Source organism: Okibacterium fritillariae, from assembly GCF_052783725.1.
This window is the reverse complement of the sequence record NZ_CP199917.1, coordinates 507,644-730,896: the sequence shown is the minus strand read 5'-3', so window position 1 is coordinate 730,896 and position 223,253 is coordinate 507,644. Positions and strand designations below refer to the sequence as shown.

225 protein-coding genes, 3 tRNA genes and 1 pseudogene (2 of these 229 running past the window's edge) are annotated in these 223,253 nt (G+C 68.4%); 117 read left to right on the top strand and 112 right to left on the bottom strand.

Annotation, left to right across the window (positions count from 1 at the left end; translation table 11 throughout):
• From ACUWEX_RS03575 to ACUWEX_RS03565, 3 genes are all read right to left on the bottom strand, one after another.
• Window positions 1-537, bottom strand: partial view of a 1,4-dihydroxy-2-naphthoate polyprenyltransferase gene (locus ACUWEX_RS03575; RefSeq protein WP_407668749.1) — the 5' portion only. It extends 426 nt beyond the left edge of the window; the window shows 537 of its 963 coding nt (coding positions 1-537); its start codon is at window positions 535-537; the stop codon falls past the left edge of the window.
• Window positions 538-791: 254 nt separating this feature from the next.
• Window positions 792-2,045, bottom strand: a complete 1,254-nt coding sequence (locus ACUWEX_RS03570) for an AMP-binding protein (protein WP_445997137.1) — start codon at window positions 2,043-2,045, stop codon at window positions 792-794.
• Between the two features lie 49 nt (window positions 2,046-2,094).
• Window positions 2,095-3,000, bottom strand: coding sequence for a 1,4-dihydroxy-2-naphthoyl-CoA synthase (locus tag ACUWEX_RS03565; protein WP_079726886.1), 906 nt, complete (start codon window positions 2,998-3,000; stop codon window positions 2,095-2,097).
• 33 nt (window positions 3,001-3,033) lie between these two features.
• Between ACUWEX_RS03565 and ACUWEX_RS03560 the strand changes: the two genes are divergently transcribed.
• Window positions 3,034-4,032 (top strand): o-succinylbenzoate synthase, encoded by a 999-nt coding sequence (locus ACUWEX_RS03560; RefSeq protein WP_445997136.1) that lies wholly within the window; start codon window positions 3,034-3,036, stop codon window positions 4,030-4,032.
• Window positions 4,033-4,049: 17 nt separating this feature from the next.
• Here the strand turns inward: ACUWEX_RS03560 and ccsB are convergent, their stop codons facing one another.
• Genes ccsB through ACUWEX_RS03535 form a run of 5 tightly spaced genes read right to left on the bottom strand, consistent with a single transcriptional unit; the run spans window position 4,050 to window position 8,864 of the window.
• Window positions 4,050-5,042 carry a c-type cytochrome biogenesis protein CcsB gene (gene ccsB / locus ACUWEX_RS03555; protein ID WP_445997599.1) on the bottom strand — a complete coding sequence of 331 codons (993 nt, stop codon included), beginning with the start codon at window positions 5,040-5,042 and terminating at the stop codon, window positions 4,050-4,052.
• 38 nt (window positions 5,043-5,080) lie between these two features.
• A complete protein-coding gene (gene resB / locus ACUWEX_RS03550; protein ID WP_445997135.1) occupies window positions 5,081-6,766 on the bottom strand; it encodes a cytochrome c biogenesis protein ResB in 1,686 nt (561 codons plus the stop codon).
• Window positions 6,750-7,505 carry a cytochrome c biogenesis CcdA family protein gene (locus ACUWEX_RS03545; protein ID WP_445997598.1) on the bottom strand — a complete coding sequence of 252 codons (756 nt, stop codon included), beginning with the start codon at window positions 7,503-7,505 and terminating at the stop codon, window positions 6,750-6,752. Before ACUWEX_RS03545 ends, resB begins: the two co-directional genes overlap by 17 nt.
• 46 nt (window positions 7,506-7,551) lie before the next feature.
• Window positions 7,552-8,226, bottom strand: a complete 675-nt coding sequence (locus tag ACUWEX_RS03540; protein WP_445997134.1) for a TlpA family protein disulfide reductase — start codon at window positions 8,224-8,226, stop codon at window positions 7,552-7,554.
• Complete coding sequence (locus ACUWEX_RS03535; RefSeq protein WP_079726880.1) at window positions 8,223-8,864, bottom strand: histidine phosphatase family protein; 642 nt, start codon at window positions 8,862-8,864, stop codon at window positions 8,223-8,225. The genes ACUWEX_RS03540 and ACUWEX_RS03535 overlap by 4 nt, the downstream gene beginning before the upstream one ends.
• A 58-nt stretch (window positions 8,865-8,922) precedes the next feature.
• On the opposite strand from ACUWEX_RS03535, the gene aspS reads away from it, so the two are divergent.
• Entirely contained in the window at window positions 8,923-10,263 is a 1,341-nt protein-coding gene (gene aspS, locus ACUWEX_RS03530; RefSeq protein WP_445997133.1) for an aspartate--tRNA(Asn) ligase, read from the top strand.
• 118 nt (window positions 10,264-10,381) lie between these two features.
• On the opposite strand, the gene ACUWEX_RS03525 is transcribed toward aspS, so the two are convergent.
• Both ACUWEX_RS03525 and ACUWEX_RS03520 read right to left on the bottom strand, forming a co-directional pair.
• Window positions 10,382-10,699: a Dabb family protein gene (locus ACUWEX_RS03525; RefSeq protein ID WP_079726879.1), complete on the bottom strand. Its 318-nt coding sequence runs from the start codon at window positions 10,697-10,699 to the stop codon at window positions 10,382-10,384.
• A complete protein-coding gene (locus ACUWEX_RS03520; protein WP_079726878.1) occupies window positions 10,696-10,950 on the bottom strand; it encodes a glutaredoxin family protein in 255 nt (84 codons plus the stop codon). Before ACUWEX_RS03520 ends, ACUWEX_RS03525 begins: the two co-directional genes overlap by 4 nt.
• A gap of 138 nt (window positions 10,951-11,088) precedes the next feature.
• Here ACUWEX_RS03520 and ACUWEX_RS03515 point away from each other — a divergent pair, with 138 nt between their 5' ends.
• The gene (locus ACUWEX_RS03515) at window positions 11,089-11,406 is read left to right on the top strand and encodes a helix-turn-helix domain-containing protein (RefSeq protein ID WP_079726877.1); all 318 of its coding nucleotides are present in this window, start codon (window positions 11,089-11,091) and stop codon (window positions 11,404-11,406) included.
• Window positions 11,407-11,426: 20 nt separating this feature from the next.
• On the opposite strand, the gene ACUWEX_RS03510 is transcribed toward ACUWEX_RS03515, so the two are convergent.
• The 3 genes from ACUWEX_RS03510 to ACUWEX_RS03500 all read right to left on the bottom strand — a co-directional run bounded on the left by ACUWEX_RS03510 (window position 11,427) and on the right by ACUWEX_RS03500 (window position 12,613).
• Window positions 11,427-11,828: a hypothetical protein gene (locus ACUWEX_RS03510; protein WP_445997132.1), complete on the bottom strand. Its 402-nt coding sequence runs from the start codon at window positions 11,826-11,828 to the stop codon at window positions 11,427-11,429.
• A gap of 129 nt (window positions 11,829-11,957) precedes the next feature.
• On the bottom strand, window positions 11,958-12,056 hold the full coding sequence (locus ACUWEX_RS03505; RefSeq protein WP_003792170.1) for a 30S ribosomal protein bS22: 99 nt from the start codon (window positions 12,054-12,056) through the stop codon (window positions 11,958-11,960).
• A 119-nt stretch (window positions 12,057-12,175) separates the two neighbouring features.
• The gene (locus ACUWEX_RS03500; protein WP_079726875.1) at window positions 12,176-12,613 is read right to left on the bottom strand and encodes an ArsR/SmtB family transcription factor; all 438 of its coding nucleotides are present in this window, start codon (window positions 12,611-12,613) and stop codon (window positions 12,176-12,178) included.
• A gap of 78 nt (window positions 12,614-12,691) precedes the next feature.
• Between ACUWEX_RS03500 and ACUWEX_RS03495 the strand changes: the two genes are divergently transcribed.
• A complete protein-coding gene (locus tag ACUWEX_RS03495) occupies window positions 12,692-14,134 on the top strand; it encodes a TrkH family potassium uptake protein (RefSeq protein WP_079726874.1) in 1,443 nt (480 codons plus the stop codon).
• On the top strand, window positions 14,127-14,798 hold the full coding sequence (locus ACUWEX_RS03490) for a potassium channel family protein (RefSeq protein ID WP_077054085.1): 672 nt from the start codon (window positions 14,127-14,129) through the stop codon (window positions 14,796-14,798). The genes ACUWEX_RS03495 and ACUWEX_RS03490 overlap by 8 nt, the downstream gene beginning before the upstream one ends.
• Here the strand turns inward: ACUWEX_RS03490 and proC are convergent.
• A complete protein-coding gene (proC, locus tag ACUWEX_RS03485) occupies window positions 14,795-15,631 on the bottom strand; it encodes a pyrroline-5-carboxylate reductase (RefSeq protein ID WP_445997131.1) in 837 nt (278 codons plus the stop codon). The genes ACUWEX_RS03490 and proC overlap by 4 nt on opposite strands.
• A 35-nt stretch (window positions 15,632-15,666) precedes the next feature.
• On the opposite strand from proC, the gene ACUWEX_RS03480 reads away from it, so the two are divergent.
• The gene (locus ACUWEX_RS03480) at window positions 15,667-16,653 is read left to right on the top strand and encodes an N-acetylglucosamine kinase (RefSeq protein ID WP_445997130.1); all 987 of its coding nucleotides are present in this window, start codon (window positions 15,667-15,669) and stop codon (window positions 16,651-16,653) included.
• A gap of 25 nt (window positions 16,654-16,678) precedes the next feature.
• Complete coding sequence (locus ACUWEX_RS03475; RefSeq protein WP_445997129.1) at window positions 16,679-17,638, top strand: cation diffusion facilitator family transporter; 960 nt, start codon at window positions 16,679-16,681, stop codon at window positions 17,636-17,638.
• Window positions 17,639-17,650: 12 nt separating this feature from the next.
• Here the strand turns inward: ACUWEX_RS03475 and tadA are convergent, their stop codons facing one another.
• Window positions 17,651-18,079: a tRNA adenosine(34) deaminase TadA gene (gene tadA / locus ACUWEX_RS03470; RefSeq protein ID WP_445997597.1), complete on the bottom strand. Its 429-nt coding sequence runs from the start codon at window positions 18,077-18,079 to the stop codon at window positions 17,651-17,653.
• Window positions 18,080-18,153: 74 nt separating this feature from the next.
• Here tadA and upp point away from each other — a divergent pair, with 74 nt between their 5' ends.
• The 5 genes from upp to ACUWEX_RS03445 all read left to right on the top strand — a co-directional run bounded on the left by upp (window position 18,154) and on the right by ACUWEX_RS03445 (window position 22,788).
• A complete protein-coding gene (gene upp, locus ACUWEX_RS03465; RefSeq protein WP_077054090.1) occupies window positions 18,154-18,786 on the top strand; it encodes a uracil phosphoribosyltransferase in 633 nt (210 codons plus the stop codon).
• A 626-nt stretch (window positions 18,787-19,412) separates the two neighbouring features.
• Window positions 19,413-20,183 (top strand): winged helix-turn-helix domain-containing protein, encoded by a 771-nt coding sequence (locus tag ACUWEX_RS03460; RefSeq protein ID WP_445997128.1) that lies wholly within the window; start codon window positions 19,413-19,415, stop codon window positions 20,181-20,183.
• Between the two features lie 218 nt (window positions 20,184-20,401).
• Window positions 20,402-20,683 carry a hypothetical protein gene (locus ACUWEX_RS03455; RefSeq protein ID WP_445997127.1) on the top strand — a complete coding sequence of 94 codons (282 nt, stop codon included), beginning with the start codon at window positions 20,402-20,404 and terminating at the stop codon, window positions 20,681-20,683.
• 94 nt (window positions 20,684-20,777) lie between these two features.
• Complete coding sequence (locus ACUWEX_RS03450) at window positions 20,778-21,275, top strand: MarR family winged helix-turn-helix transcriptional regulator (RefSeq protein ID WP_445997126.1); 498 nt, start codon at window positions 20,778-20,780, stop codon at window positions 21,273-21,275.
• 115 nt (window positions 21,276-21,390) lie between these two features.
• Window positions 21,391-22,788, top strand: a complete 1,398-nt coding sequence (locus tag ACUWEX_RS03445) for a cryptochrome/photolyase family protein (RefSeq protein ID WP_445997125.1) — start codon at window positions 21,391-21,393, stop codon at window positions 22,786-22,788.
• A 27-nt stretch (window positions 22,789-22,815) separates the two neighbouring features.
• Here ACUWEX_RS03445 and ACUWEX_RS03440 read toward each other — a convergent pair whose 3' ends face one another.
• A complete protein-coding gene (locus ACUWEX_RS03440; RefSeq protein ID WP_445997124.1) occupies window positions 22,816-23,073 on the bottom strand; it encodes a glutaredoxin family protein in 258 nt (85 codons plus the stop codon).
• 70 nt (window positions 23,074-23,143) lie between these two features.
• Window positions 23,144-24,241 carry a fatty acid desaturase family protein gene (locus ACUWEX_RS03435; protein ID WP_445997123.1) on the bottom strand — a complete coding sequence of 366 codons (1,098 nt, stop codon included), beginning with the start codon at window positions 24,239-24,241 and terminating at the stop codon, window positions 23,144-23,146.
• A 332-nt stretch (window positions 24,242-24,573) separates the two neighbouring features.
• Between ACUWEX_RS03435 and ACUWEX_RS03430 the strand changes: the two genes are divergently transcribed.
• The 4 genes from ACUWEX_RS03430 to ACUWEX_RS03415 all read left to right on the top strand — a co-directional run bounded on the left by ACUWEX_RS03430 (window position 24,574) and on the right by ACUWEX_RS03415 (window position 28,016).
• On the top strand, window positions 24,574-24,777 hold the full coding sequence (locus ACUWEX_RS03430; protein ID WP_077054097.1) for a cold-shock protein: 204 nt from the start codon (window positions 24,574-24,576) through the stop codon (window positions 24,775-24,777).
• Window positions 24,778-24,973: 196 nt separating this feature from the next.
• Window positions 24,974-25,252 carry a hypothetical protein gene (locus ACUWEX_RS03425; RefSeq protein ID WP_079726863.1) on the top strand — a complete coding sequence of 93 codons (279 nt, stop codon included), beginning with the start codon at window positions 24,974-24,976 and terminating at the stop codon, window positions 25,250-25,252.
• The gene (locus ACUWEX_RS03420; protein WP_079726862.1) at window positions 25,249-26,397 is read left to right on the top strand and encodes a YihY/virulence factor BrkB family protein; all 1,149 of its coding nucleotides are present in this window, start codon (window positions 25,249-25,251) and stop codon (window positions 26,395-26,397) included. The genes ACUWEX_RS03425 and ACUWEX_RS03420 overlap by 4 nt, the downstream gene beginning before the upstream one ends.
• A 407-nt stretch (window positions 26,398-26,804) precedes the next feature.
• Window positions 26,805-28,016 (top strand): M23 family metallopeptidase, encoded by a 1,212-nt coding sequence (locus tag ACUWEX_RS03415; protein ID WP_445997122.1) that lies wholly within the window; start codon window positions 26,805-26,807, stop codon window positions 28,014-28,016.
• A 78-nt stretch (window positions 28,017-28,094) separates the two neighbouring features.
• Here the strand turns inward: ACUWEX_RS03415 and ACUWEX_RS03410 are convergent, their stop codons facing one another.
• Both ACUWEX_RS03410 and ACUWEX_RS03405 read right to left on the bottom strand, forming a co-directional pair.
• On the bottom strand, window positions 28,095-29,153 hold the full coding sequence (locus ACUWEX_RS03410; RefSeq protein ID WP_445997121.1) for an aldo/keto reductase: 1,059 nt from the start codon (window positions 29,151-29,153) through the stop codon (window positions 28,095-28,097).
• 63 nt (window positions 29,154-29,216) lie between these two features.
• Window positions 29,217-29,693 (bottom strand): CBU_0592 family membrane protein, encoded by a 477-nt coding sequence (locus tag ACUWEX_RS03405; protein ID WP_445997120.1) that lies wholly within the window; start codon window positions 29,691-29,693, stop codon window positions 29,217-29,219.
• A gap of 140 nt (window positions 29,694-29,833) precedes the next feature.
• Here ACUWEX_RS03405 and ACUWEX_RS03400 point away from each other — a divergent pair, with 140 nt between their 5' ends.
• Window positions 29,834-30,745: a LysR family transcriptional regulator gene (locus ACUWEX_RS03400; RefSeq protein ID WP_079726858.1), complete on the top strand. Its 912-nt coding sequence runs from the start codon at window positions 29,834-29,836 to the stop codon at window positions 30,743-30,745.
• A gap of 217 nt (window positions 30,746-30,962) precedes the next feature.
• Here ACUWEX_RS03400 and ACUWEX_RS03395 read toward each other — a convergent pair.
• Window positions 30,963-31,035: transfer RNA gene (locus ACUWEX_RS03395), tRNA-Arg, on the bottom strand.
• Between the two features lie 182 nt (window positions 31,036-31,217).
• Here ACUWEX_RS03395 and ACUWEX_RS03390 point away from each other — a divergent pair.
• Window positions 31,218-32,336: a VIT1/CCC1 transporter family protein gene (locus ACUWEX_RS03390; protein ID WP_445997119.1), complete on the top strand. Its 1,119-nt coding sequence runs from the start codon at window positions 31,218-31,220 to the stop codon at window positions 32,334-32,336.
• Between the two features lie 103 nt (window positions 32,337-32,439).
• Here the strand turns inward: ACUWEX_RS03390 and ACUWEX_RS03385 are convergent, their stop codons facing one another.
• A complete protein-coding gene (locus ACUWEX_RS03385) occupies window positions 32,440-33,669 on the bottom strand; it encodes a cobalamin-independent methionine synthase II family protein (RefSeq protein WP_079726857.1) in 1,230 nt (409 codons plus the stop codon).
• 241 nt (window positions 33,670-33,910) lie between these two features.
• Here ACUWEX_RS03385 and corA point away from each other — a divergent pair, with 241 nt between their 5' ends.
• The gene (corA, locus tag ACUWEX_RS03380; protein WP_079726856.1) at window positions 33,911-34,927 is read left to right on the top strand and encodes a magnesium/cobalt transporter CorA; all 1,017 of its coding nucleotides are present in this window, start codon (window positions 33,911-33,913) and stop codon (window positions 34,925-34,927) included.
• A gap of 28 nt (window positions 34,928-34,955) precedes the next feature.
• Window positions 34,956-35,945 (top strand): cation diffusion facilitator family transporter, encoded by a 990-nt coding sequence (locus ACUWEX_RS03375; protein ID WP_445997118.1) that lies wholly within the window; start codon window positions 34,956-34,958, stop codon window positions 35,943-35,945.
• A 103-nt stretch (window positions 35,946-36,048) separates the two neighbouring features.
• Here the strand turns inward: ACUWEX_RS03375 and ACUWEX_RS03370 are convergent.
• The 5 genes from ACUWEX_RS03370 to serS form a co-directional block, all read right to left on the bottom strand.
• Window positions 36,049-36,137: transfer RNA gene (locus tag ACUWEX_RS03370), tRNA-Ser, on the bottom strand.
• Window positions 36,138-36,240: 103 nt separating this feature from the next.
• On the bottom strand, window positions 36,241-37,542 hold the full coding sequence (locus ACUWEX_RS03365; RefSeq protein WP_079726852.1) for an LCP family protein: 1,302 nt from the start codon (window positions 37,540-37,542) through the stop codon (window positions 36,241-36,243).
• A gap of 75 nt (window positions 37,543-37,617) precedes the next feature.
• Window positions 37,618-37,702 (bottom strand) — tRNA-Ser (locus tag ACUWEX_RS03360).
• Window positions 37,703-37,790: 88 nt separating this feature from the next.
• A complete protein-coding gene (locus tag ACUWEX_RS03355) occupies window positions 37,791-38,618 on the bottom strand; it encodes an HAD family hydrolase (protein WP_445997117.1) in 828 nt (275 codons plus the stop codon).
• On the bottom strand, window positions 38,615-39,883 hold the full coding sequence (serS, locus tag ACUWEX_RS03350; RefSeq protein ID WP_445997116.1) for a serine--tRNA ligase: 1,269 nt from the start codon (window positions 39,881-39,883) through the stop codon (window positions 38,615-38,617). Before serS ends, ACUWEX_RS03355 begins: the two co-directional genes overlap by 4 nt.
• A 110-nt stretch (window positions 39,884-39,993) precedes the next feature.
• Between serS and ACUWEX_RS03345 the strand changes: the two genes are divergently transcribed.
• Window positions 39,994-41,064, top strand: coding sequence for a diacylglycerol/lipid kinase family protein (locus ACUWEX_RS03345; protein WP_079726849.1), 1,071 nt, complete (start codon window positions 39,994-39,996; stop codon window positions 41,062-41,064).
• On the opposite strand, the gene ACUWEX_RS03340 is transcribed toward ACUWEX_RS03345, so the two are convergent.
• The 3 genes from ACUWEX_RS03340 to pheA all read right to left on the bottom strand — a co-directional run bounded on the left by ACUWEX_RS03340 (window position 41,061) and on the right by pheA (window position 43,606).
• Window positions 41,061-41,573, bottom strand: coding sequence for a hypothetical protein (locus ACUWEX_RS03340; RefSeq protein ID WP_445997115.1), 513 nt, complete (start codon window positions 41,571-41,573; stop codon window positions 41,061-41,063). The two genes, ACUWEX_RS03345 and ACUWEX_RS03340, sit on opposite strands and share 4 nt — an antisense overlap.
• Entirely contained in the window at window positions 41,573-42,556 is a 984-nt protein-coding gene (locus ACUWEX_RS03335) for a hypothetical protein (RefSeq protein ID WP_445997114.1), read from the bottom strand. Before ACUWEX_RS03335 ends, ACUWEX_RS03340 begins: the two co-directional genes overlap by 1 nt.
• 75 nt (window positions 42,557-42,631) lie before the next feature.
• Entirely contained in the window at window positions 42,632-43,606 is a 975-nt protein-coding gene (gene pheA / locus ACUWEX_RS03330) for a prephenate dehydratase (protein ID WP_445997113.1), read from the bottom strand.
• Window positions 43,607-43,736: 130 nt separating this feature from the next.
• Between pheA and pgm the strand changes: the two genes are divergently transcribed.
• Window positions 43,737-45,356 (top strand): phosphoglucomutase (alpha-D-glucose-1,6-bisphosphate-dependent), encoded by a 1,620-nt coding sequence (gene pgm / locus ACUWEX_RS03325; RefSeq protein WP_079726845.1) that lies wholly within the window; start codon window positions 43,737-43,739, stop codon window positions 45,354-45,356.
• Between the two features lie 104 nt (window positions 45,357-45,460).
• Here the strand turns inward: pgm and ACUWEX_RS03320 are convergent, their stop codons facing one another.
• Window positions 45,461-46,255 carry an amidase domain-containing protein gene (locus ACUWEX_RS03320; protein ID WP_445997112.1) on the bottom strand — a complete coding sequence of 265 codons (795 nt, stop codon included), beginning with the start codon at window positions 46,253-46,255 and terminating at the stop codon, window positions 45,461-45,463.
• 269 nt (window positions 46,256-46,524) lie between these two features.
• Between ACUWEX_RS03320 and ACUWEX_RS03315 the strand changes: the two genes are divergently transcribed.
• From ACUWEX_RS03315 to ACUWEX_RS03305, 3 genes are all read left to right on the top strand, one after another.
• Entirely contained in the window at window positions 46,525-47,502 is a 978-nt protein-coding gene (locus ACUWEX_RS03315) for a LacI family DNA-binding transcriptional regulator (RefSeq protein ID WP_079727896.1), read from the top strand.
• A gap of 152 nt (window positions 47,503-47,654) precedes the next feature.
• Window positions 47,655-48,953 (top strand): cysteine desulfurase, encoded by a 1,299-nt coding sequence (locus ACUWEX_RS03310; RefSeq protein WP_445997111.1) that lies wholly within the window; start codon window positions 47,655-47,657, stop codon window positions 48,951-48,953.
• Window positions 48,953-49,483: an iron-sulfur cluster assembly scaffold protein gene (locus ACUWEX_RS03305; RefSeq protein ID WP_445997110.1), complete on the top strand. Its 531-nt coding sequence runs from the start codon at window positions 48,953-48,955 to the stop codon at window positions 49,481-49,483. The genes ACUWEX_RS03310 and ACUWEX_RS03305 overlap by 1 nt, the downstream gene beginning before the upstream one ends.
• Here ACUWEX_RS03305 and ACUWEX_RS03300 read toward each other — a convergent pair.
• The 8 genes from ACUWEX_RS03300 to ACUWEX_RS03265 form a co-directional block, all read right to left on the bottom strand.
• Window positions 49,480-50,421 (bottom strand): DNA-methyltransferase, encoded by a 942-nt coding sequence (locus ACUWEX_RS03300; protein ID WP_445997109.1) that lies wholly within the window; start codon window positions 50,419-50,421, stop codon window positions 49,480-49,482. The genes ACUWEX_RS03305 and ACUWEX_RS03300 overlap by 4 nt on opposite strands.
• Before the next feature lie 32 nt (window positions 50,422-50,453).
• A complete protein-coding gene (locus tag ACUWEX_RS03295) occupies window positions 50,454-51,503 on the bottom strand; it encodes a lipoate--protein ligase family protein (protein ID WP_079726840.1) in 1,050 nt (349 codons plus the stop codon).
• 64 nt (window positions 51,504-51,567) lie between these two features.
• Window positions 51,568-53,187: a carboxylesterase/lipase family protein gene (locus ACUWEX_RS03290; RefSeq protein ID WP_445997108.1), complete on the bottom strand. Its 1,620-nt coding sequence runs from the start codon at window positions 53,185-53,187 to the stop codon at window positions 51,568-51,570.
• Window positions 53,184-54,062: an alpha/beta fold hydrolase gene (locus ACUWEX_RS03285; RefSeq protein ID WP_234990952.1), complete on the bottom strand. Its 879-nt coding sequence runs from the start codon at window positions 54,060-54,062 to the stop codon at window positions 53,184-53,186. Before ACUWEX_RS03285 ends, ACUWEX_RS03290 begins: the two co-directional genes overlap by 4 nt.
• Before the next feature lie 325 nt (window positions 54,063-54,387).
• Entirely contained in the window at window positions 54,388-54,780 is a 393-nt protein-coding gene (locus ACUWEX_RS03280) for a response regulator transcription factor (protein ID WP_143785308.1), read from the bottom strand.
• 74 nt (window positions 54,781-54,854) lie between these two features.
• Entirely contained in the window at window positions 54,855-55,700 is an 846-nt protein-coding gene (locus ACUWEX_RS03275) for a transglutaminase family protein (RefSeq protein WP_079726837.1), read from the bottom strand.
• On the bottom strand, window positions 55,697-56,626 hold the full coding sequence (locus tag ACUWEX_RS03270) for an alpha-E domain-containing protein (RefSeq protein ID WP_077054126.1): 930 nt from the start codon (window positions 56,624-56,626) through the stop codon (window positions 55,697-55,699). Before ACUWEX_RS03270 ends, ACUWEX_RS03275 begins: the two co-directional genes overlap by 4 nt.
• Window positions 56,620-58,320: a circularly permuted type 2 ATP-grasp protein gene (locus ACUWEX_RS03265; RefSeq protein WP_445997107.1), complete on the bottom strand. Its 1,701-nt coding sequence runs from the start codon at window positions 58,318-58,320 to the stop codon at window positions 56,620-56,622. The genes ACUWEX_RS03270 and ACUWEX_RS03265 overlap by 7 nt, the downstream gene beginning before the upstream one ends.
• A 214-nt stretch (window positions 58,321-58,534) precedes the next feature.
• On the opposite strand from ACUWEX_RS03265, the gene ACUWEX_RS03260 reads away from it, so the two are divergent.
• Window positions 58,535-59,074 carry a dihydrofolate reductase family protein gene (locus ACUWEX_RS03260; RefSeq protein ID WP_445997106.1) on the top strand — a complete coding sequence of 180 codons (540 nt, stop codon included), beginning with the start codon at window positions 58,535-58,537 and terminating at the stop codon, window positions 59,072-59,074.
• 5 nt (window positions 59,075-59,079) lie between these two features.
• On the opposite strand, the gene ACUWEX_RS03255 is transcribed toward ACUWEX_RS03260, so the two are convergent.
• A complete protein-coding gene (locus tag ACUWEX_RS03255) occupies window positions 59,080-60,027 on the bottom strand; it encodes an aldo/keto reductase (protein ID WP_445997105.1) in 948 nt (315 codons plus the stop codon).
• Window positions 60,028-60,161: 134 nt separating this feature from the next.
• Here ACUWEX_RS03255 and ACUWEX_RS03250 point away from each other — a divergent pair, with 134 nt between their 5' ends.
• Together ACUWEX_RS03250 and ACUWEX_RS03245 are read left to right on the top strand one after the other, a co-directional pair.
• Window positions 60,162-60,476, top strand: a complete 315-nt coding sequence (locus ACUWEX_RS03250) for a hypothetical protein (RefSeq protein ID WP_234990951.1) — start codon at window positions 60,162-60,164, stop codon at window positions 60,474-60,476.
• A gap of 136 nt (window positions 60,477-60,612) precedes the next feature.
• A complete protein-coding gene (locus ACUWEX_RS03245) occupies window positions 60,613-60,900 on the top strand; it encodes a hypothetical protein (RefSeq protein ID WP_445997104.1) in 288 nt (95 codons plus the stop codon).
• Here ACUWEX_RS03245 and ACUWEX_RS03240 read toward each other — a convergent pair.
• Window positions 60,897-61,922 carry a LacI family DNA-binding transcriptional regulator gene (locus ACUWEX_RS03240; RefSeq protein WP_445997103.1) on the bottom strand — a complete coding sequence of 342 codons (1,026 nt, stop codon included), beginning with the start codon at window positions 61,920-61,922 and terminating at the stop codon, window positions 60,897-60,899. The genes ACUWEX_RS03245 and ACUWEX_RS03240 overlap by 4 nt on opposite strands.
• Before the next feature lie 339 nt (window positions 61,923-62,261).
• On the opposite strand from ACUWEX_RS03240, the gene ACUWEX_RS03235 reads away from it, so the two are divergent.
• The 5 genes from ACUWEX_RS03235 (at window position 62,262) to ACUWEX_RS03215 (ending at window position 65,905) form a co-directional block, all read left to right on the top strand.
• Window positions 62,262-62,888, top strand: coding sequence for a hypothetical protein (locus ACUWEX_RS03235; protein ID WP_079726831.1), 627 nt, complete (start codon window positions 62,262-62,264; stop codon window positions 62,886-62,888).
• Window positions 62,889-63,208: 320 nt separating this feature from the next.
• Entirely contained in the window at window positions 63,209-63,799 is a 591-nt protein-coding gene (locus tag ACUWEX_RS03230; protein ID WP_445997102.1) for a SipW-dependent-type signal peptide-containing protein, read from the top strand.
• A gap of 102 nt (window positions 63,800-63,901) precedes the next feature.
• A complete protein-coding gene (locus tag ACUWEX_RS03225) occupies window positions 63,902-65,347 on the top strand; it encodes a hypothetical protein (RefSeq protein WP_445997101.1) in 1,446 nt (481 codons plus the stop codon).
• A gap of 52 nt (window positions 65,348-65,399) precedes the next feature.
• A complete protein-coding gene (locus tag ACUWEX_RS03220; RefSeq protein ID WP_079726828.1) occupies window positions 65,400-65,651 on the top strand; it encodes a type II toxin-antitoxin system Phd/YefM family antitoxin in 252 nt (83 codons plus the stop codon).
• Window positions 65,652-65,665: 14 nt separating this feature from the next.
• Window positions 65,666-65,905: a Txe/YoeB family addiction module toxin gene (locus tag ACUWEX_RS03215; protein WP_079727893.1), complete on the top strand. Its 240-nt coding sequence runs from the start codon at window positions 65,666-65,668 to the stop codon at window positions 65,903-65,905.
• Here ACUWEX_RS03215 and ACUWEX_RS03210 read toward each other — a convergent pair.
• Together ACUWEX_RS03210 and ACUWEX_RS03205 are read right to left on the bottom strand one after the other, a co-directional pair.
• Complete coding sequence (locus ACUWEX_RS03210) at window positions 65,896-67,203, bottom strand: MFS transporter (RefSeq protein ID WP_445997100.1); 1,308 nt, start codon at window positions 67,201-67,203, stop codon at window positions 65,896-65,898. The two genes, ACUWEX_RS03215 and ACUWEX_RS03210, sit on opposite strands and share 10 nt — an antisense overlap.
• A 163-nt stretch (window positions 67,204-67,366) precedes the next feature.
• Entirely contained in the window at window positions 67,367-68,209 is an 843-nt protein-coding gene (locus tag ACUWEX_RS03205; RefSeq protein ID WP_079726826.1) for an aldo/keto reductase, read from the bottom strand.
• Window positions 68,210-68,382: 173 nt separating this feature from the next.
• On the opposite strand from ACUWEX_RS03205, the gene ACUWEX_RS03200 reads away from it, so the two are divergent.
• The 4 genes from ACUWEX_RS03200 to ACUWEX_RS03185 all read left to right on the top strand — a co-directional run bounded on the left by ACUWEX_RS03200 (window position 68,383) and on the right by ACUWEX_RS03185 (window position 77,031).
• Entirely contained in the window at window positions 68,383-70,722 is a 2,340-nt protein-coding gene (locus tag ACUWEX_RS03200; protein WP_445997099.1) for an exo-beta-d-1,3/1,6-glucosidase, read from the top strand.
• 242 nt (window positions 70,723-70,964) lie between these two features.
• A complete protein-coding gene (locus tag ACUWEX_RS03195) occupies window positions 70,965-73,829 on the top strand; it encodes a M14 family zinc carboxypeptidase (protein WP_445997098.1) in 2,865 nt (954 codons plus the stop codon).
• Window positions 73,830-74,055: 226 nt separating this feature from the next.
• Entirely contained in the window at window positions 74,056-76,272 is a 2,217-nt protein-coding gene (locus ACUWEX_RS03190) for an acyltransferase family protein (RefSeq protein ID WP_079726823.1), read from the top strand.
• Window positions 76,273-76,365: 93 nt separating this feature from the next.
• A complete protein-coding gene (locus tag ACUWEX_RS03185; RefSeq protein ID WP_079726822.1) occupies window positions 76,366-77,031 on the top strand; it encodes a pentapeptide repeat-containing protein in 666 nt (221 codons plus the stop codon).
• A gap of 56 nt (window positions 77,032-77,087) precedes the next feature.
• Here ACUWEX_RS03185 and ACUWEX_RS03180 read toward each other — a convergent pair whose 3' ends face one another.
• Window positions 77,088-77,486: a VOC family protein gene (locus ACUWEX_RS03180; protein WP_445997596.1), complete on the bottom strand. Its 399-nt coding sequence runs from the start codon at window positions 77,484-77,486 to the stop codon at window positions 77,088-77,090.
• A 178-nt stretch (window positions 77,487-77,664) separates the two neighbouring features.
• On the opposite strand from ACUWEX_RS03180, the gene ACUWEX_RS03175 reads away from it, so the two are divergent.
• From ACUWEX_RS03175 to ACUWEX_RS03160, 4 genes are all read left to right on the top strand, one after another.
• The gene (locus tag ACUWEX_RS03175) at window positions 77,665-77,982 is read left to right on the top strand and encodes a DUF7882 family protein (RefSeq protein WP_079726820.1); all 318 of its coding nucleotides are present in this window, start codon (window positions 77,665-77,667) and stop codon (window positions 77,980-77,982) included.
• A 72-nt stretch (window positions 77,983-78,054) separates the two neighbouring features.
• Complete coding sequence (locus ACUWEX_RS03170) at window positions 78,055-78,531, top strand: MarR family transcriptional regulator (RefSeq protein WP_079726819.1); 477 nt, start codon at window positions 78,055-78,057, stop codon at window positions 78,529-78,531.
• 132 nt (window positions 78,532-78,663) lie between these two features.
• Window positions 78,664-78,990 carry a YciI family protein gene (locus ACUWEX_RS03165; protein WP_159449480.1) on the top strand — a complete coding sequence of 109 codons (327 nt, stop codon included), beginning with the start codon at window positions 78,664-78,666 and terminating at the stop codon, window positions 78,988-78,990.
• Window positions 78,991-79,104: 114 nt separating this feature from the next.
• Window positions 79,105-79,710 carry a class I SAM-dependent methyltransferase gene (locus ACUWEX_RS03160; RefSeq protein ID WP_079726817.1) on the top strand — a complete coding sequence of 202 codons (606 nt, stop codon included), beginning with the start codon at window positions 79,105-79,107 and terminating at the stop codon, window positions 79,708-79,710.
• Between the two features lie 35 nt (window positions 79,711-79,745).
• Here ACUWEX_RS03160 and ACUWEX_RS03155 read toward each other — a convergent pair whose 3' ends face one another.
• Complete coding sequence (locus ACUWEX_RS03155; protein ID WP_445997097.1) at window positions 79,746-80,207, bottom strand: GNAT family N-acetyltransferase; 462 nt, start codon at window positions 80,205-80,207, stop codon at window positions 79,746-79,748.
• Window positions 80,208-80,312: 105 nt separating this feature from the next.
• On the opposite strand from ACUWEX_RS03155, the gene ACUWEX_RS03150 reads away from it, so the two are divergent.
• The gene (locus ACUWEX_RS03150; RefSeq protein ID WP_079726815.1) at window positions 80,313-80,570 is read left to right on the top strand and encodes a hypothetical protein; all 258 of its coding nucleotides are present in this window, start codon (window positions 80,313-80,315) and stop codon (window positions 80,568-80,570) included.
• Here ACUWEX_RS03150 and ACUWEX_RS03145 read toward each other — a convergent pair.
• Window positions 80,549-80,893: a hypothetical protein gene (locus ACUWEX_RS03145; protein ID WP_079726814.1), complete on the bottom strand. Its 345-nt coding sequence runs from the start codon at window positions 80,891-80,893 to the stop codon at window positions 80,549-80,551. The genes ACUWEX_RS03150 and ACUWEX_RS03145 overlap by 22 nt on opposite strands.
• A gap of 132 nt (window positions 80,894-81,025) precedes the next feature.
• Here ACUWEX_RS03145 and ACUWEX_RS03140 point away from each other — a divergent pair, with 132 nt between their 5' ends.
• Window positions 81,026-81,643 (top strand): TetR/AcrR family transcriptional regulator, encoded by a 618-nt coding sequence (locus tag ACUWEX_RS03140; protein ID WP_200811475.1) that lies wholly within the window; start codon window positions 81,026-81,028, stop codon window positions 81,641-81,643.
• Window positions 81,640-82,440, top strand: coding sequence for an NAD(P)H-dependent oxidoreductase (locus tag ACUWEX_RS03135; protein ID WP_445997096.1), 801 nt, complete (start codon window positions 81,640-81,642; stop codon window positions 82,438-82,440). The genes ACUWEX_RS03140 and ACUWEX_RS03135 overlap by 4 nt, the downstream gene beginning before the upstream one ends.
• 67 nt (window positions 82,441-82,507) lie before the next feature.
• Here the strand turns inward: ACUWEX_RS03135 and ACUWEX_RS03130 are convergent, their stop codons facing one another.
• The 3 genes from ACUWEX_RS03130 to ACUWEX_RS03120 are packed head-to-tail and all read right to left on the bottom strand — an operon-like array spanning window position 82,508 to window position 84,207.
• Window positions 82,508-82,810 carry a hypothetical protein gene (locus ACUWEX_RS03130; protein ID WP_445997095.1) on the bottom strand — a complete coding sequence of 101 codons (303 nt, stop codon included), beginning with the start codon at window positions 82,808-82,810 and terminating at the stop codon, window positions 82,508-82,510.
• A 19-nt stretch (window positions 82,811-82,829) separates the two neighbouring features.
• Window positions 82,830-83,402, bottom strand: coding sequence for a TetR/AcrR family transcriptional regulator (locus tag ACUWEX_RS03125; RefSeq protein WP_445997094.1), 573 nt, complete (start codon window positions 83,400-83,402; stop codon window positions 82,830-82,832).
• Complete coding sequence (locus ACUWEX_RS03120; RefSeq protein WP_445997093.1) at window positions 83,368-84,207, bottom strand: CPBP family intramembrane glutamic endopeptidase; 840 nt, start codon at window positions 84,205-84,207, stop codon at window positions 83,368-83,370. Before ACUWEX_RS03120 ends, ACUWEX_RS03125 begins: the two co-directional genes overlap by 35 nt.
• A 168-nt stretch (window positions 84,208-84,375) precedes the next feature.
• Between ACUWEX_RS03120 and ACUWEX_RS03115 the strand changes: the two genes are divergently transcribed.
• The gene (locus tag ACUWEX_RS03115) at window positions 84,376-84,846 is read left to right on the top strand and encodes a DUF3817 domain-containing protein (RefSeq protein ID WP_445997092.1); all 471 of its coding nucleotides are present in this window, start codon (window positions 84,376-84,378) and stop codon (window positions 84,844-84,846) included.
• A gap of 6 nt (window positions 84,847-84,852) precedes the next feature.
• On the opposite strand, the gene ACUWEX_RS03110 is transcribed toward ACUWEX_RS03115, so the two are convergent.
• Window positions 84,853-86,010 (bottom strand): benzoate/H(+) symporter BenE family transporter, encoded by a 1,158-nt coding sequence (locus ACUWEX_RS03110; RefSeq protein ID WP_445997091.1) that lies wholly within the window; start codon window positions 86,008-86,010, stop codon window positions 84,853-84,855.
• Window positions 86,011-86,302: 292 nt separating this feature from the next.
• Between ACUWEX_RS03110 and ACUWEX_RS03105 the strand changes: the two genes are divergently transcribed.
• The 5 genes from ACUWEX_RS03105 (at window position 86,303) to rhaI (ending at window position 92,447) form a co-directional block, all read left to right on the top strand.
• Window positions 86,303-87,835 (top strand): sugar ABC transporter ATP-binding protein, encoded by a 1,533-nt coding sequence (locus tag ACUWEX_RS03105; RefSeq protein WP_445997090.1) that lies wholly within the window; start codon window positions 86,303-86,305, stop codon window positions 87,833-87,835.
• Entirely contained in the window at window positions 87,832-88,896 is a 1,065-nt protein-coding gene (locus tag ACUWEX_RS03100; RefSeq protein WP_407668724.1) for an ABC transporter permease, read from the top strand. The genes ACUWEX_RS03105 and ACUWEX_RS03100 overlap by 4 nt, the downstream gene beginning before the upstream one ends.
• Window positions 88,889-89,992 (top strand): ABC transporter permease, encoded by a 1,104-nt coding sequence (locus ACUWEX_RS03095; RefSeq protein WP_445997089.1) that lies wholly within the window; start codon window positions 88,889-88,891, stop codon window positions 89,990-89,992. The genes ACUWEX_RS03100 and ACUWEX_RS03095 overlap by 8 nt, the downstream gene beginning before the upstream one ends.
• Before the next feature lie 58 nt (window positions 89,993-90,050).
• Window positions 90,051-91,103, top strand: coding sequence for a rhamnose ABC transporter substrate-binding protein (rhaS, locus tag ACUWEX_RS03090; RefSeq protein WP_079726807.1), 1,053 nt, complete (start codon window positions 90,051-90,053; stop codon window positions 91,101-91,103).
• Window positions 91,104-91,277: 174 nt separating this feature from the next.
• The gene (gene rhaI, locus ACUWEX_RS03085) at window positions 91,278-92,447 is read left to right on the top strand and encodes an L-rhamnose isomerase (protein WP_079726806.1); all 1,170 of its coding nucleotides are present in this window, start codon (window positions 91,278-91,280) and stop codon (window positions 92,445-92,447) included.
• Window positions 92,448-92,632: 185 nt separating this feature from the next.
• Here rhaI and ACUWEX_RS03080 read toward each other — a convergent pair whose 3' ends face one another.
• Window positions 92,633-92,845 carry an Rv0909 family putative TA system antitoxin gene (locus ACUWEX_RS03080; protein ID WP_079726805.1) on the bottom strand — a complete coding sequence of 71 codons (213 nt, stop codon included), beginning with the start codon at window positions 92,843-92,845 and terminating at the stop codon, window positions 92,633-92,635.
• A gap of 195 nt (window positions 92,846-93,040) precedes the next feature.
• Here ACUWEX_RS03080 and ACUWEX_RS03075 point away from each other — a divergent pair, with 195 nt between their 5' ends.
• Window positions 93,041-93,397: an L-rhamnose mutarotase gene (locus ACUWEX_RS03075; RefSeq protein WP_079726804.1), complete on the top strand. Its 357-nt coding sequence runs from the start codon at window positions 93,041-93,043 to the stop codon at window positions 93,395-93,397.
• Window positions 93,398-93,494: 97 nt separating this feature from the next.
• Here the strand turns inward: ACUWEX_RS03075 and ACUWEX_RS03070 are convergent, their stop codons facing one another.
• Window positions 93,495-94,241, bottom strand: coding sequence for an SDR family oxidoreductase (locus ACUWEX_RS03070; RefSeq protein ID WP_445997088.1), 747 nt, complete (start codon window positions 94,239-94,241; stop codon window positions 93,495-93,497).
• Between the two features lie 100 nt (window positions 94,242-94,341).
• On the opposite strand from ACUWEX_RS03070, the gene ACUWEX_RS03065 reads away from it, so the two are divergent.
• The 3 genes from ACUWEX_RS03065 (at window position 94,342) to ACUWEX_RS03055 (ending at window position 95,821) form a co-directional block, all read left to right on the top strand.
• Window positions 94,342-95,187 carry a helix-turn-helix transcriptional regulator gene (locus ACUWEX_RS03065; protein ID WP_445997087.1) on the top strand — a complete coding sequence of 282 codons (846 nt, stop codon included), beginning with the start codon at window positions 94,342-94,344 and terminating at the stop codon, window positions 95,185-95,187.
• A 108-nt stretch (window positions 95,188-95,295) separates the two neighbouring features.
• On the top strand, window positions 95,296-95,559 hold the full coding sequence (locus tag ACUWEX_RS03060; RefSeq protein WP_159449479.1) for a type II toxin-antitoxin system prevent-host-death family antitoxin: 264 nt from the start codon (window positions 95,296-95,298) through the stop codon (window positions 95,557-95,559).
• Complete coding sequence (locus tag ACUWEX_RS03055) at window positions 95,546-95,821, top strand: type II toxin-antitoxin system RelE family toxin (RefSeq protein WP_200811474.1); 276 nt, start codon at window positions 95,546-95,548, stop codon at window positions 95,819-95,821. Before ACUWEX_RS03060 ends, ACUWEX_RS03055 begins: the two co-directional genes overlap by 14 nt.
• A 26-nt stretch (window positions 95,822-95,847) precedes the next feature.
• Here the strand turns inward: ACUWEX_RS03055 and ACUWEX_RS03050 are convergent, their stop codons facing one another.
• Window positions 95,848-96,753, bottom strand: coding sequence for a helix-turn-helix transcriptional regulator (locus tag ACUWEX_RS03050; RefSeq protein WP_079726800.1), 906 nt, complete (start codon window positions 96,751-96,753; stop codon window positions 95,848-95,850).
• 169 nt (window positions 96,754-96,922) lie between these two features.
• Here ACUWEX_RS03050 and ACUWEX_RS03045 point away from each other — a divergent pair, with 169 nt between their 5' ends.
• The 3 genes from ACUWEX_RS03045 (at window position 96,923) to ACUWEX_RS03035 (ending at window position 100,295) form a co-directional block, all read left to right on the top strand.
• The gene (locus ACUWEX_RS03045; protein ID WP_079726799.1) at window positions 96,923-97,903 is read left to right on the top strand and encodes an aldo/keto reductase; all 981 of its coding nucleotides are present in this window, start codon (window positions 96,923-96,925) and stop codon (window positions 97,901-97,903) included.
• Between the two features lie 122 nt (window positions 97,904-98,025).
• On the top strand, window positions 98,026-98,655 hold the full coding sequence (locus ACUWEX_RS03040) for an ABC transporter ATP-binding protein (RefSeq protein WP_445997086.1): 630 nt from the start codon (window positions 98,026-98,028) through the stop codon (window positions 98,653-98,655).
• Window positions 98,655-100,295 carry a hypothetical protein gene (locus ACUWEX_RS03035; RefSeq protein WP_445997085.1) on the top strand — a complete coding sequence of 547 codons (1,641 nt, stop codon included), beginning with the start codon at window positions 98,655-98,657 and terminating at the stop codon, window positions 100,293-100,295. The genes ACUWEX_RS03040 and ACUWEX_RS03035 overlap by 1 nt, the downstream gene beginning before the upstream one ends.
• Here the strand turns inward: ACUWEX_RS03035 and ACUWEX_RS03030 are convergent.
• Genes ACUWEX_RS03030 through ACUWEX_RS02995 form a run of 8 tightly spaced genes read right to left on the bottom strand, consistent with a single transcriptional unit; the run spans window position 100,292 to window position 109,206 of the window.
• The gene (locus ACUWEX_RS03030) at window positions 100,292-101,440 is read right to left on the bottom strand and encodes a M20 family metallopeptidase (protein WP_445997084.1); all 1,149 of its coding nucleotides are present in this window, start codon (window positions 101,438-101,440) and stop codon (window positions 100,292-100,294) included. The two genes, ACUWEX_RS03035 and ACUWEX_RS03030, sit on opposite strands and share 4 nt — an antisense overlap.
• Window positions 101,437-102,279 (bottom strand): ribokinase, encoded by an 843-nt coding sequence (locus tag ACUWEX_RS03025; RefSeq protein ID WP_445997083.1) that lies wholly within the window; start codon window positions 102,277-102,279, stop codon window positions 101,437-101,439. Before ACUWEX_RS03025 ends, ACUWEX_RS03030 begins: the two co-directional genes overlap by 4 nt.
• 4 nt (window positions 102,280-102,283) lie before the next feature.
• Window positions 102,284-103,030 carry a glutamine amidotransferase gene (locus ACUWEX_RS03020; protein WP_079726794.1) on the bottom strand — a complete coding sequence of 249 codons (747 nt, stop codon included), beginning with the start codon at window positions 103,028-103,030 and terminating at the stop codon, window positions 102,284-102,286.
• Between the two features lie 52 nt (window positions 103,031-103,082).
• Complete coding sequence (locus ACUWEX_RS03015) at window positions 103,083-104,399, bottom strand: ArgE/DapE family deacylase (protein WP_445997082.1); 1,317 nt, start codon at window positions 104,397-104,399, stop codon at window positions 103,083-103,085.
• A gap of 55 nt (window positions 104,400-104,454) precedes the next feature.
• Window positions 104,455-105,522 carry an ABC transporter permease gene (locus ACUWEX_RS03010; protein WP_079726792.1) on the bottom strand — a complete coding sequence of 356 codons (1,068 nt, stop codon included), beginning with the start codon at window positions 105,520-105,522 and terminating at the stop codon, window positions 104,455-104,457.
• Complete coding sequence (locus ACUWEX_RS03005) at window positions 105,522-106,565, bottom strand: ABC transporter permease (protein ID WP_445997081.1); 1,044 nt, start codon at window positions 106,563-106,565, stop codon at window positions 105,522-105,524. The genes ACUWEX_RS03010 and ACUWEX_RS03005 overlap by 1 nt, the downstream gene beginning before the upstream one ends.
• Window positions 106,562-108,160, bottom strand: a complete 1,599-nt coding sequence (locus ACUWEX_RS03000; protein WP_445997080.1) for a sugar ABC transporter ATP-binding protein — start codon at window positions 108,158-108,160, stop codon at window positions 106,562-106,564. Before ACUWEX_RS03000 ends, ACUWEX_RS03005 begins: the two co-directional genes overlap by 4 nt.
• A 14-nt stretch (window positions 108,161-108,174) precedes the next feature.
• A complete protein-coding gene (locus tag ACUWEX_RS02995; RefSeq protein ID WP_445997079.1) occupies window positions 108,175-109,206 on the bottom strand; it encodes an autoinducer 2 ABC transporter substrate-binding protein in 1,032 nt (343 codons plus the stop codon).
• A 176-nt stretch (window positions 109,207-109,382) separates the two neighbouring features.
• Between ACUWEX_RS02995 and ACUWEX_RS02990 the strand changes: the two genes are divergently transcribed.
• Window positions 109,383-110,405 carry a LacI family DNA-binding transcriptional regulator gene (locus ACUWEX_RS02990; RefSeq protein WP_077054168.1) on the top strand — a complete coding sequence of 341 codons (1,023 nt, stop codon included), beginning with the start codon at window positions 109,383-109,385 and terminating at the stop codon, window positions 110,403-110,405.
• A gap of 6 nt (window positions 110,406-110,411) precedes the next feature.
• Here ACUWEX_RS02990 and ACUWEX_RS02985 read toward each other — a convergent pair whose 3' ends face one another.
• The 6 genes from ACUWEX_RS02985 to ACUWEX_RS02960 form a co-directional block, all read right to left on the bottom strand.
• Entirely contained in the window at window positions 110,412-110,864 is a 453-nt protein-coding gene (locus tag ACUWEX_RS02985) for a BLUF domain-containing protein (RefSeq protein ID WP_445997078.1), read from the bottom strand.
• 9 nt (window positions 110,865-110,873) lie between these two features.
• Entirely contained in the window at window positions 110,874-112,538 is a 1,665-nt protein-coding gene (locus tag ACUWEX_RS02980) for a sensor histidine kinase (protein ID WP_445997077.1), read from the bottom strand.
• 174 nt (window positions 112,539-112,712) lie between these two features.
• Window positions 112,713-113,786, bottom strand: coding sequence for a substrate-binding domain-containing protein (locus tag ACUWEX_RS02975; protein ID WP_079726787.1), 1,074 nt, complete (start codon window positions 113,784-113,786; stop codon window positions 112,713-112,715).
• A gap of 85 nt (window positions 113,787-113,871) precedes the next feature.
• Complete coding sequence (locus ACUWEX_RS02970; protein WP_143459106.1) at window positions 113,872-114,912, bottom strand: ABC transporter permease; 1,041 nt, start codon at window positions 114,910-114,912, stop codon at window positions 113,872-113,874.
• Window positions 114,905-116,488: a sugar ABC transporter ATP-binding protein gene (locus ACUWEX_RS02965; protein ID WP_445997076.1), complete on the bottom strand. Its 1,584-nt coding sequence runs from the start codon at window positions 116,486-116,488 to the stop codon at window positions 114,905-114,907. The genes ACUWEX_RS02970 and ACUWEX_RS02965 overlap by 8 nt, the downstream gene beginning before the upstream one ends.
• On the bottom strand, window positions 116,485-117,489 hold the full coding sequence (locus tag ACUWEX_RS02960; RefSeq protein ID WP_445997595.1) for an NAD(P)-dependent alcohol dehydrogenase: 1,005 nt from the start codon (window positions 117,487-117,489) through the stop codon (window positions 116,485-116,487). The genes ACUWEX_RS02965 and ACUWEX_RS02960 overlap by 4 nt, the downstream gene beginning before the upstream one ends.
• A 264-nt stretch (window positions 117,490-117,753) precedes the next feature.
• Here ACUWEX_RS02960 and ACUWEX_RS02955 point away from each other — a divergent pair, with 264 nt between their 5' ends.
• Window positions 117,754-118,740 carry a sugar-binding transcriptional regulator gene (locus ACUWEX_RS02955; protein ID WP_445997075.1) on the top strand — a complete coding sequence of 329 codons (987 nt, stop codon included), beginning with the start codon at window positions 117,754-117,756 and terminating at the stop codon, window positions 118,738-118,740.
• Here ACUWEX_RS02955 and ACUWEX_RS02950 read toward each other — a convergent pair.
• Window positions 118,706-120,157, bottom strand: coding sequence for a rhamnulokinase (locus ACUWEX_RS02950; RefSeq protein WP_445997074.1), 1,452 nt, complete (start codon window positions 120,155-120,157; stop codon window positions 118,706-118,708). The two genes, ACUWEX_RS02955 and ACUWEX_RS02950, sit on opposite strands and share 35 nt — an antisense overlap.
• A gap of 24 nt (window positions 120,158-120,181) precedes the next feature.
• Window positions 120,182-120,976 (bottom strand): SDR family NAD(P)-dependent oxidoreductase, encoded by a 795-nt coding sequence (locus tag ACUWEX_RS02945; protein ID WP_445997073.1) that lies wholly within the window; start codon window positions 120,974-120,976, stop codon window positions 120,182-120,184.
• Between the two features lie 225 nt (window positions 120,977-121,201).
• Here ACUWEX_RS02945 and ACUWEX_RS02940 point away from each other — a divergent pair, with 225 nt between their 5' ends.
• The 3 genes from ACUWEX_RS02940 to ACUWEX_RS02930 are packed head-to-tail and all read left to right on the top strand — an operon-like array spanning window position 121,202 to window position 124,076.
• Window positions 121,202-122,134 (top strand): CPBP family glutamic-type intramembrane protease, encoded by a 933-nt coding sequence (locus tag ACUWEX_RS02940; protein ID WP_445997072.1) that lies wholly within the window; start codon window positions 121,202-121,204, stop codon window positions 122,132-122,134.
• Window positions 122,131-123,414, top strand: coding sequence for a sensor histidine kinase (locus tag ACUWEX_RS02935; RefSeq protein ID WP_445997071.1), 1,284 nt, complete (start codon window positions 122,131-122,133; stop codon window positions 123,412-123,414). Before ACUWEX_RS02940 ends, ACUWEX_RS02935 begins: the two co-directional genes overlap by 4 nt.
• On the top strand, window positions 123,411-124,076 hold the full coding sequence (locus ACUWEX_RS02930; protein ID WP_445997070.1) for a response regulator: 666 nt from the start codon (window positions 123,411-123,413) through the stop codon (window positions 124,074-124,076). The genes ACUWEX_RS02935 and ACUWEX_RS02930 overlap by 4 nt, the downstream gene beginning before the upstream one ends.
• Before the next feature lie 37 nt (window positions 124,077-124,113).
• Here ACUWEX_RS02930 and ACUWEX_RS02925 read toward each other — a convergent pair whose 3' ends face one another.
• The gene (locus tag ACUWEX_RS02925) at window positions 124,114-125,286 is read right to left on the bottom strand and encodes a phosphotransferase (protein WP_445997069.1); all 1,173 of its coding nucleotides are present in this window, start codon (window positions 125,284-125,286) and stop codon (window positions 124,114-124,116) included.
• A 135-nt stretch (window positions 125,287-125,421) separates the two neighbouring features.
• Here ACUWEX_RS02925 and ACUWEX_RS02920 point away from each other — a divergent pair, with 135 nt between their 5' ends.
• From ACUWEX_RS02920 to ACUWEX_RS02890, 7 genes are all read left to right on the top strand, one after another.
• The gene (locus ACUWEX_RS02920; protein ID WP_445997068.1) at window positions 125,422-126,534 is read left to right on the top strand and encodes a hypothetical protein; all 1,113 of its coding nucleotides are present in this window, start codon (window positions 125,422-125,424) and stop codon (window positions 126,532-126,534) included.
• A 172-nt stretch (window positions 126,535-126,706) separates the two neighbouring features.
• Window positions 126,707-127,465, top strand: coding sequence for a DeoR/GlpR family DNA-binding transcription regulator (locus tag ACUWEX_RS02915; RefSeq protein WP_445997067.1), 759 nt, complete (start codon window positions 126,707-126,709; stop codon window positions 127,463-127,465).
• A 76-nt stretch (window positions 127,466-127,541) separates the two neighbouring features.
• Entirely contained in the window at window positions 127,542-128,273 is a 732-nt protein-coding gene (locus ACUWEX_RS02910) for an alpha/beta fold hydrolase (RefSeq protein WP_079726773.1), read from the top strand.
• 61 nt (window positions 128,274-128,334) lie between these two features.
• Entirely contained in the window at window positions 128,335-128,673 is a 339-nt protein-coding gene (locus tag ACUWEX_RS02905; RefSeq protein ID WP_079726772.1) for a helix-turn-helix domain-containing protein, read from the top strand.
• Between the two features lie 179 nt (window positions 128,674-128,852).
• A complete protein-coding gene (locus ACUWEX_RS02900) occupies window positions 128,853-130,310 on the top strand; it encodes a GntP family permease (RefSeq protein ID WP_445997066.1) in 1,458 nt (485 codons plus the stop codon).
• Between the two features lie 35 nt (window positions 130,311-130,345).
• Window positions 130,346-131,650 carry a CaiB/BaiF CoA transferase family protein gene (locus ACUWEX_RS02895; RefSeq protein ID WP_445997065.1) on the top strand — a complete coding sequence of 435 codons (1,305 nt, stop codon included), beginning with the start codon at window positions 130,346-130,348 and terminating at the stop codon, window positions 131,648-131,650.
• Window positions 131,650-132,600 carry a hydroxymethylglutaryl-CoA lyase gene (locus ACUWEX_RS02890; RefSeq protein ID WP_445997064.1) on the top strand — a complete coding sequence of 317 codons (951 nt, stop codon included), beginning with the start codon at window positions 131,650-131,652 and terminating at the stop codon, window positions 132,598-132,600. Before ACUWEX_RS02895 ends, ACUWEX_RS02890 begins: the two co-directional genes overlap by 1 nt.
• A gap of 220 nt (window positions 132,601-132,820) precedes the next feature.
• On the opposite strand, the gene ACUWEX_RS02885 is transcribed toward ACUWEX_RS02890, so the two are convergent.
• The 5 genes from ACUWEX_RS02885 to ACUWEX_RS02865 form a co-directional block, all read right to left on the bottom strand.
• The gene (locus ACUWEX_RS02885) at window positions 132,821-133,642 is read right to left on the bottom strand and encodes a sulfite exporter TauE/SafE family protein (protein WP_079726768.1); all 822 of its coding nucleotides are present in this window, start codon (window positions 133,640-133,642) and stop codon (window positions 132,821-132,823) included.
• A gap of 76 nt (window positions 133,643-133,718) precedes the next feature.
• Window positions 133,719-134,102 (bottom strand): cupin domain-containing protein, encoded by a 384-nt coding sequence (locus ACUWEX_RS02880; RefSeq protein WP_445997063.1) that lies wholly within the window; start codon window positions 134,100-134,102, stop codon window positions 133,719-133,721.
• Between the two features lie 35 nt (window positions 134,103-134,137).
• Window positions 134,138-134,920 (bottom strand): IclR family transcriptional regulator, encoded by a 783-nt coding sequence (locus ACUWEX_RS02875; RefSeq protein ID WP_079726766.1) that lies wholly within the window; start codon window positions 134,918-134,920, stop codon window positions 134,138-134,140.
• Window positions 134,921-134,929: 9 nt separating this feature from the next.
• Window positions 134,930-135,949, bottom strand: a complete 1,020-nt coding sequence (locus ACUWEX_RS02870; RefSeq protein ID WP_445997062.1) for an arsenic resistance protein — start codon at window positions 135,947-135,949, stop codon at window positions 134,930-134,932.
• Window positions 135,950-136,162: 213 nt separating this feature from the next.
• Window positions 136,163-137,365: an ROK family transcriptional regulator gene (locus ACUWEX_RS02865; protein ID WP_445997061.1), complete on the bottom strand. Its 1,203-nt coding sequence runs from the start codon at window positions 137,363-137,365 to the stop codon at window positions 136,163-136,165.
• 163 nt (window positions 137,366-137,528) lie between these two features.
• On the opposite strand from ACUWEX_RS02865, the gene ACUWEX_RS02860 reads away from it, so the two are divergent.
• From ACUWEX_RS02860 to ACUWEX_RS02835, 6 genes are all read left to right on the top strand, one after another.
• Complete coding sequence (locus ACUWEX_RS02860) at window positions 137,529-138,569, top strand: substrate-binding domain-containing protein (protein ID WP_445997060.1); 1,041 nt, start codon at window positions 137,529-137,531, stop codon at window positions 138,567-138,569.
• Between the two features lie 109 nt (window positions 138,570-138,678).
• Complete coding sequence (locus ACUWEX_RS02855) at window positions 138,679-139,659, top strand: ABC transporter permease (protein ID WP_079726762.1); 981 nt, start codon at window positions 138,679-138,681, stop codon at window positions 139,657-139,659.
• A complete protein-coding gene (locus tag ACUWEX_RS02850; RefSeq protein ID WP_079726761.1) occupies window positions 139,656-140,444 on the top strand; it encodes an ATP-binding cassette domain-containing protein in 789 nt (262 codons plus the stop codon). Before ACUWEX_RS02855 ends, ACUWEX_RS02850 begins: the two co-directional genes overlap by 4 nt.
• 1 nt (window position 140,445) lies before the next feature.
• Complete coding sequence (locus tag ACUWEX_RS02845) at window positions 140,446-141,357, top strand: sugar phosphate isomerase/epimerase family protein (RefSeq protein WP_079726760.1); 912 nt, start codon at window positions 140,446-140,448, stop codon at window positions 141,355-141,357.
• Between the two features lie 8 nt (window positions 141,358-141,365).
• Window positions 141,366-142,232, top strand: coding sequence for a sugar phosphate isomerase/epimerase family protein (locus ACUWEX_RS02840; protein ID WP_445997059.1), 867 nt, complete (start codon window positions 141,366-141,368; stop codon window positions 142,230-142,232).
• Window positions 142,225-143,052 (top strand): nucleoside/nucleotide kinase family protein, encoded by an 828-nt coding sequence (locus ACUWEX_RS02835; protein WP_445997058.1) that lies wholly within the window; start codon window positions 142,225-142,227, stop codon window positions 143,050-143,052. The genes ACUWEX_RS02840 and ACUWEX_RS02835 overlap by 8 nt, the downstream gene beginning before the upstream one ends.
• A 4-nt stretch (window positions 143,053-143,056) precedes the next feature.
• Here the strand turns inward: ACUWEX_RS02835 and ACUWEX_RS02830 are convergent, their stop codons facing one another.
• A complete protein-coding gene (locus tag ACUWEX_RS02830; RefSeq protein WP_079726757.1) occupies window positions 143,057-143,617 on the bottom strand; it encodes a CGNR zinc finger domain-containing protein in 561 nt (186 codons plus the stop codon).
• 73 nt (window positions 143,618-143,690) lie between these two features.
• On the opposite strand from ACUWEX_RS02830, the gene ACUWEX_RS02825 reads away from it, so the two are divergent.
• Window positions 143,691-144,839 (top strand): DMT family transporter, encoded by a 1,149-nt coding sequence (locus tag ACUWEX_RS02825; RefSeq protein WP_445997057.1) that lies wholly within the window; start codon window positions 143,691-143,693, stop codon window positions 144,837-144,839.
• On the opposite strand, the pseudogene ACUWEX_RS02820 reads toward ACUWEX_RS02825, so the two are convergent.
• The 3 genes and pseudogenes from ACUWEX_RS02820 to ACUWEX_RS02810 form a co-directional block, all read right to left on the bottom strand.
• Window positions 144,729-145,613: pseudogene (locus ACUWEX_RS02820) on the bottom strand (S8 family serine peptidase); the annotation flags it as partial. The gene ACUWEX_RS02825 and the pseudogene ACUWEX_RS02820 sit on opposite strands and share 111 nt — an antisense overlap.
• 1,082 nt (window positions 145,614-146,695) lie before the next feature.
• Complete coding sequence (locus ACUWEX_RS02815) at window positions 146,696-147,097, bottom strand: hypothetical protein (protein WP_445997056.1); 402 nt, start codon at window positions 147,095-147,097, stop codon at window positions 146,696-146,698.
• Window positions 147,098-147,172: 75 nt separating this feature from the next.
• Complete coding sequence (locus ACUWEX_RS02810; RefSeq protein WP_079726753.1) at window positions 147,173-147,640, bottom strand: VOC family protein; 468 nt, start codon at window positions 147,638-147,640, stop codon at window positions 147,173-147,175.
• A 99-nt stretch (window positions 147,641-147,739) separates the two neighbouring features.
• Between ACUWEX_RS02810 and ACUWEX_RS02805 the strand changes: the two genes are divergently transcribed.
• Window positions 147,740-148,765, top strand: a complete 1,026-nt coding sequence (locus ACUWEX_RS02805; protein ID WP_445997055.1) for a helix-turn-helix transcriptional regulator — start codon at window positions 147,740-147,742, stop codon at window positions 148,763-148,765.
• Here the strand turns inward: ACUWEX_RS02805 and ACUWEX_RS02800 are convergent.
• On the bottom strand, window positions 148,719-149,909 hold the full coding sequence (locus tag ACUWEX_RS02800) for an FAD-dependent monooxygenase (protein ID WP_445997054.1): 1,191 nt from the start codon (window positions 149,907-149,909) through the stop codon (window positions 148,719-148,721). The two genes, ACUWEX_RS02805 and ACUWEX_RS02800, sit on opposite strands and share 47 nt — an antisense overlap.
• 73 nt (window positions 149,910-149,982) lie before the next feature.
• Between ACUWEX_RS02800 and ACUWEX_RS02795 the strand changes: the two genes are divergently transcribed.
• The 4 genes from ACUWEX_RS02795 (at window position 149,983) to ACUWEX_RS02780 (ending at window position 153,595) form a co-directional block, all read left to right on the top strand.
• Window positions 149,983-150,483 carry a MarR family winged helix-turn-helix transcriptional regulator gene (locus ACUWEX_RS02795; RefSeq protein ID WP_079726750.1) on the top strand — a complete coding sequence of 167 codons (501 nt, stop codon included), beginning with the start codon at window positions 149,983-149,985 and terminating at the stop codon, window positions 150,481-150,483.
• A gap of 117 nt (window positions 150,484-150,600) precedes the next feature.
• Entirely contained in the window at window positions 150,601-151,587 is a 987-nt protein-coding gene (locus tag ACUWEX_RS02790) for a LacI family DNA-binding transcriptional regulator (RefSeq protein WP_079726749.1), read from the top strand.
• A 95-nt stretch (window positions 151,588-151,682) separates the two neighbouring features.
• Window positions 151,683-152,153 (top strand): RpiB/LacA/LacB family sugar-phosphate isomerase, encoded by a 471-nt coding sequence (locus ACUWEX_RS02785; protein WP_445997053.1) that lies wholly within the window; start codon window positions 151,683-151,685, stop codon window positions 152,151-152,153.
• 62 nt (window positions 152,154-152,215) lie between these two features.
• A complete protein-coding gene (locus ACUWEX_RS02780) occupies window positions 152,216-153,595 on the top strand; it encodes an MFS transporter (RefSeq protein ID WP_445997052.1) in 1,380 nt (459 codons plus the stop codon).
• A 10-nt stretch (window positions 153,596-153,605) separates the two neighbouring features.
• On the opposite strand, the gene ACUWEX_RS02775 is transcribed toward ACUWEX_RS02780, so the two are convergent.
• A complete protein-coding gene (locus tag ACUWEX_RS02775) occupies window positions 153,606-153,938 on the bottom strand; it encodes a hypothetical protein (protein ID WP_079726746.1) in 333 nt (110 codons plus the stop codon).
• Window positions 153,939-154,265: 327 nt separating this feature from the next.
• Between ACUWEX_RS02775 and ACUWEX_RS02770 the strand changes: the two genes are divergently transcribed.
• Window positions 154,266-155,162: a hypothetical protein gene (locus tag ACUWEX_RS02770; RefSeq protein ID WP_445997051.1), complete on the top strand. Its 897-nt coding sequence runs from the start codon at window positions 154,266-154,268 to the stop codon at window positions 155,160-155,162.
• Here ACUWEX_RS02770 and ACUWEX_RS02765 read toward each other — a convergent pair.
• From ACUWEX_RS02765 to ACUWEX_RS02755, 3 genes are all read right to left on the bottom strand, one after another.
• Entirely contained in the window at window positions 155,159-155,455 is a 297-nt protein-coding gene (locus ACUWEX_RS02765; protein ID WP_445997050.1) for a hypothetical protein, read from the bottom strand. The genes ACUWEX_RS02770 and ACUWEX_RS02765 overlap by 4 nt on opposite strands.
• A gap of 241 nt (window positions 155,456-155,696) precedes the next feature.
• Window positions 155,697-156,968, bottom strand: a complete 1,272-nt coding sequence (locus ACUWEX_RS02760; protein ID WP_445997049.1) for a type II toxin-antitoxin system HipA family toxin — start codon at window positions 156,966-156,968, stop codon at window positions 155,697-155,699.
• Window positions 156,958-157,194, bottom strand: a complete 237-nt coding sequence (locus ACUWEX_RS02755; RefSeq protein WP_077054209.1) for a helix-turn-helix domain-containing protein — start codon at window positions 157,192-157,194, stop codon at window positions 156,958-156,960. The genes ACUWEX_RS02760 and ACUWEX_RS02755 overlap by 11 nt, the downstream gene beginning before the upstream one ends.
• A gap of 171 nt (window positions 157,195-157,365) precedes the next feature.
• On the opposite strand from ACUWEX_RS02755, the gene ACUWEX_RS02750 reads away from it, so the two are divergent.
• From ACUWEX_RS02750 to ACUWEX_RS02710, 9 genes are all read left to right on the top strand, one after another.
• Complete coding sequence (locus ACUWEX_RS02750; protein ID WP_445997048.1) at window positions 157,366-159,423, top strand: bifunctional aldolase/short-chain dehydrogenase; 2,058 nt, start codon at window positions 157,366-157,368, stop codon at window positions 159,421-159,423.
• Between the two features lie 10 nt (window positions 159,424-159,433).
• Entirely contained in the window at window positions 159,434-160,978 is a 1,545-nt protein-coding gene (locus ACUWEX_RS02745) for a rhamnulokinase (RefSeq protein WP_445997047.1), read from the top strand.
• A 9-nt stretch (window positions 160,979-160,987) separates the two neighbouring features.
• Window positions 160,988-161,938 carry a 2-hydroxyacid dehydrogenase gene (locus ACUWEX_RS02740; RefSeq protein WP_445997046.1) on the top strand — a complete coding sequence of 317 codons (951 nt, stop codon included), beginning with the start codon at window positions 160,988-160,990 and terminating at the stop codon, window positions 161,936-161,938.
• 85 nt (window positions 161,939-162,023) lie between these two features.
• On the top strand, window positions 162,024-162,884 hold the full coding sequence (locus tag ACUWEX_RS02735) for a FadR/GntR family transcriptional regulator (protein WP_445997045.1): 861 nt from the start codon (window positions 162,024-162,026) through the stop codon (window positions 162,882-162,884).
• 65 nt (window positions 162,885-162,949) lie between these two features.
• Window positions 162,950-164,206 (top strand): alpha-hydroxy acid oxidase, encoded by a 1,257-nt coding sequence (locus ACUWEX_RS02730; protein WP_445997044.1) that lies wholly within the window; start codon window positions 162,950-162,952, stop codon window positions 164,204-164,206.
• 200 nt (window positions 164,207-164,406) lie between these two features.
• A complete protein-coding gene (locus tag ACUWEX_RS02725; RefSeq protein ID WP_445997043.1) occupies window positions 164,407-165,873 on the top strand; it encodes an ArnT family glycosyltransferase in 1,467 nt (488 codons plus the stop codon).
• Window positions 165,870-166,568 carry a GNAT family N-acetyltransferase gene (locus tag ACUWEX_RS02720; protein WP_445997042.1) on the top strand — a complete coding sequence of 233 codons (699 nt, stop codon included), beginning with the start codon at window positions 165,870-165,872 and terminating at the stop codon, window positions 166,566-166,568. The genes ACUWEX_RS02725 and ACUWEX_RS02720 overlap by 4 nt, the downstream gene beginning before the upstream one ends.
• An 18-nt stretch (window positions 166,569-166,586) precedes the next feature.
• The gene (locus tag ACUWEX_RS02715) at window positions 166,587-168,143 is read left to right on the top strand and encodes a serine hydrolase domain-containing protein (RefSeq protein ID WP_445997041.1); all 1,557 of its coding nucleotides are present in this window, start codon (window positions 166,587-166,589) and stop codon (window positions 168,141-168,143) included.
• A gap of 201 nt (window positions 168,144-168,344) precedes the next feature.
• Window positions 168,345-169,649, top strand: coding sequence for an AI-2E family transporter (locus tag ACUWEX_RS02710; RefSeq protein WP_445997040.1), 1,305 nt, complete (start codon window positions 168,345-168,347; stop codon window positions 169,647-169,649).
• Window positions 169,650-169,766: 117 nt separating this feature from the next.
• On the opposite strand, the gene ddaH is transcribed toward ACUWEX_RS02710, so the two are convergent.
• The gene (gene ddaH, locus ACUWEX_RS02705) at window positions 169,767-170,651 is read right to left on the bottom strand and encodes a dimethylargininase (RefSeq protein WP_407668723.1); all 885 of its coding nucleotides are present in this window, start codon (window positions 170,649-170,651) and stop codon (window positions 169,767-169,769) included.
• Window positions 170,652-170,873: 222 nt separating this feature from the next.
• On the opposite strand from ddaH, the gene ACUWEX_RS02700 reads away from it, so the two are divergent.
• A complete protein-coding gene (locus tag ACUWEX_RS02700) occupies window positions 170,874-171,311 on the top strand; it encodes an Lrp/AsnC family transcriptional regulator (protein ID WP_077054218.1) in 438 nt (145 codons plus the stop codon).
• 102 nt (window positions 171,312-171,413) lie between these two features.
• On the opposite strand, the gene ACUWEX_RS02695 is transcribed toward ACUWEX_RS02700, so the two are convergent.
• The 6 genes from ACUWEX_RS02695 to ACUWEX_RS02670 all read right to left on the bottom strand — a co-directional run bounded on the left by ACUWEX_RS02695 (window position 171,414) and on the right by ACUWEX_RS02670 (window position 177,060).
• Window positions 171,414-171,824 carry a hypothetical protein gene (locus ACUWEX_RS02695; protein ID WP_143785301.1) on the bottom strand — a complete coding sequence of 137 codons (411 nt, stop codon included), beginning with the start codon at window positions 171,822-171,824 and terminating at the stop codon, window positions 171,414-171,416.
• A gap of 143 nt (window positions 171,825-171,967) precedes the next feature.
• On the bottom strand, window positions 171,968-173,821 hold the full coding sequence (locus tag ACUWEX_RS02690; protein WP_445997039.1) for an alpha/beta fold hydrolase: 1,854 nt from the start codon (window positions 173,819-173,821) through the stop codon (window positions 171,968-171,970).
• Window positions 173,818-174,147: a hypothetical protein gene (locus tag ACUWEX_RS02685; RefSeq protein WP_445997038.1), complete on the bottom strand. Its 330-nt coding sequence runs from the start codon at window positions 174,145-174,147 to the stop codon at window positions 173,818-173,820. The genes ACUWEX_RS02690 and ACUWEX_RS02685 overlap by 4 nt, the downstream gene beginning before the upstream one ends.
• A gap of 109 nt (window positions 174,148-174,256) precedes the next feature.
• Window positions 174,257-174,901, bottom strand: a complete 645-nt coding sequence (locus ACUWEX_RS02680; RefSeq protein WP_445997037.1) for a response regulator — start codon at window positions 174,899-174,901, stop codon at window positions 174,257-174,259.
• A 58-nt stretch (window positions 174,902-174,959) separates the two neighbouring features.
• A complete protein-coding gene (locus tag ACUWEX_RS02675; RefSeq protein WP_079726730.1) occupies window positions 174,960-176,273 on the bottom strand; it encodes a sensor histidine kinase in 1,314 nt (437 codons plus the stop codon).
• 136 nt (window positions 176,274-176,409) lie between these two features.
• Complete coding sequence (locus tag ACUWEX_RS02670) at window positions 176,410-177,060, bottom strand: DedA family protein (protein ID WP_234990945.1); 651 nt, start codon at window positions 177,058-177,060, stop codon at window positions 176,410-176,412.
• A gap of 85 nt (window positions 177,061-177,145) precedes the next feature.
• Here ACUWEX_RS02670 and ACUWEX_RS02665 point away from each other — a divergent pair, with 85 nt between their 5' ends.
• Together ACUWEX_RS02665 and ACUWEX_RS02660 are read left to right on the top strand one after the other, a co-directional pair.
• Window positions 177,146-177,607, top strand: a complete 462-nt coding sequence (locus tag ACUWEX_RS02665; RefSeq protein WP_445997036.1) for an SRPBCC family protein — start codon at window positions 177,146-177,148, stop codon at window positions 177,605-177,607.
• A gap of 29 nt (window positions 177,608-177,636) precedes the next feature.
• Complete coding sequence (locus ACUWEX_RS02660) at window positions 177,637-177,975, top strand: TraR/DksA family transcriptional regulator (RefSeq protein ID WP_445997035.1); 339 nt, start codon at window positions 177,637-177,639, stop codon at window positions 177,973-177,975.
• Here ACUWEX_RS02660 and ACUWEX_RS02655 read toward each other — a convergent pair.
• The 3 genes from ACUWEX_RS02655 to ACUWEX_RS02645 form a co-directional block, all read right to left on the bottom strand.
• Window positions 177,972-178,742, bottom strand: coding sequence for a glycosyltransferase (locus tag ACUWEX_RS02655; protein WP_445997034.1), 771 nt, complete (start codon window positions 178,740-178,742; stop codon window positions 177,972-177,974). The genes ACUWEX_RS02660 and ACUWEX_RS02655 overlap by 4 nt on opposite strands.
• Before the next feature lie 85 nt (window positions 178,743-178,827).
• Complete coding sequence (locus ACUWEX_RS02650; protein WP_445997033.1) at window positions 178,828-180,360, bottom strand: PIG-L family deacetylase; 1,533 nt, start codon at window positions 180,358-180,360, stop codon at window positions 178,828-178,830.
• Window positions 180,357-181,463 (bottom strand): acyl-CoA dehydrogenase, encoded by a 1,107-nt coding sequence (locus ACUWEX_RS02645; protein WP_445997032.1) that lies wholly within the window; start codon window positions 181,461-181,463, stop codon window positions 180,357-180,359. The genes ACUWEX_RS02650 and ACUWEX_RS02645 overlap by 4 nt, the downstream gene beginning before the upstream one ends.
• Window positions 181,464-181,560: 97 nt before the next feature.
• On the opposite strand from ACUWEX_RS02645, the gene ACUWEX_RS02640 reads away from it, so the two are divergent.
• The 3 genes from ACUWEX_RS02640 to ACUWEX_RS02630 all read left to right on the top strand — a co-directional run bounded on the left by ACUWEX_RS02640 (window position 181,561) and on the right by ACUWEX_RS02630 (window position 184,344).
• Window positions 181,561-181,755 (top strand): hypothetical protein, encoded by a 195-nt coding sequence (locus ACUWEX_RS02640; RefSeq protein WP_079726725.1) that lies wholly within the window; start codon window positions 181,561-181,563, stop codon window positions 181,753-181,755.
• Window positions 181,756-181,859: 104 nt separating this feature from the next.
• Entirely contained in the window at window positions 181,860-183,050 is a 1,191-nt protein-coding gene (locus tag ACUWEX_RS02635) for a zinc-dependent alcohol dehydrogenase (RefSeq protein ID WP_445997031.1), read from the top strand.
• Between the two features lie 250 nt (window positions 183,051-183,300).
• Entirely contained in the window at window positions 183,301-184,344 is a 1,044-nt protein-coding gene (locus ACUWEX_RS02630) for a homocysteine S-methyltransferase family protein (protein WP_079726723.1), read from the top strand.
• A gap of 69 nt (window positions 184,345-184,413) precedes the next feature.
• Here ACUWEX_RS02630 and ACUWEX_RS02625 read toward each other — a convergent pair whose 3' ends face one another.
• A complete protein-coding gene (locus tag ACUWEX_RS02625; protein WP_079726722.1) occupies window positions 184,414-184,995 on the bottom strand; it encodes a VanZ family protein in 582 nt (193 codons plus the stop codon).
• 127 nt (window positions 184,996-185,122) lie between these two features.
• Between ACUWEX_RS02625 and ACUWEX_RS02620 the strand changes: the two genes are divergently transcribed.
• Entirely contained in the window at window positions 185,123-185,587 is a 465-nt protein-coding gene (locus tag ACUWEX_RS02620; protein WP_079726721.1) for a GNAT family N-acetyltransferase, read from the top strand.
• Window positions 185,588-185,611: 24 nt separating this feature from the next.
• Here the strand turns inward: ACUWEX_RS02620 and ACUWEX_RS02615 are convergent, their stop codons facing one another.
• Window positions 185,612-186,289: a TetR/AcrR family transcriptional regulator gene (locus ACUWEX_RS02615; protein ID WP_445997030.1), complete on the bottom strand. Its 678-nt coding sequence runs from the start codon at window positions 186,287-186,289 to the stop codon at window positions 185,612-185,614.
• A 95-nt stretch (window positions 186,290-186,384) separates the two neighbouring features.
• Between ACUWEX_RS02615 and ACUWEX_RS02610 the strand changes: the two genes are divergently transcribed.
• Window positions 186,385-187,413 carry an NADP-dependent oxidoreductase gene (locus ACUWEX_RS02610; protein ID WP_445997029.1) on the top strand — a complete coding sequence of 343 codons (1,029 nt, stop codon included), beginning with the start codon at window positions 186,385-186,387 and terminating at the stop codon, window positions 187,411-187,413.
• Between the two features lie 141 nt (window positions 187,414-187,554).
• Here ACUWEX_RS02610 and ACUWEX_RS02605 read toward each other — a convergent pair whose 3' ends face one another.
• On the bottom strand, window positions 187,555-188,409 hold the full coding sequence (locus ACUWEX_RS02605) for an SDR family oxidoreductase (protein WP_445997028.1): 855 nt from the start codon (window positions 188,407-188,409) through the stop codon (window positions 187,555-187,557).
• Between the two features lie 171 nt (window positions 188,410-188,580).
• Here ACUWEX_RS02605 and ACUWEX_RS02600 point away from each other — a divergent pair, with 171 nt between their 5' ends.
• The 3 genes from ACUWEX_RS02600 to ACUWEX_RS02590 are packed head-to-tail and all read left to right on the top strand — an operon-like array spanning window position 188,581 to window position 191,779.
• Window positions 188,581-188,952, top strand: coding sequence for a winged helix-turn-helix transcriptional regulator (locus ACUWEX_RS02600; RefSeq protein WP_445997594.1), 372 nt, complete (start codon window positions 188,581-188,583; stop codon window positions 188,950-188,952).
• A complete protein-coding gene (locus tag ACUWEX_RS02595) occupies window positions 188,949-189,458 on the top strand; it encodes an N-acetyltransferase family protein (RefSeq protein WP_445997027.1) in 510 nt (169 codons plus the stop codon). The genes ACUWEX_RS02600 and ACUWEX_RS02595 overlap by 4 nt, the downstream gene beginning before the upstream one ends.
• A 50-nt stretch (window positions 189,459-189,508) precedes the next feature.
• On the top strand, window positions 189,509-191,779 hold the full coding sequence (locus tag ACUWEX_RS02590; protein WP_445997026.1) for an ATP-binding cassette domain-containing protein: 2,271 nt from the start codon (window positions 189,509-189,511) through the stop codon (window positions 191,777-191,779).
• A 148-nt stretch (window positions 191,780-191,927) separates the two neighbouring features.
• Here the strand turns inward: ACUWEX_RS02590 and ACUWEX_RS02585 are convergent, their stop codons facing one another.
• Both ACUWEX_RS02585 and ACUWEX_RS02580 read right to left on the bottom strand, forming a co-directional pair.
• Window positions 191,928-192,539: a hypothetical protein gene (locus tag ACUWEX_RS02585; RefSeq protein WP_445997025.1), complete on the bottom strand. Its 612-nt coding sequence runs from the start codon at window positions 192,537-192,539 to the stop codon at window positions 191,928-191,930.
• An 11-nt stretch (window positions 192,540-192,550) separates the two neighbouring features.
• Window positions 192,551-194,011 carry a serine/threonine-protein kinase gene (locus ACUWEX_RS02580; RefSeq protein ID WP_445997024.1) on the bottom strand — a complete coding sequence of 487 codons (1,461 nt, stop codon included), beginning with the start codon at window positions 194,009-194,011 and terminating at the stop codon, window positions 192,551-192,553.
• Between the two features lie 260 nt (window positions 194,012-194,271).
• Between ACUWEX_RS02580 and ACUWEX_RS02575 the strand changes: the two genes are divergently transcribed.
• Entirely contained in the window at window positions 194,272-194,724 is a 453-nt protein-coding gene (locus ACUWEX_RS02575) for an Hsp20/alpha crystallin family protein (protein WP_079726712.1), read from the top strand.
• 90 nt (window positions 194,725-194,814) lie between these two features.
• Here the strand turns inward: ACUWEX_RS02575 and ACUWEX_RS02570 are convergent, their stop codons facing one another.
• Window positions 194,815-195,492 carry an HAD family hydrolase gene (locus ACUWEX_RS02570; RefSeq protein WP_445997023.1) on the bottom strand — a complete coding sequence of 226 codons (678 nt, stop codon included), beginning with the start codon at window positions 195,490-195,492 and terminating at the stop codon, window positions 194,815-194,817.
• A gap of 222 nt (window positions 195,493-195,714) precedes the next feature.
• On the opposite strand from ACUWEX_RS02570, the gene ACUWEX_RS02565 reads away from it, so the two are divergent.
• Both ACUWEX_RS02565 and ACUWEX_RS02560 read left to right on the top strand, forming a co-directional pair.
• The gene (locus tag ACUWEX_RS02565; RefSeq protein ID WP_445997022.1) at window positions 195,715-196,098 is read left to right on the top strand and encodes a GntR family transcriptional regulator; all 384 of its coding nucleotides are present in this window, start codon (window positions 195,715-195,717) and stop codon (window positions 196,096-196,098) included.
• 74 nt (window positions 196,099-196,172) lie between these two features.
• Window positions 196,173-196,493: a DUF7882 family protein gene (locus ACUWEX_RS02560; protein ID WP_079726709.1), complete on the top strand. Its 321-nt coding sequence runs from the start codon at window positions 196,173-196,175 to the stop codon at window positions 196,491-196,493.
• A 32-nt stretch (window positions 196,494-196,525) separates the two neighbouring features.
• On the opposite strand, the gene ACUWEX_RS02555 is transcribed toward ACUWEX_RS02560, so the two are convergent.
• The 3 genes from ACUWEX_RS02555 to ACUWEX_RS02545 form a co-directional block, all read right to left on the bottom strand.
• Window positions 196,526-197,899, bottom strand: a complete 1,374-nt coding sequence (locus tag ACUWEX_RS02555) for a DHA2 family efflux MFS transporter permease subunit (protein ID WP_445997021.1) — start codon at window positions 197,897-197,899, stop codon at window positions 196,526-196,528.
• A gap of 231 nt (window positions 197,900-198,130) precedes the next feature.
• Window positions 198,131-202,225, bottom strand: a complete 4,095-nt coding sequence (locus ACUWEX_RS02550) for a proline dehydrogenase family protein (protein ID WP_445997020.1) — start codon at window positions 202,223-202,225, stop codon at window positions 198,131-198,133.
• A 97-nt stretch (window positions 202,226-202,322) separates the two neighbouring features.
• A complete protein-coding gene (locus tag ACUWEX_RS02545; RefSeq protein ID WP_445997019.1) occupies window positions 202,323-202,691 on the bottom strand; it encodes a hypothetical protein in 369 nt (122 codons plus the stop codon).
• 151 nt (window positions 202,692-202,842) lie between these two features.
• On the opposite strand from ACUWEX_RS02545, the gene ACUWEX_RS02540 reads away from it, so the two are divergent.
• Window positions 202,843-203,292 (top strand): hypothetical protein, encoded by a 450-nt coding sequence (locus ACUWEX_RS02540; RefSeq protein WP_079726705.1) that lies wholly within the window; start codon window positions 202,843-202,845, stop codon window positions 203,290-203,292.
• 22 nt (window positions 203,293-203,314) lie between these two features.
• Here the strand turns inward: ACUWEX_RS02540 and ACUWEX_RS02535 are convergent, their stop codons facing one another.
• Window positions 203,315-204,259: a DNA-3-methyladenine glycosylase family protein gene (locus ACUWEX_RS02535; RefSeq protein ID WP_079726704.1), complete on the bottom strand. Its 945-nt coding sequence runs from the start codon at window positions 204,257-204,259 to the stop codon at window positions 203,315-203,317.
• 103 nt (window positions 204,260-204,362) lie between these two features.
• A complete protein-coding gene (locus tag ACUWEX_RS02530) occupies window positions 204,363-205,316 on the bottom strand; it encodes a hypothetical protein (RefSeq protein ID WP_445997018.1) in 954 nt (317 codons plus the stop codon).
• 362 nt (window positions 205,317-205,678) lie between these two features.
• Between ACUWEX_RS02530 and ACUWEX_RS02525 the strand changes: the two genes are divergently transcribed.
• A complete protein-coding gene (locus ACUWEX_RS02525) occupies window positions 205,679-206,821 on the top strand; it encodes a hypothetical protein (protein WP_445997017.1) in 1,143 nt (380 codons plus the stop codon).
• An 11-nt stretch (window positions 206,822-206,832) separates the two neighbouring features.
• On the opposite strand, the gene ACUWEX_RS02520 is transcribed toward ACUWEX_RS02525, so the two are convergent.
• The gene (locus ACUWEX_RS02520; RefSeq protein ID WP_079726701.1) at window positions 206,833-207,333 is read right to left on the bottom strand and encodes a PaaI family thioesterase; all 501 of its coding nucleotides are present in this window, start codon (window positions 207,331-207,333) and stop codon (window positions 206,833-206,835) included.
• 39 nt (window positions 207,334-207,372) lie between these two features.
• Window positions 207,373-207,939 (bottom strand): acyl-CoA thioesterase, encoded by a 567-nt coding sequence (locus ACUWEX_RS02515; protein ID WP_445997016.1) that lies wholly within the window; start codon window positions 207,937-207,939, stop codon window positions 207,373-207,375.
• Between the two features lie 224 nt (window positions 207,940-208,163).
• On the opposite strand from ACUWEX_RS02515, the gene ACUWEX_RS02510 reads away from it, so the two are divergent.
• From ACUWEX_RS02510 to ACUWEX_RS02470, 9 genes are all read left to right on the top strand, one after another.
• Window positions 208,164-209,219 (top strand): NAD(P)-dependent alcohol dehydrogenase, encoded by a 1,056-nt coding sequence (locus ACUWEX_RS02510; RefSeq protein ID WP_079726699.1) that lies wholly within the window; start codon window positions 208,164-208,166, stop codon window positions 209,217-209,219.
• 222 nt (window positions 209,220-209,441) lie between these two features.
• On the top strand, window positions 209,442-210,446 hold the full coding sequence (locus ACUWEX_RS02505; RefSeq protein WP_445997015.1) for an aldo/keto reductase family protein: 1,005 nt from the start codon (window positions 209,442-209,444) through the stop codon (window positions 210,444-210,446).
• 27 nt (window positions 210,447-210,473) lie between these two features.
• Window positions 210,474-210,725 (top strand): type II toxin-antitoxin system Phd/YefM family antitoxin, encoded by a 252-nt coding sequence (locus ACUWEX_RS02500; RefSeq protein ID WP_445997014.1) that lies wholly within the window; start codon window positions 210,474-210,476, stop codon window positions 210,723-210,725.
• Complete coding sequence (locus tag ACUWEX_RS02495; RefSeq protein ID WP_445997013.1) at window positions 210,710-211,114, top strand: PIN domain-containing protein; 405 nt, start codon at window positions 210,710-210,712, stop codon at window positions 211,112-211,114. Before ACUWEX_RS02500 ends, ACUWEX_RS02495 begins: the two co-directional genes overlap by 16 nt.
• 2 nt (window positions 211,115-211,116) lie before the next feature.
• Window positions 211,117-212,514, top strand: coding sequence for a glycosyltransferase (locus ACUWEX_RS02490; RefSeq protein ID WP_445997012.1), 1,398 nt, complete (start codon window positions 211,117-211,119; stop codon window positions 212,512-212,514).
• A gap of 78 nt (window positions 212,515-212,592) precedes the next feature.
• Window positions 212,593-213,489, top strand: a complete 897-nt coding sequence (locus tag ACUWEX_RS02485) for a DUF6518 family protein (RefSeq protein WP_445997011.1) — start codon at window positions 212,593-212,595, stop codon at window positions 213,487-213,489.
• Between the two features lie 55 nt (window positions 213,490-213,544).
• Window positions 213,545-214,357: a PIG-L family deacetylase gene (locus ACUWEX_RS02480; protein WP_445997010.1), complete on the top strand. Its 813-nt coding sequence runs from the start codon at window positions 213,545-213,547 to the stop codon at window positions 214,355-214,357.
• Window positions 214,358-214,377: 20 nt separating this feature from the next.
• Window positions 214,378-215,100: an NUDIX domain-containing protein gene (locus tag ACUWEX_RS02475; RefSeq protein ID WP_445997009.1), complete on the top strand. Its 723-nt coding sequence runs from the start codon at window positions 214,378-214,380 to the stop codon at window positions 215,098-215,100.
• 164 nt (window positions 215,101-215,264) lie between these two features.
• Window positions 215,265-216,344, top strand: a complete 1,080-nt coding sequence (locus ACUWEX_RS02470) for an inositol-3-phosphate synthase (protein WP_445997008.1) — start codon at window positions 215,265-215,267, stop codon at window positions 216,342-216,344.
• 162 nt (window positions 216,345-216,506) lie between these two features.
• Here the strand turns inward: ACUWEX_RS02470 and ACUWEX_RS02465 are convergent, their stop codons facing one another.
• Complete coding sequence (locus tag ACUWEX_RS02465) at window positions 216,507-217,616, bottom strand: bifunctional 2-methylcitrate synthase/citrate synthase (protein ID WP_079726690.1); 1,110 nt, start codon at window positions 217,614-217,616, stop codon at window positions 216,507-216,509.
• A gap of 150 nt (window positions 217,617-217,766) precedes the next feature.
• Between ACUWEX_RS02465 and ACUWEX_RS02460 the strand changes: the two genes are divergently transcribed.
• Window positions 217,767-218,303 carry a DUF4190 domain-containing protein gene (locus tag ACUWEX_RS02460; protein ID WP_445997007.1) on the top strand — a complete coding sequence of 179 codons (537 nt, stop codon included), beginning with the start codon at window positions 217,767-217,769 and terminating at the stop codon, window positions 218,301-218,303.
• 110 nt (window positions 218,304-218,413) lie between these two features.
• Here the strand turns inward: ACUWEX_RS02460 and prpB are convergent, their stop codons facing one another.
• From prpB to ACUWEX_RS02435, 5 genes are all read right to left on the bottom strand, one after another.
• Window positions 218,414-219,313, bottom strand: coding sequence for a methylisocitrate lyase (gene prpB, locus ACUWEX_RS02455; RefSeq protein ID WP_445997006.1), 900 nt, complete (start codon window positions 219,311-219,313; stop codon window positions 218,414-218,416).
• A 19-nt stretch (window positions 219,314-219,332) separates the two neighbouring features.
• Complete coding sequence (locus ACUWEX_RS02450) at window positions 219,333-220,856, bottom strand: MmgE/PrpD family protein (RefSeq protein ID WP_445997005.1); 1,524 nt, start codon at window positions 220,854-220,856, stop codon at window positions 219,333-219,335.
• Window positions 220,857-220,923: 67 nt separating this feature from the next.
• Window positions 220,924-221,916, bottom strand: coding sequence for an SDR family NAD(P)-dependent oxidoreductase (locus ACUWEX_RS02445; protein WP_445997004.1), 993 nt, complete (start codon window positions 221,914-221,916; stop codon window positions 220,924-220,926).
• Between the two features lie 2 nt (window positions 221,917-221,918).
• Complete coding sequence (locus tag ACUWEX_RS02440; protein ID WP_445997003.1) at window positions 221,919-223,100, bottom strand: thiolase family protein; 1,182 nt, start codon at window positions 223,098-223,100, stop codon at window positions 221,919-221,921.
• Between the two features lie 2 nt (window positions 223,101-223,102).
• On the bottom strand, window positions 223,103-223,253 hold the 3' portion of the coding sequence (locus ACUWEX_RS02435; RefSeq protein WP_445997002.1) for a YbhB/YbcL family Raf kinase inhibitor-like protein. It continues 392 nt past the right edge of the window; 151 of the gene's 543 nt are visible here — the last part of the coding sequence; its start codon lies off the right edge, out of view; its stop codon occupies window positions 223,103-223,105.

The following is a 223,253-nucleotide window of genomic DNA, read 5'->3' as shown; positions in this document are numbered from 1 at the left end:
GAGCCCGAAGAAGACGAAGACGAACACCTCGCCGAGCGCGTTATAGCCGTAGGGGCGCTTGCCACCCGTGTAGAACCAGGCGGCGACGAGGGCCGCGGCGCCGACGATGAGCAGCCACCAGAGGCCCGACACCACCGTGAGCACGAGACCCGCGACGGCCGCGATGCCGAAGAAGACGAGGGCAACCGTGAGCACCGACTTGGCCGAGGCCTTGCCGCTGCCGACGAGACGCTGCGGGCCGACACGGTTGTCGTCGGTGCCGCGGATGCCGTCGGAGTAGTCGTTGGCGAAGTTCACGCCGATCTGCAGGGCCACCGAGACGATCAGGCACAGGAGCGCGCGCACGGGGTGGTAGACGCCCGGCTCGCTCGCCACGATCGCGGCGCCGGTTCCCACGATGACGGGCGAGATCGACAGCGGCAGCGTGCGCACGCGCGAACCGTCGATCCAGTCGGCGAGGGTGGCCTTCTTCACGGCGTCATAGCGTCGCGCCGCGGGGTTGCCGCTCTTGCCGCGCCCGCTGGTCTTCGTGCGCACCGTCTTGTCGGCGTTCGCGTTGCGGCCGTTGACGTTGCGGGGGTCGACCGACCTCGTCGCGTCGATGCGTTGCTGCTTGGGTCGTTGCTGCTTGGGCGCCACTACCGTCTCCTTCGGGTCCGGAGCGAGTTTACGACACCGGGCCATGCCGGCGGGTTCGCCGGGCTTCGCCAGGAGGTCGTGGGACTCTGCCAGGGGTGCGCCGGGCTGTGCCGAGGGGCGTGTGGGGCCATGTCAGGGGCCGTGTCGCGGGCTCAACGAGCCCGGTCGAGCGCGTCCTCGACGAGCGAGCGGATGCGGCGGCGGTCGGGTTTGCCCGACGACAACGTGGGCATCGTGCCGAGCGTCACGACCGCGGCAGGTTGGGCCGCCACCCCGATCAGGGCCGCCACGTGCGCGCGGACCACAGCTCTCGCATCCGCACCGGCTTTCGTACTGGCGCCAGCACCGGACCCCGTGCTCACAGCGTCGGAGCCGGCACGCTCGGCCGAGCCCCGTGCACCATCCGCGAAGACGGCCACGACGGGCACCTGCCCCCAGCGCTGGTCGTCGACGCCCACGACGATGGCCGTGCCGAAACCGTCCAGCGCGCGAACGGCCTCCTCGACGCGGTCGAGCGACACGTTGGTTCCGCCCGAGATGATCACGTTGTCGATGCGCCCGGTCACCGAGACCCGGCCGGCCTCGACCGTGCCGGTGTCGCCCGTGCGGTACCAGCGGTGCACGATGCCGTCCGCGTCGGGAGCCGAGTGGAAGGCCGCATCCGAGCGCTCGGGGTCGCCGAGATAGCCGTCGGCGAGCATCGGGCCCGAGAGCTCGAGCTGGCCGTCGACGACGCGCGCGCGGGCCCCGGGCAGCGGAACGCCGTCATAGACGCAGCCGCCCGCCGTCTCACTGGACCCGTAGGTGCGCACGACGTGGGCGCCCAGCCGGTGGGCCCGCTCGGCGAGGGCCGCGTCGAGGCGCTGACCCCCGATGAGGATGGCGTCGTAGCTCGACAGGGCTCGGCGCACGCGGCGCGAATCGGCGGCCGCATCGACCAGGGTGAGCAGCTGGGCGGGCACCAGGGACGTGAAGCGCAGGTCACCGTCGAGACGCGAAGTGGCGACAGCGAAGGCCCGGGCGTCGAACGGGCCGGGCGGCAGCACCTCGGGTGTCGTTCCGGCCGCGATGGACCGCGCCAGCACCTGCACACCGGCCACATAATGCGTCGGCAACGCGAGCAACCACTGACCGGGCCCGCCGAGCGCGGTCTCGGAGGCGGCGACACTCGCGAGCACGGCGTCGGCCGACAGCATGACGCGCTTCGGGATGCCCGTGGAACCCGACGTCTCGATCACGAGCGCGGTCGATTGGGGAACCCTGTCGGGCGCCTGGGCCGATTCCTCGCCCGCTGGCTGTGCAGCCACGGGCACGATGGCGGGCCCCGACCGATCGAGCGCACCCCGCAGAGCCTGCATGACGGCCATCGGGTCCGCGGCCGACACGCGCCGCAACTGCCTGGTCATGCCGCCGCCACCGCTACCGCTACCGCTACCGTCACCGTCGGCAAACGGGTCAGTACTGCCACGGGTACGGGCCCCAGTCGGGCTCCCGCTTCTCGAGGAAAGCGTCGCGCCCCTCAACGGCTTCGTCGGTGCCGTAGGCCAGGCGCGTCGCCTCGCCCGCGAAAACCTGCTGGCCCACCATCCCGTCGTCGACCGCGTTGAAGGCGAACTTGAGCATGCGGATGGCGGTGGGCGACTTCGTGAGAATCGTGCGGGCCCAGCGGATGGCTTCGGCCTCGAGTTCGGCGTGCGGCACCACGGCGTTCACCGCGCCCATCTGGTAGGCGCGTTCCGCCGAGTACTCCTCGGCGAGGAAGAAGATCTCGCGCGCGAACTTCTGGCCGATCTGCCGCGCGAAGTAGGCGCTTCCGTAGCCGGCGTCGAACGAACCGACATCCGCATCGGTCTGCTTGAACTTGCCGTGCTCGCGGCTGGCGATCGTGAGGTCGCATACGACGTGCAACGAGTGCCCGCCGCCCGCCGCCCAGCCGGGAACGACCGCGATGACGACCTTGGGCATGAAGCGAATCAAGCGCTGCACCTCGAGAATGTGCAACCGCCCGCCGCGCGCCGCATCGACGCCCGCGGCCGTCTCGGAGTCGGAGTACTTGTAGCCGTCGCGCCCGCGGATGCGCTGGTCGCCGCCCGAGCAGAACGCCCAGCCGCCGTCCTTCGCGCTGGGGCCGTTGCCCGTCAGCAGCACGACGCCGATGCGCGAGTTCAGCCGCGCGTCTTCGAGCGTGCGGTAGAGCTCGTCGACCGTGTGCGGCCGGAACGCGTTGCGCACCTCGGGCCGGTTGAAGGCCACGCGGGCGATGCGGCCGTCGAGGCTGTGGTGGTAGGTGATGTCGGTGAGGGTGTCGAACCCGTCGACGGTCGTCCACTGGCTCTCGTCGAAGATCTCGGAAACGCTCATGCAGCCAGTCTAGACACGCGACAGAATGGACCCATGACGCCCAACCTCGAAGATGTGTTGGCCACCCTGCGCGTGGTTGCTCTGCCCTTGACGACGCGGTTTCGCGGGGTGACGGTGCGCGAGGCCGCCCTGTTCGAGGGGCCGAACGGATGGACCGAGTTCTCGCCCTTCGTCGAGTACGACGATGCCGAGAGCGCCACGTGGTTGCGAGCGGCCCTCGAATACGGCTGGGGTGACGTGCCCGTGTCTCGTCGAACGTCGATCGCCGTGAATGCAACGGTGCCGGCCGTCGCGGCTCGGGATGTCGCGAGCGTCCTCGCCCGTTATGACGGGTGCCGCACGGCCAAGGTCAAGGTCGCCGAGCGGGGCCAGACCCTCGAGGACGACATCGCGCGCGTGCGGGCGGTGCGCGAGGTCATGGGGCCCGAGGGCCGCATCCGCATCGACGCTAACGCTGGGTGGAACGTGGACGAGGCGGAGCACGCCATCCACGCCCTGTCGACGTTCGACCTGGAATACGTGGAACAACCGTGCGCGAGCATCGAGGAGCTCGCCGACATCCGGCGCCGCGTGAAATATGCCGGCATCCCGATCGCCGCCGACGAGAGCGTGCGCAAGGCCGACGACCCGTTGCGCGTGGCACGGGCGGGAGCTGCAGACATCCTCATCATCAAGGTGCAGCCGCTCGGTGGAGTCGCGCGCGCGCTCGACATCGTGGCGCAGGCCGGCCTGCCCGCTGTCGTCTCGAGCGCCCTCGACACGTCGGTCGGCATCGGCATGGGCGCGGCCCTTGCAGCGGCCCTTCCCGAGCTCGACTATGACTGCGGGCTCGGAACGGCCGCGTTGTTCTCGCACGACGTCACGTCGAGCCCGCTCGTGCCGGTCGGGGGCGCGCTCGAACCGCGCCGCGTTGCCGTGGACGTGTCGGCAGCCGCTCAGGTCGAGGCGGATGCCGAGCGCACCGAGTGGTGGCGCAACCGCCTCACCCGCTGTTTCGCGCTCGTCGATGCCGACGCCGACGCGCAGGCCTAGTCACGCGCAACAGCGGCTTAGAGACCCGAGTACGCGTGCAGACCCTTGAAGAAGATGTTCACGATCGTGAAGTTGAACATGACGGCAGCGAAGCCGATGATCGCGAGCCACGCACTGCGTGAGCCCCGCCATCCGCGCGTCGCCCGGGCGTGGATGTAGCCCGCGTAGATCACCCAGATGATGAAGGTCCACACCTCTTTGGTGTCCCAGCCCCAGTAACGGCCCCACGCGCGTTCGGCCCAGATGGAACCGGCCATGAGCGTGAACGTCCAGAAGATGAAGCCCACGATGTTCACGCGGTAGGCGAGGTTCTCGAGGCGCTCGGAGGAAGGCAGCGTGGCGAGGAACTTGAGCTTCAGCAGCTTGAGGTCCTTGCCGGCGAGCTCGCGCCGGTGCTGGAAGAGCTGGATGGCGCTCAGCGCGAAGCCGAGGCCGAAGAATGCCGTGCCGAGGCTGGCGACGAACACGTGGATGATGAGCCACGCCGACTGCAGTGCGGGCGGCAGCGGCACGACGGCCACATAGAAGTTCACGCCCGAGACGCCCAACAGAATGAGCACCAGCCCCATGACGAACGTTCCGAGGAATCGCAGGTCGACCTTGACGATGACCATGAGGAACACCATGACGATGAGCAGCGTGCCGGTCATGGCGAACTCGTACATGTTGGCCCACGGCACGCGCTGGGCGCTGATACCGCGCGTCACATCGGCCGTGGCGTGCAGCAGGAAGCCGATGATGGTCAGCGCGACGCCGATGCGCAGCGTGGCCGAGCGCTTGGGTGTGACGTCGCTCGCATCTTCGTCGACACGCTCGATGGTGGCCGTCGAGGACACCCGCGAGGTGGTCGTGGTCGCGGCGGAACCGGCCGATGCGACCTGTGCCCCGTCCACACGCGAACCGGCACCGGATGCCTGAGCGGCCTGCTCATCGGCATAAGCACTCACCTCGGCCGACCGCTTTGCCAGGTCGAGCGCGAAGGCAATGAAGGCGAGCGCGTAGATGGCCATGGCCGACCACAGGCTCAGCACCGAAAGTTCGTCGAGATTCACTTCTTAACAGTACCTCTCAGATCGCGCGGCACGCCCAGGATGGTTCCGTGCCGATAGGCGATCGCATCGACGGCTTGTCGCAAGCCCGGGTCTTCTCCGCGGGCGAGTCCCGCGTACTGCAGCGTGACGCTGCCATCCTCCTTCTCGACAGCCTTCACCCACACGCGCCGGCGGGGCACGAACAGCGAGGTCAGCAGGCCGAGCATCACCAGAATGGCGAACAGCAGCACGAATCCCTGCGACGGGTCGTGGTGCACATCGAGCGAGACGAAGCGCGGCACCGTGTTGTCGAAGTTGCCGGCCGCCTGCTGCGGCGACGAGTTCTCGAACGTGACGGTGCCCATGCCGTTCGGCAGATCGGCGGTCTGGCCCGGCTGCAACTCGATCGAGTCGACATCCGTTTTACCACCCGTGAGCTGCGTCATTCCATCGGTCACCAGTTCGTAGACCGACTTGGGCGCGCCCTCGTTGATGCCGAGGTCGCCCTTGTAGACGTTGAGCGTGAGCAGCGGATAGACGAGGTCGGGATAGGTGGACGTGTAGGCGCCGGATGCGTTCTTTACGGCGGTCGGGTAGAAGAACCCGATCATGCCGAGCTGGTCGGACAGGCCATCCGGAACCTTGACCACGCCGATCGACGTGAGGTTCGCGTCCTGCGGCAGGAACGGCACCGAGTCGGTGAACACGGCCTTGCCTTGGGGGTCCCGCACCGTGATCTTCGGCGCGTAGCCGTTGCCGAGCAGGTAGACGTCGGTGTTGTCGTAGCGCAGGGGCTCGTTCACCTTGATGGTCTGCTTCTCGGGCTCCTGGCCGGGCGAACGTGTCGTGACCTTGGCCGTGTAGTCGATGGCCTGGCCGTAGGCGTCGAGGTTCTGCTTCTCGTACTCAACGGCGAAATCATCCACCGTCAGCGCATAGGGCGACAGGGTGTCGGGGTTGAAGAAGCGGCCCGGGTTGAACGAGTTGTAGTCGAGCAGCGTGTTGACGAAGGTCTGCCCCTCGACCACCACGCGCTGCCCGGCATAGCCGAAGCCACCGCCCACGCCGATGGCCAGCAGGATGCCGACGAGCGCCGAATGGAAGACCAGGTTGCCGGTTTCGCGCAGATAACCGCGTTCGGCCGAGACCGAGAGCGACCCGCCGCCCTCGTACATCTCGACACGGTAGCCCGACTTCTTCAGCAGCGTGCGCGCCGACGAGATGGCGGATGCCGCGTCGGCACCCTCGACGGTCTGCTCCGTGTAGGAGTCCAACCGGTTGAGCCGGGCGGGCGTGCGCGGAGGCCGCGCGCGCATGGCCTGGAAGTGGTGCTTGGTGCGCGGGATCACGCAACCGATCAGCGAAATGAACAGCAGCAGGTAGATCGCGGAGAACCACGCCGAGCCGTAGACGTCGAAGAACTGCAGGTTGTCGAGCACGGGCGCGAGCGACGGGTTGTCGCGGAAGTACTGCGTGACGCCGTTGGGGTCGGAGCTGCGCTGCGGCACGAGCGAACCCGGCACCGCCGCGATGGCCAGCATGAGCAGCAGGAACAGCGCCGTGCGCATGCTCGTCAGCTGGCGCCAGGCGAACCGGATCCAGCCGACGAACCCCAGTTTGGGCTGCTCGATGGAGTTGTTGTCGTCGTCGGCGGGCTGCCTCTTGGCGCTGCCGGAGTCGACGTAATCAGAGGGGCGTGACAAAGCCTTGGATCACCATCCCGAGTTGTGACATGAGTTTTCCCCAGATTCCGGAGACCATCAGGATGCCGATGATCATGAGGAGGACGCCGCCCGCGATGTTGATGGCGCGGATGTGGCGCTTCAGGAAGGCGATGGTTCCGGTCATCCAGCTGAGGCCGAGGGCCACGAGGACGAACGGGATGCCGAGGCCGACGCAGTAGAACAGGCCGAGCAGGGCGCCGCGGCCCGTCGAACCCGAGTTGAGGCTGAGGCCCGTGATAGCCGTCAGGACGGGCCCGAGGCACGGCGTCCAGCCGATCGCGAACACGATGCCGAGCAGGGGCGCACCGGCGAGCCCCGTCGCGGGGCGGAAGGACGGCTTGATGGTGCGCTGCATGAACGAGACCTGCCCGACGAACACGAAGCCCATGACGATGACGACGGCTCCGAGGATGCGCGTGATCAGGTCCTGCCACTGCACGAAGAACGCGCCAACCGTGCCGACGAACGCGCCCGTGAGCACGAAGACCAGCGTGAAACCGGCGATGAAACCGGCCACCCCGAGCAGGAGTCGTGGCTTGCCCGGCTGCAGGCGGGCTGGCCGCGCCGAGCTGCCAGAGGCCCGCGCGCCGGCACCAGGTTTGGCCGCCGTCGACATACCGCCGACATAAGCGAGATACCCCGGCACGAGCGGAAGCACGCACGGCGAAGCAAACGAGATCAGGCCCGCGAGCAGAGCGATCGGGATGGCCGCGACCAACTGCCCGTTCGCGACGATCTCGCCCGGGTTCACGGTGTGGCCCCGGTCATTCGGCGATCGTTTCGCGCACCAGGGTGTCGAGGATCGACTCGGCGGGCAGCTGGCCCAGGATGCGGCTCGCCACGCGTCCCTCCTTGTCGAGGACGATCGTCGTGGGCACGGCCTTCGGCGGCACGGAACCCGTGAAGGCCAGCTTCACCGAACCCGAGTCCACGTCGAGGATCGACGGGTAGGTGACCCCGTAGGTCTGGTTGAACGACGTGGCGGTCTCGGCCTGGTCGTAGACGTTGACGCCCACGAAGGTGGCGCCCTTGCCGCTGTACTTCTCGTTCAGCTCTTGCAGCTCCGGCGCCTCGGCACGGCAGGGCGCACACGCCGCGTACCAGAAGTTGACGACCGTGACCTGGCCCGCGAGATCGGCCGAATCGATGGTCTCGCCGCTCTCGTCGACGCCCGAGAACGAGATCTTCTCGCCGCGCTCGTCGGCGGGAATGGAGGTGACGCTGCCGTCGCCCGCGATGTAGCCCTTGTCGCTGCCCTCTTTGTATTGGGCGGCCAGCGGGTCTGCCGAGCAGCCCGCGAGGCCGAGCGCGGCCGTGATCGATACCGCGAGCGCGACGGTGGCGAACCGGCGGCGCGGTCGCTGCCGCAGCCCGACCGTGCGCGCGTCGGGCGCCATCGCGGTCGAGACGGATGGGGATGTCGAACGTGCGCGGGTCATACTGCTCCTACGTCGATGGCCCCGGCGGCGAGTCCGGCCGCGGGGTTCGAATAACCGACCTCGATGAACGAATCCCCCACGCGTTCGAACGAGGTGATGCTGGACAGATCGCAGCGGCGACGGCGCGGATCGTGCGCCAACTGCTCGCCCGCGATGAAACGGTGGGTGGTCCAGATAGGCAACTGGTGGCTGACCATGACGACGTCACCCTCGCCATCCGCCACCTCATTCCAGGCGTCTTCCATCGCGCGCACCATGCGGTCGGCGATCGAGAGGTAGGGCTCGCCCCAGCTCGGCACCGACGGCGCACGCAGCACGGGCCAGTTGATCGGGTTGCGCAGCGCGCGCGACATGACCTTGCCCTCGAAGTGGTTGGTCGGCTCGATGATGCGCGCCTCGGTGCGGATGTCGAGACCCGTGAGTTCGGCGATCGGTGCAGCGGACTCTTGGGCGCGCTGCAGGGGCGATGCGTACACCCGGGCGATCGGACGCTCGCGGGCGACAATGTCGTCGGCAGCACTCCGGGCCATCAGCTCACCACGTTCGGAGAGTCGGAAACCGGGGATGCGGCCGTACAACACACCCGAGGGGTTGTACACCTCACCATGTCGAACGAGATGAATCTGGCTAGCTCCCACCTGGCAAGTCTACGTTCGACTCGGCTGGGAATCCGCCACACCGGTAGGCTTGGTCGTTGTGAACGAACGAGTACTCATCAAAGACCTGTCCGCCCTGCCCGAAGGCACCGTCACGGTGTCTGGATGGGTCGATACCGTTCGCGATCAGAAGAAGGTGCAGTTCGTCGTGCTGCGCGACGAGTCCGGTGCCGTGCAGATCGTCAACCCGGCCACTCGCGAGATCGCCGAAGACGACGCCTCCTCGGCCGAACGCGTCGCCACCACCGAGGCCATCTCGGGCCTCAGCCAGGGTTCCTTCATCACCGTCACGGGCGCGCTCAAGCACGACGAGCGCGTGAAGCTCGGCGGCCTCGAGGTCAAGCTCGCCACGATGGATGTCGTCAGCCATGCCATCCCCGAAACCCCCATCGCCGCCGACTCTTCGCTCGACAAGCGCATGGACTGGCGCTTCATCGACCTGCGCCAGCCCAAGCAGAACCTCGTCTTCCGCATCCAGACCACATTCGAGCACGCCCTGCGTCAGTACTGGATCGACAACGACTTCATCGAGATCCACACGCCCAAGCTCATGGCGAGCGCCAGCGAGTCGCGCGCCGAGCTGTTCGAGGTCGAGTACTTCGACACCAAGGCCTACCTGGCTCAGAGCCCGCAGTTCTTCAAGCAGATGGCTCAGCCGGCCGGTTTCGGCAAGGTCTTCGAGGTCGGCCCCGCGTTCCGCGCCGACCCGTCGTTCACGTCGCGTCACGCGACGGAGTTCACGAGCATCGACTCCGAGCTCAGCTGGATCGACAGCCACGAAGACGTCATGCAGTTGCATGAGGACCTCATCGTCGCCGGCTTCACCGCGGTCGTCGAGAAGCACGGCGATGCGATTCGCGAGCTCTTCGGCCTCGAGGTCACCGTGCCGTCGACGCCGTTCCCCCGCATCCCCCTCGCCGAGGCCAAGCGCATCGTCGCCGAGCGCGGCTACGAGGTGCCGCGCGCCGACGACGACATGGACCCCGAGGGCGAGCGCCAGATCGCGGCCTACGTGAAAGAGGAGTTCGGGCACGAGTTCGTGTTCCTCACCGATTACGCCTCGAGCATCCGGCCGTTCTACCACATGCGCAACGATGAAGACGGGTCGCTCACCAAGAGCTACGACCTCATCTTCAACGGTGTCGAGATCTCGACGGGGGCTCAGCGCGAGCACCGCGTCGACGTGCTCATCGAGCAGGCCAAGGAGAAGGGCCTCGAGCCCGAGGAGCTCGAGTTCTACCTCGACTTCTTCCGCTACGGCGTTCCCCCGCACGGCGGTTTCGGCATGGGGCTCGCGCGCGTGCTCATGCTGATGCTGCACGAGACGTCGATCCGCGAGGTCACCTACCTGTTCCGCGGCCCGACACGTCTCGCGCCGTAGCGAGCGGCGCACCCGCCGACACGACAGATGCCGAGGGCGGAGGAGAGCATTGCTCCCTCCGCCCTCGGCATCTGTGCTGTGGGCCCGTGTCTGCTTGGTGGAGCGGCCGGCCTGGGTGCTACGAGGTCGCGGGAAGTGTGTAGTCGATGGCCGAACGCTCCGTCACGAGCGAACGGATGACGGCCGCGGCAGCCTGATGCGCCGGGTGCACCTGGTAGGCCTGCAGATTCGCGGCATCGGCGAACTCGGAGACGAGCACGACATCCCAATTGCCCGGGGTGTCATGCAGGTCGATGCCCACCTCGAGTCGCTCGATGATGTCGCCGAGCTGGGGCACCAGCCCCACGAGCTCCTCGCGAATGCGGGTGGCGTCCTCGGCCTTCTGTTCGACGCTCGGTGCGCCGAGCTTCCAGGTCACGATGTGGCGAATGGTCATCGGGCTTCCTTCAGCGCTCGGGTGAGGCGCACCGGATCGATGCGCCAATAGTTGTGGACTTTTCCGTTGATGAGCACGACGGGGATCTCTTCCCAGTAGCGATCGAACAGGGCCGGGTCGTCGAGGATCGACAGTTCCTCGCGCTCGGGGGCCTGATCGCCGAGCTGCGCGGTCACCTCGTCGATGACCGCACGCGCGTCATCGCACAGGTGGCAATCGGGTTTGCTGATGAGGGTGAGAGTCGTCGACACCCCTTCAGCCTAATCCGAGCGGGCATTCGGCGGCAGCAGAGGTTTAGAACAGGCGCATAAGTATCGAAGTATTTATGTTTTCAAACATAATGCTTATGGTCTCTGTGTTATTTTCGTATGAGAGACCATCATGGGCTTATGTCTGCGTTCCACTCCGAAGCCGCCCACGTGCTGGGCGCGCGCATTCGTGAGGCCAGGAATCAACGCTCCCTCACGCTCGAAGACCTCGGGGCGCTGGCCGGAGTGCACTGGACGAACATCGGCAAGATCGAGCGCGGTCAGGTGCACCCGAGTGTCGAGACTCTCGTGCGACTGGCGAGCGCCATGGATGCCGACCCGAAGGTCTTCGTCACGGGCCTCACGGCCGATATGTACCCGCGACCGCGGCATAAACTGACGGCCAACGATCTGATCCGGGAACGCGAAGAGCGCAGCCGACGCCGCGACGCGGACTGACGCACCCCGCCGGTGGTCACTCACAGTGACACCAGCCAGAGGTATTGAGCGCCCTGGAAGAACCAGGTGACCTGCACCTTCGTCTGGCGAGCCAGGTCGTCGCCGAACAGCCACACGGCCAGCACCTGGCCGGGCTCGAGTCGCGTCGGGGTCTGGGCGACGAAGTGCCCCGGGCCCATCAGATCGATCGTCACCCATCGCAGCACGTCACTGCTCGCATTGCGCAACTCGATGCGCTCAGCACCGAACCGGTCGACCTCGAAGGGCACGCGATAGGCCGCGGGCCGCTCGGCAGGGAGCAACGCAGCGCCTGCCTGATGCTCGCCCTTCGGTGCGGCCCGCACCGAAAGCCCCCCGGCCGGGCGATCGCCCATCGGGCGCGCCAGGTCGATCGTGGCGGTGTAGTGGACGGCACGTGTCATGGTCTTACCCCCGGGGTCGGTCCGACGATCTCTTGTCCCGACGCACTCTAGGGCGAACCCCCGACACTGGCGCCCCCGAACGCCAAAAAGCGCCAGTCCGAGGACTGACGCTTCGCAGCTGCGTTACAACTACTTCTTGTTGCGACGCTGGTGACGAGTCTTACGAAGCAATTTGCGGTGCTTCTTCTTCGCCATGCGCTTGCGGCGCTTCTTGATGACAGAACCCACTGAGACCTCACATAGAAAGATTGGGTATGGCCGCGGATGCGACGACTGGCAGTAAAAATGCCTCCGGCGAGTCTACCTGATCAGCACGGTGTAACGCGAGTCGGGCGAGGAACGACCGCTCAGGGCCGGAGTTTGCGCGTGACGGCCTGCACCGCCGAGGTGACGGCGTGCGTGGCATCCGCTGCAACCTTGCCGACCGTGTCGGCCACGGCACGCGCCTGATCGGGCAGCGGTCCGCCGGACGATTGGGACACGAGCTCTGCCGCATCGAAATCGATGCTGAGGAAGGGGATCAGCCAGTCCTCGATCTGCTCGAGGGGCGTGTATTCGAGGCGATAGAAGCGGTGCTGGCCCTCTTCGCGCACCGTCACGAGCCCCGCCTCGCGCAGAACCTTGAGGTGCTTCGACACGGTCGGCTGGCTGAGCCCGAGCGTCGAGACGATCTCGGAGACGGAGGTGCCGCCAGCGGTCTCATCGTCGGCCGGGTGTCGCTCGAGCAGGACTTGGAGGATGTCGCGTCGGGTGGCATCCGCAACCACGTCAAAAATGTCGGCCATCCACCCAGGGTAGTGACTCCAGAGACGGAGTACCATGACATCCAGCATTCGACACGAACGAACAACGAGGAGCTGAGAATGCCCGCGAGCTCCTCACGGAACGTCATCCACCGGCCTCCGCGTCTCAGCGTGCGCACGGTGCGCGATCGCATCAGCGATTTCACCGGGCGCTCCCCCTCCCGCTTCGCGCTGCTCATCTTCACGGCGCTCATCCTCGTCTTCACCCTGCTGTTCTCCTTGCCCATCGCGTCGAGCGCCGGAACGATGACACCGCTCGCCGACTCGCTCTTCACGGCGGTCTCGGTCATCTGCGTGACGGGCCTGTCGGTCGTCGACATGGCCACGCACTGGTCGCTTGTCGGCCACATCTTCGTGTTCATCGGCGTGCAGATCGGCGCCCTGGGCGTGCTCACCCTCGCCTCCATCCTGGGTCTCGTCATCTCGCGCAAGCTCGGGCTGCGCGCCAAACTCATCGCGGCCAGCGACAGCAACCCGCTGCGCGTACATCACGGGCCCGTCGCCGAGGGCCAGGCCGTGCGTCTCGGCGAGATCGGCAGCATGCTGCTCACGGTCGCGGTGTCGGCCCTCGTGATCGAGGCGGTGATCGCGGCGCTCCTCTTCCCGCGCATGCTCATCGACGGCATTCCGGCCTGGGATGCCCTGTGGAACAGCGTCTACTACTCCGCCATGGCCTTCACGAACACCGGGTTCACCCCGAACGCCGAGGGGCTCGAACGCTTTGCGAACGACTATTGGTTCCTCAGCATCCTGATGATCGGCGTCTTCCTCGGAGCCATCGGTTTTCCCGTGATCTATGCGCTCAGTCGCTCGTTCTTCAAGCCGCGTCGCTGGTCGCTGCACGTGAAGCTCACACTGCTCACCACGCTGATCCTCTTCGTGGCCGGGGCCGTGGCCTTCGTGATCCTCGAATTCAACAACCCGAAGACCTTCGGCAGCCTGAATGCCAGCGATACGGCGTTCCAATCGTTGTTCCTGTCGATGATGACCAGGTCGGGTGGTTTCTCGACGATCTCCATCCCAGACCTCAACGGGTCCAGCCTGCTCGTCGCCGACATGCTCATGTTCATCGGTGGCGGCTCGGCGTCGACGGCCGGAGGCATCAAGGTGACGACGCTCGCCGTGCTTTTCCTGGCCGCGCTCGCCGAGGCCCGTGGGCGCCCCGACATGGAGGCGTTCGGCCGCCGCATCCCCCAAGACGTGGTCAAAGTCGCGCTCAGCGTCGTGCTCTGGGGGGCGACCATCGTGGCGGTGTCCTCGATCGTCATCCTGCAGATCACCAAGGCGCCGCTCGACCACGTGCTCTTCGATGTCATCTCGGCCTTCGCCACGACCGGTCTCTCGACGGGCCTCACCGATCAACTCCCCGATTCGGGCAAGTATGTGATGGCGGCGACGATGTTCATGGGGCGCATTGGTACAGTGACACTCGCCGCGGCCGTCGCGGCCAGCCAGAACGCGCAATTGTTCCGGCGCCCCGAGGAAAGGCCCATCGTTGGTTGATCGCATCAAACACAACGCCCCGGTGCTCGTAATCGGTCTCGGGCGCTTCGGTGCGGCCTGCGCCGGCGAGCTCGACCGTCTCGACCGCGAGGTGTTGGCCATCGACGACAACGCCGATCTCGTGCAGAAGTGGTCGGAGCGCGTCACGCACACCGTGCAGGCCGACGCCCGCAACATCGAGGCGCTCAAGCAGATCGGGGCTACCGACTTCTCGATCGCCGTCGTGGCCGTCGGCTCGTCGATCGAGGCCAGCGTGCTCATCACCGCCAACCTCGTTGACCTGAAGATTCCTCAGATTTGGGCCAAGGCGGTCTCGCAGTCGCACGGCAAGATCCTGGCCCGGGTCGGCGCCAACCACGTGATCTACCCCGAGGCAGAAGCCGGCGAGCGCGTCGCCCACCTCGTCTCGGGCCGCATGCTCGACTTCATCCAGTTCGACGACGACTTCGCGCTCGTCAAGATGTACCCGCCCAAGCCCATCCGCGGCCTCAACCTCACCGAGTCGGGTGTGCGCACCAAGCACAACGTCACGGTCGTCGGCGTGAAGTCCCCGGGCAAACCGTTCACCTATGCCACGGCCGACACGGTCGTCTCGAACCACGACCTCATCATCGTGTCGGGCACGTCGGCCGATATCGAGCGCTTCGCGGCGCTCGGCAACTAGCCGGCCAGCTCGCGGGCCCGGGCGAGTGCGGCATCCGTCGCCTCGTCGAAGATGTGGCTGAAGTCGGCCTGCTGCATGACGGCGATGGCCCGCTCGGTCGTGCCCTTGGGGCTCGTGACCTGGCGGCGCAATTCCTCGGGCGTCTTGCCCGATTCGTGCAGCAATTCGGTGGCGCCGCGGAACGTGCCCTCCACCATCGTGCGAGCCTGTTCGGGCGTGAAGCCCTTGGCGACAGCGGTCTTCACCAGCTCCTCCATCATGAGGAACACGTAGGCGGGCCCCGAACCCGAGATCGTGCTGAGCGCGTCGATCTGATCCTCGGGCACCTCGAGCACCTCGCCCACGGTCTCGAACAGTTCGCGCGTCAGCGCCAGCTGCTCGGGCGTGCTGCGGGTGCCGGGCGAGATGCCCGTGACGGCGCGTCCGACGAGTGCGGGCGTATTGGGCATCGAGCGGATGACGGCGACGCCCTCGGGCAGGTTGGCCTCGAAGGTCTCGATCGTCACGCCCGCGGCGACGCTCACGACGATGGTGCCCGGTGTCAGGTCATCCCGGATCTCGTGCAGCAGGTCGACGACCATGCCCGGTTTCACGCCGATGACGACGATGGATGCCGCGGCCGCCGCCTCGCGGTTCGCCCCGGGCTCCTCCTCCAACGCCACCGAGCGCACGCCGTCGAGGTCATCGAGCGCGCGGGCCTTGGCGACGCTGCGGTTCGTCACGACGATGCCGCCGTCGACCCGCACATCGGGCGACACGAGTCCGTTGAGGATGGCGGATCCCAAAGATCCGGCACCCAGGATGGCGATTGATGGCAGAGTTGTCGTGGTCATTCGGCCATCCTATGCACCGAGGGGTAGCGCGCTTCATGACGCACATTCGACACCGGCTCGCCATCGATGGCGGCCAGACGGGCATTCGCCTGCGATTGACCGAAGAAGCTGCGGGCGAGGCCGGCGGCCCCGCCCGTTCGCGGGTTCTCGCCGAGCTCGATGAGCCCGGGGTGCTCACCGACCGATCGGTGGTCGATCAGGTCGCGGAGCGGGTCGTGGCCTTCGCCGCCTCGGCCGCCGTCCACATCGACGAGGTCGCTGTCGGCCTCTCGGGCCTTACCCCGGCGGGCGCGAAGCCCGACGATCTCCTGCGTCACACGCGCGCGGTCGGCGTCGACCGTGTGGCTCTCGCGCACGATTCGGTCACGGGCTACCTCGCCGCCAATGGCACCGAGGCGGGTGTCGTCTTGGCGATCGGAACGGGCAGCGTCACGCTCGCCGCATCCGACACACGCACCGCCAAGGTGGATGGCTGGGGTTATCTGCTCGGCGACGCGGGCAGTGGTTTCTGGCTGGGGCGCGCGGGCCTCGACGCCGTCATGCGGGCCTACGACGGCCGCGGCCCGGCCACCGCACTCAGCACCCCCGCGGTCGATGTGTTCGGCCCCGAAGACGAGATGTATATGCGCTTGCAGGGCGACACGCGTCGCGTCTCCCTCGTCGCCTCGTTCGCCCGCACGGTCGTGGAAGCCGCCGCGGCCGGCGACGCGGTGGCCCTGGCCATCACGCAGGGCGCCGCCGAGGAACTCGCGGTGTCGGGCACGAGCGCCCTCTCCCGCACGGGGTGGATGCCGGGGTCCCCCGCCCGGGCCAGCTGGGTCGGTTCGCTGCTCACGCACTCGGCGGTGCTGCGCGCCCACGTCGACGAGTACCTCGCCGCTCGCACGGGCGGCCTCACGCTCGAGCAACCGTTCGGAGGACCGCTCGACGGCGTCAGCACGCTGCTCGACGTCGCGGGCAGCCATCCGCTGCACGCGCTCATCCACACGGCGAATATCGGGACCGCCGACCCCGTACGATGAATCCATTCCGGCAAAGGGGACATCTGTGAGCGCATCTGGCGGCAACAAGGCGATCATCGCGGCATTCAGCGCGAACCTGGGCATCGCGGTGACCAAGTTCATCGCGTGGGCCCTCTCGGGTTCGTCGTCGATGCTGGCCGAGGGTGTGCACTCGCTCGCCGACTCGGGCAACCAGCTTCTGCTGCTGCTCGGCGGTCGCAAGGCCAAGAAACGCGCCGATAGCGAGCATCCCTTTGGCTATGGCCGCGAGCGCTACGTCTACGCCTTCGTCGTCGCCATCATTCTCTTCAGCGTCGGCGGGGTGTTCTCGCTCTACGAGGGCTACGAGAAGCTGCACGATCCGCACCCGCTCGAGAACTGGTGGATTCCCGTTCTCGTGCTGTTGATCGCCATCGGCCTCGAGAGTTTCTCGCTCCGCACGGCGGTCAAGGAGTCGAACCACGTGCGCGGCAAGGAGTCGTGGGCCAAGTTCATCCGCCACGCAAAAGCACCCGAGCTGCCCGTCGTGCTGCTCGAAGACGTCGCCGCCCTGCTCGGACTCGTGCTGGCCCTCTTCGGCGTCGGCCTCACGGTTCTCACGGGCGACGGCATGTGGGACGCCATCGGCACGCTCGCGATCGGTGTGCTGTTGATCGCCGTCGCCGTCATCCTCGGCATCGAGACCAAGAGCCTGCTGGTGGGCGAGGGCGCCAACGACGGGGATGCTCGAGCCATCGCCGCCGCCATCACCTCCAGCCCGGCCATCCACTCGCTCATCCACATGAAGACGCTCTACCTCGGCCCGGACGAGTTGCTCGTCGCGGCCAAGATCGCGTTCGACGCCGACCGATCGCTCGGAACGGTGGCCGAGGCCATCGACGACGTCGAGGCGCGCATCCGTGCCGCCGTGCCGGTCGCCCGCGTGATCTACCTCGAACCGGATGTCTTCAGCGCCGAGAAGGCGGCCCTGAAGGACTCCGCGGGCGCGGTCGAGCCGAAGCACTGACCCACCGCGTCGCTACTTCTCGCGGAAGAACGCCGTGAGTGCCCGGCTGCACGCCTCGGCCTCGACACCGGCATAGACCTCGACGCGATGATTCAGGCGCCGATCGCGCAGGATGTCGTACACCGATCCCGCGCCGCCGGCCTTGTCATCCCAGGCGCCGAACACCACCGTGCCGACGCGCGCGGCCACGATGGCGCCCGCGCACATGATGCAGGGTTCGAGCGTCACGACGAGGGTGCAATCGGTCAGGTGCCAGTCCTGTCTCGCGGCGGCCGCGCGGCGCATCGCCACGATCTCGGCATGCCCGGTGGGGTCGTGCAGCAACTCTCGTTCGTTGATCCCGGTCGCGATGAGGGCGCCGTCGCCATCGAACAGGAGCGCCCCGACGGGAACGTCACCGGACTCGGACGTGCGCGTGCTCAGGGCGAGGGCGTCGAGCATCCAGCGTCGGTAGTGGTCCGGCACTTCTGGTGGCACGTCGACTGTCCTTCCCGAGAACGGATAGATTGAAGCCTATGCGAGTGCACGTAGCCGACCACCCCCTGATCACCCACAAGCTCACGGTGCTCCGTGACGAGAACACGCCGTCGCCGGTTTTCCGCGCGCTGACCGAAGAACTCGTCACCCTGCTGGCCTATGAGGCCACCCGCGGCGTGCGCGTCGAAGAGGTCGAGGTGAAGACGCCCGTGACCACCACGACGGGTCTCGCCATCAGCCAGCCCCGCCCCCTGGTCGTCCCGATCCTGCGCGCGGGCCTCGGAATGCTCGAGGGCATGGTCAAGCTCCTTCCCACCGCCGAGGTCGGTTTCCTCGGCATGGTGCGCAACGAAGAGACGCTCGAACCCACGACCTATGCCGAGCGTCTGCCCGACGATCTGAGCGATCGTCAGTGCTTCGTGCTCGACCCCATGCTGGCCACAGGTGGCTCGCTCGGTGCGGCCATCGACTTCCTGTTCCAACGCGGTGCCGTCGACGTGACGGCCATCTGCCTGCTCGCCGCCCCCGAGGGCATCGCCGCGCTCGAGAAGGCGACCGAGGGCCGCGATGTCACGATCGTTCTCGGCGCAATGGACGAGCGTCTCGACGAGAACGGCTACATCGTGCCCGGGCTGGGCGATGCGGGCGACCGCCTCTACGGCCTCGTCTAACCCACGAGCGCGGCTACGTGCCGCACCAGGTTGTGCCCGAGAGGCGTCATCCGATCTGCGGATGGCGCCTCTCGGCGTTCGAGGGCGTCCTCTGTCGTGAGCCCCGGACTCACATCCGCCCTGCGGAACCGGAGTAGCGGGGCAGCGGGATGCGTCGCACCACACGACGATACGCCGTGCGACGGTGTGCCACGCAACGATCTTTCGCCCAGCGCAACTAATCGCCACAATCGGTCATGACTTGACACAATGCGACACCTTCGGGTTGAATCAACGCATGACTGAAATTGCACGCCCCCTGACCTCCCGTGAGGCTCTTGGGAGTGCCGGCATGATGATGGCCGGCAGCAGCGCAGTCATGTGTTGTCGAATGTGTCGCTAATCTGACGACCCCTCGCCGAGACACAGCGTAGAACGCACTGCTTTTCGCACCGGTGCCACCCGCACCCGCCGTTCTGAGTTGATCGGGCCTCTTGCCCCGCTCCCGCGCAACGTCTCACGGATGCCGCATCCTGCATCCGAATCTCGCCTCCACCGGCACCACATCCGAACCCTCATTCACTGAGGCCCCTTCCTGACCGGGCCTCCCCAGGGTTCTCTTCGCATCATCATCGAAGGATCTCCCCATGTCTCTCGCCACCGTTCCCGCAACGCTCCCCCGCCCGGCCGCGCCCGTGCAAGCCGCTCCTGCGCAGGTCGCTCCCGTCGCCGCTCCCGCCCCGGCCACCGGCGCTCCCGCGTCACAGTCCGCCGCCGCCGGCACGACAGGTCGCCTCCGCGCCGTGCCGAACGGCACAGAGGCCCGCGGGTTCGCCCTCTACGTCGGGCTCGACGAGGCCAAGGCCCTTGCGGCCGGCACGAGCCTCGGCCAGATCGTCGAAGCCGTGAAGAACCTCCTCGGCGAGCTGGCCCCGGGTGCCGAGAGCTACGCCTCCGTCGCCCTGGCGCCCGAGGGAGCCGGCGGCCGCGACGTGGACGTCGTCCGCCTGGCGCTGCAAGAGCCCTCGGCTTTGGCCAAGCGCCGCGACGTTCCCGTCGAAGAAGACCTCGACCGTGCCGCATCCGGTGTCGTCATCGATATCTCGCGCAAGCGTCTGATCCTCGACAACGAGTCGGTCGGGCTCACCTACAAGGAGTTCGAGCTGCTGCAGTACCTCGTGCTGCGCGAAGGCCGCACGATCGAACGCGCCGAGCTGATCACGGCCCTCTGGCAGGCCGGCGACGACGAAGACGCCCCGAACGAGCGCACGATCGACGTGCACATCCGTCGGTTGCGCGCGAAGCTCGACCGCTACGAGGACATCGTCCGCACGGTGCGCGGGGTGGGCTACCGCTTCGACCGCCACGCCGACGTCTCCATTCGCCACGCATCCACGCCGTCGCCCGACCTGTTCTAAGCGGAATCCAAGGCTGGCGAGGCAAACTCTCAGCGAAAATAACGGTTTGATAACTAGCGGTCGTTACCTGTCCGTTATATATTCGTAGAGCGTTAGTTGTTTTGCTGTGGCAGCTACGCAAATGTGATTGCAGGACACTCTTGGTGCAAGGGAGAAGGCCGGTCGTAAGCCTCTACGACCGGCCTTCAGTCATGTCTTGGCGGCGTTAGCCTGAAACCATGAGTAACGACACCGGGTCGGCACCCACCCAGCCCGCGACACGCGCATCCCGCCCACGTCTTCTCGTCGGCATCCTCACGTTCGGCTTCGGCATGCTCCTCACCGCCGGCGGCATCGTCGCGGTGCTCATCGGGGCCGTTCAGGGCCCGGCTTGGCTCATCGCCGTGGGAATCGGGGGCGTCATCATCGGACTCGTCCTCGCCTTCCTCGGCATGGTGTTGCTCTACCGGGCTCTCGTAGCCCCCGCAAGCGGGCCGCGGCCCACCACCGGAAAGAAGTAGGCTCGAATTCTGGTCGGCCGGCCACACGTGCTTCGCCGGTTCGACTTCTCCCTCCTGTCTCACAGGACCAGTGCACGACCGAAAGGACGAGCGGATGTCTCAGCGACTAGCTGTCACCGCCTGGGAATCGCTTTTCCGAGCCCAGGTGGGGGTCATGCGCGCGCTGTCGGCGGACTTCCCCTCGCACGATCTCTCGCTCAACGAGTACGACGTCTTGTTCAACCTGTCGCAGCAGCCCGACCGCAGCGCCCGCCTGCGCGACATCAACCAGCTCGTGCTGCTCAGCCAGCCCAGCGTCTCGCGCCTCGTCGATCGGCTCGTCGCGCGCGGCCTGGTCGAGAAGCTGCCCGATACCCACGACCGCCGCGGCACGATCGTGCGCATCACCGACGAGGGCTTCGATCACTACCGCGCGGTGGCAGTCACGCATATGCGCACGATCGACAGCATCATGTCCGAGGCGCTCACGCCCGACGAGTTGCGTCAGCTGGCGGCCCTCACCGACAAGCTGCGCTGCCCCGACAGCGACCCCGACGAGGGTGCCTGCCCGGGTTCCGCGCTCGAACAGGCCGAAGCGCGCAACACCGCGTAGGACAACGTGCCCGCCCGCTGCCGGCACGCTGCATCCGGCACCGTGGGGTGGCAGCAAAAACGCGAGCGGGGCGCAAGGCCTCTCGACGACGCATTCGCCTGCATAGGGTGAGGGGATGACTGCACCCATCATCGTCTGGTTCCGCGACGACCTGCGGATGGCCGACAACCCGGCCCTGCGGCACGCCGTCGACAGCGGGAAGCCCGTGCTGTGCCTCTACGTTCTCGACGAGGACAGCGACGAGGTGCGAGCGCTCGGCGGTGCGGCGAAATGGTGGCTGCACGGGAGCCTGACCGCGCTCGGCGCCGACCTCACGGAGGCGGGCGCGTCGTTGCAGCTGCGACGTGGGCCAGCCGAAGACGTCGTTCCCGCGGTCGTCGCCGAGACGGGGGCGGACGCCATCGTCTGGAACCGCCGCTACGGCGCCGCGCGCGATGTCGATGCACGGCTCAAGACGCGACTCCGCGAGGAAGGACTCGAGGTGAGCAGCTTCGACGCCGCGCTGCTCGTCGAGCCCTGGACCATGCAAACCGGTTCGGGCGGGCCCTATGCGGTTTTCACACCGTTCTGGCGCTCGGTGCAGAAGCGTCTGCAGGAGGATCCGCCGCGGCATCCGCTCGCTCGCCCGAAGACCATCGACGGCTTCGAGGGGGCCGGCAGCGGTTCCGGCGACGCGCTCGACGACTGGGGCCTCTTGCCGACGCATCCGGATTGGGCCGGCGGCCTGCGCGAGAACTGCGTGCCCGGCGAGAAGGACGCCCACGACAAGCTGCACGCCTTCCTCGCCGACGATGTCGTCGACTATGTGGATGGTCGCGACCGCCCGGGCGAGAGCGTGACGTCCGGGCTCTCGCCGCACCTGCGCTGGGGCGAAATCAGCCCGCACCAGATCTGGGCGACCGCCAACCAGGCGCGCGACCGCCGCAACGCCGACGCCGTCGGGAGCTTCCTGCGCGAGGTGGGGTGGCGCGAATTCACGCACCACGTTCTCTACCACTTCCCGCGATTGGCGACCGATAATTGGCGCGCGGAATTCGACGCGTTCCCCTGGCCCGACCTCGACGAGAGTGCGCTGCAGGCCTGGCAACAGGGGCGAACGGGCGTTCCCCTCGTCGACGCGGGCATGCGTGAGTTGTGGCACACGGGCACCATGCACAACCGGGTGCGAATGGTGACCGCATCCTTCTTGATCAAGAACCTGTTGATCGACTGGCGCCTCGGCGAGCAATGGTTCTGGGATACCCTCGTCGACGCCGACCCGGCGAACAACCCGTTCAACTGGCAGTGGGTGGCCGGCTCGGGCGCCGATGCGACCCCGTACTTCCGCGTCTTCAACCCCGAACTGCAGGCGAAGAAGTTCGACCCCCACGGCGACTACATCCGGCGCTGGGTGCCCGAGTATGGCACCGACGATTACCCGGAGCCCCTCGTCGACCTGGCCTCTACTCGGCAGGCCGCTCTCGCCGCCTATGACGTCGTGAAGCATGCGCGCGCCGAGGCACAGGGCGACTAGCCCCGAGGTGCCGGTGTCGATGCGCAGCTAGGCGCTGACGCTCGCGAGGGCTCGCAGCAACTGGTCGAGCGAGGGTGCTCCCGCGGCGCGAAAACTGCCGGCGTCGCCCTCGATGACGAGCGTCGGCGTCGAGCGGATTTCGGCGGCCTCGGCCTCGGCGGTGTGCGCCGCCACGTCGAGCTCCGTGACCTCGAGCCCCGGCACGAGCTCCTGCGCCTGGGCCACGGTCGCCCGGGCGGCATGGCACGGCGCGCAGAAGGCGCTCGTGAACAGGGTGAGCTTCATGACCGGTGGAACGACGAATGCCGCACGGGTATTCCGTGCGGCATTCGCTGTGATGTCTGGTGCGTCGGGTCTAGCGGCGGCGGAACCGCTGGGCTGCCGGGCAGTCGAACGGATCGCGAGCCGAGAGGCCGACTCGGTTCAGGTAGTCGATGACGATGGCGTAGGAACGCGTCAGCGTCGTCTCGGTGTAGAGGATGTCCTGATCGCGGCAGTGCTCCTTGACGATGGCGCGGGCGGCAGCGAGGTGCGGGCGCGGCATGTTGGGGAACAGGTGGTGCTCGATCTGGAAGTTGAGGCCGCCCATGAAGATGTTCATGCCGGCGCCGCCCTTGATGTTGCGCGAGGTGAGGACCTGCTTGCGCAGGAAGTCGAGCTTGACGCCCTCGGCGATCTGCGGCATTCCCTTGTGGTTGGGGGCGAACGAGGCACCCATGTAGACACCGAAGACGGCCATCTGCACGCCGATGAAGGCGAACGCCATGCCGAGCGGCAGGGCCCAGAAGATCACGGCGATGTAGGCCAGCATGCGGAAGGTGATGAGGCCCAGCTCGATGAACCGCCCCTCGACCTTGCCCTTGGCGAAGAGCGTCTGCAGCGAGCGACCGTGCAGGTTCAAGCCCTCGAGCGTGAGAAGGGGGAAGAAGAGGTAACCCTGTTTGCGGGTGATGAGGGCGAGGAAGCCCGTGCGCTCGGCGGCGTCCTTCTCCTGGAAGGAGATGGTGTCTTTCTCGATGTCGGGGTCTTTGCCGACCTGGTTGGGGTTGCCGTGGTGACGCGTGTGCTTCGTCATCCACCAGGCGTAGCTGATGCCCACGACGCCGGCGGCGAGGAAGCGGCCGAGCTTGTCGTTGGCGGGGCCCGACTCGAGCACCTGGCGGTGCGAGGCTTCATGGGCGAGGAAGGCGAACTGCGTGAGGATGATTCCGAGCGCGCCCGCGATAAGCAACTGGTACCAGGTGTCACCCAGCAGGATGAACCCGGTCACGCAGCCGGCGAGGGCGACGGTGAGCGCGGCCATGACGGCAATGTAATAACCGCGCGTGCGGCGCAGGAGGCCTGCATCACGCACTGTCTTCAGAAGAGAAGAGTAGGTGCTCGTCACGTTGGGGGCTGACGTGATGCGAGGGACGGTCGTGCGGACCGGTCCGAGTGTACTGCTGAGCGTCATAGGGGCTCCGGCGTCTTGATTTTCGACTTCCCAGCCGGATGCAATGAGCGTGCGCTCTTAGATATTTCGAACATAGGGGCGGCACCTGATGATTCGCCTCACATTCGTCACTTAACGTCGGCTCTATTTCGCCGGTCTGAGAAATATGACGGAAACCTTGTTGCGTCGGAGCTTCATGAGCTACTGTGGGGTGTCAGTTGTTGTGTTGCGCATATGTATATCAAGTGGACGACTCCACCGGAGTCAGAAGCTTTTCGTCAGGAGCGATTAACTAACACCGCGACGAACGGGCCCGAAAGTCGGGTCCGGTCCCCTCACGAAAAGAGAATGTTATGTCCACTGGTACCGTCAAATGGTTCAACGCTGAAAAGGGCTTCGGATTCATTGCCCCCGACGACGGCTCGGCCGACGTCTTCGCGCACTACTCCGCCATCGCTTCGAGCGGCTACCGCTCGCTCGAAGAGAACCAGAAGGTTGAATTCGACACCGCTCAGGGCCCCAAGGGTCTCCAGGCTGAGAACATCCGCCCCCTCTAAATCTCCCTCGGGATCAGGTTCGCGCTTCGGCGAGAACACCCCCGAATGAAGAATCTCTGATTCTTCTTCCCAAGAAGCCCCGGTCTTTCGGCCGGGGCTTCTTGCTTTAACTCTCCGACGCTCATCTCCCCTATGCTCGCTGCACGCGGGTCAAGGCCTTGACGCACCCGCGCGAATCCGTCGAAATGGATACACGATGAACGAACACGACGAACCCTTGCAGCTGCCGAACGATCGCGCCGATCGTCCGATCGAAGGATCGAGCCCGGCGGTCTTGGCGCTCACCCTGTCCGAAACGCGCGGCCAGCTCGCCGAGACGATGCGGGAGATCCAAGACCGGTTGACGCCCGATGCCTTGCGCGCGCGCATCCGCGACATCGTCTGGGAGCGACGAGTGGGCATTATCACCGCAGCAGCACTGGCAACCGCAGCCGTCGTGCTCGTCGTCGCCGTGAAGAAAGGCCAGAACCGATGACCGACACCGCCAAGAAGACGACTCCCGAGAACGTTCCCGAGGGTGATGACGCTCCCCGCGACACCGGCAAGGACTCCCCCGCGAAGCTGAAGGGCCGTCACTGGGGGTACATCCTGAAGCGGGCCTTCCGTCAGTTCACGCAGAACCAGGGCAGCGACATCAGTGCCGCCCTCACCTATTTCACCGTTCTGGCGATCTTCCCCGGCATCCTGGCGATGGTATCCATCCTCGCGCTCATCGGGCGCGACGAGGATGTCACCGGCCAGCTCATTGCATTCATGAACTCCTCCCTGCCGCAAGACACCGCCGAGTCGCTGCGCGGGCCCATCGAGAACCTGACCTCATCACCGGGGGCCGGCTGGGCGCTCGTGATCGGTCTTGCAGGTGCGATCTGGTCGGCATCCGGTTATGTCAGCGCCTTCTCGCGCGGCCTCAACCGCATCTACGGCGTGAAAGAGGGGCGACCGGTCTGGAAGCTGCGCCCCAAAATGCTCCTCATCACGGTCATCGTGCTCGTGACGCTCGTCATCATGTCGTTGCTCATCATCGTGTCTGGGCCGGTAGCCGAGGCCATCGGCAACTTCATCGGCTTGGGCGACGCCGCGCTGCTCACCTGGAACATCGTCAAGTGGCCCGTCACGGTGTTCCTGGCGATCTTCCTGCTGGCCGTGCTCTACCACATGACCCCCAATGTGGCTCAGCCGCGGTTCCGCTGGGTCAGCCCCGGCGCCATCTTCGGGCTCCTCGTGTGGGCGCTCGCGACCGTGGGCTTCTTCTTCTATGCCGCGAACTTCAGCAATTACGACGCGACCTATGGCTCGCTCGGTGGCGTGATCATCTTCCTGCTCTGGCTGTTCATCTCGAACAACGCCCTCGTGCTGGGCGCCCACGTCGACGCCGAAATCGAGCGGATGCGCGAGCTGCGCGCCGGCATCGAGGCGGAATACGACCTGCAACTCCCCGTCCACGACCGTGCCCAGATCGACAAGGCGATCGACGCCGCGGCCAAGGACGTGCTCAAAGCGCGCGAGTTCCGACTCTCGGAAGGCAACCCCGCGCCGGGTTCGGATGGCGACACCAGCGAGGGCTCTGAACGCGGTCGCGGTGACCGTCGGGACCGCGACACGCCGTCGGGCCGGAAATAAGTAGCCCCACGCCCGGGCTTTTTTGAGGAATCTCACGTAGGCTGAGAGATGTCCTGTTGCCACACAATGGCGACGGGCCCGGGCCGGGGCGCCTCTATACTCATCTCCCTGGTTCCGTGTGCCGTTCTGATTTGCGCTGCAGATGAGGCGACCATTGGGTCGTCGAGGCGCCGGAGGATTCAACTTTGGCAACAAGCTCCACACCGGAATCGTCGAGACCCGACCGCAAGCTTGGCGACTCTTCTAAATCCGAGGCGACCACATTTTCGCTGAGCGATTCGGCACACTCCCTGCCCACGCGTCGCAGCCGACGAGCTGCAACCTCCGCCCCGGCGGCTGGCGCCCCGTCTTCGTCGACTCAGCTCCCCGCGGCAGATGCTCCGAGCCTGCACACACCGACGACCATCGTGGTCGAAGAAAGTGCACCCGCGCGCCCGCTCACGCGGCGAGAGCTGCGCGAGCAGCGCCTGCGCGAACAGGCTGAGATCGTCGCCGCGGCTGACGCGATCGACGTGCATGGCTCGGACGACGTTCCGGCCGAGCAGGGCGAACCCGTCACGGTGAGCGTCGAGGTTTCCTCCGCTCCCGAGCTGTCTGATGCGGCACCGGCGACGTCCACGATCACCATTCCCGCGGTCCACACCTCTTCCGACCAGCACGCCGCCGCTCAGGTCGCCGCGTCCGCGTCGCGCGTCGACGCATCCCCTGCCGCAACGGGCCAGAGCCCGCGGCCCGCATTCACGATTCCCGGTGCCGAGAACGTGCGGCCCGTGGCATCCGCTCGCCTCGACAGCGCCGACCGCGCGGCAATGCCGGTCCCCGCCGCCATCCTGCCCGCGTCGACCGGCGGTCACTCCGATCTGCCCGGCACCTCGACGCGCAAGGGTTTGCGCGAGCGACTGCGCTCCACCCGTTCCACGTTCGCCGTGGCACTCGTCATTCCCGGGCTCGTCGGCACGTTCGCTCTTCCGGCCTACGCGCTTGCCCCGACGGCGACCGGCACAGTGGACGCCATCGGTCAGCCGATCACGCGCACCGCCGACGGACAGTCTTTGACCGTGGCGCAGACGGTTGCCCAGGCCGACCTCGCTCGCGACACCTATGACGCCACCTCGAAGGCCGACCTCTCGACGGCTCAGCGCGCCGCCGGCTTCGCGTTCGCCTCGGGTGGTGCACTCAGCGACTACACGGCCCCCTCCGAGACCGGTTGGTGGCGCCCCGCGCCCGGCGCGATCACCTCGCCCTACGGCCCGCGTTCGCTCATCTGCAACGGCGTCGGCTGCTCGAACAGCTTCCACGAGGGCATCGACTTCGGCGGTGCGTGCGGAACGCCCGTCAAGGCGGCCTCCGACGGCCTCGTCACATTCGTCGGCAACGCCGGCGCTTTCGGCAACCGCGTCATCATCAAGCACAACGACACCGAAGAGACCATCTACGGTCACCTGCTGAGCGGTTCGTTCCAGGTCGCCGTCGGCGACGTGGTGACGGGTGGCCAGTACATCGCCGACATCGGTGCCACGGGCGTCGTCAGCGGCTGCCACCTCGACCTCAAGGTGCAGATCAACGGCGAGCACACCGACCCGGCCGTGTTCCTGCGCAGCAAGGGCGTCACCGTCTAGGTTCGGCGCACCATCCACACGGATTCAGAAAGAAGTCCGGCTCACTCAGGTGAGCCGGACTTCTTCGTGCGGGGTGCGTCAGCGGCGGCGACGCGCGGCGTCGAGCCAATAGTTGCTGAAGCCCGCATCCTCGGGGTTGACGTTGGTGCCGGGGGCGACGATCTCGTCGATGCGATCGAGAGTGGCATCATCGAGTTCGACGGATGCCGCATCCAGTTGTGACTCGAGCTGCTCGAGCGTGCGCGGGCCGATGATGGCGCTCGTCACGCCCGGGTGGCGCAGCACGAACGCGAGCGCCAGGTGCACGAGCGGGATGCCGAGGTCGTCGGCGAGGGCCCCGAACTTGTCGGCCGCCTCGAACTTGGCCGCGATGGCCGGGTTGCTGAGGTCGTAGCGGTTGGGATCGCGGTCGCTGCGGTGGGTGGTGGGTAGGTCGCGACCGGCGCGGAACTTGCCGCTCAGCCATCCGCCCGCGAGGGGGCTCCAGACGAGCGTGCCCATGCCGTGACGGTGGGTGGTCGGCAGCAGGTCGGCCTCGATGCCGCGCGTGAGCAGCGAATAGGGCGGCTGCTCGGTGACGAAACGCGCGGTGTGGTTGTGGCGGGCGGCCCACTGCGCCTCGACGACCTGCGACGGCTGGAAGGTGGACGAGCCGATGTAACGGATCTTGCCCTGGCGGACGAGGTCGTCGAGCGCCCCGAGGGTCTCCTCGATGTCGGTGTGCTCGTCGGGGCGGTGCATCTGGTAGAGGTCGATGTAGTCGGTGCCGAGTCGCTGCAACGAGTCCTCGACGGCGCGGATGACCCAGCGACGTGATCCCCCGCGGTAGTTGGGTTGCTGCTTCATGCCGTTGAAGAACTTGGTGGCGAGGACGATGTCGTCGCGTTTGCCGGACTGGGCGAGCGCCTTGCCGACGATCTCCTCGGACTCGCCGTAGGCGTAGATGTCGGCGGTGTCGATGAAGTTGATGCCCGCGTCGATCGCGCGGTGGATGACCCGGATGGAGTCATCATGGTCTTTGTTGCCCCAGTCACCGAACATCATGGTGCCGAGGCACAGTCGGCTGACCTCGACGCCCGTGCGGCCGAGGTTCGTGGTGGGTTGGGTGGCGGATTCTGTGCTGGTCTGCTCTGACATGCGCCCCACCCTACGCTTCGCGCGTGACCGATCGGATGGGGTGGCGCGAATCGTGGCTGAGGGCTACGCCGCCGCGTAACGCTCGTCGAGCACGTAGCCGCTGTCGCGGATGACCGGGAGAACGAGCGTGGGCGGCATCTCGGTGCGGGCGAGTTCGCGCTCGGTGGCTGTGTAGTCGTCCCAGGCGTGGGCGTCGTAGGTGGTGTCGGCGGTAGTGACACCGGCGGCGACGGTGCGGGCGGTAGCGGCACGGGCGGTAGCGGCACCGGCGACAGCGGCGGAGTTGCGGCCCGTCAGGCGCTTGACGAGCGGCACGATGGCCTGCAGCCCGATGACGATCCACACGGCGTTGACGGCGGCGGAGGGCCACGCTTGGCTGACCGTCGCGCTGACGCAGAGCAGGGCTGCGCCCGCGATGTTGAGGGACTGGAAGAGGGCCGACGTGGAGGTCAGTTTGCCGAACGTCAGGAGGGCATAGGCCGTGACGGTGCCGAGTGCGCCGAGCCAGCCGGCGAGGGTGAGGAGGAGCGAGGAATCCACGTGCGGGTGCAACTTTCGGGAACGACGATCACCGCGTCAGCGGTGAGGTATGAAGGGGTATGAGGCAATCATCCGTCACTCGACGCCTAAGCACAAATAACGAATCCTGATGCGATGCATTAGATTTGCTTACTGTGGATATGGACCCGAAACGCCTCTCGTTTTTGCTCGCCGTCGCCCGCTACGGGAGCATCCTGGCGGCCGCCGATTCGTTGCATCTGACCGCATCCGCCGTGTCGCAACAGGTGAGCCGGCTCGAGAAGGAGGAGGGCGTCGAGCTCCTGGAACGCGGACCGCGGGGCGTTGGCCTGACGCCGGCCGGCCGCATCCTGGTCGAGGCCGCCGAGAACATCGAACGCGAACTGGCTGACGCCCGCAGCAGGCTCTCTGAGGCCCAGCACGGCGTGACCGGGCGTGTGGTCATCGGGGCGTTCCAAACGGTCGTCTCGGGCTTCCTCGTGCCCATTCTCGACCACCTGCACGAGGCGCTGCCCGGCCTCGAGCTCAGCATCGCGGATGCTACGAGCGCGAGGCTTCCTCGAATGCTGCGCACCGGCGAGGCCGATCTCATCATCGTCGACCGCGACCTGGCCGACACCGGGCACACGCCCGCACACACCGCTGACGTGCCCCTGCTCGACGAACCGTGGCGCCTGGTCGTTCCCCGGGGCTCGACGTTCGACCTGAGCGGCGCGGGGCTCGAGAAACTGCCGTGGCTCGGGGTGGCGCCCGGTGGGGCATCCGAGCTGCCCGTCGAACGCGCGAAGGCCGCGCTCGGCATCACTCCCCCGGTCGTGCATCGTTACGAAGACTTCCAGGCGGCGCTCGCGCTCGTGCAGGGCGGGCTCGGCGTGACGCTGCTGCCCGCGCTGACCGTGCGACTGGGCGTGCCCGAGGGGTTGGATGTCATCGACCTGCCCGGGCTCGGCAGCAGGCACCTGACGATTCGGCATCGGTCGACGCGGCGCGAGCCCGGGGCAGGGACGCGGGCCGTCGTGACCGAACTGGTGCGGGCGGCTGGCGAGCTGGACGTCCTCGGGAGCGGCGACTGAGAGAGCGGGTGGCTGAGGGCGCGGGCACCGGCAGGTTCCGGCGGCGGAGACCCCGGTCACTCCGACGGCAGAAGCGCGGATGCAACCGTCACCGCAGAGGGAGGCAAAAGCGGACGCACTCTCAGCCAGAGCTTCGGCCGGCCACGTTAAACGAAAGCGGCCCGCCGAAGCGAGCCGTTTCGATCTGTCTCAACCAGATCTGTGGATGTGAATCCTGTGCGCCCGGAGGGATTCGAACCCCCAACCTTCTGATCCGTAGTCAGATGCTCTATCCGTTGAGCTACGGGCGCATGGCTTGTTCTCTCGGAGTTTGTGCTCTTCAAGGCCGAAGATGAGCCTACACGAAGCTGGCGGGCGGCGCCAATCGAGGCCGGGCGAGCAGGTTTCACCGGGGACGGGAACAGCGAAATTCGTGCGTACGAACAGTATGCATTCCGCGGTATACGGCCGAAAATCGCCGTAAACTCGCGGGGTGAACGACTCCGCCGTGCCACCCGAGGCGCACTCCCCCAGCCCAGCCGACCTGCGCCGATGGCGACGATACCTCGCCGACGAGCGGGCCGAGGCGGCCACCTACCGCGACCTCGCCGAACGCCGAGACGGGCAGGAGCGCGACATCCTGCTGGCCCTGGCCGACGCCGAGGGGCGACACGAGGCACACTGGCTCGAACTGCTCGGCGACCGCGAGGGCAAACCCGCACGCACCGACCTGCGCACGCGCATCCTGGGCACACTCGCGCGGCGTTTCGGCTCGATCTTCGTGCTCGCGCTCGTTCAGCGCGCCGAAGGCCGCTCACCCTATGCCGACGACACCGATGCGACCGTGGCCATGGCGGCGGATGAACGCATCCACGGCGAGGTCGTGCGCGGTCTGGCGGCTCGGGGCCGCAGCCAGCTGTCGGGCACGTTCCGCGCCGCAGTGTTCGGCGCCAACGACGGGCTCGTCTCGAACATGGCGCTCGTGGTGGGCATCAGCGCGACGGGTGTGCCCACTCCCCTGGTGCTCGCGTCGGGCGTGGCCGGGCTGCTCGCCGGGGCCCTGTCGATGGGCGCGGGCGAATACGTGTCGGTGTCGTCGCAACGCGAGCTGTTGTCGGCATCCACCCCCGACCCGGAGGCGCGCACGGTCGTTCCGCACCTCGACGTCGACGCCAACGAACTGGCGCTCGTCTACCGGGCCCGGGGCATGGAGCAGCGCGCCGCCGAGGAGCACGCCCGCGAGATGATCTCGGGCACCGACTGCGCGCACGGCGACGATCCACACGTGTCGGCCTCGACCGCACCCGACGAAGCCCGCGATGAACACGAGGCCATCGGATCGGCCTGGGGTGCGGCGATCTCGAGCTTCCTGTTCTTCGCCTCGGGCGCAATCATCCCGATCATCCCCTACCTCTTCGGCATGGGCGGCCTGCCCGCACTCGCCGTCGCCGCCGTGCTCGTCGGGCTGGCCCTACTGGTCACGGGCGCGACGGTCGGCGTCCTCTCGGGGGCATCCCCCTTGAAGCGCGCGCTGCGGCAGCTGGCCATAGGCTACGGGGCTGCGATCGCGACCTACCTCCTCGGCCTCCTGTTCGGAACGTCGGTCGCCTAGCTCGAGTCAGGCGCGAACGAACCGAGACCGTTCAGGGCGCGCACGAAGGTCGTGGGGCCAGCGCACCGGCAGCCTGCGCTCAGAAACGCGCGGCCCCTGCGCCTCAGCCCCAGAGCTGCTGCGTGGCCCGACGCGCGCCTTCCGAAAGCGTCTCGAGTTTCGCCCACGCGATCTGCGGATGGATGCGCCCACCCAGCCCGCAGTCGGTCGACGCGATGACCCGCTCGCGCCCGACCGCCTGCGCGAAACGCCCGATGCGCTGCGCCACCAGGTCGGGGTGCTCCACCACATTCGTCGCGTGGCTCACGACGCCCGGGATGAGCACCTTGCCGTCGGGCACCGCCACATCGCCCCACACGGTCCACTCGTGCTCGTGCCGCACGTTGCCCGCCTCGAACGAATAGCCACCCGCGTTGATGTCGAGCATGAGATCGACGATGTGCTTCAGCTCGATGTCCGTCGTGTGCGGGCCATGCCAGCTGCCCCAACACAGGTGGAAGCGGATGCGATCCTCGGGCAGTCCCCGGATGGCGTGGTTCAGCGCTTCGACCCGGATGCGGGTGAACGCGCGGTAATCCTCGACCGATGGCTCGGGGCTGATCTGGTCCCAGTTCTCGGCGATCGAGGGGTCGTCGATCTGCAGGATCAGGCCCGCATCGATGATGGCGCGGTACTCCTCGCGCAGCACCTCCGCCCACGCCCACACGTGCTCCTCGTCGGTGGCGTAGTGGTGGTTCGCGACACGGGCGCCGCTGCCGGGCGAGAGGGCCGTCAGGAAACCGTCGGTGATGCCCGCCGCGTCGAGCGCGCGACGGAGGTTCGAGGCATCCGACGCGACCTGCTGCTGGCCGACATAGCGGAGCGGGCCCGTGGTCGAGGGGAAAGCGGTGGCACCCGAACCGGTCGAGATGCCGGATGTCGGGTCGGTGTAGGCGTCATGGAAGCGCACCCAGTCGCGGCGGTCGGGGAAGGACGTGAGCCGCACGTCGCCCGGGGAGGAGCGCACGGGCTGCTGGCTGAAGATGTTCTCATCGGTGAGGGTCAGGCCCGCCACCCGCTGGAACGAGTAGGACCACCAGGCGCCGTAGTCGACCGCGCTCGTCATGGCCTTGCCGAACTCGCCGTCGTTGGGTTGGCTGATGCCCGCGGCCGCCTGGCGCGCCACCACGTCGTCGACCGCGCCCGCGAGCTGCTGCTCGAACTCGGGCGTCGACAGAAGCGTGAACCCGTCGTCGGCGAATGTGCGCGCCTCGTTCGCCGCGATCAGCTCGGGCGTGCGCGGCAACGAACCCGCGTGGCTGGTCTGGATGAAATCGTCGTTCAGCAAGGGCACGGTGGCCTCCTCGATCGTCGTTCGAATGCCGGGGCTGGTTGCCGCCGACCGCGCGCGAGGCTTCGCATGATGCGCATCACTGCCTCCCAGTTTTCCACGTTGCGGCGCCGAAACGGCTATGTTTCCTCGTGTTTCCAGCCGGACAGGGCATCATGGGTAGGCACAGGCCACCGCCTCTGCAGACGAACCGCACGCCCCGCATCCCCCGCGGCCGTGCGGCACGGAGAAAGGGAGCCGACCCATGCCACTCGTGGACAACGGCGTATACATCGCCGGCAAGCGCACCGAGAACCCCGCCAGCCTCGACGAGACATTCGAGGCCATGCGATCGCAGAACGGCATGGCCTGGATCGGTCTCTACCGCCCCGACGCCGAAGAGGTGCAGGCCGTCGCGGCCGAATTCGGGTTGCACCACCTCTCCGTGGAGGACGCCCTGTCGGGGCATCAGCGCTCCAAACTCGAGCGCTACGACGACACGCTCTTCGTGGTGCTGCGGCCCGCACGCTACCTCGACGCCGAAGAAGAGGTCGAGTTCGGCGAGCTGCACATCTTCGTGGGGCCGGACTTCGTGGTCACCATCCGCCACGCCGAATCGCCCAACCTCGCCCGCGTGCGCAACCGCATGGAGGCGAACCCCGCGCTGCTCGCGCTCGGCCCCGAAGCGGTGCTCTACGCCATCCTCGACGAGGTCGTCGACGAATACGCGCCCGTCATCGCGGGCCTCGAGAACGACATCGACGAGATCGAGGACCAGCTCTTCGGCACCAACGAAGACGTCGCGCAGCGCATCTACGAGCTGTCGCGAGAGGTGATCAAGTTTCAGCGGGCCGTGCATCCGCTCACCGCGATCATCGAGGCGCTGCTGCGCGGGTCGGCCAAATACCAGGTGGATGTCGAACTGCAGCGCTCCCTGCGCGACGTGCTCGACCACACCATCCGCGTCGTCGAACGCACCGACGGTTTCCGAGCACTGCTCGACAACGCGCTCACGACGCACTCGACCCTCGTGGCGCAACGCCAGAACGACGAGATGCGGCGGATGACCGAGACCAGCCTCGCCCAGAACGAAGAGGTCAAGCGCATCTCGGCGTGGGCCGCCATCCTCTTCGCCCCCACGCTCATCGGCGCCATCTACGGCATGAACTTCGACAACATGCCCGAACTCCACTGGGAGTATGGCTACCCGATGGCCATCGGCCTCATGGTGTTGAGCGGCATCGGGTTGTACGTGGCGTTCAAGTTCCGGAAGTGGTTGTAGCGGGTCGCACGAGACGTATGCTCGCTAGGTGAGCGATACGACGGTAACGAGCGGGCCGGAGGCGGCGTCGGGCGACGACGCGGGCGAGGAGACGTCGGGCGGAAGCATCCGCACGGTGGTGATCGCGTTCGTGGCGAACCTGCTGGTGGCGGTGGCCAAGACGATCGCTGCGTTCGTGACCGGGTCGGCCTCGATGGTGGCCGAGTCGGCGCACTCGTGGGCGGATGCGGGCAACGAGATCTTCCTGCTGATCGCCGAACGTCGCTCGGTGAAGAAGATCGACGGCAGCCATCCGCGTGGGTATGGGCGCGAGGCCTACGTGTGGTCGCTGTTCGCCGCCGTCGGGCTGTTCACGGCCGGCGCCGTCGTGTCGATTCAGCACGGCATCCAAGAGCTGTCGAACCCCGAGGAATCCTCCGATCAGATCGTCGCGTACATCGTGCTCGCGATCGCCTTCGTGCTCGAGGGTTTCTCCTTCGTACAGTCCTATCTGCAGGCGAAGAAGACCGCCCAGGCTCGTGGGATGGGCACGTTACACCACGTGTTGGGCACGTCGAACACCACGCTGCGGGCCGTCTTCGCCGAGGATGCGGCCGCGCTCATCGGACTCGTCATCGCCTTCTTCGGCGTGTTCCTGCACCAAGTGACGGGCAACGCCGTCTTCGACGCGGTCGGCTCGATTCTCGTGGGTGTTCTGCTCGCGATCGTCGCGCTCGTGCTCATTGACCGCAACCGCCGCTTCCTGGTGGGCGAGCCGGCCTCGGCGGATGTGCGGCGCCGCATCGTGGGGCTGCTGCTCGCGCGCGACGACGTCGAACGCGTCACCTACCTGCACCTCGAGTTTGTGGGGCCCGAGCGCTTCTTCCTCGTGGCCTCGATCGACCTGACGGGCAACGACCGCGAGGTGGATGTCGCGCGCGAGTTGCGCCGCATCGCTACCGATCTGGAGCAGAGCCCCTACATCGCGGATGCCGTGCTGACGCTCTCGACGCCGGACGAGGCCTCGCTGACCGCGTAGGCCTAACCTGCGGAAAACTCACGCCGGGACAGAGTGCGCAGACGGTGAGACACACGCCGGAACAACGAGCGCAGACGGCGGAACACACGCCTGAAAATGAGTGCGGAGACGGCGGGATTTGAACCCGCGGTCCCCGTGAGGGGACTCCACCTTAGCAGGGTGGTGCACTCGGCCGGACTATGCGACGTCTCCAATGCGGCCGACTGGCGGACGCACGTCTGCAATCATAACGGGTGCCGGGGCGCGAACCCAATCCGGTCGGGCGACGGGATGTCGCGGCATCCGCTCGGCGTCGTTAGTTGTTGCCCTTTGAGCAGGTTCGGTCGTCGGCGGTCTGGCCGAGCACGTTCTCGGGCAGGGCCACAGCTCCCCCGGGGGTGGCGGGAGGAGTGGTCGCGCCGGCGTCGAGCGGAGGTGTCGTCGAGCCCTCGACGGGGGCCGGCGTTTCGACCGGAGCGGGCGTTTCGGTGGCACCCGGCGCGTTGGGGTCGAGCTCGGAGCCCACGCCCGTGCCACCCGTCAGCGAGATGGGCTGGTCGTTCTGGATCGCCTGGAACAGCGCGTTGGCCGACGATTTGATCGGCAGCACACCGCTTTGGCCGCCCGAGTCGCCGATGGCGTTCGGGTATTGCACGAACACGATCTGGTCGAACGGGATGTCTTTCAGCGCGAGCGCGATCGAGACCATGTTGTTGAGGTTGTTGAGGTGGTTCGACAGCGTCATATTGCTGGCCGCGGCCTTCGCGATGCCGAACAGCTTGGTCGGATCGGACAGCGTGTTGCCGTCTTTCAGCGTGCGCACGAGCGCCGAGAGGAACACCTGCTGGTTGCTGATGCGGCCGAGGTCGGATCCGTCGCCGACGCCGTGGCGGGTGCGCAGGAATTGCAGCGCTTCGAGGCCCTGCAGGTTGTGCGTGCCGGCGGCGAGGTCGAGGCCGGTGTAGGGGTCTTTGATGGGTGATCCGACGCAGACATCCACGCCGCCGACCGCGTTGGACAACTCGATGACGCCGTTGAATTGCACCTCGGCGGCGAAGGGGATGCTGAGACCCGTGAGCTTCTCGACCGTGAGAACCGTGCAGGGCAGGCCGCCATAGCTGAGGGTGGTGTTGATCTTCTGCGAGCTCATGGCGCCGTAGGTGCCGCCGTCGGGGTTGGGGCAGGCGGGGATCGGCACGAAGAGGTCACGAGGGAAGCTCACGACGGTGGCGCTGCTGTGGTCTTCCGAGATGTGCAGCAGCATGGTGACGTCGTTGAGGGTGGCCGTCTCTTTCTCGGGATCGCCGAACATGGCGTCCTGGCCCTGGCGGCTGTCGCTGCCGACGAGCAGCAGGTTCACGCCGCCCTCGATAGCGTCGATATCGGGCATCTGCACGCCCGGCGTCTCATTGGCCAGGGTGACCGACGGCTGGATGCTGGACACCACGCTCCAGGTGGCGATCGCGGCGACCGAGCCGCCGCTCACGAGCAGAACGGCCACGGCGGCGGCGAGGAACTTGAGCACCGCGCGAACGGCGCTGTAGCGCTTGAGACGACCGTGGCGCGCAATCGTGGGAACGCGGGCAGCGCGGCGAGGACGACGTCCCAAATCGCTCACAGATGTTCCCCTCGTTGCGCTGACCCTGCTGACCTGCTGGTGGTGCTGGTGGTGCGGTTGGTGCAAGCACTTCTGCGGAGGGCGTGGGATTCGAACCCACGAGACATTTCTGCCCACTGGTTTTCAAGACCAGCTCCATCGGCCGCTCGGACAGCCCTCCCAGCCACGCGAAACCTCGCCCGACCTCGCATGATTCTATCGGATGGAGTGTTTCGGGCTCGTCACATCGGTTCGAAGCCCGCCAGACGTCAGTCGCGCGCCCCCGGCAACGACAGCAGCACGTCGGCCAAACCGTCGTCGTCGACCGGGCCCGTCACCTCGGTGGCGAACTCTTTCACCTCGTCGGGCGCCTGACCCATCGCGACCGCGCGGCCTCCCGCGGCCCCCGCCCAGGAGAGCATTTCGATGTCGTTGCGTCCGTCGCCGGCCACGAGCACACGGGATGCGGGAATGCCCACCCAGTCGCGCACGCGCTGCAGAGCCGTTGACTTGTTCACGCCGAGCGGCGCGATGTCGAGCCAGGCCGTCCAGCCGATCGAGTAGGTGACCTGGTGCAGGCCCATGCTCTCGACGATCTTCAAGAACTCCTCTTCGCCGTGCTCGGGCGAGACGACGACCACGCGAGTGACCGGGTCGTGCAGCAGCCGCTCGAACGGCACCATCTCGGCGTTGTCGAGGTTCCAATCGACCATGCCCTGCGTGTAGCGGCGAAAACCGTCGGGGTATTCGACCATGTAGCGGCCGTCGTCGAGCGAGCTGGCGATGGTCTTCAACACGTCGCTCGGGTCGAACGTCTCGATCAGGTGGCGGCGGTAGCCGTCGGCCTCCTCGTCGTCGCGCTTCATAACGAGGGCACCGTTGGCGCACACCACGTAATCGGGGTGGATGTCGAGGGTCTCGAGCACGGGCGCCGTGGTCTCCCAGCTGCGCCCCGTGGCCAGCATGAGCTCGTGGCCCGCCTCGGTTGCACGCGCGACGGCGTGTTTCACGGCATCCGTGCACGTGCCGTCTTCGTGCAACACCGTGCCGTCGACGTCGAGTGCGACGAGCCAGCGCGTGGACTCGGTATCGCTCACGCGTTCACCGGCAGGGCTACCTCGAGGCCGCCCAGGTAGGGGCGCAGCACCTCGGGAATGAAGACCGAGCCGTCGGCGCGCTGGTGCGTCTCGAGCAGGGCGACGATCCAGCGTGTGGTGGCGAGCGTGCCGTTGAGCGTGGCCGCGGGCGTGGTCTTGCCGTCTTCGCCGCGGAAACGCGTGCTCAGGCGACGCGCCTGGTAGGTGGTGCAGTTGGACGTGGAGGTGAGCTCACGGTAGGCGCCCTGCGTGGGCACCCAGGCCTCGACGTCGAACTTGCGGGCCGCGCTCGAGCCGAGGTCGCCGGCCGCCGTGTCGATGACGCGGTAGCTGAGGCCGAGGTCGCGCAGCATGCCCTCTTGCCAACCGAGCAGGCGCTGGTGCTCCTCTTCGGCGTCTTCGGGGCGCGTGTAGACGAACATCTCGAGCTTGTTGAACTGGTGCACACGGATGATTCCGCGGGTGTCCTTGCCGTAGGAGCCCGCCTCCTTGCGGTAGCACGTGGACCATCCGGCGTAGCGCAGCGGCCCCTTCTCGAGGTCGATGATCTCGTCGGAGTGGTAGCCGGCCATGGCCACCTCGCTCGTGCCCGTGAGGTAGAGGTCTTCGTCTTCGAGGTGGTAGACCTCGTCGGCGTGCGAGCCGAGGAAACCCGTGCCCGCCATGATCTCGGGGCGCACGAGCGTGGGCGTGATGAGAGGCGTGAAACCGGCGTTGAGGGCGCGGTCGAGGCCGAGGCTCATGAGCGCGATCTCGAGGCGGGCGCCGATGCCGCTGAGGAAGTAGAAGCGTGAACCGCTGACCTTGGTGCCGCGGGCCATGTCGATGGCGCCGAGCATCTCGCCGATCTCGAGGTGGTCGCGCACGGGGAAGTCGAACTCGGGCTTGGCGCCGACCTCGCGCAGCGTGACGAAGTCGTCTTCGCCGCCCTCGGGCACGCCGTCGACGATGAGGTTCTGGATGCTGCCGGCGAGGCGCACGAACTCGGCCTCGCTCTCGTTGGCGAGCTGCTGCGCCTCTTTCACCTTGTCGGCCAGACCCTTGGCCTCGGCGACGAGGACGGCCTTCTCCTCTTTCGGGGCCTTGGCGACGAGCTTGCCGAACGCGTTCTGCTCGGCGCGCAGCTCCTCGTAGGCCGAGATGGCGGCCCGGCGGGAGCTGTCGGCGGCGAGGGCCTCGTCGACGACGGAGACGGAGGCGCCCCTCGCCTTCTGCGAGCGCCGGAAGAGGTCGGGTTGGTCGCGGAGGAGCACTGGATCGATCACCCGCCAAGTCTATCGACCGAACAGTTCTGCACGGGCGTGCGGGCAGGTGTGTGCCTCAATCATCCTCTCGGCCGAGGGCAGATCGCGCGGCGTACCGTAGCGTGGGCTGCATGACCATCGAGGCGGCAGGACCGGACGGCGCGGCACGCGAGACTCCCCGTCAGATCGACGAGGTTCGGCGCGCCGAGAACGCCGAGGCCGGCACCCCGACGAAGACGCGCCGAGCGGCGGTCGTGTACAACCCCGTCAAGGTGCGCGTCGCCGATCTGCGCGCGCTCATCGAGCCCGCCGCGGCAGAGGCCGGGTGGGCCGAGACGCAGTGGGTCGAGACGAGTGTCGAAGACCCGGGCGAAGGCGTCACGCGAGAGCTGGCGCGGTCAGGCATCGACATGGTCTTCGCGGCCGGGGGCGACGGCACGGTGCGATCGGTAGCGCAGGGGTTGCGCGACTCGGGGGCGTCGCTCGCGATCATCCCGAGCGGCACCGGCAATCTCTTGGCCCGTAACCTCAACCTGCCCCTGTCGGATGTGCCCGCGTCGGTGGCCATCGCGTTTCAGGGCGCCGACCGCAAGATCGACCTCGGCATCGTGACGATCGGACGCGAAGACGGCCCCGACGAAGAACACGCCTTCCTCGTGATGGCGGGCATGGGCATCGACGCCACCATCATGGCCAACACCAATCCCGCGCTGAAGAAGGCCGTCGGATGGCTCGCCTACGTCGATGCGGGCATGCGCGCCCTGCCCAAGGCCCGTCCCTTCAAGATCCGCTATCAGCTGCGCGGGCGTCATGAGCACACGGCGCACGTCTCGACCATCCTGTTCGGCAATTGCGGAACGCTACCCGGCAATATCGAGCTGCTGCCCGACGCCGTTGTCGACGATGGGCTGCTCGACATCGCGTTCCTGCAACCCAAGGGCGTGTTCGGGTGGGTGCAGGTGTGGCGCAAGGTGCGGTGGGAGAACAGCGCGTTGGCGAAGTCGTCGCTCGGGCGCACGATCGTGAAGGCCACCGACAACGGTGGGCCCAAGATGGTGACCTACCTGCGCTCGGAGTCGACGACGATCGTGCTCGAGGAGCCGCAGGAGATCGAGCTGGACGGCGACGAGTTCGGCCGTGCGACCCGTGCGCGATTCTCGACCGATGCGGGCGCTTTGCTGGTGCGGGTGCCGGCGGTCTAGAAGCCGTCGGCGGCTGCTGCGGCCCGGCTCGAGCGCTCGGACCTGCCGGAATAGCGCGTCGCCGCGACCAACGCGCTCGCGACGAGGATGCCGACGCCCGCCATCAGCAGCATGGCGGACGGCTCAGAGTAGGGGCGGCGGGCGAATTCCCAGAAGACGCCACCCGCTTCGGATCGGATGAGGACGCGTTCTTCGGAATCGGTGTAGGCATTCATCTGCGAGATGTCCTCGCCGTTGTAGGGAGAAACGGTCACGGGCCCGGGAACGAGCCCTGAGCGAATCGTGTCGGACATGCGGCCGACGCGCAGCTCGGCGATGCCACGCAGCGTGGGGTCGACGCCATCCTCGAGCACGATCGTGGCCTCGGCCTCGGCGATCCGGTCGTGGGCGGTGACCCAGACGGCACCGAGCCCCGATGCGGTGACCAGCGCGCCGAGGATGAACAGCAGCCACACGCGCGCACCCGGCCCCATGCCGAGCAGCCGACGCCCCACCCTGCTGACGCCCATCAGCGCCTGCGGGAGTCGTCGGACGGGCCCGTGCGGTCGAAGGGCACGAAGGTGGCCGTCGCGTCTCGCCAGTCCCCTCGATGGTCGGCTCCGGCACCGTCACCGTGGCGGTCGTCGTCGTCGTCGTCGAACGACTGGAAGTGGCCGTCGCGAGCGGCGTCGTCGGCCGCGTCGGGAAGAAGCGGGCGCGCGGCCAACCAGCTCGCCGCGACGAAGAACAGCGCCCCCATGAGCGTGGCTCCGCCGACGATGACGAGGGTGGGCCCGAGAATCCAGGCCACCTGCACGGCCGCGTAGTCGACGGGTTCGCCGCCCGAACTCTGCGATCCGGCGAGCGGGCTGTACATCATGAAGAGGGACCAGCGGGTGAGTGAGACACCGGCGATCGTCACGGCGGCGCCCGCGACGAAGAGCACGTAGAGCCACGGGTTGCGCCACGGCGAGATGCGGCGGCGCGTGGATGTCGGGGCACCGGTGCCTTCGGGTCGGGCCTCGCCCGCCGGGCTTGCCGCTGGCGGCGAAGCGGTCGTCGAGCCGCCTTCAGAGAGGGGCCCCGACACGGACGGGAGCCGCGCAGATTCCCCGGAGGCCGTCGGCAGGGAAGTCTGCGAGGACGATTGCGAGGACGATTGCGCGGACAATTGCGCGGACGAGGCGGCAGTATCGGCCGCGGCGTAGGGCGAGAGGCGCTCCGCCTCCTCGGGCAGCATGCCTATGAGTGAGCGAGCCTCGGTGCGGTGGCCGGGCAGCTCGCGCGCGACGGCTCCCCCGCGCGCTCGACGGCGCTCTCCGAGACCCGCGGTCGGTGTCGAACCCGGACGGGACGATGCGGGCTCGGATGAGGACGACGATCCCGACGAGCCGCCGGAGCGACCGGGGACGGAGGGCGACGTGCGCGAGGCATCCTGCGCACCATCAGTGTGCGGAAAGCCGCGCTGGAACTCGGGCGCGAAGCGGGGGTCGAACGAGGCGTCGTCGCTCATCGGGCGGTCCTCACGATCGGGCGGTCACCGGGGTGACCGTGTGGTCTGGTGGCGACAGGGCGTCGCCCGGCGGCCTCACCGCTCAGGGGTATCGTACGGTTCACCCGTGATGAGCGCACGTAACCAGTCGCGCGCCTCGATGAAGACGGCGTCGGAGTAGCGGTCGTCGTAATCGTTGGGGACCCGGTCGGCGCGCGGATAGGAACCGAGGAAGCGCACCTCGGGGCTGAATCGCCGCACACCCAGCAGGGCGTCGGCGACACGTTCGTCGAGGATATGGCCGTCGGCATCGATCACGAAGCGGTAGCGACCGAGCTCGTCGCCGACCGGCCGCGACTCGAGCAGGCTCATGTTGACCCCGCGGGTGGAGAACTGCTCAAGCAACTCGAGCAGGGCACCGGCGCGATCGACCGGCAGCTCGGCGATGAGGCTCGTCTTGTCGGCGCCCGTCGGCGCGGGAAGCACACCGGGGCGGCTGACGAGCACGAAACGGGTGACGGCGTTCTTGTTGTCGCCGATGTCGCGAGCGAGGACATCGAGGTCGTAATGCTCGACGATCCCCGGCGGCGCGATGGCGGCGTGCCCGGGGCGCAGGGGCTCGTCGAAGAGGTCGGCCGCGGCCGCCACGTTGCTCGACGCGGGGATGTGCGCATGGTCGGGCACCGCGGCATCGAGCCATTTGCGGCACTGGGCATAGGCCACCGGATGCCCGTTCACCACTGTGACCTCGTCGAGCGTCGTGCCCGGCCGAGCCACGAGCACGAAGTTGACGTGGACGAGGTATTCGCCGACGATGCGCAGATCGGGGAGCGTGGCGAGGGCGTCTTGCGCCACCGAGACGCCGCCGTCGACCGAGTTCTCGATCGCGATCATGGCGGCGTCGCTGCGCCCGGCGATGACGTCTCCGAGCGCCTCGCCCACGTTGTTCACGGTGCGCCAGGTCTGGCCGACCGCCTCGGGCACCTGCGCGAGCGCGGCCTCGGTAAACGTTCCGCGCGGGCCCAGGAAGCTGTAGGTGCGTTCGGGGGCGGATGCGGCGGCTTCAGACATAGAGGAAGCGTATCGGCTCGCGGCACCCGGCCGACGTACTACTTCTTCTGCACAGGCGGCGATCTGCGAATCTCTCCACAGGCTCGTCAAGGGCTGTCTCGCCGTCGCCGTCCGGTGCCAGAATGGGCACATGACGACGCGAGCAGGAACCCCAGCACAAGAGTCCGACCTCATCGATGTCGAGGCGCTCATCAAGGCCTATTACGACCTCAAACCGGATGTCTCCGAGCCCGAGCAGAGGGTCGTCTTCGGCACCTCGGGCCACCGCGGTTCGTCGCTCAAGACCGCCTTCAACGAAGACCACATCGCGGCCACCACCCAGGCCATCGTCGAATATCGCACGAGCCAGGGCATCACCGGCCCGCTGTTCCTCGGGGCCGACACTCACGCGCTCAGCGCCCCCGCTCGCACGACGGCCCTCGAGGTGCTCGTGGCCAACGAGGTGCGCGTGCTCGTCGACGAGTTCGACGACTTCGTTCCCACCCCGGCGCTGAGCCACGCCATCCTGCGCTACAACAACGCGGGCAACGACGACCAGGCCGACGGCATCGTCGTCACGCCGAGCCACAACCCGCCCGCCGACGGCGGCTTCAAGTACAACCCCCCGCACGGCGGCCCGGCCGACAGCGATGCCACGAGCTGGATCGCCAATCGCGCCAACGAGCTCATCGAGGGCGGCCTGATCGAGGTCAAGATGGCCGAGCCCAGCGCCGTCGAGACATACGATTTCCGCGGTCACTACGTCGACGACCTCGAGAACATCATCGATGTGGCCGCCATCAAGAAGGCCGGCGTGCGCATCGGCGCCGACCCGCTGGGCGGCGCGAGCGTGCACTACTGGCAGGCCATCGCCGAGCGCTACGAGCTCGACCTCACCGTGGTCAACCCCGACGTCGACCCCACGTGGCGCTTCATGACCCTCGACTGGGACGAGAAGATCCGCATGGACCCGTCGAGCCCCTCGGCCATGGCGTCGGTTCTGGCCCACAAAGACGAATACGACGTGCTCACGGGCAACGACGCCGACGCCGACCGACACGGCATCGTCACGCCCGACGGCGGCCTCATGAACCCCAACCACTACCTGGCCGTCGCCATCGACTACCTCTACCAGCACCGCGACGGGTGGAAGAGCGACGCCGCCATCGGCAAGACGCTCGTCTCATCGAGCATCATCGACAAGGTTGCCGAGTCGCTCGGCCGGCGCCTGTGGGAGGTGCCCGTCGGCTTCAAGTGGTTCGTGCCCGGGCTCGTCGACGGTTCGGTCGGTTTCGGTGGCGAAGAAAGCGCCGGCGCGAGCTTCCTGCGCTTCGACGGAACCGTGTGGACGACCGACAAAGACGGCATCCTGCTCGCGCTGCTGGCGAGCGAGATCATCGCCGTCACGGGCAAGACCCCGTCGCAGCTCTACACCGAGCTCACCGAGAAGTTCGGCGACCCCGTCTACCAGCGCGTCGACGCCGCCGCCTCGAAGGCGCAGAAGGCCAAGCTCGGCAAGCTCGACGGCGACGCCATCACGGCGACCGAACTGGCGGGCGACCCGATCACGGCCAAGCTCACACATGCACCCGGCAACGATGCGGCCGTCGGCGGCCTCAAGGTCGTCACCGACAAGGCATGGTTTGCGGCGCGACCCTCCGGCACCGAAGACGTCTACAAGATCTATGCCGAGTCGTTCGTCGGCGAAGACCACCTGCGTCAGGTGCAAGAAGAAGCCAAGAAGATCGTCGACGCGGCCATCGCCGACTAGACAGCGCATCAGCGGTCAGGCAACGGGCCTGCGGTCAGCCTCGGCTGAGCGTGGGCCCGACTGCTCGGCGCACGGGGCGTAACTGCTCGGCGCCGGGGGCGTGATTAGGCCGGAACGCTCCAGAACCAGGCGTTGCCACCCGGGTGCTCCACCGTGATCGTCTCATCGAGATCACGGAAGTCGAAGTCTTTGTTGTGGCCGACAGCCTTGATGATCGTCTTGTCGCCCTCTTTCACGACCTGCGAGACGATCATCACGTGATCCGGGATGTTGTTCTGATTCCAGTCGAACATGGCCACGTCGCCCACCTTCACCTGATCGCGCTGGTCGAGCGACAACCGGGTCAGGCCGAGAGACGGGGTGGCCTGGAAATACTGGTCCATGGCCGGCACGTAACCCCACGCGGGAGTCCAATCGGCAGCCTGATTGAAGTTGTGCCAGTCCCCCGTCTGCGTCCAGCCGCGCTGAATAAGCGTCTGGCTGACGAAGTTGGCGCAATCGCCGCCCACCGGGTTGAGATTGCCCCACTCGGCGAGGTTGTAATCCTTCCAATGCGACAACGCGTACTGCATCTGCTTGTCGAGAGGCGTTACCGACTCGAAGCGGTAGGCCGCGTCACCAGGAAGCGACACCGCCTCACCGGCCGCCGAAACCTCGAGCGCCGCATCCGTCGGCTGGAAATTCGCCGCCGCCGGCGTGACCGCCGTGACCGTCTTGTCGTCGACCACCGTCACATCGGTCGCCGGAACGCCGCCCACCATGACCGCGTCGACCTTCGACAGGCCAGAGCCCGCGATCGTGATCGTCGTGCCACCCGACAGGGCACCCGCCGCCGGAGAGACCCCGGAAACGGCCGGGGCCGCGGAAGACGCATCCGCTGAAGACGTCGACGACGCCACGGGGGTGGATGTAGAAGCGACAGGTTGCGTGCTCGTGCACGCCGACAACACCACGACGGCACCGACGGCGACAGACGCCAGCAGAGCGCGACGGTGGAAAGACGAAGAACGGATGAGGACCCCCTAAAGTCGACGTTTCTATCGTACGTTGCACCACCGACGAAAAGGCTGCACGTGCCGCGAACGCGACCCACCCCCACGCGCAATACGATGAACCCGTGGAGTCGTCGTCGCAGCACACCGTCCCCCGCCGCACGCCCACCCTCGAGATGGTGGCCGAAGTGGCGGGAGTCTCGCGCGCCACCGTGTCCCGCGTCATCAACGACTCGCCCAAGGTAACGCCCGAAGTGATCGCCGTCGTCAACGCCGCCATCGCCGAACTCAACTACGTGCCCAACCGCGCCGCCCGATCGCTCGCCAGCCGCAAAACCCAGGCCATCGCGCTCATCGTGCCCGAGAGCACGGCCAAAGTCTTCGCCGACCCCTTCTTCGCCTCGGTCGTGCAAGGCGTCGCCACCCACCTCTCGAGCACCGACTACACGCTCAACCTCCTCATCGCGTCGGAAACCGACCCCGACAAGACCCGCCGGTACCTGCTCGGAGGCAACGTCGACGGCGCCCTCGTGGTCTCGCACCACTCGGGCGACCACTCTTACACGCAGCTGGGCAACGCGCTCCCCATCGTCTTCGGTGGGCGCCCCCTGCAAGCCGACGCCACCGACAGCTACTACGTCGACGCCGACAACGTGCACGGTGCCCGCATCGCCACCGAATACCTCATCGGCCGCGGCCGCCGCCAGATCGCCGCCATCGCCGGCCCCCAAGACATGCCCGCCGGCATCGACCGCCTGCGCGGGTTCCGAGAAGCGCTCGCCAGCGCGGGGCTCACCGAAGGCCCCGTCGAAACCGCCGACTTCTCCCCCGCCGGCGGCGCCGATGCCATGCGGCGACTCCTCGCCACCGGGCAGCCGCTCGACGCCGTCCTCGCCGCCAACGACCAGATGGCCGCCGGAGCCTACGGGGCCCTCGCCGAGGCCGGCCTGCGCGTTCCCCACGACGTGGCACTCATCGGCTTCGACAACGACAACTTCGGCGCCACCCTGTCCCCTCCCCTGACGACGGTGGACCAGTCCCCCGTCGCCCTCGGCGAAGAAATGGCCCGCAAACTCGTGCAACTCATCGCCGGCGACCCCGTGCCCCGCGCCACCATCACCCCCACACGCCTGGTCGAGCGCACGAGCGTGTGACTCACGCATCCGTGTGACGCTCACGGCGTAACAGCAGCCGCCACGCTGGCGAAACACGGTGCGCCCCGCGAGAATAGACACGTACCTCGGATGCTCGAGCATCCCGCCGCGCCCCTCGCCGCCCGGCCCACACCCCGCAGAGGAAACACCCCGTGACACTCGCTGACCAGCCCCGCACCACCTTCGGTAACGACGACGCGAAGCGGGTGCGAGCCGACTTTCCGGCACTCGACCAAGAGGTGAACGGGCACGCGCTCGTCTACCTCGACTCGGGGGCCACCTCGCAGAAACCGCGCGCCGTGCTCGACGTCGAGCGGCACTACTACGAGCGGCAGAACGCGGCCGTTCACCGTGGCGCCCACACGCTGGCCGCCCTCGCGACCGAGAGCTACGAGCAGGCACGACACACGGTCGCCACCTTCGTGGGCGTCGACGACGACGAAATCGTCTGGACCTCGAACGCCACCGAAGCCATCAACCTCGTCGCCTATGGCCTCTCGAACGCCAGCCTGGGCCGCGGTGGCCCCGAAGCCGACGCCCTGCGACTCACGGCCGACAGCGAGATCGTCATCACCGAAGGCGAGCACCACTCGAACCTCGTGCCCTGGCAGGAACTGGCCGCCCGCACGGGAGCCACGCTGCGGGCCATCCCGCTGCAAGACGACGGCACCCTGTCCCTCGACGACGCCGAGCGCCTCATCACCGATCGCACCGCCATCGTTGCCGTCACGCACGTGTCCAACGTGACAGGCGTGATCAACCCCATCGCCGAACTCGTCGAGATCGCCCACCGCCACGGCGCCCTGCTGCTGCTCGACGCCTGCCAGTCGGCCCCGCACATGCCGCTCGACCTGCACGCCCTCGACGTGGACTTCGCCGTCTTCTCGGGCCACAAAATGCTGGCCCCCACCGGCATCGGCGCACTCTACGGCCGCCGCTCGCTGCTGAACGCACTGCCGCCCTTCCTCACGGGCGGGTCGATGATCACGACCGTCACCCTCGAGGAGAGCGGCTACCTGCCGGCCCCCCAGCGCTTCGAAGCCGGCACCCAGCGCATCTCGCAGGCCATCGCCCTGGCCGCCGCCACCGACTACCTCGGCGCGATCGGCATGCACGACGTGGCCGCGTGGGAACACACGCTCGGCGAACGGCTGCTCGCCGGCCTGCTCGAGATCGACGGCGTGCGCGTGCTCGGCCCCCAGACGCCCGAAGGCCGCGCCGGACTCGTCGCATTCGACCTCGACGGTGTGCACGCCCACGACGTCGGACAATTCCTCGACGACCGCGGTATCGCCGCCCGCGTCGGGCACCACTGCGCGCAACCGTTGCATCGACGGTTCGGGGTGACGGCCTCGACCCGCGCGAGCACCTACGTCTACAACACGTTCGAAGACGTGGATGCCTTCGTCGACGGTGTGCGCGACATCCGCTCGTTCTTCGGGGTCGTGTAATGGCGTCGCCGGAACTGGCCGGGCTGTATCAGCAGGTCATTCTCGACCACTCGAAGCTGCGCAAAGGCTCGGGTCTGATCGACGGCGGTGTGGCCGAATCACACCAGTTGAATCCAACGTGCGGCGACGAGATCACGCTGCGCCTGCACCTCGTGGAGGGCTCGGCCACCGGCTCAGGCTCAGGCTCAGGCTCCGACTCGAACGACGGGGCGACGGCGGGCGGGAGCGCGAGCGAGCCGATCATCGAACGGCTGAGCTGGGACGGTCAGGGATGCTCGATCTCGATGGCCTCGGCCTCGCTGCTCTCTGAGCTGGCCCCGGGTTTGACGCCCACCGAGCTGACCGAGCGCATCGCGCTGTTCCGCGAGATGATGCGGTCGCGCGGCGCGGGGGTCGAGGACGACGAACCGCTCGGCGACGCCGCCGTGCTCGAGAGCGTCTCGAAATACATCGCGCGTGTGAAGTGCGCCATGTTGGCCTGGGTCGCGGCCGAGGACACCGTTCAGCAGGTCACGGCAGGGCGCGCTTAGTCCCCGAGCGCCGTTGCAGGCGCTGGCGCAGGCGTAGGCGCTGGCACTGACGCTGGCACTGGCACTGGCTCTGGCGCTGGCACTGCAGCCGACGCATCAGCCGCGAGGCGCGCGTGGATGACCGCGATCGACTCGGGATTCTGGTCGATCAGCACCACGTTGCGGCCGAGCTTCTGCGCCACCGCGCCCGTCGTGCCGCTGCCCGCGAAGAAGTCCAGCACCCAATCGCCCTCGCGGCTGGAGGCCTGGATGATGCGGCGCAGGATGCCCTCGGGTTTCTGCGTGGGGTAACCCGTCTTCTCGCGACCCGTGGGCGACACGATCGTGTGCCACCAGACATCCGTGGGTAGTTTGCCCTTGAGCACCTTCTCGGGGGTGACGAGCCCGGGCGCCATATAGGGCTCGCGGTCGACCGTCGTCGAATCGAAGTAGTAGCCGCTCGGGTTCTTCACGTAGACGAGGATGGTGTCGTGCTTCGTGGGCCAGCGGTTCTTCGACTTGGCGCCGTAGTCGTAGGCCCAGATGATCTCGTTGAGGAAGCAGTCGCGGCCGAAGATGGCGTCGAGCAGCACCTTGGCGTAATGCGCCTCGCGGTAGTCGAGGTGCAGGTAGAGGGTTCCGTCGTCGGCGAGGAGGCGCCACGCCTCGATGAGACGGGGTTCGAGAAAGGCCCAGTAGTCGTCGAAGGCGTCGTCGTAGCGCTTCAGGTCGCCTCGGATGCGCTCATAGGTGCGGCCCTTGAAACCCGTGACGAGCCCGCCGGATTCGCCGGAGCCGCCCGCGACCGTGCGCTTGGCCGTGCTCGTCTGGCGGGTCTGGGTGCGGCCCGTGTTGAACGGTGGGTCGATGTAGATGAGCGTGAACGCCTCGTCGGGGAGCGTCGGCAGCACGGCCAGATTGTCGCCCTCGATGACGTGGGGCGAAACGAGCTGCGGCACGGACGCGGGCCCAGGAACGGGCTCGGGCGCGCTCACGGAACCCGGTGCAGCCACTGCTCGGTGGCGAACTTCGACTCGACGAGCGCCTCGGCCGCCGCATACTCGTCGTCGGTGATGTGGCCCTCGACGGCGCCCGTGAGCGACACGAAGGTGGCCTTCATGCGGTCGATGATCTCGGACCGCTCGAGCCCGGACTGACTGCGCAGCGGGTCGACGCGCTTGGCCGCCGACGTGGTGCCCTTGTCGCTCATCTTCTCGCGGCCGATGCGCAGCACCTTGGTCATGAGCTCGCCGTCCATGTCGTAGCTCATGGTGACGTGGTGCAGCACGGCACCCGAGCCGAGACGCTTCTGCGCGGCCCCGCCGATCTTGCCGCCGGGGCTCGTGATGTCGTTGAGGGGCGCGTAGCTGGCGTCGATGCCGAGCGAGTGCAGCGCCACGAGCACCCAGTCGTCGAGATAGGCGTAGCTTTCGGCGAACGTCATGCCCTGCACCATCTCGGCGGGCACATACAGCGAATAGGTGACGATCGAGTTCTTGGCCATCATCATGGCGCCGCCGCCCGAGATGCGGCGCACGACGTCGAACCCGTACTTCTCGGCGTTCTCGAGGTCGACCTCGTTCTTGACCGACTGGAAGCTGCCGATGACGACGGCCGACTCGTTCCACTCCCAGATGCGCAGCGTGGGGCCGCGGCGACCCTCGCCCACCTCGGCCGTGAGCACCTCGTCGAGCGCCAGGTGCACGCGCGGCGCGACGGCCTTGTCGTGGATGAGCTGCCAGTCGTAGTCGCGCCAATCGGTCGCATTCGAGAGCGAGCGGCGGATGGCCGTGGCGACGCTGTCGGGGGTAAAGCCCAGCAGGGTGGCGTCGGCGGGCAGGGCGGCGCGGATGGCGGCGGCGAGGGCTGCGGCATCCGTCTGCGCCGGGAGGCCGTTGACGGCGCGATCGATATCGGCCAGCGCCTCGTCGGGTTCGAGGAAGAAGTCACCCGCCAGCCGGAAGTTCGCGATCTTTCCATCGACGACATCGAGGTCTACGACGACGAGTTTTCCGCCCGGAACCTTGTACTCACCATGCATATGCCCAGCCTAACGGCGCACCCCGGAATCGCACTCCGCAATCGCATCCCGGCATCACGCCACGTCACCGCGGCCAGACGAGCGTCGACCAGGCTTCGCGTTTCTCCGGTTCGAGTTCGGCCACGTCGTGCCCGCCGTCGGCCGTGAAACGGTGCACCGAGCGGCCCTCGTGGTGTGGTGCCCACGCGTGGCCGGGCGTGCCGGGGTCGCCCGCGCGCACGAACGCGATCCACGCATCCTGCACCTCGGCCGACAGCCGGCGGATGGTGCGCCGCGGGCCCAGCACACCGAGAACTTTTCCGATGGGCCCGCCGAGCGTTCCGAACACGAGAGGGATTTCTGATCCGTGGGTGGCCCCCAGACCGAGAAGCCGCTCGATGCGCGAGGCGAAACCGTACTGGTAGACGAACGTGTGAGCGCGTGGCACCGTGCGGCGGGCGCGGCCACCGGTGCCCGCGTCGGAGGCGGCTCGGGCGGCGTGTGCGGCGTGCCCGCCGGCGGCGCGCAAGACAGGCTGCCGGAAGGTCCAGTTGGTGGCGAAGTCGAGGGCCGCTCGCGACGAGTGGGGGCGGGGGTAGGTGCCGAGAATGTTGTGGCGGCTCACGTCATCCGCGTTCTCGAGGGCCTTCATCATGAGGTCGACCGATGTCGGCAAGAGGGGCGGGTCGGCGCGCTTGAACAGTGTCGATTCGTCGTCGTTCGTGCCAATGAGGAACGGCACCGCGTGCGTGCGACCACTCTCGAAGGCGTCGAGCGGATGCTGGGGCAGATAGGACCCGTCGACCACCTGCCCGAAAGCCAAGGTGCCGGGGCGATCGCGCGCATTGCGGGCGAGGACGGCCGATGACGCCCGCACGATGAGCGACGTGGGAACCTCACGCAGGCGGGCCACCTCGGACGTCTCGATGCCGAGCTCGTCGAGGATCTCGCGGGCCCGGGCCGCCGACCGTTCACGCCCATAGACGGTGGTGACGGGCGGGCTCTCAGCGATGGCCCCACGGAAGAGACCGGCGGCCGCGGGCGTGGCCAGCAGCGTTGTGACCATCGCCGCTCCCGCCGATTCGCCCATGATCATGACCCGGGTGGGGTCGCCGCCGAAGGCCGCGATGTTGACACGCAACCACTCGAGCGCGGCCACGGCGTCGCGCAGGGCCACATTGCTGTCGAAACCGTCGCGGCCCGCGAGCCCGGAGCGGCCGGCGCGGCTGGCACCGCGGCCGAACGACGAGAAGTCACCGAAACCGAGCGCGCCCAGGCGGTAGTTGGCGGTGACGACCACGAGGTCGCCGCGCGCCGACAGCGACGCACCGTCGTAGTCCGGCACCGAGGACGCACCCGAGACGTTGGCCCCACCATGGAACCACACGAGCACCGGACGCAGCGGCCGCCCGCCGACGCTCGAGGGCGCACCCGGCGACCACACGTTGAGGTTCAGGCAGTCCTCGTTCTGTTCGGGCCCGCCCGCCTTGGTCATGATGCCCGAGGTGCGCTGGTCGTCCTGAGGGGCGATGAAACCGAATCGCGTGGCGTCTCGCACGCCGCCCCACGGTGTCACCGGCTGCGGCGCACGGCCACGCAACTCGCCCACGGGCGGCGCGGCGAAAGGGATACCGCGCCACACCGACACCGGTCCCGCAGACTCACCGAGCAGGCGCCCGGATGCGGTTTCGACGACGTAGTTCATGCGCGCGGGAACCGGGCGTCGAGCCACCCGATGAGATCGCGGATGATGTCGAGCTTGTTCGTCTCGTTGTAGATCTCGTGACGCGCCCCGGGATAGACCATGAGCGTCACATCGGAGAGCCCTGCCCGGCGCTGGTAGGCCTTCTGCAAAAGGGTCATGCCGCGCGTTCCGCCGAGCGAATCATCCGAACCACCCTGGATGAGCACGGGCAACGTCGGCGACATCTTCTTGGCGGGCCGGCCGAGGAACGCGAGCGCCTGCCGCAGCGTCCATACGGGTGTGACGGCGATGTCGAACGTGAGCGGGTCGGCCGCGAAACGATCGCGCGCGGCCGGGTCGCGGCTCAACCATTCGAGGCCCGTGGCGTCAGGGCCGCGCCACCGCTTGTTCAGGTCTCCGCCGTTCAGCACGCCCGGCAGGGCGAGCGACGTGCCCGAGAGCACGAAGGCGTCGTAGATGTCGGTGGTGCTCGCGATCTTCTGAGCCATGAGCGAGCCCCAGCTGTGGCCGATCATGACGAGGGGAACACCGGGGTTCTCGGCACGGATGCGCTCGCCGACGGCCTGCACCGATCGGGTGGCCGCCTGAGTGGTTCCGGGCCCGAGATGCGAGAGTCCGAGGTGGCCGAGCCCCGTCTGACCGTGCCCACGATGGTCGTCGGCCACCACGGTGTAGCCGGCGTCGACCAGGTGCCGCGCCAACTCGTCGTAGCGCCGCGCGTGATCGCCGGCGCCGTGCGACACGTGGATGATGGCACGCGGCCTTTCGGCCCGCCACACGTAGAAGAACACCTCCACGTCGTCGGCGTCGCGCAGGGTGAAGGTCTCGGGTGTCGCCGGCCCCGTGGGGCGGGGCGAGGATGAGTTCGGGCTCACCTTCACACAGTAGACCCGCGGATGTCGATGGCGGCTCTTTTCCCGCCCACACACGGGTGTCGCCCGCAGCTTTTACCCCGGGGGTTTTCTTTCGTCAAGCCCCTCCTCCGGGGGGCGCGGCTCGCGTAAGTTATGTCTCGAAAGGCCCCCCACCCAGAGTCCTGTCGCTTAGGCATTATCGGAGAATGCCCGGACGCCGATCGGACGGGTGGGCCTGCCTGAGGGGGTAGCTGGTTCGGGTCCGGCTACCCCCTTACTCTGGCTTTGTTCCTCGTCGAAACTCGGGTTCGCGGTTCGCGGTTCGCGAATCGCCGCTCGCAGCGAGCTAGGCCGAAAAGTCGCGCAGGCGGGCCTTCGCCTCGATCACCGCTTCGAGCCGATGCAGCAGCTCGGCCGCCGAGCACGGTTTCGACAGGAACGCGTCCACGCCCGCTCGTTGCGCCTCTTCGGCATCCTCGGCCGAACTCTTGGCCGTCAGCATCAGCACGGGCACGCGTTCGAGCCCGGGCTCCTGGCGTATCTGGCGGCTGAGTTCGACACCGGACAGCAGCGGCATCATCCAGTCGAGGATGACCGCGTCGGGTCGATCGAGTCGCATCAGGTCGAGGGCGATCGAGCTATCCGCCTCTTCCACCACGTCGTGCCCGGCCTTGCGCAGGCGAATGGCGAGCAACCGCAGCAGGTCGGCGTCATCCTCGACGATCATCACGCGTGCCATGGTCTTCCCCTCGTTCCCCCGAGCGAACCACACCCGGGCGCCCTACGTCTATCCCCGTCGCGTTCTCGCGGGGATCAGGCCTCGCGCGTGATCTCGACCGACACGAACAGCGAGGAGCGGAACGGGCCCGCGTAGACGCCACGCAGCGGCGCGACATCCTGATAGTCGCGGCCCCGGCCCACCAGCACGTGGCGGTCGCCGATGTCGAGCATGTTCGTCGGGTCGAAGCCGTGCCACGACCCGCAGAACCATTCGACCCACGCGTGCGATTCGCCCACCACGGTCTCGCCGATCTCGGCATTCGGTTTCGGATGCAGATAGCCCGACACATAGCGCGCGGGAATGCCCACCGAGCGCAACGCCCCCAGCACGATATGCGTGATGTCCTGGCACACGCCGCGCCGGTCGGCCCACGCCTCGGCGGCGCTCGTGTGCACACTCGTCACACCCTGCACGTACTCCATCTGCTCGCCGATCGTGCGCGCGATCTCGGAGGCCGCCTCGCACGGGTTGTCGTGCTTCTCGGCAATATCGCGCGCCAATTCCATGAGGTCTTCGGACGGCTCGGTGCGCCGCGTCTGGGCGGTCTGCTCCTGCGTCTCGAGGCGCAGCCCCGCGATGCCCGGCAGATCGTCCCAGCTCGTCGACGCCTCGGCATGCGCCCGCGGCCGCACCTCGACGAGACTCGAGGCCTGCAGCGACAGCTCCTGGTGCGGTGTCAGCAGCTCGAAGGCCGTCACGCGCGTGCCGAAATAGTCGACATAGGCGTGCTGGGATGCCGTCGGCTGGATCTCGATGGTCGACGACAACACGAACTGACCGTCGGTCGTCGAGGGCAGCATGCGCGCCTCGTTGTAGGACGCCTTGACCTGCCCCTGATAGCTGAAGCCCGTCTTGTGCACGATGCGCAGGCGTTTCATGAGTTCTCCCCGATCCAACTCGGCTCGGCGTGCGTGGGGAAGAACCGCTCGCGCACCGCCTCCGAGGTCTCCATCGTCGCGCGTTGCACGCTATCCATGTAGCGCGGCAGGTCGGCCAGCACATCCGCGACGGGTGTGTACTCCAGTTCGCTGCGGATCTGGCCGAGCAGGCGCTGCGCGTTGCCCGAGACGCCCATGCGGTCGGTGCGCGGCTCGACGGCCTGGATGCACTCTTCGGCGCGCGCGATGGCGAACACGATGGAGCGCGGGAACAGGCGGTCGAGCAGCAGGAACTCGGCGGCGTTGCGCGCCGACGGCACGCCCCGATAGGTGCGCAAGTAGGCCTCGTAGGCGCCACACGACCGCAGGATGGTCGTCCAGCTGGGCCCGGATGCCTCGGTCAGCGAGCGCGTGGCCAGAAGCCGGGCCGTCATATCCGCCCGTTCGATGCTGCGGCCGAGCGTGAAGAACTGCCAGGCGTCGTCGCGGCTCGTGGCCGAGTCGACAACACCGACGGCGAGCGCCGAGCGTTCGCGCACCCATCCGAAGAAGTCGTGCACCTTGTCGCTCGGCAGACGCCTCGGCATGCGCGCACTCGTGGTGTTGAGGCATTCCCACAGCTCGGTCGACACGATCTCGCGGGCGCGGCGGGCGTTCTCGCGGGCGGCGCTCAACGAGTAGGCGATGGAGGCGGGCTGCGTGCGGTCGACGGCGAGCTGCTGCAGAACGTCGGCGCGAGTCAGGCCGCCCGTCTCGGGCGCGACGCTGCCCATCACCGAGAGCAGCGACCGGCAGGCCGAGTCCTCGTCGATCCACGGGTCCTCGAGCAGCAGCTGCAGGTGCACGTCGAGGATGCGGGCGGTGCCGTCGGCGCGTTCGATGTAGCGGCCGATCCAGAAGAGGCTCTCGGCGATGCGGCTCAGCATGGGGCACCCGCTTCCCGGTCGGTGGTCGATGCGGCCGTGCAGCCCTGCTGTTGCTGCTGCTCCTGCTGGTCGTGGTTCTGCGGCCCATCATGCGGGGAATGCTCGGGGCTTGGCTTCTCGTCATAGATGATCGGGATGGCCTGGGTGGCCGTCGCCTGATCGGCCACGAGCCCTTGGATGTCGTGCTCGGCGACCTCCGACGGCTGTGTGCCCGCCGGCTGCCCGACGACCCACGTGTCCTTCGACCCGCCGCCCTGGCTCGAGTTGACGACCAGCTGCCCCTCGGGGAGGGCCACGCGCGTGAGACCGCCCGGCAGCACCCAGATGTCGTTGCCGTCGTTCACGGCGAAGGGCCGCAGGTCGGCGTGCCGCGGCCGCATTCCGTCCTCGACGAGGGTGGGGATGGTGGACAGCATGACGACGGGTTGCGCGATCCAGCCGCGGGGGTCGGCGATGAGGCGCGTCCGCAGCTGGGCGAGTTCCTCTTTGGAGGCATCCGGGCCCACGACGAGGCCCTTGCCGCCCGAACCGTCGACGGGTTTCACGACGAGTTCGTCGAGCCGGTCGAGCACCTCTTCGAGCGCGCCCGGTTCTTCGAGGCGCCAGGTGTCGACGTTGGGCAGGATGGGTTCTTCGCCCAGGTAGTAGCGCGTCAGGTCGGGCATGTAGGTGTAGACGAGCTTGTCATCGGCCACACCGTTGCCCACGGCGTTGGCGATCGTCACGTTGCCGAGGCGCGCCGCCAACATGAGGCCCGGCGATCCGAGCATCGAGTCGGCGCGGAACTGCAGCGGGTCGAGGAACTCGTCGTCGACGCGGCGGTAGATGACATCCACGCGCTGCGGGCCGCTCGTCGTGCGCATGAAGACACGGCCGCCCGAGCAGAACAGGTCGCGGCCCTCGACGAGCTCGACACCCATCAACCGCGCCAGCAGCGTGTGCTCGAAGTAGGCCGAGTTGTAGACCCCCGGCGTGAGCACGACGACGTTGGGGTCGTCGATGCCGTGCGGCGCGCTCGCGCGCAGGGCCTGCAGAAGCTTGTTGGGGTAGTCGCCGACGGGGCGCACGCGCATCGAGAGGAAAAGCTCGGGCAGCGTCTGCGCCATGACCCGGCGGTTCGAGATGACATAGCTGACACCGGATGGCACGCGCACATTGTCCTCGAGCACGCGCATCTTGCCGTGCTCATCCCGGATGAGGTCGATGCCGGACACCTGGATGCGCACGTTGTTGGCGCTCGTGATGCCGGCCGCCTGGCGGTGGAAATGCGACGACGAAGAGATGAGACCGGCCGGGATGACGCGGTCGCGCACGGCGTTTTGGCGGCCGTAGACGTCGGCGAGGAACGCTTCGAGGGTGCGCACGCGCTGCTTGATGCCGGCCTCGATGGTGACCCATTCATCCTGTTCGATGACGCGGGGCACGGCGTCGAGCGGGAAGGGCCGCTCCTCGCCCGCGAAGTCGAACGTGACGCCCTGCGCGAGATAGGAGCTCGCGAGCGCTTCCGTGCGTCCGCGCAGCTCTTCCTGGGTCATCTTGGCGAGCGCCGAATAGATGTCCTTGTAGGACTCACGAGACGGCGCATGGTCGCCGTGCATGAGGGGCTCGCCGAACATTTCGTCCCACGGGAGGTCGCCACCCGGGGTTCTGCGCGGCGCCAGTGTTGCGCCGTATCCATCGAAGAGATCCGCCATGGACCGAGCATAGACCGGCTCATGTTGCGGGCAGATTTCGGGCGTGTGCGGGCGTGTGACGGCCGCGCGATCGTGGCGTGTCGCGGCGTGTCGCGCTCGATGACGCGGATGCTGCGGGCTTGCTCAGAACTGCCAGGTGCGGCCCATCCGCCGCCGCAGTACGCTTCGAGGCATCGGGCCGGAACGCGGCTCCTCACCCTCTTGGAGGCTCGCAGTGCGAAAACTGACGGCAGGACTCTTCCACAGCATCGACGGCGTCGTCGAAGCGCCCAACCTGTGGCAGTTCGACTCGTTCGACGCCGAGCTGGGCGAGGAGATGACCGACATGATGTCGCGCGTCGACACCGTGCTCATCGGCCGCGTGGGCTACGAGCAGTGGTCGGAGTATTGGCCGACCGCGACCGACCCGTTCGCCGAGTTCATCAACCCGGTCGAGAAGTTCGTCGCCTCGCGCACCCTCTCGGGCGAGCTGTCGTGGAACAACGCGTCGCTCATGGACAGGCCGCTCGAGGAGTTCGTCGGCGACCTGAAAGAGACGCCGGGCGGCGAGATCAGCGTATGCGGCAGCGTTTCGATCGTTCGCCAGCTGTTCTTCGCGGGTCTCATCGACTCGCTCACCCTCATGACCCACCCGGTCGTCGCCGGATCGGGTCGCCACTTCTTCGAGCCGACCGACCCGACCACGCGCCTTGTCCTCCAGAAGTCGCGCATCACGTCGGCCGGCAACGCCCTCCTCACCTACGGCCTGAAGTAGTTCGATTAGGAAGCGGCGGAGGCCTTGTCGAGCTGGGCGAGTTCGGCTTCGGTGAGGGTGAGTTCGGCCGAGGCGAGCAAGTCGGGCAGCTGCTCGACCGTGCGGGCGCTCGCGATGGGCGCGACGACCGTGGGCTGCTGGCGCAACCAGGCGAGCGAGACAGAAGCGACCGACGCGTCGTGCGCGGCGGCGGTCTGGTCGAGGACCTCGAGCACATGGCGGCCACGGTCGTCGAGGTAGGCCGACGCACCCTGGGCGCGCTGGCTGTCGACATCCGCACCGTCGCGGTACTTACCCGTAAGGAAGCCTGAGGCGAGCGCGAAGTAGGGCACCACGGCGAGTCCGGCGCGCGCGGCGGCCTGACGGGTCTCGTTCTCGAAGCCGCGCTCCATGAGGTTGTAGTGCGGCTGCAGCGCGACGGCCTTGTGGAACCCCTCGCGCTCGGTCACCTCGAACCACTCGTCGATGCGGGCCGCCGAATAGTTGGACAGGCCGATGTAACGGATCTTGCCGGCATCCACGAGACCCGACAGCGCTTCGATGCGCTCCTCGATGGGCGTCTCTTCGTCGTCGATGTGGGCGTAGTAGAGGTCGATGTAGTCGGTTCCGAGACGTTCGAGCGACTCGTCGACGGCGGCGCGGATGTTGTCACCGCCGAGACCCTTGCGCTCGGCCAGGCTGCCCACCTTGGTGGCGACGACGACGTCTTCTCGGGCGTGGCGCGCCGACATCCATTCGCCGATGATGCGCTCGGACTCGCCACCCGAATTGCCCGGGATCCACTGCGAATAGACATCGGCCGTGTCGACGAAGTTGCCGCCGCCGGCCACATAGGCGTCGAGCACGTCGAACGAGGTGTCGCGGTCGGCGGTCCAGCCGAACACGTTGCCGCCGAGCGAGAGCGGGAAGACGGCCAGGTCGGAGCTGCCGAGACGAGTGTGTTGTGCGGTCATGCGTTCCTCCAAGTTGTCGGCGCCGAACCGTGGGCGCCCGCAGGGTAAAACGTGTCATGGCCCTCGATATTCCGCGCCCCCGCCACAACGCAAGGGGGTTACGGATGCCGGGAGCCCGACGTAGCGTGCCACCCATGAGCATCGACAACCAGAACCCGGCCGACGGCGGCCCCCAGCACTCGGATCACACGCAGAGCGAAGACCACCGCACCCCCACGACCGATGACGATCTGAGCCAGAACGACCAGATTCGCAAGGACCGCACCTACAGCCCGGCCTCCGAAACCGAGACGAGCCGCAAGCAGGAAGAACGCACGTCGGAGAACCTCGTCGACATCGACACGGACGACGTGAAGGTGGCCCCGGGCACCGGCGGACCCGACGACGTGGGCGACGTCGAGGTCGACGAGAGCGAGATCAACATGCCGCGCGACACGGGGGCGCACTGAGCCCACGCTGCGCACGACGGCTGAACGCACGGCGAGAATTCGTGGCACGAACCGGGTCGTGGGATTCCTCGCGGCCGAAAGCGTGCCGAGAGGCGCGACCACATTGGGGAAGGAACGCCACGTGAAGCGAATCACCGTGACGATCGACAAGCAGCGTTTCGCTGTGCCGGTGACGAGCGACATCACCGCGCTGAAAGACGCGATCGAGGATGCCTTGAGGCGAGGCGGCGGATTCGTCGATGTGCCCGCGGGGCCGAACCACACGCTGTCCGTGCTCGTCTCCCCCGGCCTGACCCTCTTCATCGAGGAAGAGGACCTGCCCGCCGACGAGCATGCTCGCCGCGAGTCGGATCAGGCTCCGCATGAGGGTGGCTCGGGATCGTATTGGCCGACCGATCAGATCGATTTCGACCTGGACGTCTAGACGCCGTCGGCGTCGCGGGCCCGCGTCGACTCGCGCACGACGAGTTCCGGCTGGAACACGATCTGCTCGTGTTCGAATCCGAGCCCACCCGCGGCCTCACGCAGCAGCAGATCCACCGCGGTGTAGCCGATGAGCGTGCTCGGCTGCCGCACGCTCGACAACGGCACGACCGCGGCCGACGCGAACCCGATGTCGTCATAGCCGATGAGCGCGATGTCCTCGGGCACCAGCCGCGCCGGGCCCATGTTGAGCGCCTGCAAGACGCCCATGGCGAGCAGGTCGTTGGCCGCGAAGACCGCGTCAGGGCGCGCGGTCGCGGGGCGCTCGCGCAGTTGTGCCCCGACCGCCCGGCCTTGCAGCACGGTCAACGAGTCCGTCGCGCAGATCTCGAGAGTGGCCTCTGGATGCCGGGCAACCGCCCTCTCGGCCCCGGCGAGCCGGTCTTGCACCTGCCGGATGCTCGAGGGCCCGCCCACGAAGGCGATGCGTCGACGACCCGTTTCGATGAGGTGCGTGACCGCGATGTCACCACCGGCCACGTCATCGACGGCGACCGACGAGAACGAGGTGTCCTCGGAACCACGGTCGACCAGGACGGCGGCCGTGCCACGCTGACGCAGACGATCGAGTCGCGCCGCGACATCCCCGTGCGGTGAGATCAAGACGCCGTGGACGCGCTGCTCTTCGAAGAGGTCGAGGTAGGCGATCTCGCGCTCGGTGTTCTCGTCGCTGTTGCCGAGGAGGACGGCGAGGTGGTCTTCGGATGCGCGGTCCTCGGCGCCCCGGGCCAGGTCGGTGAAGAACGGGTTGGCCACGTCGAGCACGATGAGGCCGATGGAGCGACTGCGACCGGCGCGCAGCTGCCTCGCGGCGTCGTTGCGCACGAACCCGAGCTCGTCGATCGCGGCCTGCACGCGGGCCACGGTGTCGGAAGCGACCTTGTCGGGACGATTGAGAACGTTCGACACGGTGCCGACCGACACCCCGGCGAGCGCCGCCACCTCTTTCACACTGATGGTCACGCCATCACACTCCAGCCTGGATCCCCGGAACGCATGATGGCTCCCCCTGCATGATTGCATCCGCGCCGCTGCGGGTGCAACGACGCGCGCGAACCGGCGACACGCCGTGGGCCGGCAAACGTGAGGGCATGCTGCGGGGCGTCTTTGCGGGCGCCCCTCGGGTGACGACGCATGGGCAGCGCTATCCATGGTCCGAGCGCGACGTTTTTCGCTACGCTGACCCCAACTCGACGAGGCCTACCAGGAGGCGACGGGGAGCGACGAGAGCGTGAGCGAACTCGAGACGCGATACGAGCCTCTCCGCGATAAATTCGCTCAGTGGGCGGAAGGAAATTGAGCATGGCGAAACGCGTGCTGGAGTCCCTGGCTGCAGCTGCCGTCGCCTGCGCCCTGGGTCTCGGCCTGGCCGCGTGCACGACGCCGCGCACCGTCGGCCCGGACCCGTCCGTCGTGTGGGACACCAACGAGCCGACGGGCCCTCTGGAATCGGACCCCCTGGTCGAGCGCGCCCGGGCCGCCGACCTCGCCCAGAAACTCGCGCAGAACTCGAACGACTTCAGCCGCGGCGACCTGCGCTCCACGTGGACAGGACCGGCGATCGGAACCATGTCCGCCGACCGTGCGAACTCCCTGAAGAACCCGGACAACTTCGAGCCTCGTGTCGCACCCGGCCCGATGCCGTGGAATGCGACGGCCATCGACACTGACGAGGACGGCAACACGGTCGTCACGGGGTGTGCGCTCGCGGACGGCTGGTACATCTCCGAAGACCACCCCGCGCCCGAGGACCCCGCAGACTCTCGACCCACCCAGCTGACGTTCGTCTTCGACGGCAGCGATGCCGACGCACTCGTGTCGCGCATCGTCCGGTCGAATGTGGCCTGCACGACGACGGATGTCGCGGTCGGCCGCTTCAACCCCCAGCCCCGGCTCGAAGATGCCAGGGCGCCGGTCATCGCTCCCTGACTCCGTGCCTCGCTGACGGCGTGCCTCGCTGACGTCTTGCTCCCTGACGTCTTGCTCCCTGACCTTGATCCCGGCCGACGTCGTTCCCCGCTGACGGCGTTTCTCGCTGACGGTGCGACCGGCGCGCCGTCTCTGCGTCGGTCCCCCGCGAGTCGGCGGCGCGCCCGCGTGCCGAATGCGACACGCCCGTGCGGCGCTTTCTCGCAGCTTGGCCACGCTTCGGCCGAAAAGCCCACGAAATCTGACCCTAGCGTGCGTTCGTACTCTGACATATCATGATGCCAGAAGCGCAGAGCGCGCTCACGAAGGGGGTTACTGCTATGAGCATCACGACACTGCATGAACGCAAGACCGGAAAGACCAGGGCGTTGCTCGCGACCGGCATCGTCGTCGGGCTCGGCGCCGTCGGCACACTCGCGGCGTTCACCGACACCGCATCCTTCACCTCGACGTTCGCGACGGGGTCGGTCGACATCGCGCTCGACGGCACCAACGAGGGCAAGCCGACCCCCTACGCCTTCACCGCCTGGGATTCGCTCCTCATGGTTCCCGCCAGCGAGAAATACGCGCCGCTGGTGGTCAACAACAAGGGAACCTCGCCGTTCACCTACACCATGGCGACACCCGCCCTAGCGGGAACGACAGCACTCGCCGAGGGGCCGACCGGGCTTCAAGCGAGCATCGTTGCAATCACGGGCAGCACGTGCGACGCCGCCGCGTTCGCCGGCGGAACGCCCGTGACGAGCACCGGGTCCTTGTCGGCGCTCGCCATCGCGACACCGCGCACACTGGCGCCCGGCACGAGCGAGACCCTGTGCTTCCAGGCCGTCCTTCCCGCGGCGGCACCGGATTCACTGAGTGGCGTCACCGTCACGCCGACATTCACGCTCACGGCGGTCGCGGCCGTCTGATCAGGTGGGGCGGCACCGACGATCACACGGTGCCGCCCCACGCCACCTCGGCATCGCTGGCCGTGACTGCGCCAGCCTGACTCGACGAGAGAGGACCGTCGCGTGACGACATCCGTCTGGCGCATCGTGCGCGAAACCATCCTGAGCGCGGCCGCGGCCCTGGGCGTGATCTGCCTGATCGGCAGCGCCCTCATGCTCGTGACCGGGGTGACGCCGGTGGTCTTCCGTTCCGGGTCGATGGCGCCGGCCATGCCGACAGGCGCCCTGGCCCTCGTGCAAGACCGGGCGGCCCGCACGGTGTCGGTCGGCGACGTGGTCTCGACCATCGGCGGCACGGGCATCCGCACCACCCACCGCGTGGTGGATCTGCGCCGCGGGAGCGAAGGCCGAATGACGCTCACCACCCGCGGCGACGCCAACGGCGCCGACGATGCCACCGAGAAGACCGTCTCGCGCGTCGACGTGGTCATCTGGTCGACGCCGATGTGGGGATACGCGGTCACGGCGCTGCAGCATCCGTTCGTGGTCTTCGCGGGAGGCGCGATAGCCGGGAGTTGGATCACCTGGTGGGCGGTCAGGCGGCGCAACGACCGCCGGCCACCGCGCGTGCCGCACGCCACGCCGACCACCTACTCGCGAGATCGATCAGTCTCGAGAACCATCACCCTTCCCGTGACGGTGATCACACTCGCCGGCTTGGCTACCGGGCTCGGGCTCGCCGGTTCCGCCCAGGGCACCCGGGCGTCGTTCGTATCGGATGCGGCGCAAGCATCCGCCACCTTCAGCGTCGACAAGCTGGGCACCCGCATCGCCCGAACCCTCGACGTGACCCGCGCCACCAACGGCGAAGAGGGGGCTCGACTCGGACCGGCGGGAGCGTCGACGTGGACCGATTTTCCGCCGCCGCCGTTCCGCCCGACGAGCTTCAGCGCCGAGAGCGCACTCAGTGTGGCGTTCGACGGCACGCAGTACGCCTATCGATACGACGGCGGCGATTGGCGGATGCGCGCGCTCCCCGCATCCGGCATCACCGCCGTCATGGCGACCTCCAACACCATCGTGCCCGTCGTGATGGCGACGAACGGCACGACCTGGTGGTATTCCGAGCACCCGGCGGCCGAGGGGACCCCCGGCTCCTGGAACGTCTTCGCGCCCCTCAACCCGCCCACGGGGATCATCGACTCCGACTCGGCGGGGCGACGGAATGCGACCACCGACGGCTCGACCATCAAGGTCAGCGACTACTTCGGCAACACCTGGACGACGGCGGCACCACTGCCCGACGGCAACGCCACCATGGTCGCATATTCGGGCCTCACGGTTCTCGCGTGGGGCACCGGCGGATGGTGGCGCAGCATCGACAACGGCGCGAGCTGGGCCGCCGACGCGGTTCTCAACGCGCGCGTGCCCGTGCCGACCGATATGACGGGCGGCACGGGCGCTTCCTCGTCAGAAGACAACCGCTTCATCATCGCGCGCGGCACGAGCGGGATCTGGCGCTACGACGGCCCGTCTCAAACGATGAGCGCCGTGCAACCCGCGTATTGATCGCGCGGCTGAGTGAGCGAACGAGTACACTTTCTTGTACCTGGAGGTTTTCATGAAGACACTGACGTACTCGCAGTCGCGAGCGCATTACGCCGCGACGCTCGACTCGGTCCTCGACGATCGCGAAGAGGTGGTCATCACGCGCGCCGGCAAGGAGCCCGTGGTGCTCGTGGCGCTCGAAGACTACGAGTCACTCAAAGAGATGGCCTACCTCCTGCGCAACCCGGTAAACGCGCACCGCATCCTGCGTTCGATCGTGCAATTGGAGGGCGGCGAAGGCGTCGACCACGAGCTCGACGAGTGAAGTACACGTTCTCGATGGATGCGTGGGAGGACTACACGCACTGGCAATCCGAAGACCGGCGGGTGCTCAAACGCATCAACCTGCTGTTGAAGGACATCGAGCGAAACGGTAACGAAGGCATCGGCAAACCCGAGGCGCTCAAACACGGGTTTCACGGATATTGGTCGCGTCGCATCACCGACGAACACCGACTGGTCTATCGGCTCGCCGACGATCAAATTCTGATCGCGCAGTGCAGGTTCCACTACAGCTGAGCTGAGTCACCCTCGGCGACGGCGACCGGGGTTCCCGCTGGTTTGGCGGCGGCGATGGCTGCACGACCCGACGGCAGCACGATGGCCACACCCATGACGACGATCATGACGATGCCCGCGACGATCAGCAGCAACTGCACGCTGATGACATCTGCCAGCGGGCCGAAGACCACCATGCCGAGCGGTGTGGCCAGCGCCATCACGATGCCCACATAGCTGAACACCCGGCCGTGCATCTCGGGTTTCACGGTCTCCTGGATGATGGTCATGAACGGCGCCGAGAAGAGCGGCACGAGCAGCCCGAACGCGAACATGAAGGCGTAGAAGACCCAGAGGTTGGGGCTCAGCCCCAACGCGAGAGTGAAGGCCGCGAACCCGAACGACGCGAAGAGGATGAGGCCCATGGCGCTGCGCTTGGCGAGCACCGTGCCCACCAACACGCCGCCGATGATCATGCCGATGCTGAACGCCAGCTCGAGCACCGTCACCATCCACACTTCTGAGCCGAACGAGCGGGCCACCATGAGGGGTGTGATGAACGACGGCGCGACCGACAGCAGGAACACGATGGCGAATACGCCCAGCAGCCAGCGCACCACCCGGTTGTTCCAGATGAAGCGGAACCCCTCGGAGAGGTCCTCTCGATAGCTCGACGTCTTGTCGACCAGCGACGCCAGTGTCGGAACGGTCACGAACGCGAGGAAGCCGATGCCGATGACGGCCGTGACGACGTCGATGAAGAACACGGGCACGATGCCGAAGATGCCGAAAACCGCCCCGGCCGCCGCGGGGGCCAGCAGGGCCATGGCCGATTGGATGGTCTGGAAGAAGCCGTTGACGCGCATGAGCTGCTCGGGCGGCACGATCTGCGGAATCATCGCCTGGACGGCCGGCGACTGGAATCCGGCGCCCACCGAGCGCACGCCGACGGCCAACAGGATGACCCAGAGCTCGGTGATGCCGTTCATCATGAGCACAGCGAGAACGAGCGTGGCGATCGCGATCGACCCGTCGGCCACCATGACGAGCACGCGCCGATTCATGCGGTCGGCGATGACGCCACCGAAGATCGACACGATGCCCTGCGGCAGGAAGGCGGCCACGGCATAGAGCGCGACCGCGAGGCCGGACCGGGTCTCGAAGGTGACCCACCACATGACCGCATATTGGACGATCATCGAGCCGAAGAGCGACACCGTCTGCCCACTCAGGAACAGGGTGACGTTGCGCTTCCACGGTTGCGGCACGTCTCTGACGACGGCACTCGAGGCGTTTGGGGCGGCATCGTCGTCGCTCATAGCGTCCTCCACGGGGTGATTCGACGGATGAGGGTGTGGGGACAGCGTAGCGAGGGGGTCCGACGTTCGGCAGTCCCCCGTTTCGTCGGGCAGGCCCGGGCGTGACCGCCGCGTGAGCCCGCAGGAGGCGCCATGCCGGCCGCGTACGGGTGCGCCGCCGCTCCTACAGCTTCTTGTCGGCGCGCACCTCGTCGGGGTGCGACCCGAAACGCTGCTCGTGCAGGCCGAGCGCGTCGATGCGCGCGAGGTCGGGCCCGTCGAGCGCGAACGAGAACACGTCGAGGTTCGAGCGGATGCGTTCGGGTGTCACCGATTTGGGGATGACGATGTTGCCGAGCTGCAGGTGCCACCGCACGATGACCTGCGCGGGCGAGACTCCGTGTTTGCGGGCGAGGGCCGCGATGGTGGGGTCGGCGAGCACGTTTCCGCGGCCGAGCGGGCTCCACGCCCCGGTCACGATTCCGTGGCGCGCGTGCAGCTCGCGCAACTCGCGCTGCTGCAGGTAGGGGTGCAGTTCGATCTGATTGACGGCGGGCGCGACATCCGTGTCGGCGAGCAGGCGTTCGAGGTGCGCGGGCTGGAAGTTCGACACACCGATGGCGCGCACGAGGCCGTCGTCGACGAGGGTTTCGAGGGCCCGCCAGGCCGCGACATAAAGGTCTTGATCGGCGGCCGGCCAGTGGATGAGATAGAGGTCGAGGCGCTCGACGGCGAGGGCATCGAGACTGCGACGCGCGGCATCCCGAGCATTGTCGTGTTCGTCGTTCCAGAGCTTGGTGGTGAGAAAGACGTCGTCACGCGCCAGACCGGATGCTGCGAGCGCCCGCCCCACGGCCGCCTCGTTGCCGTAAGCCGACGCCGTGTCGATGTGCCTGTAGCCCGCCTCGAGCGCCTCGGACACCACGCGCTCGGTGTCGGCCGCATCGACCTTGTAGACGCCGAAGCCGAGCTGCGGAACGGTGACGCCGTTGTTGAGCGTGAGGCGGGGAACGACCGGTGTACTCATAGCGAAACGCTAACACCGGGGCGCCGGGGCATCGGGCGGAAAGCGCGCGGCGCGCTCTGTCGGGGTCGCGGTGAGGCTCTCGATCGGGCTCGCGGTGTAGCGCCCTCACAGTTATCCACAGGGCCAGATCGACGATGGAGTTAAGCGCTTACATCTGGAACGATTACTGAGCCATGACTTCTACACCGACACCGCCCTCCGCCGCCTCCTCCGCTCCCTCCACCGAAGGCACTGACGCCACCGGTGCGTTCCGGCCCGCGCGTTACCGCGATTCGAGTCTCTCCGTCGAGGAGCGGCTCACCGACCTCCTGTCGCGCATGACGCTCGAGGAGAAGATCGGGCAGATGATGCAGCTCGACGCGCGCGCCGACCTCGACGAGCTCGTGGGCGTTTCACTCGTCGGCTCGCTGCTGCACGCCTCGCCCGAGCGCAACATTCGCGCGCAGCAGCTCGTCACCCAGACGCGCCTCGGCATCCCCCTTCTCATGGCCGACGACTGCATCCACGGCCACTCGTTCTGGCCCGGCGCCACCATCTTCCCCACGCAGCTCGGCATGGCGGCCACGTGGGACACGGCCCTCGTCGAACAGGGCGCGCGGGCGACGGCCGTCGAGGTCGCCGCGACGGGCCTGCACTGGACCTTCTCCCCCGTGCTGTGCATTTCGCGCGACCTGCGCTGGGGCCGCGTCGACGAAACGTTCGGCGAAGACCCGCACCTCATCGGCGAGCTGGGCGCCGCCATGATCCGCGGCTACCAGGGCGAGGGGCTCACCGACCCCGACGCCGTGCTCGCCACCGCCAAACACTTCGCCGGCTACTCCGAGACGCAGGGCGGGCGCGACGCCAGCGAGGCCGACCTCAGCCGCCGCAAGCTGCGTTCCTGGTTCCTGCCGCCCTTCGAACGCGCCGTCGAGGCGGGCGCCCGCACCTTCATGCTCGGCTACCAGGCCATCGACGGCGTTCCCGTCACGGCCAACGAGTGGTTGCTCAACGACGTCCTCAAAGGCGAGTGGGGTTTCGAGGGAACCCTCGTCACCGACTGGGACAACGTGGGCCGGATGGTCTGGGAACAACACGTCCAGGCCACCTACGAAGACGCCGCCGCCGTGGCCGTGTCCGCCGGCAACGACCTCATCATGGCGACGCCGAAGTTCCGCGACGCCGCGCTCGCAGCCGTGGCCTCTGGCCGCCTGACCGAGGCTCAGATCGACGACGCCGTCACACGCATCCTGCGGCTCAAGTTCGAGCTGGGCCTGTTCGAGAACCCGCGCCTGCCCGACCCCGAGCGCCAGCGCGAAGTCATCGGCAGCGCGCCCCACACCGCCCTCAACCTCGAGATGGCCCGCCGCTCACTTGTGCTGCTGCGCAACAACGGCACGCTGCCACTGCTCGAGACACCGGATGCTGCGCCCTCTGCACCCCGCACGGTCGCCGTCATCGGGCCCAACGCCGACGACCCGCACGCGCAACTCGGCGACTGGGCGGGCGCTTCGGGCCAGGTCGACTGGATGCTCGACGGCCATCCCCGCGAGACCGTCCTCACCGTGCTCGACGGTTTTCGCCGGGCCGTGCCCGAGAGTTGGACGATCACGCACGCGCGCGGCGCCGACATCGGCGATCTGGCCGACGACCCCCGCGGCGTGTTCCCCGACGGGCAGCCGCGGCCCCCGTACTTCCAGGCGGCGAGCTCCGACGAACGCATGATCGCCGAGGCCGTCGAGGCTGCGACATCCGCCGATTGGGCCGTGGTCGTCGTGGGTGACACGGTCGCACTCGCGGGTGAGGGACGCTCGACCGCAACGCTCGAACTGCAGGGCGCCCAGACCGCGTTGCTCGACGCCGTGGTGGCCACGGGAACCCCCACCATCGTGGTGCTCGTGCAGTCGAAACCGTCGGTCCTGCCCGAATCGGCGCTCCATGCCGCCGCGATCGTCGAGGCGTTCAACCCCGGCATGCAGGGCGGGCTGGCCGTGGCCGAACTCGTGCTCGGCCGCATCGAGCCGACGGGGCGCCTGCCCATCACGTTCGCCCGGCACGCGGGGCAGCTGCCCGTCTTCTACAACCAGCTGCGCGGGCAGCACGGCGACCGCTATGCCGACCTGACGCAGGACCCGCTGTTCGCGTTCGGCGAGGGCCTCAGCTATTCGCGCGTCGAGTACAGCGATCTGCGACTCGATGACTCCGAGGTGACGGCGGCCGACACCATCCGCGCCACCGTGACGCTGACGAACGTCGGCGAGCGCCCCTCCACCGAGACCGTGCAGGTCTACGTCACCGACACGGTCACGAGCGTGACATGGGCCGAGCGCGAGCTGAAGGCGTTCCGCCAGGTGACCGTGCCGGCGGAGGCCACGGTCGACGTCTCGCTCCAGCTCCCGGCCTCGGCCTGCTCGCTCGTGGATGCCGCGGGCGACCGTATCGTCGAGCCCGGCGACTTCGAGCTGCTCGTCGGCACCAGCTCGCGGCTCGCCGATCTACAGAGCGCGCCGTTCCGCATCGTCACCGCCGCCTGAGCCCACGGGCCGAAACGCGCACGGGGCGCACGATCGTTGCGCGCGGCATCCACCCGTGCGGTGTTTTGCGCGCCTCGCGAAATAATGCGTCAGAAAGGCCTGTCTAGCGCGACAAATGACGCAAACGAAGCTGAAACGAGCCGGAAACGTAAGGAAACCGGGGCTGAAACGCAGCGCCCCTATTCTGGGGCGGCACCCCCCTTGCACGTCACCCGCACCTCCTCTTTCGACGAACGGAAACCATGGCTAAGAAAAGACCCATCCTCACCGTTGGTGCCATATCGGCAGCAGTGGCGCTTCTCTCGTTCTTCCCCGACCCCGCGGTCGCCGATGCCGAGTCGTCGGCGACTCCCATCGTGCGCCCCACCAACCCGGCCATCAAGATGCCGACCAGCTACCCCTTCCAGCAGCCCGTGCCCCTGGCCGCCGACTTCCCGGCCGATGCATCGACGCAGCGCGGCCTGACCCCCTACGACGAGATCGCACCCAAGATCAACTCGTGGCTCGCACGCAGCAACAAGGTTTCCGCGCAGGTGGTCGGCACAACCGACCTCGGCCGCGACATCCACTTCATCACCCTGACGGCGCCCGAGACGGCCGCCGAAACCGCTCAGCAGAACGCCTGGCGCGACAAGATCAAGAACAACGCCGCCGCGGCCGCCACCGACCAGGCGCTGCAGGACGGCTACAAGATCCCGATCTGGTTCAACGCCAACATCCACGGAAACGAGTGGGAGGGCACCGACGCCAGCATCAAGTACATCGAGGACATGCTGAACGACACCTCGGCCGAAACCGCCGAGCTGCTGCGCACCCACCGCATCTACTTCACGCTGACGAACAACCCCGACGGCCGCGCACTCGGCCAGCGCGCCGTGGCCGCGGGCTTCGACCCCAACCGCGACTTCATCACGGGCGCGACGGTCGAGGCATCGATCACGCGCGACCTGTCGAACATCATCCAGCCGACCAACTTCATCGACATCCACGGCTACACGAACATCCTGCAGGTCGAGCCCTGTGGCCCGCCCCACGGTGAGAACTACGAGTACGACCTGTTCCTGCCGCACGCCTATGACGCCGCGCTCGAAATCGAGAAGGCCGTCGTCGAGGCGAACATCCCGGGCAACACCTACCAGGCCGCGGATGGCAGCGCCACGACCACCAACACGGGCAAGATCCTCATCCCCTACCGCGACATCCGCGCGGGCTGGGACGACTGGCCCCCCATCTTCGCGCCCCAGTACGTGGCGTTCCAGGGCGCCATCACCAACACCGTCGAGCTGCCCCTCGGCCGCGTCAACAACAACGTGCCAGAAGGAACCCGTCGCGGCGAGGTGAACGTCGCCGTGGCCGGTGTCGTCATCGACACGGCCGTCGACTACGTGGTCGAGAACTCGGACGCGCTGCTCGACAACCAGATCGAGATCTTCCGCCGCGGCGACGCCGGCGAACCGCTCCGCACGGTTCCCGCCGACATCGACCCCGCCACGGTTCCCGCCCCGAACGCCTGGGCCGAGATCTGGGACGAGACCGACGTCTACACCGCCCAGCTTCCCCGCGCCTACGTCATCCCCGTCGGCGGCACGCAGCGCTCGGACACTGACGCCAACACGCTGGTCGACCAGCTGCTCGTCAACGGCATCGAGGTGCAGAAGACCACGTCGGCCCTCACGGCCAATGGCACCACCTATCCCGCCGGCTCCTACCTCGTCGACATGCACCAGCCGCTGCGCGGCCTCGCCAACGTGCTGCTCGCCGACGGAACCGACATCTCGGAGCGCGTGCCCGACATGTACGACATCTCCGCGTGGAGCCTCTCGCTCCTGTGGGGTGCCGACGTCGACGCCATCGGCAGCACCACCGACGCCCCGCTCGCCGTCACGGCGACGCCCGTCACCTCGACGCCGCTCAGCTCCGTCGTTCCGGCCACGGCCGCCTACCTCGAGCTCGAGGCCAGCGGTGTGGCATCCATCCAGGCCATCAACGAATTACTGCACGACGGGGTCGCGGTCTCGCGCTTCGACGACGGCACCATGATCCTGAAGCTCGACGAGACCAGCCGTCAGTCGGTCAGCGAGGTCACCGCCAAATACGAGGTCACCTTCGCGGCCTCGGATGGCCAGCGCCTGCGCACCGAGGACAGCACCGGTCTCGGCGCCCAGCGTGTCGGTTACACGGGCACGCAGGACGACCGCGTGACGCTGGAACGCCTCGGCTTCCGCGACCTGGTCCTCGTCAACGCGGCCTCGATCACCTCGGGTGCCACCGACCTGTCGCAGATCGACGTGCTCTGGATCGGCTCGAACCTCGCGTTCAACGCCGACCAGGCCGCCGGAACCGCGGCCGTCAACGCCTACCTCGCGAGCGGTAAGGGTGTCACCGGTCGCGGAACGGCTGCGGCGAACTTCGCCAACACGTTCGGCCTGCTGACCACCACCCCGGTGTCGGGCACGAGCGGTTCCAACGGAATCGTGAGCGTCGAGACGGCCGCAGACGGCGTGCTCAGCGACTTCCCGCAGGACACGGCATTCGTCTCCCCGGCCACCTGGTTCACGGTGCTCGACCCGGCCGCCACGGTCGAACAGACCTACGCCGCCGACCCGTTCGTCTCCGGCCACTGGGCCTCGTCGGCCGGTCGCGCGCAGGAGAACTCGGCACGCCAGGCCGCCGTCGTCTCCAAGACGGCAGCCACCGGATCCCGCGTCCTGCTGTTCGGAACGGTTCCCACCTACCGTGCCCACGTGGTCGGCGGGTCGCAAGACGTCGCCACCTCACTCCTCTGGGCCGGCGTCGCCGGTGCCGAAGTCGAGGTTCCCGCGGCCGTGGTCGTCCCCGAGCCCACGCCCGAGCCCACCCCGGTGCCCGTGCCGAGCGACTCGCCGTCGGCCACGCCGGCACCCGTCGCCCTGCCGACGACGCCCGCTGCGGGCGCCGGCACCCGTCCGGGCGGTCTCGCCAACTCGGGTTCGGACGCGCTGCTGATCGGTGGTCTCGCCGCCGGCCTGCTCGCCCTCGGCGCCGCGACGCTCGGTGCGATGCGCCTGCGCGGTCGCTCGGCGGCTCAGGCTGCTGAGGCACCCCGCTCGGTCGACACGACCGAGTAAGCGGAACCCGTTGTAGCCGATGTGCCCGGTCATTCACGTGACCGGGCACATCGTTCGTTGGGGACGCGGCAGAGCGGCTGACCGGCAGAAGACGTCCGCGAGCAAACATAAGCGCTCGGCTTATATTTTCGAGATATAAGCCCAGCCCTTATCCCTTCGATGAGAGCGCGATCTGCCGCAACATTGCTGCGCTAGGCTCGTCTGCGGTTCACATCCGGGGAGACGAGTGGCAGCGCAGACGACAACCGAACAGACGGCTTCTCTTCCGGCGACGGCGGCACCGCCGCGCGGGCGGGTTCGAGCCGATATCCAGGGGCTGCGCGCCGTGGCCGTCGTGGCCGTCATCGTCAATCACCTGTTGGGATGGCCGAGCGGCGGTTTCGTGGGCGTCGACGTGTTCTTCGTCATCTCCGGCTTCCTCATCACGGGCCTCATTCTGCGCGAACGTGAGCGCACCGGCCGTTTCAGCATCGTCGGCTTCTATGGGCGCCGCATCCGCCGCATCCTGCCCGCCGCCCTCACCGTGCTCATCGCCACGACGGCCGTCGGCTGGTTCGTGTTCAACAAGACGCGCGCTTGGGAGACCATCTGGGATGCCGTCTCGGCCTTCTTCCTGGCCGCCAACTGGCGCTTCGCGGTGACGGGCACCGACTACTTCCAGCAGACCGACGCCGATTCTCCGCTGCAGCACTTCTGGTCGCTGAGCGTCGAGGAGCAGTTCTACCTCGTGTGGCCCGCGTTGCTCCTGCTGCTGTTCGCCATCGGGATGGCGCTCGCCCGCGGCAACCGCGAACGCTCGGGTCGCCGCATCCGCATCGTCGTGATCGTCGCGATGGGCCTGATCTCTGTTGCCTCCTTCGCCTTCGCGATGTGGGAGACGCGAGAGAACGCCGAGATCGCCTACTTCTCCACCTTCACGCGCGTGTGGGAGCTCGGCGTCGGCGCCGTGCTGGCCGCGGCCGCACCCCTCTTCCTGCGGCTGCCCGTCGCCCTGCGTTTCGTGCTCGGTTGGGCCGGTCTCGCGGGCATCGTCGCCTCGTTCTTCGTGATCGATGCCTCGAAGCCGTTCCCCGGGCCGTGGGCCGCGCTGCCCGTCGTCGCGACGGCCGTGGTGTTGCTGGCCGGCATCGGCGGGCCGCAGCGTTACCTCTTCCCCATCAGCAACCCCGTCACCACGTTCCTCGGCAACATCTCGTACTCGCTCTACCTGTGGCACTTCCCCGTGATCGTGTTCGTGCCGCTGTTCCTCGTCGAGGCCACGCTCGAGCGCACGCTCATCACCGCGGGCCTCATCTTCGTCATCTCGGTGTTGGCCTACCTGCTGATCGAGCAGCCGCTGCACCACTCCCCGTGGTTGCGGTCGTTCTCCGATGCCGGGGTGACGGATGCCGGGGTGACGGATGCCGAAGCCCGACGCGTCGCCCGCGCAACCGCCCGCAGCGAGGCGTGGGCGCGTTGGCAGGAGAAGTTCGGCTCTCAGTTCATCCTCTCGACCCTGGCCCTGCTCGTGGTCGTCACGGTCGTCATCATCGCCGCCGGTTTCTCATCGCGCGGCCAGGCCCCGCAGGCCGCCCCCGAAGCCTCGCAGCAGAACGCCGCAAACCCGCTCGACCAGGCGCGCGCCGACCTGAGCGCCGCGCTCTCGGCCACGGCCTGGCCCGACAACCTGTCGCCCTCGCTCGACGACGCCCTGCGCACCACCTCGAACGACAACCCGGCCCGGGGATGCTTCGAGCCCGGTTCGACGCCCGACTTCGGTGGCTGCACCTGGGGTTCGGGCGACGCCCCCCACCACATGTATGTCGTGGGCGACTCGATCGCGCTCACCTACGCCCCCGCGTTCCGCCAGATCGCCGACAACAGCGACGGGCAGTGGAAGATCACGACCATCGGCCTCTACGGCTGCCGCTTCACCGACGTGCTCGTGCAGAACGACGGCGACGGCGTCATGGACAGCTGCACGCAGCGCAAACAGGACATTGCCGACCGCATCGCGAGCGATCAGCCGCAGCTCGTCGTCGTGGCCAACGCCTTCGCGCTCGGGCAGTCGTCAGACGGGCGCGCGCTGTCGACCACCGACATGGTCAGCTCGACGGCATCGCTCGCCTCACGATTCAACAGCGCCGGCAAGATCGTCTACCTCGCGCCGCCGCCCCTCGGAGCCGACCTCGACGCATGCTACTCGCAGGTGTCGAACCCGGGCGATTGCGTGGTCGACATCGACCCCGCGTGGCAGGACTTCTCGGCGGCCACGCAGGCACAGGCTCAAGCATCCGGCGATCACTACATCGACGCGCTGGCTGTGAACTGCGTGGATGGCCGATGCCCCGCGTTCGCCGCGACGTGGCCGACGAAGTACGACACCGTGCACCTGACGACCGCGTATTCGGAGCACATCGCCCCGGCCATCCGACGCCTGTTCGCCGATCAGGGGCTGATGTAGCGCAGGGGCCGGATGTCGGTGCCGCACGATAGCCTCGACGCAGCTCGGATCGCCGAGAAGCAGGCCCCGCCGGCCCGTCAGAAGTGAAGTGCCATGCCCCCGAAGAAGAAGTCCTCGCTCACGCCGCAAATCCCGACCCTCCGACTCGTCGGGCTCGAAGACGGCGACACGGGTCTGCTCGATGCCCACGAGAACGTCGACGGCCTGCGCTTCGTGGGGGCCGACGTTTCGGGGCAGGACCTCAGCGGGCTGACCGTCACCGAGTGCGCGTTCGAAGACCTCGACGCGCACGACGTGCTGCTGCGCGGGGCCGGTTTCGTCGAGACCACCATCGAGCGGCTCAACGCGCCCATCATCGCCGCGCCGCGGTCGCGGTTCCGCGAGGTGTCGATCGACCAGTCGCGCATCGGCTCGGCCGAGTTCTATGAGTCCAATTGGCGGTCGGTGCACATCACCGGGTCGAAGCTCGGGTTCGTCAACCTGCGCGGGGCCGTGCTGCAAGACGTCCAGTTCACGAACTGCTCCATCGACGAGCTCGACCTGGGCGGCGCCACCGTCAACCGGCTCGCCTTCGTCGACTGCACGCTCAACAGCCTCGACGTCACGCGCGCCACGCTGCAGAACGTCGACCTGCGCACGCTCGACCTGCGCCGCATCTCGGGGCTCGAGGGCCTGAAGGGTGCCACCATGTCGTCGATGCAGGTCTCCGAACTCGCCTCGCTGTTCGCCGAGCACCTGGGCATCGTCGTCGACGGCTGACAGTCGTTTCGGCGGCCGTGCGCGCCTCACAGTTTGCGGCCAGGGCGGTGGCGAGACTACTGCTCGACCGGGCTGACCAGCTGGATGAGGTTGCCACACGTGTCGTCGAGCACGGCCGTCGTGACGGGACCGGCCGGGACGGGCGGCTGCACGAACGTGACGCCCTGCGCCGTGAGCTCGCGGAACGCCGCATCCACATCGTCGACCATGAACGACGTCGCGGGGATGCCATCAGCCACGAGCGCCTTCTTGTAGGCCTGGGCGGCGGGGTGCACGTCGGGTTCGAGCAGCAGCTCGACACCGTCGGGCTCGCCCGGCCCCACGACGGTCAGCCAGCGGTATTCGCCGACGGGGACATCCGTCTTGACGACGAAGCCGAGCGTGTCGGTGTAGAACCGCAGGGCCTTCGCCTGGTCGTCGACGAACAGGCTGGTGACGTGGATGCGTGGCTGCATGGTCTCTCCTCGATCGGATGCCGCAGCCGGCGCGTGCTGGCCTGCGCTCATTCCTCCGATGGTCCCGCGCGACGCGGCACCCGTCAAGAGTGCGCATTCCGGCATCCAATTTGTTATTCATACGTATTTACTAGAGAATCTAACTACTAGATGGGTTGAATGATTGGACGTGGTATCAATGGGCACACTTCTGTACGGAACCGACGGCGCGAAGATCGATTTCGAGGACCGCATGCTGGCGCATCTGCAGCTGGCCATCATCACGAAGTTGCGCCGTGGAGAACCGCATGTCCTGTCCTGGGAAACCCCGGCCTATGCCGGCAGCGGTCGCTCCACGATCTGGATCCACCCCGCCATCCCCCTATTCTTCAAGTACTCGGGCAGCAAAAAGGTGCCGATCAACCGCGCCTGGGTCGAAGACCTCCTGTCGAGCGCGAACAGCACGAACGGCCTGCAGGCGCTGCCCGAACCGGCGCCCGTCAGCCGCGCAGCATAGGCGGAACCCGCCCGGCTCCACCCACTGCTCGGTTTCGAGCCGTGACATGACACCGATCACAAAGGCACACCCATGGCGGTTACCCGAACGCGCGGCCCCCTGAACCGCGATCAGTCGAATGCCGAGATCATGCGCGCACTGCTGCTGTGCCGCAACACCGACATCGCGATGCGCCGACACATCCGCGCCGAAACAGGCATGGGTGACACCGACATCCTCGCCGTCGACTATCTGCGCGACCAGCACAGCCAGCACCAGCCCGTGGGCCCGAAGCAGCTCGCCTCGCACTTGGGGTTGTCCTCCCCGAGCACGACCGTGCTCCTCGACCGACTCGAGAAGCTCGGCTCGGTCGAACGCATGCCGCACCCCACTGACCGACGCGCCCTCACGATCGAGGCTCGCGACATCGCCCCCTCGGCCACTCCGAGCCGCGAGGCTGCCGAGGTGCGCATCCAACGACTCATCGAGCAACTCTCGGCCGATGACGCCGCCGTCGTCCTCACGTTCCTCACCTCCCTCGTCGACGCGGCCCAGCCCGACGCCGACTGACCGGCCGGCCGGCCGTGCCCGATGCCCGGGCACCTCGAATGCGCGGGCCGGGCGGATGATTCACGCGCCGTTCTTGACGGCGGGTTCCGGCTCTGCGAGCGTGGCCTCAACACCGCGAACGAAGGAGTCACGATGAAGTTTCTTCTCTCTGTCATCGACACGGCAACCCGCACGGGAACCGACGAGGAAATGGCCGCCGTCGGCGCCCTCAACGACGAGCTGGTAGCGGCGGGACAGCTGATCGCCGCCGAAGGCCTCGCCCATCCCGACGACTCCGTCGTGATCGATGCGCGCGGCGACGACATCTCGCTGACCGCGGGGCCCTTCGCCACCGGGCGCGAGTACCTCTCCGGTTTCTGGCTCATCGAAGCCCCGAGCCCCGAGGTAGCGCGCGACATCGCCACTCGCGCCTCACGGGCGTGCGCGCGGCGGGTCGAGCTGCGCGCCACGCTGGGCTGACGCGATCGGCCGGGCCGCGCACTGTCTGGGCTCATAGCTTTCCGATGAGCTGCGACTCGCAACCCCTCACCGACCGCCACGTCTCGTCACGTCACGTCTCGTACGCTCGAGTGCATGGACGCACAGATCCGAGACGCCTATTCGCGCCGAGCCGATGAATACGTCGAGCACCTGGGGTCGATGGCGAGCGTTCATCCCTCGGACGCTCAGCTCGTCTCGGCGTGGGCGCTCGAGCAAGACGGGCCACTCATCGATGCCGGTTGCGGCCCGGGCCACTGGACCGCCTTCCTCGCCGAACGAGTTGGCGACGTGCGCGGGGTGGATGTCGTGCCACGCTTCGTCGAGCATGCGCGCGAGACCTATCCCGAGCAGACGTTCGAGACCGAGAGCGTGGATGACCTGAGCGCGGCTCCGGCGTCGGTCGGAGGCATCCTGTCCTGGTACTCACTTATTCACCATGAGCCCAGCTCGATTCAGGTGCCGTTGCGAGAGTTTGCGCGCGTCCTGCGACCCGGGGGCGGACTGCTGCTCGGGTTCTTCACCGGGCCGTCGGTTGAGCGCTTCGATCACGCCGTCATCGGCGCCTACTTCTGGCCCGTCGAAGCTTTGAGCGCAGAGGTGCAGGAAGCCGGCTTCGACATCGTCGAGACACACACCCGCACGGGTCAGGGCTATCGGCCGCACGGCGCGATCCTCGCGCGCCGTCGGACTGACGCCTGAGAACAGCGAACGGCGAACGTCGACTTTTCTTGAATTCAGCGGGAGAGGTCTTCGAGACCGCGCGACCAGGCGACTTCGCGGTCGAGCTGCCCGGTCTCGGTGAAGAGCCGCACCTGGTGCGTCTGCGACAAAACCGTCGCGAGCTCGGCCCGGTCGGCGGGCTCGAAGCCGAGCTTCTGCCAGAACGGGCCCGATCGCCGCGAAAACAGCCAGGCCCGTCGCGCGCCCGAGCGAGCAGCATCGTCGAGCGCGAACCGCGCCAACCGCGAACCAGCCCCGGCCGCCCGACGGCCCGGCGCCACGGCCACGCTGCGAATCAGGGCATGGGCGCCATCGCCGCTCAGTTCGTACCCCGTACTGCCGACGATCGCACCATCCGGCGCGCGCTCCGTCCACAGTTTCACGGTTGGCGCATCGAGCCCCGACAGAGTCAGATCGACCTCGCCGAGGAAGGTCCGCAGCCCCTCGATCTCATCCGCCGTCACCCGCTCGAGCATCTCCCCAGTCTCGCATCCTGGTAAACGCTGCTGAATCCGAGATGTACATGGCAAGTTCATCTCCCATCCGACGAGCCACCATTGCGCCGATATACGGTGCCGCTTATGGGATTCGCAGAGATAGACGTGACGCAGCCGTCTCGGCGAAGCCTGTTCGTGCATGCAGTGCTCGCCGGCATCACTCTCGTGGGCTCGCTGATTTCGACCCCGATGTTGATCGTGCGGGCCGTCGAGTTCGCGAGTGACGGTCGAAACCCGGGCGGCGCGATCTTCTTCGCCTGCGCCATCGCTGCCCTGGGCGTCTTTGGCGCCGCACGGCTTTACAGCGTCGCATCGGGCCGCTACGGAAAAAACCCTGACTGACGTCTGACTGAGCGTGCGACGCGGATGTAAAGCGCCATGTAGATCGCCGTGGTGACGAACGCGCTTGCGATGAGCGCCACCGTCGCCCAGAGGAACGGATAGACGGCGGCGGCGGCGGCAACGACAATGGCGATCACGATGTGGGCGACCATTACGAGAACGCAGCCGACAAGAATCCACCCGCGGCGAGAGTACAGATAGCGCTCGCGAAGCACGGAGAACCGAGCCATCCTGGGCAGCAGGACGAACGGTAGCGCTAGAGCAATGATCACGCTCAAGACCGCGCCAATCGCCGCCATCACCGCGAAGGTCGTTGCGCCCATGCACTCAATCTATGGGAGCCGCGGCGAGCCGCGGGTGAAGCTCTCGCGACGATCTCGTTGCTTTCCTGCGCGCATTCTGGTTACCATGCGTAAGTTACTAATAGTAAGTTTGTGGGAGCGCGAGGAGCGGCGATGGAACGAGATGTGGCGACGGAGCCCCGTCAGCGGATGTCGAAGAGTGAGCGGCACCGGCAGTTGCTCGATACGGCTCGCGAGCTGATTCGGGATGAGGGGACCGACACGTTCACGCTGGGTCGGCTGGCCGAGCGGGCCCGGGTGACGAAGCCGCTGGTCTACGACCACTTCGGGGACCGGGCCGGAGTTCTGGCGGAGCTTTACCGTGAATTCGAGTCGCGACAGCGCGAGACGCTCGAGGAGGCGCTGCGCGGTTCGGCGCCCGACCTGGCCGCCGTGTCGAAGCTCGTCGCAGGGGCATACATCGACTGCTGCCTGGCCGAAGGTCGTGAGCTCGCCGACGTCGTCGCAGCCCTGGCCGGCTCGGCGACGCTTGCCCAGGTGCGGCAGGAGGCGGAGGACGAGTACCTCTCGATGTGTCGAACAGCGCTCGAACCACTTAGCGGCCCCCTGGATACGGCCAGCCTTGCAGCCATCGTCGGCGCGGGTGACGCGCTGGCCCGCCGCGCGCTCGACGGATCGATCGACGCCGACCGCGCTCGCGCAACGCTCACACAGCTCGTCGCGGCCCTCTGCCGCGAAAACACACAGGACGCAAGGACGACCGAACGATGACGATCTCTCACACACCCACGCCCGGCTCGGCGCTGTGGCTCTACGCCCACCCACGCCCGGATTCGTTCAACGGGCAGCTTTTTCGCGCGGGGACTCGAGCGCTGTCGGAGCACTACAGCGTGACGACATCCGACCTGTATGCGCAGGGGTTCGACCCCGTTCTCGGCAATGGCGACCTCGGCGACCTCCGGGAGGAATCCGGCAACATCGGCGCGCTCGCCGGGGAGGCCTTCGCCCGCGGACAAGTGCCGGCTGACGTTCGCGAAGAACAAACCAAGCTCGCGGATGCCGAGTTGCTCGTGATCCAGTTTCCGCTGTGGTGGTACGGCACGCCCGCGATTCTGAAGGGGTGGTTCGACCGCGTGCTGACAGCCGGGTTCGCCTACGGTGACCTCGATCCCGAACTCGGAGTGCCGCGACGCTACGGCGACGGCGGCCTCGCGGGTCGCCAGGCGCTCATCGTCGTGACGGCGGGCGAGGATGAACGCTCGATCGGCGAGCGTGGCATCAGCGGGGACCTCGACTCTCTGCTCTTCCCGCTCACGCACGGCACGCTCTGGTACGTGGGGATCGAAGCGCTCGAGCTGCACGTCATCCACGATGCCGACAGCCTCGATGAGGCCGGGGTCGAGCGAGAGATCGCGCGCCTCAAGGAGCGGATCGACCGGCTCAAGACCGAGACGGGACGCCCTTACCGCCGACTCAAGGACGGCGACTATGCCGGAACGCGGGCGCTGGCTCCCGAGATTCTCCCCGGCCGCACCGACTTGGCCATCCACGTCGCCGACTCCGAATAGGCGAAGCGGGGCTCGACTCAGCCCGGCTCGACGCGGGCAGATCGGCGGCGCGCGACACAGAAGCCGACTAGGCCCGGTGGCGCCACTCGTCGAGGAACGACTCCACGGTGTGGGTGTCGAGATCGGCGCGGACCAGGGCGATGAGATGGTCGGCCTCCTCGACATCCAACCCGCCCATGCGGAGGACGTCGCGGCCCGTGTCGGCGCGACGCACCACGATATCGGTGCCCTTCCACGTCGCGCCCGAGCCGTCTCCGAAGAAAAAGCCACCGACGAGCGAGGGTAGCCACCGCAGGAACACCAGGACCTTCGGGCGACTGGTGGGGACGAGTTCGGCGGCGAGGGCGGTCGAGGCAGGCATCTCCGTCATGCACACATCCTGCCAGGCCTCACCGGAGCAGGGCGGCGAGCGCCACGTCCAGGCGCGCCCGAACAGCATCTTCGGACTCGGGGTCATAGAGCAGCTGCGCCGCCAGGCCCTGCGCCACCGCGAGGACCGCCCAGGCCGTGACATCGGGATCGACGTGGGCCCCGACCTCCCCCTCGGAACGAGCCCGCGCCACGAGCGACGCGAGCAGGGAACGCAGGTGCGCGTCGCTCGACGCGATCGCCGACGCAAGATCGGGGTCGTCGAGGGCGTGCTGCGCGAAGGCGTCTCCCTGACGTTGCGCCGCCCGCCGTTCATCATCGAGCGGAAGGATGCGGAGGAGAAGCTCGACGAACCACTCCCGCACCGTCGGCCGACCCGGTTCACCGTCGGGAAGCGGCACCGAACGCTCGCGCAACCGGCCGAACGCGGCCGCGAGCATGCGCTCCTTCGACGGAAAAGCCTTCTGCACCGACCCGAGCGAACACTGAGCACGAGCGGCTACGGCGCGGAACGACAGACCCGGCAGGCCGGCGTCGGCGATGACCGCCAGGGCTGCGTCAGCGAGCTCCGTCTGGCGCGCGGTCAATTCCATGCTCCCCAGAGTACGGGGCGACACCCGAGCTCCCGTCGCCGACCCCGGTGCGCATCACGGGCCGCCACAGAAGTCCCGCATACGCGAGCATGATCAGGCAGGCGAGAGCGAGACCCACGGATGCCGCGGCGCCCTGTTCGTTGCCGGATGACAGGTTCACGACATCCCACGCCGCGTGCCAGACGATCGCGGGCCACAGGCTGCCGGTGAGCACCGCCAATTGGGCGGCGACGAGGCCGAAGAGCGCCGCGAACGCGAGCTGCAGAAGGGCTGCGCCGAGATCGACACCCGCAGCCAGGTTGGCCAGATGCAGCACCCCGAAGAGCAGCGCGCTTCCCACGATGGCCGCGCGCGTGCCGATGGAGCGCAGAACCGCGAGCACGATTCCGCGAAACCACAGCTCCTCGTTGACGGCAACGGCGAGAGACATGATCGCGAAAGCTCCGAGGAGAGAGGGGGGCGCGCCGACACCCTGCGTGGCCAGAGCGATCACGACCGTGAGGAGAGCGGGAACGAACCACAGGGCGTCGCGCGCTCGAGCGGGAGCCCGGAACCCGAACAGCGGCAGCGAGACGCGAGACCGCCGCACGACGAGCAGCCCCACGACCGCCGACAGTGCCGCGCCCGCCGCGATGACCAGAGAGGCGGGCCCATCCCCGAGTCCCCCGACCTGGCCCACGGCCGAGGCCACGGCGGTGAAGACGACGGGCACGAAGGCCCAGCCCGTCGCACGCACCAATGGATGGCGAACCCTCCAGACGGCGTGATCGCGCGGCGAGTGGTCGATCGAACGAACTGTCATCATTCCTCCTCGGAATACATCTGTATTCCCATGAGCTTGATAATAGACCCTGACGGACAGGCCCGAAAACCGAGCACACTTCAGGCCCGCCCGCGCAGCACTTTCAGAGATGCTCGCGTTAGCCTCGAGGGGCGCTCATCGCACCCTCGTTCCGCCGACCCGGGAGCCCTCATGACCCCCAAAGCCCTCTTCCGCCTCTTCGCCATCGCCGAAGCCATCACCTGGGCGCTGCTGCTCACGGGCATGTTCATCAAATACGTGCTGGATGCCGGAGGCTGGGGCGTCTCGATCGGCGGCGGCCTGCACGGCTTCGTGTTCCTCTGCTACGTGGTGGTCGTCGTCTTCGTCGGCGTAAATCAGCGTTGGAAGATCGGCACGATGCTGCTCGGGCTCGTCTCGGCGGTCATCCCGTTCGCCACCATCCCGTTCGAGATCGTGGCCGCACGCCGCGGTCTGCTCGCCGGCCCCTGGCGCCGCCATGCCAGCGACGACCCGCGCGACCACAGCTTGCCGAACCGGGCCCTGCGCCTCGTGCTCGTGCGCCCCGTGCTCGTCGCCTCGATCACGGCCGTCGGCGTCATCGTCGTCTTCGGCGCGCTGCTGATCGTCGGCCCACCCGTGGGCGGCGGCGCGAGCGCTTAACGCCGTTCAGCTGCGGCGCGTGACGCCGAGCCATCCCCACACGAGCAGCCCCGCGCCCAAACCCCAGAACGCGCTTCCGATGCCCGCGATGACGACCCCGGATGCGACGACCAGGAACGTGATCGCCGCCGGAACCCGCAGTGGCGCCTCCTCGAACGCGGCCGTGACCCCGGTCAGGAACGCGCCGATGAGGGCCAGCCCAGCCACGGTCGCGATCAGCTCGGGCGGGGCATTGCGGATGAATGCGGCGGCCGCCCCCGCGAACAGCCCGAGCACGATGTAGACCGCCGCGCTCGACAGCGACGAGACCCAGCGCTTGGAGCGGTCCGGGTGCGCGTCGGGCCCAGCCGTCATGCCCGCCGACAGCGCCACCAAATTGACGGCGTGCCCGCCGAAGGGCGCCGCGAGCAGGGATGCAGCACCCGCCCCCACGAGAACCGGCCGCGTGGGGACATCCGTGTAGCCGAACGTCTTGAGGATGGCGAAACCCGGGATGTTCTGGCTCGCCATCGTGACGATATAGAGAGGGAGGGCGACGCTGACGATGACGAGGGGGTCGAAGACGGGCACCTGCGGAAGGAGCGCGGGCAGCACGGCATCCGCGTCGTCGAAGGGGGCACCCGACGAGGCGATCACCATGCCGATGACGGCCACGACGAGCGCCGCGGGAACGGCCCAGCGCGGCGCGAGACGGTAGAGCACCAGCCACACGACGATGACGGGCACCGCGAAGGCGGGCAGCGAGACGGCCGCCGACACGGGCGCGATGCAGAGCGGGAACAGGATGCCGGCGAGCATGGCCCCGGCCAACGGCGACGGAATGCGGCCGACCAGCCGCCCGAGCGCGGGCCACAGTCCCGTGACGAGCAGCAGCACGCCGCACACGAGGAACGCGCCGACCGCGGCCTGGAACGTCGCGGCGCTGCCGTGGGCCGCAACGAGGAGCGCGGCACCCGGCGTCGACCACGCGAACGAGAGCGGCTGCCGATAACGCCACGACAGCACGGCTGCCAGGATGCCCTGCACGAGACACAGCGCCAACAGACCGGATGCCGCCTCGGCCGGCGTCGCGCCCATCGCCGTCAGGCCGGCCAACACGATCGCAAACGTGCTGGCGAAGGCGATGGCGGCCCCGACGACACCGGCGATGAGCGGTTGGATCATGCGGGCTCCCGGGTGTCGGTCATGCGGCGGCTACCCCATCGTCGCCCGAGTTTTCGCCTACTCTACCGGCGCGCGGGGATGCCTTCGGCGACGAAGCGATATGTGACTCCCCCGACGTCGCGACGAATCTCCGGTGCGCCGCGTACGAAAGAATGGACGGGCGCACCCGGCGTTCGTGTAACGGTTGCGCATCAGACTTGACGACGGGCCGCGCCCGGCCGTAAAGTCATAACGATCCCGCGGTTGAAACGATTCATCAGCGGTCCGACCTCACCGTGGAGGAAGCAAGTCAATGACGACTCCCATCGACACCGCAGAGCCGACCGGCCCGGCCGCGCTCGAATTGCGCGACGTGGGCAAGGCCTTCGGCGCCGTCGTCGCCCTGAAGTCCGCGACGCTCACCGTGCGCATGAACAGCATCCACGCCCTCGTCGGCGAGAACGGTGCCGGCAAGTCCACGCTCGTGAAGATCGTCGCCGGCCTCTACCAGCGCGACTCGGGCGAATTCCGCCTGCGTGGCGAAGACGTCGACTTCCGCTCGACCGCCGAATCCAAGGCCGCCGGCATCGCCGTCATCTACCAGGAGCCGACCCTCTTCCCCGACCTGTCGGTCACCGAGAACATCTTCATGGGCCGCCAGCCCACCAACCGTTTCGGCCGCATCGACCGCAAGGCCATGCGCACCGAGGCCCAGGGCCTGTTCGAACGCCTGGGCGTGCGCATCGACCCCGACCGCCCCGCCGAGGGCCTGTCGATCGCCGACCAGCAGATCATCGAGATCGCCAAGGCCATCTCGCTCGACGCCCGCGTGCTCATCATGGACGAACCCACCGCCGCGCTCTCGGGCGTGGAGGTCGACCGGCTCTTCGCCGTGGCCCGCAGCCTGCGTGACGAGGGCCGCGCGCTCGTCTTCATCTCGCACCGCTTCGAAGAGGTCTTCGCGCTCTGCGACATGATCACGGTCATGCGCGACGGCTCCTACATCTCGACCGACGCCATCAGCGACACGAGCGTCGACGAGATCGTGCGCCGCATGGTGGGCCGCGACGTCACCGACCTGTTCCCGAAGCAAGAGACCACCGTCGGCGACACGCTCCTCGAGGTGCGCGACCTGAACTCCGCCGGCATCTTCTCCGACATCTCGTTCGAGGTGAAAGCGGGCGAGATCGTCGGCCTGGCCGGGCTCGTGGGCGCCGGCCGCAGCGAGGTGGCCCGCGCCGTCTTCGGTGTGGATGGCTACGACTCCGGTTCGGTGACGCTGAAGGGCAAGGCCATCCCGAAGAAGAATCCGACGGCCGCCATGGCGCGGGGAATCGCGCTGGTGCCCGAAGATCGCCGCAAGCAGGGACTCGTGCTCGATTCATCCGTGTCTCACAACACGACCATGGCCATTCGCACGAAGCTGGCCAAGATGGGCCTCATCACGAACGGCGCCGAGAACCAGGCCGCCAAGGTGTGGGCATCGCGCCTCGAGGTCAAGACGGCTTCGCTCGACACACCCGTCGGCACCCTCTCGGGCGGAAACCAGCAGAAAGTCGTGCTCGGCAAGTGGCTGGCCACGCACCCCGACATCCTGATCATCGACGAGCCGACACGCGGCATCGACGTCGGCACCAAGAGCGAGGTGCACCGCCTGCTGTCGCAGCTCGCGGGCGAAGGCATGGGAATCCTCATGATCTCGTCCGAGCTGCCCGAAGTGCTCGGCATGGCCGACCGCGTGCTCGTCATGCGCGAGGGCCGCATCACCGCGCACCTCGACCGCAGCGTCGCCGACGCCGAATCCGTCATGTTCGCCGCCACCCACGCCGAGGAGCTTCAGCCGTGACATCCGTAGCCACCCCCGATACGCGGCGCACCAACGCCCCGGGCCCGAAGAAGGGCAACGCGCTCACCGCGGGCATCGGGCACTTCTTCAAGGCCCGCGAGACCAGCATCCTGATCGCCATCGTCGTGGTCGTCGTGGTCGCCACGACCAAGAACCCGTCCTTCGTGTTCTCGACCGACGGCTGGCGCGACCTGCTGCTGACGCCCTCGATCCTCGTGCTCGTGGCCGTCGGCCAGGCCATGGTGATCATCACGCGAAGCGTCGACCTGTCCGTCGGTTCGACGCTCGGCCTGACCGCCTACCTGACCGGCCGCCTGTTCATCGACGTTCCGGGCATCCCGATCATCGTCGTCTTCGTCGCCGGCGTCGCCTTCGGCGCGTTCCTCGGCCTGATCAACGGCGCACTCGTGGCCTTCGCCAAGGTGCCCGCGCTCGTGATCACGCTGGGCACGCTTTACGCCTACCGCGGCATCAACGTGCTGTGGGCGGGCAGCGACCGCATCAACGCCTCCGACCTGCCGAAGCCGTTCCTGGCCCTCGGAACCGGATCGATCCTCAGCATTCCGCTGCTCACCATCCTGGCGCTCATCGTGCTCGTCATCGCCGCCTGGTACATGCGCAACACACGTGGCGGTCGCGAGTTCTACGCCATCGGCAGCGATCCGGATGCCGCCAAGCTCTACGGCCTGCGCGTGACCCGTCGCATCCTGCTCGCGTTCGTGGCCTCGGGCGCCCTCGCCGGACTCGCGGGCGTGCTCTACGCGGCCCGCTACGGCACCGTCAACTCGCAGGCCGGCTCGGGCTGGGAGCTCGATGCGGTCGGCGCGGCGGTCATCGGTGGCGTCGCCATCTTCGGCGGCTCGGGCACCGTCTGGGGCGCGGCCCTCGGCGCCGTGCTGCTACTCACCATCAACCGGGCCCTGCCCATCATCGGGGTGCCCGACTTCTGGCAGCGCGCCGTGGTCGGCGTGCTCATCATCGGCGCGATCGTGCTCGACCGCCTGCTCTCACTCCGACAATCCCGCAAACTCCTCGAGGCGAGGGACGACACCGATGTCTGATTCCACGAAGACCACCGTGACCCCCGAGTCACTGAACCCGTCCGGGCGCGCGGATGCTCAGGCATCCGTTCGCACCTACCGCGCCTACGGCACACCCCTGTGGCGACGCATCCTGCTGACCCGCGAGATGGCCATCATCGCCCTGCTGCTCGTCGTGATCGTCGTCGCGATCTCGACCGTGCGCGGCTTCGACCGGCCCATCACGATCACCTACCTGCTGCTCGACGTGGCGCCCATCCTGCTGATCGCGCTGCCGATGACCCTCGTCATCATCACGGGCGAGATCGACCTGTCGGTGGCCTCGATCGTGGGCCTGTCGAGCGTGCTGCTCGGAACCCTGACGCAGGCCGGCTGGCCGCTCGAGGCCGCGGCGCTCTTCGCCCTCGTGGCGGGCGCCCTGGGCGGAGCGCTCAACGGCTTCCTCATCACGGTCGTGGGGCTGCCATCGCTCGCCGTCACGATCGGCACGCTCGCGCTCTATCGCGGCCTGGCGGTCGGCCTGCTCGGCACGACGGCCGTCACCGACTGGCCCGAGTTCTGGACCGACCTCGCCAAAGACAAGATCGGCGACTCCCCGTTCCCCGTCATCATGATCCCGTTCGTGCTGCTGGCGATCGTCTTCATCGTGCTGCTGCACTTCACGCCCTTCGGCCGCGGCATCTTCGCAATCGGCCTGAACGACGAGGCCGCCTCGTTCTCGGGCGTCAACGTGGCCCGCACCAAGTTCATCCTGTTCGTGCTCACGGGCGTCGTGTCGGCCTTCGCGGGCATCTACTTCACGCTGCGTTTCGGCAGCGCTCGCGGTGACAACGCCACGGGCCTCGAGTTGCAGGTCATCGCGGCCGTGCTGCTCGGCGGCGTCTCGATCTTCGGTGGCCGTGGCGCCATGCACGGCGTGATCGCCGGTGTGCTGTTGATCGGTGTGCTGGCCTCGGCCCTGCGCCTCGCCAACGTCACGTCGGATGTCATCAACATCATCACCGGAGTGCTGCTCGTGCTCTCGGTGGTGTCCGCAAGCTTCCTCGCCTGGCTGTCCAAGAAGCGGCAGCGACCCGGCGGGAGAAAACGAGGAGCAGTCTCCGCGGCCCAGGCGTAGGCGCACCTTTTTGTCGATGCACTCACATCGACCCACCCCATTGAAAGGAAGAACAAGGATGTTGTTTCACACACGTAACTCGGGTGCAGCCCGGGTCAGCGCGATCGCCGCACTCGCGGTGAGCGTCGCCCTCGTCGCCACCGCCTGTTCGGGTGGTTCGACGGGTGGCTCCGGCGGCGGCGGCGAGGGTGGGGGCGGCGACGTCACCGTGACCTTCCTGCCGAAGAACCTCGGTAACCCCTACTTCGACACCAGCTCCAAGGGCGGCAAGGCCGCCGTCGAGGAATTCGGCGGCACCTTCCAGGAGGTCGGCCCCTCTGAGGCGACCCCCGACGCCCAGGTCAGCTACATCAACACCGCCACGCAGCAGGCCGTCTCGGCGCTCGTCGTCTCGGCGAACGACCCGAAGGCCATCTGCGACGCCCTCAACGAGGCCCGCGACGCCGACGTCAAGGTCGTCACGTTCGACTCCGACACCAACACCGACTGCCGCGACATCTTCATCAACCAGGCCAGCGCCGAGGGCATCGCCAAGGCCCAGGTCGACCTGATCACGGAGCAGATCGGCGACTCGGGCGAGATCGCCATCCTGTCGGCCGCCGCCAACGCGACCAACCAGAACGCCTGGATCGAACTGATGAAGGAAGACCTGGCCGCGAACCACCCGAACGTGAAGCTCGTCGACACCGTCTATGGCGACGACGACGACCAGACCTCGTTCGACAAGACGGCCGCGCTGCTGCAGAGCCACCCGAACCTGAAGGGCATCGTCTCGCCCACCACGGTCGGCATCGCTGCCGCCGCGCGCTACCTGCAGACCTCTGAATACAAGGGCAAGGTCGCTGTGACCGGCCTCGGCACGCCGAACCAGATGCGCGACTTCGTCGAGGATGGCACCGTCACGGCCTTCGCGCTGTGGAACCCCGAAGACCTCGGCTACCTGGCCGCCTTCGCCGCCGACGCGCTCGTCAAGGGTGACATCACGGGCAAGGCGGGCGACAAGTTCGAGGCAGGCAAGCTCGGCTCGTTCGAGGTCGCCGAAGACGGCGTCGTGCTGTTGGGCGACCCGACGGTCTTCAACAAGGAGAACATCGGGGACTTCGACTTCTAAGTCGTCGACCCGCTCACGTCTGGCCGGCAGAGGTGGTCTGCCGGCCAGACGTCTTCACCGCCCCTCGTGCGGTACGATTGAAACGATTCAAGAACGGGTGGATGTCTGCATCCCCCGCTTCGACACATTCGGCTGTCGCCCCCGAGACGAGCCACAAGCAGTAGAGAGAAGCACATGACAACCTCGTTCGAAACCGTGGCACCGCTGCTCGCGCAACAGGCCATCGAGCTCCCCTCCTGGGCGTTCGGCAACTCGGGCACCCGCTTCCGCGTCTTCGGCTCGCCCGGCACCGCCCGCGACCCCTACGAGAAGATCGCGGACGCCGCCAAGGTGCACGAGCTCACGGGCCTCGCCCCCACCGTCGCCCTCCACATCCCGTGGGACGTCGTCGACGACTTCGGCCAGCTGCGCGAATACGCCAACGGCCTGGGCGTCGAACTCGGAACGGTCAACAGCAACACGTTCCAGGACGACGACTACAAGCTCGGCTCGGTCACCCACTCCGACCCCGTCATCCGCCAGAAGGCCATCGACCACCACCTGCGCTGCATCGACATCATGCACCAGACCGGTTCGCGCGACCTGAAGATCTGGCTCGCCGACGGCACCAACTACCCGGGCCAGGATGACATCCGCGCTCGTCAGGACCGCCTCGCCGACTCGCTGCAGCAGATCTATGCGGGCCTCGGCGACGACCAGCGCCTCGTGCTCGAGTACAAGTTCTTCGAGCCCGCGTTCTATCACACCGACGTTCCCGACTGGGGCACGTCCTATGCCCACACGGTCGCGCTCGGCGACAAAGCGCTCGTGTGCCTCGACACCGGCCACCACGCGCCCGGCACCAACATCGAGTTCATCGTCGCGCAGCTGCTGCGCCTCGGAAAGCTCGGCTCGTTCGACTTCAACTCGCGCTTCTACGCCGACGACGACCTGATCGTGGGTGCGGCCGACCCGTTCCAGCTGTTCCGCATCCTCGCCGAGGTCATCCGCGGCGGCGGTTTCGGACCCGACTCGGGCGTGGCGTTCATGCTCGACCAGTGCCACAACATCGAGCAGAAGATCCCCGGCCAGATGCGTTCGGTGCTGAACGTGCAAGAGATGACGGCCCGCGCGTTGCTCATCGACCGCGACGCCCTGTCGGCGGCCCAGGCGGCGGGCGATGTGCTCGGTGCCCACGGCATTCTGATGGACGCCTTCTACCGCGACGTGCGCCCCGACCTCGCCGCGTGGCGCGAGTCGCGCGGGCTGCCGGCCGACCCGATGGCCGCCTATGCGGCGTCGGGTCACCAGGAGAAGATCGCGGCCGAGCGCGTCGGCGGCGCACAGGCCAGCTGGGGCGCTTAGTCCCTGAGCCGCATACACGAGAAGGGGCGAGCCGCGATAGCTCGCCCCTTCTGTGCATTGTCGCGGGGAAACGCTGTGCGCTGCCGCGAGGCGACGCTGTGCGCTGCCGCGAGTCGACACTGTGCGTTACCGCGAGCCGACGAGCCCGAGCGCGCTGACGCCCGAGCCGCACTCCGCCTGGGCGGTTACTGGTCGCCGATCTTCTTGTCGGCGGCGTCGCGCGCGCCCTCGATCTTGTCGGCGTGCTTGCCGCCCGTGACCTTGTTCGCCACATCGGCCACGCCGCCGAGGATCTTGTCGCTGATCTCTTCGGCCTTCTCACCCTTGAGGGCGTCTTGCACCTTGTCGCTCTTCAGAAACTCCTGAGCCTTTTTAGTAACGTCGTCGAAACCAGCCATCGGTCTACCCTCTTCCTGAATCACGTGAGGTGGCCGACGCACCGTCGACCACTCCCCCAGCTTTCCGTGAAAGCTCGCGACGGCGCAACGGGGTCGGATGCCGCGGCCCCCCGTGTCAGCACACTCGCAGCTAGAATCGGAGCGCGCATGAAACGATTCAGGTTCACGCCATCCGACTCGATGAGGAGACGCCCGATGACCACGACCGACACCGAACGCGTGTGCTTCCAACTGCAGGTCAAACCCGAGCGCATCGCCGAATACACGAGGCGCCACGCCGCCATCTGGCCCGATATGGCCGCCGCGCTGAAGGCCACGGGCTGGAACAACTACTCGCTCTTCCTCAGGCCAGACGGGTTGCTGATCGGGTACTTCGAGACCCCCTCGCTCGAGGCTGCGCAGGCCGGCATGGCCGCCACCGAGGTCAACGCGCGCTGGCAGGCCGAGATGGGCGAGTTCTTCGTCGACCTCGACGGCGTGTCGCCCGACGAGGGGTTCCTGCGCCTGACCGAGGTCTTCCACCTCGAGGATCAGTTGCCCGCCGCGGACTAGGAAGCTCGGTCGCACGTGGCCGCGACGTCGCCCGCGCACATCCTCGCGACATCGCCGGCGCCAGCGCTCGCCCCCTTACGCGCTGGCGACATCCGGGCTACGCGTGCGCGTTGATCGCCCGGACCGACTCGGCGTAGCGCCCCTCGACCTCGGCGAAGCGCAGGAACTTCACGCGCTCGACCAAGATCTCGGTGGCGTCGGGCTGCGACTCGATCAGGCCCATGACCTCGTCGGCGAACTCGTCGAGCGGCATGAAGTTCTCGTCGGTCGAGTTGCCCGCCATGAGTTCGGTCTGCACGGCCGGCGGCACCAGCTCGACGACCCGCACCGAGGTGTCGGCCAGCTGCAGGCGAATGGTCTCGGAGAACTGGTGGATGAACGCCTTCGTGCCGTTGTAGGTGGGCGTGAAGGCGAGCGGCAGATGCGCGAGACCCGACGACACGGTCATGAGGGTGGCAGCCGGACGGGTCTGCAGGTGCTCGATGAACGCGGCCACGAGACGCAACGGTCCGTTGATGTTGGTATCGACGATGCGCTCGGCACCCTCGAGGAACGAGCTCGAACGCACGTCGTCGGCGGCCATGATGCCCGCCATGGCGACGAGCACGTTGAGGTCGGCGTGACGCGTCAGCACCTCGTCGCGGGCGGCCAGCACGGAGACCGGGTCGGTCGTGTCGAGGGTGACGGTGTCGAAGCCGTGGCGGGCGGCGAGGTCGGCGAGGACATCCGTGCGTCGACCGCCGATGATGACCGTGTTGCCCGCGGCCTGGAAGCGGAGGGCGAGGGCCAGGCCGATGCCCGAGGTCGCGCCGGGAATGAAGATGGTGTTGTCGGTGATGTTCATGACTCGATTCTGCGCCGGTCGCCGACTGCCAGGCAGAGAGCGGATGTCGTAGGACTGCCGGTCCCTGTATATTCGCCGTCGCGCGCGCGAAGATGGCCTCATGGACCGCACCGCACTCGCCGACTTCCTGCGCTCGCGCCGCGCGAAGCTGCGCCCCGAGGACGTCGGGCTGTCGACCGGCCCGCGCCGTCGCGTGGAGGGCCGGCGCCGGGACGAGGTGGCGGCGGTCACGGGCATGTCCACCGACTACTACGTCAGGCTGGAGCAGGCGCGGGGGCCGCAGCCATCCCAGCAGATGTTGGCGGCGCTGGCACGAGGGCTGCGACTCAGCACCGACGAACGCGACTACCTGTTTCGGATGGCCGGGCACAGCGCCCCCGCCCGCACACCGCTCGACACCCACGTGTCACCCGCGCTCCTGCGCGTGCTCGACCGTCTCGAGGGCACGCCCGCGCTCATCCTGTCGAGCCTCGGTGAGACGCTGGCGCAGAATCGTTTCGGCGCCGCGCTGCTCGGCGATCACTCGCGGCTGACCGGTTTCGCGCGCAGCAGCGTGTACCGCTGGTTCACCGACCCGCACGAGCGCGACATCTACCCCGCCGAGGATCAGGATCGTCAGAGCCGGGCGCAGGTGTCGAGTCTGCGCGTGGCCTACGGGGCCGCGGGTCCGCACTCTCGGGCGGCGGCGCTGCTCGCCGAGTTGCAGCGAATCAGCCCCGAATTCGTCGAGGTGTGGGAGCGGCACGACGTGGCCGCGCGCTTCAGCGACCACAAGACGCTGCTGCATCCCGAGGTCGGCGCCATCGAGCTCGACTGTCAGGCGCTCTTCACCGAAGACCAGAGCCAGACGCTGCTGACCCTCACGGCCGCCCCCCGATCGGATGCCGCGCAGAAGCTCGAGCTGCTCGCGGTGCTCGGGCAGCAGAGCTTCGCGCCGCAGGGGTAGCGCGTAGAACCGCTGGACCGGTAGACCGGTACCGACCGGCGGCTGATGGGTTGGGCGCCAGGGATCCCGCCCTTGCGGACGCACATAGCTAAAATGTACAATTTAGCTATGAACACGATTCCGGCCACCGTCGCGCGTCAGCGCTGGGCACAGACTCTCGACGAAGCTCGTCGCGAGCCCGTTACGATCACGCAGCACGGCCGCGGAACCGTAGTCATCCTTGACGCTGACATGGCGTTGCGAGCCCTGGCGGCCCTCGAAGACGCAGAAGACGCGGCCGCGGCCGAAGCAGCACGGGCCGAGACCGAGGCCGGTGCACCCACGACCTCGCTGGCAGACCTTGCCGCAGAGCTCGGCATTGAGCTCCGCTGACCGCCACGAGGTCAGGCTGTCGGCGCGGGCCGCGAAGTCGGTCCGCAAGCTCGACGGTGTTGCCCAGCGAAAGATCCTGCTCGCACTGTCGCTCCTCGAGACGACTCCCCGACCGCCGACCGCCCTCGCTTTGAGCGGGCACCCGGGTTTGCTCCGCGTGCGAGTCGGCGATTATCGAATCATCTACTCCATCGAGGACGACATCCTGGTTGTGCACGTCCTCGAAGTCGGGCACCGGCGCGAGATCTATCGGGCACTGTGACCGGGCGGTGGCGTCATCCCGGCCGATTAGTGCTCCTCGTGGCCGACACCGTGGAGAGGCCCCTTCGGGCGATAGGCAGGCATCTCGGATTGAGCCCAATTTGCCAGAAGTTGTAGCCGCTCTTCGGAGACGGATCCTTGCTCTGCGGAGAACACGAGCATCTGCAGCCCTCGGTCAGCAGCAAGGTCCATCCCCTGGTAAGTCAGATCGAGATCTCCGACGATCGGATGGTGGACACTTTTCGACCCTGAGCGATGTTCACGCACGTCGTGAGCCCCCCACAGCTTTCGGAAGAGGTCACTCTGTGTGGAAAGTTCCCCGACGAGGTCGCTGAGCTGCCGGTCGTAAGGTGAGCGTCCCGCCTCGGCTCGAAGAATGGCGACGATCTGTCGAGTGTTGCCCTCCCAGTCTTGGTAGAAGGTCTGAGCTTGAGGGTCAAGGAACACAAACCGTGCAGCGTTTGCCGGGAGACGAGTCGTCTCCAACATCACCGAGAAGAGAGCTCTGCCGAGCCGGTTGGCGGCGACAAAATCGAGGCGGCCGTTCTGCACGAATACGGGAACTGTCGACATGGCGTCGATCGTCTGCTGCATTCCCTGGGTGAGGTTTTGTTTGGGCGCAACTTTCCTGCGCTGCGGACGGGCGCCGGCGTTTGCGCTGCGCACCAGGTCATACAGATGCGCGTGCTCCGCCGGATCCAACTGCAGCGCGCGGCTCACACCGTCGAGCACAGCCTCGGATACACCCGTCGCGTTCCCACGCTCTAGACGCTTGTAATACTCTGCGCTCATCCCCGCGAGGAGAGCAACCTCTTCCCGTCGAAGCCCTGGAACTCGTCGGCGCCCACCGAAGTCGGGAATCCCTGCCTGCGCCGGAGTGAGACGGGCTCGGCGTGAGGTGAGGAATTCGCTCAACTCTTCGTGTGTATCCATGCGTTCGAAATTACCCCGACCTCAGGACGGGTGGGGGTCCCTACCGATACACCTATCGTTGGGGCCACGCACAACCCGTCATTACCGCGTTGACTCTAAGCATCGGCCACCCGAAGCGGCTCGGCTGAGCGCGCCACCCAACACGACCACTGACGAAAGCGACAGCAGAATGAAGAATGCACATCTGGGAAGCCTCGACGTCTCCCGCATCGGACTCGGTGCCATGACGATGGCGGGCACCTACACAACCGGCGGCGGTCTCGATGATGATGAATCGATTCGAACCATCCACCGAGCTCTTGACCTCGGAGTCACCCACATCGACACCGCTGAGGTGTATGGCCCCTTCCACAGCGAAGAGGTGGTTGGCCGCGCGATTGCTGGACGCCGGGACCAGGTCCGGATCGCCACGAAGTTTGGTCTCATCTCCCATGGAAACGGGGACGGTCGCAGCATCGACAGCAGCGCACACAATGTGAAGGCCGCAGTCGAGGGATCTCTGCGCCGCCTCGGAACCGAGTACGTCGACCTCTACTACCAGCACCGTGTCGACAAGAGCACACCGATTGAAGAGACCGCCGGTGCAGTTGCAGATCTGATTGCTGAAGGAAAAGTTCTGCACTTTGGGCTCTCCGAAGCCTCCCCAGAGACCATTCGACGTGCCCACGCCGTGCAACCGGTGTCGGCATTGCAGACGGAATACTCGCTGTGGACGCGCGATGTGGAAGACGAGATTCTGCCACTCCTCCGCGAGCTCGGTATCGGCTTCGTTCCCTACTCTCCGCTTGGCCACGGACTTCTCACCGGCCAGCTCCGTTCGGCCGCGGACATCCCTGATGGTGATTGGCGGAAAACGAACCCACGTTTCACTTCGGAGAACTTCGAACGAAACCTCCGAATCGTGGACGAAGTGACAGCGATCGGCAAAGAAGTCGGTGCAACGCCCGCACAGACCGCGTTGGCCTGGATCTTGACCCGGGGCGACGACATCGCCCCGATCCCCGGCACTCGCCGAGTGGCCCGCGTCGAAGAGAACACCGCCGCAGACAAGATCCGACTCACCGACGAACACATCGACAGGCTCACGGCCCTGGAACCTCCCGCCGGCGCCCGCCACGACGAAGTAAACATGGCCTCTATCGATCGCTAGGCGTCTCTCGCGCGTCTCGCTCCCTGCCATCTTCTCGCTCCTTGGCGCAGGCCGACCCGGACGGAGAAAGAACCCGTCGCACGACGGATGACCGTGCGCGGGTGGGCTGGCATCATGGGGTGATGATCGACGTGACGCGGGCCGAGGTTTCGATCGACGGCGTGGGGCTGCTCGCCCCGACCTCGATGAGCGTGGGGCGCGGCGAGATCGTGGCCCTGCGCGGCCCGAACGGTGCCGGCAAGACGACGGCGCTGCGGCTCATCGTGGGGCAGACGACGCCCTCGGCCGGAACGGTCACGGTGTCGGGCCGGGCGCCTCGCCCGCGCGACCACGACTTTCGCGCCCAGGTTGCCGGGATGATCGGATTGCCCCCGTTTGCGCGCGACCTGACGCTTCTCGAGCAGGCCACCCTCATCGGGATCACCTGGGGGCTGCCGACCGATGCCGCCCGCAGCGCTGCCCTGAGCGTGCTCGACGAACTCGGGATGTCGCGGCTCGTCGACCGCTTCCCCCACGAACTCTCGTCGGGGCAGACGCAGCTGGCGGGGCTCGCCCTCACCCTCGTGCGCCCGGCCGCCATCGTCGTGCTCGACGAACCCGAGCAGAGACTCGACGACGAACGGCTCGGCCGCGTCATCTCCGTACTGCGGCAACGGGCCGATGCCGGCGGCACCGTGGTGTTCGCCACACACAGCGACCGTCTGGTGGCCGACCTCGGCGCCCGCACCGTGGTGCTGCGGGAAGCCGCCTGATGACGGACACGACCGGGGCCTCCTCCTCGACGCGGGCATCAGCGACAGTTCTGCGCGACCTGCGTCGAACCGTGCGCGAGGCACGTCGCCGGCCGACCGCCGACACCTCCTACGCGGTCTATCTCGCGCTGCTGATCGTGCTCGTCGCCGTCGTGCCGGTCGTGCGCGCCGGCTGGCTGTTCGTCACCGATCCGGTCAACGCGGTGGCACTGACATCCGCCGCAACGGTGCCGGTCATCGCGGGTGTCGTCGGCCTCGTCTGGGCCGCGGCTGTGATCGCCGGGCGCCTGCGCGGGCCCGTCGTCTTCACGCCGTTCCTCGCCCACGCCCTCACGACCAGCCCGGTGCCGCAGCGTCGCGCGTTCGGGAGGCAGACCTGGATGTCGGTCGCCGCGCTCTCGGTGGCCGGCGCGCTCTGCGGGGCCACTCTCGCTGCCGCCTCAGCCGCCGCCTCAGCCGCCGCCTCGGCCGCCGCTTCAGCTGTCGCCTCTCCCTCGGCTGCCGCCCTCGCCGCGGCATCGTCCGTGTCCGTCGCCACCCCGGAGATCGCTCTCGGGGTCGCCCTCGCGGCTAGCGTCGGCGCGGCCTGCGGCATCGTGGCGGCTCTCCTCTGGCTGGTCGGCCAAGCCGTGCCGCCCCGCTGGTCGGCACTCGCGATCGGCGTTCTCGCCGCGCTGTCGACCGCCGCGTTCGGCGCGCAGGCGTGGGGCTTTTCGTTCGGCCCCACTCTGGCCACCAGCACCCTCGCGGGTCTCGCCGCGGTCGGAGCGCATCCTCTTGCCGCGCCCGGCGCCCTCCTCGCCGCGCTGACCCTGCTCGCCGTCGTGCCCCTCTTGCTGTCGGTCCTCGAACCGCGGGTCGTGCTCGGGCAGTCTCTGCGGTGGGAGGCCGTGCGGTTGCACACGTCGACACTCGAGCTGTCCGCATCCGTTGCCACCTATCAGAGTGTGCCGAGGGCGGGGCGGCGGCGGTTCGCGATCGGGGGTCGTGCGCGCTCCCTGCCCGCCATCATCGTGCGGCGGGATGCCGTCGCGGCCCTGCGCACACCCGGGCGCCTCGCGATCGGCGTGCTCGTGCTGCTCGCCTGCGGAGCCCTCGTCGCCGGCGCCGCGGCCGTGGCCCCACCGGCCTGGATGCTCGGAGCCATCGCCGGTGTCGCCGCCTATGCCGCGGCCGGCCCCCTCAGCGACGGCCTGCGGCACGCCGTCGAAGCCGCCTCGGCCCTCCCCCTCTATGGAACGAGCGACAGCGCGCTGCTGCTCCTGCACACGCTGTTTCCCGCGCTGGCGGTCGGGCTCGTCGTCGCGACCGGCGCCGTGCTGGTGACCCTATTCTGGCCACCGGCCGCGGCGCTGCCCCTGGCATCGATCGCCTCGGCCGTCATCGTGGCGATCGGGTCCGTCATGCTGCGACTCATGAACGCGTTGAAACCGCCCCTTCCCCTTGCCCTTCTCACGCCGATTCCGACGCCCGCCGGCGACGCCGCCGCCCTCAACCGGGTGATCTGGGCGCTCGACGGCGTGATCCTCGCCGGACTGCTGGGAGCGGCGGTCACGATCACCGCGACGAGCGTCCTCGCACCCCTGGGCGTCGTCGCCGTGGCGGGTCTCATTGCGCGACGCCGCTGGGCGCTGCGTTAGGCCGGACCGTCCGCACCCGTCCACGCCCGTCCCACGCGCACATAGTGGAGCCGCGCAGCCTCGACGGCGCGGAGGTCGACGCTCTCGTCGACCGTGTGCACGACCGCGGGGTCGCCCGGCCCCCAGACCACGACGGGTGTGCCCGCAGGCAGAGTGCGGACGAGCACCGAGGCGTCGGTGAAGTACGACGCGGGGCGCTCTGAGACGGGGGCGCCGAGACCGCGCACCCACGGATCATCCACGGAGGTCCAGACGGGGGCCAGATCGAGAACGGTGTCGACGGCCGAGACCTCGGGCTGCGACATCCACCAATCGGTCAGGCGTGCGCCCTCGTCGTCGATGACCCGGTGGTCGATGTCGAGCACGCAGCGGTCGGGCACGATGTTCGGCACGGATCCGCCCGCGATGGTGCCCACGTTCATCGACTCGCAGCCGAGTTGTGGATGCCACAGCAACGGCAACTCGCTCACCCGCCCGATCACGGCCGCGGCCTTCTCGATGGCGTTGACGCCGAGCCCCGGAGTGCTGCCGTGGGCCGCGCGCCCGGACGTCGTCACCCGCAGCCAGAGCGCTCCGCGATGCCCGAGCACCACCTCGTTGGCGGTCGACTCGGGCACGATGACGGCACCGATCGGATGCCCGCGCAGCAGTTCGGCGACCGACGCGGCGCCCCGGCATCCAACCTCTTCACCCGTTGAGACGGCGAGCGCGACGGGGCGCCCCTCGCGCAGGAGCTCGACGACCGCGACGAGTGCGGCAGCGAGCCCCGACTTCATGTCGGAGGAGCCGCGGCCGAACAGACGACCGGAGGCGATGTGGGCGCCGAACGGGTCGTGGCTCCAGGCGGAGGGGTCTTCCACCGGCACCACGTCGATATGCGCCGAGAAGAGGAGGAGCGGGGCGGGTGTTTCGGGCCGCGTCGATGGCACGACGACGACGGCGTCCGGTGTGCCGTCGGGCCCGTAGCCGATCGAGACGACACCGGTCTCGCCGCATTCTCGTCGCAGTACCTCGGCGACCAAGAGCAGGGCGTCGGCCTCGCCGGGCGATCCGGACGTCGAGTCGATGCGCACGAGGTCCACGAGCAGATCGCGCGTGGCAACCTCGCCCGCCGAACCCCCGCCGCCTCGGCCCGCGTCGGTCATTGGGTGCCCGCGCGCCCCACCACATCGGCGGCCGCGGCCGTCGCCGCGCGCATGGCCTCCTCGGCGCCGTCGCCCCGCGCGAGGGCGTAGGCGAGCGTGCCGCAGTAGGCATCGCCCGCGCCCGTCGTGTCCACGACGTCGATTCCGGATGCGGAGGGCACGAACACGCCGTTCCACTCCGAGCCATCCGACCCCCGCGTGACGAGCACCGAGGTCAACCCGTCGTAGCGCGCGGCGAGCTCGACGGCCTCGTGTTCGTTGACGACGACCGGTTCGGCGCGGCGCACCACCTCGGCGGGCAGGTCGACGACGGGCGACAGGTTCAGCACGAACCGCGCGCCGGCGCGCTCGGCCAGTTCCGAGGCCCGCGTGACGACGTCGAGCGGCACCTCGAGCGTGATGACGACGACGTCGTCGGGAGTGAGCTGCTCGAGCGCCTCCAGATCGTCGACACCGAGACGCGCGTTAGCACCCGACGACACGATGATGGTGTTCTCGCCCGCGGCACTCACCGCGATGACGGCCGAACCCGTCGGCACGCCGGGCGTCTCGGCGAGGGGCGCGACATCCACACCGAGCTCGGCGAGCCGCTCGCGGTAGGCGCGACCGGGCGCATCGGCGCCCACTCGGCCCACGAAGACGACCCCCGCGGCAGAGCCCGGGGCCGACGAGCGTGATGCGCGAGCCGCGCGCGCCGCCGCGACCGCCTGATTCGCGCCCTTGCCGCCCCAGAACGTCTGCGCGTCGCCGCCCAGCACGGTCTCGCCGGGCGCGGGGTGCCGCTGAACCGCGATCACCGAGTCGACGTTGAGCGATCCGACGACGACGAGCCGACCCACGCCGCTACTTCCCGGCCAACCAGGTCACGGCCTGCTGCCACATGGTGGTGAAGCCATCCCAGTCGGTGAATTCCTCGGGCGCCCAGTGCGGGCCGATGTCGCTGGCATAGGCCAGGGTGCGGCCCGACCCGACGCCGTCGACCACGAGCAGGGGCGCCTCATCGTCGAAGGCCGCGAGCACCTCGGCCGACGCGGTCGGAACGAAACGCTGGTAGCCGAGCAGCGGCGGGAACGAGGCATCCACCCCGGCCGTGATGGCGTGCGACCCGGTGAGGTGCGCCGTGACACCCTCGGGCGATTCTTCGCGGTCGTCACCCGTTTCGAGCGTGACCGGCAGCACCTCGGCGAGCGGCGTGCCCCGGTAGTTGGCCTTGGCCTCGATGCCCTGGAAGGACATATAGCCGCCCACCATGCCGAGCCCGCCGCCCGCGCGCACCCAGTCGCGCAGCACAGCCAAGCGGTTGGTCGTCTTCTGCCCCTTGATGAAGGTCTGCGCGGGCAGCAGGAACGTGTTGGCCCCGATGTCCGAGAGCAGCACGACGTCATAGCTGCTCAGCTCGTCGAGAGTCCAGGGAAACTCCTTGGCTGCGACGTGGCAGGGCATATAGGTGACGTCGAAGCCGCCGGCGTCGAGCGCCCCGAGCAGCGCCGCGCCGCCCTCTTCGTAGTCGACCGTGGTGAACGAGTCGAAGCCTTTCGTGTGGATGGAGGTGACCGACCAGCTTTCACCGGCAACGAGGACGCGTGTCATGATGTACCTGATTTCTTGTCGTACGGGTGTGCGTGAAGGGTGAGCGTGGGTCTCAGCCGCACAGGTCGGCGATGGTGATGGCGAACACCTTGGTGGCGGCCGCGAGATCCTTTTCATAGATGTGCTCGTCGGCCTGGTGGGCGATGCCCATGTGTCCCGGTCCGAAGTTGATGGTGGGGCTGCCCGAGTCGATCATGAGGCCCATGTCGGTGTGCGACATGCAGCCCTGCAGCTCGCTGTCGAGGCCCACCTCGAGGGCGGCCTTGAGCGTCTGCGTGACGACGGGTTCGGTGTCGGCCGTCTCGCCGCAGTCGGCGTCGACGAGCCAGTTGATGGTGGGCGGGTGCTCGTCGAACCACTGGTCGCCCGTGACGAAACCGGTGAAGAGGTCTTCGAGTTCCTTCTTCACGATGCTGCCGAGGCCGTTGGCATCCTTCTGCACCGGCAGGTACTGCGCGTTGAACGTGATCTTGCACGACGACGCGTAGGTGGTGGGGAACTCCCCGGCGTCGAGCTGCGCGACCTTGATCTGGCACGGGATGGGGATGTACTTGTGGTTCTTGATAGGGTCGACGGCCCACTCGGCGTTGCGCTCGGAGATGGCGTTCAACAGGCGCTGACCGTAGTCGATGGCGTCGACGGCGCCGTCCTCCTGCCAGGGCCGGCGCTCGAGCTCGATGTGGCCGGCGCGGCCGTGCAGCGTGACCTCACCCCACAGGATGCCGCGACACAGGGGCGCGATGTTGAGATTCGTCGCCTCGGGCACGATGGTGCCGGCGGTGGCGATGTAGCCGCGGTCGACGAGCGCCAGAGTGCCCATGCCGCCCGCCTCCTCGTCGGCGACGGAAGCGACGATGAGGTCGCCCTGCAGCTGCACGCCGGCCTGCTTGAGCGCCGCGATCGCGCCGAGGGCGGCGGCCATGCCACCCTTCATGTCGACGGCGCCGCGGCCGAAGATCTTGCCGTCCTTGCGCTCGCCGCCGAACGGGTCCTCGGTCCAGAGGCTGCCCACGCTGACCACGTCGCAGTGGCCCTGGATCATGAGGGCGGGGGCATCCGGGTTGGTGCCCTTGAAGCGGGCGACCACATTGGGGCGGCCCGTGAAGTCGCGGCCGGGGTAGTAGCCGGGGCCGTCTGCGCGGTGCGCGAGGTCGTCGGCGTTGGGCTCCCACACGTCGATCTCGTCGGCGCCGAGCTCGCGCAGCAGGCGTTCGAAGACATCCTGAACGGCCTGTTCGCCCGAGATCTCGGCGGGGTCGCCGAACCAGGGGTTCACGCTCGGGGCCCGCAGCAGTTCCTGCAGCAGTTCGACGGTCTGTTCGGTGCCGGCGTCGACGGCGGCGAGGATGCGGTCGGTGTTCTCTGACATGGGTTTCCTTATCTGTGGTTCGACGAACGAGGAGTCGTGCAAAAAGGGGGATGCTTCAGAGCGCCGTCTCGCGCACGGCACCGCGCGACCGCACCAGCATCGAGACGATGAGCACGAGGCCCAGCAGACCGATCTGGTAGGTGCTGCCGATGCCCGCGAGCTGCATGCCCGAGTTGAGGATGGCGACGAGGATGAGCGCCAGGAACGTGCCGGACAGCTTGCCCACACCGCCCGTGATGGCCGTGCCGCCGAGCACCGCGATGGTGATGGCCTGCAGTTCGAAACCCGAGCCGGCGGCCGGTCGGGCGTTCAGCAGCCACGAGGCCGTGACGATGGCTCCGACGGCGGCGAGCGTGGACGCGATCATGTAGAGGCTGATGCGCACGCGGCGCACGTTGACGCCGGCGAGGGCTGCGGCATCCGCGTTGGAACCGGTGGCATAGACCTGGCGGCCGAAGACCGTGCGGTGCATGACGAAGGCGCCGACGATGAAGAGCGGCAGCAGCACGAGCAGCACCTGGAACGGGATGCCCGCCACCGACGTCTGGCCGATGGTCGAGAAGCCGTCGCGGTCGAACCCGTTGATGTCGACGCCGTTGGACAGCACCATGGCGGCCGAGGCATAGAGGTAGAGCGTGCCGAGCGTGACGATGAGCGGCGGCAGGCGCAGCAGCGTGATGAAGAGCCCGTTGATCAGGCCGAGCACGGCGCCGACCGCGAGCGTGAGGAGCGCCGCGAGCCAGGGGCTCATGCCGCCTCCCACCGACAACAGCCCGAAAGTGACCGAGCACAGCGACAGCGTCGAACCGATCGACAGGTCGATGCCGCCGCCACCGCCCAGGATGACGAGCGTCTGGCCGAGCGCCAGCACACCGATCACGGCCGAGTACTGCAGCAGCGTGAGCAGGTTGGCGGTGTTGAGGAAGTAGGGCGAGATGAGGCTCATGGCGATGAACGCCACGACGATGAGCGCGAGGAGCACGACACGGCGGTCCTTCGCGAGCCCCGCCAGGCCGCCCGTGGGCTTCAGGCCCGAGCCGGGTGTGCGTTCGGGGGCGCGACGGCGCGTGTCGGGGCGCGTGGGGGCGGATGCCGCACCCGCTCCGGTCTGGACGTCTGACATCAGAGGCTCCTCTTCTTTCGCGCGTTGATGATGACGGCGAGCCCGTTGATCGAGACGGCCACCAGGATGACGAAGCCGACGATGAGGCCGTTCCAGAGCGACGGCACGCCGGCCAGCACGATGCCGTTGTCGAGCACCACGATGAACACGACGCCGCCGAGGGTGCGCAGAACCGAACCCTCGCCGCCGAGGATCGACGTGCCCCCGACCACCACCGAGGCGATGGCGAGCATGGTGAGCTCGCCGCCCGACGAGGCCTGCACGACGCCCACGCGGGCGAGATAGGTGCACGCGGCAACACCGATGAGCAGGCCGAGGATGACCGAGCCGATCACCCGCACGCGCCGCACGTTGATGCCCGAGAGCTTGGCGGCCTCGACGTTCGAGCCGATCGCGTAGATCGACCGGCCGAACGTCGTCTGCGTGAGCACGAGGTGCAGCACCAGGTAGACGGCCAGCACGATGAGCACGAGGATGGGCAGCTCGCCGAGCCGCGCGCCACCCGACAGGAACGGGAACACGGGGGTCGAGAAGATGTCGCGGCTGTTCCACAGGGCGAAGAGGCCCGTCTGGAACAGGGCGCTCGTGCCGAGCGTGGCGACGATCGAGGGGATGGCGAGTCGGGCCGTGAGCATGCCGTTCAGCAATCCGACGACCGCTCCCCCGGCGAGCGCCGCGAGGAACACGACGATGGGGGGCTGCCCGGCCGCCATGAGCGAGGCGACGACCCACGACAGCATGCCCACCGCGAAACCGGTCGAGACGTCGATGCCGCCCATCAGGATCACGAGCGTCAGGCCCGCCGCGATGAGCGCCAGGTCGGCCGCGTTCACGGCCACGTTGGTGAGGTTCTGCGGCGTCAGGAAAAACGGCGACAGCAGCGAGAACGCGACGAATTCGACCACGAGCAGAGCGGGCAGCAGCCACACCTGCACGAGGTGCACGACGCGATAGAGCGAGAGGCCGGGGCCACCCGTGGGGGTGGTCGGCGCGGGCGGGGGCGTCGAGGCCCCGCGGCCCGGTGAGTCGGTGAGGGTGGTCACGCTGCGGCTCCCGTCGCTGCTCGGAGAATGGCGGTCTCGGTGATCTCGCTGCCCACGGCGCTCCACGTGAGGCGGCCCTCGTGCAGCACGTGCACGGTGTCGCTCAGTTCGAGCAGCTCGGCCATCTCGCTCGAGATGAGGAGAACGGCGATGCCGGTGGCGGCGAGTTCGCGGATGCGGCGGTGGATCTCCCGCTTGGTGCCCACGTCGATGCCGCGCGTGGGTTCGTCGAGGATCAGAAGCCGAGGGTTCGTCGCCATGAGGCGCGCGAGCAGAACCTTCTGCTGGTTGCCGCCCGACAACGACGTGATCGGGGATGCGGGGGTCTCGGCCTTGATCGACAGCCGATCCATCCACGTCGCCACCAGATCGCGCTCGCCCGCGGTGCTCACGAACCCGGCGCGACTGACGCCCCGGAGCGCGGCCGCCGACAGGTTGTCGCCCACGCTGAGGTGCGGGAAGATGCCCTGCGTCTTGCGGTCCTCGGGCAGATAGGCGATGCCCTGCTCGAGCGCCGTGCGGCTGGAGTGCGGGCGGTAGGGCTTGCCCTGGAACGCGATGGTGCCGGCGTCGATGGGCAGTTCGCCGCAGATGGCCAGCGCCAGCTCGCTGCGGCCGGCGCCCACGAGACCGTAGAGGCCCGTGATCTGGCCAGGTCGCACGGCGAAGCTGATGTCGCGGAAGATGCCCTCCGAGCTGAGCGCGTCGACGACGAGCACGGGCGCGGATGTCGCAGCTGCGGCATCCGCAACACCCGAGCCGGTCAGCACACCGCCCTCGCCTTCGGTCCCGCCCTCGCCCTCGGCAATCGCCGACGGCACTGCGTCTTCCGCCGCCACCAGCCCGCCGTCGGCGCCCACCGTCACGGACGACACCGAACCCATCATGCGCAGCAGCCCCTCGCGGTCGGGGTCGTCGGTCTCGCCCGAGTTCTGCCCGTCGCGCAGCACCACGAACCGGTCGGCGACGCGTTCGAGCTCGTCGAAGCGGTGGGTGATGTAACAGACGGCCGTGCCCGCCGCCGACAACTGGTCGACCAGCTGGAAGAGCCGCTCGGATTCGGTGTCGGTGAGGATCGACGTGGGTTCGTCGAGGATGAGCACGCGCGCCTCGTTGGCGACGGCCCGGGCGATGAGCACCTGCTGCTGGTCGGCCAGCGACAGGTCGCCCATGCGACGCTTCAGCAGACGCGTGGGCAGCTGCAGGCGGGCGAGCAGCTCGCCCGCCTCGCGGCCCATGGACTTCTTGTCGAGCCAGCCGAGAGCACGCGTCGTCTGCCGGCCCATGAACAGGTTCTCGAGCACCGTGAGGTGGGAGAACCCGGACGGTTCCTGGTAGACGGTGGACACTCCCGCACGGATCGCATCGGTCGGGGTGGCCGGGGCGTAGGCGTCGCCGCCGAGCGTCAGGCTGCCGGCATCCGGTGTGTAGACCCCGGCGATCAGCTTCATGAGCGTCGACTTGCCCGCGCCGTTCTCGCCCATGATGGCGACCCGTTCACCGGCGTGGATGTCGAAGTCCACGTCGGTGAGCGCTTTCGTCGCGCCGAAGCGTTTCGTCAGGCCCCTGGCCGTGAGGAGTGGTGTGCTCTGCATGGTTCTCGTGCGCCTTAGAAGTCGAAGTCGGCGTAGTTGCTCTTGGTGAACACGGTGGGGTCACCGAGCAGCAGCGTCTTGGTGTCGGCGTCGTAGGAGACCGGGTCGTCGAGGCCCGGCACGTCGTTCTCGGCCTCGAACTCGGTGCCCTGCGACAGCTGGTAGAGCGCCCAGACGGTGAGGTAGCCGAGGTCTTCGACGTTCCACAGAACGGTGGATGTCATTGCGCCCGACTCAAGGAACGGCGCGGCGGTCTGCGGCGAACCGAAGCCCGTGACGGCCACCTTGCCGATCTTGTTGGCGTTGGTGACGGCCTGACCGACGCCGGGGACAGCGGTGGACGGAACGGCGATGATGCCCTTGAGGTCGGGGTAGGCCGTCATGAGGTTCTGCGCTTCTTGCAGGGCCTCGGCGGTGTCGGCCGTGTAGCGCACGCCCCCGACGAGTTCCATGTCGGGGTATTCGTCGGCGGCCTGCTTCTCGGCGGCGGCGATCCAGTTGTTGAAGGTGGCCACGTCGGCGCCGCCCGAGATGATGCCGTACTGGCCCTTCTCGTCGGCGGCCTTGGCGATCTCGTCCATGACGGTCTTGCCGAGCGACTCGTCGCTGGCCTGCGAGACGAAGACGCTGCGGCTGGAGTCGGGGGCGTCGGCGTCGGCCGTGGCGATCTTGACGCCCGCATCCTGCGCCTTGGTGATCGAGTTGTTGATCGACGTGGGGTCGAGGGGCGAGACGGCGATGGCGTCGTAGCCCTGCGACACGAGATTGTCGACGATGCGCACCTGCTCGGTGGCGTCGACCTTGGCGGGGCCCGTCTGCGTGTAGCTGATGCCGAGGTCGGCGGCGGCCTTGTCGCCACCCGTGTGGAAGCCGTTGAAGTAGGGGATGCCCTCGATCTGCGAGACGAAGGCGACGCGCACGTCGCTCGACGCGCCCGTTGCCGCGCCGGAGCTGGTGCTGGAGGACGACGGGGTCGTGGAGCACCCGGCCAGGAGTAGAACGGCGGCGGTGACAACACCGGATGCCGCGAGAATGCGCTTGTTCACGATCTTCCTCTTATCGATTTGCCGCTTCGGGTGAGGCGGGATGTCCACTCTGGGAAGGAAACGAAAATGTAATCGATTACCTTGTTGAGACACACTACGATCGACGTGAGGGCGGGTCAAGGGAAACTTTGGGCCGAAACAGGACCGTAATAAACACGTAAGCGGGGGGAAATCGATTGCACAAGACGACCGTCACCGTGGCCACCGTCGCGGCCGAAGCGGGCGTGTCCACCGCCACGGTGTCGCGCGTGCTCACCGGGTCGAAGAGCGTGAGCGCCCAGACATCCGCCCGCGTTCTGGCCGCCGCCGAGAAGCTGCGCTACTCGGGAAACTCGATCGCCAAGGCCCTGCGGCAGAACTCCACGGGCAACATCGGCATGCTCGTGCCCAGCATCTCGAACCCGTTCTTCACGTCGCTCGTCGAACAGGTCGAACACCACCTGGCGCAGGCCGGCCTCAACCTGTTCCTGTGCGATTCGCGCAACCTCGTGGCCACGGAAGAGACGCGGCTGCGCTCGCTGACACAAGGCTCGGTCGACGGCATCCTCGTCAGCCCCGTCGACGAGAACCGCTCGGCCGCGGCCCTGCAGCGCGCGAGCGACATCGTGCCCATCGTGCAGATCGACCGCCGGGTCGGCGCCGTCGACACCGACTGGGTGGGCCTCGACGACGCCCACGCCATGCGCCTCATCGCGCAGCATCTCGCCGACCGCGGCGTGCGCACTGTGGCCTTCGTGACCTCGATCATGGGCTCGTCGTCGGCGCTCGACCGCCTGCAGAGTGCGCGCTCCTCGTGCGCCGAGCTCGGCATCGCCATGCCCGACGACCTCGTGCTCGACGGCGACTTCAGCCTCGAGTGGGGTGCCACGGCCGCCGACGGTCTGCTCGATTCGGGCCGCGACCTGCCCGACGCCATCATCTGCTCGGATGACCTCATCGCGCTCGGGTTGTCGGGCCGACTGGCGGAACGCGGCATCCGCGTGCCCGACGACGTGCGCGTCACCGGCTTCGACGACATCGAATACGCCTCGCTCAACGTGCCGTCGCTCACGACACTGCGGCAGCCGCTGACCCAGATCGCGGCCGAGGCCGTGCGGCTCTTGCAGGAGAACATCCAGAGCGCCGATCGGGCCAAGACGCAGCTGGCGCTGCGCGGCGAGCTGGTCGTGCGCAAGAGCACGACGCGTTACGGCGACTAGGCGCGTCTAGCGGTCGGCGCGCCTCTGGAACCAGCGCACGAGCTCCTGCAGCGCCCGAACGGTGGCGGTCGGATCGTTGCGGTCGAGGTCGTCGAATGTCGACCGGTACCCGATCGGTTCCTCGTCCGCCGCCCCCTCGGGAGCGTCGTCGGCGCGCTGGAACCCCATCGTCCAGTTGGGGAACTGCCGCGTGCGCAGGGGCTCCTCGAAGAGGACGCGCAGGCCGGTGTGGCGCTCGTCGGTGGCGAGGACATCCATGAGCGCGCGCAGCGGCTCTTCCGGCCCCTCGAGCACCTGCAGGAAGCGGCCGTCGCGGTAGAGCAGCATGCCCGTCAGGTCGGCGGCCGCGTTGTTCTCGCGGCACTGCTCGAGCAGGGCGTCGAGACCCGACTCGTCGAACGCGTCGGTCGCCTGGCTCGAGTAGATGATCGACAGCAGCGTGTCGTGCGGAGGGGTCACCCGGTGAGCCTACCCCTCCGCCGCCGGGGCCGAGAGTTCGGCGTGCGCTGTCGCGGGCAGGGCGACCCGCACGGTCGTGCCGCGCCCGGGCTCGCTGTCGATCAGCAGCGAACCGTGGTGGGCGCGCACGATGCTCTGCACGATCGAGAGCCCGATGCCCACGCCCTGAATGGCCTGATAGCGAGCGGATGGCGCGCGGTAGAACTTGTTCGTCGCCTGCCGCGCCTCCTCGGGTGTCATGCCCACACCGTTGTCGGCCACGGCGATCTCGACCGCCCCGTCGACCGCGCGGCCGCTCACGACGACCTCGGCCTCTTCGGGCGAATACTTGACGGCGTTCTGGATGAGGTTGTCCACGATCTGCTGCACGCGGTTGGGGTCGGCGTGCGCGGGCAGCGAACCCTGCACGTCGACGCGCAGGGTGCTGCGGCGCGCGCTCGCGACGGGTCCCATCTTGGCGACGGAGGTGCGGATGACATCCGCCACGTCGATGTCTTCGGGCTGCACGCTGAGGCCGCGATCGGAGAGCGTGAGGAGTTCCGAGACGCGGCGCAGCAGTTCTTGGGCGTTGCGCTCGATGACGGCCATGTAGTCGTCGATGCCGAGCGCCGCGGCATCCACGTCGTCGTCGATGAGTTCGAGATAGCCGAGGATCGACGAGAGCGGGGTGCGCAGCTCGTGCGACACGGTGGCGAGGAACTCTTCGCGCACGTTGACGGCCTCGGCCAGATCGGTCACGTCTTGTGCCACGACGACGGTGCCGAGCAGCTGTCCGTCGGGGCGGTGCACCTGCGCGGCCGAGGCGAGGATGGCGATCTGGTCGCCGGGCGTGCCCAACCATTCGACGTGGTCGGTGATCGTCTCGCCGCGCAACGCCCGCGGGATGATCTGCTGATCGAACGGGATGACTGTCTTCTTGTCGGCCTCGCGCGCGTCCGGCCCGGCGAAGGGCGGCTGATCGATGCGGAAACCGACCCGCCCGACCATGGCCTCACCCTCGCGGTTCGCCATGACGAGGTTGTCGTCGGCGTCGTAGAACGCGACCGCCGCGTGCACGGTGTCGAAGATCGCTCGCGACCGGGTCTGTTCATCCTGCGCCTCGATCAAAGCCTCGGAGAGTTGCTCCTTCTGAGCGACCACGATGCGCGTCGTGCGCGCGAGCTGCCGCGCGGCGATGTGCACGGCGGCCGCCACACCGACGGCGAGCACCGGCAAGGTCACGATATTCACCCAGTCGAGGGCCGTGCTCGGGGCACGTCCCGAATACACCTGGGGGAAAACCGCCACGAGAGCGGCCCCCACGATGCCGAGCGAGATGCCGCCGCGCCGGAACCCGTAGGCCAGCCACAGCAGCGGGAAGATGACGATGAGCCCGACCGACGGGATGACGGGCAACAGCACAGTGCGAATGAACGCTACGGCGACGAGGTCGACGGCCGGCACGAGCATCATCAGGTGCAGGGGCCACCGCTCCCACGGCAGGATGGCGCACGCGATCGTCGCGACGAGGGCCACGAGAAAGCCCTCGGTGAGCAGCGGCTCGTCCAGCAGATCGGGAACGGCGAAGGCCGTCAAGAGGGCGATGAAACCGACCCCGAGGAAGAAGGGGACCTGCGCGCGGAACAGCACGCGCCACCGCCCCTGTCGGTCGGCTTGCGGTTCCAGCACCGGCATGACTTTCCCTTCACCTGGCATATACGCCCTGAGACATTCAATCGGCCCGGATATGTCGGCGAAACCAGTTGACAAGCGTGTCGGGGGGTTTGACTTCCCGAAACGCCGCAGGCCCGGGGGTTTCTCCCACCCCCGGGCCTGCGGCTGCATGTGCGTTATTCGGTATATCGGCTGTTATTCGGTCTGCCCGGTCAGGCCCTCGAAGGCGATGTTGCCCGAGACGAGGTTCTTGTTGGTCAAGTCGGTGAGGCCCTTGAGGAAGTCCTCGCGCTTCGTGACGACGTGCTCGATCGCCTGGTCGACGTTCTCCGCGGTGATCGCCGGCATGAGGTAGACGGGGTTCTTCTTCACGTCTTCACCGCGCACCACGGCGGCAGCGTAGGCGACGCCCGCCGAGAGCTCGACCGTGCCGTTCTGCAGCGATGTGCCGATGAATTCTCCACTCTTGACCGCGGCGAGCCCGTCGGCGATGCCGTCGATGCCCACGATCGGGATGTCGGTCTTCCCGGCCTCCTTGAGAGCTTGCAGGGCACCGAGGCCCATGTCATCGTTCTGGGCGATGACGCCCGTGATGTCGTCGCCGAACGCCGAGATCCAGTTCTTCACCTTGTTGACGGCCTCGTCGCGCTTCCAGTTGGCCGTGTCCTTGGCGAGCACCTTCACGTCGGGGTACTTGGCGAGCACGTTGTCGATGCCCTTGCCGCGGTTGATCTCACCGGAGCCGCCGAGCGGGCCCTGCAGGATGATCACGTTGCCCTTGCCGCCGATGGCGTCCATCATCATCTGCGCCTCCTGCTCGCCCGCGGCCACGTCGTCGGGCTGCACACTGCCCGTGAGGTCGGGGCTGTCGAGCGACGCGTTCACGTCGAAGAAGGGGATGTCCGCGGCCTTCGCGGCGGCGATCTGCGGCTGCAGGCTGTCGGCCTGCACGGGGATCACGACGATGGCGTCGACGCCGGCACTCACGTACTGGTCGATCTGGCTGGCCTGCGTGTTCACGTCGAGGTTGGCCGAGTTCCACAGGATCTCGATGTTGTTCTCGGCGGCGTAGGTGTCGATGCCTTCCTTGCCCTCGGTCACGAAGGAGGACATGTCGTAGACGCTGACGCCCACGGTGATGCGTTCCTTGCCACTGGCGTCGGTCGAACCGGCCGCGTTGGGGTCGCCGGCGCCGCAGCCGGTGAGCGAGAGGGCCAGCAGGCCCGTGGCGGCGATCGCGCCGATCGATGTGATGCGGGATTTCTTCATTGAGTCCTCATTTCGATGCAGGGGATGTCGGTGCAGGTGATGCCGGTGGTGCAGGGGTGCCGATGGGGATGGCGGATGGTGCGATTCAGGGGCGCCGCTTGGTCGACCAGACGTCGACGGCGACGGCGGTGACGATCAGCGCACCCTTGATCACGTCCTGCCAGTAGGCGGGGACGGTCAGGATGTCGAGACCGTTGTTCAGGGTCTGGATGAGCAGCAGGCCGAGCGCGGTGCCCCAGATGCTGCCACGGCCGCCGAGTAGGCTCGCGCCACCGATGACGACGGCGGCGATGGCATCCAACTCATAGCCCTGGCCGAGGTTCGGGGCGCCGAGTGTGACGCGGCTGGCGAGCATGACACCCGACAGGCCGGCCAGCACACCGCTGATGGCATAGACACTGAAGAGCGTGCGGCCGACCTTGACGCCGGCGATCTGAGCGGCGACAGGGTTGCCACCCACCGCGTAGACGCGCATGCCGTAGGCGGTGCGGCGCATGATCACGGCGAAGCCCAGGATGCCGACGATCATCAGGATGACGGGCAGCGTGAGCCCCAGGATCTGGGTGTTGGCGATCGAGGAGAACGAGGCGGGCAGACCCGTGATGGGCGCGCCGTTTCCGGCGACGTAGGCGAAGCCCGATGCCGCCGTGAGCATGCCCAAAGTGGCAATGAAGGGAGGCACCTTGATCACTGAGACCACGAAGCCGTTGATCGAGCCGGCGATGAGGCCCACGACCATGCCCGTCACGACGGCGAGCCACACGTTGTCGGGGAACGCCTTCGCCGTGATGCTGCCGTAGACGGCCGCGACGGCGATGACGCTTCCGACAGAGAGGTCGATGCCACCCGTGAGGATGACGAGCGTCTGCCCGAGCGCGATCAGGGCGAAAGGTGCCGCGGCGATCAGGATGGTGGTCAGGTTCTCGGGTGTGCCGAAGCGCGCGCTGCGGTAGAGGAAGAACGCGATGATCAGCAGCATGACGATGACCATGGCGTAGCGGATGGCCAGGTCGCCGAACCAGCGGCCGCTGAACCGGCGCACCCCGGTCGGGGCCACCGAGGCCGCGCCCGCCGACGCGGTGCCCGTGCCCTGTCCGGCGGGGGCCGGAGTCTTGGTGTCAGTCATGGGTGGCGCCTTTCGTGTGTGATGTCATGCCGCTGGCCAGTCGGAAGATGCGGTCCTGCACGGCGGGGTCGTCGAGGTCGTCGCGGTCGAGCTCGCCCACGACGGCCTGTCCGCGCAGCACGAGCGCGCGGTGAGACAGGCTCAGGATTTCGGGGAGGTCGCTCGAGGCCATGATCACGGCCATGCCGTCGGCGGCGAGCGACGTGATGATGCGGTAGATCTCGCTGCGCGCGCCGACGTCGACCCCGCGTGTGGGCTCGTCCAGCAGCAGCACGTTCACGTCGGCCGTGAGCCAGCGCGCGAAGACGACCTTCTGCTGGTTGCCGCCCGAGAGCGTCTCCATCTCTTGGTCGAGGCCCCGGCTGCGCAGCCGCACCGACTCCATGCTCTTCGCGACCGCGGCCGTGCGGCTGCGACCCTTCAGCCAGCCGAACGTCGAGAACTGGCCGAGCCGCGGCAGCGTGCCGTTCTGCAGGATGTTCATCGAGAGCACGGCGCCGGCGCCCTTGCGGTCTTCGGGCACCAGGGCGACTCCGGCGGCGATCGACGCGGCGGGGTTGCCCGGGCGCAGTTTCTCGCCGTTGATCGTGACGGTGCCGCTCACGACGGGTCGCGTGCCGAAGATCGATTCGATCAACTCGGTGCGGCCGGCCCCCACAAGCCCGGCCAGGCCGACGATCTCGCCCCGTTTCACGGTGAGGCTCACGGGGGCGCCGGATGGTGCCACCACGAGTTCGTCGATCGTCAAAACGGTCTCGTCCCGCACCTCGGGCCGCTCGGGGAACAGGTCCTCGAGTTCGCGCCCGATCATGGCCGTGACGATGTCGTCGTCGGTCAGCGTGGACAGGGGCGCGTCGGTCACGAGTCCGCCGTCGCGCAGCACGACGACGCGGTCGGCGATGGCGCGGATCTCCTCCATCTTGTGTGTGGTGAAGAGCAGCGAGACGCCGCGGTCGCGCAGGCGGCGCATGATGCCGATCAGGCGCGCGACCTCGCGTTCGGCGATGGCGCTCGTGGGCTCGTCGAGCAGCAGAACGCGCGCGCCCGTGCTCGTGGCCTTGACGATCTCGACGATCTGTCGCAGGCCGACGGGCAGCGAGCCCATGCGCGCCGTGGCCGGGATGTCGACACCGAAGTCGTCGAGCAACTCGGTGGCCTCGCGGATCATGCGCCGGCGATCGAGAAAGCCGAAGCGACGGCGCTCGCGCCCGAGGAAGATGTTCTCGTAGACCGTGGTGTCGAGCACCGAGGCCAGTTCCTGCGGCACGATGGCCACGCCCAGAGCGTGTGCCGCATTGGGGTTGCCGGCCGGCAGCTCTTCGCCGCGCACGAGCACGCGCCCCTCATCCGGTCGATACTGACCCGACGCGATCTTCATCATGGTCGACTTGCCCGCGCCGTTTTCACCCGACAGCGCCGTGATGGTGCCCTGCTCGAGCTTCAGCGAGACGCCCTTCAGCACGGGCACGCCGCCGAACGACTTCTTCAGGTCGACGCATTCGAGCATGATCGGGGCGTCGGGGTTGACCTCACCCCGATTCGGGATGCCTCCCGGCAACTGGTCGACGACACTCATGTGGCCGGCACCACCATGGACTTGAGCGTGGCGGGCTTGGCCGCCGACTCCAGTGCCTCTTCGACCTCGGTCAGGCCGAAGTGGCCCGTGACGAGCGCGTCGAGGTCGACCAGGCCGGCCTCGACGAGCGCGATGGCCGTGGGCCAGGTGTTGGCATAGCGGAACACGCCCGTGACGACGAGCTCGCGGTTCTGGATGGTCGAGACGGGCAGGCTGACCTCGTCGGCGCCCATGCCCACGAGCACGGCCGTTCCCGCCGAACGCAGCGCCCGGATGCCCTGCTTGACGGCGATGGGCGAACCCGACGCGTCGATGAAGGCGTCGAAGGCGGCATCCGGAATTTCTTCGTTGATGGGGTCGATGCCGCGATGGGCGCCGTAGCGCAGGGCCACGTCGCGGCGCTCGGCGACCGGGTCGCTCACGACGATGTCGGTGGCACCGAAGGCGCGCGCCACCTGGGCCGTGACGATGCCGATGGGACCGGCGCCCGCGATGAGCACGCTCGAACCGGGCCCGACGCCCGCCTTGCGGCACGACCAGATGCCCACCGAGAGCGGCTCCATGAGGGCGGCGGCATCGAAAGAGATGCTGTCGGGGACGGCGTGCGCGAAGTCGTCGTCGATGACCGCGAAGTCGGCGAACGCGCCGTGGATCGGCGGGGTGGCATAGAACTCGATGTGCTCGCACAGGTTGTACTGGCCGGCCTTGCAGAAGCGGCAGCGGCGGCACGGATGCTGCGGCTCGATCGACACGCGCTCCCCGACGCGTTCGGCCGAGACCTCCGACCCGACCTCGACGATGACACCGGATGCCTCGTGCCCGAGGATCAGGGGCGACTCGACGACGAACGAGCCGATGCGGCCCTCGTGGAAGTAGTGCACGTCGGAGCCGCACACGCCCACGGCGGCGATGCGCACGAGCACCTGTCGGGGACCGATGTCGGGAACGGGGACCTGTTCGACGGTGAGCTCGTGGGCGGCCTGCAGAACGCTCGCCGTCATGGTGCGCGAACCCGGCGCGTCGGTGGCGGCGGCGGTGTCAACTATGGCGGCCGAGGGCAGATCGGCGGCGGGGATGGTGGTGGCTGACGTGTCTGTCATGGCCGGTCCTTTCGGTGCGGGCCGCCCGTGGCGGTCGTTGCACCGACCCGAGCGGCGGTGCTCACGAGTCACTATAGGACGGTTTCACGAATGAGAGTTATCCTCGCTCATTTGAGCGCGCTATGATGACGAGAGGTCGACGACGGCCGCGGGGAAGAGGACACCATGGGGCCCGACGAGCGGGTGCGCATCGCCTATGCGGCGAAGCGCCATTACATCGACGGTGTGAGCCGCGTCGAGATCGCCGACGAGATGGCCGTGTCGCGGTTCAAGATCGCGCGCATGCTCGAATCGGCCCTCGAGAACGGCATCGTCAAGATCACCATCGAGCCGCTCGACAGCGTCGACCTCGACCTCTCGATCGGCCTGCGCGACCGCTTCGGGCTCACGCACGCCCTCGCCGTGATCACGCCCGGCCAGGCCGCCGAGACCATCCAAGACCGCCTCGGCATCGCGGCCGCCGAGCTGCTCTCCGAGATCGTCGTCGACGGTGATGTGCTGGGGCTCACGGCCGGGCGCACCCTGACGGCCACGGCGTCGCACCTCACCCGACTCGCGGCCTGCGAGGTCGTGCAGCTCGCCGGGGTCGCCGCGGCGACACCCGAGAACGGCGTCGAGGTCATGCGCCGCGTCAGCCGTGTGGCGGGCGGCCGCGCTCACGCCATCTTCGCGCCCCTCGTGGTCGACACGCCCGTGACGGCAGAGGCACTCCGGCGCGAGCCGGGCATCAAAGACACCATGCGCCGCTTCGGGTCGGTCACCAAGGCCGTCGTCGCCATCGGCAGCTGGAGCCCGCCCGACTCGCAGCTCTATGACAACGCGGCCCGCATCGGTGTTCTCGACGAGCTCCTCGGCCGGGGCGTCCAGGCCGAGATCTGCGCCACGCTGCTCGACCGCGACGGCCGCGAGATCGACGGTCTCACCGATCGGTCGATCGCCATCGATACCGCTCAGTTGTGCGACATCCCCGATGTGATCGCCGTTGCGGGCGGCACGCTCAAGACGGCCGCGGTGGCCGCTGCGCTGCGCTCGGGCATCGTCACCTCGCTCGTGACCGACGCTGCTCTCGCGCAACGCCTGCTCGACGACGACAGCCTCGCCACCGGTAGCGGCCCGGTCAGGGCGTCGGCACGGCGCTCGGCTCGAACCTGACGGGCGCGAACCCGCGGCGCACGAGCGAACGCAGCTCTCCGACATCCGACCCGATGGCGCCGAGGGCGCGCGCCTGCACGAGCAGGTTGCCGAGAGCCGTCGCCTCAGCCGGGCCGGCCAGCACGGGCAGCCCCGCATAGTCGGCAACGAGCCGACACAGGAGCGTGTTCTGCGAGCCGCCGCCGACGATGTGGATCTCGCGCACCGGCCGCCCCGACAGCTCGGCAGCCTCGTGCGCCGTGCGCGCGAAACAGGCCGCCAGGCTCTCGACGACGAGCCGCACCACGTGGGCGGGCTCGGGGTCGGCGGGAAGATCGGCATGCTGGCGCAGGCGTTCGAGCATCGAACCGGGCGCGATGAACACGGGGTCGGTGGGGTCGAACAGCGCTGCAGGCCTCGGCAGATCGGCGGCACGCCCCAGCAGCTCGGATGATCGAGGGCCCGACCCCGGCAGCGGTTCGCCCAGCTCGGCGAGGCACCGGTTCAGAATCCACATGCCCGCGAGGATGCGCAGGAAGCGGTTGCGATCGTCGATGCCGCCCTCGTTGGTGAAACCGGCCCGCATGGCGGCGCGCGTGATGACGGGCGCGGGAGTTTCGACGCCCACCAGGCTCCAGGTTCCGAGCGAGATGTAGGCCACGTCGTCGCGTGTGCTCGGCAGGGCGGCGATGGCGGATGCCGTGTCGTGCGAGGCCACCGCGACGACCCGGGTGGCCGCGTCGATTCCGGTTTTCGCCGACACCTCGCGGCGCAGCGACCCCAGCACCGTGCCGGCCGGGACGATGTCGGCGAAGAGGCCGCGCGGCAGGCGCAACGTCTCGATGAGCGCGTCATCCCACTCGCCCGTGCGCACCTCGACGAGGCCTGTCGTCGTGGCGTTGGTGCGCTCGGTCACCGCGATGCCCGACAGGCGGTGCGCGAAGTAGTCGGGCAGCATGAGCATGCCGTCGGCACGCTCCAGGGCCCCCCGGTCGCGATCGGCCACGAGCTGGTAGCGCGTCATGATCGGCAGGGATGATTGGCCCGTGCGCTCATAGAGCGGCCACGTGCCGACCGTTTCGTGCACCTCGCGCATGGCGTCGAGCGTGCGCGGTTCGCGCTGGTGGAAGGGTTGCTCGAGCAGCTGCCCGCCCGCCATCAGGGCGTAGTCGGTCGACCAGCTGTCGACGGCGAGGGCGTGGAATGCTCCGAACCGCTGCTGCAGCAGGCACGTGGCGCGCGTGGCACGCTCGAAGAGCTCGTCGGCGTTCCACCGCAGCCCGCCGCCCCACGTCATCGGCACGTTCTCGAAGCGCTCGAGGCCCTCGATGCGGATGCCGTCGGCATCGACCACACCGGCCACCACGCGCCCGCTCGAACCGCCGAAGTCGACGGCGGCGAGCCGCACGGGAGAGCCCGGCCGGGCGAACGATGCCATGCACAAATCGTAGTGCGTGACCGCCTACACGACCGTGTAGCCTCCGTCGATGCGGAAGCTCTGGCCCACGACGTAGGCCGACCGCTCGCTCACCAGATAGACCACCAGATCGCCCAGTTCGTGCGGCTCGCCCATCCTCCCGGCCGGGATCTTCGACACCCAGGTGGCCGCCATCTCGGGGTTCTCGGCCACGAAGTCGCGCGTCATATCGCTCGCGAAGTAGCCCGGGGCGATGGCGTTGACACGGATGCCGAGGGGAAGCCACTCGATAGCCGCCGACGCCGTGAACATCGAGACCGCCGCCTTCGAGGTGTTGTAGGCCGCCTGCGTCTGGGGGATGTTGACGGCGAAGGCCGACATCGACGACACGTTCACGATGGTGGCCTCGCCGCCGCTCTCCTCGTCGCGCGCCGCCAGGTAGCGCGCCGCGAAGATGCGCGAGGTGAGGAAGGTTCCGGTGACGTTGACGCCGAAGAGGCGATCCCAGTCGGCCGTGCTCGTCTCGAGCAGAGGGGAACCGAGGGTCATCCCCGCCGAGTTCACGAGCACGTCGGCGGGGCGCAATTCCCGTTCGATCGTGTCGAACGCGGCACCGACAGACTGCTCGTCGGTCACGTCCATCACGAGTCCGAGCGTGCGCACACCGGTCTTCTCGGCGAGCCTGCGGGCCGAATCGGCCACGTTCTCGAGCCGGTCGAGCAGCACGACATCCGCGCCGTCGTGGGCCAACGCCTCGGCCATGGCATAGCCGAGACCACGCGCTCCCCCGGTGACCACGGCCGTTCGTCCCGCCAGCGCGGGCTCCATCATCTTTGACATGGCTTCACTATATGGATTCCGCTCACGTGATTTTAGGCATCGCTCGTTTGAGCGCATGGTCAGGTGGAAGCGCCGCCCTCCACCCCACCCCTCCGCCGGCCCGCTTGCACCTTTCGGATGAGGTCTGAGAGTGCGACCGTTCGGACGTCGAGCGGGCGGCGGCGTCTTCCTAGTGTCGATAACGACCGCACTCCTCGACATCCGTTCCTCGGAAAGGACCCGCGCATGACCATCATCGAACGCCCCACCCCGAACCCGCCGGGCGGTATCGCCGGGCTCATCCGGCGGCATCCGCTCGTGTCGTTCTTCGTGCTCGCGCTGGGGCTCAGCTGGATCGCCTGGACGCCCTGGATTCTGTCGAACAACGGGCTCGGCGTGCTCGACTTCTCGTTCCCCAGCATCCTCGGCACCACGCAGTTCACGGGCATGCTGTTCGGTGCCTACCTGGGGCCGCTCGGCGCCGCCTTTATCGTCACCTCGATCACGGGTGGGCGCGCCGGGCTGCGCGTGTGGGTCGGCCGGCTGCTGCGCTGGCGTGTGGCACCACGGTGGTACCTGGTCGCGCTGTTCGCCGTGCCCGCCGCCGTTCTTTTGCTCGGAACCCTCGCCTCGGGCGGGCAGGTGCACGCACCGAGCCTCCTCGCCGTCGGCCTCTACGTGCCCGCGCTGCTGCTGCAGATGCTCACGACGGGCCTCGCCGAGGAGCCGGGCTGGCGCGACTTCGCGTTGCCGCCCCTGCAGGAGCGTTTCGGGCCGCTCGGGGCCGCCGCCATCCTCGGACCGCTGTGGGGCCTGTGGCACGTGCCGCTGTTCTTCACCGAATGGGGTTCGTGGCCCGCCGTCACCTGGCTCAACGTCGTCGAGTTCGTCGCGTTCAGCGCCCTCTTCAACATCGTGATCATGTGGCTGTTCAACCGGTCGGGGCAGAGCCTGCCCATCGTCATGCTCTTCCACGTGAGCCTCAACAACACGGTCTCGGTGTTCTGGGCCGAGATGTTCCCCACCGTGGGCGGTGACCAGCTGCAACACGTGCTGCTCGCCGGTGCGGCCGTGGCGGCGACCGTCACGATCATCCTCACCCGCGGCCGCCTGGGCCTGCCCCGCACGACGCCGGCCTTCGGACACGCGCCCGTCGAATCCGAGAAGATAGCGGTATGAGCCCCTCGCCGCGTCGACCGAGCGTCACGGATGTCCTCGTGGCGCTCGGCACGGGCGTTGCAACGGTTGCCGCCGTCGCGGCCGCACCCGAGCTGCTCGAGCCCGACCATCTCATCGTCGTCGACCCGGTCTCATGGTGGGTGACTGGTGGGGCCCTCGTCCTGCAGGCCGTTGCACTGTGCTTCGCTCGCCCCTCCCCGCGGTCGGTGCTTCTCGTGACGGCAGCCCTCGCCCTGCTCGTCGGAGTCTTCACGCCGACGGGAATCGCCAACATCACCGACGCTGCCGTGCTCATCGCGGTTCTGCGTGCCGCGCTCCTCGTGCCGGCCCGCGAACTGCGCGTGCTGTTGCCGATCGCAGCCCTCTGCGTCGCCGTCGGGCAGGCCGGCGACATCGTGGGCTCGAGTTCGGTGCCCCTGCCCACTGTGATCGGCGCCGCCATTCTGCAGGCCATCGCGATCGTCGGGCTGCCCTCCGTCGGTGTGCTCGCGGTCACGGCGCGCCGCGACGCCCAGCGCGCCCGCACCGGCGAGTCCGAAGCCATCCGGCGGGAACGCGACGCCCTCGTGCAAGCCGCCGTGGCCCAGGAACGCACCGGCATGGCCCGCGAGTTGCACGACATCGCCGCCCACCACGTGTCGAGCATCGCGCTCATGTCGGCGGCCATCGAGCGCCAGATCGACACCGACCCCGCACTCGCGAAGCAGCAGGTGAGGCAGGTGCGCGAGCAGAGCCGTGTGCTGCTCGACGACCTGCGCCGCCTCGTGGGCCTGCTGCGCCGGGATGCCGACGCCCCCGACGCCATCGAAACCCTCGAGACCATCCCGGCCCTCGTCGACACCGCCCGCGCGACCGGCCGCGAGGTCGACCTGCGCGTCTCGGGCGGCGGCGGCGACATCGGCCCGCTCGCGCAACTGGTCGCGTATCGCATGGTGCAAGAGGCGCTGGCCAACGCAGGCCGTCACGCCCCGGATGCCGCGTGCACGGTGATGCTCGACGGCAGCGCCTCCGACCGATTCGTCGCCATCGTGCGCAACACCCCGCCCGCCTCGCCGGCCGCGCCCAGCCGCGAGGGCTTCGGCCTGCTCGGCATGCGCGAGCGAGCGGCCCTCGTCGGCGGCACCCTCGACGCCGGTGCCGACCCCGACGGCGGCTGGACCGTGCGCCTCACCCTGCCGTCGGAGGCGCCGGTGCCACCGGAATCCTCTGTGCCACCGGAATCGTCTGTGCCGTCTGAGCTGCCTGTGCCGCCGGCCGACTCCCGAAAGGACCCCGCATGATCCGAGTGCTCGTCGCCGACGACCAACCGTTGGCCCGCGCCGGGCTCGCCGCGCTGCTCTCCGCCGAACCCGATATCGACGTCGTCGCCACGGCGGCGGACGGCGACGAGGCCCTGGCGCTCGCGCTCGAGCTACGCCCCGACGTGGCGTGCCTCGACATCCGGATGCCGGGCCAGACGGGCATCGACGTCACACGCTCACTCACGGCCCTCACCGCCGACCATCCGGTGCCCGTGCTGATTCTGACGACCTTCGACATCGACGACTACGTGTTCAACGCACTGGAGGCCGGGGCATCCGGTTTTCTGCTGAAGGATGCCGAACCCGACGAGATCATCCGCGCCGTGCGGCACGTGGCCGCGGGCAACGGCACCCTCGACCTGGCCGTGACGCGGCGCGTGCTGCAGGAGTTCACGCGGCGCCGCACCCTGCAGGCCGTGTCGACGACCAGCGAGGCAGCCAGCCAGCTCACCCCGCGCGAACGAGAGATTCTGCAACTCCTGGCGCAGGGCATGTCGAACGACGAGATCGCGGCGGCGCTCGTCGTCGAGGTCACGACCGTGAAGTCGCATCTGGCCCGCATCCTGCCGAAGTTGGGCGTGCGCTCGCGTTTGCAGGCGGTTGTGTGGGCGTATCAGAACAAGGTCGTGCTGCCGAAGTAGTGCGCGGGGTCTGACCGGGCCCCGCGGCTCGGCGACGTCACTCCGACAGCTGGCCCTCTCGAGCTCCTGTTCGGAGCGCGTCGAGGTTGAGCGAAATCCAGGCCGCGACGCGCTCGCGATGCGGTTCGACCCAGTCGCCCTCATAGGCGCGCGGCACCGTCTCGATGAACATGATGAGGCCCAGGTAGATCGACCAGAGGCGGGCGCGGGCGACGGCCGCGGCGTCGGGGAGAAGAGAATCGCCCGCCGTCTGCTCGTAGGCGCTCAAGAACGCGGCGTTCTCGGCCGCCCAGGTTTCGACGTCCTCGAAGAGCGCGACGGAGGCGAGGTCGGCGGTGGGGTCGGCGACGAGCGCGCGCTCGGCGTCGATGACAGTGGCAAAGTGGCCGCCCGAGACGAGCAGATTGCCCGGCCAGAGGTCGAAATGCACGAGGGTCGGCTGTGGCACATCGTCGAAGGCGTCCGAGAAGGTGGCGAGCTCGTCCTTCATGTCGAGGGCATCGGATGACTCGCCGTCCGAGTCCCCTCGCGAGGGAGCGTTGAAGCGACCGAGGTCGACCTGCCAGCGCTCGGCGTCGGCGACGAGATTGCGGATGAGCGCGCCGAAAGTTTCGCGCAGGCTCGACGACCTGGTCGCCGAGCGGAACGGATAACCGAACAGGACAAGTTCCTCATGTGGGCAGGCTGCGGATGCGCCGGCCCGATGCAGGCGCGCGAGAAGAGTCCCGTGTTCGGCGGGGGTCGGTTTCTCCGAAGCATCCTCAACTTCGCTGAGGGGATGGCCCCGTTCGTGCGAGAGAACGAGGGCGACGACATCCCGGTTTCGCGCCTCCACGTGCGGCGCTGCGGCCGGGTTGGTAGCTGGGCTCTCGGTCGACTCGGTCGGAACGATTGCGGCACTCGTGTCGGTGCGCGGGCTCGTATGGCTCGCGGCGTGCTCACGATGAAGGACTCGCGGCACCGGGAGGCCCGCCGCCCCGAAGACGTCGAGCGCGAGGGCCTCCGTGGCGAGAAGCTCGCGCTCGTAGGTCAAGGCCGTCGCGTCATCGGGGGCGCGCTTCGTCACGACCGAACGCGCCGACCCGGTCTCGGCCGCCGCCAACCAGACGCGTTCGACGGCGTTCGCCGTGCCCGCGCCGAGTGATTCGCGCCGAGCGACCCCGCCGTGCGTCGCCAACCAGTGCTCGACCGTTGTTTCGCCTGCGACCATGCCGCCACACTAACCGACGGCCTCACACCGCCGGTCCGGCCGAAGGGAGCGCGGGCGCCGGCGCGCGCTCGCGAAAACATCCGCCGGTACTCTTGAGGGCGTCTCGTTTTGTACGGATGCCCGAAAGGCCCTGGCATGTCCCTCGATCGTCCCGCTGGCGCATCCCCCTGGCGCGTGAGCGCCTTGCCGAAACCGCTCGACACGACCGCGCTGACCGCGCCGCTCCCGCGGCAGGAACGCACGCAGCGCTGGCGCGAACTCGTCGCCGACCAGCCCAAGATGCGCGACACCATCGGCCGCATGCGCCGACTCACGGCCACGATCGGTGCGCTGGGCGGCCTCGCCGGCGTGCCCCTGATGGGACTCATCGCCATCCTGGCATTCGGTGACGGCGACGAGGAGGGCGTGCGGATCGCCATCGGACTCGGGTCGATGGTCGTCATGACGGCTCTGCTCGCCGTCGTCTTGGTGCGTGTGGCCGTGCGGGTCTGGGCGCGCCGCACGATGCGACGGACGCACATTCGCCTGGCGAACTTCGCCGAAGCCAACGGGTTCGATTACCTCGCCGGCCCCGTGGCCGCACAGCGGGGGATGCCGTGGCGGCGACGCGGTTCGCTCAACCTCCACCGCGTGCTGCGCAGCCGTGAGGAGCGCGGCATCGAGATCGCCGACTACGAGATCCAGGGCAACTCGCAAAACCTGGCGGCGCAATTCGGCGGCTTCTGCGCGCTCCGGCTTCCCAAACCACTGCCCCACATCATGCTGCGCGCGCAGGGCGGCCGGCGCCCGGGTATGAGCTCGGCCGGTGCCCCGCGCGACATGCAGCACCTCAGCCTCGAGGGCGACTTCGACCGCCACTTCGCGCTGTTCTGCCCGCAGGGTTACGAGGCGGATGCCCTCTACCTCTTCACCCCCGACGTGATGGCGCGTCTCATCGACCACGTCCGTGACCTCGACGTCGAGATCGTCGACGACTGGATGATCCTCTCGACGCCTCGCGACCTCGTCACGACCGACCCCGCCGACTGGGCCGCCATCGCCGCGGCCGTCGACGCCGTCGACGACCGGGTCGAGCGCTGGGCCGCCTGGCGCGAGACCCGCCCCGTCTCGGAGGCCGACGCGATAGCGGCCCGCGCGGTCGCCACTCCGGGCCGCCGTCTCAAAACGAGGCCCAGCGTCGACAACATCCTCATCTCCTGCTCTCTCGGCCTCTTCGCCGTTTGCCTCGTCGTGGCGTTCTGGCGCTAGCCGCCGAGGATCAGCTGGAGTGGAGCTCGACCCGCTGAGTCTTTGCCGCCCAGCCTGCCGCCGAAGCGCGCAGGCTGTGGAACCTGCTCGCGGTGTGTCATTCTGTGGGGGATCACACGAACGGTCCCGACCGTCGACACCGCGCCCCGCGCATCCGCTGCAGAGGAAGAACATGGCCACCACCGGAACGCTCGGCGCCGAAGAACGTCGGGCCCACCTGACGGCGATCCTCGAACGCGACGGGCAGATCCGGCTGGAGGCCGCGGCATCCGAGTTGGATGTCTCGGCCATGACGGTCAGGCGCGACCTCGCCGACCTCGAGGCCCTGGGGCTCCTGCGCCGCGTGCGGGGAGGCGCGATCCCGACGCTGCAGCCGCGCACCTTCCGTGAGCGCACCGCCACGGGCGCCCGTGAGAAGGCGCTCATCGTCGAGAAGGCCCGCACGCTGCTGCCGAGCGATGGCGCTCTTGCCATCGACGCCTCCACCACGGCGGGCGGCATGGGGCGACGGCTCGAGAGCGGGCCGCTCACGGTGGCGACAAACTCTTATGACAACTTCCTCACGGCGCGGCAGAACCCGGATGTCACGGCGATACTCGTCGGCGGCACGGCCGAGGTGCGCACCGACAGCTTCGTCGGGCCCATCGCCTGTCAGGCCGCGGCATCCGTTCTCTATCGCCGGTTCTTCCTCTCGTCGGCTGCGGTCGACCCCGAGCTCGGAACCTCGGAGGTCACCCTCGAAGAGGCGCAGGTGAAGCAGGCCTTCGCCCGGGCCAGCGACGAGACCGTGCTGCTCGTCGCATCGTCGAAGCTCGGGCAGCGCGCCCTGGCGGTGGGCTTCGGGCTCGACGACATCGACCTGCTCGTCACCGAACTCGACCCCTCCGACCCGCTGCTCGACCCCTACCGCGGACGCGTCGAACTGCTGTGAACCCGGCGCCGACCACGAGCGCGTCGAACTGCCGTGTAACGCCCCAGGGTCAGGCTCGCCGCGCCATAATGGCCCCATGCACCTGACCACCTCGACCACGGGCTCCGGCCCCCGCCACGTCGCCCTCGTGCACGGCCTCGGCGGCAACGGCGCCACATGGGCGCCCTTCATCGAGCGGATGACCGCGACCGGTCAGTACACCGTGACCACCGTCGACCTGCGCGGTCATGGCAGCAGCGATCGCGCCTCCAGCTATGCGCTCGACGAGCTCGCCGACGACCTGGTCGAGAACCTTCCGCACGGCCTCGACAGCGTGGTGGGGCATTCGCTCGGCGGCTCGGTGCTCGTGCGCGCCGTCGGCCGGCTCGCCCCCGCGCGGGCCATCTACCTCGACCCCGGTTTTCACCTGACGCTGCCGACGACCGGCCTGCGCGGTCGCCTCTTCTGGGCCGCGCCGCTCGTGACGCTCGGCTTCGCGCAGCTGCGCCAGGCGCGCAAAAGCGCCGCCGCGAAGGCCCTCTACCCGCCCGCCGTGCGCGAATCGATCGCCCGGGCTCAGCGCGAATTCGACGGCAGCATGGCCATCGGCGTGTTCCGGGATGTCGCGTTCCACCCCATCGCGCCCGCCCCACCCGAGGTTCCCTCGACGATCGTCTTGTCGGATGACTCCCCCGCCGTGCTGCCCGACACGCTCGCCGCCGAGCTCGAAGGCCTGGGCTGGGACATCCGCCGCCTGCCCCGCGTGCACCACGACATGCAGCTCGAAAACCCGGATGGCACGTTCCACATGATCGAGGACGTGCTCTGATCCGAGCCGCCCGGACGGCTTCGACCGCGGGCCCGCGCGCGACCTCGGCTACCCTGGGCAGATGGACACCAACGCTCTCCGGCACTTTCTCGCGGTCGCCGACGAGGGCGACTGGTCACGCGCCGCCAACGCCGAACACGTTTCGCGCGCCACCATCCAGGCCTCCGTCGCCGCCCTCGAGGCCGAACTCGACGAAAAACTCGTCATCGAGGACGAGGACGGCGCCCTGACGCTCACCGCACCCGCGCTCGCGTTCCGCGGCCCGGCCCGCGCCCGCGTCGCCGCAGCACCCGCGCCCGCCCCCAAGGCCGGCGGCAAAGCCAAGGCCTCGAAGGGCCGCGGCCGCGCCCCCATCGTCAAGGGTCAGCCCAAGCCCTACCCCAAGCGCCAGGGCCGCTAGCCCCCGGGGAGGGTCGCCGCGGATCGCCTCATGTGTCCACGGCTCATTCGATGTGCCGGATGCGCCTGAACGCCACACAGGGTTGCCTACATCGTGAGTTCGTGCTCATAATGTAGGAGCCGGTTCGTTGCAGCACCGTTGCTGCGCGCCACCCAGCCGGCCCACCTGATTGGACGACGATGACGTCAGACATTCTCACTATCGTGTACACGGCCGTCGCCATCCTCGGCGTCGTGATCCTCATCACGCGCTTTCGGTTGAACCCCGCCGTCGCCCTCGTGGTCGGCGCCCTCTTCCTCGGCCTCGTGATCGGGCTCGGACCCGAGAAGACCATCAGCACCATCACCGAGGGTTTCGGCTCGATCATGGCGGAGGTCGGGCTGCTCATCGCGTTCGGCGTGCTGCTCGGTTCGATGCTGAGCGAGATGCAGGCCATCCAACGGCTCGTCTCGCACCTGCTGCGCCTCTTCGGCCCGAAGGGCCTGCCCTATGCGCTGGGCCTCACGATCGGCACCGTGCTGCAATCGATCTTCCTCGACGTTTTGCTCGTCATCTCGGCCCCGCTCGCGCGCAAGATGGCGCCCCTCATCGGCCGCTTCGGCACGGCCCGCATCGCGACGGCCATGGCGATCAGCCTGGAATGCGGCATCGTGCTCATGGTTCCGGGTGTTGCGGCTCTCGCCCTCGCCGGCGTGCTGGGCGTGCCCCTCGGCATGATGCTGCTCTTCGGTTTCATCGTCGTCGTGCCCACCATCGTCATCTCGATCTTCATCATGTCGTGGCTGTTCCGCCTGGGCTTTTGGAAGCCCGAGAAAGACGAGACGCCGGTCGGCGAGGATGACGCGACCGACGCGATTGACGCCACCGACGCATCCCCGTCCTCCAGCCCCGCCCTTTCTCCCACGCGCGCCCTGTCGACGGAGGACCGCCGCAGTTCTGTCGGTGGCGTCCCCCGCGGCGTCGCCGTCGCCCAGCGCACGCAGGCCCGCACCGAGCCCCGGCTCGTGATCCTCTTCGCGCCCCTGCTGCTCTGCCTGGCGCTCATCGCCACGGGCGCCATCTTGCAGATCGCCGAGATCGAGATCCCGGTGCTGCAGCTCGTCACCAACCCCGTCTTCGCGCTCCTCCTCGCCGTGCTCGGCACGAGCCTGGTCGGCCGCCTCACCATCGGGCAGCCGCGCGTGGAGAAGGCCGTCGTCGCCGGATTCCGGGAGAGCGGACAGATCCTCATCCTTACGGGCGTGGGCGGCTCGCTCGCCGCGACTGTTGCCGCAACGGGTCTGGGCGACATCCTGGGTCAGGCCTTCGGGGCCGGCGGCTTCGCCCCGCTGCTCGTCGTCTGGGGAATCGCCGCCATCCTGCACGTGGCCGTCGGTTCGGTGACAATCTCGGCGATCACGGCGGCGGGCATTCTGGCCCCGATCGCGCCGATCATCGGGCTCGATCCCATCCTGATCGCCCTCGCCGCGGGCGCCGGTTCGCTCTTCGCCGTGCACGTCACGAGCAACACGTTCTGGTTGCTGCAATCGCTGCTCGGCCAGACCACCCGAGGAACCCTCAAGACCTGCACCGTGGGCGTCTCGGTCGCCTCCGTCGTCGCCCTCGGTATGACCCTCATCCTCAGCATCTTCCTGTGAGCTGCACGAACCTCCCCGACCCAGAAAGGCCGGCCATGACCCCCACCCCCCTCGCACCGCTCGCCGGCGTGCGCGTCCTCGAACTGGGCAACTTCATCGCCGCCCCCACGGCCGGTCGCATGCTGGCCGACTTCGGCGCCGAGGTGATCAAGGTCGAGCGGCCGGGCTCGGGCGACGAGCTGCGCAATTGGCGGCTGCATCCCGGGTCGACGACCTCGCTGCTCTTCCACACCATCAACCGCAACAAGCAGTCGATCACGCTCGACCTGCGCACCGACGAGGGCCGGGATGTCGTGCTCGCCCTCGCCGCCGAGTGCGATGTCGTGCTCGAGAACTTTCGCCCGGGCACCCTCGAGCGCTGGGGAATCGGCCCCGACGAGCTCAACGCGGTCAACCCGGACATCGTGATCGGACGCATCTCGGCGTTCGGGCAGACCGGCCCCCTCTCGGCCCGCCCCGGTTTCGCGGCCGTCGCCGAGGCCATGAGCGGTTTTCGCAACCTGGTCGGCGACCCCGATCGCCCGCCCGTGCGCGTCGGCATCTCGATCGGCGACTCGATCGCCGGCCTCTATGCGGCCTACGGCGTCATGATGTCGCTCTTCCAGCGGCAGACGCGCGCCGCGGCGGGCCTCGAACCCGCGCCGCTCGTGGAACGCGTCGTCGACGTCGCCCTCAACGAGGCCATGTTCTCGATGATGGAATCCCTCGTGCCCGACTACCAGGCGCACGGCATCGAACGCGAACGGGTCGGCGGCCGCATGGAGGGCATCGCCCCCACCAACGCCTATGTCTGCGCCGACGGCGCAAGCGTCGTCATCGCGGGCAACGGCGACTCGATCTTCGTGCGCTTCATGCAGATCATCGGCCGGGATGACCTGGCCGCCGACCCCGACCTCGCCACCAACAGCCTGCGCTGGCACCGCCGCGAAGAGCTCGACGCGGCCATCGGGGCCTGGACCGCCACCCTGCCGGCCGACGAGGTGCTGAGCATCCTCGACGAGAGCGGCGTGCCCTCCGGCCCCATCTATACGGCCGCCGACCTCAGCACGAGCCCGCAATACGCGGCGCGCAACATGATCCAGAAGTTCGACGTCGAGGCGGGCGACGAGATCGCTCGGGATGTCGGATTCCCCGGCATCGTGCCCGTGCTCGGCTCGGCCTCCCTCCCCATCCGCACGCTCGCCCCCACTCTCGGACAGCACACGGACGAGGTCCTGCGCCGCTACGACATCCGGCCGCCCGCGACAGCCCCCGGCCCCGGCAGCGCATCCGCATCCGCATCCGCATCCGCCAACTCGACCTCGACCGCGACCTCAACCCCCGCAACGGAAGGCAACTGATGACCGAGACAACCCTCAGCAGCGTCGCAAGCCGAGCCCGCCTGCGCGATGTGACGTTGCGCGACGGCCTGCAGCTGACGGGCAAGATGCTGCCCACCGAGCAGAAGGTCGCGCTGGCCCGGGCACTCTTCGCCGCCGGGGTTCCCGATGTCGAGATCGGCTCGATGGCCCGCGGCGACCTCGTGCCGCCCATGGCCAACACGCTCGAGGTGATCGAAGCGCTCACGCCCGAGGAGCTCGAACACAGCTGGGTGTGGGTGGCCACACCGCGCCACATCGAGCGGGCCCGCGAGGCCGGTGCGCGCAACTTCCAGTACTGCTTCTCGGCGTCCGATAGTCACAACCAGGCGAACATCGGCCGGTCCACCGACGCGAGTCTCGAGGCCATGCCCGCGGCCGTCGCACTGACCGAGGAGGTGGGGGGTCGCATCCAGCTGTGTATCGCCACGTCGTTCACGTGCCCGTTCGAGGGCGACGTCGACCCCGACCGCGTGATCGCCATCGCGAACGACGAGCGGGCGACCGGCGCCTCGGACATCGTCATCTGCGACACACTCGGCCAGGCCCACCCCGGCCAGGTCTCGTCGCTGATCAGGCGCGTCGTGACCGAGACCCCGACGCGCGAGATCGTCTTCCACGGTCACGACACGTGGGGCGCCGGCGTGGTCAACGCCCTCGCGGCGGTCGAGGCGGGTGCGGCCGTGATCGACGGCGCACTCGGTGGTCTCGGCGGATGCCCCTTCGCCCCGGGTGCGAGCGGAAACACCGCGACCGAGGACCTGCTCTTCGCCCTGCGCCCCGACTGGCTCGACCCGAACCGCTTCGCGCAACTCGTCGCCGAATCGGAGCGCCTGCTCACCGACCTGGGCGAGCCCAACCGCTCGAAGGCACGTCAGGGCGCCCGCTCGAACGCGGCCGCTTTCCCGTGGATCGTGGCAACGACAGGCTAGCCACTTAACGCAGTCCTACATCACATATCCATCACGGATTACGGAGCGCACCCGCCTGCTCTTCAACGCCTGTCGATCACCACTACAGTGTGGAGGGATGCGAAGACTCTGAGGAGAATTCGCTCTGTGGCGCTGGCCTCCAAGACATTGGGGTTCGGGGGCGTCTACGAGCGGTGGGGTGTTCCCGGGAAGGCGTGCCCCGCCGCTCTACTCACTCGCGTCAGAGCGAGGTGAACTGCGCGACCGTGTCCCATGCGAGCTTGACGATCAGCAGCGACAACACGACGAGGAAGACCCGGCGCACAAAGCCACTTCCGTTGCGGGTGGCCATCCGGGCACCGATGAAGCCGCCCGCCATGTTCAGCGCGGCCATCGCGATGCCGAGGGCCAGCAAGATCTCTCCGTGCGTTCCATAGACCGCGAGGGCGGCGAGATTCGTGGTCAGGTTGGCGATCTTGGCGTTGACGCTGGCCTGCAGAAAGCCATAGCCGAGCACGGCGACGAGCAGGATGACGAAGAACGACCCCGTGCCCGGTCCGAGCAGCCCGTCATAGAACCCGACCAGCATGCCGATCGCCGCGGAACGCCACGCGATGGACGCGACGGCCGTGTGTTTGGGCTCGTGATGCAAGCCCATCTTCGGTTTCAGCAGCGTATAGATGGCGACGGCGACCACGGCCACGAGCACCACGGGCGTCAACACCTCGCGCGGCACGAAGCGCGACAGGGATGCCCCCACCGCCGACCCGGCAAACGCGCCGACGATCAGCGGAATCAGAAGCGGCAGCTGCACGCGCACTCGCCGCAGATACACCCAGCTCGCCGACAGCGTTCCGAAGAACGACGAGAGCTTGTTGGTGCCGAGCACATACGGCGTCGGGATGTCTGCGGGCACGGCAATCACGAGGGCCGGCAGTTGAATCAACCCACCGCCCCCGACCACGGCATCCACCCACCCCGCGAGGCCGGCCGCGATCAGCAGAAAGGCGAGAGCCGCCGCTGAGACGGGAAGCCATTCGGCGAGCGCAGGACCATCGAACACGCTCTATTCTCTCCTGCTCGGGCGACCGCGGGGCACAGCGGCGACCGCAGGGACATCCCCCTCGGGCGTGGTCGCATCAGCGGAAATCACCCACCTGGCGGTCGAGCGGCACGGTGCGCTCGACCACTACATTGCCGGTGTGGGCGGTCGTGACGGTTTCGATCAGGACGATCTCCACCTCCTCCTCGGCGACGGGGTTGTGCTGCACTCCGCGCGGGACGACGTAGAACTGTCCGGGCGTGAGGACGACCTCGTGATCGTCGGGCAGCTGGATGCGGAGGCGGCCCGATACGACGAGGAACATTTCATCCTCGGCGTCGTGGGCGTGCCACACCAGTTCGCCCAGCAGCTTCGCGACCTTCACATATTGGTCGTTCACCCGGGCAACGACCCGCGGCGTCCAATGCGCCTCGACCTTGCTGAGTTCGGCGGCCACGTCGATCCCGGAGAGAGCAGTCATGCAGCCATTATGGCCGCCGACGCCCCGCCCGTGGACTAGCTCGGCGTGCGGCCGCCGAGCAGACGCGTGGCTTCGGTCGCCGCAGCCACCACAGCCGGGGCCCAGCCGTCGAGGCGGTCGGGGGTCATGCGGGCCGCGGGGCCGCTGAGGTTGATCGCCATGCGCACCTCGCCCCCGGGTTCGAAGATGGGCGCGGCGAGGCCGGCGAGGCCATCCACCCGCTCGTTGCGCGTGATGGCGAAACCGTGCTCGCGCGTCTCGTCGAGGGCTGCCGCAAGCGCGTCGACGTCGGTGACGGTCTGCGAGGCCAGCGACGGCAGGGGCCGAGAGAGGATGTCGGCACGCAGGTCGTCGTTCCACGCCAGCAGCACACGGCCGGCCGATCCGGCTCCGAGCGGCGCGACCTTGCCGACGTAGCTGTCCTGGCGCAGTTCGTGGTGCGTCTCTTCGATCGCGATGCACACGCGATAGTCGTCGGCCGAGCGGAACAAGGATGCCGTCTCCCCCGTCTCGTCGCGCAACCGACGCAGGATGGGCGCGATCTGGTCGATGACGCGCATGCCGCGCACGGCCGGGGCCGCCCAATACGCCATGCGCAGTCCCACGCGGAACCGGTCGTCGTCGCGGTCGAGGAAACCCTGCGACACGAGGTTGGTGACGAGCCGCTGCGTCGTCGAGCCGGGCAGCCCCGTCGACGCACGAATCTGCGCGAGCGTCAGCACGGGCGTCTCGAGCGAGAACGCATTCAGGATGTCGGTGATCTTGCCGAGAACGAGCAACGGCGCTGCGGCAGCCGATGCGCCCTCAGAATTCGTCATAGCTCGAATCTAGGCCATGGGTTTCGGTGCCGACGGGGACACGCCCCGCGCCCGGGCCGGCAGCAGGCGCGGCACGAGGCGCACGAGCACGACCATGGCGACGAGTTCGACGAGCGTCTGCGTGACCACGGCGAGCGGGGCGAGATCGAACGCGGCGGGAAGCGCCAGCGCCAGCGGAAGGACGACGAGCGAGTTGCGGGTGACCCCGCTGAACGTGAGGGCGCGGGCCGAGGGGACGTCGAGTGTGGCGAGACGGGCGGCCAGACATCCGAGCGGCACCATCACGACGACGAACGCCGCATAGAGCGGGATGAGTCCGGCAAGCCGACCCAGGTTGGCCGCAACCGGCCCGATCTGCGACACCACGACAACGAACAACGTGAGCATCATGAGCGGCACCATCGCCGCCTCGAAGACCCCAAGGATGCCGCGGGCGAACGACTGCCGCCAACTCCGTCGCCCCGATCCCGATCCCGATCCAGCGAGCCACTGCACGATGGCGGCGACGATCAGCGGCACCAGGATGAGCCACACGAACGCCTCGACGAACGGCCCCGGCTCGATCACCGACACCGCCGCGGGCCCCGCGAAGGCCAGCAGGTAGAGCGGCAGAAGCAACAACTGGGCCAGCATGAGCAGCGGCGCCGCGGCCAACAGGCGATCGGATGCCCCGCCCGCCAGCCCCGCGAACACGATCACGTAGTCCACACACGGCGTCAGCAACACGAGCAGCACCCCGACCAGCAGCGCATCATCCGCCGCGACGAACCGGCTGAGCCCGAACACGACCGCGGGCACGACCACGAAGTTCAGCACGCCGAGCACCGACACGAAGCGGATGTCGCGGGCGGCGCGCCCCAGCATCCGAAACGGCACGGCGAGGAAGGTCGCGAGAAGCAGCAGCGCGAGAACCGGCGTGACGAGGACATCCAGCGCGTGGGCGGCCGGCACGATCAGCCCGACCACCACCGCGGCGACGATCGCTGCAAGGTAGAGCAGCACCTGATGTCGCGAAAGCCAGAGGGTCACCCGTTCATCATCGCCCACGACGACGCAGGAGAAGCACGAACCCGCGCTGCTCGGCCCTGTCTTGTGCCGCTCGGTGCACGATCGCCGGGGTAACCCGCCATCGCTATCGCCGCCGTCATCGTCATCGCAACCACGACCGCAGTCGACGGTCGCAGTGTCGGCCATCGAGGGGTGGCGCGCCGTGGCTCCAAGGGCCGCTTCGAAAGCACGGCGTCAGGAGACGGTCGCAGCCTCGATGTCGAGCGGGCGGCCGGCGATGCGTTCGAGCAGGTCGTCGATGTGGTCGGCCGCGAAGATGCGGTCGGCCGTGATGAGCGCGAGGCCGACGACGCCGCCGAACTCGCCCAGGTGCGACACGGCGACGGTCAGGTTGCGCGTGGCAAGCGGCATCGAGCGCTGATAGACGCGCTCCCGCACGCCCGACAGCAGGATCTCGCCGCACTCGGACAGCTGCCCCGACACGACGATCGACTCGGGGTTGAGGATGCTGACGAGGTCGGCCACGGCGTCGCCCAAAACCCGCCCGGCGCGGCGCATGAGGCGCACGGCCTCGAGGTTGCCCTGTTTGACGAGCGACACGACGCCCGCCACATCGTCGACCTCGACCCCCGCGGCGTGCAGGTCGCGGATGAGCGCCCACCCGCCCGCATACGCCTCGACGCAGCCCACGTTGCCGCAGCGGCACGGCAGCTGCTCGGAGGACTCGGCGATGGCCGCGCGCGTGTGACCGATATCGCCGGCCGCGCCCTCGCTGCCGCGGATGATCTGGCCGTTGAAGACGAGGCCCGAGCCGATGCCCGTGCCCACCTTCAGGCTGATGAGGTTGTCGTGGTGGTGCGGGCGCGCCTCGGCCACCGCACGCGAGTTGGCGTCGTTCTCGACGATGACGGGCACGCCGTAGCCCGAGAACCAGCCCGCGATATCGAAACCGTCCCAGCCCGTCATGATGGGCGGGTTGACGACGCGCCCGGCGGCGAATTCGACGGGTCCCGGCACGGCGATGCCGACGCCCCAGACCTCGGCGGGCGCATGGGTGGCCGGGTCGATCAGCAGGTCGGCGAGCGCCGCGTCGACCTCGCCGAGCACGCGCTCGGGGCCGTCCCACACGTTCACGGTGACGCGCGCGTGCCGCAGCGGTTCGCCCGCCAGATCGCAGACGGCGACGACGAGACCCGTGGCCCCGATATCCGCCGTGGCAATGACGGCGCGGTCGCGATTGAGCACGAAGCGGCTGGATGGTCGACCCCCCGTGGACTCGCCGCCCTCGATGGCCGAGATCAGCCCGGCTTCGTGCAGGGCGCCCAGCCGGTGGTTGACGGTCGACCGCGACAACCCCGACGTCTCGATGACGTCGACCCGGCTGAGTTCACCGTGCTCGCGAAAGAGCGCCAGTATCTCGCCGATATGGGTTCGCATGTCTTTCACTTTACGCAGAGCTCCGTCGCTGTCCGTGGCCGTCTTTTCCCAGACTAACGGCAACATCGTTAAGTTGGGCAACTTTTGTGTTGCGAAAACTCAAAAGTGAGCGTAGTTTCTCTCAGGAAGGCACACAGTAGTGCTCCTATCCCCAAGGATGACAATGTTCAGCAAAGACGCAACATGGCTCAGGACCGCCCGCATCGCCGTCCCCCTCGGCGTAGCGGCGCTCGTGCTCACCGGCTGCTCGGGCGGCGGGGCCACCGGCGGCGACGGAACCTCTTCCAGCAACGTCGCGGCCGTGATCAAGGGCCTCGACAACCCCTTCTTCCAGTACATGGAAACCGGCATCAAGGACACCGCCAAGAGCGACGACGTCAGCGTGCAGGTGCAGGCGGCCGCCGACATCGGCGACACCACGGGCCAGGCCGACAAGCTCACGGCCCTCGTCGGACAAGACTTCGGCTGCTACATCGTGAACCCGATCTCGGGCACCAACCTCGTGCAGGCGCTCAGCCAGGTCTCCACCGCCGGCAAGACCATCGTCAACATCGACCAGCCCATCGACGCGGATGCCGCCAAGACCGCGAACCTCGACATCGCCACCTACATCGGCACCGACAACGAGGCCGCGGGCGGCAAGGCCGGCGACTTCGTGCTCGACCAGATCGAACCGGGCTCCGAGGTCGCCATCATCGGCGGCATCGCGGGAGACGTGACGAGCGCCGCACGCATCGACGGCTTCAAGGCCGCCGTCGGCAGCGACGTCGACGTCATCCAGGAAACGGCCGCCGACTGGAAGCGCGAGATGGCCCTCACGCAGGCCACCGACATCATCGCCGCCAACCCGAACGTCAAGGCGTTCTTCGCCGCGAACGACGACATGGGTCTCGGCACCGTCAAGGCCGTCGAGAATGCCGGTAAGACCGGTGAGATCACGGTCGTGAGCGTCGACGGCAACGAAGACGCGCTCGAGTCGGTCAAGGCCGGCGGGCTCTCGGCCACGGTCGCGCAGTACCCCTTCGCCGTCGGACAGCTCGGCGTGCAGGCCTGCGAGGTCGCGACATCCGGTGGCGACCTGCCGAAGAACATCGAGTCCCCCACGGCGCTCGTCACCTCGGCCGAGGCCGACCAGGCGCTCGACGCATTCCCGCAGCCGTTCGCACCCTTCGAGAACCCCCTCGAGGACCTGCTCAAGAAGTAACCGATCGCGTGTCGCGGGCCCTCCCCCGGCCCGCGACACGTGAGGCCGCCCGCCACGGGCTCACCGACTCATCGACATCGCCCGAGTTAGAACGGAACCCCCACTCCCCATGAGTACAACAACCGAAGCCCGACCCGGAAGGATGCAGGCGGTCGCCGCCCAGACCCGCCAGCTGAGCTTCTGGGCCGAGAACGCGGCACCGATCGGCCTCGTCGCCCTCGTGATCGTGTTCTCGATCCTGAGCCCCACCTTCCTCACCCTCGGCAACATCCGCGCCATGCTCGTGGCCGCCGCGATCCTCGTGATCCTCGCGATCGGTCAGGCCTTCGTCATCACGACGGGCGGCATCGACCTGTCTATCTCGGCCACCATGACGCTCGGCGCCATCGGGTTCGGCCTCGCGTTCAGCAACGGGCTCGGGTTCTGGGCGTCGGCGCTCGTCGCCATCCTCTCGGCCATGCTGATCGGCCTGATCAACGGGTTGCTGATCGCCAAGGGCAAGGTGACGGACTTCATCGCGACGCTGGGAACCCTGTCGGTCGCGACGGGCCTCGCGCTCATCATCTCGAACGGCAAGCCCATCAACGTGAACAGCCCCGAGCTGCTGACGCTCACGTCGGGCTCGCTCGGAATCTTCGGGTACCCGATCATCCTGGCCGCCATCGTGGCCGCGGTCGCCTGGTTCGTCATGTTCCGCACGCGCTTCGGTCTGCACGTGCAGGCCGTCGGCGGCAGCGAAGAGAGCGCCGTGGCCAACGGCATCAGCGCCACCAAGGTGCGCCTCGCCGTCTACCTGATCGCCGCGGGCCTGGCCGGTCTCGCCGCCCTGCTGCTCGTCGCACGCGTCGGTGCCGCCGAACCCGCCATCAACACGCAGTTCCTGCTCAACTCGATCGCGGCCGTCGTGCTCGGTGGTGTCAGCCTCACGGGTGGCAAGGCCAAGATCGTCGGACCCGTGATCGGCGCCCTGCTGCTCACGGCCCTCACCAACGGGTTGACGCTGCTCGGCGTCTCGCAGTTCTACCAGCCGCTCGCCGTCGGACTCGTCGTAGTTCTGGCCGCCCTACTCACGAGGTTCCAGAAGAAATGACCAACACTCAGCCTTCTCCGCACACGGGCACGACCCCGGCGGGCGATTTCATCCTCACCGCCACCGACATCAAGAAGTCGTTCGGCGGCGTGCATGCCCTGAAGGGCGCGTCGATGACCATGCGTCGCGGCGAGATCACGGCCCTGATCGGCGACAACGGCGCCGGCAAGAGCACCATGGTCCGGTCGCTATCGGGCATTCACAAACCCGACTCGGGCGAGATCACGCTCGACGGAAAGACCGTGTCGTTCGACAACCCGAATGCCGCCCGCAACCACGGCATCGAGACCGTTCAGCAGAACCTGGCGCTCGTCGAAGACCTCACGGTGTGGCAGAACTTCTTCCTCGGCCGCGAGAAGACGCACGGCTTCGGCCCGTTCCGCACGCTCGACCGCCGCGTCATGCGCTCGACCGCCGAGGGCATGCTGAAGGATCTGGCCGTCAACGTGCCGCCCGTCTCGAGCAAGGTGCGCCGCCTCTCGGGTGGTCAGCGCCAGGCCGTCGCCATCGCGCGCGCCGCCGGCTGGGGCTCGAAGATCGTCATCATGGACGAGCCGACCGCCGCCCTGGGTGTGCAAGAAACCGCGCGTGTCGAAGGTGTCATCAACACGCTGCGCGACTCGGGCGTGGCCGTGCTGCTCATCAGCCACAACTTCGACCAGGTCATGCGCCTCTCTGACCACATCTGGGTGATGCGCGCGGGCACGGCCGTGGCCGAGCGCCGCACGAGCGAGACGAACGGCGCCGAGCTCGTGGCGCTGATCACCGGCGCGAAGGCGTCCTGAGGTGATCGCGTTCTCGCGGCGGGCGGCGCAGCTCGACACCCCGTTGGGCGTGCACGCCGGAACGTTCGTCAACACGTGGACGCCCGAGGCCGCCCGATTCGCCATCGAGGGGGCTGCGGCATCCGGTTTCGATCTGATCGAGATCCCGCTGCCCGATGCCGATCAGCGTGATGGTTCCGCAACCGTGGCCCTGCTCGATGAGGCCGGGCTGGATGCTGTCGTCTCGCTGGCGCTCGACCCGTCGACCGATATCAACACGGATGATGCGGAGCTGTCGGCTCGGGGCGAGCGCAAGCTGCTGGACGCCGTCGACTTCGCCGCGTCGATCGGGGCGGGGTATGTCGGGGGCGTCACGTTCTCGGCCATGACGAAGTACAGCCACCCGGCGAGCGCCGCCTCCCGCGAGAACTCGCTCTCGGTGCTCACGCGCGTCGCCCAGCACGCCCGATCGCTCGGCGTGGTGATCGGCCTCGAATATGTGAACCGCTATGAGAGCAACCTGTTGAACACGGCCGCGCAGACGGCAGAGTTCATCCGCGCATTGAACGACCGTGGCGCCGACAACGTGCTGCTGCACATCGACACCTACCACGCGAACAACGAGGAAGTCTCGCAGGCCGCCGCCGTGCGCGATGCGGGACACCACCTCGGTTATCTGCACATCGCCGAGAACCACCGCGGCCTGCTGGGCACCGGCTCGATCGACTGGGCCGGCCTCTTCACAGCCCTGGCGGCCGCTGACTACCGAGGACCCCTCACCTTCGAGTCCTTCTCGGGGGCCGTCGTCTCGCCCGCCACGCGCGACGACATCGGCCTCTGGCGCAGCCTGTGGCACGACCCCGTCGAAGCCTCCGCCCACGCCAACGCTTTCCTGCGAGCCCAGCTCGCGATCCACTCACCGCAACTCACCTAAGGAACCCCATGTCGAACAACAAACTCGGAGTCCACGCCCTCGTCTTCTCGGGCGGCACCACACCGTCCGAGGTCGACCACATCATCGCCGAGACCAAGAAGGCCGGCTTCGACCTGCTCGAGCTGTCGCTGCACGACGCCGGCAACCTCGACGTTCCCGCCGCGCGCGCCGCCCTCGACGCCGCCGGCCTCGGCATCGTCTGCTCGCGCGGCCTCGCCTTCGACGCCGACGTCTCGAGCGACGACCCCGCCACCGTCAGCCGCGGCGCCGACCTGCTGCAGTACTCGCTGGGCGTCACGCACGACCTCGGCGGAACCCACTTCACCGGCGCCCTCTACAGCGCCCTCGGCAAATACGGTCACGCCCTCACGACGGCCGGCCGCGCCAACGTCGTCGCCACCCTCAAGGACCTCGCGGTCGAGGCGCAGGGACGCGGCATGACCCTCGGCCTCGAGATCTGCAACCGCTACGAGACCAACGTCATCAACACGGCCGCCGACGCCCTGCGCCTGGCCGACGACATCGGTCACGACAACGTGCTCATCCACCTCGACACCTACCACATGAACATCGAGGAGGACGATCTCGTGCGCCCCGTGCACCTCGTCGGCGACCGCCTCGGCTACGTGCACATCGGCGAGAACCACCGCGGCTACCTCGGCTCGGGTCACCTCGACTTCACGTCGTTCTTCCACGCCCTCGCCGACATCTCCTACGACGGCCCCATCACGTTCGAGTCGTTCTCCTCTGCCGTGGTCTCGCCCACGCTCTCGAACGACCTGGCGATCTGGCGTAACCTCTGGAACGACGGCCCCGCGCTGGCCGCCCACTCCCACGCCTACCTCACCAACATGCTCGAGGGGACCCGTGTCTAATCTCGTCTCAGACCACTCGGATGCGCCGAGCCCCGCAGAAGCCGACGAACGCTCGGATGCCGCGGCCGACGCTCTCGACGCCCTGGCCCGCCGCGCGCTCGCACTCGTTCCGGCGGGCGGCGGGCGGGCCGTCGTCGGCATCGCGGGCAGCCCGGGAGCGGGCAAGACCACGCTCGCGGTGCAGCTCGCGGCCCGGGTGAACGCAATCGTCGCTGCTGAGGCATCCTCGGCTTCCGGTTCATCCTCGGCTTCCGGGTCGTCCTCGGCATCTTCGTCGGCGTCGGCACCTGAGGCGGCATCATCGGCCCCGTCGCCCCACTTCGCCGCCCACCTGCCCATGGATGGCTACCACCTCGCCAATTCGACGCTCGACAGCCTCGGCCGCCGTGACCGCAAGGGCGCCATCGACACATTCGACGGCTGGGGTTTCGTCGCACTGCTGCGGCGCCTGCACGCCGAGACATCCCACACCGTCTATGCGCCGAGCTTCGACCGCACGGTCGAGGAGCCCATCGCCGGCGAGATCGCCGTGTTGCCCGACACCCGGCTCGTGATCGTCGAGGGCAACTACCTGCTCGTCGACGAGACGCCGTGGGCCGATGTGAAGGGCCTGCTCGCCGAGGCCTGGTTCTGCGAGACCACCGACGACGAGCGCGTGCGCCGTCTGGTCGACCGGCACGAGCGCCACGGCCGCACGCCCGAAGCCGCGAAAGCCTGGGCCGAATCGGTGGATGGCAAGAATGCGATCCTCATCGAATCGACCATGCCACGCGCCGATTTCGTCGTCTCGGGCGTCACCGCGGCGGTCCTCCCCCGCTGACGGTTCAGCCGACGGGGTCGGCGGCGCGGCGCTCCCGGAACGCCACCATGTTCATGCGGTTGCCACAGCGCACGCTGCAGAAGCGTTTCGACCCGTTGCGCGACAGGTCCACCAGCATGCCCTCGCAGTCGAAGGCGGCGCAGTGCCGCAGGCGGCTCGTCTCGTTCGACCGCACCACATCGATGAGCGCCATGGCGGCCTCGACGAGGAAGCGGTCGGCGAGCGGCGCCTCTTGCGAGGTGGCGTGCACGTGCCAGTCGATGCCGTCGTGACGTTCGAGCCGGGGCACGGCGTTGAGGCGGGCCAACAGTTCGTTGATGGGCACGATCATGTCGTCGCGGTCGAGCGTCCAGATCTCGCGCAGTCGGGCCCGCGCGGCGCGCATGGCGTCGAGCTCGGCGTCGTCGCGGTCGAACCGCCCCGAGAAGCCGGATTCGGCCATCAGGGTGCTCAACTGATCGCGCGTGGACAGCTCGTCGTCACCCGATCGGCTCGCACCGGCGACCGTGTTGAGGATGGCCGCATTGAACTCGAGAACGTCTTCTGTGTCAGGGGCAAAAAGCAATTTGACTCCTTATCTCTGACGAGTCTAACGTCAGGAGCGTAAGAACATTCGCTCCTGACGAAACGAGCTCAGCGTGCACCGTCGACACCTCACCACCGGCCTCATCATCGCCGTGGTCGCCGCCGTCTCCTTCGGGGTGTCCGGCCCCTTCGTCAAACCGCTGCTGCAGGCCGGCTGGAGCCCCGTCGCCGCCGTCGCCCTGCGCGCCTTCATCGGCGGAATCCTGCTGGCCCCCGTGGCCCTCGTGATGCTGCGCGGCAACCTGCGGCCCCTGTGGCGCTCCCGCTGGCGCGTGCTCGGCATGGGCAGCGTGGGCGTCGCGGGGGCCCAGGTCTTCTACTTCTCGGCCGTGCAGCGCATTCCCGTCGGCACCGCCATCCTGCTCGAATACCTGGCGCCGTTGCTGCTCGTCGCCGTGGCCTGGGTCATGACGCGCCGTCGGCCGGCCGTGCCCGTGCTCATCGGCTCGGTCGTCGCCGCGGGCGGCCTCGTGCTCGTGGTCTCGCCGGCCGATGGCGGGCCCCTCGACGTCTTGGGCCTGCTCTTCGGCCTCGGCGCCATGGTGTGCTGCGCCGTCTACTTCGTCATCGCCGCGCAAGAGTCGGATGATCTGCCGCCCGTCGCCCTCGCCGCATCCGGTCTGCTCGTCGGCTCGCTTCTACTCACGCTGCTCGGGCTCACCGGACTCGTGCCCTTCACCGCCTCCGCCGCCGACGTCACGGTGCTCGGCAACGTGGTGCCCTGGTGGGTGCCCATGCTCGTGATCGGCGTCGTGGCCACCGCCGTGGCCTATGCCACGAGCATCACGGCGAGCGCCATGCTCGGCTCGCGGCTCGCCTCCTTCGCGGGCCTGCTCGAGGTGGCCGCGGCCGCCGCGTGGGCCTGGCTGCTCCTCGGCGAGCAGCTCTCGACCCTGCAACTGCTGGGCGGCGCGCTCATCGTGGCGGGCATCATCGCGGTGCGCTTCGACGCGCGCAGCGAGAGCCTCACGCTCGACGACGAATCGACGTCGAAGACCCCCACCCGCTCCGCTCAAGGACGCGCTGCCCGGGCCGACCGCCTAGGCGCGCCGACGACGCAGGGCGACGAGGCCGGCACCGAGCAACAGCGCCACCACGGCAACGGTCAACGCCCCATCGCTCGATGCTCCCGTCGCGGGCAGCTCGGCCGCCGCTCGGCTCGGGAGGCCGGAGTCGGCGGCGGGCGCAGCCGGCTCGGGTGAGGCCGTCGGACCAGGGGTCGGAGTCGGAGTAGGAGCAGGCGTCGGCGCGAGGAACTCGAGTGTGGCCGCCGCATCGACGAGACCGGCACCCCAATAGCGCGACGCGGGGATGGCCGCATTCCACGGCGTCTGCACGCCGTCCGTGCGGGCGCCCTCGGTCAGCGCAGCCCGCAGATCGGCCGGCGTAGCGTCCGGCGCCAGCTCACGGGCGAGTGCCGCGACGGCCGCGACCGTCGGTGCCGCCGCCGAGGTTCCCTTGAAGATGCCGTTGCCCGTGAGGACCGTCGTCGACACCGGCAGGTCGTCGGTACCCGCGACGGCGGGACCGGGCACCGTCACCGGCTCGGTGATGCCCGCACCGAAGAACGTTGTCGCGGGGCCGAGTGTCGAGAACGTCTCGAGAGTCAGGGTGCCGGAGTCCACGGCCGCAACGGCGAGGGCGGCGGGGTCGGATTGGTGGCCGAAGAGCGTGGAGCCCACGACATCCGGGCCCGTCGATTCGAACCGGTCCTGGTGCAGGATCGCGGATTCGCCCGGGATGCCGGTCAGGATGAGCGACACCGGGGGCGCCGCGGCGGGCGCGGGAAGATGACGCACGATGCTGACTCCCTGCGTGACAACCGTGTCGGCGGTCGAGAAGACGCCCGCCTTGACGCGAGGGATCGTCGGGTCGCCGGCGGGAACCCGGTTGAGCGTGCCCGCGGTACGCAACACGTAGTCAAGCTGCGTCGTCACCGCGCCGATCGGGTCGGCCCAGTTCAGCGACGCCGCCATGGCGCCGTGAGCGGGCAGCGTGAACTCCAGCTCGGGGTCGACCGCCGCGCCCGGATCGAAATCGAGGCAATCGACGCTCTCGGGCGCATACAAGGCGGCCACATCGGCGGCGCACGGGCCCGCCCGGTACGCGGCCGTCGACCACCCGCCGATCGGATAACCGGCACTCGGATATCCGGCCGCGCCGCTCACGCCGTAGTTGCTGGCGGCCGTCACGTACAGCACCCCGGCGTACACGGCACGTTGGATGGCTGCACCCGCCGCCCCGCGTTGATAGGGGCGTTCATCATCCGCCTGCACATCGTCGACGATCACCGTCGCACCGGCCGCGACGAGAGCGTCGATGGCGGTCGCCACCCCGGCGTCACCTCCACCGCCAGACGCGAACACGATGGATGCCCCGGGCGCCACGCTGTGCACGGCCTGCGCCATCGCGCGCCCCTCGTCATCATCGCTGCCCTCGATCAGCACACGCACCGGCTGTGTGCGTCCGCACGGATTGCCCGCGCCCGGCAGCAGACCGGCGGCCACATCGGCGTCGACGGCGGCCTGCCCGCTCGTTCCGAACGACCCCGAGATGATGCCCACCGTGACGGACGTGCCGTCCACGCCGAACGTTTCGGTCGCTTGGTCGGCGCGGAGCGCGCTGCGCGCCGGGGCGGGGAGGGCGCGGCATCCGGGTTGATCGACGGCCGGATTCGCGGCGACCGTCGGCACGGCGGCGGCAGGCACGGCGGCGGCGGGCACGGAGGCGCTCAGCACTCCGGCCGCGTTGGCACCTGAGGTCGCGGGCGTGGCGAGCGCCGTGCCCGCCACGAGCACGAGGCCGAGTGCCGCGATCATCCCGAATCGGCGCGAGACCCTCGTTCTTGCGGAGGGTGTGCGTCGTGATCGCGTCATGAGGATCGGTCCCGTCTGTGCACGGACCGCACCGACTGCAGCAACCGTGACGTCATCGTAGTATCGCGTCGGCACGATCCGGCAGGGGGTTCCACCATCGGCCACGGCGGGAAGGCAGCCGACGCCGCCCCGCCCGATCCCCCAAATCAAGACGAGGAGTCGGGCCCGGGATCGCACAGCGGTCAGACCGGCGGCAGCACGCCCGGGTAGGGGTTCTTCGGCTTCAACGATTGCAGCCAGAGCAGTTCCTGGCGCGACATCTTGCCGTCGCGAGCCCGGCGGGCGGTCGCCATGATGCGCAGTTGCGGGCGCGCGCGCACGAGCCACACGGGATGCGTCTGCTGCATGACCGCCCAGCCGTAGATAAGCCGCTGCTCGCGTGGGTAGGCCCGATACTGGCGCCCCACCCACACGAGCAGCACCACGAAGGGCACGGCACACAGCACCACGATGACTCCCAGCCCCCGGTATTCATGCGACGAGACGCTCAACGCGATGCCGAAGACGGGCAGCAGTACGAGCCCCGCGATGGCCACGCCGAATTGGATCGCCCAGTACCGGTATCCCGCGGATGTCGCACTCATGCTCACAATGTAGCGCCGGGTGGCGGGCAGGCGATGCGACATCGCGCGGGGTGGCAGACGCCGGGTGTCAGGCGATTACTCGGCGGAGTAGGCGGCGGCCACGTCGAGGATCCATGTGACGCCGAAGCGGTCGGTCAGCATGCCGAAGCCCGGGCTCCAGGCCGAGGCCGCGAGCGCTTCGACGACCGTGGCGTCAGCCGAGAGCGCGTTCCAGTAACGCTCGATCTCGTCGAGGGTTTCGCCCCGCACCGAGACGAAGAACGGCTGATCGGTGAGCGTGACGCCGTTCTCGCGGCGCGTCGAGCCGCTCGTCGGGGCGGCGTCGGCCGCGGCGCCCGGGATGTCGTAGGCCATGACGCGGAAACCGTCTGCCGTTTCGACCTGGCCGAAGACGACGTTGTCGGCCCCGGGGACGTCCTTCGGCATACCGAAGTCGCCGTAGGTGGCGATGGTCGCCTGGCCGCCGAAGACCGCGCCATAGAACTCGAGGGCCGCTCGGGCCTCGCCTCGGAAGTTGAGGTGGGTCGTGGTAGTGATGCTCATGTCTGCTCCTAGTGACTAGCGCCGGGCTCATCCCGACGTCGATCACTCTGACAGCCGTCTAGGACAGCTTCGGTCCTACACTCGACCTAGAATCGACGCATGGCCACCCCCACCTCGCGACTGCTCACATTGCTCTCGCTGTTGCAGGCGCGACGAGACTGGCCGGGCGCCCTCCTGGCCGAACGCCTCGACATCAGCCACCGCACGGTGCGGCGCGACATCGACCGGTTGCGCGAGATGGGTTATCGCATCGAGGCCACCATGGGCCCCGACGGCGGCTACCGGCTCGACGCGGGCGAACAACTTCCCCCGCTCCTCTTCGACGACGACCAGGTGATCGCTTTGGTGGTGGCGTTGCGGTCGGCACCCCTCCTCGGAGCGGGCACCGAAGAGGCCGCGCTGCGGGCGCTCACGACGGTCAGACAGGTCATGCCCTCCCGACTGCGACACCGCGTGGACGCCCTCAACTTCACGACACTTGGGCGGCGCGCCTCGAGGGCGAGCCCCGGCACCGACACCGGTGCGGTCACCGACGCCGTCACACCGGATGTCCTCGTCGCCCTCTCGAGCGCGGCCCGCGCCCACGAGGTGCTGCGGTTCGACCACGGTTCGGATGCATCCTCGCGCCGCGTCGAGCCACACCACCTCGTCGCTTCGAACGGGCTCTGGTACCTCGTCGCCTGGGACCTCGACCGCGAAGACTGGCGCATCTTTCGCGCCGACCGTGTGACCCCGCGCATCCCGACCGGGCCTCGCTTCTCAACGCGCGAGGTGCCTGGAGGCGATGCCGCGGCCTTCGTCTCGGCGCGCTTCAAGGGGTCGGCCGAGCGCGACGAGTGGCCGTGCACCGGCACGGTCGTGGTGCACCGCCCCGCCGCCGAGGTGGCGCCCTTCGCGGCCGACGGCATGGTCACAGACCTCGGCGACGGCCGCTGCACGCTCGTCTCCGGCTCGTGGTCATGGGTGGCCCTCGCCGCCGCGCTGGGTCGCTTCGACGCGCGCATCGACGTGCTCCACCCGCCCGAGCTCGCGGCGGCCTTCGGCACACTGGCCGCCCGCAACGCCCAGACGGCGGGCGCTAACGCAGCTCGGGCAGCTCCTGCGTGGTCTCGGCCACCTGGGTGAGCTTGGCCGCGAGGGGCCGGAACGGGCGCGACGTGATGATGTAGTCCACGATCGCGCGGCCAGCAAGGCCCAGCCGGGTGCGCGGATAGGCAAAGCGTACGAGCGCGTCGGGCACGTTCTGCACATCGTCGACGAGCGGACGCATCCACGTCTCGAAGTCGCGCAAGGCGGCACCCCGATCATCCGCGCGCTGGGTGAGGAAGGCGGCGAGCACATAGCCACTGGTGAGTGCGAGGGATGCGCCGCCGCCGCCCATGGGCGTCACACACCACGCCGCATCGCCGATCACGACCACCCGCCCACGGTGCCACGTACCCATGCGCACCTGCGTCAGCTCGTCGAGATACATGTCGTCGGAGTTGCGGAATCCCTCGAGCACACGGCCGGTCTCCCAACCCGCGTCGCTGTAGTGATGGCCGACGACGTCCATCGCCGTGGCCCGGTCGACCCGCGCGAGGCCCGACTTGGCCGGCGAGGCATACGCGAGGATCGCTCGAATGGTGCCGTGGTTATCGGGCCTCAGGTGAATCTGCCGTCCGCCGACGGCGGTGTACCAGCGCCACCGATCGTCGTCGGCGGGTGTGCGCGGGATGGTGCCGAACACCATGGTCACCCCGAGGTCGCGCAGATCGACGTCGTCGGCGAAGAGTCGATCTCGTGTGCTCGATCGCACACCCTCGGCGACGATGAAGAGATCTGCGTGGATGCTCCGGCCCGACGACGTCGTGAGCACGACGGGCCCCGAGGCGTCATCGACCTCATCGGTGACGGTTTCGCCGAAGATGAAATCCACCCCCTCTGGCAGAGCTCCTCGGATGGTCTGGGCGAGGTCTCCGCGCAAGATCTCGAGTTCGGCCGTCGCCCCGTTGCCGTCCCCGGCGGGCAATTCGACACGCACCGCGCCCGACTTCTTCATGAGCACGGTGCCCGTCTCGGTCGTGTTCTGGGCCTTGACGGCGTCGAACAGTCCCATGCGCGTCAGCACCTCGCGGGCGACCCCACGCACATCGACGTTCTGACCGCCGTCGCGGAAACTCGGTGCGCGCTCGATGACCGTGACGTCCCAGCCGATACGGCGCAGCCAGAAGGCCGCCGACAGCCCCGCGATGCTGGCCCCCGAGATGACGGCGTGTGGTGTAGTCATAGTGTGCTCCGCTTTCCGAGCACGACCCGTGTCATGCTTTACAGTAAAGCTACTACACAGTGAAGGAATATGCATGCCCGACGTGGACCCCCTCACGGCCGACTGGTCGACCGAGCAGACCGAGGTCATGCAGCGACTGCGCGACTGGGCGACGAGCTTCGCCGAGCTGAACCTCAACCTCGCAACCTGGATGGACCTGCCGAGCTCCGATGCCAACGCCCTCGGCCACATCGTCTGGGCGGCCGAAGACGGTCACCCGCTGACACCCGCCGACCTCTCGCGACAGATCGGAATGACATCCGGCGCCACGACCGTGCTGCTCAACCGCCTCGAATCGGCCGGGCACATCCGCCGCAGCCGCGAACACGACGACAGGCGCCGCGTGACCCTGAGACCCGAACCATCCGCTCGGGAGCAGGCGCGGGCATTCCTCGCCGAATCGGGGGCCGAGATCGCCCATGTCGTGCAATCGACGCCGCCCGAGCACCTGCGTATCGTGGCCGATTTCGCCACCCGCCTGGGCGCGGCGAGCACGGAGGCGAACACCCGCCTGCGCCAGAGACCGCGCCCGTAACACGCGGCGGCCGGGCAAACCCGCCGCCCGACTAGATGGCCTCGACGCGCGAGACCCACGCAGCCCGCCTCGGTACAGTGGACGTGCGGTTGACACGTTTCCAGCGAGAGTGAGTGCATGGCCACGATCAAGGATGTCGCGGAGCGCGCGGGGGTCGCGCTCGGCACGGCGTCGCGCGTGCTGAGTGGCAGCACCCAGACCTCGCCCGACTCGCGCGCCCGGGTACTGGCCGCCGCCGCCGAACTCAACTACATCGCCAACGGGCCGGCCCGCGCGTTGCGTCGCGCACGCACCGATGTGCTCGGGCTGCTCGTCTCCGACATTCGCAACCCGTTCTTCTCCGAGCTGGCCCACGCAGCCGAGACCGAAGCCATGCGGCGCGGTTACACCGTCATCTTGGCCAACGCCAACGAGGACGAAGCGCAGGCCGACGAATACCTGCGCATCTTCGCCGGGCAGCGCATCGACGGGCTGCTCCTGTCGCCGCAGGGCCCGCTCTCACCGCGGCTCACGTCGCTCCTCGCTTCCGGCATGCCCGTCGTGTTGCTCAACCGTCGCGTCGCGGGTCTCGACGCGCCCCTCTTCTCGACCGACAACGCCCAGGGCGTCGGCCTCGTGCTCGACTGGCTGCAGGCGGGCGGCCACCGCGACGTGGCCTTCGTCGGCGGCCCGACGGCCATGTCGACGGGAGCCGAGCGACTGGCGGCTTATCTGGCGGGCCGCGAATCGCACGGCATCAGCACCGACGACGCCCTCATCGACAGCGGAGACTTCCTCGCGGGTGGCGCCGCGGCGGCCATCGCCCGCATCCTCGATCGGGGCGTGCGCCCCACGGCCGTCTTCGGCGCGAACGGTCCCACGACGCTCGGTGTGGTGCGCGGCCTGCGCGAACGCCTGGGCGTCGAGGCCGCCTCGCGCATCGAGGTCGTCTCGTTCGACAACCTCGACTGGTTCGAGTTCGCCACTCCCCCCATCAGCGCCGTGCGCAACGACGCCGCGACCATCGGCCGACTGGGCGTTGCAGGTTTGATCGGCCTGATCGAGGGCCGGGATGTCGCCTCCGAGCGCATCGAGACCACCTTCGTCGATCGCCGAAACGTCTGACCGATCGCTTGCCAAACCCGGCAGGGTGGGGCAACATGGTGTCAACGCAGTCCGTGGAAACGATTCCATGGAAACGATTCCCCGAAAGGTTCACCATGCGAGTCGCCATCGGCGCCGACCACGCGGGCTTCCCCGTCAAACAGCGCGTCATCGACGCCGTCGAGAAGCTCGGGCACAGCGTGATCGACCGCGGCACCGACAGCACGGCACCCGTCGACTTCCCCGATATCACCCAGGCCACGTGCGCACCCGTGCTCGACGGCACGGCTGACCGCGCCATTCTCGTGTGCGGAACGGGCGCGGGGGCGATCATGGCCGCGAACAAGATCCCCGGCATCCGCTGCGGCCTGGCCAACGAGACCTACTCGGCCCACCAGGCCGTCGAACACGACGACGCCAACGTCATCGCCCTGGGCGCGTGGCTCGTGCCCCCCGCCTTTATCGACGACATCGTCGCCGAATTCCTCGCCGCCACCTTCGACGATGACGACGACACCCGTCGCCGCGTCGCCAAGTTGAACGCGCTCGACGACCTCACCCCGAGCCGACCGCGCGCAACCTCCTGACCACCCGGGGCCCACAGCCCTCCCGACCCCGTTCGTTCGTCCCGATCAAAGGAGATCCACCCGTGACAAACGCCACAGACCCCACGCATCCCACGAGCCCCGCCGGACCGGCGACCACGCAACAGTCCCCGCTCGGCTCGAAAGACCGCAACAAGACCGCAATCGCCGCCGCGCTCGGCACGAGCGTGGAGAACTACGACTTCATCGCCTACGGCACGGCATCGGCCCTCTACTTCAGCGCCGTCTTCTTTCCCGAGAGCGACCGCTTCGTCGGCACGCTCCTCTCCTTCGCCACGCTGGCGGTGGGCTTCCTCATGCGCCCCCTTGGCGGCGCGATCGGCGGCTACCTGGCCGACAAATTCGGTCGCAAACCGGTGCTCGTCGGAGCCATGCTCGTCATGGGCGGCGCCACGTTCCTCATCGGCCTGCTGCCGACCTACGCGACCGTTGGCGTCATCGCCCCCATCCTGCTCGTCATCATCCGCATGATCCAGGGACTCGCCTTCGGCGCCGAATGGGGCGGGGCCATCACCATGGCCTACGAACACGCCCCCTGGAACCGGCGCGGCATGTACGCCGCCATCCCCCAGTCGGGCAACCCGCTCGGCATCGCGCTGGCGAGCGGCATGTTCCTCGTGTGCGCCAACCTCGAGGGCGACTGGGCCTGGCGCATCCCGTTCCTTCTGAGCGCCGTGCTCGTCGTCGTCGCTCTGGTCGTGCGATCCCGTCTGTCCGAGTCGCCCGAGTTCGAAGAGGCGAAGGCCGAGGGGCGCATCGAGAAGAACCCGTTCCTCACGACCATCCGCCGCGACTGGAAGAGCATCCTGCGCGTCATCGCCCTGCGCATCGTCGAATCGTTCGCCTATTACTCGACGGCCACCTACCTGCTGAACTATCTCACCGAGCGGTACCCCGACATCCGGCCCACCGCATTGGGCGCGATCACGGCCGCGAGCCTCATCGCGATCGTCGTGACATTCCTGGCGGGGTCGCTCACCGACCGCATCGGCCGGCGCCCCATCTATATCGTCGGATGCGTCGTCGCCATCCTGTTCGCTTTCCCCATGTATCTCCTGACCAACGACGGCACCCCCGCGCTCGTCGTGGCCGTATTTATCTTCGGCATCGGCTTCATCCACGCGTCTCTCACGGGAACGCAGGGCTCGTTGCTGACCGAGCAGTTCGGCACCTCGACGCGCACGTCCGGCACCTCGCTGGGCTACCAGATCGCCGCGGCTCTCGGCGGATTCGCGCCGCTGCTGGCCGCCGCACTTGTCGGCTGGCTCGGATGGCCGGGCGCCTCGCTGCTCTACATGTTCGCCGCCGTCGTGGGCCTCATCGGCATCCTGATCACGCGGGAGACGTACGGCAAGGCCGAACGAGCGCGTATGAACGCGCTCGTGGCAGAGGAACGCGCTCGCGTGACGGCGTCGACGCGCTAGTCACCGACGGTCAGTCTTCGAGGTGGCCGATGGACTTGCGTTCGAAGAAGTCGCAGAGCGCCGCTGCGACCGCGAGTTCGGCCGACAGCCCGTGCAGGTTCTGGGCGGTGAGGTCGAACGCATCCGAGCGGGCCTCGAACCGGATGATCCAGTGCGAGTCGCCCGCGCTGACGGGTTCCATGACGATAGCGGTGCTCACATTGGCGAGCGGAACCATGACGAGACCCGTGTCGGCCCCGTCGGCACCGTCCTGGATGATCACGCGGATGAGGTCGCCGTCGTTGCGCACGGAACGAAACTCTTCGAGCCAGGACTCGAGCGTGGACTTACTCCGGAAGGGCATGCGTTCTCGTTTTCGTGCGGTCAGCGGTACTTATGACACTTTCTCATGCCATTTGCCGGACTCCGACCAAAAAGGCCTCGCGGTGACCACCCGTGCACAACTTCCGGCTTTTGTCGGATGCGGGCGTCACATCGGCGCGAGTCGGCGCCGCTTCCCAGTCGCCGTCCACCGTGCACGCCAGCGCGCCGCACTGAACGGCCGTCTCGAGGCGGTGCTCGATCGAGGCACCCACCGTGGCGGCGGAACGGGGGTTAGGCTTCGCTCAGGCCTTTTGTCGCGCCCGTACTGCGATCCCGGCCCCTTCTCCAGCGCCGCAGAGGAACGACCATGACACTCGCAGACACGACCGAATTCGACGCCTTCGGGCCCTGGATCGACCAGGTCTCCACCGAATCGGCCATCCCGCGGCTGTTCCGTGCCCACCGTTTCGACCTGGGCGCCGCGATCGTCGTCCTCAAAGTTCCTCGCAACATCGCCCGGCGCGACGCCAACCCCGCGATGGACCTCTACGACCTGCTGCTCATCGTCGAACCCCACGCTTTCACGGTGCTGCGACGCGAGGAGGCATGTTTCACCACACGCGTCATCCGCTACGCCGACATCGCGGCCTTCGAGGACAGCGTCGAGCTGCTCGACGGCCTCTTCACGGTGCACACGATGGATGGCGACAGCGTGCGGGTTCCCTACAACGGCTCATCGCGCGCGACCATCGCGTCGCTCACCGACGAGCTGCGCCGGCTCGTTGCGCCCACCCTCGTGCCGCATCCCGAGATCGCGTCGCGCCCACCGCTCGAACGTGGCGAACTCGGGCGCGACGGCAACGGTCTGGTAGCCGCCTACCGCGAGATCGCGGCGAAAGAGCCGTGGCTGCGTGTCGTGGCCGCGCACCCCAACCAGCGCCTCGCGACATCCGGCGGTGTCGTCGACCAGCTCATTCTGTGGGTGCGACGCGCCACCCTGCAGGGCGCCATCGTGAGCATCAGCGACACCGAACTCTCGATCGTGTCCCGCCGGGACTGGGTCGTCCCGGGCAAACGCCCCGCCCTCTCGGAGTCGCGCCGCATCGTGCCCCTCGACCGCCTCGCGGCCGCGTCGGTCGCCCCGCACCCGCGCTTCGTGGGCGCCTCGACCGTAACCCTCGCAGCCGGCCAGGCGTCCATCGTCTGCGTCGTGCCGACGGGCTCTCCCGCCGAGGCGGCTCTGGCCGCGCTGGCCCCGCGCTAGTCGTCCGTCGGCGTCTCGATCGGAACCTCACGGTAGTAGACGTTCTCGCTGATCGCCTCCCAGTCGTCGCCGGGCGACACGCCATCCGAGGCCGACCGGAAGGCGTTCTGCTCGACCTGCAGCTCGTTGTCGACGACACCGCCTCCCCCGCCGCATCCGACACGGCCGTCTGTGCCGTCCGGCCCGGTCAACAGGATGCAATACCCTTCGTCCGTCGACTCGCCGAGATAAACACGGAATCCGGCCCGTTCCCCGACGAAGCGAACCGTCTCGACATCGACCCTCTCGGTCATGTCGGATGTCACCGCCGCGGGCAGCGCATCATCCGCGGAAGCCGCACGCTCGAGATCCGACACCTGCACGGCCGGCGCCGAACATCCCACTAGCGCCACCCCGAGCACAACGGCCCCAGCCACCCACCCACTCGCGCGAAAACCCCTGTGCTTTCTCATCATCGAACCCCCTTCCGGCGAGCGTAGCCAGATTTGCCGCGCGCCGCATCGATCCTGGCGACACCGCCACCCGCGAGTGGCGTCAGAGGCGCGGCATGAGCATGTAGGGCAGGGATGTGCGCAGCCGGGCCGGCTGACCGTCGAGGAGGTTCTGCGCCTGGCCGCGGATGTAGCCCGGCACGTGCTTTTCGATCGAAGCGGGTGCCACGACGCGCCGGGTCGCATCGATGATCTGCTCGAGCGACTCGTCGATGACCTCGCGTGCGCGCGCCGGACGAACGCCCCAGCTTTGCGCCTCATCGATGAGGTGATCTCTCGTGATGGCGCCGATCTGGGATTCACCAGCGATCGACATTGCCATCCCCTGCGGCGCTTCATAGGCGAGAGCGAGCGGCGAGGCATCGTAGAAAGGAGCCAGTGCGGCGCTCCCATCCTCGTGGTGCATGAGGGAAAAGTTCTTCATGTGCGCGTCGGTGTTCCCGGAGGCCACGTTCAACACGGTGTAGCGCAAGAGCGTCTCGCGGTCGGGCTCACTGGTCGAGAAAATCGTGCGATCTCGGTCGAGGATCGCAGCGATCGCGCGCATATTGGCACCAGGATTCTGACGCTCGAATTTATCGTCCCCTCCCCAGGGCAGGGCCAAGGCTTGCGCGAAGTCTTCTTGATGGATTCGCTCGGTCCCGCCCGGCACCGCGCGGCGATCGTAACGCTCGATCACCAAGACCGTTCGGGCCCCGATGGTCTCGACCCACGACTCATAGGCGAGAAGCCCCATCGAGCGCGCAATACCGAGGACGAAGTTCTCCCCATCCGCCAAGGCCACGCTCTCCGCGTCAACCGGTTTGAGAATGTGCGTAGACGGGATGCTTCCGCGCCCGGCGAACCAGGCTCCCTCGCGTCGAGTGAGCGTCACCTTGCGCTGGAACCCGGGAAGCGCGGAACCGCCACCGCCGAGCAAGAAGCCGGATGCCCGCGACAAGATCGCATCGAGTTCGTCGGCATCTAGGCGCCGGGGCTCCTCGGGATCGCGCGCACGCCCCACACTGAGCGCACCGGCCAGGTCGGCTCCGACCTCGGCCAGCATGCCCACGACGTTGTTGCTCGCGACGTGAACTTCGGCGGCCAAGCGTTCCAGCCAGAGCCCCTCGGGAAGCAGCCCACCGAAGAAGGGTGCGGCGTCGGCCGCGTCCGCGCCGACCGGAAGAGACATCGAGAGCGGGGTGTCCCGCAACCGCCACCGCTCGGATGCGTCGTCGGTCCATGCCAGCCGGACGGCTCCGGCTTCGTCGACGCCCAGCGTTCCGATGCGGGTGCCGTAGAGCCGGACCACCAGACCTTGCTTGTCACCGTCCATCGGTGGGCTCATCGCGGGTCTGGGCCGTGAGGTCGATGCCGAGGCGCGCCAGGAGGTCGAAGTAGCGCTCGTCGGCGCGCTTCGCCTTGCCGCTCTCGAGCTCGGAGATGTAGCGCTGGGTGGAGCCCAATGCATCCGCGAGCTGAGCCTGCGACATCCCGTTCTGCGAGCGAATTCGACGCACGAGGTCGCCGAGGTCGGCGGCAGATCTGATCCGGGCTCTCATACCCCTCCTATTACGTATCTGTAATAAGCCTAACCGTTATTACCGAAAAGGTATAGAGCATCCCGTCATTACCGATGTGTAATCAACTCCACACTTGCGCCACTTGTTAAGTGCTGTGATACTTAACACGTTCGCACACTGAGCGCCGCGCGCGCCAACAAGGGAGTTTGCATGTCGCACAGCACCACCGAGCCCACCAACCCGGCCGCCGCCGAGCTCATCGCCCGCAGCAACCGCCTGGGCGCCGACCCGAAGAACACCAACTACGCGGGCGGCAACACGTCGGCCAAGGGCACGGCCATCGACCCCGTCACGGGCGAAGAGGTCGAGCTGCTCTGGGTGAAGGGTTCGGGCGGAGACCTCGGCACGCTCACCGAGAAGGGCCTCGCGGTGCTGCGCCTCGACCGCCTGCGCGCCATGCAGAACACCTACCCGGGCGTCGAGCGCGAAGACGAGATGGTCGCCGCCTTCGACTACACGCTGCACGGCAAGGGCGGTGCGGCCCCCTCGATCGACACCCCCATGCACGGCCTCGTCGACGCGAAACACGTCGACCACCTGCACCCCGACTCGGGCATCGCCATCGCCACGGCGGCCGACGGCGAAGAGCTCACGCGCACGATCTTCGGCGACACAGTCGTCTGGGTGCCGTGGCGTCGCCCCGGTTTTCAGCTCGGCCTCGATATCGCGGCCCTGAAGCGCGAGAACCCGCAGGCGATCGGCTGCATCCTCGGCGGCCACGGCATCACGGCCTGGGGCGAGACGAGCGAAGAGTCCGAGAAGAACTCGCTGTGGATCATCGACACGGCCGCCGCCTACATCGCCGAGAACTCCAAGGCCGAGCCGTTCGGCGCCCCCCTCGAAGGCTATGCGGCCCTCAGCCCCGCCGAACGTCGCGCCAAAGCGGCGGCCCTGGCCCCCGTCATCCGCGGCATCGCCTCGACCGACAAGCCGCAGGTCGGCCACTTCACCGACGCGGATGTCGTGCTCGACTTCTTGGCCAGCAGCGAGCACCCGCGCCTCGCCGCCCTGGGCACCAGCTGCCCCGACCACTTCTTGCGCACCAAGGTCAAGCCGCTCGTGCTCGACCTGCCGTCAGACGCCAGCATCGAGGACAGCATCGCGCGCCTCGAGGAGTTGCACGAGCAGTACCGCGCCGACTACCAGGCTTATTACGACAGGAACAAGAAGGATGACTCGCCCGCCATCCGCGGCGCAGACCCCCTCATCGTCCTGATCCCGGGCGTCGGCATGTTCAGCTACGGCAAGGACAAGCAGACGGCTCGCGTGGCCGGCGAGTTCTACGTCAACGCCATCAACGTCATGCGCGGAGCCGAGGGGCTCTCGACCTACGCCCCCATCAACGAAGCCGAGAAGTTCAACATCGAGTACTGGTCGCTCGAAGAGGCCAAGCTGCAGCGCATGCCGAAGCCCAAGCCGCTCGCCACGCGCATCGCGCTCGTCACGGGCGCCGCGTCGGGCATCGGCAAGGCCATCGCCACGCGCCTCGCCGCCGAGGGCGCCGTCGTCGTCATCGCCGACCTGTCGCTCGAGAAGGCGCGGGCCGCGGCCGCGGAGATCGGCAACGCCGATGTGGCGGTGGGCGTGCAGGCGGATGTCTCGGACGAGGCCGCCGTCGAAGCATCCATCAACGAAACGCTGTTGGCCTTCGGCGGGCTCGACCTCGTGGTCAACAACGCCGGCCTGTCGCTCTCGCGCCCCCTGCTCGAGACGACGGTCGCCGATTGGGACCTGCAGCACAACGTCATGGCCAAGGGCTCGTTCCTCGTATCGAAGGCCGCCGCCCGCGTGCTCATCGCGCAGAAGCTCGGCGGCGACATCGTCTACATCTCGTCGAAGAACTCGGTGTTCGCGGGCCCCAACAACGTGGCCTACTCGGCGACCAAAGCCGACCAGGCCCACCAGGTGCGCCTCCTGGCCGCCGAGCTCGGCGAATACGGCATCAAGGTCAACGGCATCAACCCGGATGGCGTGGTGCGCGGGTCCGGCATCTTCGCCTCGGGTTGGGGCGCCAACCGGGCCAAGACCTACGGCATCGAAGAAGAGGACCTGGGCAAGTTCTATGCCCAGCGCACCATCCTGAAGCGCGAGGTCGTGCCCGAGAACGTGGCCAACGCGGTGTACGTTTTGTGCACGAGCGACCTCTCGCACACGACCGGTTTGCACATCCCGGTCGACGCGGGTGTCGCGGCCGCCTTCCTGCGCTAGGAGCAGCTCGATGACGACACACACGGCGAGGCGGGGCACGGTCGCGGCCGTCGACCTCGGCGCCACGAGCGGGCGCGTGATGCTCGGGCACATCGGGGCGGGCGAATTGACGCTCATCCCGGTGGCCCGGTTTCCCAACACGCCCGTGCGCACGCCCGACGGCTACCACTGGAACATCCTCGAGCTCTACCGCTCGATCACGGCGGGCCTGACGCAGGCGGCCCGCGAGGCGCCCGAGGTCGAGAGCATCGGCATCGATTCGTGGGCGGTCGACTACGGGCTGTTGCGGGGCGGCCGGCTGCTCGGCATCCCCTATCACTACCGCGACGAGCGCACGCAGCAGGGCGTGGATGACGTGCACGCCGTCGTCCCCTTCGACGAGCTCTATCGGCAGAACGGGTTGCAGTTCTTGCCCTTCAACACCGTCTACCAGCTCGCCGCCGAACAGCGCGCGGGCACGCTGCCGCTCGCCGACGACCTGCTGCTCATCCCCGACCTCATCGCGTACTGGCTGACGGGCGAGAAGGTGGCCGAGGCCACCAACGCGTCGACCACCGGTCTGCTCCGGCCCGCGGGTGTGGCCACGGCACTCGAGGGGGCCGCTCGTGCTGGGCGTCCCGCCTCCTCGAGTGCCGCGGCGGCTCCGTCTGCAGGGCCGGCCTGGAACGACGACCTCATCTCCACGCTCGGCCTGCCGCGCGACATCCTGCCGCCGCTCGTCTCGCCCGGCGAGCGCATCGGGTCGCTCCTGCCCGCCGTGCAGGCCGATACGGGCATCGGCCCACACGTTCCGGTCACGGCCATCGGGTCGCACGACACCGCGTCCGCCGTGGTCGCCGTGCCCATGCTCACCGACGACGCCGCCTACATCAGCTGCGGCACCTGGGGCTTGGTGGGCGTGGAGCTCGAGCATCCGGTGCTCACCGACGCCAGCCGCGCCGCCAATTTCACGAACGAGGGCGGCGTCGACGGCCGCACGCGTTTCTTGCACAACGTGATGGGCCTGTGGCTGCTGAGCGAATCGGTGCGCTGGTGGGAGCGCGACGGCGAGACCATCGACCTGCCCTCCCTGCTCGCGCAGGCGGCGGATGTCTCGGGCGAGATCTCGATCTTCGACGCCGACGACCCGCGCTTCCTCACGCCGGGCGACATGCCCGGCCGCATCGCGTCCTATCTCGGCGAGCGCGGCCTGCGCGTGCCGGCCAGTCGCGCCGAGTTCGTCCGCTCGATCCTGGAGTCCCTCGCCGAGGCGTTCGCGCGGGCGGTGCACACGGCGAGCGAGCTCTCGGGCAAACGCGTCGGTGTCATCCACGTGGTCGGTGGCGGTTCGCAGAACGCGCTGCTGTGCCAGCTGACGGCCGATCGCGCCGGGCTGCCCGTCGAGGCCGGACCCGTCGAGGCGACGGCGCTCGGCAACGTGCTCGTGCAGGCTCGGGCCGCCGGCATCATCGACGGCGACCTCGAAACGCTGCGAGCGCTCGTGGCGCAGACGGTGTCGCCCCGCACCTTCAGTCCGCGTGTCAACCAATCGCGCCCGACCACGGCGCGGGTCTAGGGTCGAAAGATGTCTGACAACACCACGAGTTCCGCCACTCCCGCCCGCCTCGTCGTGAGCGTGCCCGGCGATACGTTGCTCAATCGACTCACCCCGGCGCCCGAGGGCGTCGACGTCATCGTGTGGGATGTCTCGGGCACCCCGCCGCGCGACCACATCGACATCATCGTGCCGCCCTACATGGGTTCGGTCGACAGCCTCGCGCCGCTCGCGCACGTCACCTCGCAGCTCGTGCAGAGCCAGTCGATCGGCTATGACGGTGTGGCCGACATTTTGCCTGCGGGGATCACGTTCGCCAACGCGGCCACCGTGCACGAGACCGCGACGGCCGAGCTGACGGTGGCCCTGATCCTCGCCGCCCTGCGCGAGATCCCCCGCTTCGTGCGCGGCGCCTCGCGCGGCCAGTGGGATCCGGCGCGGGCAACCGGCCTCGCCGACAAGCGCGTGCTTCTCGTCGGCTACGGTGGCGTGGGTGCCGCGATCGCCGACCGACTCGACCCGTTCGAGGTCACCATCACGCGCGTCGCCAGCCGCGAACGCGACGACGACCGCGGCCACGTGTATGCCCTGTCGAGCCTCGACGAGCTGCTGCCCGACGCGGATGTCGTGGTGCTCGGCGTTCCTCTGACCGACGACACCCGGCACCTGGCCGACGACGCGTTCTTCTCGCGCATGCACGACGGGGCGCTGTTCGTGAACATCGCGCGCGGTCCCGTGGCCGACACCGAGGCGTTGCTCGCGCACACGTCGAACGGTCGGCTGAATGCGGCGCTCGACGTGACCGACCCCGAGCCGCTGCCCGACGGACATCCGCTCTTCGCCCTGCCCAATGTGCTCATCAGCCCCCACGTGGGCGGCGCGACCGACGCCATGATGCCGCGCATGGAGAAGCTGCTGCGCCGCCAGATCGATCACCTGCTGGCCGGCGACGAGCCCGAGAACGTGGTTCTGCGCACATGAGGGGGCTTGCGCGTGGGGGCGCGCCTCTGTATACAATGTGGTCCTACCACACGGCCCGCCACATCAACGACGAGAGGCACACCCCGTGACCGAAGAACGCCGAGCCTGGCAGCAGGTGCTCGAGCACATCGAATCCGACCTCCTGCAGGGTCGGCTGCGCCCCGGCGACCGCCTGCCCGGCGAGCGCGCCCTGGCCACCGACCTCGGCGTCGGCCGCTCGAGCGTGCGCGAGGCCTTCCGTGTGCTCGAGGTGCTGGGCCTCATCCGCACGGCCTCGGGCTCCGGCCCCACCGCGGGCGCCATCATCGTGGCCCTGCCCACGGGCGGCATGACGGCACTCATGCGCCTGCAGGTCGCCGCCAACGGTTTCGCGGTGCAGGATGTCGTGGCCACCCGTCTCGTGCTCGAGACCGCGGTCGTGCACGACCTCGCAGGCGACTCGCAACGCAACCTCGCGCGCCCGGTCGAGCTGCTCGACGCCATGGAATCGCGCCAGCTCTCCGAGGCCGAGTTCCTGGCGCTCGACGCGCAGTTCCACCTCTCGCTCGCCGAGGCGGCCGGCAACCAGGTCATCACGGCGACCATGGCGGGCCTGCGCGGGTCGATCGAGAACTACGTGCTCGCGGGTGTGCCCAACCTGCCGTCGTGGGCCGAGACCTCCGAGCGCCTGGCCGTCGAGCACCGCCACATCGTGGCCGCCATCGAAGAGGGGGATGCCGCATCCGCCCGCACCCTCGTGCGCGACCACATCACGGGCTACTACGCCGAGACCGGTTTGGCGGGGCGCACGCCCGTCGCGCGGCCGGACGAGGATGCCGCGGCTCGCACGTCCGTATCCCACGGCGACCACGTGGCCGTCGCAGACCCCGCGTCCTCGCCCGATGCGGGCTCGACGCCCGATCCCGTCGTCCACCCCGTCGTCGACCCCGTCGCCGCCGCATCCTGACTTTCCCCTGTCGCCGCGCACACCCGTGGGCCGCGAACCGACCGAACCCCTCGAAAGGACACCCCGTGGTTGAACGCCGTCTGCCCAAACCGCACGACCTCCTCCCCCTCATGCAGTTCAAGAAGCCCGAGCTCAACGCGCGCAAGCGCCGCCTGAAGTCGGCCAACACCATCTACGACCTGCGCGCCATCGCCAAGCGCATCACGCCGACGGCCCCGTTCGACTACACGGATGGCGCCGCCGAGGGCGAGATCTCGCTGGCCCGCGCGCGCCAGGCGTTCCAGGACATCGAGTTCCACCCGTCGGTGTTGAAGAACGTCTCCCAGGTCTCGACCGGCTGGGATGTCCTCGGCCAGCGCGTCGCCCTCCCGTTCGGCATCGCACCCACCGGTTTCACGCGCATGATGCAGACCGAGGGTGAGCGCGCCGGTGCGAGCGCCGCGGCCGCCGCCGGCATCCCCTTCACGCTGTCGACCATGGGCACGACGTCGATCGAGGACGTCAAGGCTGCGGCGCCCGACGGCCGCAACTGGTTCCAGCTCTACATGTGGACCGACCGCGACCGCTCGATGGCGCTCGTCGACCGGGCCGCCAAGGCCGGTTACGACTCGCTCGTCGTCACGGTCGACACGCCCGTCGGCGGCGCACGCCTGCGCGATGTGCGCAACGGCATGACCATCCCGCCGTCGCTCACCCCCAAGACCGTGATCGACGCCCTGCCGCGCCCGGCCTGGTGGATCAACTTCTTGACCACCGAGCCGCTCGCGTTCGCGTCGCTCGACCGCTGGTCGGGCACCGTCGCGGCCCTCATCGACACCATGTTCGACCCGACCGTGGGCCCCGAAGAGGTCAAGTTCATCCGCTCGCAGTGGAAGGGCAAGCTCGTCGTCAAGGGCATCCAGTCGGTGAAGGACGCTCAGCTCGCCGTCGACCTCGGTGCCGACGCCATCATCCTGTCGAACCACGGCGGCCGCCAGCTCGACCGCGCGCCCATCCCCTTCCACCTGCTGCCCAGCGTGGTGAAAGAGGTCGGAGCGCACACCGAGGTGCACCTCGACACGGGCATCATGAACGGCGCCGACATCGTCGCCTCGGTCGCGATGGGCGCGCGTTTCACGCTCATCGGCCGCGCCTACCTCTACGGCCTCATGGCGGGCGGGCGCGAGGGCGTGGACCGCACCATCCAGATCCTGACCTCCGAGATCACGCGCACCATGAAGCTGCTCGGGGTGTCGTCGCTCGAGGAGCTCGAGCCCGGGCACGTCACGCAGCTCAGCCGCTTCACCACGCTGCAGCCGTTGCAGGCGGGCGACCGGGTGTAGGTCGACACGCCGCAACACGGATGCCGCCGGGGACACGTTCTCGGCGGCATCCGTCGTTTCCGGGGCACCGGGCCTCCGGCACGGCCGTGCGGCGCCTGGGACGAAACCCGAGTCGGGTTGCCGAGCAAGGCTAGCGAGCCGGGCTAGCGAGCCGGATTTAAGAGACGGGCTTTAATGAAACCCTCTGGTATCGTCCGACTGTGCCGGCCCCCGAACTTTCGTCATCATCTCGCTGGGCCCGCTGGCTTCCCGTCGCCGTCGTCTTCCTCTGGGGCGCCTACCTCTGCCTCTGGAACATCGGCTCGGCCAACCAGAACGCCGACGAGGGCATCTACGTCGAGGCGGGCTGGGACTACGTGCACGGCGACTTCGCCGCCAACCGCGAGCATCCACCCACGGCGAAATATCTGTTCGGTGTCGTGCAGCTCATGTTCGGCGAAGGACTGCTCGCGCCCCGCATCTTTGTTGGGCTGCTCACCCTGGCGGTCGGCGTGGTCATTTGGCTGTGGCTGCGACGCGAGGTCGGTTTCACTCTCGCCCTCATTCCCGCGGCCCTGTGGCTGCTGCTGCCGCGCGGGGTCACGGGCGGCGCCGAGCGTCTCGATCGCTTCGCCCTGCTCGAACCCGTCATGGTCGCCTTCACGGTGTTCGCGATGGCGGCCGCGTGGGTGTGGTTCCGCACCGAACGTTGGCCGTGGATCGTCGCCTCGGGTGTGTTCATGGGCCTCGCCATCACGGCCAAAGTGTCGGCCGCCGTCATCCTCGTCGGGTTCCTCGTGTTGCTCGTCGCCCGCCGGCCCCTCGTCCGCGTGCTGCGCGACGTCGGGCTCTTCGTGATCGCTCTCGTCGTCACGGCCGTGGCGCTCTACCTCCCCATGGGTCTGACCGACGCGGTCGGCTACATGCTGCAGATGCAGGCCGAGCACAACGCGGCCGGGCACCTCATCACGGTCGCGGGCATCACGGGGCCGTTCCCGCCGTGGTGGGCCAACCTGTGGTTCACGGTGGTCGGGGTGGGTGTTCCGACGGCCGTCGTTCTCGCCGTCGGCCTCGTCGCCGCCGTCGTCGTCGGCCGCCCGCGACGCCTCGTCGTCTTCATCGGCACGGCCCTCGGCGCGCTGCTCGTCTTCCACCTCTTCGGGTCGAACGTGGCGCTCCCCCACTACTACTACGCGTGGTTCTGGATGCTGGCGGTGCTGGCCGGTCTCGGCCTGGCGGGCCTGTTGCGCCCCGGGCCCCGCGGCCTGCTCGTCGTGATCGGCCGCGTGGTCGGCATCCTGGCGCTGCTGCTCGTCGTCGTCATCGCGGCACGCCTGTCGGTGTACACGTGGCAGGAGCGTGCCGCGGGGATGGCGCTCGTCGAGGACGCACTGGACGAGGACCCGGCGCCCGACGGGGACGTGCTCGTGGCGGGCATGGCGCCCTGGGAGTACGAGCCCTATATCGAAGAGGACGAGATCGTCGGCGATCCGGCACTCGTCGACACGGCCGACATCCGAGCCATCGTCATCAAGCATTCACCGCGGTTCGGCATCGACCCCCGCATCCAGTCGTTCGTCGATCAGGCGCAGCCCGGCGTTCGGCTCGAACAGCTCGACGACACCTACGTCTATATCCTCGACGCGCGGCTCGTCTCGGCGGGCGACACCCTCGTGCTCGAGCGGTGACCGGCGCGAACGAGCACCAGCCCCAGCACCCGCGTGCGCACGAGCTCGAACGCGAACGCGAGCGCGAGCGCGAGCACCCTGCTTCGGATGGCGCAACCCCGCGTTCCCCGTTCGTGACGTGGCCGCGCCCACCCGGTATCGTCGAGCGCGTGCTGCAGCCCATCCCCCTTCGTGCCGGCGTCACCCTGCGCCTGCTCCGCACCGACGACGCCGAGCGACTCGCCGAGGCCTACTCGCGCAACCGCCGCTACCTCGAGCCGTGGGAGCCCACCCGCAGCGAGGCCTTCTTCACCAAGACCTGGCAGGCGGCTCAGATTCCGTCGCTGCTCGAGACCGTCGCGGCGGGCACGGGGCTGCCCCTCGTGTTGGCCACCGACACTCAGATCATCGGCCGCGTCACCCTCTCGGGCATCACTCGCGGCGTGCTGCAGTCGACGGGCCTCGGCTACTGGGTCGACGAGGCCTTCGCCGGGCACGGCATCATGAGCTCGGCCGTCGCCGCCGTCGTCCGTGTGGCCACCGACGATCTGCGGCTGCACCGCATCCAGGCCGAGACGCTGCTGCACAACCACGGTTCGCAGAAGGTGCTCCACCACAACGGCTTCGAACGCATCGGCATGGCACCCAAATACATCAAGATCGACGGGCGCTGGCAGGACCACATCCTGTTCCAGCGCATTCTGCACGACGACTGACTCGACCAGAATGGGGGGATGACCTCGCACACCGCCCCGACCCCGCACCTCCTCGATTCCGTCGACGCGCTCTTCTCCGCGCGGGCCCTCCAGCGCACGGCTCCGAGTGGAGTGTGGGGCGTGTTCGGCCCGGACGGTCTCGTGCAGGCGGGCGGTCACGGGTCGGTGGCGGGCACCGTCCCCGATGCGCACACCGCTTACCGCATCGCATCCTGCACCAAGAGCTTCACGGCCGCCGCCCTGTTGGCGTTGCGCGACGAGGGCGCGCTGGCGCTCGACGAGCCGATCACGCGCTTCCTGCCGGGTTTCGCCGCGGTCCCCCTGCCGAGCGCCGACGCGCCCGTGCCCACCGTGCGCATGCTCCTGACCATGTCGGCCGGGTTGCCGACCGACGACCCCTGGGGCGACCGTCAGGAGTCGATCACGAACGAGCAGCTCGACGCGTTGATCGCCGATGGACTCAGTTTCGACAGCATCCCGGGCACGGCGTTCGCCTATTCGAACCTGGGCTATGCGCTGCTTGGCCGCGTCATCGAAGAGGCATCGGGCCGTGCTTATCGGGATGTCGTGCGCGAGCGCTTCCTCGAACCGCTCGGGTTGACCGGCACGGGGTTCGACGTGTCGATCGCCGAAAGCGACGGCGTGACGGGCGTGGCGATCGGAAACCGATTCCTCGACGGCGCGTGGCAGGAGCTGCCGTTCACCGGGCCCGGCGCGTTCTCGCCCATCGGCGGGCTGTTCTCCACGGTCGCCGACCTGTCCCGCTGGGCCGTCTGGCTGGCCGAGCCGATGCTGCCCGATGGCGTGTCGGGCGGCGCGACAGCGCACGGGCCCGCCGGTTCGGAGCCCGTCGCGTCCGAACCTCTCGCGTCCGAGCGTCTCGCGTTCGGGGCGCTCGATGAGGCGACCGAGTCGCATCCGACCCCTCTCTCGCGGGCTTCCCGACGCGAGATGCAACAGTTGCAGCGCTACGCCCCCGGCTTCAGCGCTCTGCCGGCCGGCTACGGTTTCGGCCTCGTGGTCGAGCATCATCCGCGCTTCGGAACCGTCGTGTCGCATTCGGGCGGCTACCCGGGCTTCTCGGCGCATATGCGCTGGGTGCCCAGCCGCGGTCTCGGCGTCGTCGCCTTCGAGAACGCCACCTACTCGCGGGTATCGGCGGCCGCGACCGCTGCGCTCGATCTGCTGGCCGATTCCTCTCCCGAGGTTCTCTCGCTCGACGATCGCCTATGGCCCGAGACGCGCACCGCGCAACGAGCTGTCTCCGCACTCATCCATGACTGGTCGGATGCCGCGGCAGCCCGCATCTTCGCCGAGAACGTTCCCCTCGACGAGCCGTACGAGAACCGCCGGGCCGCGATCGCGCGCGCCATCGCCGCCGTCGACGGGCTCCTCCCCCTGACGCCCGATGTGCAGCAGGCCACGGCAGGTATGGCCCGCGAGGCCTCAACCACGCCCTCGCACCTCGTCTGGCGACTGCCCGGCAATCGCGGCGCGCTGCGCGTCGAGATCCGTCTCACTCCGCAGAACCCCCCTCTCGTGCAGACGTTCAGCGTGCGCGCCGAACACCGCTGACAACCGCGGGCACCGGCGTGCCGTCGCCGGCAGGCACTGGCCCTGGCCCTGGCCCTGGTCAGCCTCAGGGCCGTCGCGACGCGCCGATGATCGCATCGGTTTTGGACACCGACGAACGGTTCGGCGCTACTGTGATCCCAACGAGCGCGGGGCGGGCTTTCGGATGTCGGATGCCGCTGCACCGCCCGGAACGGAGCAGCCATGAGGCGCCTACGAATCAGCATCGAACGCACGTCGTCGCGAGACGCGGCGCTGCGGGCAGCGGAAGCCACCGGGGCCGCAGCCGCCGCGGCCGCCGTGCCCACCGCAACCGCCTCGGCCGTCGATCATTCAGGGTCCGCGGCGGCGTCGCCGGCGGGAACGGTCGGGTCGAGCAGCACCGCCGGCGCCGTCCAGACAAGTGGGCCGCTCTCGCCCGCGGCCTCAGCCGGAACGGGCCCCGTCGGCCCGCTCCGCGGCGGTGAGATGCCCCGCCGCGGCGGTTTCGCGTGGGGCTATGTCGTCACGCTCGGCGTGCTCGCGGCCATCGTCACGGGGCTGGCGCTCTACAACCTGCGCTCCATCGTCTTCTCGATCTTCTTCGCCGGTTTCATCACGGTGGGGCTCGACCCGCTCATCCGCTGGTTGCAGCGCCGGCATTTCGCGCGCGGCTGGGCGTTGTTCACGGTCATCCTGCTCGTCGTCGCCGCGATCGTCGCGGTCATCTGGCTCATCGTGCCCATCGCGGTCGAGCAGATCTCGAGCCTGGCGGTGTCGATTCCGTCGCAGATCGAGGCGCTGCAGGCATCCGGATGGTTCGACACCGTCGACGCGGCCACCAACGGCCTCCTCGGCCAAACCCTGTCGTCGATCAACGACATCATCGCCGATCCGAAGACGTGGGCGGCCGTCGGCTCGGGCGTCGTGGGCTTCGGAGCGGCCATCGCCGACGCCGTCTCGACGGGCATCTTCACCGTCATCCTCACGATCTACTTCATCGCGACGTATGACTCGACCAAAGAGGCCGCCTTCCGCATGGTGGCGAAGTCCCACCGGGCCACGTTCGCCAGCTACACGAACCGCATCCTCGAGAACGTCGGCAAATACCTGAGCGGCATGGTGATCCTCGCGTTCATCAACTCGATCTTCAGCACCATCCTGCTCACCCTCGTGGGCGTGCCGGGCGCGTTCTTCATCGGCATCGCGGCCTTCTTCATCACGCTCATCCCGCTCGTCGGCACGATCATCACGACGTGCATCATGACGATCGTGGCGTTCTTCCAGTCGCCCGTGTCGGCGCTCATCGTGTTGCTCGTCATGCTCGTCTACATGCAGGTCGAGGCTTATCTGTTCACGCCGAAGGTCATGAGCAAGGCCGTGCAGGTGCCGGGTTCGGTCGTGCTGATCTCGGCCCTCGCGGGTGGCACGCTGTTCGGCCTGGCGGGTGCGCTCATCGCCATCCCGATCTCCGCCGGAGTCATCCTCATCATTCGAGAGCTCGTGATGCCCCGCAAGGAGCTGTCCTAGCGCCAGGGCCGGGCGCCGACGCTCGCCCGCCGCCCGCCGCGCACGCGAACGCGCACACGAACGGCCCGCCCTCTCCCAGGAGGACGGGCCGTTCGGTCGTGCGGGTGCGGGCGTGTCTCAGCGGCGCAGCTCCAGGGTGCAGCACTTCACGCCGCCGCCGCCCAGCAGCAGCTCGGAGAGGTCGACGCCGATCGGGTTGTAGCCGCGCTCGCGCAGCTGACGGGCGAAGTGCTCGGCCTTGGCGGCGATGACCACGTTGTAGCCGTCGGAGATGGAGTTGAGGCCGAGAAACTGCTGGTCGCGCGGGTCGGCGATGATGGCGTCGGGGAACCGGGTCTGCAGGATGGCGAGGCTGCGTTCGTCAAAGGCGCTCGGCAGGTAGGCGATGTTGGCGTTCGCGTCGTCATCGCGGGGGTCGAGCACGGCGATGGCGGTGTCGAGGTGGTAGAAGCTCGGGTCGGTCAGAGTGAGCGTGATGACCTCGCGGCCGAAGATCTCGCCGACCTCGCGGTGGCTGTCGCTGGCGCTGCGGAACCCGGTGCCGGCGAGGATGACGCCGCCGACGAACAGGAAGTCACCTTCGCCTTCGTTGATCTCTGCGGGGCGGGCAACCGTGAAGCCGTTGTGGCCGAACCAATCCATAAAGGCGGGGCCCTCGGGCTGGCGCTGTTCGAACGTGAACTTGGCGCCGTAGGCGGTGCCGTCGATCACGAAGCCGCCATTGGCCGTGTAGACCATGTCGGGCAGGCCCTCGACGGGGTCGATGAGTTCAACCGTGTGGCCGAGGCCCACGTAGGTGTCGTAGAGCGTCTGCCACTGGTCGATGGCTTTCTGCGTGTCGGTGGGGTTCGACGGTTCCATCCACGGGTTGATCTTGTAGCTCACGGTGAAGTGCTCGGGACGGCACATGAGGTAGGTGCGGGGCGTGGGCGTGCGGCTGGCGCCGGCGCGGGTGTCGGATGCCTGGGCGTCTGTGTCGGGGGTGGTCGTGGTGTCGGTCACGTGATGCTCCTGGTGCAAGCGGGGTGGCGCCGGTTCGTCGGTGCGATCCGGGCGGACTACCCTATCGGGGGCGGACACTGTCCTCGAGGCCCGTTCGCTGTCGCTCCAGGCACGCCGTGAATCCCAGTCTGTCACGCACGCTTGCGCCGATGGGTCTCATTCCGCGCAACATGTGAGCAAAATCGGTCGCGCTGGCGCAAGATTTCCGCGTAGGCTGGCCTGATGGACAATCTCGACCGCGGCATCATCGACCTTCTCCGCCAGAACGCCCGCGCCAGTTATGGCGATATCGGTGTCGAGGTGGGCCTGTCGGCTTCGGCGGTGAAGCGCCGGGTGGACCGCCTGGTGGCCGATAAAGTGATCCGCGGTTTCACGGTGCAGGTCGACCCGAATGTCGACGGCATGCAGACCGAGGCCTATGTGGAGTTGTTCTGCCGCGGCACGGTGGCGCCCGACGAGCTGCGCCGCATCTTGCAGGGTGTTCCCGAGGTGGTGGATGCGGGCACCGTGACGGGTAGTGCCGATGCCATCGTGCGTATCCGTTCGCGCGACATCCCGAGCCTCGAGGCGGCCCTCGAGAAGGTGCGCATCGCCCCGAACGTCGACCACACGCGTAGCGCGATCATCCTCTCGAAGCTCGTCAACCGCTCGGGCGACTAGCCGCCCGAGCGGACCTGAGCCGTCCGGCTCCAAGTTGTCCCGACCGGACGAGACTCGACTGAGCGTCTCCCAGGTTCGACCCGAAAGAGTCTCGGCGAATGCCTACGGCGCCGGCGTGTCGAGAAGCTTGGCACCCTCCTCTTTGTAGATCTTGAGCCAGTCTCCGTCGCGGCACGGGCCGTCGGCGCTCAAGATGATGCGGTCGACCGAGTAGGTGTAACTGATCTTTCCCGCCTCGGGCGATTCACCCGACAAGCCACGATGTCCCTCGTCGAACTGAGAGGTACCGACGGTCATACCGTCTGCCTTCCAGGCCTGTTTCAGCGCTTCAGTAACGGCGTCGAGGTCTTCGGCTGGCCGATTGCTCGTGCGCGACGCATGGTAGAAATAGCCAGCTTCGTCGTTGCATGGATCAGGCAATGTGTCGTCTTGCGCCACCCACTCCCCGCCTAGTACTTGCTGGGCGGCGTCGAGTCGGGCCAGGAGGTCGGCGCGTGCTTCTGCGGGTGTCATAGAGGGCTCCTTCACAGTGGGCGTTGGCTCGGGCGTGGGTGACGAACACGAGGAAAGGGTGAGCAGGGCAACCGCGATACCGAACGCTGTAGTCACGACGCGATTCGCAGACCGAGACCGCCCAGGTCGGCCGGCACGGCCGATCACAGCGACCAGCCTTCCGACTGGTAGGCGTCATATTCAACGGGAGCGCGGCCCTCGGTGATGCGTTCTTCGTGTCCGGTGATGATGTTCTGCACGTTGTACAGACTCTCAGAGTCCACACCGAGATACTTGCGGTCGTCGTCTTTTTCGTTCCCTCCGACAGCGTTGTGCATGTCCGCCGGTTCGAGCTCCGTTCCATCAGGAAGGACCGTTCCATCTGAGCCGAAGAGCGTCGCGCCCCAGCCGGTGCGCTCCGGATCTTGGCGGCCCGAGACGAAACGGCCGAAGTCGGCGAGGCGATCGCGCTCGGCATCCGTGACGAAGACCTTCTCGGGATCGACGTGCAGATCATTGATCGAGATGTCGTTCGGAATTCCGGCGGATCCAAGGAACGTGACCGTATCGACGTGGTGATCCTTATCGGCGAGCGCAATCGAAATGGTCGTGGTGCCGTACGAGTGCGCGACCAGGTTGAGCTGCGATGGCAGATTCGCTGCTTCGCGGTAGGCGTTGTAGCCGTCGAGTGTGCGACTGAGGCGATCCGCTCCGGCTTCGGCTCGGGCGTTGGAGGGCACCTCGAGGGCATTGGGGCTGTCGTAATCCACCCACACCACGACGGCGCTCGACGGGTCGGCAGTCTGCATCCGCTCGGCGGCGCGGATATAGTCGTCGCTCGACGAGACGCTACTTTCCATGCCGGGCACGAAGAATGTGGCGAACTTCGCCGTGTCGAGATCGCCCACAGAAATGGCGGCCAACGGCACACCCGGTGCCGAGTTGTCGAGCGTAATGAGGTAGAGCGGGGGAACGCGGGTGGGTCCCAGGCCATCGCCATAGCGATCGAGCAGGTACTTCAGGCCCTGCATCTTGTCGAAGGCTTCGCCGCCGCCCGGCGCCCCGTCGTAGCTGTAGGGGCCATCGGCGTTGACGATCGCCTCGTAGTCGGCTTTCGCCTCGTCGTAGAGCTGCTGCAGGCGTGAGACGTTGGCCCGATCGCGGTCGGTGTAGCTCGCACCCTCGAGGTTGCCGACCACGGCGGGCGCCGCGGCGATGAGCGCCGCCACGAACTCGGGCGGCAGGTTCTGCCACAGCCCGGCCACTTCGGCGGGGCTCATCTTCGAGAGAGCGTCTGCGGCGGCCTGGGGGTCGTCGGCGTAGGCGGCCGCGAACGTGGCCCCGTCGACGGTCGCCCAGGCCGCAATGGCCGTGGCTCCGTCGACCTGCGCGCCGGACACAATCGTCGACACGGGCGTTCCGCTGAGGGCGGCGACGGCAACGCCGTCGGCCTCGAGCCGCCGCTGCAGGAGTGCCGCATAGGACTCGCGGTGGCCCTCGATCTCGGAGGCCAGAGTGCCCCATCGGCTGACACCGCTGTTGAAGTCGGTCACATCCGTCTCGCTCATGCCGCGCAGCAGGCTCGTGGTGTCGGACTCGGGGATGCGCGCCGGCGGGTTGTCCCACCCGGCCACAGCCGTGAACGTGGAGGGCGAGAGGTCGGACAACGTGACCCGCAGCGACCCGATGCTGCGTTCCGCCTCGCTGCACGCCGTGCGCAGGAGGCCCGCCTCGAGCTTGATCGACTCGACCTCGGTGGCATAGGCGCCGAGGGCAGCGGCGCACGCCTCGTGGCTCGCCGCCGTGGTCTCGAGCTTGTCGCCGAGCGCCGTGAGCATGAGGGCCGTCTGGGCCGTGACCTCGGACGTGTTCGATGAGCCGACCGTGGAACCCGCGGCTCTCACGACGGTTTGCAGCGTGCGACCGGTCTGGGCATCGGCGGTGTGTTGCTCGGCGGCCGAGCGGATGGTGGCGACATCCCCCTTGTCGGGCTCGTCGAGATCGGAGAGGGCGCTCATTGTGCGGCCACCGGTTTCGAGCCCGACCCTGAACCGGCGCCCGCGGCCAGAGCACTATCGGTGGCCTTGAGCGCATCGATGGCTGCGGCCAGGGCCGACGCTACGGCCGTGGCCGAATCACCGAGCGCCGTATCGGCCTGGCCGCAGACATCACGCGCGCTGGCCGCAGCCTGCGCCACCGCGGCTGATCCCACCGAGCTCTCGGACATCTCGCCCGCGGACCCCAACCCCGCGAAGACGAAGCTCGACGTGTAGCCCGTAACGCCCAGCGTCACCTGCCCCCGCGCCTGGTCGAGCGAGTCGTAATCAATCAGTAGATCAGCCATCGGAATCCCCCTTCGCATCGAACGCTACCGACGGTCGCGCACAGACGGAATGGGCACCTCTCCCCTGTGCAGAGAAGGGCGCCGAAGAGGCCTGGGGAGAACGAACCGCTCAGGCGGAGAGGTACTTCAGCACCGCGAGGACGCGGCGGTGGTCGCCGGCGGAGGGCTGCAGCCCGAGCTTCTGGAACACCGAGGCGATGTGCTTCTCGATGGTGCCGGGCGTGAGGAAGAGGGCATCCGCGATGGCCTGGTTGGTGCGCCCCTCGGCCATGAGGCGCAGCACGTCGCGCTCCCGATCGCTCACGGCCGCCAGCGCATCGACCGCACGCGGCGGCGCGAAGAGCTGCGTCACGACCTCGGGGTCGAGCACGGTGTTGCCGGCCGCGATGCTGCGCAGGGCATAGACGAAGGCTGCGACATCCGCGACCCGGTCCTTGAGCAGGTAGCCCACACCGCCGCGCCCGGCCGCGAAGAGTTCGCGCGCATACCGTGTCTCGACGTATTGCGAGAAGACGAGCACGCCCACGTCGGGCGCCTTGTCGGTGACCTCGAGGGCCACGCGCAGGCCCTCGTCGGTGAAGGTCGGGGGCATGCGCACATCCGTCACGAGCACGTCGGGACGAAACTCGAGCGTGGCCTCGACCGCCGCGACGCCATCGCCGACGGCCGCGACTACATCGATGCCGCGGCCCGTCAGCAGGGCGACGAGTCCCTCGCGCACGATGGTCGAGTCTTCGGCGATGACGATGCGCATCAGATGTTCTCCGTGGGGTCGAAGGAGCGAGACGGCGACAACAGCGTTGCGTTGCGGCTCACAGGGCCGCCAGGGGCAGGTCGAGCGTGATGCGGGTGGGGCCACCCTCGGGACTGTCGATGAGCAGCGTTCCGTCGACGGTTCCGACGCGTTCGCGCAAGCCGCGCAGGCCCGAGCCGCGACCCGTGGCCGAGGCATCCTCACCGAAGCCGACGTAGGCACCGCCGCGCCCGTCATCGCCCACGACGACCTCGAGCCGGTCGCCGCGCTGGCTGAGCGTGATCGAGGCCGACGACGCCTCGGCGTGCTTGGCCGCATTCGTCAGAAGCTCGAGCACGCTGAAGTAGACGATCGATTCGACCACCGACGACGGCCGTTCGCGCAGGCTGCTGCGAAAACTCACGGGCAGCGCGGATGTCGCAGCCACCGTCTCGAGCGCCGTCTCGAGCCCCGCGTCCAGAGCGGGCGGGTGGATGCCGGCGGCCAGGTCGCGCAGTTCGACGAGCGCCTGCTTGGTGGCGGCATGAGCGTTGTCGACGAGCGTGGCGACGGATGCGGCATCCTGCCCGGACGCCAACCGATCGCGCGCGTCGCCCAGCGTCATGGCCAGGCCCACCAGACGGGCCTGCGTGCCGTCGTGCAGGTCGCGCTCGATCTGGCGCAGGCGGGCGTCGGCGGTCGCGACGCTCACGGTGCGCGACGTCGTCACCTCGCGCAGGCGTTCGCGGTTGCTGCGCCCGAGAAGCGATCGCACCAGCAGCGTGTGCAGCCGGGCGAAACCGTGGTTCATCGCGGGCCAGACGAAGAGGAACACGACGAGGCCGATCACGCCGATGAGCGTGTACTCACCGGGTGTGTCCACCCAGCCATCCACGAATTGGATGCCGTTCGGGGCCGGCTGTCCGTCGCGCTCGTTGGGGACGAACGGCGCCCAGAGCGCGGCCGTCGCGAGCCCCAGCGACATGACGAGGAACACGGTCGAGACGATGGTCGCGAACATGGTCGTGATGAACGCGACGGGGAGGAAGGCGAAGGCACGCCACGTGGCGGCATCCGACAAGCGGGTGAAGGCCCAGCCGAAGAAACCCGTGCCGCGCTGGTAGGGCGCCGGCGCCGGCACATCGACGCCGGCCAGGGAACGCGACAGCGCACGGGCGGCGGCACCGACGGCCCGAGAACCGCTCAGAATGAAGGCCGTGCCGAACAGCCCGATCACGGTGACGGCGAGCGGCGCACCCGCGGCGAAGACGGCCACGAAGACCAGCCAGCCGAAGCAGGCGACCCCGAAGAGGCCCCAGAGGTAGGCGAACTCGCGCCACGTCGAGGGTCGAAAGGCGGCGGTGAGAAAGCGGAGCACGGGCGAGGAGGTCATGGCGTGATTTCTGTGAGGCGGACGGGAAGCCGTCCTCACGGCGAGCCTATCGCTGGCTCACCTCTCGGGCGACGGTTTCCATGCTTCCCGCCGCCGGCCGCGCGGGCAGCGAGGCCCTCCCCCGACCGTGTGGGGGTTAACCCGAAGAACGCTCGGCTCGCCCGCGGCGAATGCGCCGGATGACGAGCCACCCGACCACGCCCACCAGGGCCGCGATCACCAGATAGTTGAGAATCGACGAGTACTGGTCGATGAGGTGATACTGCGTTCCGAGCAACGCGCCCAGGCTGATCAGCAGTGTGTTCCACAGCCCACTGCCCAGCACCGTGAAGAGGCTGAAGGTGACGAGATTCATGCGTTCGGCACCCGCGGGCAGCGAGATGAGGCTGCGCACGCCGGGAATGAGGCGGCCGAAGAATACCGCCGAGCGACCGTGGCGGTCGAACCATCCGGCCGCCTTCTCGAAGTCGTCACGGTCGACGAGCGGCAGCTTGGCCAGCCAACGAATCGAACGTTCGAGCCCGAGCGCGGCACCCAGCCAGTAGAGCAGCAGCGCGCCGACATAGGCACCGAGGGTGGACGTGACGATGACGAGCACGAAGTTCATCTCGCCCTGTTGCGAGATGAAACCCGCGAGCGGCAGGATCACCTCGCTCGGGATGGGCGGGAACACCGTCTCGAGCAGCGTGAACAACCCGACTCCCCACGCCCCCAGGGTGTCGATGAGTTGCGCGGCCCAGCCGACGAGCCCGTCGAGCTGATCGATCGAAGATGAAGAATCACTCACCTGTGAAACGTTATGGGGCGCACCCGGTCGGATGCTGTGAGCGCAATCGCTCGAATATCGCCCACGCGTGCGCCAAAATGGTGCCATGTCAATCACGTATCGCCGCCTCGCCTGCTCGCCGGAACGTGTCTTCGAAGTGCTCGCCGACGGATGGCTCTTCCCCTCGTGGGTGGTGGGAGCATCCCGCATGCGCGACGTCGATGCCAATTGGCCGGCCGTCGAATCGAAGCTGCAGCACTCGTTCGGGGTCTGGCCCGTGCTCATCGACGACAGCACCTCGATGATGGAGTGGGACCCGCCCCGCCGCGCCAAGCTGCGAGCTCGCGGATGGCCCATGGGCGAGGCCGAGGTCACGCTCGACGTGAAGCGGCGCGGCGACGGCTGCGTGGTGCGCATCACCGAGAAGGCCGTGCGCGGGCCGGGCAAATTCGTGCCGGCATTCATCATGGATCCGCCGCTGCACGTGCGCAACATCGAGGCGCTGCGGCGTCTCGCCTACCTGGCCGAGGGCGGCGCGGGGCGGGTTTCCGGGGCGGACAAGCTCTGACGGCCCCTCTGACACCCGACGAGGTGCGCGTGCTGCACGATGCCCTCGATGCGCAGCACCGCGAGCTTCTGGTGCAACTCGGCACGCTCGACCAGTCTTTGCACGACCTGAGGGATGCCCGGTCGGGCGGGGATGCGGACGACGAACACGACCCCGAGGGCCCGACACTGTCGTCGGAGTGGTCCCGGATGTCGGGGCTCGACGCATCCTTTCGCGGACAGGTGACGGCGACGGCCGCCGCGCTCGAGCGGATCGCGGGCGGCACCTACGGCACCTGTAGCCGATGCGGCCGGCCGATCGGCTTCGACCGGCTCGAGGCGCGACCGGCCGCCGATCTGTGCATCGATTGCGCGCGGCTGACGACCTAGCGCGAGTCGCAGGCCACGTCGTCGAGTGTGGACAGGTAGTCGGCGAACCCCTCCGGAGCACGGCCGAGGCGGCGCCCCGACGTGTGCACGGGCTGCGTCTGCCCCCGATGCACGTTGGCACCCGAGGCATCCAGCGCTTCGACGAGGCGCACGTCCTCGCCCGTGGCAATGTCCTCGAAGCCGCCGACCGCCTCATAGGCGCTCGCGCGGACGCCCAGGTTGGCGCCGAAAACGTGCTCGTGGTCGCGACCGAAGCTGTGGCGCGCCTTCCAGACCACCAGCTCGCCGGACGTCAGGTCCTCTGCCCGGGGCGAGACGATGCCGACGAGCGCGTCGCAGCCCGAGCGGGCGCGGTGCAGGTGGTGCAACAGCCACGTCACCGGCACCGTGGAGTCGGCGTCGGTGTTGGCGATCCAGATGCGGTCGAGCGGGGTGTCACCGCGCCGAACGGATGCGGCGAGTGCGTGTTCGATGCCCATGCGACGAGCGCCTCCCACTCGCCCGATGGTCGAGACTACGCACTCCGCGCCCGACGCCCGGGCGAGTTCGGCGGTGCCGTCGGTGCAGCGGTCCAGCACGACGATGACGCGCACGGGCGGTGCCTCATCGCCGAGGGCACGCACGGACCGGTCGATGGCGGCCAGGCTCGCGGCGATCGTCGCCTCTTCGTTGCGGGCGGGCACGACGACATAAACCTCGTCGATACCGGTGCGCTCGGGCGAGAAATCGTGCGCCGACAACCCGTCGACGCGCTCGACGCCGGTCATGCGTGTCGCCGAATCGACCGCGGCCGTCGCGCAGCGCCGTGTGTGACACTCATCCGCCGTCCTCCGCCGGCGCGCCACAGCTCGTTCACTCGGCCAACCCGGTCTCTTGCGCGACCGAGCGGCCGGGAGCCGTGCGGAACACGTCGAGCACGAAATCGCGCTCGGTGTGCGTGACCGTGAGCTCGAGGCGCGGGCGTAGGCGTTCACGAAAACGCTCGGTCACGGTATCGCCGTCGAGCGGATACTCCTCGACCGGATGCCGCCAGTGGCAGGTCACGACGGTCGCGTCGGGGGTGAGCGACCCGAGGATGCGGTCGATCAGCGCGTCGAGTTCGGCGCTCGACAGGTAGTAGCCGACCTCGGAGACGACGACCAGATCGAACGAACCGGGAGGCCAGTCACCGGGCAGCGTGCGCCGCTCGAACGTGACGTTGTCTCGACCCGCCAGTCGCTCGCGGGCCACCTCGAGCGCCGACTCGGCGATATCGGTGGCGAGCAGCGCGTCGGCCCGTTCGGCCAGAAGCGCCGTCGTCACGCCGATGGAGCTGCCGAGTTCGAGCACGTTCGCGTAGCGCGCCGCGGGCAAGGAGGCCAGGGTGATGGCGCGTTTACGCTCCTCGTACCACCGGGTCTCGAAGCCCCAGGGGTCGCGTTCGCCTGCATAGAAATCAGTGAAGAAGTCGGCGCCCAACGAGCCGTCCGCTCCGCCATCCGTCTCACTGGGTGCCGTCTCGTCTGGTGCCGTCCCGCTCGCGGTCTCGGTGTCGATCACGGTTGCCCTGTCGGTGACAGACGGCAGGAAGATCTCGACGTCGCGGCGGAAGTGTTCCTGGAAGGGCTCCGACAGGATGGCCTCGTCCCCCGGGTGCTCCGACAACGGCGCGGTCTGCGAGGAGTGGCTCGCCATGGCCTGCCGCTTGCGTTCACGATCCTCGTCGGAGAGGGGCAGCACGAGCGCGTCGTTCCAGGGGATGTCGTCACCCTCGACATCCGACCAGAGCCATCCCCAGATCGGATAGGCCGCAGCGCGCAGACCGTGTCGTTCGGCGGCGCGCGCGCTGGCCGTCGCGACGGCCGCGTGATCGGGATGCCGGTCGCCGGCCCAGGGGCTCAAGATGACGGCATCGATAACGCCGGTGTCGGTGTCAGTGTCAGTGTCAGTGTCAGCGACCGGGCCAGCGTCAGCGCCCGCAGTCGTGGCCGTGGCCGTTCCGAGAACCCCGGAGACGACGCCTGCGATGAGCTCCGCCAGTTCCGCACTCTGAGCAAGCCCACCATCCGGCAACCCGAGGAAGTGTCGACGCGAGCCGGGCGCCACGATGTCCAGCGCCTGAGCCACCTCGTCCCGCCGCCAGGCCGCCAGCGCCTCGGGCGTCGTCGTGGGCGAATCGGGGTGGGACGCCTCGCCGTCGCTCGCGATGATCGCCGTGACCGGGATGCCGCGAGCGCTCGCCTGCGCCATGACGCCGCCCGCGCCCAACGTCTCGTCGTCGGGATGAGCCGCCGTCACGAAGAGATGCGTGATGCCGTCGAGCGACCATGCGGGCGTGCGCTGCCAGGGGGCCGCCTCGAGCCAGGCGCTCTCCGGGGTTCCGGCGTCGAGATGAGTGAACGTCACCAGTCGACCCCTCCTGCGAGCACGGCCTTGCCGATGGCGGCTTCGTCCCGTTCGGCGTGGTGCTGGCGCACGTAGAGCGAGAGGTCCGCGACACGGCGGGCATGCCGGGCATCGAGCGCGAGAGGCGCGGGACCCAGGGCACGGGCCGCCTCGCCCAACACCAGTTCCACGACATCCGCGATGATCATTCGGGTTCTGCCAGCTAAAAGCTGGGGGTCGGATGCCGCGAGCCCCGCCCGCGCATCGACGAGTTCGGCCGCATCACGCAGCGCCAGGCGCCCCGTCGTGAGCGCGGATTCGAGGCGTCCCACGTGCATCAAGCCGATCTGGTCGGGTTCGCGCCGGGAGGCGGCCTCGCGCACGGCCCGGGCCACGCCGACCGCTCCCCCGAACCAGCACGCGGCCACGCCGATGCCACCCCATGCGAATCCGGGGCGGCGCAGATACCAACCGGCGTCGCCGACGGGGGCCGCGGGGACGTCGTCGAAATCGACGGGGCCGGATGCGACATCCGCGAGCCCGACGGCATGCCAGACGCCCTGCTGCACGCGCACCCCGCCGCGGGTGAGGGGAACGGCGAAGAGACCGCGTTCGCCCGAGGGCAACCAGGCGGTGACGAGAGCGTGCGAGAGGCGGTCGGCCAGGGAGCACCACGGCTTCGTGCCGGAGAGGCGCCAGCCGCCGTCGGCATCGGGTGTCGCCTCGAGTTTCACTCCCGGGCCTTCTGCGGCGAACACGCCCCAGGTCGCGTCGGCCGGGGCGACGTCTGCGGGCACCTCGATGCCGGCGGCGCGCGCCTCGGCGAGGATGCCCAACGCGTCGATATGCGGCTCGATCACCCGTGCCGTCGTCACATCCGTGGCGGCCAGGGTGGCGAGCGCCTCCCAGAGGGCGAGCGTGCCGCCATCACCCGGGGTCGGCATCTCGTCACCGACTCCGCGGGCCAGGTCGAGCGACGCCGTCACATTTCCGGCCGCCTCGTCGGCCGCGCGGGCCAGGTCGTCGAGGGCGGGAGATATGCCTCGGGCATCTGACGGAGCAGCAAGGGGGTTGTCGCCCGGACGACCGAGCGAAACAATCGAGGTGGCGCGTGACGCATTCATCGGTATGAATTCTCGCAATCTTCTCTCCGATCTTCGCATCCCCGGCGCTCGCCCATCGACCGTTGACAGAATACGCAGAACCCACGAAGGAGCCCCCATGGACAAGGATGCCGCCGAGAAGCGACACGATCAGCTGACCACCGCGCCGAACGCGGTCGAATCGGATGCCGATCCCCGCATTGATGTGACCGAGGAGCCCGGTAAACCCACGCGCATCGACATCCGCGACGATGCCGTGGTGCGCCCCGGGGAGAGCGACGAGAGCGACGACGCAGCTGGCGCCGACCGCTGACCGCTGACCGCTCGCGCGGGGGCACGTCGCTCAGACGGTAACTCGCGACATCCGCTCGCGCAACCCGGTGTTGTGCGGCATCGGACGCGCGTAGACAAGAGGGTATGAAAGCTCTCACCTGGCAAGCAAACAAGAAAGTCGCCGTCACCGATGTGGCCGACCCCCGGATCGAAGAGCCCACCGATGTGGTCATCCGTGTGACGTCGGCCGCGATCTGCGGATCCGATCTGCACCTCTACGACGTGCTCGGGCCGTTCCTCCACAAGGACGACGTTCTCGGCCACGAGACCATGGGCGTCGTCGAAGAGGTCGGCGCCGATGTCTCCAACCTATCGGTCGGCGACCGCATCGTCGTGCCGTTCGTCATCGCGTGCGGTCACTGCTACATGTGTCAGAAGGGTCTCACCACGCAGTGCGAGACGACCCAGAACACCGACACCGAGACGGGCGCCGACCTCTACGGCTACACCGATCTCTATGGTCGCGTTCCCGGCGGCCAGGCCGAGCGCCTGCGCGTGCGCCTCGCCGATTTCAACGCCATCAAGGTGGGCCACGACCTGTCCGACGAGCGCTACCTCTTCTTGAGCGACATCCTGCCGACCGCGTGGCAGGGCGTGAAGTACGCCGATGTGCCCGAGGGCGGTGTGCTCGCGGTCATCGGTCTCGGCCCCGTCGGCCAGTTCGCCGCCCGCATCGGGCGCCACCTCGGCCACCGGGTCATCGCCGTCGACCCCGTGCCCGAGCGTCGACTCATGGCCGAGCGCTATGGCGTCGAAACCCTCGACCTCACGGATGACGTGCTCGACACGTTGCGTGCCATGACCGACGGTCGCGGCCCCGACTCGGTCGTCGACGCCGTCGGCATGGAGGCACACGGAAACCCCGTGGCCGCCTTCGCTCAGAGCGCCGCCGGCATCCTGCCCGACAAGATCGCGCAGAAGGTCATGACGACCGCGGGTGTCGACCGTCTCGGTGCCCTCAACCTGGCGCTCGACGCCGTGCGCCGCGGCGGAACGGTCTCGCTCAGCGGTGTCTACGCCGGTGTCGCCGACCCCATGCCGCTCATGAACATGTTCGATAAGCAGATCGCACTGCGCATGGGCCAGTGCAACGTGCAGGCGTGGATCAACGACCTGCTGCCTCTCGTCGAAGACCCCGCCGACCCGCTGGGCGTCGAGGACCTCGTCACCCACCGCGTGCCGCTGGACCGCGCCGCCGAGATGTACGACATCTTCAAAGAGAAGAAGGACGGCTGCATCAAGGTCGTGCTGAAGCCGCAGACCACCGCGGCCTGATTCGGGTTTTTTCGAACCTTTTCGGCTCATTTCGACCCGTCGAACGGGCGAGCGCCGGCATCACCCATCATGGGGATGTCGGCGCTTTCTCGTGTCCGGCCCGCCCCGGGTTCGCGTCATCCAACGCAACACAAGACCTGCGCGGTGGCCGTTCTGCCAGACTGACCGGCACCTTCCGGGCGTGCGTGTGCGCTCGGCAGATCCACGATTCCCCGCGACATCTCGCGACCTACCGACCGATCGAGGCACCATGGCACCCACATCGAAACTCCTGCAGAAGCTGGCCGACGGCCCCGTCGTCGTCGCCGAGGGCTACCTCTTCGAGCTCGAGCGTCGCGGTTATGTGCAGGCTGGCGCCTACGTGCCCGAGGTGGTGCTCGAGCATCCCGAGAAGGTGGCCGAGCTGCACCGCGAGTTCGTGCGCGCGGGGTCCGACGTCGTCGAGGCGTTCACCTACTACGGTCACCGCGAGAAGATGCGCGTCATCGGCAAGGAGCACCTGCTCGAGCCGCTCAACCGCAACGCGCTGCGCATCGCCACGGGCATCGCAGCCGAGACCGGCACCATCGCGGCGGGCAACATCTGCAACACCAACCTCTACGTCGGGGGCGACGACGCCGAAGACCGTTTCATCCGCGCCATCTTCGACGAGCAGATCGGCTGGGCGGCCGACGCGGGGGTCGACTACATCGTCGCCGAGACCATGGCCTACGCGGGCGAGGCCCTCATCGCCACGAAGGCGATCGTCGATGCCGGGCTCACGGCCGTCGTCACGCTCGCGCCCCACCAAACCGATCGCACGCGCGAGGGCTGGTCATTCACCGACGCCGCGCGCCGCATCGAAGACGCGGGCGCGAGCGTCATCGGCCTCAACTGCCACCGCGGGCTGTGGACGATCATGCCGCTCATCGAAGAGATCCGCGCCGCCGTATCGGTGCCCGTCGCGGCGCTGCCCGTGCCCTATCGCACCACCGACGAGCACAAGACATTCCAGGCGCTCGAAGACCCGCTGGCCGCGGCGGCCGGCAATGGGCGCGCTTTCCCCACCGCGCTCGACCCGTTCACCGTCAACCGCTACGAGGTCGCCGACTGGGGCCGCGCCGCCGTGGCCGCCGGGGTCGACTATGTCGGGCTCTGTTGTGGCGCCGGGCCGCACCACATCCGCGCGCTGGCCGAATCGATCGGTCGCACGCCCGAAGGAAGCGCCATGAGCGCCGATATGACCAAGCACGCGCTCTTCGGCGACTACGAGGGCATCAAAGCCGAGAACCAGGCACACGCGACGCGCATGTAGCGGCGCGGCGCGGTCTCGCCGCCGGGCACGTCCTCGCGGCGGCGAGATTCCTGCGAGCCTCGGCGGGCATCAGCGGCGGCGGGTGCGAAACAGCGGGGCGAACGGCAGGGCCAGCAGGGCTCCCACGACCGCGCCTGTGCCGTTTGCCAACAGGTCCCGCGGGTCGCTGACGCGCGACGGAACGAACTCCTGCACCCACTCGATGCCCACGCTGAGCGCGAGACCGGCGAGGGCGGCGAGCCAGAACCCCCGCGCGCCGAAGAGGAGAACGGCGAAGACTCCGAGCGGCGCGAACATGAGCACGTTGAGCGCGAACTCGGCGTCGGCGCTCGTAAAACCGGCCGGCAGGGGCAGGCTGCCGATGAAGCTGAACGCACGGCCCGACAGCTGGCTCACGGCATCCCCGTGCCCCGCGGGCGTGAGCGTGATGAAACCGACGACCGCCAAGTAGATCACGGCCAGGACTGCGACGACTCCGCGGGCGACGCGACGGCCGCGGGAACGGCGCGGGGGCAGAGACTGCCCGCCCGATGTCGCGCGGCCTGCCCCGGCGGGCGACGCCACCCGACGTTCGGAGGAACTCGGCGACGGCACGCCACGACCGGGCGTGTGCGACGGCGACGGGTAGGCGAGTGTTCCGGTGTGGGTCATGTTTCCACGCTAAGAAAGTCGGTGCGCGAGCGGACCGGTCGCAGGGTCCATCCGGATCGTTCGAGCGGACCATTCGGCGTCATCGCACAGCTGGGGCTCAGGATGTCGGCGATGCCAGACTGGGGGAATGACGATTGAATTGGTGACGTTCCCCGAGCAGGAGTTGCCGGCCTGGCTCGAGCTCCAGCGTGCGGAGTATCGCGCGCACCGCATCGCGGCCGGAGACGACGAAGCGGCAGCCACCCGCCGTGCGGACGATTCTCAGGCCACATATTTCGCGGGCGGCCGGCCCGCCGCGGGCCACGAGGTGCTCGTGGTGAATCATGACGGTGAACGCGTGGGTGTGCTGTGGGTCGGCCCGCACCCGGACGGTCTCGACGGCGTGGCCTGGGTGTGGGACATCGAGATCGATGCGGCTCAGCGCGGCAAAGGTTTTGGCCGCGCCACCATGCGCGCGGCCGAGGAGTGGGCACGCGACGCCGGTTATGCATCGTTGGCCCTCAACGTTTTCGGCTTCAACACGGTGGCGCGTTCGCTCTACGAGTCGATGGGCTTCGAGACCACATCGCTACAGATGCGCAAGGCGCTCTAAACGGGCACAGATGCGCAAGGCGCTCTAGAAGCGCTGCAGGTGCGCCGCCTCGGTCCACTCGGTCGCGAAGTCGGCGCCCGTGTGCAGCAGCACGATCGATTCTCCGCGATCGACCTTGGCGAGTGCGAACGCCGACACGGAGAGTGATGCCAACAGCCGAGCGCGAGACACGGACTTCGGGTCGCTCGGGCGGTCGGCGTGCGTCTGACGATCCTGAGCAGCGGCGACCTGCACCTCGCCAGCCTGCGCACCGCCGGCGCGCTCGAGGGCCGCGGTGAAGGCGCCGACGAGCTCGGAGTGATAGTCGGCGACGACCTGGCGGACCGTCTCGTCCTGCCCCGCGATGCCCGGGGCCGCCGTGACGAGCAGGCACCCATGGCGCGGTGAATCCGCGGGCAGGGCGGCAACGGTCTCGGCCAGTGCGGTGAAGTAGCGGATGAGCGCGTCGGCGGCTGCGCTCGGCGAATTCGACGGGTCGAGCAGGGGCGCGATGCGCGGGCGGATGATGGTCTCAAGGTAGTTCTCGACGGCCACGTCGAACAGGCCGCGCTTGCTGCCGAAGGCGTTGTAGATGCTCGAGCGATTGAGACCCGTGGCCCGCTCGAGATCGGTCAGCGACACGGCCTCATAGCCGAGCTGCCAGAAGAGATCGCGCGCGGCCTCGACGGCGTGCACCGTGTCGAAGACTTGTTGCCGGCCCATGCCGCCTCATTTCGCTCTTGCTTTTTTGTACCGATCGGTTCACTATCGTACTAGCGGTTCACACCGCACACCACCCCCGTAGCGAAGGAATACCGATGGCTTCACCCCGCACATCCACCCAGATCCAGCTCGTCCGCCGCCCGAGCGGCTGGCCGACGACCGACGATGTGCGCACCGTCACCGTCGAGCTGCCCGACCTCGAAGACGGCCAGGTGCGCGTCGCGAACGAGTTCCTCTCGGTCGACCCCTACATGCGCGGCCGCATGAACGACGTCAAGTCCTACACCCCGCCCTACGCCCTCGGCGAGACCATGACGGGCGGCGCGGTCGGCCGCGTCGTCGAGTCCCGATCAAACGACGTGCCCGTGGGTGCCGTCGTCGTGCACCAGGAGGGATGGCGCGACCTGACGCAGGGCGACGCCGCCGGCTTCCGCGTCGTCGAAGAAATCCCCGGCGTCCCCAACTCCGCCTACCTGAGCGTGCTCGGCATGACGGCCTTCACGGCTTTCGTCGGCCTGAAGGAGATCGCGCAGCTCACGCAGGGCGACGCCGTCTTCGTGTCGGGTGCCGCCGGCGCCGTGGGCTCCATGGTCGGCCAGATCGCCCGCCTCACGGGCGCCTCTCGCGTGATCGGCTCGGCCGGTTCGGCCGAGAAGGTCGCGTTGCTCACCGAGAAGTACGGCTTCGATGCGGCCTTCAACTACAAAGACGGCCCCGTGGCCGAGCAGCTGGCAGAGGCGGCGCCCCAGGGCATCGATGTCTACTTCGACAACGTCGGCGGCGAGCACCTCGAGGCAGCCCTCGGCGCCTTCAACGACGGCGGCCGCGGCGCACTGTGCGGCGCCATCGCCGACTACAACAGCACCGAAAAGCCCGTTGGCCCCAAGAACATGGCCAACATCGTCACGCGCGGCCTCACCCTCAAGGGCTTCACGGTCGGCAACTACACGCGTCACTTCCCCGACTTCATCTCGCAGATGAGCACCTGGCTGCAGAACGGCGACGTCGTCTTCGACGAGACCGTCGTCGACGGCATCGAGAACACCTTCGACGCCTTCCTGCAGCTCATGCAGGGCGCCAACACGGGCAAGATGGTCGTCCGCGTGGCGGCACCCCAGGCCTAAGCCGAACGGCGACCTCAGGCCTAAGCCGAACGGCGACCCGAGGCGAACGGCCCCGGTGTGTGAACACCGGGGCCGTAACTCGTGGTCCCGCTCTGCGCCGCCGCGGGTCGCAGAGCGACAGGGACGGCGCGCCGAAATCGGCTAGAGCGCCGCGCGAAGTCCGTCGATCAGCGGTGTCGTCGGGTGGCCGATCAGGCGGCTGAGGTCGCCCGAGGTCTCGCCGAGCAAACCGTCACGCGTGTTGGCGTCGAGCGCCACAACGAAGCCCGCGGTGCCCTCATCCAGCCCGGCGTCCTTCAGAATCGCGAGGTGCTCCTCCGACGAGACGGACTTCAGCTCGACCGGCTTGCCCAAGATCTCGGCGAACGTGTCGGCCAGCTGCTGCTGGTTCCAGGCGACATCGCCGCTCAATTCATACACCGAGCCGGCATGACCGTCTTCGGCGACGACGACTGCGGCCGCCTCGGCGTAATCCGTGCGCGACGCGCTCGAGACCAGACCGTCGCCGGCGCTCGTGAGCAGAACGCCCGTGGCATCCGCCTGCTGCAGCGCGCCGACGTAGTTCTCGGTGTACCAGCCGTTGCGCAGGATCGTGGCCGGGATTCCGGAGGCACGGATGAGCTCCTCGGTCGCCTTGTGTTCGGGCGCCAGGACGAGCTCCGACGTATCCGCCTTCGGCGCGCTCGTGTAGACGAGGTGCTTCACCCCGGCAGCAACGGCCGCGTCGATCGCGTTGCGGTGCTGCTCGACACGCTGGCCCACTTCGCTGCCCGATACGAGGATGAGCGTATCCGCGTCCGTGAGCGCCTCGGTCAGGGTGTCGGGGCGTGTGTAGTCGATGACGGCCGTGCGCACACCCGAGTCGGCGAGCGCCTGCAGCTTCTCGGTGCTGCGACCTCCGGCCACGATGTCCGCGGGCGCGACGCCGCGAGCGACGAGGTGTTCGACGATGGATTTTCCGAGGTGTCCGGTTGCTCCGGTGACGACGATGGTCATGGTGTCCTTTCCCGGCCTCCGTTCGGAAGCCTCTGAGTGCTATAACCGAGGCTAGGCTAGAAGCTTCCCAACCGCAGGTACCCACTTTTTGGTAAGTTGTTTCGCATGAGCGAAAACGACGTCCGCGAGCGCATCCGACAGACCGTGTGGCCCGACTCACCCGCCGGCGGCATGACGGCCGAGCAGCAGCAGCTGCTGGGCAACGTCTTCGATGCGCAATGCCCGAGTCGAGCCATCCTCGACCATGTCACGAGCAAATGGGGTGTTCTCGTGCTCGTCGCCCTCGAGGCCGAGTCGCTGCGCTGGGGCGAACTGCGCCGCTCCATTGACGGCATCAGCGAGAAGATGCTCGCGCAGACGCTCAAGTTGCTCGAGGCCGACGGCTTCGTGCACCGCGCCGCCCAGCCCGTCATCCCGCCCCGCGTCGACTACAGCCTCACGCCGCTCGGGCACGAACTCGCCGCCCACCTCGTGCCACTGCTGCGCTGGGTCGGCACCAACGCGGGCCGCGTGATCGAGCACCAGGCGCAGGGTGCGGCGTGAGCGATTTCGACATCCGCCCCGCCACCTCGGACGATTGGGCCGCCATCTGGCCGATCTTCCGCGACATCGTCGAGGCCGGCGAAACCTACGCCCTGCCCGAGGGCCTCACTGCCGACGACGCACGAGAGCTGTGGATGATCGAGCAGCCCGGCATCGTGGTCGTCGCCGTGTCGACGCGCCCCGACGACCGCGACGCCGTCCTGGGCACGGCCAAGGTCCTGCCCAACCGGCCCGGACGGGGCGCGCACGTGGCCACCGCCAGTTTCATGGTCGACCCGGCGCAGCACGGCCGCGGTCTCGGCCGCGCGCTCGGCGAGTGGGCGATCGCCTGGGCCACGGATGCCGGCTACCGCGCCATGCAGTTCAACGCCGTCGTCGAAAGCAACACGCCGGCCGTCGCGCTCTGGCAGAAACTGGGTTTCGAGATCATCGGCACCGTGCCCGCGGCCTACGACCACCGCCGACTCGGCCCGGTCGGCCTGCACGTCATGCATCGCCCCCTCTGAGCGTCGGTGGTTCGCGCTAGTCTCGCCTCAACGATCCGAGTGAGGCCAGCATGAACAATCCCCGACCAACCGCTGATTCGCATGACCTCATCCACGTGCGCGGCGCGCGCGAGAACAACCTGCAGAACGTGTCGCTCGACATCCCGAAGCGCCGCCTCACGGTGTTCACGGGCGTCTCGGGTTCGGGCAAATCGAGCCTCGTCTTCGGCACCATCGCGGCCGAATCGCAGCGGCTCATCAACGAGACCTACTCCGCCTTTCTACAGTCGTTCATGCCCAGCCTCGGCCGCCCCGATGTCGATGCGCTGCACAATCTGAGCGCCGCCATCATCGTCGATCAAGAGCGCATGGGCGCCAACTCACGCTCGACGCTGGGCACGGCCACCGACGTCAACGCCATGCTGCGCATCGTGTTCTCGCGCCTCGGCCAGCCACACATCGGCCCCTCCTTCCGCTTCGGCTTCAACACCCCCGAGGGCATGTGCCTGCGCTGCGAGGGCCTCGGGCACGTCACCGACATCGACCTCGACGAGCTGTTCGACAGCACCAAGAGCCTCAACGAGGGCGCCATCACCATTCCGGGCTACAGCGCCGACGGATGGATGGTGCGCACGTTCGCCGAATCGGGCATCGTTCCGGGCGATGTGCCCATCGGCCGCTTCACCGAGCAGCAGCGGCAGGACTTCCTCTACAAGGAGCAGGTCAAGGTCGCGATCAACGGCATGAACCTCACGTACGAGGGTCTCGTGCCGAAGGTGCAGAGGAGCATCCTGTCGAAGGACAAAGATGCGGTCCAGCCGCATGTGCGCGCGTTCATCGACCGCGCCGTCACCTTTCAGACCTGCCCCGACTGCGATGGCACCCGGCTCAACGAGGCCGCACGGTCATCCCTGATCGAGGGCAAGAGCATCGCCGATTGCTCGCGCATGCAGATCAGCGATCTCGCCGCGTTCGTGCGCACCATCGTCGACGACGAGGTGGCCCCGCTGATCTCCACCCTGCAGCAGACGCTCGACTCCTTGGTCGAGATCGGCCTGGGCTATCTGAGCCTCGATCGCACCGCGGCATCCCTGTCGGGTGGCGAGGCCCAGCGCGTGAAGATGGTCAGGCACCTGGGGTCGAGCCTCACCGACGTCAGCTACATCTTCGACGAGCCCACCGTGGGCCTGCACCCGCACGACATCGAGCGCATGAATGCGCTTCTCCTGCGGCTGCGCGACAAGGGCAACACGGTTCTCGTCGTCGAGCACAAACCCGAGACCATCGCCATCGCCGACCACGTCGTCGACCTGGGGCCGCGCGCCGGCATCAACGGCGGGCGCATCCAGTTCGAGGGCACCGTCGACGAGTTGCGCGCGAGCGATACGCTCACCGGGCGGCACCTCGGCGACCGCGTGCAGCTGCGCGAGACACCCCGACTGCGCACCGGGGTTCTCGAGATCCGCGGCGCCACGCGGCACAACCTCAAGAACGTCGACGTCGACATCCCGCTGGGCGTGCTGACGGTCGTCACGGGCGTGGCGGGGTCGGGCAAGAGCTCGCTGATCCACGGCTCCATCCCGCGCGGGGCCGATGTGGTGACGGTCGACCAGGCACCCATCAAGGGTTCGCGCCGCAGCAATCCGGCCACCTACACCGGGCTTCTCGACCCCATCCGCACGGCCTTCGCCAAGGCCAACGGGGTGAAGCCCGCACTCTTCAGCGCCAACTCCGCCGGGGCCTGCCCCAATTGCAACGGCAACGGCGTCATCTACACCGACCTGGCCATGATGGCCGGCGTGGCGACGGTGTGCGAGATGTGCGAGGGCAAACGGTTCCAGGCGTCCGTGCTCGAGTACACGCTCGACGGCAAGAACATCGCCGAGGTGCTGGGCATGTCCGTGGCCGAGGCGCTCGACTACTTCGGCCCGGGGCCGGCGCGCGCCATCCTGCAGCGCCTCTCCGACGTGGGGCTCGGATATCTGGGCCTCGGGCAGCCGCTCACCACCCTGTCCGGCGGCGAGCGCCAACGCCTCAAGCTCGCCATCCACATGGCCGACAAGGGCGGCATCTACGTGCTCGACGAGCCGACCACCGGGCTTCACCTCGCCGACGTCGAACACATGCTCAGCCTGTTCGACCGGCTCGTCGACAGCGGCAAGACCGTCATCGTGATCGAACACCATCAGGCCGTCATGGCGCACGCCGACTGGATCATCGACATCGGGCCGGGCGCGGGGCACGACGGCGGCCGGATCGTGTTCGAGGGCACGCCCGCGGAGATCGTCGCCGACGCCTCCACCCTCACGGGTCAGCACCTCAGAACCTACGTGGGGGCCTGAGAAGACGCGTCCCCGCACACCCGCGTTTGGCCAACCCTGTCGATGACCTGACGAACGCCGAGCGACGCTCTGCAGATACGTCCGATCGTGCCCTGGCGGACGGCACGTGACCGGCAACAGGCGCGCCTGCCGCAAGGCGAGCCAGCCGTCAGTCCTTGCCACCCTTGCCGGGCTGCGTATTTCCCTTGCCAGGGTTCCCATTGCCCGGATTACCGTTCCCCGGGTTGCCGTTGCCGGGCGACGTGTCGGGGGCCTGATCGTCGGCATCGTCATCCTGCGGCGTCTCGACGGTGCCCGGAACGGTCTCGACGGGCGCCGGGGCAGGCGCCTGGGTCTCAGTCTGATCGGTCACCCCGGTGTCGGTCTCCGTCGGCTCGGGGGTCGGCGTCGTCTGCGCGGCGATCAGCGCCGCCAGGTCGGCGCGCACCGCATCGATGGCCGCCTGGATCTCGGCAGAACGGTCCGCCGTCACATCCCCGGCTTCGACGTATCCGGCCAGGCGCGTCTGCAAGACGTCGAGGCTCGCCGCAGCGCCCGCATAGTCACCGGATGCCGCGCGGTCAGCCGTCTGCACGACCGACGCGTCGAGGCGCGCCGTCGCAGCGTCTGACGGATCGGTCGGCGCGCAGCCGGAAAGCAGTACCGTGGCGGCAAGCGCCAACGCCGCAGCGCCACTCACCGCGAACCGGTTCGTCGCGAATCGACTCGCCACCGACCGGCTGACCCGCCCGAAGCGCACACCACCCTCGTTCCCGTTCACCGCACGAACACTCACTGGTTCACCTCGTCTCGCAACTGCTGCAGATGCACGCCCAACGGCCCGGTCACCTCGGGCAGGGGCGTCTGATCGGGACTTGACCCTCCCGACGCCGCCACGGCGATCGCGATGGCGATGGCCGCGAGCAACAGCACGGCGAACACGACGACGACGATGACGGCCCGTCGACCCGAGCGGTTTCTCGGGGCGGCCGACATCCCGGACTGTTCGGGGCGGTCGGCCACGGGCGCGGCAACCGTGGGCGCCTCGTCGTGCGACCGCGACGGCACGACCGCGGGTGTCTGCGGGAAGCGCTCCGTGCGCGCGTGGTGCTCCGTGCGCACGTGCTCCGAACTCGGCCGATCCACTTCGGTCGTCGGCACGTCAGACAGCTCGAACGCCCTGGTCGGAGCGTCGCCGGCACTCTCGGAACCGGCACTCTCGAAACCAGCCTTCGCGGCCCCGGCCCCGGCAGAAGCATCCGGCACATCGGTCTGGGGCAGCGGAGCGGCGACGGTCGACATGGCGGTCGCATCAGCGGCGACGGGACTTTCCTGATTCCCCGTCGTCGAGAACTCGTGGATGGAGCGCGCCACGGACAAGGCATCCGGCCGCTGTTCGGGGTCGCGGTTCGTCATGGCGACGAGGAGCCCGGCCCAGTCGGCACCGACGCTCTCGGGCACGACCGGGTCGCGCAGCAGGCGTGCGGTCGCGGCCTCGATCATCGACCCCGGAAAAGCCCGCTCACCCGTAAGTGACTCGAGCAAGACCAACCCGAGCGAGTAGACATCGCTGGCGGGTGTCGGCGGTTCGCCCTTCGCCTGCTCGGGGCTGAGATAAGCGGCGGTGCCCACGAGCGTGCCCGGCATCGTGAGCCGCGTCGAATCCACCATGTAGGCGATGCCGAAGTCGGCGAGCTTCACACGGAACCGGCGGTCGGGCGAGGTCGAGTCCTCGAGCAAGACGTTCGACGGCTTGAGGTCGCGATGCACGATACCCGCCGCGTGCACGACATGCAGCGCCTCGGCCAGGTCGGCCCCCATGCGAGCGACCTCGCGGCGATCGAGCGGCCCCGCGTCGAGAAGCTGAGACAGCGTCGGTCCCTCGACCAGTTCCATGGCCATGAAGGCCGGTTCGCCGTCGAGCGCCGATCCATCGCTGGCGTCATAGAGGGTGACGAGTGCGTGGTGTTTCAACGAGGCGAGCAAGCGAATCTCGGATGTCTTGCGCCCCTCGTCCTTCTCCGACTCCCCCGCCGCGGCGAAGAGCTTGAGCGCCACCGTACGACCGAGCGAGAGGTCCTGCGCCCGATAGACCGCCGCCATGCCACCGCGGCCGATGAGGGTGTCGACGCGGTAGCGCCCGGCTACGACATCGTTGTCACCGCGACCGTCACCGTCACCGTGACCGCTGCCGGTGCCACTGTCGCGGCCGCCGCCGTCGGCTCGGGAAGGCCGCGCAGAGTCGAGGGTCATTCGCTTCTCCATCCGGCGTATCGGGGGTGCCGGTCCGGCTTGTTCAGAGAGAACGCGCCGGGGACTCGATGTTAGTGCGCACCGGTCGCGCACGACTACCGCTTGCGCCGGAACGAAAACTCCGGATGGTCGAAAAACACCCGACCAGGGGGCTTTCTCAAAATTTGCTGAACCGACTTGAACCGGCTTTTTCGACATGGTATTTCTATTTCTGCCGGGTCACCCGGACCCGGTTCACACCGAGAGGAGAGTCACTCATTATGGCAATGTCTTTCGATCCTTTCAGCCAGCTCGACCGCTTCGCCGCGAGCGTTCTCGACGCCAAGGCGTCGCCGCGCTTCATGCCCGTCGACCTGCACCGCAGCGGAGATCACTACGTGGTGAACGCCGATCTGCCGGGCATCGACCCGGGCTCCGTCGATGTCGATGTCGACGGGCAGGTGCTCACGATCCGCGCCGAACGCACGGCGCCCGAGACATCCGGCGCTACCTGGTTGTCGCGTGAGCGGCCCTACGGCTCCTACCTACGCCAGTTCAGCCTGGGCGAGGGCGTCGATGTCGAACGCATCACCGCGAGCTACGAGAACGGCGTGCTCAGCATCCTGATCCCGGTGAGCGAGCGGGCCAAGCCCCGCAAGATCCAGATCACCGAGAAGGGCTCGAACGCCGAGCAGCCGCAACTCAACGCCGCACCCGCAGCGGCGGCGAGTTAGGCGCCGGCGGGGCGCGAGCCGCACACCGGTGCGCTGCACTGCTCTGCCGAGAGAAAGGGCGGGTCACCCCCGGGTGGCCCGCCCTTCGCGTCAGTGGGCGGGGAGAGCCGCGATCGGGCTCGAATCGAGGTGGGCGAGAATGTCGGCCGCGTCGTCATAGACCTCGGCGGCACCCGCTTCGCGCAGCTCAGCCGAGCCGATGCCCCCCGAGCGCACACCGATGGTCGAGACGCCGGCTTTCGCGGCCGCCTCGACATCCCAGACCGTGTCGCCGACGAAGACCGCGTGATCAGCGTCGACCCCGGCCCGTTCGAGAGCGACCAGCACGATGTCGGGACGCGGCTTCGCGGTCTCGACATCCTCCGACGAGGTCACGGCGAACAGCTGGTCTTCGACATTAAGAATCTCGCGCAGAATCTTCAGCTCGTCCTCGGGCGCCGACGTGGCGAGCACCACGCGCATGCCCCGTTCGGCGACGGCGCGGATCAGGTCACGCGCACCCGACAGGGGCTCGAGTCGTTCGGCCAGCTTCTTGTAATAAAGCGAGTGCAGATCGGATGCCTTCTCCGCCGTCTCGTCGTCGACCCCGGGCAGAATCGCCTCCATCAGAAGCGACGAGTCCTTGCCGATGGCCGCGTGGATGCGCCACGAGTCGACCGAGCGCCCCACCCCGTCGACGGCCTTCTCCCACGCCTGCACGTGCAGATAGTTCGAGTCGACGAGGGTTCCGTCGATATCGAAGAGGACGGCGGTGGGCGAGGTGGACATGGAGCTCCTTCTATCGTTGCGCGTCACGGCGAGCACGGGCGGGTCTCGGTTGAGCCGGCCCGCTCTCACCGGGTCGGTGCCGCGAACCGCCACTATAGGTCGGCTCGTTCGCCGCGCGCTATCCCCTACCGTCGCGGCCAGCCGGGCCATACGGGCGACCCTTGCCGCGCCGGTTTTGTGTCGCTACATTGAAGGCAGCCACCATCCAGCGAGGGAGAGCGCGTGCCGAGTCCGTTCCGTATCGATCCCGCGTCGGCAACAGCGCCGTTCGAGCAGTTGCGCACACAGGTGATCTCCGGGGTGAAGGACGGGACTCTCGTTCCCGGCACGAAGCTGCCGACGGTGCGCAAGCTCGCCGACGAGCTGGGTCTCGCGCCCAACACCATCGCGCGCGCCTATCGCGAACTCGAGCACGACGACGTGATCGAGACCCGCGGGCGCAACGGCACGTTCGTGTCGGCCACCGGGGACGCCGACCAGAAGCATGCTCAGCAGGCCGCCACCGCCTACGCCGAGCGCACCGCGCAGTTGGGCCTGACGCCGGCCGAGGCGTTGGCGATTGTGACGGCCGCACTGCACGGAACGCAGACGCGCGAGCATCCGTGATTTAGACTCATCTCGACCGAGGAGGCTTCACCTTTCGCCGGTCGTTGGACCGACGAACGAAGTAGGGAACCCCCGTGGGAAGAATCATTTACGGCTACGACTCCGCCGAAATCGAGTTCGATGATCGTCTGCTCGCCCACCTCAAGGTGGCCATCGTGACGAAACTGCGCCGCGACGAGAAATTCACGCTGTCGTGGGACCACGGCATCGACGGCGGTGGCGGCCGCAGCACCGTGTGGATTCACCCGTCCATCCCGCTGCAGTTCATCTTCTCGGGCAGCCGCGACGCCACGCTGAACCGTGAGTGGATCGAACAGCTCATGATGTCCGCCAACAGCACGGGCGGCCTGCAGGTCTCGGCCGAGCCCCGCGAGGGCGCACAGCACCCGGCCTGATTTCGGGCGCTGTCCGTGCGCCGCCGACGGCTCTAGCCGACCGGCGCCGCACCGTTGTCTGCGCGGCTCGCGTCCGCAGCGGCGGCACGGGGGTTGCGGATGCCGAACCAGGACACCAGCCCGCCGAGCACGAGCATGGCCGCCGTGGCGATCATGGCCCGGTGCAGACCGTCGAGGTCGAGGCTCTCGCCGATGATGAGCGATGCGCACGCAATGGTGATGAGGCCCGCGATGCGCGACACCGCGTTGTTCACGGCCGAACCGATGCCCGCCTGCGCGTCGGCGATGGCGCCGAGGATGGCGCTCGTCAGCGGCGCGACGGTGGCCGAGAGACCCAGGCCGAAGAGCAGCAGGCCCGGCAAGATCTGTGTCCAATAGTTGAGCTCGGGCGAGACGCTGATCAACCAGAGGAAACCGGCGCCCGCGACGAGGGGGCCGACGGTCATGAAGAGGCGCGGCCCGAAGCGACCCGACAGGGCGCCGAAACGGCTCGACAGGAACAGCATGACGAGCGTCGGCGGCATGAGCGAGAGGCCCGTGAGGAACGCCGACACACCCGCCACCTGCTGCAGGTAGATGGCCACGATGAAGAAGCCGAACGACAGCGCGCCATAGATGAACAGGGTGGCGATATTGCCGGCCGAGAAGTTGCGCGAGCCGAAGAGGCCGAGCGGCATCATGGGGGCCGGCGCGCGGCGTTCCCAGGCGATGAAAGCCGCGAGGCAGGCGAGACCCAGCACGAGGGGGATCCAGACGACGGGGCTCGACCATCCCAATCGGCCCTGCTCGATCAGAGCGAAGACCGGGCCCGCGAGGCCCAGCGCGCCCAAGACCGCCCCCACCCAGTCGATGCGGGCCGGATGCTCGGGCCGCCCCGCGCCGCGCAGGCGGTGAAGCAGCACGAGCGTGAACGCGATGGGCAGAACGTTGATGGCGAAGATGAGGCGCCACGAGACGGTGTCGATGAGGAACCCGCCGAGCAGCGGGCCGATGATCATGGCCGTTCCGGTCCACGCCGTCCAGCTGCCGATGGCCTTCGCCTGCGGCACGCCGTGGAAGGTCGAGATGATGAGCGCGAGCGAACTCGGCACGAGCAGGGCCCCGGCGGCACCCTGCGCCGCCCGTGCGCCGATCAGGATCTCGGCGGTCGGCGCGATGGCGCACAACACCGAGGTGACGCCGAACCCCACGAGCCCGACGCTCATTACGCGCACGCGGCCGAAAGCATCCGACAGCGAACCCGCCAGGAGGATGAGTGCGCCGAGGGTGAGGAGATAGGCGTCGACCACCCACTGCTGCGTGGCCAGTCCACCACCCAGGTCGCGATCGATCGAGGGAAGCGCCACGTTGACGATCGACCCGTCGAGGAACGCCACGAACGACGCGAGGATGGCGGTGATGAGCACGCGCCGCTCACGCGTCAGGCCGCCGACCGGGGCGCCACTCGCCGACGCGCTTGAGGCTCCCGAAGCTCGTGAGCCGCCCGCCGCGCTCGTCCCGCCCGCCGCAGACATCACAGCGACCGGGTCTTGGATGCGATGGCGCGCTCTTCACTCATCTGCCCAGTATCCCCCTCCCGCGTGGCGGGCGGGGAGTCCTCTGCGGGGCTGTGGACAATTCGGCCCCGCGTCGTCTGTTTAGAGCACGTCCTCCGACCACGTGTCGGCGTTGCCGAAGCGGTGGGCCGTGATGGTGATCGACTGTTCGCGCAGGAACGGCAGGAGCTCGACGCGTCCCGCCGACGTGACGGCGCCCGAGTAGATCGCGAGATCGGGGTCGCCCTCCACGATCACGGCGAGCGCACGGTGCAGGGCGGTTCGTTCCGGTTCGGTGCCGACGATGCGCACGCGCGGGGGGCGCGTGACGGCCGGTTCGCCGGTGACGATCAGCGGGGATGCGGCGGGGGCGGCATCCGTGTCGGCATCCGTTTGAGCGGCATCCGTTCGGGCGGCGTCTGCCGCAGCTACGGCGGAGACGACGGGAGCGGGATCGGGAGTCCGGCCGGCCCCTGTCTCGCCGACCTCGGCTGCCTCGGTCTCAGTCCCGGCCTCGGCGTTCGCGGTCTCGGCGTTCCCGGCATGCGCCTCGGAGCCGCCGCCGTCATCGAGCGGAATGTCGATGGGTGACGGCTTGTCGGGTTCGGGGCTCACCTCGGCGACAACGGCAGCCGCCGCACGAACGGCCGCGGCCTGCTCGCCGGCACCCGAGCCTGCCCCAGCGCCAGCGCCCTCTCCCGCTCCCAGCTCGGCAGCCGGCGCAAACCGCGCGAGCCACTCCGCATCCGTCTCGACCGCCACCTGCACGCCGATCTCGCCGAGCACGCGCCGCACCGACGTGGGGATGCCGAGCGCCAGGCTCAACGTGAACACACTCCGCGAACGCATGGCCGCGATGACGACGCGCAGCACGTCGCCCAACTCGGCATCACGCGTCGACCGGATGGACACCGGCACGGGACGGTAACGCAGGAGGTTGCGCTCGACGCCGAGGCCCGAGACATCCGTGGTCTCGCCGAAGTCGGTGCCCCACACGATGGCGTCGGATAGCGCCGAGCGCCGCAGCACGTCGAAGGCACGGTAGTCGAGGGCCGGCTGGGCCGCCTCGATGAGTTGCACGATCTTGGGGTCGAGCCCGCGCAGGTGCAGCGTGGTCGACGCCGAACCGCTGTCGGGCTGCCACGAGCCGAGCGCCGCGAGATAGTTCGGGCCGCCCGCCTTGGCTCCCGTGCCCACGGCCGAACGCTTCCAGCCGCCGAACGGCTGGCGCTGCACGATGGCACCCGTGATGCCGCGGTTGACGTAGAGGTTGCCCGCTTCGACCGTGGCCGCCCAGACGCGCAGGTCTTCGGGGTCCTGCGTGAAGAGACCCGAGGTCAGCCCGTAGTCGACGTCGTTGACGAGCGCGATGGCGTCGTCGAGGTTCTTGGCGGTCATGATGCCGAGCGACGGCCCGAAGAACTCGGTGCGGTGGAAACGTGAACCCGCGCTCACTCCGGTGCGCACGCCGGGCGACCAGAGCACGCCCGTCTCGTCGAGCTGTTTGGGCTTCACGAGCCACTGCTCGCCGGCATCCAGCTCGGTCAGCGCCCACAGCAGCTTCTCTGAGGGCTGCTCGATGAGCGGCCCCATCTGCGAGGCCGGGTCGCTCGGGTAGCCGACGCGCAGGCTCGACACGGCGTCGATGAGCTGCCGGCGGAACCGCTCGCTCTTCGCCACAGAACCCACCAGGATCACGAGCGACGCGGCCGAGCATTTCTGCCCCGCGTGCCCGAAGGCGCTCTTCACGATGTCGGCGACGGCCAGGTCGAAGTCGGCGCTCGGCGTGACCACGATGGCGTTCTTGCCGCTCGTCTCGGCGAGCAGCGGCAGGTCGGGCCGCCAGGAGCGGAACAGGGCGGCGGTCTGCCAGGCACCGGTGAGGATGACTCGGTCGACGGCCTCGTGGGCGATCAGGCGCTGCCCGAGCTCGGCCTCGTCGACGTCGGCCAGCACGAGCAGGTCGCGCGGAATACCGGCCTCCCACAGTGCCTCGCACAGCACGGCCGCCGTGCGACGGGCCTGGGGCGCGGGCTTCAGAATGACACCGGCACCGACGGCGAGTGACGCCAGCACCGAACCGGTCGGGATGGCGACCGGGAAGTTCCACGGCGGCGCGACGACGATGAGCCGCGGCGACACGAACCGGGCACCGCGCACGGCGTCGAGCTCGCGCGCCCGCGCGGCGTAGTAGTGCGCGAAGTCGATGGCCTCGGACACCTCGGGGTCGGCTTCGGCGATGGTCTTGCCCGTCTCGGACGCCATCACCTCGAGCAGGCGGTCGCGGTTGGCGGCGAGGGCGAGCCCCGCACGGTCGAGGATGGCGGCGCGCACGGCGGCGGGGCGGGCACCCCAGGTGGCCCCGGCATCCCGCGCCTTTTCGACCAGGTCTTCGAGGTGGAAGGCGTCGAGCACGCGCGCGGCCTCGATGGTGTCGCTGCCGATGGTGCTGTCGGCCACGCGGGCGAGCAGGCGCGCGGCCCACTCGCGGTTGGCGGGCAGCGACGGGTCGGTGTCGAGCGCGTTGACGAAACCGGGCGCACCCAGTTCGGTTTTCGGCAGCCGAATCTCGGTGTCGGTCGTGTAGACCCGCACGGTGTCGAAGGGCGACTCGGTCTGGTGCCGCTTCGAGAGACCCAAGACCTGCTCGGTCATGCCGAGTTCGACCGGCTGGTCCCCCGCGGGTTCGCGATACAGCGCGGTCGACGACGCCTTGCCGGGCGCCGGGGCGGCCTCGAGCGTCCACTCGGTCTCGCGGTTCTGGCGGCGGCGCGGCTCGGGCGTGAGCGACACGGTGGCCGCGTCATCCCCGTTCGCGTCGGCTTCTTCCACGGCGGCCAGCTGCGCCACGGATGCTTCGAACCGCGACTTCTCCCGCTCGAACAACGTGGCATCGGCGCCCAGTTCGAACACGGCCGACAAGAAGTTCTCGTTCGACGCGTTCTCTTCGAGCCGGCGGATCAGGTAGGAGATGGCGACGTCGAATTCCTTGGGGTCGACGACGGGCGTGTAGAGCAGCAGCTGCCCGACATCCCGTGCCACGGCCTGCGCCTGACCGGTCGCCATGCCCAGCAGCATCTCGACGTCGACGCGGTCCTGCACCTTGCGCTTCTTGGCGAGCAGGTGCGCCCAGGCGATGTCGAAGAGGTTGTGGCCGGCGATGCCGAGCTTCACGGCGGCCGTGCGTTCGCGCGTGAGCGACCAGTCGAGGATGCGCTTGTAGTTCGCGTCGGTGTCCTGTTTGCGGTCGAAGGTGGCGAGCGGCCAGCCGTGCATGGTGGCGTCGACGTGCTCCATGGCGAGGTTGGCGCCCTTGACGAGACGCACCTTGATGGGCGCGCCACCGTCGGCGACCCGCGCGGCCGCCCAGTCCTGCAGTCGCTGCATGGCCGCGAAGGCGTCGGGCAGGTAGGCCTGCAAGACGATGCCGGCCTCGAGAGCCTTCAGCTGCGGCTGGTCGAGCAGGCGCTGGAACACCGCGATCGTGAGGTCGAGATCGCGGTACTCCTCCATGTCGAGGTTGATGAATTTGGGTCCGTCGGGTCCGCCCGCGAGAGCCAATTCGTAGAGGGGTGTGAGTCGTTCGACGACGCGTTCGACGGCGTCGTCGAAGGCCCACATCGAGAGCTGTGCCGCGATGGCCGACACCTTGATCGACACGTAGTCCACGTCGTCGCGGGCCAGCAGCGTGCGCGTGCCCTCGAGGCGGCGGTCGGCTTCGTGGTCGCCCAGCACGGCCTCGCCCAGCAGGTTGAGGTTGAGCCGCGAGCCGTCGCCCCGCAAACGCGCGATGGCGGGGCCGAGCTTCGCGGGTGTCGCATCGACGACCAGGTGCCCGACCATCTGGCGCAACATCTTGCGCGCGAGCGGGATGACGACGGGCGGGATGACGGGGCCCAGTGTTCCGCCGGCCGCGATCATGGCTCGCAGGGGCACGGGCAGGAACCCGGGCGCCAGCTTCGCCACGCGCTGCAGGTTGTAGCCCGCGACGAACAGATCCTCCGGCCGCATGACGCCGTCGACGAAGCCCACCGCGAAGGCGAGCCCGTTGGGGTCTTTCAGCACGCCGGCGAGGCGTTCGGCCGCGGGATCGGTCGGGGCGTCGGCGGATTCGTCGAGCCACCGGCGCGCGAGCACGATCGCTTCGGCGGTGAGTTGATCGGCACTCGAATCGGTGCCCGGCGAGGTCTGCGGCATAGTGCAGAGACTACGCCGAGAGCGCCTCAGCATCGGGGCGGCACGCCCCGGAATGTCGGGCCTGTCGGCAGGTTTTCGGCTGAGGCGTGTTGTGCGCCTAGAAGACGTACAACTGCCCGAGCACCACGAGCACGATCACGAGCACGGCGACCGCACCCGCCAGGATCGCGAGCGATCGACCGTGCAGCTTGGCGACGCCGAATCCGACGACGAACGGCAGCGCGGCGAAGAGCAGCGTGAGCAGCCACCAGAAGGCGGAGAACCCGGCGCGCGAGGCGTCGGCCAGCTCGCCGCCGAAGAGTCGCTGACTGAAGGGGTGCGTGGCGAAGGCGAACGAGGCCGACAGCGGCAGCGCGATGAGCACGCCGGTCACGACACCCGCCAAGAGGCCCCACATGCCTTCTTTGCCGGTGTAGATGTCGAGCGTTTCTGCGTCACGGGGGCCTTGTCGGCTCTTGGTGCTCATGCGGCGAGCATACTGGGATGCCTTCGCCGCCCGCCACGGTTATTTCGCCGTCACTCGCAACCCCTCGACGCCGGTTGACACGTGCCGCTAGCGTTATGGCCAGACGGCTTCGGTGCCCCGACCGCGTCCGTCGGAAGAAGGCTGAAAAGGTATGCAGATTTTTCGTCGGTTCTCACGCCGAAAAGACCCGCGCCGAAACGCTGCCGCCCGGCGTGTCGAATCCACCCAGCCCACCGATGACCCCGGAACAGAGGTCGTCGAAGACGTCGATCCCCGCACCGCCGCGCTCTCGCCCGACGTGCCGCCCGCCGACACCCCGCACACGCCGCTGCGCTCGGACGCGCAGGCCGACGAGGCACCCCGAGACCCCGCCCTGCGCGGCACCGCCACCGTCGCGCGCCTGACGCCATCCGGCCCCGACCTCGACGGCGCGCGCGTCTACGACCTGCTGCTCAGCGTCGAGCTGCCCGACCGCGAGCCCTACCAATTCCTGCACCGCCAGCTCATCGCCGACGCATCGCTCGGCTCGTGGAAACCCGGCTCGCAGCTCTCGGTGCGCGTACTCGCCGACAACCCCAACGACCTCATCGTGGTCGGCTGAGGCCGGCCCGCCCAACCGCGACCTAGTGGCCCCGATGGTCTTGCACGGTCATCTTCGGGCCGTGGCGTTCCTTGTGGATGCCGCTGCGCAGGATGAGACGGAGGACGCGCTGACGGTGCCCGCGCCAGGGTTCGAGCAGCTCGAGCATCCCGTCGTCGTCGACCGGCGAGCCCGTGAGCGCCACCCCGACCGTCGAGGCCAGGTGGTAGTCGCCCACGCTGACCGCATCGGGGTTGCCGTGCGCGCGCAGCGTGACCTCGGCCGCCGTCCAGACCCCGACGCCCGGAAGACTCATCAGCCGGCGCTCGGCCTCGGCGTGGTCGGTGTCGAGTGTGCGTTCGAGCGCCTCGGCCAGACGCGCCGATCGCACGACGGTCTGTGAGCGTTGCGGCCCGACGCCCGCCTTGTGCCAGTCCCAGCTGGGGATGAGGCGCCACCCCTCGGCGCTCGGAGCCACCATCATCCCCGTGGGAACGGGGCCGGGCGCCGGCTCGCCGTAGCGCCGCACGAGCAGCCGCCACGCGCGCCAGGCCTCGAAGGCCGTCACCTTCTGTTCCATCACGGCGGGCACGAACATCTCGAAAACCAGGCGGTTGCGGCCGATGCGCAGGCCGGGGTTGCGGCGGCGCACCTCGCTGAGCAGGGGGCTGGCCGACACGTCGAGGGCCGACCAATCGTCGTCGCGGCCGAGCAACTCGGGCACGCCCGCGATGGCCCATTCCGCACCGGGGCCCCAGGCGGCCGCGTCGATCTGCGTGGCGCCGGACGTGCCCCGTGTGCCCTGCATCAAGCGCAGCGAGGCGGGGCCGTGCGGCGTGCGCATCGTGAGCCACACGCCGCCGGGGATGCGACGAAAGCAGGGGCCGTCTCCCCCGCGGGCCATGAGCCACACGGCGTCGAGCAGCGCGACCGGTTCGGTCGGCGTATAGACGGTGCGCACGCAATCGGCGGCGAGGGTGTCGAACATGATGAGGACACCCTACGTCGAGACCACCGACATTCGGCCGGCCGCAGCGGCGGCACCGAATGAACACGGGGCGGGAACGCGTCGGCACCGGCCAGGTCGGGCATCAGCCGGCCGATCGCGCCGATGAGAACCGCAGCCCGGTCATCCCGTTGGCCGGCCAGGTCGCCGTCACACCCGTGATCATGGATTCCGAACCATCGTCATCGGCTCGGATGGTGATGCTCACGTCCGTGGTCACCTGCACGCCGCCGCGCGCGAACTGGTCGGGCGTCGCGCACCCCGCCGAGTAGCTCGAATCGGGTTGCACGAGCACCACACAGATCTCACCCTCGATGTCTTTCGCCGCATAGACGCGGCCCGTCCAATCGGCGATCGATCCGGTCAACAGCAAGCGGAACGAGTCCGCTCGAAAGTGGTCGTCGCCCACGGTGTCGGGCGGCACGTCACCCGACAGCTGGTTGCGGCTGAACTCGGCGAGCGCCTGCTGCGAGGCGAGCGCGCGCCAATCGGCGGCACTGTCATCCGCCCCGGGTGAGGCACGGTCGGACGCATCGGCCGAGGCCCGGATGCCGCTCCCCGCCTCACCGCGCACACTCGCCACATTCGCGCCGACGCCGTAACCGACACCGGCCGCGACAACCACGACACCGAGCGCGAGACCGACGGCGAACGGGGTGAGACGGGCGCGGGCATCTCGAAAACGGTGCCCGACAGTCGTGTGCCCCCTCGGCGGTGAGCCGCCGTCGCCGTTGCGCATGTCGCCATCGTTGCGGATGTCGCCGTCGTTGCGGATGTTACCGTCGTCCCGGATATCGCCGTCGTCCCGGATGTCACCGTCGTTCCGCCCGTCGAACTCGCCGCCGAGCGGAGCGACGTGGAACACTCCCGTCGCGGGCGCGGATGCCTCGGCCGCCCCGCGCAGACGCGCTGTCTCGGAGAGACGTTCCGCGGCCTCGGACCGCTCCGTCCAGGTGGCGAGCTTGGCCTCGGCGACCGCGGCCAACCAGGTGGCGCTGCTGCCGTTCGATGCCGGCGCGGGCGCGGGCGTCGAATCCAATGCCGGTGGCCTCGGCGCCCTCGGTTCGGTGCCCGGGTCCCGCCCGGGCGAACCGGCGCCGGCGAGCTGCGCATCGACGCGACGCAATTCCTCCAGGGCGTTTACACGTTCCGACGCGGACGTCCGCTGTGATCCTGCACCGAACACCGCCTCCTGCAGGCGAGCGCGCCGAGCCACGAGCCGGGTGCGAGCGTCGCTGCCGTCATCCGCCATGTGGTCCTCCTCCTGCGCGTCGTTGCGAGGGTGCAGCCGTGCGGGCGGCCGGGCGCGGGCACCCCCTCACTATGCACCCGTGGATGCGCGGGGAAAACCCCTTGCCGAGAATGCGATGACGGCGTTCTCGTCGCGTATACTCATATTCCATGATGTCAAAACGGGAGCACGGGGCACGGAGAGCGTGGCGAATCGCCGCGATCGCCATCATCCTTGCGATTGCGGGCGGCGCGGGCTACGTCTGGTTCGGAATCAAGAGCCTGCCACCCGCTTCCGCCGAGGCGCTCGACGCGACCGACCGTGAGCTCTTCGCCGAGCTGACCGAGCAGTATCGCGCTTTCGCCGAGCGACCGTCCGACCTGTGGACCGCGGACTACCGCTACGACACCGAACCGCTCATCCTCATCCGCGCCGACTCGACACGGAGCTCGCTCTGGCACTACGCCTACGTGATCAATGCGTCGAACATCACCGACGTGTCGGGCATGCAGAAGATCGACTTCCCGGGAAACCCCCTGCTGAGCGACGTCTATGCCACCAAGACGCTCGGCACCGCCTCGCTCGAATACTGGCAACCCCTCGCTTTCACGACCACGACCCTCGGCGACACCCCCGTGCTCGCGATGAAATACGCGCCCGGCGAGCTCGATGGCGGCGACGACAAGACCCAGGCGGTCTCGACCTTCGCACTGCACGAGGCCTTCCACATCAACGCGCAACAGGCCTGGGACTACGACCGCGGGCCCGAGGGCGATCGCATCTTCGACTTTCCGACCGATGACGCCCAGATGAGCCTGCTCCGCACCGAGTTCCGCATCCTCGACGCTCTGACCGGGCAGACCGATCCCTCGATCGTCGCGTCCCGCGCACGGGACCTGCTCGCGATCCGGGCCGCACGGTACGAGCGCTGGCCCGCCCTGCGTGTCCAAGACAACACCGAGGCGATCGAGGGTACCGCCGTCTACCTGCAGCGTCGGATGTCCGACCTCACGGGCGGGCCCATCGGCATCCTGACCAACAAGGCGGGGGCATCCTCCACCTTCACCGATGTGCTGGCGTGGGTCGAAGAAGACCCCTCTCGTCGCGAGCTGCTCGAGCGCTCCCTGTACTACGAGACCGGCGCCCAGCTAGGCTACGCGCTCGACGTGGTCGCGCCGGACTGGAAGAAACAGATCGAACCGCCACCTGCCGGCGAACGTCGAACTCCGCACGCTTCGCTGATCGCGGCGCTCGGCGACCCCGGATCGCCCACGCAGGCGCAGATCGCCGACATCCAGGCCCGCTATCCCTGAGTGCGCACCACCTAGCGCCCTTCGGGCAGCATCACGATCGTGGCCTGGGCTGACGCGCATCGACGCTCGGTCGGCGCGGCGGTCGCGGCATCGGCGGGCGCGGCATCGGCGGGCGCATCGACGGAGCCAGACGCATCGGATGCCGGAGCCGCCGTCGTCGCCGCGAACACGTCGACGTGCACCACGGCCTGGCGCCGCGTCGAGTCGACGACATGCGCGCGCGCCACCAGCTTGTCGCCGATGCCTGGCCGCAGGTAGGTGATGGTCAAAGCCGACGTCACCACGCGCGGCCCCAGCACCGTGGCGCCCGCGAACGTGGCCGTGTTGTCGGCGAGATAGGCGATCACGCCACCGTGCACATAGCCGTTCTGCTGCAGGTGGTGCGGCAGGATGTCGATGGCCATCGACGCGTTGCCGTCGCCGAAGTCGGTCATCTCGGCGCCGATGAACACGCTGAACGCCTGCGAGGCCAGCACGTCCTCGGCCGGATTGCGGGAGGAGGTATCAGTCATGAGGGTTTCCTTCTGTTCAGCGCGGGATCGCCGCGCGTCTTACCTCTTCGACCATACGCTCGGTGCGGGGGTGTGCGTGTTCGGCAGCGCGACATCCGAACCCCACTGCAGCAGGAACTCGGGCACCTCGAGGCCGTCGGGCGGTGTGCCGATCACCTCGTGCAATTCGGCGTTCGACACTGTGCCGCCGGACTTCTTCTTCAGCCGCCCGCGCACGAACGCCTGTGTGTAGATCTCACCGTCGACCACCACGCGATGCTCGATGAAGATGGCCTTGTGGTCATAGCCGATGACGCGCGACTCGATCACGAACGGCTGCCACAACCGCAGCGATCGCCGGAACGTGATGGTCTCGCTCGACACCACCGGATACCAGCCGCGTTTCGAGAACTCGGCCCACAGCCCCGACCGCACGAGCAGGTCATAGCGGCCGAGGTCGAAGATCGACAGATACACGCCGTTGTTCATGTGGCCGATCACGTCGAGATCGGTGGGCAGGGTGCGCACGCGCAGGTGCCCCACGTCGTAGTGGCCGATCGTGCGGCCCCGGCGCAGTCCCCGGCGCGACCGCAGGAACGTGAACAGGGTGCGAAAGATGAGATGCATTCGAGGGATGCTACGCCCGCGGCATCCGCGCCTCTGCATGTCTGTGCGCACCCCACAATCAGCCCGAGCGCAAGGCCCCCACGGCCTGAGTGGATGCCACAGAAAGCGCGAGTATTCTGACCAAGGCACATCGCCACACTCCCCCACCCTGCTCGGCCGGCCGCTCATCGCCAGTGGCTGGGCCCCCGGCTGGCGGGTGACCCGTCGACTTAGTGAGGATCCTCATGACGACCACGATCAACGCAATCAAGAAGCCCAACGCCGAGGCTCCCTTCGAATTCGGCACCATCGAACGCCGCGACCCGCTCGAACACGACGTCGTCATCGACATCAAGTTCGCGGGCATCTGCCACAGCGACATCCACCAGGCCCGCGAGGAATGGGGCAAGGCCATCTTCCCGATGGTTCCCGGTCACGAGATCGCCGGCATCGTCACCGAGGTCGGCTCGGGCGTCACCAAATACCAGGTGGGCGACCGCGTGGGCGTCGGATGCTTCGTCGACTCGTGCCGCGAGTGCGAGAACTGCAAGGCCGGCGAAGAGCAGTTCTGCACCAAGGGCAACGTGGCCACCTACAACGGCCGCCAGTACTCGGGCGAAGAGACCTATGGCGGCTACAGCGACACCGTCGTGGTCGACGAGAACTACGTGCTCGGCATTCCCGAGGGCATCGACCTCGACATCGCGGCGCCGCTTTTGTGCGCCGGCATCACCACCTACTCGCCCCTCAAGCACTGGGGCGCCGGCCCGGGCAAGAAGGTCGCCATCGTCGGCATGGGCGGCCTCGGCCACATGGGCGTGAAGATCGCGGCTGCCCTGGGCGCCGAGGTCACCGTGCTCAGCCAGTCCCTCTCCAAGGAGGAGGACGGCAAGGCGTTCGGTGCGCACCACTACTACGCCACCAAGGATGCCGAGACGTTCACGAAGCTGCGCGGCGAGTTCGACCTCATCATCAACACGGTCTCGGCCGATATCGATGTCGACGCCTACCTCTCCACGCTGGCCCTGAACGGCTCGCTGGTCTTCGTGGGTGCGCCCGAGAAGCCGCAGTCGTTCCGCGCATTCTCGCTCATCGGCGGGCGTCGCAGCCTCGCCGGCTCCAACATCGGCGGCATCCGCGAGACGCAGGAGATGCTCGACTTCTGCGCCGAGCACGGCATCGGCGCCACGGTCGAGGTCATCTCGGCCGACCAGGTCGACGAGGCCTACGACCGCGTCGTGAAGAGCGATGTGCGCTACCGCTTCGTGATCGACACGGCCACGATCCCCGCCTCGGCCTAGCAATTCCCCGCTGAGGCGAACAGCCTCGGTTTTCCCGAATGCCTCGGGCCCGCGCATCTTGTGCGGCCCGAGGCATTCGTGTTGCCAGGCGCCTCGAGCTCTCACGCCCTGTGCGGCCCGGGGCATTCGTGTTGCCGGATGCCGCACCCCCGCTCTGTCGCGCGCCCGGCCCATTCGCGCAACCCCTTTTCCACCCCCGGCGCCGAGGAGAAGGATCGAGACATGGAATTCCGTTACCTCGGCCGCAGCGGCCTCAAAATCTCTGAAATCATCTATGGAAACTGGCTCACCCACGGGTCGCAAGTCGAGAACGAGACCTCACTCAAATGCGTGCGGGCCGCGCTGGATGCCGGCATCACCACGTTCGACACCGCGGACACCTACGCCAACGGGGCTGCCGAGACCGTGCTCGGCGAGGCCCTGAAAGACGAGCGCCGAGCATCCCTCGAAATCTTCACCAAGGTGTACTTCCCGACCGGACCGAAGGGCCCCAACGACACGGGTCTGTCGCGCAAGCACATCCTCGAGTCGATCGAGGCGTCGCTCGAACGCCTGGGCACCGACTACGTCGACCTCTACCAGGCGCACCGCTACGACCACGAGACCCCGCTCGAAGAGACCATGCAGGCGTTCGCGGATGTCGTCCGCCAGGGTAAGGCGCTCTACATCGGCGTCTCCGAGTGGAACGCCGAACAGCTGCGCGCGGGCCACGAACTCGCCACCGATCTGGGCATCCAGCTCATTTCGAACCAGCCGCAGTACTCGATGCTGTGGCGTGTGATCGAGCAGGAGGTCGTGCCCACCTCGGCCGAGCTCGGCATCTCGCAGATCGTGTGGTCGCCCATCGCCCAGGGCGTGCTGACGGGCAAGTACAAGCCCGGAGCCGACCTGCCCGCGGGCAGCCGCGCCACCGACGAGAAGGGCGGCGCCGACATGATCAAGCGCTTCCTCAACGACGAGACGCTGACGGCCGTGCAGAAGCTGCAACCCGTGGCGGATGACCTGGGCATCACGATGGCGCAACTCGCCGTCGCCTGGGTGCTCTCGAACAACAACGTCGCCGGAGCAATCGTCGGAGCATCGCGCCCCGAGCAGATCGAGTCGAACGCCGCCGCCTCGGGCGTGAAGCTCGACGCCGACGTGAAGAAGGCCGTGGACGACGCGCTCGGATCACTACCCGAAACCGACCCGTCGCAGACGAAGTCCCCGGAGAAGCGCCTGGCGTAAACGACATGAATCAGATAATCTGATTTCATGCACATGCTCAGCGCAACCGAGGCCAGCCGGTCGTTCGCCGCCGTGCTCGACGATGCCGAGCACGGCGAGACGATCGTCATCACTCGTGGCGGCCGGCGCATCGCCACGATCGGTCCGGCATCCTCGAGCAACGGCGGGGCCTTCCTCGCCCTGCTGAAAGATCACAACGTCGACCCCGATTTCGCCGCCGACGTCGCGTCGGTCGACGATGTCCTCGCCGAGGAGAGGGACGAATGGCCCGCCGACTGATCGTCGACACGGGCGTGCTCGTGCAGGCCGAACGCGACGGCTCGTTCCTCGACGGGGTCGTGGCCGAGGATGACGACCTCGTCATCGCCGCCGTCACGGTTGCCGAGCTTCTCTACGGCGTCGAGCTCGCGACCGATGAGCGGCGCCCGCGGCGCGAGCGGTTCGTCGAATCGATCATCCGCGAGATCCCGATCGAGGACTACGACGACGACGTGGCCGAAACCCATGCGCAGCTTCTTGCCCACACACGCCGGGCGGGCAAGAAGCGCGGAGCACACGACCTGATGATCGCGGCCACGGCTTCGGTGACGCGACGCACCCTCCTCACCACCGATCGTGCGACGCACTTCGGCGAGCTGCCCGGGGTGCGCTGCATCGAGGTGGGCTAGGCGTGGTTTCGGCCCCTCGCCCCCGCGTCGCCCTCGTCTCCCTGCACACGTCCCCCCTGGCCACCGCCGGATCGGGCGACGCGGGCGGCATGAACGTCTATCTCCGCGCGTTGGCCGACGGCCTCGTCGCCGACGGCTTCGACGTGGATGTCCTCACCCGCCGCACCGCTGCCGACCAACGTTCCGTCACCACACCGGGCGGCACCCGCGTCCTGTTCCTCGAGGCCGGGGCCACTGCATCCGTGGCAAAGGAAGAGCTGCCCGGGTTGGTCGACGCATTCACGGCGAGCGCCCTCGCCGCTGGCCCCTATGATCTCGTGCACTCGCACTACTGGCTGTCTGGCCTGGCTGGCGAGCGGCTGGCCGCGGCATCCGGCGCGCCGCACCTCGTCACGTTGCATACGCTCGCGGCGCTGAAGAACGAACTCCTGGCCGATGGCGACACCCCCGAGCCTGAGGCGCGCGTGGCCGCCGAGCGAACACTCCTGGCAAACGCCACCGCCGTTCTCGCCGTTTCCCAGGCGGAAGCCGACGCGGCCGTTCGCCTTGCCGGGGCCCCGCGCGAGCGCGTGCGCGTGGTTCTCCCCGGGGTCGACACCCGACTCTTTCGGCCCCTCTCGCCGTTCGAGGCGCAGCAGGAGCCCGTCGGCGGCACTGACTGCGGCGACTCACGATCCGATGGATCGCGTGGCGACACGAGCGTCGACCGCCCAACGGTCGTCGTAGCGGCACGGGTTCAACCGCTGAAAGGGCAGGATCTCGCCGTTCGAGCGATTGCAGCGCTCCCCCGGGATCGTCGGCCGCAGCTCATCCTGGCCGGCGACGCTACGGCCAGCCACGCCGCCTATGTCGCCGCATTACACGACCTCATCGAGGAGTTGGGGTTGCGCTCAGCGCGTTGCAATCATGCGCGCGCCACCGTCGGCGCGGCTCACACGACGGGCGACGGGCCCGATGCGGCAGACTCCGGCGCTGAACCGGTTCGCGACGCCAACCCTGCCCGCGACGCCGACGTCGACCCCACTCGCGACGCCGACGTCCTCTTCGTCGGGCCGCTCGAGCGCGAGCAACTCGCTGAGACCCTGCGCCGGGCCTCGGCCCTCCTCATCCCCTCGTACTCCGAGACGTTCGGGCTCGTGGCGCTCGAGGCTGCGGCCAGCGGCATCCCGGTAATCGCGTCGCGCGTCGGCGGCCTGCCCGAAGCCGTCGGCGACAACGGCATCCTGCTCGACGACCGCAGTGCCGAATCGTGGGCGGCCGCCCTCGACGCGGTCCTCACCGAGGCGCGCGACGCCGCCGGTCGCGCCCGCTTGCGGTCTCGAGCCGTTGCCCACGTCGCACCCTTCCGCTGGGATGCCGTCGCGCTCCGCTTCGGCGACATCTACCGCTCGCACCTCTGACTCGAATACATCCTCAGGTCTATGCGCATGCGCCGCACGGCCGATGTGCGCCGCCCCCGTCTCGTCTTCACTGGGAAGATGACCTCCCCCACCTCGCGCGTTCCGTCGGTAGCAGCGCCGACCACGGCCCACCCCACCATCGCGCGCGGAAGCCTGACCTATCAGGCCCCCGCGACTCTGGCACGGGGGACGTCCAAGACGCCATCGCCGGCCAAGGCCTCCGACACGAGCAAGACCCTCGCCACAGCGACGCCCGTTTCAGTCGAGTCGCCGGAAGTCACCCCCGCCCGGCCGCCCGCGGGGATACAGAACGGTAGTGCGACATCGACACCAACGCCGACATCAGCGCGGGGCGTTCAATCCGCCAGGCCTCGCCCCCTCTCCCGCGCACTCCTCCTCTCGGCCGTCGCCATCGCGGGGGGTCTCGTCGTGGGCGGCATCACGTCGTTCGGGCAGCTGCTGCCCGGCACGCTCAACTGGCTGGCCAATTCGGTGGCCGGATGGAGCATCCCCATGATCCTGCTCGTGGCGTGGGCGCGCGGCGGTGTGTTGCGGTCGGCCATCACGGGCGGGCTCGTTTTCGTCGCGATGTCGCAGGGCTACGCGCTCGTCTCGACGCTGCGGGGCTATCCGGACCAGGGCATCCGGTGGGCTCTCATCGGCCTCGTCGCCGGGCCGGTGCTGGGCGCAGCGACGGCCCTGCTCCGACACGAGAGTCGGCGCATCGTGGCGATTGCCGCGGGGGTGCTCGGCGGCGTCATACTGGGCGATGCCGTGCACGGTTTCGTCGCGATCCCCGCCGGTTGGGGCTCCTGGGTGATCGTCGCGAGCGGCGCCCTCGCCTTCCTCGTGGTCACGGCCGTCGTGCTGCTGCGAGCCTGGCGCCCCACGCTCCTCCTCGTCGCCACGGCTGCGGTCGTCGCCTCGGCCTACGCCCTGCTGCTCGACCCGCTGCTCGGCCTCGTCTTCCGGTAAAGGCCGCAGCCGCCGCAAGCCATGTCGCGTGCCCGACCTCGGGTAACATCGCCCGGTGACCTCAGAACCCGTCGTGTTGCTCGGCATCCGCCCCACCCGCGTCGCTTTCCTGCACGCCCACCCCGACGACGAGACGCTCGCGACCGGCCACCTGATCGCCTGGCTGACCGAGAGTGGATGCGAGGTGCACATCGTCACGGGCAGCCGCGGCGAACGCGGCGAGGTCGTTCCCGGCCCTCTCTCGGCCCTCGAAGGAACGCCAGCCCTGGTCGATGAACGTGAGCGCGAACTCGAACGAGCCCTCACCGCTCTGGCCGGCGACAGCGCCGCCCTGCACCACGTCTTCCTCGGAGCATCCGGAGCCCGGGCCGGCGGCCTGCCCGCGCGGCGCTACCTCGACTCGGGCATGCGCTGGGGAGCCGACGGTTTCGCCGAAGCCGACGGAACCGCCGACGCCCGCTCCTTGAGCCTCGCGCCCCTCGACGAAGTGACGGCCGACCTCGTCGCCGCTCTCGACCGCATCCGGCCCGATCTCGTGGTCGGCTATGACGAGCGCGGGGGCTACGGTCACCCCGATCATGTTCGGATGCGTGAGGCCGGGTTCGCCGCAGCCCGCCGGCTCGAGCTGCCCTTCGCCGAGGTCGTCGAGAGCCCCGCCGAGGCGGAGGCGTTCCACTTCGACGCCGCGCCCGCTGCGGCTGCGCAGACCCATGTCTTCCGCCGGGACTTCGCGGCGCAGCATCCCCGTGTCATGGCGGCGCTCGGCGCGCACCAGAGCCAGCTGCGCGTGGACGGCGACGACGTGGTGCACTCGGGCGGCCAGCGCCAGCACGTGCCGAGCGTTGAGACGCTGCGCCTCGTGCGCTGAGCCCCGAATACGATGGCGGCATGGCTTCTTTCCCGAATGACGAGTCCGCGACAGCATCCACCGACGCCCCCACACCGGGTGCCCTGACGCCCGACAGCCGCGGCCGCACGGGGTTGCACCTGACGGGCGCCGACCTCGACCGCAACCCCGATGTGCGGGTGCGCAATGTCGAGGTCGTCTCGGATGGCTGGCACGTGCTGCGCCGCACGACGCTCGACTACCGCGGGCGCGACGGAGCTTGGGCCACCCAGCAGCGCGAGACCTACGACCGGGGCAATGGCGCGACCATCCTGCTCTACGACCTCGAAGCCCGCACGGTTTTGCTGACGCGGCAGTTCCGCTTCCCCGCCTATGTCAACGATCACCCCGACGGAATGCTCATCGAGACGGCCGCCGGTCTGCTCGATGGAGACTCCCCCGAGACGGCGATCCGGCGCGAGGTGGCCGAAGAGCTGGGCGTGACCGTGGGGCCCGTGCGGCCCGTTTTCGAGTTGTACATGAGCCCGGGTTCGGTCACGGAGCGCGTGCACTTCTTCGTGGCACCGTGGACGTCGGCCGATGTGACGGGTCCGGGCGGCGGCGTCGCCGACGAGGGCGAAGAGATCGAGGCGCTCACGATCCCCTTCGACGAGGCACTGCGGATGACGACGGACGGACGTATCGCCGACGGCAAGACCGTCATCCTGCTGCAGTGGGCGGCGCTCAACCTCTTTGCCTCGCGCCTCACCTCGGCGACCGACTAGGGCTCTGCACAGCTAGCCCTCGGCCGAGTTATCCACAAGGCCCGCCATCGGCCTGCCCGCACCCAGCCCATTGTTCTAGAGTGGGAAGTCGGCGACGAAGCCGCACCACAGAACGTTAACGAGAGTTCAGGCCGCAGAGTCGGCCGTTTAAGGATCAGAACCACATGGGTATTCGTGTTGCAATCGCCGGCGTCGGAAACTGTGCGAACTCACTCATCCAGGGCGTCACCTATTACGCCAACGCCGCAGACGACGAGACCGTCCCCGGCCTCATGCACGTTCGTTTCGGCCAGTATCACGTGCGCGACCTCGAGTTCGTGGCCGCCTTCGACGTCGACGCCAAGAAGGTCGGGCTCGACCTCGCCGAGGCCATCTGGGCCAGCGAGAACAACACCATGAAGTTCGCCGATGTCGCGACCACCGGTGTCGCCGTCAAGCGCGGCCCCACGCTCGACGGCCTGGGCGAGTACTACCGCGAGCTCGTCGACGAGTCCGAGGCCGAGCCCGTCGACGTGGTGCAAGAGCTGCGCGACTCGGGTGCCGACGTGCTCGTCTGCTACCTGCCCGTCGGGTCGGAGGAGGCCGCGAAGTTCTACGCGCAGGCCGCTCTCGACGCGGGTGTCGCGTTCGTCAATGCCATCCCCGTGTTCATCGCCAGCGACCCCGCGTGGGCGCAGAAGTTCGTCGACGCGGGCGTGCCCATCGTCGGCGACGACATCAAGAGCCAGCTGGGCGCCACCATCACGCACCGCGTCATGGCCCGCCTGTTCGAGAGCCGCGGCCTGAAGATCGACCGCACCTACCAGCTCAACGTCGGCGGCAACATGGACTTCAAGAACATGCTCGAGCGCCGCCGCCTGCAGTCCAAGAAGATCTCGAAGACGCAGGCCGTCACCTCCAACATCGTCGAGAATCTGCCGGCCAACGATGTGCACATCGGCCCGAGCGACCACGTGCCGTGGCTCGACGACCGCAAGTTCGCCTACGTGCGCATCGAGGGCCGCGGCTTCGGCGACGCGCCCGTCTCGCTCGAGTACAAGCTCGAGGTGTGGGACTCGCCCAACTCGGCCGGCATCATCATCGACGCCGTCCGCGCCGCCAAGCTCGCGCTCGACGCCGGCCAGGGCGGCCCCATCGAGTCGGCCTCGGCCTACTTCATGAAGTCGCCTCCCGTGCAGCACCCCGACGACGAGGGCCGCGAGCTGCTCGAGGCGTTCATCGCCGAGACCCGCGCCGCCGAATAGGCAGCGGCTCCGCACTTCCGGTCACACAACGGCCCGGTGTCATCCCTCGCGGGTGGCACCGGGCCGTTGCGCTGGGGCCGCCACTCTTCGCGCGGCCCCTCACCATCTCGTCCGTCGCGCACCCACCACGGCCGCTCGTCGGCTGTCTCCCCGGGCCGAGCCCTAGAGGTGCCGCTCGTCGGGGCCGTTGTACTCCGACAGGGGGCGGATGAGGGCGTTCGACGCGAGTTGCTCGCGAATGTGGGCCGTCCACCCGACCACGCGCGCGGCCACGAAGAGCGGCGTGAACGTTCCCGTGTCGAAACCCATCAGGCGATAGGCCGGGCCGGAGGGGTAGTCGAGATTGGGCTTGATGTTCTTGCGCTCCTGCATGGCCGTCTCGAGCGTCTCGTAGAGGTCCATCAGGTCGCGCTCGCCCGACGCCTCGACGAGGGTCTCGAGCGACGCCCGCATGGTGGGCACGCGCGAGTCGCCGTTCTTGTAGACGCGGTGGCCGAAGCCCATGATCTTGCGTTTGGCGGCAAGGGCCTCGTCGAGCCAAGCGGGGGCGGATGCGGCATCCCCGATCTCGTCGAACACGTGCATGACGGCCTCGTTCGCGCCACCGTGCAGCGGGCCCTTGAGCGCACCGACCGCGGCCGTCACCGCCGAGTAGAGGTCGGCGAGCGTGGACGTGACGACGCGGGCCGTGAACGTCGACGCGTTGAAGGAATGCTCGGCATAAAGAATCATCGACACCGTGAAGGCGTCCACGATCTCTCGTGAGGGCACCTCACCGAACGTCATGTAGAGGAAGTTCTCGCTGTAGCCGAGGTCGTCTCGGGGATCGACGAGCGAATCACCCCGGCGGCGGCGCTGGTCATAGGCCACGATGGCGGGCAGCTGGGCGAAGAGGCGGATGGCCTGGCGCAGCGTATTGGCGTCGCTCAGGTCCTCTGCGCTCGCGTCAGTCGCCCCGATGGCGCTGACGGCCGTGCGCACGACATCCATGGGGTGGGCGCTCGTCGGCAGCAGGTCGATCACGGCGCGCACGCGGTTGTCGAGGGCCCGCTGCGAGCGCTCGGACTCCTCGAAGTCGGCGAGCTGCTCGAGCGAGGGAAGCTCACCGTGCCACAGCAGATAGGCGACCTGCTCGACGCTGCACGACGCGGCCAGCTCCTGCACCGGATAACCCCGATAAAGCAGCGAGTTCGTCTCGGGATTCACCTTCGAAACGGCGGTGTAGTCGACGACGACCCCCGCCAAACCCTTCTTGATGTCGGGCTCGGCCATGTCTGCTCCCTTGCATTCGACCGGGTGGATGCCCACCCACCCCTGCATGCTACCCGGCGCCGCCCCGAAGAGGCAGGTGGATGTCGCGGCCCCGCGCTCCGGCCACACGACGCCCCGGCGCGCTAAGGTCGCACACAGAAAGGGGAATCCATGTCACAGAACGACCCGAACGGAACGCCTTCGAACGAGGGCCACAATTCTCAGCCTCCCGCCTACCCGCAGAGCGGCCAGCAGGGCCAGGGCCAGTACGGCCAGCCCGGCGAGCAGTATGGCCAGCAGCCGCAGTATGGTCAGCAGCCCGCATATGGCCAGCAGCCGCAGCAGTACGGCGGCCAGCCCAACGCCCCGCAGTACCCCCAGCAGGGCGGCTACCCCGACCAGAACCAGGGCCAGTCCTCGTCCTACCCGGGCAAGATCCTCGGCATCGTCGGCCTCATCGTCTCGTTCCTCGGCGCGTTCTCGATCATCGGACTCATCCTCAGCATCGTCGCCTTCGTCCAGTCCAAGAAGGCCGGCCGCAAGAACGGTATCGCCCTGGCCGGAATCATCGTGGGCGCCATTGTCACCATCCTGGTGATCATCGGCATCATCGCGATCGCGGGCGCACTCGCGCACGTCGTGGAGGTGTGCGCCGAACACGGCGACGGCACGTTCACGCAGGACGGCGTCGACTACACCTGCGGCTGAGTTCCTCGACCGTCAGAACGAGGCTCACTCACTGCTGCACGTCGAGAAACGCCCGCCCCGAGCATCCGGGGCGGGCGTTTCTGCGTGACAGGACGCGGTGAGGCGGCCGGCTACTTCTCGATGCGGAACGTGTAGACCGAGTTGTCGAAGTGGTTGTAGCCCTCGTAGTCGATGAGGTCGTAGAGGTCGGCGCGGTGCTGCATCTCGCCGAGCTTCGACGACAGCGTGCCCACCTCGTTGAGCGTGTCGAGCGCACGTTCGGCCGCGCCCACGGCCATGCGCAGCAGCGACACGGGCCAGATGACGATGTTCACGCCCACCGATGCCAGCTGCTCGGTCGTGAACAGCTCGCTCTTGCCGAACTCGGTCATATTGGCCAGGATCGGCACGTCGACGGCCCGGCGCACGGCCTCGAACTCGTTGAGGTCGCGCATGGCCTCGGGGAAGATGGCGTCGGCTCCGGCATCCACCAACGCTTTGGCGCGGTCGATGGCGGCGTCGAGGCCATCCACGGCGCGGATGTCGGTGCGCGCCATGATGAGGAAGTTGGGGTCGCGGCGCGCATCGACGGCGGCCCGGATGCGCTTGAGCGCCGTCTGCTCGTCGACCACCTGTTTGCCGTCGAGGTGCCCGCAGCGCTTCGGGTTGACCTGGTCTTCGATGTGGGTTCCGGCCAGGCCCGCATCTTCCAGCTCTTGGATGGTGCGCGCCACGTTCATGGGCTCGCCGAAACCGGTGTCGGCGTCGACGATGGCGGGCAGCTCGGTCATGCGGGCGATCTGTTTCGACCGCCCGGCCACCTCACTCAGCGTCGTGAGCCCGATGTCGGGCAGGCCGAGGTCGGCACTCAGCACCGCGCCCGAGATGTAGACGCCGTCGAAGCCTTTGCGTTCGATCAGGCGCGCGGTGAGCGGGTTGAAGGCGCCGGGGAACCGCAGCAGCTCGCCCGTGGCGAGTCGCTCGCGGAACAGGCGGCGCTTCTCGGCGGGCGATGTGGTGGCGTAGAGCATTGTTCTCCTTCGGGGCCGTTTAGAAGAGGCCGTGCGGCGGTTCGATCGAGGCGAGCACACCGGGGGCGGCCTGGATGGTGAGCTGACCCACTTCGTCGGCCGTGAGCTCGGGCAGGCGCTCGGCGAGCGCGAGGAAGCGCTCGATCTCGCTTTCGTCGAGCACGGGGGCGGCGAGCATCCGGAATTTGGCGATGTAGTCGGCGCGACCGAACGGGCGGGCGCCGAGGGGGTGGGCGTCGGCCACGGCGATCTCGTCGACGATGCGCGTGCCGTCGGTCAGCTCGATCTCGACGCGGCCGCCGAAGGCCTTCTCGGCGGGGTCGGTCGAGTGGTAGCGGCGTGTCCATTCGGGGTCTTCGGCCGTGGTGATCTTGTGCCACAGTTCGACGGTGTCGGGGCGCGCGGCGCGGGCCGGCGTGTAGGAGTCGACGTGGTGCCACGCGCCGTCTTGCAGCGCGACGGCGAAGATGTAGGGCACCGAATGGTCGAGCGTCTCGCGCGTTGCCTGGGGGTCGTACTTCTGCGGGTCGCCGGCGCCCGACCCGATCACGTTGTGCGTGTGGTGCGAGGTGTGGATGACGATGCGCTCGACGTTGGCGGGGTCGGCGAGTTCGGGGTGGCTGCCGTGCAGGCGGCGGGCCAGGTCGATGAGCGCCTGCGCCTGGTATTCGGCCGAATGCTCTTTCGTGTAGCTGTCGAGGATGCTGCGCTTCTGCTCGCCCGCATCGGGCAGCCACACCTCGTAGGACGCCTCGGGGCCGCCCAGCAGCCAGGCGATCACGCCGTCTTCGCCCTCGTAGATGGGCACGGGAGACGTCTGCCCGCGCATGGCCCGGTCGACGGCCTCGATGGCCATCTTGCCGGCGAAGGCGGGGGCGTGCGCCTTCCACGTCGAGATCTCGCCCTTGCGGGATTGGCGCGTGGCCGTGGTGGTGTGCAGCGCCTGGCCGACGGCCTGGAAGATCGTCTCGGCGGGCAGGCCGAGCAGGGTGCCGATGCCGGCGGCGGCCGAGGGGCCGAGGTGCGCGACGTGGTCGATCTTGTGGGCGTGCAGGCTGATCGAGCGCACGAGGTCGATCTGGATCTCGTAGCCCGTGGCGATGCCGCGCACGAGGTCGTGACCGGTGGCGCCCACGTGCTGGGCGACCGCGACGATGGGCGGGATGTTGTCACCGGGGTGCGAGTACTCGGCCGCCAGGAACGTGTCGTGGTAGTCGAGTTCGCGCACCGCCACACCGTTGGCCCACGCGGCCCACTCGGGCGAGACGCGGCGCGAGGCGGCCGGGCCGAAAACCGTCGAGCCCTGACCGCCCACCGACACGGGGTGCGCGAGCGCCTGCGACCGGGCCGAGACGACGGGCGAGCGCGTGAGGGATGCCGCAGCCACCGCGGCATTGTCGATCACGCGGTTGATCACCATCTCGGTGACCTCGTCGCTCACCGCCACGTCGTCGACGGCGACCTGGGCGATCTTCCAGGCCAGCTGCTCGGAGCGCTCGAGGTTGTCGTCGCTCGGGTGGGTGCGAACGGTGGTGGTGGACATCGGGGGCCTTTCGTGGGAGGAGCGTTGCCGCCCGCGGGCGACCGCGGTGTCGACCCATCCAGCCTACCTAGCGCGGCGCCATGCGGATCGCGCCGTCGAGGCGGATGGTCTCGCCGTTGAGATAGGCGTTCTCGGCGATGGACTCGACGAGCTGCGCGAACTCGTCGGGCAGGCCCAGGCGCTGCGGGTAGGGCACCTGTTCGCCGAGCGACGCCCGGGCACGTTCGGGCAGCCCCATCATGAGCGGCGTCTCGAAGATGCCCGGCGCGATGGTGTTCACGCGGATGCCGTAGCGCGCGAGTTCGCGGGCCAGGGGAAGCGTGAGCGAGTGTATGGCGCCCTTCGACGCGGCGTAGGCCGGTTGGCCGATCTGCCCGTCGAACGCGGCGACGGAGGCCGTGTTGATGATGACGCCGCGGTCGGGCACGCCGCCCTCGCCGGTCGCCGAGGCCGTTCCGGGTCCGGCTCCGGGTCCGCGTGGGGATCCCCGCCCCGCCCCGGCGTCATCGGCCATCGCCTGTGCCGCCAAACGCGTGACGTTCACGGTGCCCAGCACGTTCACGCGCAGAACCCGGTCGAACGCCGCGAGATCGAGCGGCCCATCCCTACCGAGCAGCTTGGCGGGTGTCGCGATGCCCGCACAGTTGACGACGACGCGGAGCGGCGCGAGCTCGGTGGCGAGCCCCACGGCCGCCGCGACCTGCTTCTCGTCGGTGACATCGGCGGGGGCGAATTCGATGCGCGGCAGGTGCTTGTCGGTGCGACGGTCGGTGCGACGACGCGAGGTGCGCGCGGTGGCCTGAGCGGCCTGATTGGCCTGAGTGGATGCCGCCGAGGAGCCCGCGCCTGCGCCGGAACCGCTCGCCGCGACATCCGACCCGCCCGCCGCCGAGGCCCCGGGGCGATTCGTGCGCAACTCCTCGGCAACGGCAGCTCCATCGGAGGTCGGCAGATCGACGAGCACCACGTGCATGCCGGCCGCCGCGAGCCGCGTGGCGGTCGCCCGCCCGAGCCCGGACGCGGCTCCCGTGACGATCGCCGACATCTTCGCGTATCTCATCCTCAGAGCCTCTCGATGATGGTGGCGTTGGCCATGCCGCCGCCCTCGCACATGGTCTGCAGGCCCCAGCGCCCGCCCGTGTCTTCGAGCTGGCCGATCAGCGTGGCCAGCAGTTTGGTGCCCGAAGCGCCGAGCGGATGTCCGAGCGCGATGGCCCCACCCTTGGGGTTCAGTCGCTCATCCGACGCACCCAGGTCGTGCTGCCACGCCAGGGGCACGGGCGCGAAGGCCTCGTTCACCTCGAAGGCGTCGATGTCGTCGAGGCTCAACCCCGTGCGCTCGAGGATCTGTCGCGTGGCCGGAATGATGCCCGTGAGCATCTCGATGGGGTCGCTGCCGACGACGCGCGAGGCGTGGAAGCGGGCGCGCGGCGTGAACCCGTGCCGGGCCGCGGCCTCCTCGCTCATGATGAGCACGGCCGAGGCGCCGTCGGTGAGGGGCGACGCATTGCCGGCTGTGATGCTCCAGCGGATCTCGGGGAAGCGCGCGCAGAACTGGGCGTCGCGAAAGGCGGCGGGCAGGGAGGCGAGGCCGTCGGCGGTGGTCGCGGCGCGCACCGTCTCGTCGCGGTCGACGAGGGGGCCGGCCGGCACCTGCACGGGCACGATCTCGCGGTCGAAACCGCCGGCGTCGCGGGCCCGGGCTGCACGTTCGTGTGAGCGTGCGGCGTATTCGTCGAGCTGGCGGCGGCTGAAACCCCAGCGGGCGGCGACGAGCTCGGCCGAGATGCCCTGGTGCACGAGCCCGTCGGGGTAGCGTTCGTGCAACAGGGGGCCCGAGGCATCCGCGCCGCCCTGCGCCTGGCCGATGGGCGTGGATGACATGGACTCCACGCCGCCCGCGATGACGATGTCGTAGGCTCCCGCGATCACACCCTGCGCCGCGAACGCGACGGCCTGCTGGCTCGAACCGCACTGCCGATCGATCGTGGTGGCGGGCACCTCGACAGGGAAACCGGCGGCCAGCACGGCGTTGCGTGTGACGTTGACCGATTGCCGACCCGATTGCGTGACGCATCCGCCGATGACGTCGTCGACGAGGGCCGGGTCGAGATCGTTGCGCGACACGAGGGCGCGCAGGGTGCCCGCGAACAGGTCGACGGGGTGCACCTGTGACAGCGCTCCGCCCGGTTTTCCCCGGCCGGAGGGGGTGCGCACGGCGTCGACGATGACTGCGTGCGGCATGACTACTCCCCGCTGCCCTGACCGAACGAACCGGTGCCGACCAGGATGGCGCGCGCCAGCGTGTGGAAGTGCAGGTTGAATCCCAGCACGGCGGGCGTCGACTCACGGTCGATGTCGAGCTCGGGCACGTCGACGGCGTGCACGACCACGTAG

Bases quoted from the DNA above. Each gene is read 5' to 3' on its own strand.
- ACUWEX_RS02550 (WP_445997020.1), bottom strand. From the start codon at position 202,225: ATGCCGCAGACCTCGCCGGGCACCGATTCGAGTGCCGATCAACTCACC.
- ACUWEX_RS03400 (WP_079726858.1), top strand. From the start codon at position 29,834: ATGGACCCGAAACGCCTCTCGTTTTTGCTCGCCGTCGCCCGCTACGGG.
- ACUWEX_RS03195 (WP_445997098.1), top strand. From the start codon at position 70,965: ATGGCTAAGAAAAGACCCATCCTCACCGTTGGTGCCATATCGGCAGCA.
- ACUWEX_RS03500 (WP_079726875.1), bottom strand. From the start codon at position 12,613: ATGGCCGACATTTTTGACGTGGTTGCGGATGCCACCCGACGCGACATC.
- ACUWEX_RS02470 (WP_445997008.1), top strand. From the start codon at position 215,265: ATGGGTATTCGTGTTGCAATCGCCGGCGTCGGAAACTGTGCGAACTCA.
- ACUWEX_RS02540 (WP_079726705.1), top strand. From the start codon at position 202,843: ATGCAGATTTTTCGTCGGTTCTCACGCCGAAAAGACCCGCGCCGAAAC.
- ACUWEX_RS03425 (WP_079726863.1), top strand. From the start codon at position 24,974: ATGAACGAACACGACGAACCCTTGCAGCTGCCGAACGATCGCGCCGAT.
- ACUWEX_RS02520 (WP_079726701.1), bottom strand. From the start codon at position 207,333: ATGACTGATACCTCCTCCCGCAATCCGGCCGAGGACGTGCTGGCCTCG.
- ACUWEX_RS02685 (WP_445997038.1), bottom strand. From the start codon at position 174,147: ATGGCTGATCTACTGATTGATTACGACTCGCTCGACCAGGCGCGGGGG.
- ACUWEX_RS03200 (WP_445997099.1), top strand. From the start codon at position 68,383: ATGACTTCTACACCGACACCGCCCTCCGCCGCCTCCTCCGCTCCCTCC.
- ACUWEX_RS03270 (WP_077054126.1), bottom strand. From the start codon at position 56,626: ATGCTGAGCCGCATCGCCGAGAGCCTCTTCTGGATCGGCCGCTACATC.
- ACUWEX_RS03450 (WP_445997126.1), top strand. From the start codon at position 20,778: ATGTCTCAGCGACTAGCTGTCACCGCCTGGGAATCGCTTTTCCGAGCC.
- ACUWEX_RS02880 (WP_445997063.1), bottom strand. From the start codon at position 134,102: ATGACTGCTCTCTCCGGGATCGACGTGGCCGCCGAACTCAGCAAGGTC.
- ACUWEX_RS02805 (WP_445997055.1), top strand. From the start codon at position 147,740: ATGGCCACCCCCACCTCGCGACTGCTCACATTGCTCTCGCTGTTGCAG.
- ACUWEX_RS03420 (WP_079726862.1), top strand. From the start codon at position 25,249: ATGACCGACACCGCCAAGAAGACGACTCCCGAGAACGTTCCCGAGGGT.
- prpB (WP_445997006.1), bottom strand. From the start codon at position 219,313: ATGCTCTACGCCACCACATCGCCCGCCGAGAAGCGCCGCCTGTTCCGC.
- ACUWEX_RS02940 (WP_445997072.1), top strand. From the start codon at position 121,202: ATGACCATCATCGAACGCCCCACCCCGAACCCGCCGGGCGGTATCGCC.
- ACUWEX_RS03455 (WP_445997127.1), top strand. From the start codon at position 20,402: ATGAGTAACGACACCGGGTCGGCACCCACCCAGCCCGCGACACGCGCA.
- ACUWEX_RS02690 (WP_445997039.1), bottom strand. From the start codon at position 173,821: ATGAGCGCCCTCTCCGATCTCGACGAGCCCGACAAGGGGGATGTCGCC.
- ACUWEX_RS03185 (WP_079726822.1), top strand. From the start codon at position 76,366: ATGCCCCCGAAGAAGAAGTCCTCGCTCACGCCGCAAATCCCGACCCTC.
- ACUWEX_RS03230 (WP_445997102.1), top strand. From the start codon at position 63,209: ATGAGCATCACGACACTGCATGAACGCAAGACCGGAAAGACCAGGGCG.
- pgm (WP_079726845.1), top strand. From the start codon at position 43,737: ATGACGACGCGAGCAGGAACCCCAGCACAAGAGTCCGACCTCATCGAT.
- ACUWEX_RS03215 (WP_079727893.1), top strand. From the start codon at position 65,666: ATGGATGCGTGGGAGGACTACACGCACTGGCAATCCGAAGACCGGCGG.
- ACUWEX_RS03295 (WP_079726840.1), bottom strand. From the start codon at position 51,503: ATGCATGGTGAGTACAAGGTTCCGGGCGGAAAACTCGTCGTCGTAGAC.
- ACUWEX_RS02700 (WP_077054218.1), top strand. From the start codon at position 170,874: ATGGACAATCTCGACCGCGGCATCATCGACCTTCTCCGCCAGAACGCC.
- ACUWEX_RS02475 (WP_445997009.1), top strand. From the start codon at position 214,378: ATGGCTTCTTTCCCGAATGACGAGTCCGCGACAGCATCCACCGACGCC.
- ACUWEX_RS03135 (WP_445997096.1), top strand. From the start codon at position 81,640: ATGACGATCTCTCACACACCCACGCCCGGCTCGGCGCTGTGGCTCTAC.
- ACUWEX_RS02440 (WP_445997003.1), bottom strand. From the start codon at position 223,100: ATGCCGCACGCAGTCATCGTCGACGCCGTGCGCACCCCCTCCGGCCGG.
- ACUWEX_RS02580 (WP_445997024.1), bottom strand. From the start codon at position 194,011: ATGACCCTCGACTCTGCGCGGCCTTCCCGAGCCGACGGCGGCGGCCGC.
- ACUWEX_RS03345 (WP_079726849.1), top strand. From the start codon at position 39,994: ATGACCATCGAGGCGGCAGGACCGGACGGCGCGGCACGCGAGACTCCC.
- ACUWEX_RS02590 (WP_445997026.1), top strand. From the start codon at position 189,509: ATGAACAATCCCCGACCAACCGCTGATTCGCATGACCTCATCCACGTG.
- ACUWEX_RS03125 (WP_445997094.1), bottom strand. From the start codon at position 83,402: ATGGAATTGACCGCGCGCCAGACGGAGCTCGCTGACGCAGCCCTGGCG.
- ACUWEX_RS02975 (WP_079726787.1), bottom strand. From the start codon at position 113,786: ATGAAGAAATCCCGCATCACATCGATCGGCGCGATCGCCGCCACGGGC.
- ACUWEX_RS03040 (WP_445997086.1), top strand. From the start codon at position 98,026: ATGATCGACGTGACGCGGGCCGAGGTTTCGATCGACGGCGTGGGGCTG.
- ACUWEX_RS02890 (WP_445997064.1), top strand. From the start codon at position 131,650: ATGACCGAGACAACCCTCAGCAGCGTCGCAAGCCGAGCCCGCCTGCGC.
- ACUWEX_RS02655 (WP_445997034.1), bottom strand. From the start codon at position 178,742: ATGACCGGCGTCGAGCGCGTCGACGGGTTGTCGGCGCACGATTTCTCG.
- ACUWEX_RS03430 (WP_077054097.1), top strand. From the start codon at position 24,574: ATGTCCACTGGTACCGTCAAATGGTTCAACGCTGAAAAGGGCTTCGGA.
- ACUWEX_RS02775 (WP_079726746.1), bottom strand. From the start codon at position 153,938: ATGCCCTTCCGGAGTAAGTCCACGCTCGAGTCCTGGCTCGAAGAGTTT.
- ACUWEX_RS02500 (WP_445997014.1), top strand. From the start codon at position 210,474: ATGCACATGCTCAGCGCAACCGAGGCCAGCCGGTCGTTCGCCGCCGTG.
- ACUWEX_RS02625 (WP_079726722.1), bottom strand. From the start codon at position 184,995: ATGACCCACACCGGAACACTCGCCTACCCGTCGCCGTCGCACACGCCC.
- ACUWEX_RS02895 (WP_445997065.1), top strand. From the start codon at position 130,346: ATGACCCCCACCCCCCTCGCACCGCTCGCCGGCGTGCGCGTCCTCGAA.
- ACUWEX_RS02840 (WP_445997059.1), top strand. From the start codon at position 141,366: ATGTCGAACAACAAACTCGGAGTCCACGCCCTCGTCTTCTCGGGCGGC.
- ACUWEX_RS03205 (WP_079726826.1), bottom strand. From the start codon at position 68,209: ATGAGTACACCGGTCGTTCCCCGCCTCACGCTCAACAACGGCGTCACC.
- ACUWEX_RS03280 (WP_143785308.1), bottom strand. From the start codon at position 54,780: ATGGCACGCGTGATGATCGTCGAGGATGACGCCGACCTGCTGCGGTTG.
- ACUWEX_RS03525 (WP_079726879.1), bottom strand. From the start codon at position 10,699: ATGACCATTCGCCACATCGTGACCTGGAAGCTCGGCGCACCGAGCGTC.
- ACUWEX_RS02930 (WP_445997070.1), top strand. From the start codon at position 123,411: ATGATCCGAGTGCTCGTCGCCGACGACCAACCGTTGGCCCGCGCCGGG.
- rhaS (WP_079726807.1), top strand. From the start codon at position 90,051: ATGTTGTTTCACACACGTAACTCGGGTGCAGCCCGGGTCAGCGCGATC.
- ACUWEX_RS02495 (WP_445997013.1), top strand. From the start codon at position 210,710: ATGGCCCGCCGACTGATCGTCGACACGGGCGTGCTCGTGCAGGCCGAA.
- ACUWEX_RS03235 (WP_079726831.1), top strand. From the start codon at position 62,262: ATGGCGAAACGCGTGCTGGAGTCCCTGGCTGCAGCTGCCGTCGCCTGC.
- ACUWEX_RS02900 (WP_445997066.1), top strand. From the start codon at position 128,853: ATGACGTCAGACATTCTCACTATCGTGTACACGGCCGTCGCCATCCTC.
- ACUWEX_RS02745 (WP_445997047.1), top strand. From the start codon at position 159,434: ATGACGACACACACGGCGAGGCGGGGCACGGTCGCGGCCGTCGACCTC.
- ACUWEX_RS02970 (WP_143459106.1), bottom strand. From the start codon at position 114,912: ATGACTGACACCAAGACTCCGGCCCCCGCCGGACAGGGCACGGGCACC.
- ACUWEX_RS03015 (WP_445997082.1), bottom strand. From the start codon at position 104,399: ATGTCAGAGAACACCGACCGCATCCTCGCCGCCGTCGACGCCGGCACC.
- ACUWEX_RS02465 (WP_079726690.1), bottom strand. From the start codon at position 217,616: ATGGCCGAGCCCGACATCAAGAAGGGTTTGGCGGGGGTCGTCGTCGAC.
- ACUWEX_RS03410 (WP_445997121.1), bottom strand. From the start codon at position 29,153: ATGTCAGAGCAGACCAGCACAGAATCCGCCACCCAACCCACCACGAAC.
- ACUWEX_RS03175 (WP_079726820.1), top strand. From the start codon at position 77,665: ATGGGCACACTTCTGTACGGAACCGACGGCGCGAAGATCGATTTCGAG.
- ACUWEX_RS02640 (WP_079726725.1), top strand. From the start codon at position 181,561: ATGGACAAGGATGCCGCCGAGAAGCGACACGATCAGCTGACCACCGCG.
- ACUWEX_RS02715 (WP_445997041.1), top strand. From the start codon at position 166,587: ATGACCTCGCACACCGCCCCGACCCCGCACCTCCTCGATTCCGTCGAC.
- ACUWEX_RS03050 (WP_079726800.1), bottom strand. From the start codon at position 96,753: ATGGATACACACGAAGAGTTGAGCGAATTCCTCACCTCACGCCGAGCC.
- ACUWEX_RS03220 (WP_079726828.1), top strand. From the start codon at position 65,400: ATGAAGACACTGACGTACTCGCAGTCGCGAGCGCATTACGCCGCGACG.
- ACUWEX_RS03115 (WP_445997092.1), top strand. From the start codon at position 84,376: ATGACCCCCAAAGCCCTCTTCCGCCTCTTCGCCATCGCCGAAGCCATC.
- ACUWEX_RS02750 (WP_445997048.1), top strand. From the start codon at position 157,366: ATGTCGCACAGCACCACCGAGCCCACCAACCCGGCCGCCGCCGAGCTC.
- ACUWEX_RS03540 (WP_445997134.1), bottom strand. From the start codon at position 8,226: ATGACCCGCGCACGTTCGACATCCCCATCCGTCTCGACCGCGATGGCG.
- ACUWEX_RS02815 (WP_445997056.1), bottom strand. From the start codon at position 147,097: ATGAGTGCGACATCCGCGGGATACCGGTACTGGGCGATCCAATTCGGC.
- ACUWEX_RS03080 (WP_079726805.1), bottom strand. From the start codon at position 92,845: ATGGCTGGTTTCGACGACGTTACTAAAAAGGCTCAGGAGTTTCTGAAG.
- ACUWEX_RS02935 (WP_445997071.1), top strand. From the start codon at position 122,131: ATGAGCCCCTCGCCGCGTCGACCGAGCGTCACGGATGTCCTCGTGGCG.
- ACUWEX_RS02915 (WP_445997067.1), top strand. From the start codon at position 126,707: ATGGCCACCACCGGAACGCTCGGCGCCGAAGAACGTCGGGCCCACCTG.
- ACUWEX_RS02645 (WP_445997032.1), bottom strand. From the start codon at position 181,463: ATGAATGCGTCACGCGCCACCTCGATTGTTTCGCTCGGTCGTCCGGGC.
- ACUWEX_RS03495 (WP_079726874.1), top strand. From the start codon at position 12,692: ATGCCCGCGAGCTCCTCACGGAACGTCATCCACCGGCCTCCGCGTCTC.
- upp (WP_077054090.1), top strand. From the start codon at position 18,154: ATGCGAGTGCACGTAGCCGACCACCCCCTGATCACCCACAAGCTCACG.
- ACUWEX_RS02810 (WP_079726753.1), bottom strand. From the start codon at position 147,640: ATGAGCATCACTACCACGACCCACCTCAACTTCCGAGGCGAGGCCCGA.
- ACUWEX_RS03095 (WP_445997089.1), top strand. From the start codon at position 88,889: ATGTCTGATTCCACGAAGACCACCGTGACCCCCGAGTCACTGAACCCG.
- ACUWEX_RS03460 (WP_445997128.1), top strand. From the start codon at position 19,413: ATGTCTCTCGCCACCGTTCCCGCAACGCTCCCCCGCCCGGCCGCGCCC.
- ACUWEX_RS03480 (WP_445997130.1), top strand. From the start codon at position 15,667: ATGACGCACATTCGACACCGGCTCGCCATCGATGGCGGCCAGACGGGC.
- ACUWEX_RS02545 (WP_445997019.1), bottom strand. From the start codon at position 202,691: ATGAGCACCAAGAGCCGACAAGGCCCCCGTGACGCAGAAACGCTCGAC.
- ACUWEX_RS02960 (WP_445997595.1), bottom strand. From the start codon at position 117,489: ATGACGGCGAGCGTTCTGCAGGCCGCCCACGAGCTCACCGTCGAACAG.
- ACUWEX_RS02460 (WP_445997007.1), top strand. From the start codon at position 217,767: ATGTCACAGAACGACCCGAACGGAACGCCTTCGAACGAGGGCCACAAT.
- ACUWEX_RS02905 (WP_079726772.1), top strand. From the start codon at position 128,335: ATGGACACCAACGCTCTCCGGCACTTTCTCGCGGTCGCCGACGAGGGC.
- ACUWEX_RS02920 (WP_445997068.1), top strand. From the start codon at position 125,422: ATGTCCCTCGATCGTCCCGCTGGCGCATCCCCCTGGCGCGTGAGCGCC.
- ACUWEX_RS03290 (WP_445997108.1), bottom strand. From the start codon at position 53,187: ATGAACTACGTCGTCGAAACCGCATCCGGGCGCCTGCTCGGTGAGTCT.
- ACUWEX_RS03315 (WP_079727896.1), top strand. From the start codon at position 46,525: ATGGTGGCCGAAGTGGCGGGAGTCTCGCGCGCCACCGTGTCCCGCGTC.
- ACUWEX_RS02980 (WP_445997077.1), bottom strand. From the start codon at position 112,538: ATGCCGGTGCTGGAACCGCAAGCCGACCGACAGGGGCGGTGGCGCGTG.
- ACUWEX_RS03045 (WP_079726799.1), top strand. From the start codon at position 96,923: ATGAAGAATGCACATCTGGGAAGCCTCGACGTCTCCCGCATCGGACTC.
- ACUWEX_RS03565 (WP_079726886.1), bottom strand. From the start codon at position 3,000: ATGAGCGTTTCCGAGATCTTCGACGAGAGCCAGTGGACGACCGTCGAC.
- ACUWEX_RS03000 (WP_445997080.1), bottom strand. From the start codon at position 108,160: ATGCAGAGCACACCACTCCTCACGGCCAGGGGCCTGACGAAACGCTTC.
- ACUWEX_RS02535 (WP_079726704.1), bottom strand. From the start codon at position 204,259: ATGTTCGACACCCTCGCCGCCGATTGCGTGCGCACCGTCTATACGCCG.
- ACUWEX_RS03150 (WP_079726815.1), top strand. From the start codon at position 80,313: ATGGGATTCGCAGAGATAGACGTGACGCAGCCGTCTCGGCGAAGCCTG.
- ACUWEX_RS02515 (WP_445997016.1), bottom strand. From the start codon at position 207,939: ATGCATCTCATCTTTCGCACCCTGTTCACGTTCCTGCGGTCGCGCCGG.
- ACUWEX_RS03145 (WP_079726814.1), bottom strand. From the start codon at position 80,893: ATGGGCGCAACGACCTTCGCGGTGATGGCGGCGATTGGCGCGGTCTTG.
- ACUWEX_RS02615 (WP_445997030.1), bottom strand. From the start codon at position 186,289: ATGGGCCGGCAACAAGTCTTCGACACGGTGCACGCCGTCGAGGCCGCG.
- ACUWEX_RS03030 (WP_445997084.1), bottom strand. From the start codon at position 101,440: ATGACCGACGCGGGCCGAGGCGGCGGGGGTTCGGCGGGCGAGGTTGCC.
- ACUWEX_RS03570 (WP_445997137.1), bottom strand. From the start codon at position 2,045: ATGACCAGGCAGTTGCGGCGCGTGTCGGCCGCGGACCCGATGGCCGTC.
- ACUWEX_RS03515 (WP_079726877.1), top strand. From the start codon at position 11,089: ATGTCTGCGTTCCACTCCGAAGCCGCCCACGTGCTGGGCGCGCGCATT.
- ACUWEX_RS03255 (WP_445997105.1), bottom strand. From the start codon at position 60,027: ATGACCGCACAACACACTCGTCTCGGCAGCTCCGACCTGGCCGTCTTC.
- ACUWEX_RS02855 (WP_079726762.1), top strand. From the start codon at position 138,679: ATGAGTACAACAACCGAAGCCCGACCCGGAAGGATGCAGGCGGTCGCC.
- ACUWEX_RS03070 (WP_445997088.1), bottom strand. From the start codon at position 94,241: ATGAACATCACCGACAACACCATCTTCATTCCCGGCGCGACCTCGGGC.
- ACUWEX_RS02620 (WP_079726721.1), top strand. From the start codon at position 185,123: ATGACGATTGAATTGGTGACGTTCCCCGAGCAGGAGTTGCCGGCCTGG.
- ccsB (WP_445997599.1), bottom strand. From the start codon at position 5,042: ATGGCCATCTACGCGCTCGCCTTCATTGCCTTCGCGCTCGACCTGGCA.
- ACUWEX_RS02710 (WP_445997040.1), top strand. From the start codon at position 168,345: ATGAGGCGCCTACGAATCAGCATCGAACGCACGTCGTCGCGAGACGCG.
- pheA (WP_445997113.1), bottom strand. From the start codon at position 43,606: ATGTCTGAAGCCGCCGCATCCGCCCCCGAACGCACCTACAGCTTCCTG.
- ACUWEX_RS02505 (WP_445997015.1), top strand. From the start codon at position 209,442: ATGGAATTCCGTTACCTCGGCCGCAGCGGCCTCAAAATCTCTGAAATC.
- ACUWEX_RS03170 (WP_079726819.1), top strand. From the start codon at position 78,055: ATGGCGGTTACCCGAACGCGCGGCCCCCTGAACCGCGATCAGTCGAAT.
- ACUWEX_RS03105 (WP_445997090.1), top strand. From the start codon at position 86,303: ATGACGACTCCCATCGACACCGCAGAGCCGACCGGCCCGGCCGCGCTC.
- ACUWEX_RS02785 (WP_445997053.1), top strand. From the start codon at position 151,683: ATGCGAGTCGCCATCGGCGCCGACCACGCGGGCTTCCCCGTCAAACAG.
- ACUWEX_RS03020 (WP_079726794.1), bottom strand. From the start codon at position 103,030: ATGACACGCGTCCTCGTTGCCGGTGAAAGCTGGTCGGTCACCTCCATC.
- ACUWEX_RS02605 (WP_445997028.1), bottom strand. From the start codon at position 188,409: ATGACCATCGTCGTCACCGGAGCAACCGGACACCTCGGAAAATCCATC.
- ACUWEX_RS03065 (WP_445997087.1), top strand. From the start codon at position 94,342: ATGGACCGCACCGCACTCGCCGACTTCCTGCGCTCGCGCCGCGCGAAG.
- ACUWEX_RS03305 (WP_445997110.1), top strand. From the start codon at position 48,953: ATGGCGTCGCCGGAACTGGCCGGGCTGTATCAGCAGGTCATTCTCGAC.
- ACUWEX_RS03180 (WP_445997596.1), bottom strand. From the start codon at position 77,486: ATGCAGCCACGCATCCACGTCACCAGCCTGTTCGTCGACGACCAGGCG.
- ACUWEX_RS02950 (WP_445997074.1), bottom strand. From the start codon at position 120,157: ATGGCATCGTTCGCCCGGCCGGGCTCTCCCGTGCGGCTCGCCGCCGTC.
- ACUWEX_RS02675 (WP_079726730.1), bottom strand. From the start codon at position 176,273: ATGACCTCCTCGCCCGTGCTCCGCTTTCTCACCGCCGCCTTTCGACCC.
- ACUWEX_RS02755 (WP_077054209.1), bottom strand. From the start codon at position 157,194: ATGAGAGCCCGGATCAGATCTGCCGCCGACCTCGGCGACCTCGTGCGT.
- ACUWEX_RS03035 (WP_445997085.1), top strand. From the start codon at position 98,655: ATGACGGACACGACCGGGGCCTCCTCCTCGACGCGGGCATCAGCGACA.
- ACUWEX_RS02760 (WP_445997049.1), bottom strand. From the start codon at position 156,968: ATGGACGGTGACAAGCAAGGTCTGGTGGTCCGGCTCTACGGCACCCGC.
- ACUWEX_RS02765 (WP_445997050.1), bottom strand. From the start codon at position 155,455: ATGACCGAGAGGGTCGATGTCGAGACGGTTCGCTTCGTCGGGGAACGG.
- ACUWEX_RS02795 (WP_079726750.1), top strand. From the start codon at position 149,983: ATGCCCGACGTGGACCCCCTCACGGCCGACTGGTCGACCGAGCAGACC.
- rhaI (WP_079726806.1), top strand. From the start codon at position 91,278: ATGACAACCTCGTTCGAAACCGTGGCACCGCTGCTCGCGCAACAGGCC.
- ACUWEX_RS02445 (WP_445997004.1), bottom strand. From the start codon at position 221,916: ATGAGATACGCGAAGATGTCGGCGATCGTCACGGGAGCCGCGTCCGGG.
- ACUWEX_RS03445 (WP_445997125.1), top strand. From the start codon at position 21,391: ATGACTGCACCCATCATCGTCTGGTTCCGCGACGACCTGCGGATGGCC.
- ACUWEX_RS02925 (WP_445997069.1), bottom strand. From the start codon at position 125,286: ATGGTCGCAGGCGAAACAACGGTCGAGCACTGGTTGGCGACGCACGGC.
- ACUWEX_RS03060 (WP_159449479.1), top strand. From the start codon at position 95,296: ATGAACACGATTCCGGCCACCGTCGCGCGTCAGCGCTGGGCACAGACT.
- ACUWEX_RS02865 (WP_445997061.1), bottom strand. From the start codon at position 137,365: ATGCGAACCCATATCGGCGAGATACTGGCGCTCTTTCGCGAGCACGGT.
- ACUWEX_RS03010 (WP_079726792.1), bottom strand. From the start codon at position 105,522: ATGTCAGACGTCCAGACCGGAGCGGGTGCGGCATCCGCCCCCACGCGC.
- ACUWEX_RS02910 (WP_079726773.1), top strand. From the start codon at position 127,542: ATGCACCTGACCACCTCGACCACGGGCTCCGGCCCCCGCCACGTCGCC.
- ACUWEX_RS02510 (WP_079726699.1), top strand. From the start codon at position 208,164: ATGACGACCACGATCAACGCAATCAAGAAGCCCAACGCCGAGGCTCCC.
- ACUWEX_RS02770 (WP_445997051.1), top strand. From the start codon at position 154,266: ATGACACTCGCAGACACGACCGAATTCGACGCCTTCGGGCCCTGGATC.
- ACUWEX_RS02570 (WP_445997023.1), bottom strand. From the start codon at position 195,492: ATGTCCACCTCGCCCACCGCCGTCCTCTTCGATATCGACGGAACCCTC.
- ACUWEX_RS02525 (WP_445997017.1), top strand. From the start codon at position 205,679: ATGATGTCAAAACGGGAGCACGGGGCACGGAGAGCGTGGCGAATCGCC.
- ACUWEX_RS03110 (WP_445997091.1), bottom strand. From the start codon at position 86,010: ATGATCCAACCGCTCATCGCCGGTGTCGTCGGGGCCGCCATCGCCTTC.
- ACUWEX_RS03560 (WP_445997136.1), top strand. From the start codon at position 3,034: ATGACGCCCAACCTCGAAGATGTGTTGGCCACCCTGCGCGTGGTTGCT.
- ACUWEX_RS03340 (WP_445997115.1), bottom strand. From the start codon at position 41,573: ATGGGCGTCAGCAGGGTGGGGCGTCGGCTGCTCGGCATGGGGCCGGGT.
- ACUWEX_RS02665 (WP_445997036.1), top strand. From the start codon at position 177,146: ATGTCAATCACGTATCGCCGCCTCGCCTGCTCGCCGGAACGTGTCTTC.
- ACUWEX_RS03440 (WP_445997124.1), bottom strand. From the start codon at position 23,073: ATGAAGCTCACCCTGTTCACGAGCGCCTTCTGCGCGCCGTGCCATGCC.
- ACUWEX_RS03275 (WP_079726837.1), bottom strand. From the start codon at position 55,700: ATGAAACGCCTGCGCATCGTGCACAAGACGGGCTTCAGCTATCAGGGG.
- proC (WP_445997131.1), bottom strand. From the start codon at position 15,631: ATGACCACGACAACTCTGCCATCAATCGCCATCCTGGGTGCCGGATCT.
- corA (WP_079726856.1), top strand. From the start codon at position 33,911: ATGCCACTCGTGGACAACGGCGTATACATCGCCGGCAAGCGCACCGAG.
- ACUWEX_RS03510 (WP_445997132.1), bottom strand. From the start codon at position 11,828: ATGACACGTGCCGTCCACTACACCGCCACGATCGACCTGGCGCGCCCG.
- ACUWEX_RS02680 (WP_445997037.1), bottom strand. From the start codon at position 174,901: ATGCGCATCGTCATCGCCGAAGACTCGACCATCGTGCGCGAGGGACTC.
- tadA (WP_445997597.1), bottom strand. From the start codon at position 18,079: ATGCTCGACGCCCTCGCCCTGAGCACGCGCACGTCCGAGTCCGGTGAC.
- ACUWEX_RS03210 (WP_445997100.1), bottom strand. From the start codon at position 67,203: ATGAGCGACGACGATGCCGCCCCAAACGCCTCGAGTGCCGTCGTCAGA.
- ACUWEX_RS02610 (WP_445997029.1), top strand. From the start codon at position 186,385: ATGGCTTCACCCCGCACATCCACCCAGATCCAGCTCGTCCGCCGCCCG.
- ACUWEX_RS03165 (WP_159449480.1), top strand. From the start codon at position 78,664: ATGAAGTTTCTTCTCTCTGTCATCGACACGGCAACCCGCACGGGAACC.
- ACUWEX_RS03120 (WP_445997093.1), bottom strand. From the start codon at position 84,207: ATGATGACAGTTCGTTCGATCGACCACTCGCCGCGCGATCACGCCGTC.
- ACUWEX_RS03130 (WP_445997095.1), bottom strand. From the start codon at position 82,810: ATGACGGAGATGCCTGCCTCGACCGCCCTCGCCGCCGAACTCGTCCCC.
- ACUWEX_RS03075 (WP_079726804.1), top strand. From the start codon at position 93,041: ATGACCACGACCGACACCGAACGCGTGTGCTTCCAACTGCAGGTCAAA.
- ACUWEX_RS02485 (WP_445997011.1), top strand. From the start codon at position 212,593: ATGACCTCCCCCACCTCGCGCGTTCCGTCGGTAGCAGCGCCGACCACG.
- ACUWEX_RS03160 (WP_079726817.1), top strand. From the start codon at position 79,105: ATGGACGCACAGATCCGAGACGCCTATTCGCGCCGAGCCGATGAATAC.
- ACUWEX_RS02800 (WP_445997054.1), bottom strand. From the start codon at position 149,909: ATGACTACACCACACGCCGTCATCTCGGGGGCCAGCATCGCGGGGCTG.
- ACUWEX_RS03265 (WP_445997107.1), bottom strand. From the start codon at position 58,320: ATGGCGGATCTCTTCGATGGATACGGCGCAACACTGGCGCCGCGCAGA.
- ACUWEX_RS03335 (WP_445997114.1), bottom strand. From the start codon at position 42,556: ATGAGCGACGACGCCTCGTTCGACCCCCGCTTCGCGCCCGAGTTCCAG.
- ACUWEX_RS02740 (WP_445997046.1), top strand. From the start codon at position 160,988: ATGTCTGACAACACCACGAGTTCCGCCACTCCCGCCCGCCTCGTCGTG.
- ACUWEX_RS03250 (WP_234990951.1), top strand. From the start codon at position 60,162: ATGAGCATCGACAACCAGAACCCGGCCGACGGCGGCCCCCAGCACTCG.
- ACUWEX_RS02790 (WP_079726749.1), top strand. From the start codon at position 150,601: ATGGCCACGATCAAGGATGTCGCGGAGCGCGCGGGGGTCGCGCTCGGC.
- ACUWEX_RS02600 (WP_445997594.1), top strand. From the start codon at position 188,581: ATGACGGCCGAGCAGCAGCAGCTGCTGGGCAACGTCTTCGATGCGCAA.
- ACUWEX_RS02630 (WP_079726723.1), top strand. From the start codon at position 183,301: ATGGCACCCACATCGAAACTCCTGCAGAAGCTGGCCGACGGCCCCGTC.
- ACUWEX_RS02635 (WP_445997031.1), top strand. From the start codon at position 181,860: ATGAAAGCTCTCACCTGGCAAGCAAACAAGAAAGTCGCCGTCACCGAT.
- ACUWEX_RS02450 (WP_445997005.1), bottom strand. From the start codon at position 220,856: ATGTCCACCACCACCGTTCGCACCCACCCGAGCGACGACAACCTCGAG.
- ACUWEX_RS03140 (WP_200811475.1), top strand. From the start codon at position 81,026: ATGGAACGAGATGTGGCGACGGAGCCCCGTCAGCGGATGTCGAAGAGT.
- ACUWEX_RS02850 (WP_079726761.1), top strand. From the start codon at position 139,656: ATGACCAACACTCAGCCTTCTCCGCACACGGGCACGACCCCGGCGGGC.
- ACUWEX_RS02575 (WP_079726712.1), top strand. From the start codon at position 194,272: ATGGCAATGTCTTTCGATCCTTTCAGCCAGCTCGACCGCTTCGCCGCG.
- ACUWEX_RS02695 (WP_143785301.1), bottom strand. From the start codon at position 171,824: ATGACACCCGCAGAAGCACGCGCCGACCTCCTGGCCCGACTCGACGCC.
- ACUWEX_RS02955 (WP_445997075.1), top strand. From the start codon at position 117,754: ATGGGGCCCGACGAGCGGGTGCGCATCGCCTATGCGGCGAAGCGCCAT.
- ACUWEX_RS02945 (WP_445997073.1), bottom strand. From the start codon at position 120,976: ATGTCAAAGATGATGGAGCCCGCGCTGGCGGGACGAACGGCCGTGGTC.
- ACUWEX_RS03155 (WP_445997097.1), bottom strand. From the start codon at position 80,207: ATGCTCGAGCGGGTGACGGCGGATGAGATCGAGGGGCTGCGGACCTTC.
- ACUWEX_RS02965 (WP_445997076.1), bottom strand. From the start codon at position 116,488: ATGAGTGTCGTCGACCAGTTGCCGGGAGGCATCCCGAATCGGGGTGAG.
- ACUWEX_RS02860 (WP_445997060.1), top strand. From the start codon at position 137,529: ATGTTCAGCAAAGACGCAACATGGCTCAGGACCGCCCGCATCGCCGTC.
- ACUWEX_RS02875 (WP_079726766.1), bottom strand. From the start codon at position 134,920: ATGACGAATTCTGAGGGCGCATCGGCTGCCGCAGCGCCGTTGCTCGTT.
- ACUWEX_RS03435 (WP_445997123.1), bottom strand. From the start codon at position 24,241: ATGACGCTCAGCAGTACACTCGGACCGGTCCGCACGACCGTCCCTCGC.